This is a genomic window from Brevibacillus sp. 7WMA2, from assembly GCF_010748895.1.
GTDB lineage: Bacteria > Bacillota > Bacilli > Brevibacillales > Brevibacillaceae > Brevibacillus_B > Brevibacillus_B halotolerans.
In genome coordinates, this window is sequence record NZ_CP048799.1 from 1,639,804 (window position 1) to 1,870,489 (window position 230,686).

The 230,686-nt window shown below is 41.1% G+C and carries 211 protein-coding genes, 5 tRNA genes, 1 pseudogene and 5 riboswitches (2 of these 222 running past the window's edge); of the genes and pseudogenes, 41 read left to right on the forward strand and 176 right to left on the reverse strand.

Annotated features, from left to right (window positions below):
• The 24 genes from GOP56_RS05865 to GOP56_RS05980 form a co-directional block, all read right to left on the reverse strand.
• A protein-coding gene (locus tag GOP56_RS05865) for a 2-oxoglutarate dehydrogenase E1 component (RefSeq protein WP_163244949.1) crosses the window boundary here: on the reverse strand, positions 1 to 1,195 show its beginning. 1,652 nt of this gene lie to the left of the window's left edge; the window shows 1,195 of its 2,847 coding nt (coding positions 1–1,195); its start codon is at positions 1,193 to 1,195; its stop codon lies off the left edge, out of view.
• Between the two features lie 165 nt (positions 1,196 to 1,360).
• Positions 1,361 to 2,821, reverse strand: a complete 1,461-nt coding sequence (locus GOP56_RS05870) for a DASS family sodium-coupled anion symporter (RefSeq protein WP_003336189.1) — start codon at positions 2,819 to 2,821, stop codon at positions 1,361 to 1,363.
• Positions 2,822 to 3,077: 256 nt separating this feature from the next.
• Entirely contained in the window at positions 3,078 to 3,551 is a 474-nt protein-coding gene (locus GOP56_RS05875; protein WP_064017588.1) for a cupin domain-containing protein, read from the reverse strand.
• Position 3,552: 1 nt separating this feature from the next.
• Complete coding sequence (gene eutH, locus GOP56_RS05880) at positions 3,553 to 4,668, reverse strand: ethanolamine utilization protein EutH (RefSeq protein ID WP_003336186.1); 1,116 nt, start codon at positions 4,666 to 4,668, stop codon at positions 3,553 to 3,555.
• An 18-nt stretch (positions 4,669 to 4,686) separates the two neighbouring features.
• Positions 4,687 to 5,232 (reverse strand): BMC domain-containing protein, encoded by a 546-nt coding sequence (locus tag GOP56_RS05885; RefSeq protein WP_003336185.1) that lies wholly within the window; start codon positions 5,230 to 5,232, stop codon positions 4,687 to 4,689.
• Positions 5,225 to 5,497, reverse strand: a complete 273-nt coding sequence (locus tag GOP56_RS05890; protein ID WP_003336184.1) for a EutN/CcmL family microcompartment protein — start codon at positions 5,495 to 5,497, stop codon at positions 5,225 to 5,227. Before GOP56_RS05890 ends, GOP56_RS05885 begins: the two co-directional genes overlap by 8 nt.
• A gap of 12 nt (positions 5,498 to 5,509) precedes the next feature.
• The gene (locus tag GOP56_RS05895; RefSeq protein WP_096887187.1) at positions 5,510 to 6,190 is read right to left on the reverse strand and encodes an ethanolamine utilization protein; all 681 of its coding nucleotides are present in this window, start codon (positions 6,188 to 6,190) and stop codon (positions 5,510 to 5,512) included.
• Positions 6,191 to 6,202: 12 nt separating this feature from the next.
• On the reverse strand, positions 6,203 to 6,838 hold the full coding sequence (gene eutD, locus GOP56_RS05900) for an ethanolamine utilization phosphate acetyltransferase EutD (RefSeq protein WP_163244954.1): 636 nt from the start codon (positions 6,836 to 6,838) through the stop codon (positions 6,203 to 6,205).
• Positions 6,839 to 6,848: 10 nt separating this feature from the next.
• Positions 6,849 to 7,616 (reverse strand): cobalamin adenosyltransferase, encoded by a 768-nt coding sequence (locus GOP56_RS05905; protein WP_163244956.1) that lies wholly within the window; start codon positions 7,614 to 7,616, stop codon positions 6,849 to 6,851.
• A gap of 117 nt (positions 7,617 to 7,733) precedes the next feature.
• Positions 7,734 to 8,018, reverse strand: a complete 285-nt coding sequence (gene pduA / locus GOP56_RS05910) for a propanediol utilization microcompartment protein PduA (RefSeq protein ID WP_003336180.1) — start codon at positions 8,016 to 8,018, stop codon at positions 7,734 to 7,736.
• A gap of 114 nt (positions 8,019 to 8,132) precedes the next feature.
• The gene (locus GOP56_RS05915; protein ID WP_068792404.1) at positions 8,133 to 9,599 is read right to left on the reverse strand and encodes an acetaldehyde dehydrogenase (acetylating); all 1,467 of its coding nucleotides are present in this window, start codon (positions 9,597 to 9,599) and stop codon (positions 8,133 to 8,135) included.
• Positions 9,600 to 9,602: 3 nt separating this feature from the next.
• On the reverse strand, positions 9,603 to 10,286 hold the full coding sequence (locus GOP56_RS24250) for a BMC domain-containing protein (RefSeq protein ID WP_163244959.1): 684 nt from the start codon (positions 10,284 to 10,286) through the stop codon (positions 9,603 to 9,605).
• A gap of 10 nt (positions 10,287 to 10,296) precedes the next feature.
• Complete coding sequence (gene eutL, locus GOP56_RS05925; protein WP_003336176.1) at positions 10,297 to 10,950, reverse strand: ethanolamine utilization microcompartment protein EutL; 654 nt, start codon at positions 10,948 to 10,950, stop codon at positions 10,297 to 10,299.
• 17 nt (positions 10,951 to 10,967) lie between these two features.
• Positions 10,968 to 11,741: an ethanolamine ammonia-lyase subunit EutC gene (eutC, locus tag GOP56_RS05930; protein ID WP_371807989.1), complete on the reverse strand. Its 774-nt coding sequence runs from the start codon at positions 11,739 to 11,741 to the stop codon at positions 10,968 to 10,970.
• Between the two features lie 171 nt (positions 11,742 to 11,912).
• Complete coding sequence (locus tag GOP56_RS05935) at positions 11,913 to 13,277, reverse strand: ethanolamine ammonia-lyase subunit EutB (RefSeq protein ID WP_104032073.1); 1,365 nt, start codon at positions 13,275 to 13,277, stop codon at positions 11,913 to 11,915.
• A 29-nt stretch (positions 13,278 to 13,306) separates the two neighbouring features.
• The gene (gene eutA / locus GOP56_RS05940) at positions 13,307 to 14,737 is read right to left on the reverse strand and encodes an ethanolamine ammonia-lyase reactivating factor EutA (protein ID WP_022586883.1); all 1,431 of its coding nucleotides are present in this window, start codon (positions 14,735 to 14,737) and stop codon (positions 13,307 to 13,309) included.
• Between the two features lie 127 nt (positions 14,738 to 14,864).
• Positions 14,865 to 16,286: a sensor histidine kinase gene (locus GOP56_RS05945; RefSeq protein ID WP_031309892.1), complete on the reverse strand. Its 1,422-nt coding sequence runs from the start codon at positions 16,284 to 16,286 to the stop codon at positions 14,865 to 14,867.
• Positions 16,282 to 16,854 carry an ANTAR domain-containing response regulator gene (locus GOP56_RS05950; RefSeq protein ID WP_003336170.1) on the reverse strand — a complete coding sequence of 191 codons (573 nt, stop codon included), beginning with the start codon at positions 16,852 to 16,854 and terminating at the stop codon, positions 16,282 to 16,284. The genes GOP56_RS05945 and GOP56_RS05950 overlap by 5 nt, the downstream gene beginning before the upstream one ends.
• Before the next feature lie 46 nt (positions 16,855 to 16,900).
• The gene (locus GOP56_RS05955) at positions 16,901 to 17,338 is read right to left on the reverse strand and encodes a EutP/PduV family microcompartment system protein (protein WP_003336169.1); all 438 of its coding nucleotides are present in this window, start codon (positions 17,336 to 17,338) and stop codon (positions 16,901 to 16,903) included.
• A gap of 2 nt (positions 17,339 to 17,340) precedes the next feature.
• Positions 17,341 to 17,694 (reverse strand): BMC domain-containing protein, encoded by a 354-nt coding sequence (locus tag GOP56_RS05960; RefSeq protein WP_003336168.1) that lies wholly within the window; start codon positions 17,692 to 17,694, stop codon positions 17,341 to 17,343.
• 191 nt (positions 17,695 to 17,885) lie between these two features.
• The gene (locus GOP56_RS05965; protein ID WP_003340295.1) at positions 17,886 to 19,025 is read right to left on the reverse strand and encodes a 1-propanol dehydrogenase PduQ; all 1,140 of its coding nucleotides are present in this window, start codon (positions 19,023 to 19,025) and stop codon (positions 17,886 to 17,888) included.
• A 267-nt stretch (positions 19,026 to 19,292) separates the two neighbouring features.
• On the reverse strand, positions 19,293 to 19,787 hold the full coding sequence (locus tag GOP56_RS05970) for an ECF transporter S component (protein WP_371807984.1): 495 nt from the start codon (positions 19,785 to 19,787) through the stop codon (positions 19,293 to 19,295).
• A gap of 46 nt (positions 19,788 to 19,833) precedes the next feature.
• Positions 19,834 to 20,229 (reverse strand): DUF4430 domain-containing protein, encoded by a 396-nt coding sequence (locus GOP56_RS05975; protein WP_163244966.1) that lies wholly within the window; start codon positions 20,227 to 20,229, stop codon positions 19,834 to 19,836.
• A gap of 51 nt (positions 20,230 to 20,280) precedes the next feature.
• A riboswitch (adenosylcobalamin (AdoCbl) riboswitch) is annotated at positions 20,281 to 20,433 on the reverse strand.
• 96 nt (positions 20,434 to 20,529) lie between these two features.
• Positions 20,530 to 21,960, reverse strand: coding sequence for an NAD(P)/FAD-dependent oxidoreductase (locus GOP56_RS05980; RefSeq protein WP_022586879.1), 1,431 nt, complete (start codon positions 21,958 to 21,960; stop codon positions 20,530 to 20,532).
• 255 nt (positions 21,961 to 22,215) lie between these two features.
• Here GOP56_RS05980 and GOP56_RS05985 point away from each other — a divergent pair, with 255 nt between their 5' ends.
• The 3 genes from GOP56_RS05985 to GOP56_RS05995 all read left to right on the forward strand — a co-directional run bounded on the left by GOP56_RS05985 (position 22,216) and on the right by GOP56_RS05995 (position 25,233).
• A complete protein-coding gene (locus GOP56_RS05985; RefSeq protein WP_163244969.1) occupies positions 22,216 to 22,983 on the forward strand; it encodes an ABC transporter ATP-binding protein in 768 nt (255 codons plus the stop codon).
• A 626-nt stretch (positions 22,984 to 23,609) separates the two neighbouring features.
• Positions 23,610 to 24,296 (forward strand): queuosine precursor transporter, encoded by a 687-nt coding sequence (locus GOP56_RS05990; RefSeq protein WP_003340305.1) that lies wholly within the window; start codon positions 23,610 to 23,612, stop codon positions 24,294 to 24,296.
• Positions 24,297 to 24,423: 127 nt separating this feature from the next.
• On the forward strand, positions 24,424 to 25,233 hold the full coding sequence (locus GOP56_RS05995) for a class I SAM-dependent methyltransferase (protein ID WP_003340306.1): 810 nt from the start codon (positions 24,424 to 24,426) through the stop codon (positions 25,231 to 25,233).
• A 58-nt stretch (positions 25,234 to 25,291) separates the two neighbouring features.
• Here GOP56_RS05995 and GOP56_RS06000 read toward each other — a convergent pair whose 3' ends face one another.
• From GOP56_RS06000 to GOP56_RS06055, 12 genes are all read right to left on the reverse strand, one after another.
• The gene (locus GOP56_RS06000; protein ID WP_163244972.1) at positions 25,292 to 25,435 is read right to left on the reverse strand and encodes a hypothetical protein; all 144 of its coding nucleotides are present in this window, start codon (positions 25,433 to 25,435) and stop codon (positions 25,292 to 25,294) included.
• An 88-nt stretch (positions 25,436 to 25,523) separates the two neighbouring features.
• On the reverse strand, positions 25,524 to 26,645 hold the full coding sequence (locus GOP56_RS06005) for a sensor histidine kinase (protein WP_035318304.1): 1,122 nt from the start codon (positions 26,643 to 26,645) through the stop codon (positions 25,524 to 25,526).
• The gene (locus GOP56_RS06010) at positions 26,638 to 27,333 is read right to left on the reverse strand and encodes a response regulator transcription factor (RefSeq protein WP_003340309.1); all 696 of its coding nucleotides are present in this window, start codon (positions 27,331 to 27,333) and stop codon (positions 26,638 to 26,640) included. The genes GOP56_RS06005 and GOP56_RS06010 overlap by 8 nt, the downstream gene beginning before the upstream one ends.
• Before the next feature lie 199 nt (positions 27,334 to 27,532).
• Positions 27,533 to 28,255 (reverse strand): KDGP aldolase, encoded by a 723-nt coding sequence (locus tag GOP56_RS06015; protein WP_163246816.1) that lies wholly within the window; start codon positions 28,253 to 28,255, stop codon positions 27,533 to 27,535.
• Positions 28,255 to 29,370: a DgaE family pyridoxal phosphate-dependent ammonia lyase gene (locus tag GOP56_RS06020; RefSeq protein ID WP_163244974.1), complete on the reverse strand. Its 1,116-nt coding sequence runs from the start codon at positions 29,368 to 29,370 to the stop codon at positions 28,255 to 28,257. Before GOP56_RS06020 ends, GOP56_RS06015 begins: the two co-directional genes overlap by 1 nt.
• A gap of 89 nt (positions 29,371 to 29,459) precedes the next feature.
• Positions 29,460 to 30,110 carry a DUF4310 family protein gene (locus GOP56_RS06025; RefSeq protein WP_003336154.1) on the reverse strand — a complete coding sequence of 217 codons (651 nt, stop codon included), beginning with the start codon at positions 30,108 to 30,110 and terminating at the stop codon, positions 29,460 to 29,462.
• A 1-nt stretch (position 30,111) separates the two neighbouring features.
• Positions 30,112 to 30,900, reverse strand: coding sequence for a DUF4311 domain-containing protein (locus GOP56_RS06030; RefSeq protein WP_163244977.1), 789 nt, complete (start codon positions 30,898 to 30,900; stop codon positions 30,112 to 30,114).
• Positions 30,901 to 30,923: 23 nt separating this feature from the next.
• A complete protein-coding gene (locus tag GOP56_RS06035; protein WP_096887199.1) occupies positions 30,924 to 31,271 on the reverse strand; it encodes a DUF4312 family protein in 348 nt (115 codons plus the stop codon).
• Between the two features lie 13 nt (positions 31,272 to 31,284).
• Positions 31,285 to 31,644, reverse strand: a complete 360-nt coding sequence (locus tag GOP56_RS06040; protein WP_003336150.1) for an SFCGS family glycine-rich protein — start codon at positions 31,642 to 31,644, stop codon at positions 31,285 to 31,287.
• Between the two features lie 12 nt (positions 31,645 to 31,656).
• Positions 31,657 to 32,034, reverse strand: a complete 378-nt coding sequence (locus GOP56_RS06045; RefSeq protein WP_068792415.1) for a PRD domain-containing protein — start codon at positions 32,032 to 32,034, stop codon at positions 31,657 to 31,659.
• On the reverse strand, positions 32,025 to 33,158 hold the full coding sequence (locus tag GOP56_RS06050) for an amidohydrolase/deacetylase family metallohydrolase (RefSeq protein ID WP_163244980.1): 1,134 nt from the start codon (positions 33,156 to 33,158) through the stop codon (positions 32,025 to 32,027). Before GOP56_RS06050 ends, GOP56_RS06045 begins: the two co-directional genes overlap by 10 nt.
• Positions 33,159 to 33,165: 7 nt before the next feature.
• The gene (locus GOP56_RS06055) at positions 33,166 to 35,184 is read right to left on the reverse strand and encodes a BglG family transcription antiterminator (RefSeq protein ID WP_163244983.1); all 2,019 of its coding nucleotides are present in this window, start codon (positions 35,182 to 35,184) and stop codon (positions 33,166 to 33,168) included.
• A 330-nt stretch (positions 35,185 to 35,514) separates the two neighbouring features.
• On the opposite strand from GOP56_RS06055, the gene GOP56_RS06060 reads away from it, so the two are divergent.
• On the forward strand, positions 35,515 to 37,464 hold the full coding sequence (locus GOP56_RS06060) for a glycosyl hydrolase family 18 protein (RefSeq protein WP_163244986.1): 1,950 nt from the start codon (positions 35,515 to 35,517) through the stop codon (positions 37,462 to 37,464).
• A 400-nt stretch (positions 37,465 to 37,864) separates the two neighbouring features.
• Positions 37,865 to 40,213: an RNA polymerase recycling motor HelD gene (gene helD, locus GOP56_RS06065; protein ID WP_163244988.1), complete on the forward strand. Its 2,349-nt coding sequence runs from the start codon at positions 37,865 to 37,867 to the stop codon at positions 40,211 to 40,213.
• 110 nt (positions 40,214 to 40,323) lie between these two features.
• On the opposite strand, the gene GOP56_RS06070 is transcribed toward helD, so the two are convergent.
• From GOP56_RS06070 to GOP56_RS06090, 5 genes are all read right to left on the reverse strand, one after another.
• Positions 40,324 to 40,725, reverse strand: coding sequence for a hypothetical protein (locus GOP56_RS06070; protein ID WP_163244991.1), 402 nt, complete (start codon positions 40,723 to 40,725; stop codon positions 40,324 to 40,326).
• A gap of 205 nt (positions 40,726 to 40,930) precedes the next feature.
• Complete coding sequence (locus tag GOP56_RS06075) at positions 40,931 to 41,461, reverse strand: QcrA and Rieske domain-containing protein (protein ID WP_003340333.1); 531 nt, start codon at positions 41,459 to 41,461, stop codon at positions 40,931 to 40,933.
• A gap of 18 nt (positions 41,462 to 41,479) precedes the next feature.
• Positions 41,480 to 42,046: a 4Fe-4S dicluster domain-containing protein gene (locus GOP56_RS06080; protein ID WP_003336142.1), complete on the reverse strand. Its 567-nt coding sequence runs from the start codon at positions 42,044 to 42,046 to the stop codon at positions 41,480 to 41,482.
• 1 nt (position 42,047) lies between these two features.
• A complete protein-coding gene (locus GOP56_RS06085) occupies positions 42,048 to 44,213 on the reverse strand; it encodes a molybdopterin oxidoreductase family protein (protein WP_068792420.1) in 2,166 nt (721 codons plus the stop codon).
• Positions 44,200 to 45,240, reverse strand: coding sequence for a hypothetical protein (locus tag GOP56_RS06090; protein ID WP_163244994.1), 1,041 nt, complete (start codon positions 45,238 to 45,240; stop codon positions 44,200 to 44,202). The genes GOP56_RS06085 and GOP56_RS06090 overlap by 14 nt, the downstream gene beginning before the upstream one ends.
• Before the next feature lie 221 nt (positions 45,241 to 45,461).
• Here GOP56_RS06090 and GOP56_RS06095 point away from each other — a divergent pair, with 221 nt between their 5' ends.
• On the forward strand, positions 45,462 to 46,169 hold the full coding sequence (locus GOP56_RS06095) for a Crp/Fnr family transcriptional regulator (protein ID WP_254068629.1): 708 nt from the start codon (positions 45,462 to 45,464) through the stop codon (positions 46,167 to 46,169).
• 60 nt (positions 46,170 to 46,229) lie between these two features.
• Here the strand turns inward: GOP56_RS06095 and GOP56_RS06100 are convergent, their stop codons facing one another.
• The 3 genes from GOP56_RS06100 to GOP56_RS06110 form a co-directional block, all read right to left on the reverse strand.
• On the reverse strand, positions 46,230 to 47,522 hold the full coding sequence (locus GOP56_RS06100; protein WP_022586856.1) for a NarK family nitrate/nitrite MFS transporter: 1,293 nt from the start codon (positions 47,520 to 47,522) through the stop codon (positions 46,230 to 46,232).
• A 260-nt stretch (positions 47,523 to 47,782) separates the two neighbouring features.
• Entirely contained in the window at positions 47,783 to 48,889 is a 1,107-nt protein-coding gene (locus GOP56_RS06105; protein WP_163245000.1) for a TIGR04053 family radical SAM/SPASM domain-containing protein, read from the reverse strand.
• A gap of 28 nt (positions 48,890 to 48,917) precedes the next feature.
• Positions 48,918 to 49,436: a hemerythrin domain-containing protein gene (locus GOP56_RS06110; RefSeq protein WP_163245003.1), complete on the reverse strand. Its 519-nt coding sequence runs from the start codon at positions 49,434 to 49,436 to the stop codon at positions 48,918 to 48,920.
• A 135-nt stretch (positions 49,437 to 49,571) separates the two neighbouring features.
• Here GOP56_RS06110 and GOP56_RS06115 point away from each other — a divergent pair, with 135 nt between their 5' ends.
• A complete protein-coding gene (locus GOP56_RS06115) occupies positions 49,572 to 50,747 on the forward strand; it encodes a radical SAM protein (protein ID WP_163245006.1) in 1,176 nt (391 codons plus the stop codon).
• A gap of 44 nt (positions 50,748 to 50,791) precedes the next feature.
• Here the strand turns inward: GOP56_RS06115 and GOP56_RS06120 are convergent, their stop codons facing one another.
• Entirely contained in the window at positions 50,792 to 52,423 is a 1,632-nt protein-coding gene (locus tag GOP56_RS06120) for an MDR family MFS transporter (protein WP_163246817.1), read from the reverse strand.
• 154 nt (positions 52,424 to 52,577) lie between these two features.
• On the opposite strand from GOP56_RS06120, the gene GOP56_RS06125 reads away from it, so the two are divergent.
• Together GOP56_RS06125 and GOP56_RS06130 are read left to right on the forward strand one after the other, a co-directional pair.
• Positions 52,578 to 53,855 carry a glycoside hydrolase family 18 protein gene (locus tag GOP56_RS06125; RefSeq protein WP_163245009.1) on the forward strand — a complete coding sequence of 426 codons (1,278 nt, stop codon included), beginning with the start codon at positions 52,578 to 52,580 and terminating at the stop codon, positions 53,853 to 53,855.
• Positions 53,856 to 54,105: 250 nt separating this feature from the next.
• Positions 54,106 to 54,306 carry a hypothetical protein gene (locus tag GOP56_RS06130; protein ID WP_163245012.1) on the forward strand — a complete coding sequence of 67 codons (201 nt, stop codon included), beginning with the start codon at positions 54,106 to 54,108 and terminating at the stop codon, positions 54,304 to 54,306.
• Between the two features lie 139 nt (positions 54,307 to 54,445).
• Here GOP56_RS06130 and GOP56_RS06135 read toward each other — a convergent pair whose 3' ends face one another.
• Positions 54,446 to 54,907 carry a C40 family peptidase gene (locus GOP56_RS06135; protein WP_003340354.1) on the reverse strand — a complete coding sequence of 154 codons (462 nt, stop codon included), beginning with the start codon at positions 54,905 to 54,907 and terminating at the stop codon, positions 54,446 to 54,448.
• Between the two features lie 186 nt (positions 54,908 to 55,093).
• Here GOP56_RS06135 and GOP56_RS06140 point away from each other — a divergent pair, with 186 nt between their 5' ends.
• Both GOP56_RS06140 and GOP56_RS06145 read left to right on the forward strand, forming a co-directional pair.
• Entirely contained in the window at positions 55,094 to 55,786 is a 693-nt protein-coding gene (locus tag GOP56_RS06140) for a response regulator transcription factor (protein WP_163245015.1), read from the forward strand.
• Positions 55,787 to 57,151 (forward strand): sensor histidine kinase, encoded by a 1,365-nt coding sequence (locus GOP56_RS06145; protein ID WP_163245019.1) that lies wholly within the window; start codon positions 55,787 to 55,789, stop codon positions 57,149 to 57,151.
• Between the two features lie 170 nt (positions 57,152 to 57,321).
• On the opposite strand, the gene GOP56_RS06150 is transcribed toward GOP56_RS06145, so the two are convergent.
• The 6 genes from GOP56_RS06150 to GOP56_RS06175 all read right to left on the reverse strand — a co-directional run bounded on the left by GOP56_RS06150 (position 57,322) and on the right by GOP56_RS06175 (position 64,865).
• Positions 57,322 to 57,753, reverse strand: a complete 432-nt coding sequence (locus tag GOP56_RS06150) for a CHRD domain-containing protein (protein WP_163245023.1) — start codon at positions 57,751 to 57,753, stop codon at positions 57,322 to 57,324.
• A 449-nt stretch (positions 57,754 to 58,202) separates the two neighbouring features.
• Positions 58,203 to 58,982: a membrane protein insertase YidC gene (gene yidC / locus GOP56_RS06155; protein ID WP_003336124.1), complete on the reverse strand. Its 780-nt coding sequence runs from the start codon at positions 58,980 to 58,982 to the stop codon at positions 58,203 to 58,205.
• Positions 58,983 to 59,011: 29 nt separating this feature from the next.
• Positions 59,012 to 59,299: a hypothetical protein gene (locus tag GOP56_RS06160; RefSeq protein WP_003336123.1), complete on the reverse strand. Its 288-nt coding sequence runs from the start codon at positions 59,297 to 59,299 to the stop codon at positions 59,012 to 59,014.
• Between the two features lie 170 nt (positions 59,300 to 59,469).
• Positions 59,470 to 60,333, reverse strand: a complete 864-nt coding sequence (locus GOP56_RS06165; protein ID WP_163245026.1) for a divergent polysaccharide deacetylase family protein — start codon at positions 60,331 to 60,333, stop codon at positions 59,470 to 59,472.
• Between the two features lie 30 nt (positions 60,334 to 60,363).
• Positions 60,364 to 62,442 carry a glycoside hydrolase family 3 protein gene (locus GOP56_RS06170; protein ID WP_254068632.1) on the reverse strand — a complete coding sequence of 693 codons (2,079 nt, stop codon included), beginning with the start codon at positions 62,440 to 62,442 and terminating at the stop codon, positions 60,364 to 60,366.
• A 26-nt stretch (positions 62,443 to 62,468) separates the two neighbouring features.
• Complete coding sequence (locus GOP56_RS06175) at positions 62,469 to 64,865, reverse strand: exo-beta-N-acetylmuramidase NamZ domain-containing protein (protein ID WP_163246818.1); 2,397 nt, start codon at positions 64,863 to 64,865, stop codon at positions 62,469 to 62,471.
• A gap of 348 nt (positions 64,866 to 65,213) precedes the next feature.
• Between GOP56_RS06175 and GOP56_RS06180 the strand changes: the two genes are divergently transcribed.
• Positions 65,214 to 66,599: an MFS transporter gene (locus GOP56_RS06180; protein WP_371807990.1), complete on the forward strand. Its 1,386-nt coding sequence runs from the start codon at positions 65,214 to 65,216 to the stop codon at positions 66,597 to 66,599.
• A gap of 90 nt (positions 66,600 to 66,689) precedes the next feature.
• Here GOP56_RS06180 and GOP56_RS06185 read toward each other — a convergent pair whose 3' ends face one another.
• The 11 genes from GOP56_RS06185 to GOP56_RS06235 form a co-directional block, all read right to left on the reverse strand.
• Positions 66,690 to 67,655 carry a YpdA family putative bacillithiol disulfide reductase gene (locus GOP56_RS06185; protein ID WP_163245036.1) on the reverse strand — a complete coding sequence of 322 codons (966 nt, stop codon included), beginning with the start codon at positions 67,653 to 67,655 and terminating at the stop codon, positions 66,690 to 66,692.
• Positions 67,656 to 67,824: 169 nt separating this feature from the next.
• Positions 67,825 to 68,598 (reverse strand): LolA family protein, encoded by a 774-nt coding sequence (locus GOP56_RS06190; protein WP_163245038.1) that lies wholly within the window; start codon positions 68,596 to 68,598, stop codon positions 67,825 to 67,827.
• A gap of 350 nt (positions 68,599 to 68,948) precedes the next feature.
• Complete coding sequence (locus GOP56_RS06195) at positions 68,949 to 70,118, reverse strand: FAD-dependent monooxygenase (RefSeq protein ID WP_163245040.1); 1,170 nt, start codon at positions 70,116 to 70,118, stop codon at positions 68,949 to 68,951.
• Positions 70,119 to 70,435: 317 nt separating this feature from the next.
• Positions 70,436 to 70,825, reverse strand: coding sequence for a VOC family protein (locus GOP56_RS06200; protein ID WP_163245043.1), 390 nt, complete (start codon positions 70,823 to 70,825; stop codon positions 70,436 to 70,438).
• 468 nt (positions 70,826 to 71,293) lie between these two features.
• Positions 71,294 to 71,488, reverse strand: coding sequence for a hypothetical protein (locus GOP56_RS06205; RefSeq protein ID WP_163245046.1), 195 nt, complete (start codon positions 71,486 to 71,488; stop codon positions 71,294 to 71,296).
• Positions 71,489 to 71,532: 44 nt separating this feature from the next.
• Positions 71,533 to 71,766, reverse strand: a complete 234-nt coding sequence (locus GOP56_RS06210; RefSeq protein ID WP_163245048.1) for a hypothetical protein — start codon at positions 71,764 to 71,766, stop codon at positions 71,533 to 71,535.
• A 409-nt stretch (positions 71,767 to 72,175) separates the two neighbouring features.
• Positions 72,176 to 72,355 carry a hypothetical protein gene (locus GOP56_RS06215; protein ID WP_099421465.1) on the reverse strand — a complete coding sequence of 60 codons (180 nt, stop codon included), beginning with the start codon at positions 72,353 to 72,355 and terminating at the stop codon, positions 72,176 to 72,178.
• A gap of 128 nt (positions 72,356 to 72,483) precedes the next feature.
• Positions 72,484 to 73,194, reverse strand: coding sequence for a purine-nucleoside phosphorylase (deoD, locus tag GOP56_RS06220; RefSeq protein ID WP_003340388.1), 711 nt, complete (start codon positions 73,192 to 73,194; stop codon positions 72,484 to 72,486).
• A 109-nt stretch (positions 73,195 to 73,303) separates the two neighbouring features.
• Positions 73,304 to 74,239 carry a S66 peptidase family protein gene (locus GOP56_RS06225; protein WP_163245050.1) on the reverse strand — a complete coding sequence of 312 codons (936 nt, stop codon included), beginning with the start codon at positions 74,237 to 74,239 and terminating at the stop codon, positions 73,304 to 73,306.
• 126 nt (positions 74,240 to 74,365) lie between these two features.
• Positions 74,366 to 75,433, reverse strand: a complete 1,068-nt coding sequence (locus tag GOP56_RS06230) for an ATP-binding protein (RefSeq protein ID WP_163245052.1) — start codon at positions 75,431 to 75,433, stop codon at positions 74,366 to 74,368.
• A gap of 257 nt (positions 75,434 to 75,690) precedes the next feature.
• Positions 75,691 to 76,095, reverse strand: a complete 405-nt coding sequence (locus GOP56_RS06235; protein WP_003336105.1) for a DUF2203 domain-containing protein — start codon at positions 76,093 to 76,095, stop codon at positions 75,691 to 75,693.
• Between the two features lie 191 nt (positions 76,096 to 76,286).
• Between GOP56_RS06235 and GOP56_RS06240 the strand changes: the two genes are divergently transcribed.
• Both GOP56_RS06240 and GOP56_RS06245 read left to right on the forward strand, forming a co-directional pair.
• Positions 76,287 to 76,991 (forward strand): SprT-like domain-containing protein, encoded by a 705-nt coding sequence (locus GOP56_RS06240; RefSeq protein ID WP_003340394.1) that lies wholly within the window; start codon positions 76,287 to 76,289, stop codon positions 76,989 to 76,991.
• 17 nt (positions 76,992 to 77,008) lie between these two features.
• The gene (locus tag GOP56_RS06245; protein ID WP_003336102.1) at positions 77,009 to 77,317 is read left to right on the forward strand and encodes a hypothetical protein; all 309 of its coding nucleotides are present in this window, start codon (positions 77,009 to 77,011) and stop codon (positions 77,315 to 77,317) included.
• A gap of 135 nt (positions 77,318 to 77,452) precedes the next feature.
• On the opposite strand, the gene GOP56_RS06250 is transcribed toward GOP56_RS06245, so the two are convergent.
• A complete protein-coding gene (locus GOP56_RS06250; RefSeq protein ID WP_163245056.1) occupies positions 77,453 to 79,150 on the reverse strand; it encodes a M3 family oligoendopeptidase in 1,698 nt (565 codons plus the stop codon).
• 328 nt (positions 79,151 to 79,478) lie between these two features.
• On the opposite strand from GOP56_RS06250, the gene GOP56_RS06255 reads away from it, so the two are divergent.
• Together GOP56_RS06255 and GOP56_RS06260 are read left to right on the forward strand one after the other, a co-directional pair.
• Positions 79,479 to 80,477 (forward strand): BMP family ABC transporter substrate-binding protein, encoded by a 999-nt coding sequence (locus tag GOP56_RS06255; RefSeq protein ID WP_163245059.1) that lies wholly within the window; start codon positions 79,479 to 79,481, stop codon positions 80,475 to 80,477.
• A 22-nt stretch (positions 80,478 to 80,499) separates the two neighbouring features.
• Positions 80,500 to 82,356 (forward strand): ATP-binding protein, encoded by a 1,857-nt coding sequence (locus tag GOP56_RS06260; RefSeq protein ID WP_003340398.1) that lies wholly within the window; start codon positions 80,500 to 80,502, stop codon positions 82,354 to 82,356.
• A gap of 86 nt (positions 82,357 to 82,442) precedes the next feature.
• Here the strand turns inward: GOP56_RS06260 and GOP56_RS06265 are convergent, their stop codons facing one another.
• Together GOP56_RS06265 and GOP56_RS06270 are read right to left on the reverse strand one after the other, a co-directional pair.
• On the reverse strand, positions 82,443 to 83,885 hold the full coding sequence (locus GOP56_RS06265; RefSeq protein WP_022586832.1) for a nicotinate phosphoribosyltransferase: 1,443 nt from the start codon (positions 83,883 to 83,885) through the stop codon (positions 82,443 to 82,445).
• A gap of 14 nt (positions 83,886 to 83,899) precedes the next feature.
• Complete coding sequence (locus GOP56_RS06270) at positions 83,900 to 84,448, reverse strand: cysteine hydrolase family protein (protein ID WP_003340400.1); 549 nt, start codon at positions 84,446 to 84,448, stop codon at positions 83,900 to 83,902.
• Positions 84,449 to 84,712: 264 nt separating this feature from the next.
• Here GOP56_RS06270 and GOP56_RS06275 point away from each other — a divergent pair, with 264 nt between their 5' ends.
• Positions 84,713 to 85,702, forward strand: coding sequence for a phosphotransferase (locus GOP56_RS06275; RefSeq protein WP_163245062.1), 990 nt, complete (start codon positions 84,713 to 84,715; stop codon positions 85,700 to 85,702).
• Positions 85,703 to 85,782: 80 nt separating this feature from the next.
• Here the strand turns inward: GOP56_RS06275 and dacB are convergent, their stop codons facing one another.
• The 9 genes from dacB to GOP56_RS06320 all read right to left on the reverse strand — a co-directional run bounded on the left by dacB (position 85,783) and on the right by GOP56_RS06320 (position 97,835).
• Entirely contained in the window at positions 85,783 to 88,668 is a 2,886-nt protein-coding gene (gene dacB / locus GOP56_RS06280) for a D-alanyl-D-alanine carboxypeptidase/D-alanyl-D-alanine endopeptidase (RefSeq protein WP_163245065.1), read from the reverse strand.
• A 303-nt stretch (positions 88,669 to 88,971) separates the two neighbouring features.
• Positions 88,972 to 89,604 (reverse strand): NUDIX hydrolase, encoded by a 633-nt coding sequence (locus GOP56_RS06285; RefSeq protein WP_163245068.1) that lies wholly within the window; start codon positions 89,602 to 89,604, stop codon positions 88,972 to 88,974.
• A complete protein-coding gene (locus GOP56_RS06290) occupies positions 89,604 to 90,293 on the reverse strand; it encodes a metal-dependent hydrolase (RefSeq protein ID WP_163245070.1) in 690 nt (229 codons plus the stop codon). The genes GOP56_RS06285 and GOP56_RS06290 overlap by 1 nt, the downstream gene beginning before the upstream one ends.
• Positions 90,294 to 90,423: 130 nt before the next feature.
• A complete protein-coding gene (locus tag GOP56_RS06295) occupies positions 90,424 to 92,268 on the reverse strand; it encodes an LTA synthase family protein (RefSeq protein WP_163245073.1) in 1,845 nt (614 codons plus the stop codon).
• 251 nt (positions 92,269 to 92,519) lie between these two features.
• Complete coding sequence (locus GOP56_RS06300) at positions 92,520 to 94,337, reverse strand: SpoIID/LytB domain-containing protein (RefSeq protein ID WP_163245075.1); 1,818 nt, start codon at positions 94,335 to 94,337, stop codon at positions 92,520 to 92,522.
• A 386-nt stretch (positions 94,338 to 94,723) separates the two neighbouring features.
• On the reverse strand, positions 94,724 to 94,927 hold the full coding sequence (locus tag GOP56_RS06305; protein ID WP_163245078.1) for a hypothetical protein: 204 nt from the start codon (positions 94,925 to 94,927) through the stop codon (positions 94,724 to 94,726).
• A 182-nt stretch (positions 94,928 to 95,109) separates the two neighbouring features.
• Complete coding sequence (locus GOP56_RS06310; RefSeq protein ID WP_003336088.1) at positions 95,110 to 96,084, reverse strand: PfkB family carbohydrate kinase; 975 nt, start codon at positions 96,082 to 96,084, stop codon at positions 95,110 to 95,112.
• A 277-nt stretch (positions 96,085 to 96,361) separates the two neighbouring features.
• Complete coding sequence (locus GOP56_RS06315) at positions 96,362 to 96,544, reverse strand: hypothetical protein (RefSeq protein WP_163245081.1); 183 nt, start codon at positions 96,542 to 96,544, stop codon at positions 96,362 to 96,364.
• 67 nt (positions 96,545 to 96,611) lie between these two features.
• Positions 96,612 to 97,835, reverse strand: a complete 1,224-nt coding sequence (locus GOP56_RS06320; protein ID WP_163245084.1) for an alanyl-tRNA editing protein — start codon at positions 97,833 to 97,835, stop codon at positions 96,612 to 96,614.
• A gap of 499 nt (positions 97,836 to 98,334) precedes the next feature.
• Here GOP56_RS06320 and GOP56_RS06325 point away from each other — a divergent pair, with 499 nt between their 5' ends.
• Complete coding sequence (locus GOP56_RS06325) at positions 98,335 to 99,840, forward strand: class I adenylate-forming enzyme family protein (protein WP_163245085.1); 1,506 nt, start codon at positions 98,335 to 98,337, stop codon at positions 99,838 to 99,840.
• Positions 99,841 to 100,596: 756 nt separating this feature from the next.
• Here GOP56_RS06325 and GOP56_RS06335 read toward each other — a convergent pair.
• The 11 genes from GOP56_RS06335 to GOP56_RS06390 all read right to left on the reverse strand — a co-directional run bounded on the left by GOP56_RS06335 (position 100,597) and on the right by GOP56_RS06390 (position 111,984).
• Positions 100,597 to 101,589 (reverse strand): C40 family peptidase, encoded by a 993-nt coding sequence (locus GOP56_RS06335; RefSeq protein ID WP_163245091.1) that lies wholly within the window; start codon positions 101,587 to 101,589, stop codon positions 100,597 to 100,599.
• A complete protein-coding gene (locus GOP56_RS06340; protein ID WP_163245093.1) occupies positions 101,586 to 102,677 on the reverse strand; it encodes a mandelate racemase/muconate lactonizing enzyme family protein in 1,092 nt (363 codons plus the stop codon). Before GOP56_RS06340 ends, GOP56_RS06335 begins: the two co-directional genes overlap by 4 nt.
• Positions 102,678 to 102,779: 102 nt before the next feature.
• The gene (locus GOP56_RS06345; RefSeq protein WP_163245095.1) at positions 102,780 to 103,781 is read right to left on the reverse strand and encodes an ABC transporter permease; all 1,002 of its coding nucleotides are present in this window, start codon (positions 103,779 to 103,781) and stop codon (positions 102,780 to 102,782) included.
• Position 103,782: 1 nt separating this feature from the next.
• Positions 103,783 to 105,276: a sugar ABC transporter ATP-binding protein gene (locus GOP56_RS06350; RefSeq protein WP_163245096.1), complete on the reverse strand. Its 1,494-nt coding sequence runs from the start codon at positions 105,274 to 105,276 to the stop codon at positions 103,783 to 103,785.
• Between the two features lie 80 nt (positions 105,277 to 105,356).
• Positions 105,357 to 106,427, reverse strand: a complete 1,071-nt coding sequence (locus GOP56_RS06355) for a sugar ABC transporter substrate-binding protein (protein ID WP_035318326.1) — start codon at positions 106,425 to 106,427, stop codon at positions 105,357 to 105,359.
• Between the two features lie 143 nt (positions 106,428 to 106,570).
• A riboswitch (SAM riboswitch) is annotated at positions 106,571 to 106,681 on the reverse strand.
• A gap of 71 nt (positions 106,682 to 106,752) precedes the next feature.
• Positions 106,753 to 107,973 (reverse strand): branched-chain amino acid ABC transporter substrate-binding protein, encoded by a 1,221-nt coding sequence (locus tag GOP56_RS06360; protein WP_163245098.1) that lies wholly within the window; start codon positions 107,971 to 107,973, stop codon positions 106,753 to 106,755.
• A gap of 66 nt (positions 107,974 to 108,039) precedes the next feature.
• Positions 108,040 to 108,837: an ABC transporter ATP-binding protein gene (locus GOP56_RS06365; protein ID WP_163245100.1), complete on the reverse strand. Its 798-nt coding sequence runs from the start codon at positions 108,835 to 108,837 to the stop codon at positions 108,040 to 108,042.
• Between the two features lie 5 nt (positions 108,838 to 108,842).
• Positions 108,843 to 109,754 (reverse strand): ABC transporter permease, encoded by a 912-nt coding sequence (locus GOP56_RS06370; protein ID WP_163245102.1) that lies wholly within the window; start codon positions 109,752 to 109,754, stop codon positions 108,843 to 108,845.
• 34 nt (positions 109,755 to 109,788) lie between these two features.
• Entirely contained in the window at positions 109,789 to 110,787 is a 999-nt protein-coding gene (locus GOP56_RS06375) for an ABC transporter substrate-binding protein (RefSeq protein ID WP_174250705.1), read from the reverse strand.
• Between the two features lie 168 nt (positions 110,788 to 110,955).
• Positions 110,956 to 111,276, reverse strand: coding sequence for a thioredoxin family protein (locus GOP56_RS06380; protein ID WP_174250661.1), 321 nt, complete (start codon positions 111,274 to 111,276; stop codon positions 110,956 to 110,958).
• Between the two features lie 474 nt (positions 111,277 to 111,750).
• The gene (locus tag GOP56_RS06390) at positions 111,751 to 111,984 is read right to left on the reverse strand and encodes a group-specific protein (protein WP_163245111.1); all 234 of its coding nucleotides are present in this window, start codon (positions 111,982 to 111,984) and stop codon (positions 111,751 to 111,753) included.
• 154 nt (positions 111,985 to 112,138) lie between these two features.
• On the opposite strand from GOP56_RS06390, the gene GOP56_RS06395 reads away from it, so the two are divergent.
• Positions 112,139 to 112,255: a YjcZ family sporulation protein gene (locus tag GOP56_RS06395; RefSeq protein WP_099421450.1), complete on the forward strand. Its 117-nt coding sequence runs from the start codon at positions 112,139 to 112,141 to the stop codon at positions 112,253 to 112,255.
• Between the two features lie 207 nt (positions 112,256 to 112,462).
• On the opposite strand, the gene GOP56_RS06400 is transcribed toward GOP56_RS06395, so the two are convergent.
• Positions 112,463 to 114,064, reverse strand: a complete 1,602-nt coding sequence (locus GOP56_RS06400) for an acetate--CoA ligase (RefSeq protein ID WP_163245114.1) — start codon at positions 114,062 to 114,064, stop codon at positions 112,463 to 112,465.
• Positions 114,065 to 114,229: 165 nt separating this feature from the next.
• On the opposite strand from GOP56_RS06400, the gene GOP56_RS06405 reads away from it, so the two are divergent.
• Positions 114,230 to 115,627, forward strand: coding sequence for an amino acid permease (locus GOP56_RS06405; RefSeq protein WP_163245117.1), 1,398 nt, complete (start codon positions 114,230 to 114,232; stop codon positions 115,625 to 115,627).
• A 126-nt stretch (positions 115,628 to 115,753) separates the two neighbouring features.
• On the opposite strand, the gene GOP56_RS06410 is transcribed toward GOP56_RS06405, so the two are convergent.
• The 7 genes from GOP56_RS06410 to GOP56_RS06440 form a co-directional block, all read right to left on the reverse strand.
• Positions 115,754 to 116,089, reverse strand: a complete 336-nt coding sequence (locus tag GOP56_RS06410; protein WP_003340443.1) for a hypothetical protein — start codon at positions 116,087 to 116,089, stop codon at positions 115,754 to 115,756.
• Positions 116,090 to 116,106: 17 nt separating this feature from the next.
• A complete protein-coding gene (gene mnmA / locus GOP56_RS06415; protein ID WP_163245119.1) occupies positions 116,107 to 117,237 on the reverse strand; it encodes a tRNA 2-thiouridine(34) synthase MnmA in 1,131 nt (376 codons plus the stop codon).
• A 202-nt stretch (positions 117,238 to 117,439) separates the two neighbouring features.
• Positions 117,440 to 117,652 (reverse strand): small acid-soluble spore protein Tlp, encoded by a 213-nt coding sequence (tlp, locus tag GOP56_RS06420; RefSeq protein WP_068792460.1) that lies wholly within the window; start codon positions 117,650 to 117,652, stop codon positions 117,440 to 117,442.
• A gap of 305 nt (positions 117,653 to 117,957) precedes the next feature.
• Positions 117,958 to 119,145: a hypothetical protein gene (locus tag GOP56_RS06425; protein ID WP_254068634.1), complete on the reverse strand. Its 1,188-nt coding sequence runs from the start codon at positions 119,143 to 119,145 to the stop codon at positions 117,958 to 117,960.
• Positions 119,146 to 119,490: 345 nt separating this feature from the next.
• Positions 119,491 to 120,060 carry a DNA-3-methyladenine glycosylase I gene (locus GOP56_RS06430; RefSeq protein WP_121474450.1) on the reverse strand — a complete coding sequence of 190 codons (570 nt, stop codon included), beginning with the start codon at positions 120,058 to 120,060 and terminating at the stop codon, positions 119,491 to 119,493.
• A gap of 159 nt (positions 120,061 to 120,219) precedes the next feature.
• Positions 120,220 to 120,600 (reverse strand): RidA family protein, encoded by a 381-nt coding sequence (locus GOP56_RS06435; RefSeq protein ID WP_022586805.1) that lies wholly within the window; start codon positions 120,598 to 120,600, stop codon positions 120,220 to 120,222.
• Between the two features lie 33 nt (positions 120,601 to 120,633).
• Positions 120,634 to 121,968 (reverse strand): CoA-disulfide reductase, encoded by a 1,335-nt coding sequence (locus GOP56_RS06440; protein WP_163245121.1) that lies wholly within the window; start codon positions 121,966 to 121,968, stop codon positions 120,634 to 120,636.
• A 198-nt stretch (positions 121,969 to 122,166) separates the two neighbouring features.
• On the opposite strand from GOP56_RS06440, the gene GOP56_RS06445 reads away from it, so the two are divergent.
• A complete protein-coding gene (locus GOP56_RS06445; protein WP_163245123.1) occupies positions 122,167 to 122,871 on the forward strand; it encodes a YjjG family noncanonical pyrimidine nucleotidase in 705 nt (234 codons plus the stop codon).
• Between the two features lie 96 nt (positions 122,872 to 122,967).
• On the opposite strand, the gene GOP56_RS06450 is transcribed toward GOP56_RS06445, so the two are convergent.
• Positions 122,968 to 124,263: an L-cysteine desulfidase family protein gene (locus GOP56_RS06450; RefSeq protein WP_163245125.1), complete on the reverse strand. Its 1,296-nt coding sequence runs from the start codon at positions 124,261 to 124,263 to the stop codon at positions 122,968 to 122,970.
• A 17-nt stretch (positions 124,264 to 124,280) separates the two neighbouring features.
• Positions 124,281 to 124,970 carry a helix-turn-helix transcriptional regulator gene (locus GOP56_RS06455; RefSeq protein ID WP_163245128.1) on the reverse strand — a complete coding sequence of 230 codons (690 nt, stop codon included), beginning with the start codon at positions 124,968 to 124,970 and terminating at the stop codon, positions 124,281 to 124,283.
• Positions 124,971 to 125,244: 274 nt separating this feature from the next.
• Here GOP56_RS06455 and GOP56_RS06460 point away from each other — a divergent pair, with 274 nt between their 5' ends.
• On the forward strand, positions 125,245 to 126,270 hold the full coding sequence (locus GOP56_RS06460; protein WP_163245129.1) for an ABC transporter substrate-binding protein: 1,026 nt from the start codon (positions 125,245 to 125,247) through the stop codon (positions 126,268 to 126,270).
• 131 nt (positions 126,271 to 126,401) lie between these two features.
• Positions 126,402 to 128,054 carry an AraC family transcriptional regulator gene (locus tag GOP56_RS06465; protein ID WP_163245131.1) on the forward strand — a complete coding sequence of 551 codons (1,653 nt, stop codon included), beginning with the start codon at positions 126,402 to 126,404 and terminating at the stop codon, positions 128,052 to 128,054.
• Between the two features lie 188 nt (positions 128,055 to 128,242).
• On the opposite strand, the gene GOP56_RS06470 is transcribed toward GOP56_RS06465, so the two are convergent.
• The 23 genes from GOP56_RS06470 to GOP56_RS06580 form a co-directional block, all read right to left on the reverse strand.
• Positions 128,243 to 129,292 (reverse strand): NAD(P)/FAD-dependent oxidoreductase, encoded by a 1,050-nt coding sequence (locus GOP56_RS06470; RefSeq protein ID WP_163245134.1) that lies wholly within the window; start codon positions 129,290 to 129,292, stop codon positions 128,243 to 128,245.
• An 82-nt stretch (positions 129,293 to 129,374) separates the two neighbouring features.
• Positions 129,375 to 131,090 carry an ABC transporter ATP-binding protein gene (locus tag GOP56_RS06475; RefSeq protein WP_003340471.1) on the reverse strand — a complete coding sequence of 572 codons (1,716 nt, stop codon included), beginning with the start codon at positions 131,088 to 131,090 and terminating at the stop codon, positions 129,375 to 129,377.
• A 57-nt stretch (positions 131,091 to 131,147) separates the two neighbouring features.
• A complete protein-coding gene (locus GOP56_RS06480) occupies positions 131,148 to 132,182 on the reverse strand; it encodes a FecCD family ABC transporter permease (protein ID WP_003336049.1) in 1,035 nt (344 codons plus the stop codon).
• A gap of 3 nt (positions 132,183 to 132,185) precedes the next feature.
• Positions 132,186 to 133,241 carry a FecCD family ABC transporter permease gene (locus tag GOP56_RS06485; protein WP_163246820.1) on the reverse strand — a complete coding sequence of 352 codons (1,056 nt, stop codon included), beginning with the start codon at positions 133,239 to 133,241 and terminating at the stop codon, positions 132,186 to 132,188.
• A gap of 323 nt (positions 133,242 to 133,564) precedes the next feature.
• Positions 133,565 to 133,906: a DUF779 domain-containing protein gene (locus tag GOP56_RS06490; RefSeq protein WP_163245137.1), complete on the reverse strand. Its 342-nt coding sequence runs from the start codon at positions 133,904 to 133,906 to the stop codon at positions 133,565 to 133,567.
• A gap of 48 nt (positions 133,907 to 133,954) precedes the next feature.
• Entirely contained in the window at positions 133,955 to 135,475 is a 1,521-nt protein-coding gene (adh, locus tag GOP56_RS06495) for an aldehyde dehydrogenase (protein ID WP_003340479.1), read from the reverse strand.
• A gap of 180 nt (positions 135,476 to 135,655) precedes the next feature.
• Positions 135,656 to 136,348 carry a 4'-phosphopantetheinyl transferase family protein gene (locus tag GOP56_RS06500; RefSeq protein WP_163245140.1) on the reverse strand — a complete coding sequence of 231 codons (693 nt, stop codon included), beginning with the start codon at positions 136,346 to 136,348 and terminating at the stop codon, positions 135,656 to 135,658.
• On the reverse strand, positions 136,345 to 137,220 hold the full coding sequence (locus GOP56_RS06505; protein ID WP_163245143.1) for an SWIM zinc finger family protein: 876 nt from the start codon (positions 137,218 to 137,220) through the stop codon (positions 136,345 to 136,347). Before GOP56_RS06505 ends, GOP56_RS06500 begins: the two co-directional genes overlap by 4 nt.
• Complete coding sequence (locus GOP56_RS06510; RefSeq protein ID WP_163245146.1) at positions 137,217 to 140,306, reverse strand: DEAD/DEAH box helicase; 3,090 nt, start codon at positions 140,304 to 140,306, stop codon at positions 137,217 to 137,219. The genes GOP56_RS06505 and GOP56_RS06510 overlap by 4 nt, the downstream gene beginning before the upstream one ends.
• Positions 140,307 to 140,369: 63 nt before the next feature.
• Positions 140,370 to 141,989, reverse strand: coding sequence for an ABC-F family ATP-binding cassette domain-containing protein (locus tag GOP56_RS06515; protein ID WP_121474463.1), 1,620 nt, complete (start codon positions 141,987 to 141,989; stop codon positions 140,370 to 140,372).
• A 263-nt stretch (positions 141,990 to 142,252) separates the two neighbouring features.
• Positions 142,253 to 143,932 carry a b(o/a)3-type cytochrome-c oxidase subunit 1 gene (locus GOP56_RS06520; RefSeq protein WP_003340488.1) on the reverse strand — a complete coding sequence of 560 codons (1,680 nt, stop codon included), beginning with the start codon at positions 143,930 to 143,932 and terminating at the stop codon, positions 142,253 to 142,255.
• A 25-nt stretch (positions 143,933 to 143,957) separates the two neighbouring features.
• The gene (locus GOP56_RS06525; protein WP_003336039.1) at positions 143,958 to 144,425 is read right to left on the reverse strand and encodes a cytochrome c oxidase subunit II; all 468 of its coding nucleotides are present in this window, start codon (positions 144,423 to 144,425) and stop codon (positions 143,958 to 143,960) included.
• A 35-nt stretch (positions 144,426 to 144,460) separates the two neighbouring features.
• Positions 144,461 to 144,622 (reverse strand): cytochrome c oxidase subunit 2A, encoded by a 162-nt coding sequence (locus GOP56_RS06530; protein WP_003340491.1) that lies wholly within the window; start codon positions 144,620 to 144,622, stop codon positions 144,461 to 144,463.
• 369 nt (positions 144,623 to 144,991) lie between these two features.
• Positions 144,992 to 145,071, reverse strand: a tRNA-Leu gene (locus GOP56_RS06535).
• Between the two features lie 11 nt (positions 145,072 to 145,082).
• A tRNA-Gln gene (locus GOP56_RS06540) sits at positions 145,083 to 145,157 on the reverse strand.
• Positions 145,158 to 145,160: 3 nt separating this feature from the next.
• A tRNA-Tyr gene (locus GOP56_RS06545) sits at positions 145,161 to 145,245 on the reverse strand.
• Positions 145,246 to 145,254: 9 nt separating this feature from the next.
• Positions 145,255 to 145,330: transfer RNA gene (locus GOP56_RS06550), tRNA-Thr, on the reverse strand.
• A gap of 41 nt (positions 145,331 to 145,371) precedes the next feature.
• Positions 145,372 to 145,454 (reverse strand) — tRNA-Leu (locus GOP56_RS06555).
• Positions 145,455 to 145,659: 205 nt separating this feature from the next.
• The gene (locus tag GOP56_RS06560) at positions 145,660 to 145,974 is read right to left on the reverse strand and encodes an SCP2 sterol-binding domain-containing protein (RefSeq protein WP_163245148.1); all 315 of its coding nucleotides are present in this window, start codon (positions 145,972 to 145,974) and stop codon (positions 145,660 to 145,662) included.
• Between the two features lie 170 nt (positions 145,975 to 146,144).
• Positions 146,145 to 146,318 (reverse strand): YycC family protein, encoded by a 174-nt coding sequence (locus GOP56_RS06565; RefSeq protein WP_003336033.1) that lies wholly within the window; start codon positions 146,316 to 146,318, stop codon positions 146,145 to 146,147.
• A gap of 57 nt (positions 146,319 to 146,375) precedes the next feature.
• Positions 146,376 to 146,945 carry a thioredoxin family protein gene (locus GOP56_RS06570; RefSeq protein WP_121474465.1) on the reverse strand — a complete coding sequence of 190 codons (570 nt, stop codon included), beginning with the start codon at positions 146,943 to 146,945 and terminating at the stop codon, positions 146,376 to 146,378.
• 152 nt (positions 146,946 to 147,097) lie between these two features.
• Positions 147,098 to 148,051, reverse strand: a complete 954-nt coding sequence (locus GOP56_RS06575) for a Gfo/Idh/MocA family protein (RefSeq protein WP_163245151.1) — start codon at positions 148,049 to 148,051, stop codon at positions 147,098 to 147,100.
• Positions 148,052 to 148,149: 98 nt separating this feature from the next.
• On the reverse strand, positions 148,150 to 149,244 hold the full coding sequence (locus GOP56_RS06580; protein ID WP_003336029.1) for a tetratricopeptide repeat-containing glycosyltransferase family 2 protein: 1,095 nt from the start codon (positions 149,242 to 149,244) through the stop codon (positions 148,150 to 148,152).
• 148 nt (positions 149,245 to 149,392) lie between these two features.
• Between GOP56_RS06580 and GOP56_RS06585 the strand changes: the two genes are divergently transcribed.
• Positions 149,393 to 150,487: a CotH kinase family protein gene (locus GOP56_RS06585; RefSeq protein ID WP_163245154.1), complete on the forward strand. Its 1,095-nt coding sequence runs from the start codon at positions 149,393 to 149,395 to the stop codon at positions 150,485 to 150,487.
• Positions 150,488 to 150,546: 59 nt separating this feature from the next.
• On the opposite strand, the gene GOP56_RS06590 is transcribed toward GOP56_RS06585, so the two are convergent.
• From GOP56_RS06590 to GOP56_RS06645, 12 genes are all read right to left on the reverse strand, one after another.
• Positions 150,547 to 151,194: a TlpA family protein disulfide reductase gene (locus GOP56_RS06590; protein ID WP_163245157.1), complete on the reverse strand. Its 648-nt coding sequence runs from the start codon at positions 151,192 to 151,194 to the stop codon at positions 150,547 to 150,549.
• Between the two features lie 16 nt (positions 151,195 to 151,210).
• Positions 151,211 to 151,918, reverse strand: coding sequence for a cytochrome c biogenesis CcdA family protein (locus GOP56_RS06595; protein WP_163245160.1), 708 nt, complete (start codon positions 151,916 to 151,918; stop codon positions 151,211 to 151,213).
• A gap of 307 nt (positions 151,919 to 152,225) precedes the next feature.
• A complete protein-coding gene (locus tag GOP56_RS06600; protein WP_163245163.1) occupies positions 152,226 to 153,992 on the reverse strand; it encodes an aromatic amino acid hydroxylase in 1,767 nt (588 codons plus the stop codon).
• Positions 153,993 to 154,248: 256 nt separating this feature from the next.
• Positions 154,249 to 155,157 carry a hypothetical protein gene (locus tag GOP56_RS06605; RefSeq protein ID WP_003340515.1) on the reverse strand — a complete coding sequence of 303 codons (909 nt, stop codon included), beginning with the start codon at positions 155,155 to 155,157 and terminating at the stop codon, positions 154,249 to 154,251.
• A 109-nt stretch (positions 155,158 to 155,266) separates the two neighbouring features.
• On the reverse strand, positions 155,267 to 155,641 hold the full coding sequence (locus GOP56_RS06610) for an ABC transporter substrate-binding protein (RefSeq protein WP_163245166.1): 375 nt from the start codon (positions 155,639 to 155,641) through the stop codon (positions 155,267 to 155,269).
• Positions 155,629 to 155,967, reverse strand: coding sequence for an ABC transporter permease (locus GOP56_RS06615; RefSeq protein ID WP_163245168.1), 339 nt, complete (start codon positions 155,965 to 155,967; stop codon positions 155,629 to 155,631). Before GOP56_RS06615 ends, GOP56_RS06610 begins: the two co-directional genes overlap by 13 nt.
• A complete protein-coding gene (gene tenA / locus GOP56_RS06620) occupies positions 155,967 to 156,656 on the reverse strand; it encodes a thiaminase II (protein ID WP_163245170.1) in 690 nt (229 codons plus the stop codon). Before tenA ends, GOP56_RS06615 begins: the two co-directional genes overlap by 1 nt.
• A gap of 27 nt (positions 156,657 to 156,683) precedes the next feature.
• Complete coding sequence (gene thiE / locus GOP56_RS06625) at positions 156,684 to 157,367, reverse strand: thiamine phosphate synthase (protein ID WP_163245172.1); 684 nt, start codon at positions 157,365 to 157,367, stop codon at positions 156,684 to 156,686.
• Positions 157,364 to 158,140 carry a thiazole synthase gene (locus GOP56_RS06630; RefSeq protein WP_163245173.1) on the reverse strand — a complete coding sequence of 259 codons (777 nt, stop codon included), beginning with the start codon at positions 158,138 to 158,140 and terminating at the stop codon, positions 157,364 to 157,366. The genes thiE and GOP56_RS06630 overlap by 4 nt, the downstream gene beginning before the upstream one ends.
• 3 nt (positions 158,141 to 158,143) lie before the next feature.
• Positions 158,144 to 158,359 (reverse strand): sulfur carrier protein ThiS, encoded by a 216-nt coding sequence (gene thiS, locus GOP56_RS06635; protein WP_022586779.1) that lies wholly within the window; start codon positions 158,357 to 158,359, stop codon positions 158,144 to 158,146.
• Positions 158,360 to 158,447: 88 nt separating this feature from the next.
• Complete coding sequence (locus GOP56_RS06640) at positions 158,448 to 159,137, reverse strand: thiamine phosphate synthase (protein WP_163245174.1); 690 nt, start codon at positions 159,135 to 159,137, stop codon at positions 158,448 to 158,450.
• A gap of 313 nt (positions 159,138 to 159,450) precedes the next feature.
• Positions 159,451 to 159,560, reverse strand: a riboswitch (TPP riboswitch).
• Between the two features lie 116 nt (positions 159,561 to 159,676).
• Complete coding sequence (locus GOP56_RS06645; RefSeq protein WP_003336012.1) at positions 159,677 to 160,033, reverse strand: hypothetical protein; 357 nt, start codon at positions 160,031 to 160,033, stop codon at positions 159,677 to 159,679.
• A gap of 539 nt (positions 160,034 to 160,572) precedes the next feature.
• Here GOP56_RS06645 and GOP56_RS06650 point away from each other — a divergent pair.
• From GOP56_RS06650 to nadE, 3 genes are all read left to right on the forward strand, one after another.
• Positions 160,573 to 161,166: a GNAT family N-acetyltransferase gene (locus tag GOP56_RS06650; RefSeq protein WP_003336010.1), complete on the forward strand. Its 594-nt coding sequence runs from the start codon at positions 160,573 to 160,575 to the stop codon at positions 161,164 to 161,166.
• A 140-nt stretch (positions 161,167 to 161,306) separates the two neighbouring features.
• A complete protein-coding gene (locus tag GOP56_RS06655; protein WP_163245175.1) occupies positions 161,307 to 163,070 on the forward strand; it encodes a UbiD family decarboxylase in 1,764 nt (587 codons plus the stop codon).
• A gap of 160 nt (positions 163,071 to 163,230) precedes the next feature.
• On the forward strand, positions 163,231 to 164,058 hold the full coding sequence (nadE, locus tag GOP56_RS06660; protein WP_031309866.1) for an NAD(+) synthase: 828 nt from the start codon (positions 163,231 to 163,233) through the stop codon (positions 164,056 to 164,058).
• Between the two features lie 194 nt (positions 164,059 to 164,252).
• Here the strand turns inward: nadE and GOP56_RS06665 are convergent, their stop codons facing one another.
• The 11 genes from GOP56_RS06665 to GOP56_RS06715 all read right to left on the reverse strand — a co-directional run bounded on the left by GOP56_RS06665 (position 164,253) and on the right by GOP56_RS06715 (position 178,694).
• Positions 164,253 to 165,254, reverse strand: coding sequence for a lipoate--protein ligase (locus GOP56_RS06665; protein ID WP_163245176.1), 1,002 nt, complete (start codon positions 165,252 to 165,254; stop codon positions 164,253 to 164,255).
• Positions 165,255 to 165,307: 53 nt separating this feature from the next.
• Entirely contained in the window at positions 165,308 to 166,213 is a 906-nt protein-coding gene (locus tag GOP56_RS06670; protein ID WP_003336006.1) for a LysR family transcriptional regulator, read from the reverse strand.
• Positions 166,214 to 166,376: 163 nt separating this feature from the next.
• Positions 166,377 to 168,500, reverse strand: coding sequence for a WG repeat-containing protein (locus GOP56_RS06675; RefSeq protein WP_163245177.1), 2,124 nt, complete (start codon positions 168,498 to 168,500; stop codon positions 166,377 to 166,379).
• Between the two features lie 181 nt (positions 168,501 to 168,681).
• Positions 168,682 to 168,951 carry a WXG100 family type VII secretion target gene (locus tag GOP56_RS06680; protein WP_003336004.1) on the reverse strand — a complete coding sequence of 90 codons (270 nt, stop codon included), beginning with the start codon at positions 168,949 to 168,951 and terminating at the stop codon, positions 168,682 to 168,684.
• A gap of 151 nt (positions 168,952 to 169,102) precedes the next feature.
• Positions 169,103 to 173,317, reverse strand: coding sequence for a type VII secretion protein EssC (gene essC / locus GOP56_RS06685; RefSeq protein WP_163245178.1), 4,215 nt, complete (start codon positions 173,315 to 173,317; stop codon positions 169,103 to 169,105).
• 26 nt (positions 173,318 to 173,343) lie between these two features.
• Positions 173,344 to 173,757: a hypothetical protein gene (locus GOP56_RS06690; RefSeq protein ID WP_163245179.1), complete on the reverse strand. Its 414-nt coding sequence runs from the start codon at positions 173,755 to 173,757 to the stop codon at positions 173,344 to 173,346.
• Positions 173,758 to 173,771: 14 nt separating this feature from the next.
• On the reverse strand, positions 173,772 to 174,587 hold the full coding sequence (locus tag GOP56_RS06695) for a hypothetical protein (protein WP_163245181.1): 816 nt from the start codon (positions 174,585 to 174,587) through the stop codon (positions 173,772 to 173,774).
• Between the two features lie 27 nt (positions 174,588 to 174,614).
• Complete coding sequence (locus GOP56_RS06700) at positions 174,615 to 175,499, reverse strand: hypothetical protein (RefSeq protein WP_163245183.1); 885 nt, start codon at positions 175,497 to 175,499, stop codon at positions 174,615 to 174,617.
• A gap of 16 nt (positions 175,500 to 175,515) precedes the next feature.
• Positions 175,516 to 176,268, reverse strand: coding sequence for a vWA domain-containing protein (locus GOP56_RS06705; RefSeq protein ID WP_163245185.1), 753 nt, complete (start codon positions 176,266 to 176,268; stop codon positions 175,516 to 175,518).
• Between the two features lie 284 nt (positions 176,269 to 176,552).
• Positions 176,553 to 177,116 carry a type VII secretion target gene (locus GOP56_RS06710; RefSeq protein WP_003335997.1) on the reverse strand — a complete coding sequence of 188 codons (564 nt, stop codon included), beginning with the start codon at positions 177,114 to 177,116 and terminating at the stop codon, positions 176,553 to 176,555.
• A 270-nt stretch (positions 177,117 to 177,386) separates the two neighbouring features.
• Entirely contained in the window at positions 177,387 to 178,694 is a 1,308-nt protein-coding gene (locus GOP56_RS06715) for a Na+/H+ antiporter family protein (protein ID WP_163245187.1), read from the reverse strand.
• Between the two features lie 241 nt (positions 178,695 to 178,935).
• A riboswitch (TPP riboswitch) is annotated at positions 178,936 to 179,046 on the forward strand.
• A 72-nt stretch (positions 179,047 to 179,118) separates the two neighbouring features.
• Here GOP56_RS06715 and GOP56_RS06720 point away from each other — a divergent pair.
• The 4 genes from GOP56_RS06720 to GOP56_RS06735 are packed head-to-tail and all read left to right on the forward strand — an operon-like array spanning position 179,119 to position 182,137.
• Positions 179,119 to 180,147, forward strand: a complete 1,029-nt coding sequence (locus GOP56_RS06720; protein ID WP_163245188.1) for an ABC transporter substrate-binding protein — start codon at positions 179,119 to 179,121, stop codon at positions 180,145 to 180,147.
• A gap of 32 nt (positions 180,148 to 180,179) precedes the next feature.
• Positions 180,180 to 180,476, forward strand: a complete 297-nt coding sequence (locus GOP56_RS06725; RefSeq protein ID WP_003340557.1) for an MTH1187 family thiamine-binding protein — start codon at positions 180,180 to 180,182, stop codon at positions 180,474 to 180,476.
• Complete coding sequence (locus GOP56_RS06730) at positions 180,473 to 181,243, forward strand: ABC transporter permease (RefSeq protein ID WP_163245190.1); 771 nt, start codon at positions 180,473 to 180,475, stop codon at positions 181,241 to 181,243. Before GOP56_RS06725 ends, GOP56_RS06730 begins: the two co-directional genes overlap by 4 nt.
• Before the next feature lie 45 nt (positions 181,244 to 181,288).
• On the forward strand, positions 181,289 to 182,137 hold the full coding sequence (locus GOP56_RS06735; RefSeq protein ID WP_254068636.1) for an ABC transporter ATP-binding protein: 849 nt from the start codon (positions 181,289 to 181,291) through the stop codon (positions 182,135 to 182,137).
• Positions 182,138 to 182,223: 86 nt separating this feature from the next.
• Here GOP56_RS06735 and GOP56_RS06740 read toward each other — a convergent pair whose 3' ends face one another.
• A complete protein-coding gene (locus tag GOP56_RS06740) occupies positions 182,224 to 182,796 on the reverse strand; it encodes an isoprenylcysteine carboxyl methyltransferase family protein (protein WP_163245192.1) in 573 nt (190 codons plus the stop codon).
• Entirely contained in the window at positions 182,790 to 183,845 is a 1,056-nt protein-coding gene (locus GOP56_RS06745) for a type III polyketide synthase (RefSeq protein WP_003335989.1), read from the reverse strand. The genes GOP56_RS06740 and GOP56_RS06745 overlap by 7 nt, the downstream gene beginning before the upstream one ends.
• 263 nt (positions 183,846 to 184,108) lie before the next feature.
• Between GOP56_RS06745 and brnQ the strand changes: the two genes are divergently transcribed.
• The gene (gene brnQ / locus GOP56_RS06750) at positions 184,109 to 185,458 is read left to right on the forward strand and encodes a branched-chain amino acid transport system II carrier protein (protein WP_163245194.1); all 1,350 of its coding nucleotides are present in this window, start codon (positions 184,109 to 184,111) and stop codon (positions 185,456 to 185,458) included.
• A gap of 118 nt (positions 185,459 to 185,576) precedes the next feature.
• On the opposite strand, the gene GOP56_RS06755 is transcribed toward brnQ, so the two are convergent.
• From GOP56_RS06755 to GOP56_RS06780, 6 genes are all read right to left on the reverse strand, one after another.
• Positions 185,577 to 188,027 (reverse strand): AAA family ATPase, encoded by a 2,451-nt coding sequence (locus tag GOP56_RS06755; RefSeq protein WP_163245196.1) that lies wholly within the window; start codon positions 188,025 to 188,027, stop codon positions 185,577 to 185,579.
• Positions 188,028 to 188,296: 269 nt separating this feature from the next.
• Positions 188,297 to 188,500, reverse strand: coding sequence for a hypothetical protein (locus GOP56_RS06760; RefSeq protein ID WP_041752217.1), 204 nt, complete (start codon positions 188,498 to 188,500; stop codon positions 188,297 to 188,299).
• Positions 188,501 to 188,700: 200 nt separating this feature from the next.
• On the reverse strand, positions 188,701 to 189,030 hold the full coding sequence (locus GOP56_RS06765; RefSeq protein WP_163245198.1) for a hypothetical protein: 330 nt from the start codon (positions 189,028 to 189,030) through the stop codon (positions 188,701 to 188,703).
• A gap of 99 nt (positions 189,031 to 189,129) precedes the next feature.
• Entirely contained in the window at positions 189,130 to 191,601 is a 2,472-nt protein-coding gene (gene parC / locus GOP56_RS06770) for a DNA topoisomerase IV subunit A (protein ID WP_163245199.1), read from the reverse strand.
• Position 191,602: 1 nt separating this feature from the next.
• Complete coding sequence (locus tag GOP56_RS06775) at positions 191,603 to 193,570, reverse strand: DNA gyrase/topoisomerase IV subunit B (protein WP_163245200.1); 1,968 nt, start codon at positions 193,568 to 193,570, stop codon at positions 191,603 to 191,605.
• Between the two features lie 411 nt (positions 193,571 to 193,981).
• Positions 193,982 to 194,728: a YebC/PmpR family DNA-binding transcriptional regulator gene (locus GOP56_RS06780; protein WP_003340575.1), complete on the reverse strand. Its 747-nt coding sequence runs from the start codon at positions 194,726 to 194,728 to the stop codon at positions 193,982 to 193,984.
• A gap of 180 nt (positions 194,729 to 194,908) precedes the next feature.
• On the opposite strand from GOP56_RS06780, the gene GOP56_RS06785 reads away from it, so the two are divergent.
• Entirely contained in the window at positions 194,909 to 195,298 is a 390-nt protein-coding gene (locus GOP56_RS06785; protein ID WP_003340577.1) for a YflT domain-containing protein, read from the forward strand.
• A 72-nt stretch (positions 195,299 to 195,370) separates the two neighbouring features.
• Here GOP56_RS06785 and GOP56_RS06790 read toward each other — a convergent pair whose 3' ends face one another.
• From GOP56_RS06790 to GOP56_RS06900, 23 genes and pseudogenes are all read right to left on the reverse strand, one after another.
• A complete protein-coding gene (locus GOP56_RS06790; protein ID WP_003335979.1) occupies positions 195,371 to 195,670 on the reverse strand; it encodes a DUF1292 domain-containing protein in 300 nt (99 codons plus the stop codon).
• Between the two features lie 261 nt (positions 195,671 to 195,931).
• Positions 195,932 to 196,123 (reverse strand): hypothetical protein, encoded by a 192-nt coding sequence (locus GOP56_RS06795; RefSeq protein WP_003335978.1) that lies wholly within the window; start codon positions 196,121 to 196,123, stop codon positions 195,932 to 195,934.
• A gap of 66 nt (positions 196,124 to 196,189) precedes the next feature.
• A complete protein-coding gene (locus GOP56_RS06800) occupies positions 196,190 to 197,059 on the reverse strand; it encodes an ABC transporter permease (protein WP_121474487.1) in 870 nt (289 codons plus the stop codon).
• Entirely contained in the window at positions 197,059 to 197,985 is a 927-nt protein-coding gene (locus tag GOP56_RS06805; protein WP_163245201.1) for an ABC transporter ATP-binding protein, read from the reverse strand. The genes GOP56_RS06800 and GOP56_RS06805 overlap by 1 nt, the downstream gene beginning before the upstream one ends.
• Complete coding sequence (locus GOP56_RS06810; RefSeq protein WP_163245202.1) at positions 197,985 to 200,288, reverse strand: hypothetical protein; 2,304 nt, start codon at positions 200,286 to 200,288, stop codon at positions 197,985 to 197,987. The genes GOP56_RS06805 and GOP56_RS06810 overlap by 1 nt, the downstream gene beginning before the upstream one ends.
• Before the next feature lie 14 nt (positions 200,289 to 200,302).
• Positions 200,303 to 201,403 (reverse strand): TolB family protein, encoded by a 1,101-nt coding sequence (locus tag GOP56_RS06815; protein ID WP_163245203.1) that lies wholly within the window; start codon positions 201,401 to 201,403, stop codon positions 200,303 to 200,305.
• Entirely contained in the window at positions 201,393 to 201,968 is a 576-nt protein-coding gene (locus GOP56_RS06820; RefSeq protein WP_003335972.1) for an RNA polymerase sigma factor, read from the reverse strand. The genes GOP56_RS06815 and GOP56_RS06820 overlap by 11 nt, the downstream gene beginning before the upstream one ends.
• Positions 201,969 to 202,180: 212 nt before the next feature.
• Positions 202,181 to 202,657: a dihydrofolate reductase gene (locus GOP56_RS06825; protein ID WP_254068705.1), complete on the reverse strand. Its 477-nt coding sequence runs from the start codon at positions 202,655 to 202,657 to the stop codon at positions 202,181 to 202,183.
• Between the two features lie 20 nt (positions 202,658 to 202,677).
• Positions 202,678 to 203,463, reverse strand: a complete 786-nt coding sequence (locus GOP56_RS06830) for a thymidylate synthase (protein ID WP_003335970.1) — start codon at positions 203,461 to 203,463, stop codon at positions 202,678 to 202,680.
• 412 nt (positions 203,464 to 203,875) lie between these two features.
• A complete protein-coding gene (gene nikE / locus GOP56_RS06835) occupies positions 203,876 to 204,682 on the reverse strand; it encodes a nickel import ATP-binding protein NikE (RefSeq protein WP_163245205.1) in 807 nt (268 codons plus the stop codon).
• A gap of 17 nt (positions 204,683 to 204,699) precedes the next feature.
• Positions 204,700 to 205,668 (reverse strand): ABC transporter ATP-binding protein, encoded by a 969-nt coding sequence (locus GOP56_RS06840; protein WP_163245206.1) that lies wholly within the window; start codon positions 205,666 to 205,668, stop codon positions 204,700 to 204,702.
• 16 nt (positions 205,669 to 205,684) lie between these two features.
• A complete protein-coding gene (nikC, locus tag GOP56_RS06845; protein ID WP_163245207.1) occupies positions 205,685 to 206,530 on the reverse strand; it encodes a nickel ABC transporter permease subunit NikC in 846 nt (281 codons plus the stop codon).
• Positions 206,531 to 206,532: 2 nt separating this feature from the next.
• Complete coding sequence (gene nikB, locus GOP56_RS06850) at positions 206,533 to 207,471, reverse strand: nickel ABC transporter permease (protein WP_096886757.1); 939 nt, start codon at positions 207,469 to 207,471, stop codon at positions 206,533 to 206,535.
• A 35-nt stretch (positions 207,472 to 207,506) separates the two neighbouring features.
• Positions 207,507 to 209,138, reverse strand: a complete 1,632-nt coding sequence (gene nikA / locus GOP56_RS06855) for a nickel ABC transporter substrate-binding protein (protein WP_163245208.1) — start codon at positions 209,136 to 209,138, stop codon at positions 207,507 to 207,509.
• Between the two features lie 157 nt (positions 209,139 to 209,295).
• Positions 209,296 to 209,484: riboswitch (cobalamin riboswitch) on the reverse strand.
• 276 nt (positions 209,485 to 209,760) lie between these two features.
• Positions 209,761 to 210,384 (reverse strand): nitroreductase family protein, encoded by a 624-nt coding sequence (locus GOP56_RS06860; RefSeq protein WP_163245209.1) that lies wholly within the window; start codon positions 210,382 to 210,384, stop codon positions 209,761 to 209,763.
• A gap of 249 nt (positions 210,385 to 210,633) precedes the next feature.
• Positions 210,634 to 211,020, reverse strand: a complete 387-nt coding sequence (locus GOP56_RS06865) for a DoxX family protein (RefSeq protein WP_163245210.1) — start codon at positions 211,018 to 211,020, stop codon at positions 210,634 to 210,636.
• Between the two features lie 106 nt (positions 211,021 to 211,126).
• Entirely contained in the window at positions 211,127 to 211,618 is a 492-nt protein-coding gene (locus GOP56_RS06870; protein ID WP_003340606.1) for a MarR family winged helix-turn-helix transcriptional regulator, read from the reverse strand.
• 721 nt (positions 211,619 to 212,339) lie between these two features.
• Positions 212,340 to 213,506, reverse strand: a complete 1,167-nt coding sequence (locus GOP56_RS06875) for a flagellin N-terminal helical domain-containing protein (protein WP_163245211.1) — start codon at positions 213,504 to 213,506, stop codon at positions 212,340 to 212,342.
• Between the two features lie 341 nt (positions 213,507 to 213,847).
• Positions 213,848 to 215,011 carry a flagellin N-terminal helical domain-containing protein gene (locus tag GOP56_RS06880; RefSeq protein WP_163245212.1) on the reverse strand — a complete coding sequence of 388 codons (1,164 nt, stop codon included), beginning with the start codon at positions 215,009 to 215,011 and terminating at the stop codon, positions 213,848 to 213,850.
• Between the two features lie 613 nt (positions 215,012 to 215,624).
• A complete protein-coding gene (locus tag GOP56_RS06885) occupies positions 215,625 to 216,788 on the reverse strand; it encodes a flagellin N-terminal helical domain-containing protein (RefSeq protein ID WP_096886763.1) in 1,164 nt (387 codons plus the stop codon).
• Positions 216,789 to 217,186: 398 nt separating this feature from the next.
• Entirely contained in the window at positions 217,187 to 218,320 is a 1,134-nt protein-coding gene (locus GOP56_RS06890; RefSeq protein WP_064019291.1) for a flagellin N-terminal helical domain-containing protein, read from the reverse strand.
• A gap of 1,016 nt (positions 218,321 to 219,336) precedes the next feature.
• Positions 219,337 to 220,407 (reverse strand): hypothetical protein, encoded by a 1,071-nt coding sequence (locus GOP56_RS06895; protein ID WP_163245213.1) that lies wholly within the window; start codon positions 220,405 to 220,407, stop codon positions 219,337 to 219,339.
• Between the two features lie 153 nt (positions 220,408 to 220,560).
• Positions 220,561 to 220,732: pseudogene (locus GOP56_RS06900) on the reverse strand (Spo0E family sporulation regulatory protein-aspartic acid phosphatase).
• A 1,153-nt stretch (positions 220,733 to 221,885) separates the two neighbouring features.
• Here GOP56_RS06900 and GOP56_RS06905 point away from each other — a divergent pair.
• Complete coding sequence (locus GOP56_RS06905) at positions 221,886 to 222,287, forward strand: hypothetical protein (RefSeq protein ID WP_254068638.1); 402 nt, start codon at positions 221,886 to 221,888, stop codon at positions 222,285 to 222,287.
• Positions 222,288 to 222,375: 88 nt separating this feature from the next.
• Here GOP56_RS06905 and GOP56_RS06910 read toward each other — a convergent pair whose 3' ends face one another.
• Positions 222,376 to 223,509 (reverse strand): flagellin N-terminal helical domain-containing protein, encoded by a 1,134-nt coding sequence (locus tag GOP56_RS06910; RefSeq protein ID WP_163245214.1) that lies wholly within the window; start codon positions 223,507 to 223,509, stop codon positions 222,376 to 222,378.
• 874 nt (positions 223,510 to 224,383) lie between these two features.
• Here GOP56_RS06910 and GOP56_RS06915 point away from each other — a divergent pair.
• Positions 224,384 to 225,586: a hypothetical protein gene (locus GOP56_RS06915; protein WP_163245215.1), complete on the forward strand. Its 1,203-nt coding sequence runs from the start codon at positions 224,384 to 224,386 to the stop codon at positions 225,584 to 225,586.
• 25 nt (positions 225,587 to 225,611) lie between these two features.
• Positions 225,612 to 225,959 carry a hypothetical protein gene (locus GOP56_RS06920; RefSeq protein ID WP_254068640.1) on the forward strand — a complete coding sequence of 116 codons (348 nt, stop codon included), beginning with the start codon at positions 225,612 to 225,614 and terminating at the stop codon, positions 225,957 to 225,959.
• A 202-nt stretch (positions 225,960 to 226,161) separates the two neighbouring features.
• Here the strand turns inward: GOP56_RS06920 and GOP56_RS06925 are convergent, their stop codons facing one another.
• Positions 226,162 to 227,346, reverse strand: a complete 1,185-nt coding sequence (locus GOP56_RS06925; RefSeq protein WP_163245216.1) for a flagellin N-terminal helical domain-containing protein — start codon at positions 227,344 to 227,346, stop codon at positions 226,162 to 226,164.
• A gap of 299 nt (positions 227,347 to 227,645) precedes the next feature.
• Between GOP56_RS06925 and GOP56_RS23785 the strand changes: the two genes are divergently transcribed.
• Genes GOP56_RS23785 through GOP56_RS23795 form a run of 5 tightly spaced genes read left to right on the forward strand, consistent with a single transcriptional unit; the run spans position 227,646 to position 229,832 of the window.
• A complete protein-coding gene (locus GOP56_RS23785) occupies positions 227,646 to 227,915 on the forward strand; it encodes a hypothetical protein (RefSeq protein ID WP_254068642.1) in 270 nt (89 codons plus the stop codon).
• 9 nt (positions 227,916 to 227,924) lie between these two features.
• A complete protein-coding gene (locus GOP56_RS23790) occupies positions 227,925 to 228,245 on the forward strand; it encodes a hypothetical protein (protein WP_254068644.1) in 321 nt (106 codons plus the stop codon).
• Positions 228,246 to 228,659 carry a hypothetical protein gene (locus GOP56_RS06935; protein WP_163245217.1) on the forward strand — a complete coding sequence of 138 codons (414 nt, stop codon included), beginning with the start codon at positions 228,246 to 228,248 and terminating at the stop codon, positions 228,657 to 228,659.
• A complete protein-coding gene (locus GOP56_RS24360; RefSeq protein ID WP_163245218.1) occupies positions 228,643 to 229,014 on the forward strand; it encodes a DNRLRE domain-containing protein in 372 nt (123 codons plus the stop codon). The genes GOP56_RS06935 and GOP56_RS24360 overlap by 17 nt, the downstream gene beginning before the upstream one ends.
• Positions 228,957 to 229,832 (forward strand): hypothetical protein, encoded by an 876-nt coding sequence (locus tag GOP56_RS23795; RefSeq protein WP_254068646.1) that lies wholly within the window; start codon positions 228,957 to 228,959, stop codon positions 229,830 to 229,832. Before GOP56_RS24360 ends, GOP56_RS23795 begins: the two co-directional genes overlap by 58 nt.
• A gap of 452 nt (positions 229,833 to 230,284) precedes the next feature.
• On the opposite strand, the gene GOP56_RS06950 is transcribed toward GOP56_RS23795, so the two are convergent.
• Positions 230,285 to 230,686, reverse strand: the 3' portion of a protein-coding gene (locus GOP56_RS06950) for a hypothetical protein (protein ID WP_163245219.1). It continues 360 nt past the right edge of the window; 402 of the gene's 762 nt are visible here — the last part of the coding sequence; its start codon lies off the right edge, out of view — the gene reads right to left on this strand; it ends in the stop codon at positions 230,285 to 230,287.

Here is a 230,686-nt window from a genome sequence, read left to right on the forward strand (position 1 = left end):
GGTTGTTAGCGATGATGTGTACGGTTCCTCCTGTTTTATAGCCTTTGATACCGGAGTAGTTCAGCGTCTCTGCAACTACACCTTGACCTGGGAAGGCAGCGTCACCGTGAACAAGAATAGACATCGCTTTGTATTCATCCTGTTTTGGATAGCCCGCTTGAGAGCGATCATCCTGAGCTGCTCTTGTGTAGCCCTGTACGATAGAACCTGACACTTCCAAGTGACTTGGATTGTGCGCCATCGTGATGCGTGTGGTTTTATCGCCATTCTTAATCTCTTTAACTGCTCCAAAGTGATACTTAACATCACCTGTCCAGCCGACATGAGCTTCTTGGGCCTTGTCCAGCTTTTCTTTTGGTGAATGCTGGAATTGACTAAAAATATCTTCGTAAGGTTTACCCAGCACGTGAGTTAGTACGTTTAAACGACCACGATGTGCCATTGAGATGGTTACTTCGCTTGTTCCCGCTTGAACGGAGTGTTCCACGAGCTCATCAATGACAGGTACTAGGACATCCAAACCTTCTACGGAGAAGCGTTTGGCCCCTACAAACTGCTTGTGTAGAAACTTTTCAAAACCTTCTACCTCATTCAATCTTTTTAAAAGATCAGTCTTTTTCCGCAAAGAGAGTTCCTTAGTTACTTCGCCAGACTCAATCATACTTTGAATCCAAGCTTTTTCTTCTGCCTCATCCACATGTTGAATTTCAAAGGCAATATTGCTAGTGTACGTTCCTTTCAAATACTGGATCGCTTCCCAGCCATTAGCGAAACGTTCCGGCTGATGCTTGCAAATGAATTCAGCTGGAATATCTCGAAGATCAGCCTCGGTCAAACCATATTGATCCAGATTTAACAAATCCGCTTGTGGAGCTTGAGCTTCCAAAGGATACAGATTAGCACCTAAGTGTCCAAACCCACGGATGGTATCTGCCAACTGAAGAGCAGCAACGAATTTCTTCATTTTTGCAAATGGTAGCGTTCTTGGTGCGGAGCTTTCAGGTGTCATTTCCTGACCATGAAGATCATTTTCTGGAAGGACCGGCGATCCCCAATTATCAAACAATTTTCGTAAGTCTGCAGGTACTTCTTCCGGATTTTCCATATAGATCTCATACTGCTCAAACACATAACCAAGATTCGGTCCATAAAATTCTGCCCAAGGGCTAGCTGGCAGTTTGTTATTCATACTCATTTGTAACCCTCCTACAGTCTTGTTGTGATCATGACCTGCACGAAATTGAGGTTTGTTGATCTCCTTTTATTTCAATTAAACTCCCAATTGGATGAAAATACCTAATCGAAGCGGTTTCAAATAGAAGGAGATCAATCCCATTAAACAATTTAAACCTTTTGCGTCCTAAAGTAAACCCATCCACTGCCAATAAGTCATACTAAATGCAATTATGAGAATAAAGCCCGCTATTGTAAGAGGTACACCCGACTTCACAAAGTCGCTGGTCGTAAAGGAACCTGTACCGTAAGCAAGCATATTTTGCGGTGCACTTACTGGTAAAAGGAAGCCAAAACTAATGACAAATTGCTGGATTAAGACCATACCAGGCTTGTTAAACGTAGGCTCCATTGCGGTTACCAATGCAATAACAATTGGAATAAACGCAGATGCCAAGCTTGTTGCACTAGCAAACCCGAGGTGAATCAAAATGTTAAATAATGTTAATATGATAATAACAGTAATTACTGGCATAGCAGTTAAACCCATTGATTCAAACAATCCTTTGGAAATCCACTGAGCTCCCTCTGTTTTTAATAAGAGGTTCCCTAGAGACATTCCGACCGCAAATACAATTAGCGTTCCCCATCCTACTTTTTGCTCTACCTGCTTCCAAGTATACACCCCAATGACAGGGCATAAAAGGATGGCAACAGCCGCAAGTGTAATTGTAGTGGAATCCAATGCATGCAAGACTCCCTCAGTAGACCAAAGGAACAATAGAAGCAAGGAAACTATCATTAAACGCCACTCTTTTGGGGTTAGCTTCCCTAGCTCAGCCAATTGTTTTTTGATTAACTCTCGGCCGTTTGGTATTTCACTAAGCTCTGGTTTGATTAATTTTGTCATCACAAAATATAGAATGACAGACATGATAACAGCCCATGGAGCTGCATAAATGAACCATTCTCCCCAGGAAATATGGTAATTGAAAGCGGTTTCCATGAATCCCAAGGCAACCATATTCTGCGCTGCAGCCGTTTTAATCCCAATGTTCCATATGGAAATGGATTGGACGGTTGTAATCATCAGCAAGGCAGAAAGACGGCTATTCTTTTCTAGACCAAAAGCAGCTACCATTCCCATTAGGATTGGAATAATAGCACCTGCTCTAGCTGTTGCACTAGGCACAAACAAAGCAAGTACAATGCTTACAAGAATGGTTCCGAGTACGATATTGTTTGATTTGGACCCTACTTTTGATAGTACCAATAGAGCAATGCGCTTATGCAATCCGGTAATTTCCATCGCTACAGCAAGGAACAATGCACCGGCCACTAACGCAACTGCTGAATTACTAAAACCTCCCAGCGCCATAGTAAGCGCTTTCTTTGTTGTGTACACGACATTTGGGTCTTCAACTGTTGGCGAAAATCCGATTAAAACAGCAATAAGCCCAACGATTAAAGCCGCACTAACTGGATATGTAACCGCTTCCGTAACCCATAAAATAACGGCGAATGCAAGGATTGCTAGTGTTCTTTGACCAGCAAGTGGTAAGCTTTCTGGTGTTGGGAGTAACAGAATAATAACCAGTACAGCTAGTGCGATGCTTAACGAGATGATATTCTTTCGACTAAAGCTCACTATAATACCCCCCCTTGTCTAGTTATAGTGTAACCAAGTTGTTACACTATAAATTATAACGAATAAAAGAATAGACAGGATGGTTTTATAATTTACTTTATTGTTTTATTATTTACTAAATTTAATTATATATGAATTATACGGTATTTCCATACCTGTAAATAAATAAAAGGCCGTCGAATTTACTCGACAACCTAATTATCAACTCAAATTTATTTTTGTAATGTTATTAATGTGTATTTCACACATTTTCGATTTATTTTTGAGTTGCCCAATCTGCTGGATAAGTTACATACATAAAGCGAGCAAACTCAGGCACAGAGAATTGGATTTTGGTTCCTTTTGGAATTAAAATGATTTCTCCAGCTTTTGCACTAACTTTGCGGCCATCAATGATGATTTCCAAGTACCCTTCTATTACATAATCAATTTCATCATAATTAAGGGTCCAATCAAAGGTTGTCTCTTTCATTTCCATAATTCCACAACCTAAGCGTGGGCTTTCTTCTAATGAAAATAGATCTTTGCAATATACGATATCTTCTTTGTTGCCAGTATCCAAACGATCTTTTTCTGCTACACGTACAACTTGTAAAGGTATAGAGGTAACACCACTACTATCCCGATGTTTTGGGAATTCTTCAGGAGCTGATGCTGTGCTAGCTCCTACTTTTTCAGTAATGATTTTACGGACAATTTCTTCAATGGCTTTAATATCTAAGTTTTCCATTTTACGCAACCTCCGTTTTCTTATCTTTATCTTTTTTTCCTTCAATCATCTTTTTAGAAATGAAGATCGCTACAAAGATTGCTGTAATACCACCGACTAGTTTACCTACAATCATCGGGAAGATCATATCTTTTGCAACACCTGCTGTGAATCCTAAATGGTCACCAAGAACAAATCCTGCTGATACAGCGAAGGCAACGTTAATAATTTTACCTCTATCATCCATATCTTTCATCATTCCAAACATCGGAATGTTATTAGCAAGAGTGGCAACCATACCTGCTGCTGCAACTTCGTTCATTCCAAGTACTTTACCCAATTTAAGCAATGGCTTCTTAAACACCTTTGTAATAACAAATACCATACAGAACGCGCCTGCTAAGACAATGGAAATGTCTCCAACAATCTTAATACCTTCTGAGATAGGAGCTAGTCCTGGAATAATAGTCAGACCCACTAGTTGTTCAATGATTCCAGCTGCTAATGCAAGCGTTGCCACAATAACGATGAATTGGCCAAAGATCGTAAAGCCTTTGATCATTCCATTCGGGAATTTCACTAATCCTAGTACAATAAGAGCCGCAAAAATGAGAATTGGCACTAGATTGGTTAAAATCATGCCAATTGAATAACCAGCAACTAGTCCACCAGCAATACAACCAATCGGAATTGTAATAATTCCTGATAGAACACCTGTTGCTAAGAACTTGTGATCTTCTTTACGAATAATACCTAGAGCTACTGGAATCGTAAAAACGATCGTTGGCCCTAACATAGCACCTAAAATAACCCCTGCAAACATTCCTGCTTCTGGATCTTTCGCTAGTTCTTGCGCTAATGCAAAGCCACCCATATCATTTGCTAAAATCGTAGTAGCAAACATTGCTGGGTCTGCTCCTAGTGCATTAAATACAGGTACAACAATAGGACTAAGCACTTTGGCTAATACAGGAGACAAAGAGATAATACCTACCATGGCTAGCGTTAAGGAACCCATTGCCATAATACCCTCTTCGAATTGTTGACTTAAGCCAAATTTATTCCCAATACACTTATCAATCGCACCCAGAACCATAAAAATGACCATTAAGTAAATAATGATTTCATTAATTCCCATACATGACTTCCTCCGCTCTTACCGAAACTGTTTTTTGATCTCTTCACTTGGTGATGGCATAACGGTATAATGAACGATTCGCTTCTGATCGATGGATGAAACAGCTATATCCATCGCTTGTTCAACATCGCTTACACTTCCAGTAATGACAGCAAGTAGCTTGCCTCCGATACCCATACCTAGGTTGATTCTTTTCAAGAAGGTATGGGCACCTTTTAAGGCAAGGTTTATCGCGTAAATACCAGATGAGACGTTGGATGTTTCGAAAATTCCAATGGCATTTATAGGCTCAGTTGAGTAGCTTTTTTTCAAACCATTAACGATGTCGTTATGAACACCATTTAGAATAAATTCACTCACAAGAAAATCCTTTGAGACCTTTTTGGCAATCTCCATGGACTCTTGTACATTTGCAGTATCACCACTAACAATGATCAGAAATTTACCCGGGCAAATGGAACGCATATGATGGATATCCACAGTGGATTTTTTTAGCATGAAGTCAGCCGTCTCATATCCCTTACTTATACTTCTTAATTCTAGGATGCCAATAGAACTACTCATCGTTCATCTCCAGAGAATCTACAATACCCACGATAACTGCATCAATAGGTACGTTTTGATCTTTCATGGAGCTTCTTGCTGCGCTGCCTTTCGTTACGAGAACGGTGTCGCCTATGCCCGCACCGGCATGATCCGCCGCAACAAAGCATTCCTTTGAAGTATTTTCATCATATGAATGCGGTTTAACTACTAGAAACGTTAAACCATTTAGCTTTTCATCTTTTCGCGTAGCCCAAAGACTGCCGACAACTTCTCCAACAATCATACGTTCACCCCATTATTTTCTCCGTACTTGTATCTGCTGCATTTTGATATAATCTTTTGCAAGTGGTGTAATAATGCTGTTTTTGTTCACGATGATTTGATTCACGCGACGCAGATGAAATTTCTTCAAATCAGACTCTGTAATGAGCTTCTTAGAAAGAACTTCCTGAATTACTTCTTCTCGTTCAATCTCGATCTCTTGCTTAGCACTTACAACCTCTGGGTTATGTTCCTTGTCATCCATTTTGAGTAAGTCAGATACTTGAACCATTTGAATGCCAAAACTTTTGATTTTCTCTTCAAACGCCTCGTATTGCTTAAACAACACCGGGTTTGCCGTCTGTTTATATTTTTTATAAACCATGGAATTTTCTAAAGCGACTACTTTTTTACCTTTTAAAAGCATGGTTAAAATAAAACGTTCACGACTTCCCGCACTGATGCCATTTGCCAAATTTCCCAGTAGCTGTATGCAAATAGTCGGGATGATCACGAGATCGCAATCCCTCGTCTGCTCATCGTAATATTGAAAATCGTAGCGTGATTCGATTTGTGCTTCAATTTCAGGGTGTGCTTGGTTGTCCATAATGATTGCTTTTTGCCGCTTGATTGGCTGTTCCTGCAAAAGCTTCATACCTTGGAGCTTTTTATATACCTCGTTTGTAACCGCTTCGACTAAAGCTTCTATGTTCATTTTTTCACACTCCTAGGTACTTTTCTTCAAAATTTTCCCCATAGTACCTTTCGTAAATCCACACGCATTCGCTTCATCATAGTCAATATGCATGAATGTTGCATAAGAAGGACTTACACGAATCATTACATCATCGAAAATCAATGGTCGATTGCTGAATACCTTAACTTGAACCGTTTCGCCATTGACAACATTATGTTTTTTCGCATCTTCAGGAGTCATATGAATATGGCGTTTTGCTACGATTAACCCTCTTTGCAATTGAACCATATTTGTCGCTGAGGCGATTACAATTCCTGGTGTTCCTTCTAGCTGTCCGCTCTCTTTGATAATTCCTTTTACACCTAGTGCAACAGAATCTGTTAAAGCAATCTCTACTTGCGTCTCTTTACGTTCAGGTCCAAGTACAACTACATTATGCAATGCACCTTTAGGACCAATTAGCGTAACCCGTTCCTTGCAAGCATATTGTCCAGGCTGAGACAAATCTTTCATCTTTGTCAGCTCATAGCCTTGGCCAAACAAAGTGTCAATGTCAGCTCTGCTCAAGTGAACATGTTTCCCAGATGCTTCAATAGGAACGCACATTTCTTCATTAACACGTTTTACTACTTCATCTACAATGCTTTCAATCAGATCGTTTTTCATAGTTCTCTCCTCAAGCTTTGTATTTATCTAGACGAACGCGGAACATCAATATCCAAAATAAGGAGGAAAGGCGATTCAACGCTTGAATGATGTCTTCACGTTCTACACTTCCATGCTCTTGTTTAAATGCTTGATAAGCCAACAATTCCGTTTCTCTAGTGAAAGTACGCAATGAATTTAAGGCAATGACCATCTCACCCATTTCATAGCTCGGTTTAAAATGATCTAATCCGAAGTATTTCTTGGGATGATGCGATTGCTCTCTTATTTCATCAGATGTCATATCTAGCAATTGGATATTCGTTAGCCTCTCACCAAGAACTTCACAGCGCACAATATTTCGTACAAATAGAAGCACTTCTTCCAAGTCAACTGCCAGCTTTGGCAAACCTGCTCTTACTCCAGTGATTTGAGCTTTGAGAATGTTAGCTTCTAATGAATCTAGTTTTCCACGAAAAATGATGCGAGGATGGTCTTTATAGACAAGGAGATTTCCATATAAATGAGTCATATGCTCTGGCTTACTTTCAAGATATCCACCATAGATCGTTTCATAACGCATAGATGGCTTACTTGAAATTTCTGTTGGTGGCACAGGAGCATTCTGTTGTTGGGTTGCATTCTCATCATAGTAGCGAAGCTCTATCTGATGATCTGTTAAAAAACTTTTAGCAGAAGGCGTGAGAATGACGCCTTTTTTCACTTCAAAAACCTTGCTATCTTTAGCTTCTTGATTTTTAAAGTGTTTTCGCAAATCGCTTTCTGTGATAAGAGCCATATGTTCACATCCCTCGTCGGAAAAACTTCTCACAATGACTAGCCAAGAAGCTTACCTGACCCCAATATGGTAGATAGGGAGATGGATGCAAAAAGTTCTGCATCCATCCGACTATAATTATTCAGCTGTTTTAGGCAAGATTGCATCTACTTCAGTATGTGGTCTTGGAATTACATGTACAGATAGTAATTCTCCAACGCGTTCTGCTGCTGCTGCTCCAGCGTCTGTAGCCGCTTTAACTGCACCTACGTCTCCACGTACCATAACTGTTACTAGACCTGCACCGATTTGTTCTTTACCAATCAATGTAACGTTTGCTGCTTTTACCATTGCATCTGCTGCTTCAATAGCTCCAACTAGTCCTTTAGTTTCTACCATTCCCAATGCGTTTGCGTTTGCCATAATAAAATTCCTCCTAGAATCTTGTTAGATTTATGATTTTTAGAAAAGTACATATGATGTGCAACATGTTTATAAGTAAACTTGAACTAGCCAAGTTTATAGCGTAACGGGGTCTTACATTTCAGCTAAGATGCGTTTCACAATTAAGCTGATCAATTCTTCTTTATTAGTAGCTTCAAGAGTTGGTTCTTTTACTTCAGTTGCTCTTGTTCCTACAATATCTTCTAATTCCTTCAAGCCATAACCTACGCGACGAATGTTAAGTAGGTTTAATGGACCAACGTTATCGGAAGTTGAGCTTCCTCCAACCGCTCCACAACCCAATGTTAATGCTGGGAATAGAGCTGTGCTTGCACCGATACCGCCTAGAGTACCTGGTGTATTAACAAGGATACGGGATACAGGCTGTTTCAAAGCGAATTCACGAACGATAGCTTCATTGTTTGTATGAACCATCATTGTGTGTCCAGCACCTTCGTTATTTAAGATCTCAACGCAACGATCTAATGCTGTTCTCCAGTTGTCTTCTGTGTAGAAAGCAAGGATTGGAGCCAATTTTTCACGAGAGTATGGAACTTTGCTTCCAACTTCTGTTTCTTCAGCGATTAGAACTCTAGTTGATTCTGGAACTTGTAGGTTAGCTAATTTCGCGATGTGCTGAACGCTTTTTCCTACGATTTGAGGATTCATTGTGCCATTTGCACGCATGATGAATTTTCCAAGTTTTTGGCTCTCTTCTTTGGACAAGAAGTAAGCTCCTTGTTTTTTGAACTCTGCTACAATTGTCTCTTTGTTATCTCTTTCGACAACTACAGATTGTTCAGAAGCGCAAATCGTTCCGTTATCAAACGTTTTAGAATCCATGATACGTTTTACTGCTAAAGAAATGTTAGCACTTCTTTCAATGAATGCTGGTCCATTACCAGGTCCAACACCGATTGCTGGTGTACCAGAAGAGTAAGCTGCTTTTACCATAGCTGTACCGCCAGTGGCAAGGATCATAGCTGTATCATTGTGTTTCATCAATTGATCTGTTCCTTGGATAGTTGGTACAGTCATGCAGCTAATCGCGCCATCTGGGCAGCCTGCTTTTTTAGCAGCTTCACTGATGATTTTTACGGTTTCCAAGATACAACGTAGTGCATTTGGATGTGGGGAAAATACAATACTATTTCCCGCTTTAAGAGCGATCATTGCTTTATAGATAACGGTAGAAGTAGGATTTGTTGATGGAATAAGACCAGCTACAACACCTACAGGTACACCGATCTCCATTGTTTTCTTCTCTTTATCTTCATTCAAGATACCTACAGTTTTTAGGTCTTTAATCTCTTCATAAACATGCTTGGAAGCAAATGCATTTTTAACAACTTTATCTTGCCAACGACCAAAGCCTGTTTCTTCGTTTGCCATTTTAGCTAGCTTCTCACGATTCTCATAAGCAGCATCCGCAATTGCTTTTACAATGGAATCGATTTGTGCCTGTGTCATGGAAGCTAGTTTGGCTTGAGCTTCTTTTGCTTTTTTGATTAAAGTACGTACCTCTTGAATGGACATTAAGTCTTTATCTAGAACTTCCATTTTCTACTCCTTCTCTCCCTCATGTTGTTGGATCGCTTCGATAAGCTGATCCTTTTTGGCATACTTTACTTGCCCTTTTGTAATGTTTGCTAATTTTAACTTGTAAGCTATTTTTCTTAACTCCGCTAGTTTCATATCTTCTAGTCGTTTATCTTTCTTTTTGCTAGAAGAAACAAGGGAGGTAGCTTCTTCTAGTAGTTGCTCTTGGATTACCGCATGATTTAGATCTTGTTCTTCCTCTTGGGCATGATCCTTTGGCTTAACAGAGACTTCTTCAAGGTGATCAACAACAGGTGCTGTCTCTGACACTTTTCCTCCAGTTATCACTTCAAGTGGAGTACTTTTGATGTCTTTTTCAGGTAATTCCTTAGGCGTAACCTTAGGTGCTTGTTTTGATGTTTGTTTTGGCAAATCAACATCTACGATTTTAGCTGTTTCTTCATGTGGTCTTGCGATGACAAGACTATTAAAGAGACAGTTTAGTTGTCTGGCAGCAGCACTTCCCGCATCAACAGCAGCCTGTACCGCTCCGACATCGCCTTTGACTTTAACTGTAATCAAACCATCTTTTTTTAATCTTTCAAGACCAATCAATGTTACGTTTGCGGCTTTGAGAGCAGCGTCAGCAGCTTCCATTGCTCCCAAGAGTCCTTTTGTCTCTACAAGTCCTAATGCTTGATTTTTCATGGATTATCCCTTAGTAACTGGTAGGGTTGTCAGCCACAAATTGAACGGCTGCTGCAAATGCATCACATGCTGCTCTGCATGCAGATTGACTACCCGTTAGTAAGGCACCACCAAAGTTGGTTTCAGATGGAGGTCCAAAGAAAGCTCCAATGCTCACATCGGCTGCTTTGAGCGCTGCATCAAGTGCGTACATTGCTTCGAGAGGAGGGGCAATCAAATAGGCAATCGCTTCGCCCTCATTTATATTAGCTACTTGAGACAAATAGCTACCTGTACGGGAAACACAATGTGCGAAATACGTAATGGAGTTATCGTCATTAGCACCTACGAAATGTGCTGAGTCTTCGATATAGGTGATAGCAGCGCTAAGTCCACTTTTCACTTCCGCTGGGCTTGGACCTGCAATAATTCCAATTACCTCACCAGCTAGTTTGGTAGATGCATTAGCTGATCCTGCATACATACTTTTTGCATAAACAACATCTACATCGGCTGCTTTGGTTGCTTCGTCCAATGCTGTATATGTCACATCATCAATATCAACTGTGATGATTCCCAAGCTTTTGTGATGCGGTTTTAATTCTAGCTTCTCAGCCATATCAGGACTCACGTTGGAGATCAACTTGGTTCCTAATACTTTTGCGTAGATAGGCTCGTTTCTCATCAGACTTCCTCCCTCTCCTACAATTTCAAATCGATACCTGAAGCTTTTTTCTCAATCATGGTTTTGATTAGCTCTGCAATATGAGCCCCAGCTTCTACTGCTGGTGTACCACCTTGGTGAATATTAGAGATAACTGTTCTTCTTGCTTCTGGCATACCAACTGTTGGCTTATAAGCAACATAAGCACTCATTGATTCTGCTGTAACTAGACCAGGTCTCTCCCCTACTAGCAGACATACAACATCTGCTCCGGTAATATCACCGATGACATCCATGGACGGTACACGGCAATGTTTTACGAATAAAATATTGCCCAATTCGATTCCATACATTTTTAAACCTTGAGTAATGGATGGTAAAATGTCTCGAAGATTAGCTTCAATTGCAGCAGAGCTTAATCCATCCCCTACAACCAATTGAACTTTCGCAAATTGTGTTGTGTTCTGTTTTACATATTGGATGGTTTCTGAAGATAGCTGACGGCCTAAATCTGGTCGAGTGATATATTCGTCTTTGTCTTTACAAAGCGTTGCAATCGATACCAAATTCATTTCTTTTACAAATTCTTCAGGTACATAGGAGAAAACTGCATCCTGTGCCGCTGCATGGTCCGCACGAAAACGTAAGGAGGTAGATGTTTTGTAACGCGGGCCTGCTCTCCAAATCCCTAAACGAGCAGGGGTTCTTTCTTTCATTTTCAGATACCCTTCTCTATCCTCAGGGTCTGGAATTAAAAGCTGCCCTTTAATGTCAATCTCTGTGATGTCGTCTAGGTATTCATCACTGATCATAGATTCCTCTTGATGTTGTTGAGCACTTGCTGCAATTGCTTGAGTAACTATTTCCTGTGATACTACTTCCTGTGTAGCTGCTGCCTCTTTTGGGCTGTCCATCATTTGAGATAGAATACTTTCAATCATGGATTTTAGTTCTTTTTCGTTCACTGTTGTTTCCTCCTTTCTCTACTTTAAGAACACAGAAGCGTCTCCGGCTTTTTTCGTAAGTTTTCCATTTTCAATGAAGCCCATTTTTTCCATCCATTGTTCGAATTCTTTAATTGGAGTTAAGCCTAACAGCTCACGCAATGTTGCTGTATCATGGTATCCAGTCGTTTGATAGTTCAACATTACGTCGTCACCATGAGGGATACCCATGAAGAAGTTACATCCAGCAGCCGACAATAATACTGCTAGGTTTTCAATATCATTTTGGTCCGCTTTCATATGGTTGGTGTAACAAGCATCGCATCCCATTGGAATACCTGTTAATTTACCCATGAAGTGATCCTCAAGACCTGCGCGAATAACCTGTTTTGAGTTGTAGAGATATTCAGGTCCGATGAAACCAACAACTGTATTTACAAGGAATGGACTAAACTTCTTAGCAAAACCATAGCAACGTGCTTCCATTGTTACTTGGTCCACTCCATGATGAGCTTCAGAAGACAATTCGGAACCTTGTCCAGTTTCAAAATACATTACGTTTGGACCAGTAGCTGTACCTTCATGCAAAGCTAGTTGTTGTGCTTCTGCAATTGTTGCCGCATTAAAACCAAATGCTTCGTTTCCTTTTTCAGAACCAGCGATTGATTGGAAAATCAAATCTGTAGGAGCACCCTGACGAATAGCATCCATTTGTGTCGTTACGTGAGCTAATACGCAAGTTTGGGTAGGAATTTCCCATTTTTGCTTGAACTCTTCAAATCTTTTTAAGACACGAGCAACGCTTTCAGTGGAGTCATCTACCGGGTTCAAACCAAGTACCGCATCACCAATACCGTAGGTTAAGCCTTCCATCAAGGATGCTGTAATACCGTCTGGATCATCAGTTGGATGGTTAGGCTGTAGACGAGCAGATAGCGTTCCTGCGCGACCAATTGTTGTATTCGCATGAGCAGTAATGCGGATTTTTTTTGCTCCGTAAATCAAGTCAAGGTTGGACATGATTTTTGCTACTGCTGCGATCATCTCAGAAGTCAAACCTCTGGAAATGCGTTTGATGTCAGATTCTTTTGTGTTCTCATTTAGAATCCACTCGCGCAATTCTTCAACTGTCCAGTTTTTAATTTCAGCGTAAATTTTTTCGTTCACTTGATCCTGAATGATACGTGTTACTTCATCCTTTTCATAAGGAACAACTGGATTGTTACGCAAATCGGCTAATGTTAGTTGGGCTAGAACAACCTTAGCAGCAACGCGTTCTTCAGCAGAAGTAGCAGCAACACCGGCTAATGTATCCCCAGATTTTACTTCATTCGCTTTTGCTAGAACTTCGATGATGGATGAAAATTGATACATCCGACCAAATAATTTCGTCTTTAAGATCACAAAAGCTCCTCCTCTCATTTGTACATCTCTTAGTTGAATACGAGTGTTTTGATCACTACAGGTAATACTTTTCCATCGGCAATTGGTTTCCCAATGTCAATGTAATCGCCATTGTCTACCTGAATACTATCGATGCACACAACATCTTTTTTGTAGTCGAGTAGTGCATACAGGGTTTGTCCTAGTACCTTCGCCATGTCATGGTGAACAATCACTATGAATGGATACTCTCTTTCAAGTAGCTCAGCCATCCCCTTTTGTATTCCTTTAGCGTATATCTGAATTTCGGGGAAGCTAGGATTCTTTTTCCCTTCAATGGCAATCGCTACTTTTTGTAGATCATTATCTACTTTGAACCACTCTAATTTTTCACGAATGGCCTGTGCTAGCTTCTCTTCGTCTCCCGATTCGTCTGCGTTCGAAACCTTTAGAATCGGTACGTTTTTAATCGGAAACGATTCATCTGTATAAGTGATCGTACTACCACTTATTTCAGTAGTATGAGAACCAGCACCAACAACTGTTGCGCGAATTGTCTCTACAGAATGAAAGACTTTCATTTGTGTCATCAGTGGAGAAGCAGCAATCGCTCTTCCTAGCAAAATGCCGATATCTCCGTAATGGAACACATCCTTCTCTTCATGCTGATAGATATAATCGGCTACGCCACCTGAAAAGGAAATGCATGAAATCGGTTTGTCTAGTTTTAAACCTCTATGAGTGAGAATCGTTTCATAGAAATCACTTTTTTCTTTTAGACCCACACTTTCTTCTAGTAGCCAAACCATTTCTTGGATGATTGGTTGCAACTTCTCTGGTGTAGCGGTTTGTCCTAGCTGTATGTCGTATCCTCTTTTTTGAATCAACATGTTGATTTTAGGTGCGATATAGATGATTTCATGAGTCACGGGATTTACCTTGATCAATCGTCCACCAATATCTAAACAACCCGTATCCTGTGATTCTCCGTGGCTAAATACCGCTAAATTACTAGTACCGCCACCAATGTCAATGTTAACAATTGAAGTAGAATGCTCCTTCGAATACGTATGTGCCCCTGCTCCTTTAGCAGCAATTAGGCTTTCAAGATCAGGACCAGCTGTTGCAACTACGAAATCACCAGCAAAGCCGCTTAAGGTAAGTAATACCTCGTTTGCATTCTCTTTTCGTGCCGTCTCACCGGTTATAATCACGGCGCCAGTTTGAATCTCTTCTTTTTTAATGCCAGCTTTTTCATACTGCTCCTGTACAAACAGCTTAATTTGTTGAACATCAATTCTGTTTGCAGAGAGCAATGGTGTGAAGCAAATATCACTTCGGTATACCACTTCTTTATCGGTGATGACGATACGTGGAACAGAAAACGTTGAGGCCAAGTTTTGAATATATAGCTTTGAAAACACTATTTGGGTTGTTGATGTTCCCATATCGATACCTACGCTTAGCAATTCCTCTTTCATTTTGTCACCCCCTATAGCTAGTAGAAAAAAGAAAAGAGGCTTAAAGTTACATACATCCCCATCTACCAGGAATATATAACCTTAAGCCTCTTTGCTTATTTCATACTACGTCTTTGTAGTATCATTATTAAATTTTGAAAGAAAAAGTAACAGATGTTCCATTTTCGCTAGAAGCAATTTTCATGCTCCCTTTTAGTTTATCCTTAACATAGCTTGTTACAATAGATAAACCTAGGCTTTCTTGTGAACATTTATCAACCCTGAAACCTTTTCCATTATCAACCACTTCAAGGGTAGCATACTTCCCTTCGACACAAAGGGAAACCCTTACAATTCCCTCCTCACAATCGGAGAAAGCATGCTCGTAGCAATTCTGTAGCAACTCATTGATTATAAGAGCTATAGCAACTGTGCGATTACTATCTATACAAATTTTTTGATTGGCTTCAATGCGTATATCAATCTTCTTACAATTAACAAAGCAACGTTGAATATTAGCTGCGATTAGCTCAATAACCTCAAGCAAATCTACGTTAGCTTCTATTTGTGTAGAGAGCAGTTCATGCGTGGCAGCGATAGCTAATACTCTGCTAACGCTCTCATTCAGACATTTCTTTGCTTCTTCACTCTCACATTGTCTAGATTGAATACGCAGTAAGGAAGCTACCGTTTGCAAATTATTTTTAACACGATGGTGAATCTCACGAATAGCCACGGATTTTGAGATAATTTCAGCTTCCTTATCTTTAATTTCCGTTACGTCATGCAAAATAACGACTAAACGTAAATCACGCTCATCAATCAACAATCTTTTTACCTGAAAGAAATACTTAGCAACATGTACATCTTTCTGGAATTGAGTCAGTTGGGTTTCATCAAATTCTCTCATTACCTCGACAAACAAGGTTTGATCTAGCGAGAGATTATCGTAATGTAAACCCTGTATATCTTCTAAATACCCCAGATTTTTATATTGTCTATCCGCTTTGCTATTCTTGAGTTTTAAAAAACCATCTTTATCAAAGATTAAAATAGCGTCATCTAGCTGATTGATAACGGATTCATTAAACCGGATCATAGCTGTTACGGTAGATGCTATATCTTCGTACTGGGAATCATTTTTCGTTACTTTAAAGTTCGCATTGACGTCTTCGCTTACATCTTTTTCATAGATAAGCACAGCGATGACTTTTCCATCTAAATGAATGGGATATACCGTCTGTCGAACCAATTGATTCTCTTGGGTTTTTGCAACAAGACCCACTGACATAACCCCAGTCTCTAGCGTCCGGAGTACACCAGGCTCGTTCTCTCTTAAAGCAACCTCGCCAACCACTGGACATTGATAGAGAGATTGTGCAATCCCATGAGTTTGGTGGTAGACAACAATCGCTTCGTTCGTCACTTTTGAAAGGACATCGATAAAAAGGTCCCTTCCCTCCTGCAAATCAAATAATTCGTTTGAATGAGCTACTTCAATGATTTTCTGAATTTCAGCATCAGATAAATGAGTATGTTTTTTACACAATTGTGTAATTGTCTCTTTAATCATAGGAAATCACGATTGTGGTAGCGATTTCAATCATAGGACATCGTTTATCCATACTCAATTTACGAATCGTCTGATATGCTTCTTCTTCAGAAAAACCATTTTCTTTCATCAAAATACCTTTTGCCTTCTCAATTGCAATTCGTTCTTCTAGCTTTTGAGAGACTTTTGTATAGTTTTTTTCTAGCTTGCGAAATTCTTTTCCCTTGGCGATGGTTACTTCCACCATCGGAATGAAAGACTTTTCATCAAGTGGTTTTACTAGATAACCCAAAGCACCAATACTGGAAGCCTTTTCGATACTTTCTTTATCACTAAAGGCTGTCAGCAAAACGACGCCACCAGCTAATTGCTCTGAAAGGATTCTTTTTCCCGCTTTTAATCCATCTAGGATAGGCATCTGAATGTCCATAATCACTAGATCAGGCAAATGCTTTTTACATAACTCAATGGCTTCAAAACCGTCTGAAGCTTCCCCTACCACATTGTAGTTCGCTTCTTTTAAAATCTCACGAATATCCATTCTTGTAATAGGCTCATCATCGACTACTACAATTTTTCCATTCATGGGTACCACACCTCATTGTCTAAGCAAAATAAATACTTCCCAAAACTTATTCATCATCACTTAAATAGCTTTGCAGCTCTTCTAAACCAATGTTTTCAGTAGAAGAAATCTCAAAAATGGTTGAAGCTCCAGCCGCTAGCAAATATTCTCGGGCTTTTTTCACATCCTCCGTATTTTTGGCAATGTCTACTTTTGTAATGATACCAATAACTGGCTTTGCAAATACAGAACCAAAAGAAGGTGGAAAATAACAATCTTCATTTGTGCAATCTTGCACAAGGCCTATGACATCCGCATCGACACTTGTTACAAGCAACATTCTATATAAACCTCTATTTTCTATACATTCCCCAGGTGTGTCAATGGCTTGATCGAAGGTTTCTATGGCTTGTGTTTTCTTATAGGCGATCACATGTCCGTGAAGTCGCTGGCATAAAGTGGTCTTCCCACATCCTGTATTACCGGTTAGAATAATTTTTTTCATAACTACGTTCTCGTTATCTTCGTAGCTGAAAATCCTAAAATATTCTGTAAGCCAAGCAATACTTCATTTAGCGCGGATTCCACAGAGGATACATCACCTGTAATCACCACTGATCCACTAAAACGATCCACAAAGCCGATTAGCACTCCAGCAGCTTTTGTTGCTATGTCAGCAGCGATAATCGAAGCTTCACTTGGGGTAATGGTCAAAATACCAATTGCATCCTTCGTATCGCTACCTAATCCTAGCTTTTTATAAATATCTGCATTCGGATTAGCTATGATATGAGCTAGTGTGACTTGTTTACCTGGTACATACTCCTGAATGACACGTTGTTTCTCGTTGTTTTGGCTCATAAATCTCATCCCATCTGCTTGAAAAAACATTAAAAACACATAAAGGCCCCTTAAAAAATACACTCGGCAATTTTTAAGGAGCCTCTTCGCTCTCAACTGAAATTCTTAACACGTCATTGTGTTAATTTCACTATATTTGAACTTGTAAACGATGTCAATACTTCATTAGACTAATTTCGACAAAATATTCGCTACTGAAACATTTTGTTCAAAATTCCAATAACATCTTCTTCCGTTGGCACACGTGGATTTGTTTTTGTACATCCATCCTTAAGCGCGCCTTCTGCAATCGCATTTCTCATTTCTTCCAGTTGCTTATACTCTATGCCACAATCCCGCAAATTCGTTGGCATTTTCAATTGTTTTTGCAATTGCTTGATTGCATTAATTAAGCTGCGCACTCCACTTCTCGTATTGCTTGCTGGAAGACCTAAGGTTTTAGCAATAGCTACGTATCTCTTAGCGGTCGCCTGATTTTCACTCTGACCATATCCTGTTCCACAATTCGCATTGAATTCGATGACATGTGGAAGCAGTAAGGAATTCATGCGACCATGAGGAATGTGGAACTTAGCTCCAGCTACATGGGCAATTCCGTGATTGAGGCCTAGTGATGTAACATTAAAGGCCATTCCTGCAAGGCATGAAGCATTGTGCATTTTTTCACGTGCCTCTAAATCATTACCATCCTTGTATGCTCTTACTAAATATTCAAAGACAAGCTTCATCGCCTTTTCCGCAAGAGCATCAGAAATATCATTTGCTTTTGTAGACACAAACGCCTCGATAGCATGCGTCAAAACATCCATTCCCGTATCGGCTGTAATAAAATCAGGGACGCTTTTTACTAGCTCTGGGTCTAAAATAGCTTCTTCTGGCGTCATATCATTCGACACTAGAGGGTACTTAATATTTTTTTGCTGATCACTAATAACAGAAAATGCGGTTACCTCTGATCCTGTTCCACTTGTTGTCGGAATGGCAATGAAAGGAAGGTCTTTTTGATTCGACACTTGTTTCGCAAAATATTTCATTGCTTTCGCTGCATCGATAGCTGAGCCTCCTCCTAGTGCAACAATCGTATCCGTTTCAAACTCACTAAGGGCTTTCATTCCACTTACAACAACCTCGATTGGCGGGTCTGGAACGATATCACTAAAAACCAAGTGCTTATTACTCGCGTCAATCTGGTCAATGACATGCTGAATCATTCCCGATTGAACCATAAAAGGGTCTGTGACAATAAAAATTCGTTTTTCTTTCAGATCCTGCAGGCGATGTAGTGCGCCTTGTCCCATGTAAATATCTGTTTTAAAACTAACCTTATCCATGCTGACACCTCCATTTGGAATAAAAAAAGAGGCTTTTTAGAAGGGAGCATACCCTTTAAAAGCCTCTTTGCTATCTACATAAGTAACACGTCTTTGTGTAACCTGTATTCTGTTTTCTACCAATACTGTACTACTATATTTACCATATAGTCAACTATGTATTGATTGTTATTTTTAAAAACACTATACACGTCTTTGTGTATAAAAACCTTTTGCATCAAAGGTTTGATATGATTCGGCAAGCACTGCATTGTGCCTGTTCAGTTGTCAAGACTTAGCAAAATGTTGATTTATCAATTTGTGCAACAAAGGAAGTAAAAGAGGTGTGAGTACGAAATAAAAAACGAAATTCCCAATTGCATGCATCGTATCATAGGGGACTCCTGCTAGATAATAAGCAAGAAAATAAGTTGAATCATAAAGCGGTACCTGACAAAGAGAGTTAACAAACCCGTAAAGCATTCCTGTAAATCCGGCGTATATGGCCATCACGAACAAGGAAAGCTTTGGAAACACAGGACGTATAAATATACCGGTTACTACGACAATTATACAGTATGCAATGATCTGCGGGATAATCCAAATCCCGATCCCTAGGACCATATTTGACAAAATCATCACAATTATCGCAAGCAACAAACCATATCGAAGTCCCATCAGAATTGTCATAAGAATGACAAATGTTGTCACGGGCTGTACGTTAGGTATGGACGACAGTGCAATCCGACCAGCAACAGACAAGGCAGCTAAGATAGCTAGCAACGTTATGCCTCTTACACTAGATAGGGATGCTTTGTGTATTTGATGGTTAGGAGGCATGTAAATCCCACTTAATGACATCGCCATCTTTGACTTTAAGATCCTTGGCTCCTGTAACCGCTGGTGCTCCGTTCACTTCGTATAACCAATACTTTTTCTCTGCTGGATTTTGCTTCACATCCTCAATTGACGTGATAAATCCATTATCGTCTTCCACTTTAAAATTGGTTTTCATCAACTCATACAAGGTTTGATCCCCTTTGAATTGAATTGTTTTTTCAGCAATTTTGGTTTTGCCCTGATCGCTTGAAACTTCCACAACGATCTTGTTTTCAACCTTTTCTTCTGCTGATGTGTTTTGCGCTACTTCATTATTTGAACAACCCACTACACTTACCAGCGCAAGTGCAATAAGTAAGGCGATTTGACAAACTCTTCTTACCATTTCCGCTCCTTTCTCCATAAAAAAATCTAGTGAGGCGGGAACATCACTAGACTTGGACTAACCACTTTCGCCTCGAAATGGTTAGCCTTTCAGTAGTTTTTAGGTAAAAGACCTGACTTAAGACCGGAAAACAGTCTATCACAGTGGCGGGACCGCGTTGGATTTGCACCAAACTTCCATTACCTAAAACTATTATTATTTACATGAATGAGATGTGACCCATTTGAAAATATTATAGCACAAGAAATGGACTTGACAATCATGCTGTTGTGACAAAATATAGTTGTATTCTTCCATATTTTAAGACAGGTGACGTAAAATTCCCCGAGCAATATGAACGCCGCATGCTCCTGCTTGCGCAAGTCCTCGCGTTAAACCTGCTCCATCGCCGCCTGCATATAAACCACTAATTTCTGTTTCAAAGTGCGGATTCAAATATGGACGTGCTGAATAGAATTTCGCTTCTACTCCATAAAACAGCGTGTGTTCACTTGCAATACCCGGCGTAACATGATCGAGTGCCTCTACCATTTCAATTAAGCTTTTCATTGTATTATATGGTAATACTAGGCCGAGATCACCTGGTACGGCTTCTTTTAACGTTGGCTCAATAAATCCCTCTTTCAGTCGTTTTTCTGTCGAACGCCGCCCACGTTTTATATCGCCAAAGCGCTGTACAATCACGGAGCCGTTAGAAAGATCATTCGCTCGCCTTGACACCTCTTTCGCGTATTCGTTTGGCTTATCAAATGGTTCTGTAAAGACATGAGACACAAGCAGAGCAAAGTTCGTGTTAGGGGACCCCAGCTTCTCATCCTTGTATGCATGCCCGTTAGCCGCCATCACACCGCTGTGATTTTCTACAACAACATGACCGCTTGGGTTAGAACAAAAGCTTCGTACAATTTGATCCGTAGAAGATTTGAACAAGAACTTCCCTTCATATAGATGCTTATTGATTTCTTCCATGACTACATTGGTTGTTTCTACACGAACCCCCACATCTACTTGATTGTTACTTAATCGTAGGCCCTGTTTTTTCAAAATCTCACCGAACCATTGCGAGCCGTCTCGGCCAGGAGCAATAACGATTTTGTTCGCTCGGTACTCCTGACCCTTTTTACAGGTAATTCCGCGAATTTCTTTACCACTTTCCGTTTGCTCAACAATGATATCTTCCACTTCCTGCTTAAAAAGCATTGTAATTTTTGATTCTAGCTCTTCGCAGATACTCTTCAAAATCTCCAAGTTTTGTTCCGTACCTAAATGACGGACATTTGCACGCAGTAGTTTCAGTCCAACTGCTTGCCCCTTACGTTCTATATCACGGACAGCCTCCGTGGTTGGATCGGTTATATTGGGAGTTGCTCCGTGTTTTAAATTAATATCATCAACATATTTAATCAGCTCAAGCACTTCAGAAGGTGCTAAATAATCGGTCATCCAGCCACCGAATTCTGTCGTGATGTTAAATTTTCCATCTGAATAAGCTCCTGCTCCACCAAATCCGTTGGTAATTGAGCAGGCTGGCAAGCAACCACTAAAATCCTTTCGACCTGCTGGAGGCGGACATTTACTAATTTTTTTCTCAAGGATGGGACAGCGACGCGAGTAAATATTATGTCCTTTTTCAATCAACAGGATCTGTAAATCAGGTTTTTTATGGATCAATTCATATGCCGTAAAAATTCCTGCTGGACCAGCTCCGACAATGATAACATCATAATTCATAGATGTTGCCCCCTTGAAAATGTTAGGAAATTACAAGCCTTATTGATTATAACATTCCTTTTTAAATAATCAAGAAACAATCCGAACATTTTTATCTAATATTTATTTTTTGTTCGTATTATTCATTTGTAATTGTTCTTGGGAAAAAGTTTAATGAAACGATATTTCCTTCTTAATCCCTTCATTTCTAGATTGATATATAAGACAGAAAATTAGTACAATGATTAAAAAGACGAAAAAGGAGAGAACCTACTCGTGCATACTGAACCAATTCTTACTTTAAACAAGGTAAGCTGGAACATTCATTCTCAAGAGCATTGGTGTCTACTCGGTCTAAATGGATCAGGTAAATCAACCATCCTCCAGCTTCTAAACGGCTATATATGGCCTACTTCTGGAGAAATTGAGGTTCTTGGGAAAAAGTTCGGTACCTATGACTTGCGACAGTTACGCAAAGAAATCGGCCTTGTCAGTAGTTCTCTGCAACAACAGCTTCGAGGCGGCGATACCGCGCTAGAGATTGTATTATCTGGTAAACACGCTTCTTTAAGCCTTTACGAGCCAAAGCTTCAAGAAGAGATAGAGCAGGCAAAAGCTCTATTAGAACAATTTGGTTGTACTCATTTAGAGCATCGTCCCTATCAGGTTTTGTCACAAGGCGAACGTCAGCGTATTTTATTAGCCCGTACCCTAATGGCATCCCCACGATTGTTGATTTTAGATGAGCCTACAACGGGTCTTGATTTTATAGCACGTGAACAATTATTACTGTACATTGAAACAATAGCGAAACAGCCTAATTCTCCCACCATTATCTACGTCACCCATCATATAGAAGAAATTTTGCCTTGTTTTACTCATACGCTCTTACTCAAGAATGGGAGCATTTTTGATTCTGGTCAGACACAAGACATGCTTGGTCCAGAGCTTTTATCCCGTTTCTTTGAGATCGAGATTCAGCTTGAACACGCTATGGGCCGGCATTGGTTGTTTTGTAAAGAGCCTGTCGGCAAGCGTCCCTGATGAGCTTTATCTATCAAAAAGAAAATTTTATAGGTAAAAACAAAAAGATATCCATATAAGTAAGCAGAACTATATATAGAAGGACAAAAACAAAGGATTGATTTTATGATGTGCGGGATTAAAAACAAAGCATAAACAAAGAGACTTACTGCTTACCATGCACCGGCAAACTATTATGGACAGAATAGAACAGGATTTGTTGAAGGATTCGAATATTTTGTCCGTGTTTTATAGAGGGTCAATTGGCAACCAAAATACCGATCTGTACTCTGACATTGATCTTGGTATCGAGCGGAAGATATGCAGCCCTCCATCTGGTTACAAGCTGAGAATTTGGAGTGGGTCGATGAGATTTTAAATCTGATTCTTTAAACATATTCCATATAGGGCAGCTATTTGCTGCTCTTCTTTGCATTGGGAGAAAGAGAATTCTTTTTACTTGGTTTGTTTTTTCTAAAAAATTTTTTGATTGCTGGTTAAATGATACTCCTCCATCAAAGAATAACTACTGATGTGGAAAAAAGCATTGAACCACTGGGTGAAGCTTGTTACAATGAGTCCTTGTAACAACTTCATACACTCTTCGCGGTTCGAGATCTCCCGCGTTATCAAAACTAGGAGGATACATGTTTAATTTATGGTTTGGGATTGGCTTTGTGCTAGTCAATTTTGTCTTATTCTTATTATGCTATCGTTTTTTTGGCAAAGTAGGCTTATATGCTTGGATTGGATTTGCTACCGTGCTGGCCAACATTCAAGTAGTGAAAATCGTTGAGCTGTTTGGTTTTGCCATGACGCTTGGAAATACGATGTATGCAACTATCTATCTATGCAGTGACCTGCTCAATGAAAAATATGGGCAAGAGCAAGCGAAAAAAGCTGTCTGGTTTGGCTTCTTCACGCTAATTGCCACAACCATTATCATGCAGATGGCCCTTAGATTTGTACCTCATCCAGATGGGCTGGCGAAGCAGGATGCCTTAGCCATGATTTTTGGCATTATGCCTAGACTGGTAATTGCTAGTTTAACGTCATATTTTATTAGTCAGTTTTTAGATGTCCGTATCTATACTTTCTTAAAGAAGATATGTCCGAAACCAAATCAATTATGGATTCGAAATAACGGAAGCACTTTAATTAGCCAATTAGTTGATACCGTACTCTTCTGCACCATTGCTTTTTTAGGGGAACTACCTATGGATACTTGGTTTGACATTTTACTCACAACCTATCTGATTAAATTCGTAGTTTCGGCTGCTTCTACACCGATTTTATATATAGCGCGTAATTTTACGTTTACCAAAGAAAGCTAAGTATTCATTACTAGCTATCCTCTGAAAATCAAAAGTCCGTTTGTACATGAAAATCCATGTTGCAGGCGGACTTTTGATTTAGTTCATATAATGTTATAATTTTCTGATAAAATGAGGAGGTATTAGTATGCTTGGCTTTTATAACCGTTTATCTTCAGAAGTATATGATTTGGATAAACCAATTGGTCATTCCTTTGGTGATGTAGAATTTTATAAACAAAGATTACTCCTACATAAAGGAAAAATCCTTGAACCTGCTGTAGGTACAGGTCGTATACTTATTCCACTCTTGGAAAGTGGTTTACAGGTAGAAGGATATGATAGCTCCCCAGAAATGCTTCGAATCTGTCAGAATAACTGCCAAAAAAAGGGACTATCTCCAACCCTGTTTGAAGCAACGATGGAAACTTATGCATCACCTACCCTGTATCAGGCCATTATTATACCCGCTGGAACATTTTTATTGATTCATGAGAGAGAAGCATCCATCAAAGCCTTACAAAACTTTTATCACAGTCTGGAAAACGGCGGAAAATTAATCATTGATCTTTTTTTACAAACAGAGTTCAGCTTTGGAACGATCTCAACAAGAACATGGACATGTGATAACGCTGATGTGATCACATATCAAGATACTTTGGTTGAGGTAGATTATATTAATCAATATAGTATTTCTTACGGTCGATATGAAAAGTGGCGTAATGGAACTCTAGTAGAAACTGAGCTAGAACGTTTTCCCCTACGTTGGTACGGCGTAGAGGAATTTAGAATGATTCTTGAAAAAATTGGATTTCAGCAGATTATCATTTCAGCTGATTATCAGTTCCAGGCATATCCAACCAACACAACGAAAATCATTACCTTTGAAGCGATTGCTAACAAGGCGGGAAAAGCTGACAAGAATGTTAAAACTGATGCTATCAGCTATGACATGTAACACTTCGTTATTAGGAAAGCGACCGTTCGAATGTTCCCAATCGGACGGTTCTTTGCCTTTACCGTTTCGGCAAGAAGATATGAATCGACCTCATATTTTTCACAATTGATACTATCCTTTTTGTATAATCCGTATCCTGAAAGATCGTTTTATATCCTAGCAACAAAACGATGATAATAACGAAAAAACCCCACTTTTTCATACACAGCTTCCCCTTTCATCCTATAGGATAGGGACAACTGTTTAAAAAATAAGCAGGGTAAATCTAAAATAATTCTTAATTTATTCGGTTAGTCTTTAAAATCTTGGGTCTTTTGATGAAAATTCTGCGGTAAACGCACTTTAAAACATGTTTGGATCACATTACTCTCCACAGAAATAACACCATGATGCTGCTCTACAAGATTCTTCGCAATGAATAACCCCAGACCTGTACTTCCTCCCTGATGGGTTCGTGCCTGGTCACCTGTGTAGAACATTTCAAAGATGTGCGGCAGCTCTTCTGAAGGAATGCAATTTCCATAATTGACTATCTCTACTACCACATCCTCGACATCCAGATAACAACTAATATCTACAAACTGACCATCATTTCCATAACGAATGGCATTGGTCAAGAGATTTTCAAACACCCGCGCAAGCAGTTCCCCATCTCCCCAAATATTTAGCTGCGGCGTTACGTTCAGTCTAGCTTCCAGCTGGTTTTTCTCAAAGGCTGGGTATAGTTCTTCTTTTAATTGCACGAGAAGTTCACTTAAATCGATTGGCTTCTTCTCAATGGGAAGCATTCCATAATTCATTCTCGCGATTTCAAATAATTCATCGATCAGCTTTTCTAAACGTTGAGACTTGGTAAAAGCAACGGCCATATAATGTCTGACTTGTTCTGGGGTCAAATGATCGTCTTGTAGAATGAAATCTAAATACCCTATAACAGAAGTCAGCGGAGTGCGCAAATCATGGGCTAAATTCAATACTAACTGGTCCTTGCTATTTTCTGCGAAATCTCCTCTTTCGACCGCTTTTTGCAACTTCTCACTCGCCAAATTAATATCTTTTGCAATATCTCCAAACTCATCATTCGAAGGAATATGAACCCTATTTGTGAAATTACCATTGGCAAGATGATGAATGCCATTGGATATCTGTTGAAAGTAAGTGGCATAAGGCTTGGTCAAAAGAAAGAAAAACAGAATAGCAAGAGGGATAAAAATAAGCAGAAAAAAATTGATATCCCCTATATCTCTGATGAAATAGCGAATCGTAGTTAGTGGGTTTTCGAACTTGACCTGAAAACGATAATAAAGCTGAAGAGCTTTATAGAGTATGTAGGTAATCGTACCAGACAAGAGCATACTAAGACCCAATAACAGAATCATTTTAGAACGAAAGCTTCGTATCATTTTATCCATTGAACGAATACCCTACTCCCCAGACGGTTTTTATTAGTTTGTTTCGATTTTTATCTTCTCCAAGTTTTTTCCGTAAGGTACGAATATGGACCATGACGGTATTCCCTCCCTCAAAGTATGCCTCGCCCCATACCTGTTGAAAAAGGTTTTCGGCACTATACACCTTCTTGGGATGACGAGCTAGCAAATACAAAATATCAAATTCCTTTGGCGTCAGTTCAATGGTTTTGCCGTAAAGGCTTACGGTTCGTTCCTCCGGATAAATGATTAAGCCCCCCGCCTCCACAACAGGTTTGTTCGTCGCAGCCAGTTGATTTAACTGCATGGAGCGCCTAAGCTGAGCATTTATTCGAGCAACCAGTTCCATAGGGTTAAATGGTTTGGTCATATAATCATCTGCACCCATTACTAATCCTGAGATTTTATCTAAGTCGGAGTTTTTTGCACTTAAGAAAATAATCGGCATTGGATACTGTTCCCGAATAAGTCTGGTTACTTCATACCCATTCAGCTTTGGCATCATAATATCCAAAATCGCCAGATCAATCGAATGGTTCTGAACCGCATGAATTGCTTCTTGCCCATCAGACACTTTCATGCAATGGTATCCCTCTTTTTTTACATGTAACGCAATCAGCTCTGCAATCTCTGCTTCATCATCAGCTATCAAAATAGTGATACGCTTCATTGTATTCACCCTCTAAATAAAGTTAAAAACACTGTCATTATAGCAGGTTTCCGCTTATCAATGCTGCCTCGCTTATAGGAGCAAAAAGAGACTGAATGGGATATACCCAATCAGTCTATCATTCATTATTTTATACGACTAACGAAGCCGAATCAAAGGGATCATTCGGAAAAAATTGCGCGCCGAAATCAACTATAACCTATAACCACTTAACTAATGCAGCTTTTATAGCTTGCACATCTTCTATTCTTGTCAAACCAGTCGCTTTATCCACGATAGACGTATAGATATGGGGAATCACTTCTCTAGCACCATTTTCGATACAAACGCGCACCGTTTCTGCCATATTTTCAATCGTAATTCCTCCTGTAGGCTCAAAAATGGTAATACCTGCTTCCACAGCAGCCTTTACCATGGCAGTTAACTCATCTAATCGGTTATTCAATGGATAAAATTTGACAGAAGGGATACCCATGTCCGCGATTAATGCCGCCGCCGCTTCACATGAGATGGCTTCCTCATACCTCTGACTCACAGGCCCTGTGGTTACATACACCTTTCCTACGGTTCCACTTGGGGTAATCACCGCATTGACAATGGTATTTGCCCCACCTTCAGCCTCCAATAGTCCAATCGTGTAGCCAGCTGCTGGAAATACTTGATTCACATGCGGTGGGATCGTTTGCTTGGCTACCTCAGCTACTTTTTTCCACTGAGTGGGGTCAGCCGCTCCTAAGCCTACTGACACTGGAATCCCTGCTTTTTGATACTCCCTTACCTTTTCAACTGCCAATTCCACACTTGAAAATGACTTGACCATAAGACCAATTAATACCTGCCCATTCAATATTTCCATGATATCCTTTGCATTCTCAGGGTCTCTGGCTAATAAATTGACGCGTACTTTTACATGGCTACTCATCATTTTCCTCCTTCTATGCTTGCTAATATCTCACGTAAACGCTGAGCTATCAGATTTTCTTGTTGGGGAAGCAAGGGTCTTGGGTCGATATAGATGATTCCTACATTGGCATAATGATCCCTTGTATAAATAGAGGGATTTCCTTCTTTCAATTTTTGCGCTAGCTCTATAGCCGTCATACCAGCTATGGCTGGATCGATCGTTAGTTGTGCCCGGTAAATTTCGCGGCCAGCCTCATCCTGAACAATGCGTCCTGTAATTCCTGGCACATCCTTTATTTGCTCCAAAAATGATTGCATGCGCCCCTTTTGCTCCTCGCCCGTATCACGCTTATTGGCGTAGCGCTCCAGTGCCACTGTTAAACCAATCAACGCTTCCTTCCCGACCTTCATTGCACGACCTATTCCTTTATATTGAGCATGGCACGCGTCAATAAAGTGCTGTTTGCCGCAAATAAAACCCGAGGTTGGTCCCTCGATGGCTTTACCACCACTATAAATGACCAAGTCCACGCCCATCTGAACATACTTGCGCAAATCTTCTTCAGCAGCTGCATCCACAACCATAGGGAGCTGATGACGATGTCCGATCTCTAGCATGGTCTGAAGAGATTGCATCCCCTTCTGTACGGCATGGTGGGACTTGATATAAAAGAGCGCAGCCGTTTTCTCGCTAATCGCACCCTCTATATGCTCGGCCTCCACAAAATTGGCATGACCTACCTCAATTACGTGCGCTCCTCCTAAAGCCATCATCTGTGGGACAGCTCCACCAAAATGTACAGAATGCCCCTTCTGTATAATTACTTCATTCGGAACACCTTGTAAAAATGGAATTTTCTCTAGTTTCGAAAGATTGCTTCCTGCAATAATGGCCGCAGTAGCAATTGCTATTCCTGCCGAAGCTCCGAGTGTTGGACAGCCTCCTTCTGCACCGGTTGTTTTTGCGATACGTTTCCCAACCCAAGTTAACAGCTCCTGCATATTCACATAATCCATCGAAGCTTCTGAAATAGCACGAGCCACTTCGGTATGAACAGCACTTGCACCTAGCGCCGTCATCTTTCCACTCGCATTAATGACGGCTTGAAGACCTAGCTGTTGATAGATTGACATGTTTTTCTCAGCCTTTCTGTTTCTAGCGTATGTGTAAAAAGATACAGGAATCTAAGTACACGCAAGACAACTTTCCATAAGCACCTCTTTTATGCTGGAATCGGAAAAATTCCACCCATAATCATTGCCCCAATGATTGCCCCACCTGCAATGGGCTTTTTAAACGCATAGAACAGGGCCGCACCAATTGTCGCGCCAATGCCCACTGGTATTGAGGCCATAATCGCTGTGATAACAATTAACGGTCCCAAATACCGACCAGCAGCATTTCCCGCCCCCATCATGACATCTGCCCCAAAGGTTGAGGTAGAACCAGCTACAGTATAGCGCCGAATGAAAATAATAATGATCCCAATCAAGAAACCTAGACCAGCACCTACTAGCAACGCGAGCGGAAACGATTCTATGGGAGCCACGATTCCGGCTCCTAGCAACAGGGCAGGTACTCCAATTCCGATGCCCGTTTGTAGAGCACCGCCGATATCCAAAATCCCTACTAGGGGGCCTTCTAAGACACGAGCAAACAAGAAGCTAGCGCCAAATGCCGCTGCAGCACCATAGCTTCCGCCTTTGATCCCTGCCTCTAACATCGCTACAATAGCAATATCATTAAATGCTCCTACATGATGCACATAATACATATGTGTACCAGCAAAAATCCCCGAGCATAAGCAGGCAACAAAGATAGGAAAAGCCCATTCAGACATCCAAAAGCCTTGTTTTTCTAACGATTGGTCCATATCATTTCACCTCTGATCCAAATAATTTGTGTACATCAATGAGCCATTGGGGAATATCCACCTGAATACTATGCAGAAACGCTACATCGAAACCACGGAAGAAACCACTTAATGTGTATAAAAGCACTACCGCAAGCACCAAGGTTTTCGTAATACGGTTCCAGCCGCTATCGTCCACACCTTTACCGATGAGAATACCAAGAACAATACCAGGGACAGCATTCCCCATAATTAAATGAGCCAATCCACCTAGTACCGTCCCCCATAAACCAGTACGCTTACCAGCATCCATCGCAGCCATCCAGAAAACGATTGGCATGATTGGGTTAATCAGCCAGTTTGCAGCCGGGACCAATACCTTGGTTGCTACTAACTGCATGGAAGATGGTATGGACGAGGCGGTAGAATTTAATAAAGTCACCACGACAATTCCTACAAGCGCTCCTACAAATGCCATTTTTTTCGGATTATGTAACGTTTCAGAAACATTCCGATTTTTCCATAACAGACCAGCCGCTGCCCAGTTTGGGATAATGCGATGATCAACGTCCTGAGTCAACGCACCTGCACCTACAACAGACGCCCATGCATTAAATAAAAATCCCAAACCGAATGAAAAGTGAGATATTGGATCTCCTTCACATGCATTTAATTCACCAAAGGTACGAAAAGCACCCATCCCTTGCACATTGGGAGCGTGAAACATACGAGCCGCACCTGCTCCAACTCCAAACCCAACGAGTGCACCAATAATGATTGATTTCACAATAATGACCAAGGTGATACCCATCCGCTACTCCCTCTTTTCTGTGCTTACGTGTTAGGATTCTTCGCTAGTTTGATCTGCCTGCTAGAAGTTGATTGCATTTCTTCCGTAAACGGTATTTTGGACAGCTCAATTACACGTAAACGGACCAAAATACGCACTTCAATCGTGTATTTCGTTCTAGTACGCGGAAACAAAATCCCTAGAAAGCGTTCTTTATAGGAAAATTGCGTTGCCTTCAAAACCTCAACATCCATCGGTTCAATTCGTAAAATGAGATCAGGAATTTCGCGAGCCATCTTGCTTTTAATTTGACTAAACACAAATTGAAAGGCAGCTTCTTTAGAATCACCGCTCCCGCTTAACGTCAACGTGTAATCAAGCTCTTTATACATTCCCTGCTTCCTCCTATCCTTTCATTTTTTTAAACTCTTCTGTCATCCGTCTCCCCAATTCCTCCGTATCCATAAACCCAAAGCCAATCACTTTTTTCCCTTCACGCAAGGCCGTAATGCCCGCATCTATGGAGCGTAAGCCAAATTCAATCTCATAGCCATATTTCGTTTTAGCTGTAACAGCGCCAGCTCCACCGCTTCCACAAAAAGATAGTCCAAAATCGGCATGCTCCTTATGCATGTAATCTCCGACCTTCATATCTGCTCCGACTCCCGGAATAAGGATAGGTAGACCTCCAGCCGCTTTAATCCCTTTCGCAATATTCTGGCCTTTTCCTAGACGATCTCCAATAACCACCTTAATTTCACCCATTACAATTCCCTCCTATTTCGTCTCTTCTAATAAAGCCTTTGCTGTTTCTAAATGAACTTGCAGAAGAAAGATTTCAATTGGTTCGATCAAAAAACCATATTGCACCCCATAAGCATCCAAAACCTTTTGCGAGATTTGCTGTAACCTTACATCTCCTTCTTCCATCAAAGATAAATCCATTGCAGCTAGTCTCTCCTTATGTTGCACGCGTCTCATAAAGGCCAGCAGATGAACTCCCATCGCAATCCAACGTTCCTCGTTAATCGTCAGCAGAATCTGGTTCGTCAACTGCTGTATGTCCTCAAGCAGCTTGGTTAGCTCGGACACTTCTGTATCTTGTATGGGAGATAATTTAGCTACTTCCTCCACGATGCTTATCATCATACGCATTTCAATACCTTTCCTGATTTAATAGTGAGCTCTGGCTGCAAATAACTTGATGTGGTAAGGGTAACTTGCTCAGAATCAGTTAGTTCCAAGGGCCCTTTTTTCATTCTCAACAGACTAATATCTGCTCGTGTCCCTTCTGTTAAGGTGCCGATTTCATGCTCTTTTCGTAAAATCCTAGCTGGATTACATGTGCTCATCTCTACCACTTCATCGAGAGAAACACCTAACGCTAGTAATTTGTTCATTGTCATTGCTAAGCTGTGTACAGGCCCATCTATGTTCTGCCGATAAATGTCTGTACTAATGGTGTATGGCTTAATCCCAAATTCCAGCGCACGTCTCATCGTGGCAAAGCTAAAGCTAGAGGTACCATGACCGACATCAAAGATTACACCACGCTTCAATGCCCGTTCTGCTTCTGGAAGCAAGCTACCCTCCTCTGTAAAAATACCGCCTTTTTTCCCATGAAACGCATGTGTAACTACATCCCCAGCTTCTAGTAATTCCAATACGTCATGTAAAGCTGGAGGTGCATTTCCTATGTGAACCATCACTGGTACCTCTAGTTCTCTTGCCAGCTGTTTAGCTACATACAGGGGCTTACTTCCGTTCTCTTGTACCACAGAAGCGCTCATTCTTGCTTTAATACCACAGATACGCGAATCATTTTTCATCAAATGAGCTGTTTCTACTGGTGCCAATTGAGATAAATCAGCTAACTCTGAAAGTCCTCCACAGAGCCCTAATCGTGAAATATTGATCCAAGCAAGCACTTCCGTCTCACTGCTCGTAACGGCTTTTTCCAGAAAAATAGGATAGGTTTCCACGCCGGCACTCCCAGCATCCACCACTGTTGTCACACCCTGCTGTACACCAATCCGATCGGTTTGAATGCCCAGCGGTGTGTAATCTGTGAATATATGCACATGCAAGTCTATTAATCCAGGCGTCACTATCAATTCCTTCGCATCAATCACCATTTTAGAGGTTGGAAGAGGCATATGATCATCTGCTTCCCAAATCCTTTGAATGTTGTCCCCTCGGATCCCAATATGAAAACGACCGTTTCGGCTGTTAGCTGGATCTACCACAAGACCATTACAAAGAAGTACATCGTAGTCCATTTTTATGTTAGCCCCTCTCTTCTGTGAAATATCGCATGATGGCAGTAAGCTCGCTGGTTGGCACTGTAAGATGCTCCTGCTCAAAAAATTGGATTAGCTCCTGCCGATAGGCCTTCATGTGACGAGATTCTTGTAATCCGCTTGTCTCATAGTTTAGATAAGAGCTGCCATGCGACAGGCGATTCACCATTAGTAGAACGTGTAGAAGCAAGCCTTGCTGCCTCTTTTCAGGTAACAGATGAGCAAATCGACTCGTTACTTTCATTCCAATCTCAAAACCTTGCAGGATAATGTCCTGTGTCATATGTTCCATTTCCTGAGCCATGGCAGATGAAGTATTTTTCACAAGTAGACTAGAATTTGTTCGCTCTCTGCTTGAGAACGGATCAGTACTGGAATCTACTGCACTTGAGAGCCGCTTAGCTGTATGTGACTTCACTTTTATTGCCTTCCATTCTCCTGCTTGGGAGGCTTCCTCCAGTTGCTTTGCTTTTACCACGTTTAAAACAGATTGTAGCTTTTCTCGATCCTGTTTCGTGGGCAGAGCATTTATTTGCACAACAGGTACTTTCGCCTGTAGGGGGATTACACTAACGATAAGGTCAACAGAGCGCCTTTGTAGGAAGCTATCAACCTCCAAGCTAGAGCAAAGGCCTACCACTTGTAATGTTTTGATTTCTTTTTCTAAATGGGTCTGGAGAAATCTCGCTACTCCTCGTCCCGTTCCACAAACAAGTAAGGTCCGCACTTGCCTATGACCTGCCAATCTTTCTTGAGCAGCTTGAAAATGAAGGACAATGTAGGCGATATCAGAATTAGAAAGTAAAATTTGATACTTTGCAAATTTTTCTAAGCAAATTTGCTTCAATACTGTAAATAAGGAAGGATATGTCCGGATGATATCATCAGTCAGTGGATTCGGGTCCAAAACGCCATTTCTGTATTTCACAATTCGATCTGACAGATGCGCAAATAAATGCTCCATTAGGCCTGGATCTTCTCGAAATCGAATCTCGCATTTGTTCGTTACCGCTTGAATAAGTTCCTCAGTCAGTGCATAAATCTCTGCTTGCTCGGAGGAATCAACTGTATCCTCATACGCATGTGGGTCCACGATCATCCCGATGGTCGGCATACAAATAAAGGCTATTTCCTTCTCAGTGATCGGAAGCGACAGTTGTTCAGACAAGACTTGCAGTTCATTTTGGAAATAGGCAAAAATAGAAAACTGATGAATAGCTGAAATCTCTAGCGTATCTAGCTGGTTGCTGTATCCGCTACGCAAGCGTTGCACGACGATCCCCATCCGTATCAATAGGCTTATAAGAACTCGGTCTGACAGATGAATCCGTAGTTCTTTCCCTATACGAAGAACGACACGGTTTAATGCTTCTTTTAATCGGTATGCTTCCTCTTCTCTTATTTTCAATCTCTGAAAAATTGGCATGATGAGAGTCATGCTATCCTGTTCTTGTGAAATGCTCTGTACTAGCTGAAACATTTGAGCGCCGTCTAGTAAATCCAGCATTAATTGCTCTAGTGCTAGCCTACGCTGAAGTTCAGTACCAACCATTCGTAAGCCAACACGTAGCTTTCGCTCAAGATGTAATTGCCAATAGCTACAGAAGCGCTCTACCTTTTCAAGGTCTGAAATGATCGTATTGCGACTTACCAATAAGCTCTCCGTAAAATCCTTGATCCGCAAATATCGGACTTCACATAATAGCTCCAGAGCGATATAGCGGGCTCTTTCGTTTTGATGTAAAAAAATTTCATTTGCCCGGTGATTTTGTAACCAGTTGATTATTTGATTTTTGATCTGTCCTTCACATTCCAGCCAGATTCCCTTATTGGGTTGAGAAAGCAAAGGAATATTTCGTTCTTTCAGCCAAGCACGGATATGCTCCAAATCATATTTGACGGTTCGTTCACTAACTTGAAAGACCTGTGCTACTTCTTTTATTCGGAGTGGTTCTGGTGCTAGCACCAACGTTTTAATAATTTCACGCGATCGCGAAGACAGCATGCCTTCCTCTCCTTCCCGTCTCATCCATGTTGTAAGCGCATCCATCACTTGTTGATTTCATTATATGTCTGTCTCCTCTTTTCTTAAAGTTCGATTCCTTTCCCTATCAGATGGTGCAAAATTCGATACTTCATATACGAAACGATAAACGATTTGAACTTGCTGTTTTTATAAGATTATCAATAAATAGCAAACTTCGTTACAAAAAACTATTATTCATTAACAAAATATTTTTTTACAATTTCAAATTAAAAAAAGTATTGAAAAAAATCCACAAACAGGAAATAATAGGAATATAGTTGATATAAATATTAAAAAGGAGGCTGAAAAATGAAAAAATTTTTCTCATGGCTATCTACGCTTCTCGTTTTGGTAGCAATGCTTGTACCAAACACATCCTTCGCCGAGAACAGGAGCAACTCCTCGCCCTCAGATTCAAAGACAGCTGCTTCACCGTATAACAAACGGATTGTAGCGTATTATCCAGAATGGGGGATTTATGCAGGACACAACAATTATACGCCTGCCAAAATTCCTTGGAGTAAAATTACCCATCTCAACTATGCCTTCGCAGACATTAACATGACAACGGGAACCATCGATTATTTTGACAAATATGCAGCGACAGAGGCCTTAATGGATGGAGCAACATGGGGTTCTCCTGATGCAGGTACGCTAGGTTCTATTCGCAAGCATAAGAAGCAATATCCACATGTTAAAACGATGATTTCCATCGGTGGCTGGTCTAGGTCTGCCGGATTCCATGACGTTGCCAAAACGCCAGAGGCAAGAGCCAAATTTTCCAAAAGTGTGGTCGATTTTATTCGTCAATGGCAATTCGATGGGGTAGATATCGACTGGGAATACCCCGGCTTTAAACGCGACCCTGATAAAGTAGACAATCCTAATGATCTTGGTACACCAAAAGCAGATGATACCGAAAAAGAAACCTTCACTCTTCTTTTAAAAGATCTTAGGGAAGCGCTTACAAAAGCTGGACAAGAAGATGGAAAATACTACGAGCTGACAGCAGCAGTAGGTTGCGGTTTAGACAAAATCGCCAAGACCGAGCCTGATAAATATGCCCAATACCTCGATTTCATCAATGTCATGACCTACGACATCCACGGCGCGTGGGAAAATAAAACTGGCCATCACTCCCCTCTTTTCCCAAATCCGAAAGAACCCTATGAAGAATTCGTCAAAGTGAATTACAATACGGCTCAAGCAATGAAAAACTTCGAAAAATTTGGTATCTCAAAGGACAAGCTAATTGTCGGCTCTCCTTTCTACTCGCGTGGATGGGGACAAGTGAAAAATGATGGTCCGATTCCTGAACTGCCTGGTTTGTTTGCTTCCACTGTTCCTGAAAGTGTAAAGGGAATTTGGGATGGTGGTCGAAACGCAGGCAACAATCCTTACTACCATATCAAAGAGGTGCTAGAAAAAGATCCTGCCTTTAAAAAGTATTACGACCCTGTTGCCAAAGCTCCTTATCTTTACAGCGAAAGTAAACAACAAATGTATACTTATGAGGATCCAACTTCCCTACAAGAAAAAGTAAATTTTGTTAACCAAAATGGATATGGCGGCATCATTGTCTGGGAAGTGACAGGGGATCCAAAAGAAGAATTAATTCATGTAATCGCAAATGGCTTCAAATCTGGCACCACCCCCACAGAATATGGAGCTATTTCCTTAGAGGTTGCCAAGCAGTCCTACTCCTTCACACCTGAAATTACCTTTAATGGCGCTACCTATAACGTTGCTTTTGGGCAGAAAAAGCTAGTGGAGCAAGTGCCAACAGGTGCTTACGCGATCACGGCAAAACCATTTGAGGATACCACCTACAAATACTCTCCAATCGTTAAACCAGCTACCGTTCATGTTGCCAAAGGGCAAGCACATCCCGTCACAATCGAATACAAACAGGAGCCTAAAGGCCCTACCGATCCTGATCCAAGCAAAGTTCAAGCTAAGGTGGATTTTCAGATAACCTCACAGTGGGATAATGGGTACAATTTTAACCTGGTTATAACCAACACAGGGAACACACCTATTACAAATTGGACCCTACAATTTGACTATACAGGTCAACTCACTTCTGTTTGGGATGCCACTCTCACACCAGGTCAAAACAACTACACAGTTAAGCCTCCAAGCTGGGCAACGGAAATTGCACCCGGGAAATCCTATACAATCGGCGGTGCTGGTTCTGGGAAAGCCTCCGTTCCTACCAACTACAAAATAAATGGTTCACCCATTACAGGAACCTCATAGTATCTCCTTAAAAACGTATGAATGAACCTCAGTAGTAAACAGCATGATTGAAAAACAATTTACATTCGGTTTACTACTGACACTCATTACTATTTGTACACAATAAAAAGAAGAGCCTGCACTGTTCGTTTGCAGGCTCTTCTTTTTGCCGATCAAAAAACCTCCCATCCACTTTAAAGGCAGCTGGGAGGTATCGTTGACGATAACTGATCTAGAAATTATATGTAAGACCTCAAAAATGACATTGAAAAAATCCATTCATGATGATAGAATGGAAGGTGCTTCTGTAATTCACTTTTTAATAATCACAATCATATACTTAGATTTTATCATGTGAAGATTTACTTGTCAATCCCCTTCTGCACTTTTAATTCAAGTAAAAGGAGTGACTTATTTCGTTATGACAGATCAAAATTGGAAACAAGAGCAACTACGTGTTAATCAAGTCATTCATGAAATTGATCGCCGGTTAAAGCAATACGAGGCTGATGTACATGTGCTTCAATCTGATGTGGTTGAAATGCGCAAAACCTTTTGGGACGATGTGAGCGTGAATTTAGATGATCCTCATGAGGCCGTCGAAACCTATGCTAGCGTCAAGCAGCAAGCAGAAATATTATCCGAGCGGGAACGTACACATGTGCATACCCAAAACCAATTGCGTACCTTAACACGCTTACGCGAATCTCCATACTTTGGTCGAATTGACTTTGTTGATTATGCTTTGCAGAAAAAAGAGGCAGAGCGCATCTATATTGGTCTCGCATCTCTTCTTACCCAAACAGACGATGAGCTATTAGTCTATGACTGGCGTGCCCCTATTGCCAGCCTTTACTACGATTATCCACCTGGAGAAGCCCAATATGATACACCAGACGGCATTGTGGTTGGATCACTTGAAGTAAAGCGACAATTTATCATTAAAAATGGTACGATCGAGGGGTTATTTGATACAGGTGTCACTATTGGAGATGAGCTGTTACAAGAGGTACTTGGCAAACAAGGAACCAATCAGATGAAGACCATCGTTTCCACCATTCAGCGTGAACAAAATCAGATCATACGTAATGAAAAAAGTCAGCTTTTAGTCGTACAAGGAGCGGCTGGGAGCGGAAAAACCTCCGCTGCTCTCCAACGTATCGCATACTTACTCTACCGCTATCGAGATCGTCTATGTGCAGATCAAATCGTTTTATTTTCACCAAATCAGATGTTTAATAGCTACATTTCTACCGTGCTGCCAGAGCTTGGCGAAGAGAATATGCAGCAAACAACCTTCCAGGATTTTTTGAGCAAGCATATTGGAAAAGCTTTTACAATAGAAGACCCCTTTTCTCAATTAGAATATGTTCAGACAGCTTCCAAGGAGTCAGATTATCAAGCAAGAGTAGAGGCCATTCGCTTCAAGGCTACCTCTGATTTTATACAGCTCATTGAATGCTACGTCCACCAATTAAGCAAGCAGGGTCTTGTGTTTCATGACATATCATTTCAAGGCAACGTGTTAATCACCCAAAAGCAAATGGCAGATAAATTCTATTCCTTTGATCCTTCTATATCCATCCCTTTGCGAATCAAACAGCTAGCTGACTGGTTACTTGCGCAAATAAAACTAGCAGCGCGCAAAGAGCAAACGAAATCTTGGGTAGAAGATGAGGTTGAGCTATTAGATAAGGATGATTTTCAAAAGGCCTATGACATGTTAGTAAAACAAAATCGCTTACGAGGAAATTCATTTGACGATCATGAGCAAGAGAAAAAAATACTAGGGCGCATGATTGTAAACAAACACTTTAAGCCATTGCGGGCTCGAATCAAACGACTTGGGTTCCTTGATCTTCCTTCCATCTACCAACAGTTGTTTACAACTGCTCTCAATACAGAAAGTGATACGATTACTCTGCCCAATCAATGGGAAAAAATTTGTTCCTTGACTCTAGAAAAGCTTAGTCATCGTGAGCTTTATTACGAAGACGCTACTCCTTATCTCTATCTGCAAGGCTTACTCAAAGGCTTCGGTATAAATACACGGGTTTTACATGTTTTCCTAGATGAAGCACAAGATTACTCACCCTTTCAGCTAGCCTTCTTTAGAAAAATGTTTCCTTTTAGTAAAATGACCTTACTTGGAGACTACAATCAAATGATCTTAGCTCATACAGCTCCCACTCAAGAATGGACAGCATTTACGTCCACATTTTCTACTGCCACTAGCGAAATCATTCAACTGACTCGTAGCTACCGTTCCACTCGAGAAATCGTTTTGTTTACACGTGAACTTGTTGAAGGTGGCCGAGATATTATTCCTTTCAATCGGGACGGCAGAAAACCTACCCTGACAATAGCAGGAAACATTACCAAGCTTACCCTTGATATCTCAAAACGCCTTCAAGAATTACAGCAAGCGGGGCATCGTACCATTGCCGTCATTTGTAAAACGATGAAAGAAAGCAAGGAAGCATATGAGCTTCTACGAGCAGAGCTATCCGTACGGCTAGTGGAGCAAGACACAGCTAGCTTTGAGCCGGGCGTGCTTGTCGTTCCTGCCTCTCTTTCAAAAGGCGTTGAGTTTGATGCCGTCCTTATCTACAACGCCTCGGCAGATCAATATGGAAAAGAAAACGATCGAAAGCTACTGTATACAGCATGTACCCGGGCTATGCACGAATTGCATCTCTACTGCCTTCAGAACATAAGTCCATTTATTTCGTCAGTTTCTTCTGAGACGTATGAACTGCATCAGGAGTAGTATTCCTTTTTTTAGTCTACACAAAAATCCCGTTCCTCTAACTATGAGCTTCCATCATTTTTAGAGGAACGGGATAAATTTTTACCTTTTATCTAAAAGCTATAAGTATCTTACATAGTTGGTCTGTGAAACATAATTTGATAGATTAATTGACGCTCACTATCATCTATCTGAAGCATGGTATGATGTTCATCTTTCCTCTGATCATTCTCCCAATCCCTACAGCTTTCCGGTTTTTCTTGGTTATGCTGTTGCACCTGTGCCGCCATCTGCTTTAAGCTGATCCCAACTCCAACCGCAGGAATTGCGATAAACTGACAGGAATTAAAATACAGGCGAACCATGGTATCATTTTCAATCAATTCCCATTTAGCCAAATGACGATGAATCGGAGGTGCCACCTCTTTTTCTGCATCCTCGGCAACATCAATGATCTGAATCTCCATAGCGCAATCCACAAAATCAGGCAGTATTTTTTGAAAAAACGAACCAGCCTGCTTTTCTGCGTTCATCGTCACTTCTCCTTTCCAATCGTCCCTCAACTATCGGCGTTTATCAAGTGAATAGAGTAAGAAGGCCACCGGTACACATATGATAGCCAGGCCGCTATATAGCAACACCTCCATATAACGCTGGGCATAAAACATATCGACGCACAGTTGCACAAACGTAATACTCGCCAACAAAAGCAAGCTCATGCAAACAACTCTCCATTGGCTAGATTTCATACGGCTTCACTCCTGTCGCATAAATGGCTCCACCTTCAATTTTGAGCTTAATTTCGGGTAAAGCACGTTTAGGTGGGCCAGCGATCGGATCTCCTGTTATAACGCTAAATTTACCATGATGGCACGGACATAATAATTCCTGTTGCTCCTTATTCCAAAACACAGGGCATTTCAAATGAGGACAGGAGTTCTGATAAGCTCTATATTCGTCCTTCCCTATACGTACTAGCAATGCTGGATCATGCTTGCTTGGATAAGCAAAATTGACTGCTTCGCCGATCCCGATCTGAGCTATATCCGCTATCTTTAGCAGGTTATCTTCCTGCTTAGGTGCAAGCCCAAGCAGCTCGCGGGCAGCCAGTGTTCCCCAGGGTAATGAGGCTACGGCAAATACTCCTACAGCTCCTGCCATCGTTTTCATGAATCCGCGGCGATCCAACTTACGTTCATTATCTCGATGAATATTATGTGTATAGTTATCATCCTGCTTTGGGACTATCATTTTTTGTTTATTTTCCATATCGTATGACACCCTCCTCTAGAATAGCTTCTGTTTTCCTTGTAAGATGCCAGGCAGACTGATCTTGACATTCGTTTCCCCTTCTAAAGCTCCAAGCATGCTGGCGGTCCATTTACCGTTGGCCAGCTTTACCTGAGAATCCTTCTGGGCTAGCTCTTCTTCTGTTAGCCATTGCAATGTATTGGTAGGACAAACAGAAGCACACATTGGAGGAATCCCGTCCTTTGATCGATCGTAGCAAAGATCGCATTTGTACATCAGGTTCTGTTCTTCATCAAATTTTGGGATACCATACGGACAAGCAATCGTACAGTTTTGACAGCCTATGCATTTTTCTACTAAAGCTGATAAAACCGCTCCATTATCAGCTATCTGAATCGCTTGAGCAGGACAACTTCTAGCACAAGCCGGATTAACACAGTGCAAGCACATTAGTGGAATCGTCTGACGACTGACAAACGGGTCGGTCTCCAACACATAGTTGCGATTGCGCATATCATGGCCACCACACTGCGTACAGGCTGCTAGACAGCTCCGGCATCCGATGCAATTTTCCATTTCAATATATAAAGTGTGCTTAGCCATGTTATTTCCCTCCCTTGTCTAGCTTGACGATCTCCGCTGCACATGCCTTAAATTCTGGCATCCGACTATAAGGATCAAGCGCTGGATTTGTCAGCAGGTTAATGCATTCGTCCTTTCCCCAATGGTAGGGTACAAAAACAGTATCAGGTCGAATCGCTTCAATAATTTTCACCTTGTACTTCGCTTGACCGCGGCGGGTTTTTAATACAACAACCTCATCATGCTTGATGCCATATGCCTCTGCTGTTTCAGGATGAACCTCTAGCAATGGATCGGGATACATTTCTTTCAAAAAAGGAATCCGGCGTGTCTGATTACCAGAAAGATAATGAAAGACTACACGCCCCGTCGTTAAGCGCAACGGATATTCCTCGCATGGCTCTTCTGCTGGCGGGCGATAAGGCAGAGCACAAATCTTCGCCTTGCCATCAGGATGATAAAATTGTTTATCTAAAAACAAATGCGGCTGTCCTTGATCCTCATCTGATGTACAGGGCCAAAAAACGCCATTATTTTGTTCAATTTTTTCATACGTAATGCCCGAATAATCTGCAACAGCGCCCCGAGACAGCTCCGTTAGCTCAGTAAATATATCGCGTGGAGATTGTAAATGCCCAAAATATTCTCCCCGTCCCATTCGTTTGGCAATTTCAATTTGAATCCACCAATCAGGCTTAGATTCCGCATACCAGTTTTGAGCTTGGTTGTGACGAATTACACGTCCTTCAAGATTTGTGGTCGTGCCTTCATCCTCTGCCCATGTTGTAGTTGGTAAAATCACATCTGCATATTCAGCCGATTCCGATAAATAAAAATCCACACAAACCATAAAATCAAGTTGCTTAAGTGCTGACCGTACATGATTCTGGTTAGGCGCACTTACCGCGGGATTCGAACATAACAAATAGAGAGAACGGATGGTTTTATCTAGCATCAGTTGGAACATTTCGTAGGCAGATACCCCTTTTTTCGGCATCTCACAAACAGGTACCCCCCAACGTTCTGCTACTAGCTTTACATCCTCGGGATTATCCATTTTACGATAGCCCGGTAATTGGTCCGCTTTCTGTCCGTGTTCACGTCCACCTTGTCCGTTACCTTGGCCTGTTAATGTTGCTACCCCTGATTTGGGACGTCCAATTTTTCCTGTTACTAACGCCATATTTGTATAAGCTGATACATTATCTGTTCCTTTCGATTGCTGTTCCACACCCCGACAGAACATAACGATCGCATTTGGAGCCTTCCCATATATCTCGGCAGCACGAATGATTTTCTGGATGTCACATCCTGTAATCTCACTCACATATTCTGGTGTAAAGTCCTTTACCAATTCCTTTGTTTCCTCAAAACCATTTGTGTGGTTTTTCACAAATTCTTCATCGACATACCCTTTTTCAATCAATAGATGAACAATTCCATTTGCTAAGGCTAAATCGGTCCCCGGACGAATATCTAAATGAATATCGGCTCGTCGTGCCAACGGTGTTTCACGTGGATCGACGACAATTAGGTACCCCCCTCGATTCTGAACCTCCCAAATACGAAACATGCTCGTGGGATGGCACTCCGCAGCATTTGATCCCGTGATAAACAAACAATCCGTCTGATGAATATCTGTCCATGGAACCGTGGAGCCTCGATCAATTCCCAGGCTACGATTTAAGCCTGCTGCCGCTGATGACATGCAAAAGCGACCATTGTAGTCAATATAGCGTGTTTGTAAAGCAATCCGAGCAAATTTCCCGGTTAAATAACATTTTTCATTGGTCATCGAAACCCCAGAATAAACAGACAAGGTATCCTTACCATACTTCTCTTGCAGTTCCTGATACTTTCGGACAATAAGGTCTAAGGCTTCGTCCCAGCTAGCTTCTCGAAAGCCTTCTGATGTTCCTTTTAACGCTGCATTATCACGAATTAACGGACGTTTGATCCGATCAGGATGATTCACCTGCTGATAAGCTGTTGTTCCTTTAGGACACAGCTTGCCTAGATTAACGGGAAAATCATAGCGAGGTTCTACCCCGATGATCTTGTTAGAGGCAATGTCCACTCGCAATTTCATGCCACATTGCATACCGCAGTAGCTACAGTGAGTATCAACAAGCCTTTCACCTGGATGAATTTTGTTGGGAATCTGTTTTTGAAATTTATCCGTTGGCATGCTGGTTGCCCTCCTCCTTCAAAGTTTGATGTGTTGGTTTACCTGTAAAACGGAACATCCGATATTTGCGGCGACATGGCAGGCAAAGCTCTGCTAAGTGAAAGCCCTCCTGCATTTCAAATGCCATTTGATTTTTTTGTAGCACCTCGATAACATCGTTCGATTGCTCTACGGAGACGAATTCTGCACCGCATAGCTTACAGGTTTTCATCGATTGTTCACTGTAATGAAGTCGATAATTGCGTGCAAACACACTCATTGGACGGAATGGCACATGTGCAAGCTTACCAAACGGCAGATAAATTAATGTAATAATAACAAAGAACTGATGAATCATTTTTAATACGGGATGACCAAAGCCTGCCAAAAAGACATTAGATGCGGTTAAGAATAGACCTGTGATACTGATAGCCATTAATAAATATAGTGGTAAAAAATCATAAACAAAGCTTTGTTCTGCACGTGCTTGCATATCCTTATACCGTCGATACAAGGCCATTGAAACACCAGCAATCACCATAAAGGCGCTAATGTTTAACGCATTATAAAAACAATAGGCTAAGATTCCATCTGCCTGAATCGTCATTAAATCAATTCCCATAAATACAACCGTGTACATTCCGTTTATCGGCATCGTAAAATACATCCAGCCAAAAACAAGCGGGAAGGTTACGAAAGCGGCAAGCATACAGCCCCATCCTATCAGGATATGCTGAGTCCAACGATACCAATGGCGATTCCAGATGAAGCGATACGTTACCAGTTGTTCGGTTGCTGTTTTAGGGCTATTTTTACGAAAAAGTAATTTTATCCCCTTTTTAATGATAAGCTTAGTAGGTGGACGTTCTGCCCACGCGCCAAATCGATATAAAAATCCGCCAATAAACACGATTGTGCCAATCATATACCCGTATAAGGCTAAATCCATATGTGTAAATGATCTTGAGCCTACATATGATAAGAAAACCAGCACCAAGATTATGCAAAAGGCTCTCTTGGCAAATTTGGATGCAAAAGCACGATCCATGATCTACTACCCCCCTGTAATTTTTCGTTTTTTTTGCCCTATTTTTTCTTTTTTAGGTGATGATCGATTGTCATTGTACTTAATTCAATTCTTGCTCATTGTGATGAGCATCACTTATTCCTGCACAAATTTTTAACATTGTGAAATAGTGCCTTTCATTTCTAGTTATTCATCGCTATAATAAAACGCAAGAAAACGTCAATTTGCATGGAGGTCTCGTTGTGGGCAATCAAGGATTTACATTCATTCAACAAGTCTCCCCTGACTTTACCCAGCGTCTAAAAGAGATTTCTATTTCTAAAAAATTTGCTGCTGGCTCCGTGCTTTTTATGGATGGAGACAAGGCTGATCATTTATACCTGATTGAATCCGGACAATTGAAACTGACAAAGACGACGACGGACGGAAAAGAATTAACTCTGCAAGTCTTCAGCGATGGCGAACTAGTAGGGGTACCCGGATTGTTCGAAGAGAGCTTAAGCTACAACACTACCGCCAGCATGTTGCAAGCGGGTGAAGTCAACATTATCCCCCGTCAATCCTTAGAACGCCTTCTCTTGAAAAATGGGATATTCTGTGCTGAGTTTTTGCGGTGGATGGGTATCATGAATCGCCGTATCCAATCCAAATTCCGTGATTTGTTGTTAAATGGCAAAATCGGAGCACTATACTCCACGCTTATCCGGCTGAGTAACAGCTACGGAGAACCACATGAAAAAGGGATTTACATTACGCTTGCTCTAACTAATCGAGATTTGGCTCAATTTATTGGGCTAACCAGAGAAAGCGTAAACCGCATGCTGTCTGATTTAAAGAAACAAGATGTCATCGAGCAAAATTCCCAAGGAAATATTTTAATTAAGGACCTTACCTTTTTAAAAGATGCCATCTGCTGTGATGATTGTCCCAATGAAATATGTCAGATTTAAAAGAGAGTCTTGGTCACTGGCAACCAAGACTCTTTTGTTTGAATCAAGCCGGGTTATACTCTAGCACTTTACCTCGGCATTTTTACGTGCATAGAAGTACCACAGCAAGATCAAAGCTACTGCATAAAACACCAAGAACCCATATAAAGCGATATCTGGAGCACCCGTAGCCTTAATCGACATACTAAATGATTTGGGAATAAAGAATTGTCCGTAAGCCGCAATAGCCGATGTAAAGCCGATGACTGGCGCCGCTTCCTTTGGCGGAAAGATCGTAGGCATCATTCGTGTAACCGAGCCATTGCAGATCCCCGTCGTAAAGAAAATCACGATGAAACAGGCGAAAAATGCCCAGAATTCTTTAGCATTCATGAAGTAGATAACACCAGCAGTAGCAGCGATCAGCAGAATCACATTGTAGAGAGTTACCTTTGCCCCACCAAGCTTATCTGCCAGCATACCACCAATCGGCCGAACTAATGCTCCTAATAGAGGACCAATAAAGGCATATTGCAACGGATTCACATCAGGAAACTGGTGTTGCGTTAGCAATGGAAATGCTGTTGCAAAGCCGATAAAGGACCCGAAGCTCATCGTGTAGAGAAACGAACAAATCCACATATGCTTGCGTTTAAAAATAACCAATTGATCTGTAATCGATTGCTTCATCGGAAGATTATTCATTCCAAACATAGCTGCAATTGTTGTCAGTAAAATCGGGATTACCCAAATAAATCCAGCATTTTGTAGCCATAATTGCGTTGTATCGCTTGTTTGTGGTCCACCAGCGATATTTCCAAATACGCTAATTCCAATTACGATTGGTACTAGAAATTGTGCTACACTTACACCAAGATTCCCAAGTCCCGCGTTTAACCCCAAGGCAGAACCCTTCTTCGCTTGTGGAAAAAAGAAACTAATATTTGCCATGGAAGAAGCGAAATTACCACCACCAAAGCCGCACAAAATGGCGAGCAATGCCATTGTCTCATAGGAGGTAGACGGATCTTGTACAGCAAATCCAATCCAAATGGCTGGGATTAACAAAGTCGCTGTACTGAATACGGTCCAATTACGCCCCCCAAAGATCGGAACAACAAAGGCATATAAAATACGCAGTGTAGCACCTGAGAGACCTGGAAGAGCAGCTAAGCTAAATAGTTCATCTGCTGTAAATTGAAACCCGACTTTATTCAGATTCACAGCAACAACCGACCAAATGGACCAAATACTAAAAGCAAGTAAAAGGGCTGGAATAGATATCCAAAGGTTACGGTTGGCCACTTTTTTGCCTGTAGATTCCCAAAATTCTGGATTCTCAGGCTCCCATTTCATTACTCCTTTTGTTGACATAGGTTACCTCCTCTAATAAGTTCAAACGCTCAACCTATTTTTTAAACGAAATTGAACTTTTTTATATATACAACCTTTTTTACATCACAAATCATACCCAACTCTTATATAGTGCTTTGTGATTTTAATCACATGGTTTTGTTTTTTCACATTTTGTACAAAAATATATTAATATATATAAATTTAAAAATGACATACAAAAAAAGCAAGCCATGTCAACCTAACATTTCTTGCTTCTTTTCCAATGTTCTATATTATGGTCATTTTGTTGTGTTAAAAGTGGCCCAATGATCTTGTCCATAGCCTTCTTCCCATTTTGGCGGGTTATACATGCATGAAGGATCGCTTGCCAAATAATCCTTTGTCATGGCATAAGCACGGGCGCGTGATCCGCCACATACCTGATTGAAGTTACAGACGCCACATTTACCCGAATAGCCATCCGGGTAGCGTAACGATTGAAAGACTGCATGATTACGATATAAATCAGCCAAAGGTGTTTGGCGTACATTTCCGCAATTAATTGGTAAAAATCCGCTTGGCTGAACATCCCCTACATGAGAAATAAACACAAAGCCTTTGCCGTCCGTAACGCCTCCAGCTGAACGTCCTAAATGATCCATTCTTTTCACTTTCTCAGGTTGGGTATTCATGCCCTTTTGTGTTGCAAAGTATAGTGCTCGCCGATAGGCAGGGGCCGCTGTTGTTTTGATGCTGTAGCTAGCAGTCTGACTCTTCTCGATCAGCCAGCGATAAATGCGCTCCTGCTCCATTGGGGATACCGCATCACTTGCCTGCCCTCTTCCTGTAGGAATTAAAAAGAAAACACTCCATAGAACTGCGCCCCATTCTTCCACCATTTGGGACATTTCTTCTAGTAAATGCGCATTATAAACAGAAATCGTTGTATTTAGTTGAACAGGTAACCCATGTTTTTTCAATATAGCCAACGATTTTACGGTAATATCATACGAGCCTGGTGTTCCGCGGAAATAATCATGCACCTCTGCGGTAGGACCATCTAGGCTAAAAGCCCAGCGTGATAGCCCAGCCTCTTTTGCTTTTACGATCGCTTTTTCTGTTACACGCGGCGTAGCGCTAGGTGACATAGAGACACGTAATCCAATTTTTACTGCGTAATCGATTAATTCATATAAATCTTCCCGCATTAATGGATCGCCGCCAGTAAAAACAAGAAGAGGATTACCCATTTCTTTGATCTGATCTAACAATTCCTTCCCTTCATCTGTACTCAGCTCGTCGGGATGACGATTGGGCTGCGCTACGGCGCGACAATGCAAACAACGCAATGCACACGCACGCGTCACTTCCCAAATCACGATAAAAGGATTCTGGTCGTAATTCATCTAGTTCACTCCATTGGCATGATGGTATCTATTTATAATGTTTGGAGATTGTCTGATACAGACTATCCTTTTCAGCTAATGTCAGCAGTTTATTGGCCATCGGGTACAATACCCGATCCTCCTTGATCGTATGCTCTTCAAATAGCTCATCAAATTGCTTCAGTAAACAAACCATCGTCGAGGTTTTTTGTTCCAGCTGCACACACTGATTCAATTCGATCCCAATTCGATCTGAGATCTCTAATAATCGGTCATGTTCTGATTTAATGAGCAGTAATGGCTCCTCTAATGTTGCCAGTCGACTCGTCAACGTAAAAAATAAAATATCGTCCTCCACCATAATGTGCCGACGGAAATCTGTTTGAAGGAATTGAAGGAAACGATGTAAATCTTCATGCAATGCTTCGTTCCATTTTGTGCCATAACGAATCAGAGACAGAATGTGCTTTAGTTTTCCATCCAGCTCGCTGTGGTCATTGTATAAATAGGAAAGCAAAATGTGTTCATGTTTCTTTTTCATAGCGAAATCGCTCTCGTATTCCAGCATACCAATCCCTCCTTGCTATTTTTGATTGTAACCAAGTTGGCTATTCCAAGAAGTGATATTCCTCACAAAATCTTTTCCAGCTATTTGCTAGAATTAGGCCGTGAAAGTTTGTACAAAGGCTTAGGGGAGGATATAATGATAGGACTTTCCAGTTTACTAGAAACAACTACGACCTTCGGAGATAAATTGCGATATTCAGAGGCTTCTCGAAATCAAAAAACAGGAACCCATCATGGGTATGGACCCGTTGTTGCTTGGAATATTACAAAAACTTGCAATCTTCATTGCTTACATTGCTACTCCAGCTCCGAAAATAAGAAATATGAAGGAGAGCTAAGCACAGAGGAAGCCCACGATGTAATTAATCAGCTAGCGGATATGAAGGTACCCGTTATCCTGTTTTCGGGCGGTGAACCTCTCATTCGACCAGATATTTTTGAGCTAGCCGAGCATGCTATTTCTCGGGGTATTCGCATTACATTCTCAACCAATGGCACGCTTATTGATGAGAAAAAGGCCAAGCGCTTAAAGGACTTAGGGATTAGCTATGTTGGCATAAGCTTGGATGGGATGCAAAAGACGCATGATTTTTTCCGTCAAAAAGAAGGTGCCTTTGATTTAGCCATTCGTGGAATTCGAAACTGTATGGCAGTGGGTCAAAAGGTTGGCCTTCGTTTTACGATGAACAAACACAACATTGAAGCGTTGCCAGATATTTTTGACCTGATTGAAAGAGAGAATATTCCGCGTGTCTGTTTCTATCATCTCGTCTATGCAGGCCGTGGAGGAGTCGAGGATGATATTACTCATCAGCAAACACGTGAGGCTTTAGACTTTATCATTGAAAAAATTCATTATTTCCAAAAATCAGGACAACCTCGCGAAATTTTAACAGTTGACAACCATGCAGATGCAATCTATCTCTACCTAAAAGTAATGGAAACCGATCCTGAGCTAGCAGGACGCATATGGGAAAAGCTGCAACGCAATGGTGGTAATCGTTCTGGTATCGCTTTCTGCAATATTGATCATCGTGGAATTGTGCATCCTGATCAATTTAGTCAAAACATCGCACTTGGAAATCTGCGGGAACAGTCCTTCGCAGAGATATGGCAGGGCGATCATCCTATTCTTCTTGGGTTGCGTGATCGGAAAAGCAAGATTCATGGGCGCTGTGCGACCTGTCAATACTTCTCCGTCTGTAACGGAAACTTCCGGCCTCGCGCACAGGGATTCTATGGAGATTTCTGGGCATCCGATCCACAATGTTATTTAACAGAGGATGAAATTCACTTAGCCACATCAGTATAAGGAAAGAAAAAGAGCTTTGCCGTATGCAAAGCTCTTTTCTTATGCTACTCCTGCTCATTCAAGTTTTTACTCCCCCATGAAGCTTTTTTGGTAGCTACCTGCCGGGTATCACCTTCACTACGCAACGGTATTTCTCGTAGAAAAAACGTAAGAAGTAAAGCAAATACAAGCAACCAGGTGGAAGTAAGAAAAACTCCTGCTAATGCATACTGCAAGGCATCTCGTAAATTGGCAATTACATGATTAAACAGCTCGTGCAGCACGGGTGGAAGGCTTTTTTCTATTTGATCCAGCCGCTGTAGGTCCAGTAAAATTTGTGGGTTATGCAATGCGCTGATTTTCTGGACAAGTTCTGGCGGAATGTTAGGCAGATGACTAATACCTAATTGTGCCGTCGACTCACTCATTTTTGAGCCAATGCGTACGGAAAGAATGGTTCCCATAATAGCTACGCCAATTGTCCCGCCTAAGGAACGAAATAACTGTGATGAAGCTGTAGCAACTCCTAAATCCTTACTCTTCACTGCATTTTGGACAGTGATCGTAAATACTGGCATAGCTACTCCCAGCCCTAATCCAAATACAATGAGATTGAACACAATTGAGCTACCCGTAGTTCCTTGATCCATTCGGGCTAGTAAATACATCCCTACAAGCATGAGCACTAAGCCACCCAAGGCAAATTTCTTATAAGTACCTGTCTTCGTCATCAATTGACCGCATACTGCACTCCCTACAACCAAGCTAAGCGTCATTGGCATTGTTAGATAGCTAGAATGAGTAGCCGAATATCCAAGTACCCCCTGAATAAAAAATGGCATGTACATAATTGATGCATACATCCCAGCTCCAACAATAAAGCCAATTACATTTGAGATCGTGAAAATATCATTACGAAATAAATGTAATGGAATCACAGGATTTCTCGCTTGCTTTTCAACATAAATAAATAAAAGGAATGAAACCAGAGTAAAGGCAAACAAACCGAGAATCGTCAGGGACGTCCATTCATATTTTGTGCCCGCCCATGAAAATGCTAGCAGAAAAGGCACCATCGTTGTCGTAATAAGTAGCGAACCCCAGTAATCAACGGTTTGCTTCTGTCGATGAACTGCACGTGGAAACAGCCAATAAATCATTCCAATTGCAATGATTCCAAACGGTAAGAACACCCAAAACACCCAGTGCCAATCTGCATTATCAACAATATATCCACCTAGCACAGGTCCAAAAACACTAGCTAATCCAAACACCGATGACATTAAGCCCTGCCATCTCCCTCGCTCCCTTGGAGCAAATAGGTCAGCTATGGAGGTAAAAGCCGTGGACATGATTACCCCTGCGCCAGCACCCTGAATACCTCGATACAAAATCAGTTCAAAAATAGTGCGAGATGTTCCACACAAAAAGGCACCTACAACAAATACTCCTAATCCGATCAAAATGAAAGGCTTGCGGCCATACATGTCAGAGAGCTTTCCTACTAATATGGTTGCGATGCTTGAGGTGAGCATATAGATCGTAAACACCCAACTGTAATAATCCATGCCACCCAATTTAGCAATAATTTTAGGGAGCGCTGTCCCCACAATTGTTTGATTAATGGAAGCAAACAATAACGCCGCCATAATAGCAAGCATAACTGTCACTTTTCGCCTGTAGTCCAATTCCTGCATACATTTCATTCCTTTCTCATTCGCCTCCTTATTATGCCCGTGTTAAAAAACATGCATCACATAATTCCCTCCAGATACATCCAAGAAAAATAGCACCTAAATTGGCTTCCTCTTGAATATGAGTAAAAGAGATAAACAACAAGGAGGTGGCCTCATGATCATTTATGTTGTCCGACCCGGTGACAGTTTATATAAAATCGCCAATCGTTATAAAACCTCTGTAGAACAAATCGCCAACGATAATGATCTTACGCCCCAACAAACCCTGGTAGTAGGTCAATCGCTAGTAATCGTTACTCCTAAGCAGTACACGGTCCAGCCAAGGGATTCACTTTATGAGATTGCATTGAGATTCAATGTCTCTGTTCAACAATTAGCAGCAGCAAACAATCTTTCTGCTTCAAGGCCCATTTATCCTGGCATGGTTTTAACCATTCCCCAAGCACCTAAGCCCACGATTGAAGTGAATGCCTACATAGAGCCACGCAGAAACATCGCCATGACTGAACAAATTGCTCAAGAATCAGTACCCTATCTAACCTACCTTGCCCCATTTAGCTATCAAATCAAGAGAGATGGGAGTCTTACCTCACTGGAGCTGGGCGATCTGCCTAGGATCGCTTCATCAAATGGAGCAACCTTGATGATGGTGATTACAAACATAGAAAATAATCAATTCAGTGCGGAATTAGGTCAGGAAATTCTAAACGATGAGCAAAAACAAAATCGCATGCTTGATGAAATCATACAAAGAGCCAAAAGATATGGATTTAGTGACATTCATTTTGATATTGAGCACCTATATCCCAAAGATCGCGAAGCCTATAATCAATTTTTACGAAAAGCAAGGGATCGTCTGCATGCAAATGGATTAATGATCTCAACAGCTCTTGCCCCGAAAACCAGCGCTACCCAACAAGGTCAATGGTACGAGGCTCATGACTACCGTGCCCATGGAGAGATCGTTGATTTTGTAATTATTATGACCTATGAATGGGGATATAGCGGAGGGCCTCCAATGGCTGTCTCGCCAATCGGGCCAGTGCGGCGTGTACTTGAATATGCATTAACGGAGATTCCCGCTAAAAAAATTATGATGGGACAAAATTTATATGGCTATGACTGGACACTCCCCTATCGTCCCGGAGGTAAATTTGCGAAAGTAGTGAGTCCTAAAGAGGCGGTTAACCTAGCACGACGTTACCAGCAATCCATTCAATTTGACCCGGTAGCACAAGCACCGCATTTTCGGTATTTCGATGAACAAGGTCGTGAGCATGAAGTCTGGTTTGAGGATGCACGTTCGATGCGGGCTAAGTTTTCATTATTAAAAGAGTTACATTTACGAGGAATTAGCTATTGGAGACTAGGCATTCCCTTTAAACAAAACTGGGTGCTGTTGGATCAAACCTTTAAAATTAAAAAATCTTGATGGATCTCCCCCAAAAAAATCTGGTGAAACTGTCGTGTATTTCGACGGTCTCACCCCGTCTAAAACTATGCATAATTTATGCCAGTTTTACTCACCTCAAGCTGTGGAAGCCTACCTATGAACAGCCTTCTATACAAGCAAAGCTGCAAAAGCTCGCGAAGCAGCCTAATTCCTTTGACAAGCTTGTCCAACATGATCCTTTGATGCAAAAGCTCCAAAAGGAAATAGCACAAGAAGGCTATAAGCTCACTTGGAAGAGAAAAACATTCTGCCTGCTGTTCCCTATGAGGAATTAGCCGCCTATTATAGCTATCTGTCTAAGCATGAAGATTGGAGCTTATCATCAGAACAAGAAGATGGTAGATGCTCCAGCCATTCAGCATTTTTACAATGGTCTGGAAACAAGCATCGCTCCTTTATCACAGGGACGTATAACTGGGGGATTTTCTAAAACGTAGCAGATCCGCTTTCCTGAGAATGCTTCTTTTTCCATGGGTAACGATCTGATTTTTGCTTTACTGATCTTTTTCATCGTGTCAAAAAGCTCTCCCGTTGGTCATTATTTCACCTTACGAGAGAGCTTCTTCTGTTTATTCTCTGTATAAGTAACGCGCTGCTCTTTCATAGTGGTTATTCCACCAACCCTTAGACATATTGCTGTACTTAACACCTTCCTTTCCATATATATGTAGAACCTGATTGTTTCCAGCGTAAATTCCTACGTGACCAATACGGTTAATGGATTTTTTGGGATATTTCATGGTTTTCTTTGTCGAAAAAAATACGAGATCACCGACTCGCAATTTACTTCGAGGAATGGGAGTTCCTTGTTTATATTGGGAGCGTGCCCCGCCTGCGCCTAAGTTAATCCCTGCTCCTTCTTTATAAGCCCACATTGTAAAACCAGAGCAATCCATCGTTGTCTTTTCTTTACGGCTAGAACAATATTTGTATGGTATCCCTAAATATTGTTCTGCTGTTGCAATAATATTTCGACCAATTATACAACCGGTAGGCTGATTATTCCTTTTCGATGTTATTTTTTTATTCATCTGTCATCCTCCCGTGAAATGAAATATTTCCTTGCAATACATTTCTTACAAATCATCTCTAGAACTAAAAGAGAATTTAAGATTTTCGTGAGAATTGGTAAAAGGGGGATCAATTGGTTACACTACAACAGATATACCTGTTTTGAAGCAACAGCTTTACATACAAAGCGGGGGGATGACAGCAGCATGAGTCCGACAGATAGCAAAGGGAGCTTTCTCTTAGTTGAAGATGAAAAAAATCTTGCACGTTATTTACAATTGGAATTAATGAATGAAGGATATAATGTAGAGATTTGCTATGATGGGGCGATCGGGCTTGAAAAAGCATTACATAATGAATACGACCTCATTCTGTTGGATGTCATGATTCCCCAAATTTCCGGCATTGAAGTGTGTCGGCGTATCCGAGATACAGGAAGTGAGGTACCGATCATCATGCTTACGGCACGTAATGAGGTTCAGGATATTGTAGCTGGACTAGACAGTGGTGCTAATGATTACTTAACTAAGCCCTTTGCTATCGAGGAGTTATTTGCTCGTATCCGTGCTAATCTTCGCCCGGTTGTTTCCAAGAATCAGGAAATACTAAACATCGGTTCACTGGAAATTCAAGTACAGAACCGGCGTGTATTCCGTGAAACGAAGGAAATTTTATTAACCCCACGAGAATTTGATTTATTGCTGTACTTAGCTAATCATCAAGGTCAAGCTTTAACACGCGAACAATTATTGACGGCAGTTTGGGGATTCGACTTTATGGGCAATACAAATGTAGTCGATGTGTATATCCGCTATCTACGCAATAAGATTGAACGAAAACGATCCAAAAAATTAATCCATACCATTCGTGGAGTTGGCTACAGTTTACGGGTGGAATAAATGCGAAAACAAGTTACTAGACGCCTGCCAACTTCTTTAACTTGGCGATTAACCGTTATTTTAACCACTGCAATGACTCTGTTTTTGTTATTTATGAATTTGTTTGTCTACATATCTACTAGTAATTTGGTTTATCAATATGAACAAAAGCAATTGCAAAAGAAGGTTGTTACCATTTTAAATGAGTTGCAAAAAGCTACTTTGGGTCATAAAACCACTAACCTTCAAGTTGTAAAGGATGTACTGCTGAAATATGCTGATGTTCATCAAGCGATTCTATTAGAAACCTCCACTAACAAAACCCTAGCATCTGTGATTGGTACTGGCTGGACAGAAGAAGACTTACGTAATCAAGAAAATGTAATTAGCTCAATGCAAACGGTTCAATTGCCTGGTTTTCCAGATGTCCTTTTGCTAACCATCATTCAGGATAATGAACAACTCCGTCCCATTTTTCGCATCCTGATCCAAATTCTCTGCTGGTCTGCTGTTGCTACCTTTATCATTTCAGCCATCGGTGTCTATCAATTGACCCAAATTGGATTACAGCCGTTAACCCAACTAATTGAGCAAATTCGTAAAAAAGAAGCTGAGGATTTACGCTCACGCCTTCCCGTCATCACAAATGATGCTGAAATCAAAGATTTAGTCCTAGCTTTCAACTCTCTGTTGGATCGTGTTGAGGATGCCTTCAGTAAACAACAACAATTTATTGCAGATGCATCTCATGAATTTAAAACGCCACTTGCTATCATCGAAGGCTATGCACGCCTTTTGCAACGCTGGGGAAAGCATAATCCTGAGGTAAGGGATGAGGCGCTTTCTGCCATGCTTCAAGAGTGCTCGCGTCTTTTTGAGCTGATTGAAAATCTACTATCGCTTGCTAAATTACAAGATAACCCCTCTAAGGAAGCCTTATTTGCCACACAGGATATGGTTCCCTTGTTAGAAGAAATCCGTACAACATGGACAACGCTATTTCCTAAACACCTTTCGCTTCACTTTTCCTGGAATGCACCACTACCATTACCTATGAATCCAGGTAAAATCCGTCAACTTTTTGATATTTTATTAGATAATGCCAAGAAATACACAGAGGAGGGCTTTGTTGAAGTCCATGTTTTTTCCACTGACGCCTGGGTCGAGATACATATAAAAGACACTGGTGTAGGAATTCCTGATGCAGAACTTGCAAACGTATTTCAACGGTTTTATCGAGTAGATAAATCTCGGACTCGTGAAAAAGGTGGTAGCGGATTAGGCTTATCAATCGCCAAATCAATTGTTGATTTACATCATGGACGAATTGAGATGCGTAGAACGCCTACAGGCGGAACGGAGGTTGTGGTTTGGCTCCCCTGTTAACTAAAGAAATTGGTCTATGAAATAGTCGCTTCTTTAATAAAATAGGAAACGACTTTTTCATGCAGGCTAGCAACACCTTTACGCCATTTTTGCTACAAAACAGCCGTTTAAAAAGGGCTGTAGAGAATATATTCTGAATTTCATCCTGTACATGAGGATGAGTACTTATCCTAGCATTTACAAATACAAACTTTTTCAACTCTGCGAACCTGACCACGTATTTCCCCACCAGGGTGTTGAGTGGTATGGGCATTTACATAGGTTTCTCCTCTTAGCATCAGCTGGATTAATTCCGTAAGTGTTCTTCCTTGGAGCGGACCAACCAAATCTGCACTAGTAATGGATCCAGTCACAACGGCATCACATACACTAATTCCACGTTGTACCGGTCCAAAAAGAAATACCACTATCGGCCCATTAACACCTCTAACCCCAATATGAATATGGGCTTGGGTCAGGTCACTTAAATCATGTAACGATAAACGGAAATCAAGTCTGCTATTATCTGCACTAAGCTGGAACGTAGCGGTCCCAGAAGCATTTGTGAGAACAGGTGGGACTTCCTCAGAGCCTCGTAGCTTAGCCTGGAATTGTATTGTCATCTCTACACCTCCTTATAATACTTTATTAAGAAGATCAAAAATGGCTTGTATGTTCAACTACTCAAAGGATATAGAAAAATATTTTGTTTTCTTGTACCTCTTTTTTGAAGGAAAACATAAAATCGTAAGCCCTAGGCAAAATTCGAACAGCCCCCTAACGGCTCTATCCCGTCAGAGGGCTGTCATCTATGCTTCTAATAAAATAGGAGGTAAGGCTTTACAAGCATAATTATCATACATAATATAGCACTCTTTGCTTAACTCTACTTTTTACCAGAACTCTTGTGCCATTTCATTTTTAGATCAACAAACACATAAATCGGAGAAGCGCCTTGAACCTGAATCCAGTCATTTTCATATGCTGGTTTTGCTTTGCAGCATTTTTAGTAAAAAAGAGGACAGTTATCCCCTTTAAGTGGACAACTATCCTCTTTCATGATCATTTATATTTATTTTGCACTTGTAGAAGAAGTTAGCGGTACATGATAAACCTTATTTAAAAAATAGGTTTGCACGAGCGAAAATACTCCACCCACGACCCAATATAATGGAAGGGCTGCTGGCAAATTCATTCCAGCCATAAAGATCATGATCGGCATCATGTAATAGAACATTTTCATATTATTAGCTCCCATGGTAGGAGTCATTTTCATTGACAGCATCGTTTGAAAAAAGGTTGTCGCTGCTGCTAGTAAAGGCAAGATATAAAATGGATCGGCATGTCCTAAGTTAAACCACATAAATGAATGGTCAGCAATCTCTGGTGTACGACGAATCGCGAAGTAAAATGCCATTAGGATCGGCATTTGAACCAGAGCAGGGAGACAGCCCGCCATTGGATTAACTCCGCTTGCTTTGTACAATTCCATCATTTCCATTTGCATTTTTTGGGCTTGTTTAGGGTCCTGATTGGAATTACTATACTTTTTTTTCAGTTTATCAATCTGCGGTTGCAGCTTTTTCATGGCAGCTCCACTTTTCATTTGCTTCATCATGAGAGGCAATAAAAGTGTTCGAATCAACAGCGTCATAATGACAATCGCTAGCCCATAATTCCCATCTGTTAAGCTAGCAACGTTTTGGATTAACCATGAAAATGGATAAACAAAAAAGTGATCCCAGATACCAGGACTATCTGATGTTATCGGAGCTGTATTGCTACATCCGCTCAGCAATAACACCACAGCACCAAATAAAAATACAGGTAATGATTTACGTACAGCTTTCATGAACAAATCCTCCTCATTGTTTGCAAACTCTATAAACAAACAAGGAGAAGATTTGGGAGTGTATCATCAGATGACGTGGTTGCTCGCTTCTCTTTTCGCATAGGTACTCGTCGATATAATTTAATAAAAGACGAACGTATTGGCATTGTCACAAGCTGTTGACGCCATTCAAAACGTTCTTCGTATTGCATTGACTGACGTTTACCAACGATGTGAGTAAATAATAATTGACAGCATGGAACTACAATTACAGATACCCAGAAGAGCAACCAAACATAAGGTAATGACAAACCAATTAATTCATCCACCACGTGCATCTCACCTCCCTATCTGTACATAAATAGCAAGTACAGTTCCTATTGTAACATACTGTCCATTCCTTGTGGGAGATGTTATGAATTGTTACTTTTTAGAGGAAGGTAAAGACAGTTTTTGATCAAAAAAGCAGTGAATCGCTCACAAATGGGTAACAGTTATAGCTTTTACTTTATTTTTTCGTTTTCTTGTCTGTCTTTGTTGGTGTCGCTTGTTTTTCTTTTACCATTCTGGATACCTGCATAATTGTGGCTTCCTTTTGTAATTGAGGTAAATAGTTGCGGATTGCTTGAGCAACCTTTTTGCCTCCAGGCCCCACATGGCCGATAGCAACACATACTTCATTTTGTTTTACTTTTTCACTAATGAGTCTCAGTTGCTTCGTAATATGTGAGGACGTATGCACATCATCTAAAAAGACCATGTTTTCAATATAAGGAACCTGTAAATCGTGAGCGACCTGTCCCACAATGCTTCTATAAGAGGTTTTACTGTCAATGTAAAAAAGTCCTCGCTCTTTACATACCTGTAATACAATCCGCATAATACGTGGATTTTGGGTAATTTTAGACCCCATATGATTATTCATACCGATTGCGTGCGGAACATCGTCAATCGCTTTGTTCACTCGATTGCGGATTTCCTCATCACTTAAGTTACTCATAAGGGCTCCGGGCCCTAGCCAGCTTTTAGCCCCTCTCATTGGTTCCATTGGCATGTGAACAATTACGTCATGTTTCTTTTGATGGGCCAACTCAGCATCTTTTTTTGTACTTGGTAAAAATGGCATGACTGCAATAGTTAATGGAATCGGTAAATTAAGAATTTCCTCTGTTCCCCTCATATTATTGCCAAAATCGTCTATAATGAGGGCCACTTTGCGTGTTTTCATGGGATCGGGAATCTTTTGTTCAGAAGCGGTGACTGAGGAACAGACAAGCGCTCCGCAAATCATCAAGACTATTCCTAGTTTAGAAGCAATCCACATACTTAAACCTACCTTTACAACTTTTTTTGTTAGTATGTGCAACGGCATCCGCTTTCACTCCATTTGAAAACACACAGTTTACAGTCCATGACCGTAGGGATACAAAATGTTGCCTTTCGTATCATAGATTGTAACGGGTAGCTTCCCTTTGGATTTCCCTTCACCAAACAGAATCGCTGCTGTGGCTTGAAAGCTTGCATCTGCATTTCCATATTGCGCCACATACGTAGGGACCTTTTGAAAATCAGTAAGCTGATATGGGTTTCGTGTAGAAATCATAATTACCGGCTTTTGCTTCTGGTCAATCAGCTTTTTAATGAGTTGATTTACCGGCTGTAAGCCTCCTGCGAATGAGTCTGGTAAAACCATCAATATGTCGGCACGATCTATTTGTTGTTGTTGCTCAGCTTTGAGCACATGGTTGAGCTTAATAGCTACTGTATTTTGATGATATTTCTGGATTGCCCTAGTCATTTCACTCGTATATCGTGACCCAATCACCGCTATTCTTTGTCCAGGAGAAGGATGGAGCGGCAGTATCCGATCATTTTTAACCACTGTGATTGATTGCTCAGCAATAGCTCGCTCCACTTGTTTGTGAGCTGGTGAAGTAATTGATTTCTCTGCGATTTGTTGAAGACTAGGAACATGTGGCATCTGTTCCTGCGGAAAAATTCCTCTTCTCATCTTTACTGTTAGGATCCGTCTAACTGCTTCATTCAAACGTTCCTTCTTAATTGTTCCCGACTTGACTGCCTTCTGCATTCCTAAACTAACCTTTTCAACATCTGGGGGCATTAAAATAATGTCTGCACCAGCATTCATTGCACGAATACTGGCATCTACAGTCTCGAAATGCTGTGTAATCCCTCCCATATCCATAGCATCCGTAATAACTAAGCCATCATAACCAAACTCTTTTCGTAATAACCCTTGGACGAGCTTAGGTGAGAGCGTAGCTGGTAGATAAATGGATTTGTCCTTTTGATGAGATTCTACCTTTGTAGGCTCTAGCTGTGGAAAAGCTATATGAGCGACTAAAACAGAATCTACTCCTTGCTTGATTGCTTGTCGAAATGGAATAAACTCTACTTGCTCCAACTGCTTTTTCCCATACGAAATAACGGGTAAACCAACATGGGAATCTACCGATGTATTGCCATGTCCGGGAAAGTGCTTTGCGCTTGCCACAACTCCCGCATCCTGCATACCTGCAATAAAGGAAGTACCCATTTCGGCTACTAATTGTGGGTTTTCACCATAAGAACGTACCCCAATCACTGGGTTCTTAGAATTATTATTGACGTCTATGGTTGGTGCAAAATCTAAATTAATCCCGAGTGAAAGGAGTTCATCTGCCATTACTTGTCCAGCCTGATAGGCAAGCTTAGGATTTCGTGTTGCACCTAATGCCATATTTCCTGGCATATTCGTCCCTTGCTTCAGTCGTGAAACAATTCCACCTTCCTGATCTGTACCGATAAGTAAGCCGAATTTATGCTGGCTTTGCTGTAGAGCAGTTGTCAATTGAACAATTTGTTTGGTCTCATTTAAGCTGTCCTTAAATAAAATGATTCCTCCTAGCTGGAGTCTCTTTATCATATTTGCAATCTCTGGCGTCAACTCCTGAAAAGGCTTGCCGCCATACATACTAAAACTTGGCATTAATGTCTGTCCTACTTTTTCAGCCACGCTCATGGTAGCGAGCAGCCGAGAAATAACATCGTATTTGGCCCGTGGCTCAGTAATGACTTTCACAGTCTTCTTGTCCGTTTTTTCAAGCACCAATCGGTCATGGTAGGTCCCATCTGACACTAAAACGACTGTTTGACCTAATTTATCCTGTATGGTTAAAAGTCCTTCTCTCGTAACGGTTGCTACCTGTGGATTGCTAGAGCTCCAGCTTATATTAGCTTGCACCTTTGATAGGTGACCATCGACATACGTATGCAACGCTTGTAATTGAATCTGCGTGGCGGGATATGTCTTGGGCGTTTCAGGCAGATTTTGCGCCAACAATAAATCTGTAGGGTGGGTCGTGGACACAGTTGTTGTCCGCATCGTATCCGCCCTGTCCTTTGATAAGAAGGGAATGAAAAAACAAGCAAGAAGAATCAAGCTAACTGACGTATAAGCAAAAATATGCTTCCGTTTCATGAACATAAGCCTCCGTCACATGTTGATTACTCCCCTTCTATTGCAGCCAAGGTAGCAATTTTTTGGCGCAACGCATTAAGGGAAGGTTTTTCTCTGGTCGGATGCACTCGATTCGTTAATAACATCACGATTGACTGTTGTTGTTGATTGATTAACAATGAAGTGCCCGTAAATCCAGTATGTCCCACGCTAGGCGTGACAAAACCATGCCCCATGTACCAGGCTTGATTCCGCTCAAATCCAAGCCCCATTTGTTTCGGGCAAGTGTCTGATAATTGATTCACGAGCATTTCCTGTACACTCTCAGCCTTAAGTATCCGTTTTCCCCTTGTTTTTCCATTGTGAAGAATCATCGTAGCAAATCGTACTAGATCATCTGCATTGCTAAACAATCCAGCATGTCCAGCCACGCCATCTAAGGCCCAAGCCTTTTCATCATGAACGCTGCCCCAAATGATGTCGCGCTTTGTCCAAGGTTGCTGTTCAGTGGCTACGATTTTCTGCCTATGTACTTTTGGACAAAATCCTGTGTGCTTCATTCCCAATGGTTGAAATAAATTCTCTTGCATATATTGATCCAGCCGTTTCCCTGTTAGCTGTTCAATCAGATACCCCAGTACAATATAATTGAGATCACTATACACCATTTTTTCGCCGGGATGATTTTTAAGACCAAGCATGAGTACAGCCTTCATCCTTTGCTCACGGTCACCCGGTATTCTGTACAACCGCATAGTAGGAGCAAATCCAGAGGTATGAGTCAAAAGCTGCCGAATCGTAATATCCTGCTTTCCCTTACACGCAAAAGTGGGAAGATAGGCAGCTACTGGCTTATCTAGCTGCAACATTTGTTTTTCTGCTAATTGCATAATGGCCACAGCTGTGAATAGTTTTGTCAGAGAAGCGATGTCAAATAAATGTGTTTCCGTCATTTTGATCGGCATTTCTGCTAATTTGCCAGCTTTGTTTTGATATAGATAGGCATGTCCATAGGCTTGCTCTATTTTTCTTTTTCCTCTTGTAACAATGGCTACGACGGCACCCGGGATAATCTTGTCTTCAATGGCCTGTTCGATCGCCTGATTCACTTCATCACGCATTCCCTCACCACGTTTCCCTGATCCACGTTCACGATACAGCAGATATTTTTGACGCACCTTTACAAATGGTTGTAGAGTTGCCCTCCATTTTTGAATCATCTGCTGGGGATTATGGGCTTGTAAGGTTTGGCTTTGCTGATCAACTGCTTCCTGCAAGGAGCGAGTACCTGCCATATAATGAATCCAGCCGTCGTCTCTCCATTTAAAATGCTGGGGATAACGCTTTTTAATAAGCTGCAGCAAGGTGAGCCCCGTCAAGGTGCTATGATAAGCTGTTCGATCTGTTACATACAATTGCACACCATGAATGGCTTGTCCCTTATATTTACCGTACATTGGTTCCATATGTGCTTCACGAATTGCTATCCCAGGAAGATGTGCCCCAACAAGATCTGTACGCAAGCGATGAGCATGAATAAAAGGTGCACCAACCCATTCGAATGGATGAGTAGTCCCTCTTCCCTCTGAAAGATTGGTTCCTTCTAGCAATCCTGTAGCAGCATATAACCAAGCAGACTCTACTGTGGGTAGATTAGGAGAAGGAGCTACCCATAACAATCCAGTTTGATCCCAAGTCATTTCTCGTTTCCAGCCTTGCATTCGAATTACTCGTAGGTCTGCCTTTCCTCCACGCTTGTTAGGCATAACTTCTTCATTATAAAAGAGTGCAAGTTCCCCCATCGTCATTGCATGGCGCAAAGGAATAGGCATCATTCCGATAAATGAGCTCCACTCCTTCTCCAGTAGAGGTCCCTCTATCCTAACCCCGCCTAAGGGATTGGGACGATCTAGCACCATGACCGGCTTATCAGCTAATTTAGCAGCCTCCAATACATAAGCCAATGTAGAAGCATAAGTATAATAGCGTACACCCACATCCTGTAGATCAAACAAAAGAATATCCGTGCCAACAAATAGCGTCGCAATCTGTTCCGGTTTCTTTTGATATAGCTCAAATACTGGAATGGAATGTTGTTTTACCTGTGGCGATACAGAAGGAAAAACAGTTGGCTCTCCATCCTGCTTTACCCCCCATATTCCATGCTCTGGACCATAAAGGGCAACTACGTTTAGACCTTTTTGCTGTAAGGCGTCCAAATCAGTAACCAAATCCTTAGTGACTCCAGTCTGATTCGTGATAAGTCCAATCTTCTTACCATGTAACAGCTCAGGATGTGATAAAAGAACATCAATCCCAGCAAGGACATGCTTTTCCTTTGTTTCATCAGCTAAGATAGAGGAGCTCCCTTGAAAGAAGCTGACCCACAAAAGCAAGCAAGCGAGCACACCGATACTTCTGCCCTGAAGACGTAAAGCTCGCATGTTTTGGCTACCCACTTCCATCACCTCGCCTTGTAGTCTGCCCTCACGGCTAAAATAAATGACAAAAATTAGATGAAAAGCGCATCTAAATGAAGGAACGATAGCGAATAAGACCTTGGTACTCTTTAGATAAATGTAATAAAGTAAGACAATTCAAAAATTAGCTGTGATATAATCTTGCATATATCTTTTAGGAGGCGTTTGTATGAAGTACACAGGAATAATTCGGGCGCAAAACATTCAAGGGGAAAACGCATTAATTGCCCTGTAACCTGCGCGATTCCCCTTTACTTAGGGAAGGGGCATCTATTAGTGAAAAAAGATGGAAGAGAAATAAGAAGCAACGCAATGGCTGACTTAGAAGCTGATCGACCAAGCCACTCTTTTCAGAACGTAAAAACAATACTCCTGTGGCTTAGCTTTCTTGCTTTTTTTAGCGTTTTTAATGAGACCGTGTTTAATGTATCGCTCCCTGATATTGCCCAGCAATATGGTTTACAGCCCGCTTATGTAAACTGGATCAATACAAGCTTCATGATCGCTTTTGCTATCGGATCTGCCGTATATGGCAAAATATCTGATACCTATGGGGTTAAGAAATTACTTGTGATTGGCCTTTTGATTTACAGTGGGGGTTCACTCTTTGGTATCCTTGCACAAGCTTATTTTCCTGCTGTTCTTGTTGCTCGTGCTATTCAAGGGGCTGGAGCATCTGCGGTACCAGCTATCTTCATGGTAATTGTGGCAAAGTATATCAATGCAGAAAGCCGGGGCAAGGCTTTTGGTATGATCGGATCAATGGTTGCCTTTGGTGAGGGAATTGGGCCTGCTATCGGTGGAATCATTTCACATCATTTCCACTGGTCCCTCCTATTTGTTCTACCCATTATCACACTGATCTCTCTCCCGTTCTTTATACGAGTGCTACCAAACGAGCCCGCTCGCAAGGGAAAAGTCGACATATTTGGAGCAGCATTGCTTTCCATTGGGATTGTATTGTTTACCTTATATGCAACGGGAGATAACTGGTTCTATTTACTATTCAGCCTTGTCGTGCTGCTGATATTTTCTCTGTATATCCGTCGTGCAAAACAACCATTTATTGAGCCTGCTCTGTTTCAAAATCGAATGTTTGTAATGGGTGTTTTGGCAGGAAGCATCTTATTAGGAACGGTTGCTGGCTTCATTTCAATGGTTCCTTATATGATGAGGGATGTCTATCATTTGTCAACAGGAATGATCGGTGGCGGCATCCTGTTTCCCGGTACACTCAGCGTTATTTTCTTCGGTATTATGGGCGGAAGTCTTGTGGACAAAAGAGGAAATACGTTTGTCATGTACCTTGGAGCCTTTTTGATTGTGCTAAGCTTCCTCGTTATTTCATTGTTCGTAGAGAAGTCACCGTGGATAACATCCATTATGCTGATCATGACTTTTGGAGGCCTCTCATTTGTTAAAACCGTGATCTCCTCCAGCGTTGCAGACACACTCGCATCTGAGGAAGCTGGTGCGGGAATGGGAATGCTTAACCTTTCGTGCTTTTTATCAGAAGGAATTGGGGTAGCGATTGTGGGCGGTCTGTTATCGAAGCACGTACTTGATTTTCCTATACTTCCTACTCTGTCTGTTCCTACTGCTTTTTTATATAGCAATGTATCGCTCGTTTTAATCGTTGCTATTATGCTTGGAGTCGCAATATACACATGGACTTACAAACGAAAGGAACGATTTTAGCATGACTAATGAGCCGATATCCTACCAAAGGATATCGGCTCATTTGCTATTACAACAGCTAGAGGAATATTAATAACGATCCTTCATCCATTATGTAGTCAAGCTCTTAGCAAGCACTTCGCCATGGAACCTGCCGTTTTCAATAAAAATTTCATTGGCGTGCGCAGAAGAGACAATCACTCCTGCAACAAATACACCGGGAACATTCGTCTCCATCGTAGTTGGATTAAATATCGGCGCTCCGGTTTCTTGATCCAGCTCTACTTCTAGGCTTTGTAGTAGCTGACGGTCAGGTCGATAACCAATTAGGCTAAAGACAAAATCATTCGGAATCTCCGTAATCCCCTCAGGATTTTTTATAATCACCATTCTATCCGTAATCTCTTGGATTTCGGAAGAATAGTACACCTTGATACGACCTTTTTCACACAAGCCCTCAAAAATAGGACGAGTCCATGCTTTCACACGAGAAGAAAGCTTCTCGCCACGACAGATCACCGTGACGTGAGCTCCCGCCCGCTCTAAATCCATCGCTGCATCCACCGCAGAGTTATTACCACCTACAATAGCCACTTGCATTCCTGCATAAGGATGTGCCTCCGTATAAAACGAGTTTACTTTTGGCAGTTCTTCCCCTGGAATACCTAGACGGTTAGGATTATCAAAATAACCCGTAGCAATCACAACACGCTTTGTTTCATATTGCTTAGCGGTACCAAAACGATCCGTGCTAGATACAACGAAATGCTTGTCAACTTGTTCGATCCTTCCCACCACTTCAAAGGTCTGCACGCGAATATCATACCTCTTAGCAACCATCCGATAGTAATGAAGGGCCTCTAAGCGGGTTGGTTTCTCATTCGGAGTCGTGAAGGGAACCTGCCCAATTTCCAATAACTCTGGCGTACTATGAAATATCATATAGGTAGGATACCGATAGATAGAATGTACCAAGCTTCCTTTATCCAGCACGAGCGGATCGATTCCGCGTTTTTTTAATGCTACAGCCGCTGACAAGCCGCATGGGCCAGCTCCAATAATGATGATTTCCTCCATAGATGAACTCTCCTTCCAGTTAAATCCATGCCTCTCTTTTTTCTTGTTTCTTTTATTATAAGTCATGTAAACGAAAGAATGTGCTTTGCAAGTGTATTTCTGGAAAAGAAAAACCCCCAAGCACCGCCTTACACTAGGAGACACTCAAGGGTTTCTTGAAATCTATGGGTTATTTTTGCGGGGCAAATTGTATATCCTTATACACCTTTACGTCAGATGGTAAAGTAAGGGTAAATAATTCCTTTGTAAACGCAGGATAAAAATCTAATTTGGTTACTTCAGTGATCCCTTGTAAGCCAAAAACAGTTGTGATTGACTTCATAGCAACACCTGTATCTATGTCCATCCACAACTCTACTTGAAGATCATCCTTCTGAGTAGGGATTGCCATGATATGATAGGTTGCACGATTGTTAATGGTTTCTTCGCCTAGAAATTGCAGTTTGTGGTTATTTTTTAATTCACGAAGATAAAAAACATCGTTATTTACCACTTTTTGATCAGGTGCAGCCGTAATTTCACTAGCAGATTTCGTCCCTTCGCGATAGCTAAGTGAGGATGTACCATTGAATACACTATAAGTGACAACCCCTGTATGATCTTTCTCCTCAATCCGATATCCTCTGTCTAGCGGACTATACCATTCCTTCGCTGTGGAAGTAACGACCTTTCCTTGTTGCTCACGTTTCACAGTTATTTCTTTATATAGCGGAACCATTTCCATTTTTTTTAATAACTCTTCATATACCTGATCCATTGTGAGTTTACTATTTTTCACCTCTGGTAGGGATTCACTACCTGCTCTCGTCTGCCCAATCACTTTACCCGTTGCATCGTAAACATTGGTCTTCACATATTTATCATATACAGCTTCTTGTGCATACGCTCCTGTTGCTACAAGTGTTGCTCCTACTAAAACCACTGCGATCATTTTCTTTTTCATTTGAAAAATCCTCCCCTATTATAAAAACAAAAATCATTTTGTTATTTTTGTTAATTCATAGTCAAAACAATACTAGATTGCTACTCTATTAGCCCTTCAGCTTGTATGTAGCCATTTATTTTTGCTTGTTTCATAAGCTTTGACGGAGAGATTTGAGAAATGTTACATGACTCGAAAACTTTTTTATTCCCTTTTTGCCAGTAGAAAAATCCTACAGAAATGATACCTTCTGTAGGTCTGCTCCTCTAATTTCTTATTCAGCCTGTCCCGAGCGGCTGATAAAAATGCTTCCATTCTTCAGAATTTGTAGGTTGTAGGGATCGGCACATCGGCTCTATATCAACCCAATTTTACAACGTATTTTTGGTATTCTGCGGCTTTACGATGAAGAGATTTTTTAACACAGCATTCATAAGAAAAGTGGGGAAATATTTAAGAAGTGCTTTCTTAAAGTAGACCATTATCTGATTGTCCGATGAGGAGAAATGAGCTGCTTTGATTGACTTTTTCTGTGTTTTCTGAACGGCTTGTTTTAAATAGGATTCATAATTTTGAAATGCTTCATGATGTGTAGAGCAATTCATTAATTCTTCAACTAAATGATAGGCGCCTAGCATTGATTTTCCACCGCCGGTTCCCGACATAAATGTCATAGCATGGGCGGCATCTCCAACTAACACGATTCGTCCCTCGCTCCATTTTGATAGCTTGATGAGAGTCATTGTATCCTGAAAGATGGTAGAGGGATGATCAATTTGTTCAATAATGTCCCGAACGCCCCACGTAATGTCTTTGCATAACGCTAGTAAAAATTCCTTGTTGTTTACATCTTTCAGTTGTTCGCGATATTTTTGCTTGTAGATAAACATTCCCCAAATATAGTCCGCATCCATACCGCATTGGACATAATAACCTGGCATTAATGACTCTAGTGTTTGGTTTGTATCCAAGTTTTTGATGAAGATCTCAGGCTTAGGGATCGTAAATACGGAAAATCCGACATCCAACTGTTCTTCAAATTGATTGCCCATCAGTACATTCCTCGTTTGTGAATGGATGCCATCCGCCCCAAATACGTAATCAAAGGATTCTTCCTTTCCATCCTGAAAACAAACCCGAACGCTTTCTTCGTTTTGTGTGAGAGACTGGATTGTTGTATTAAATCTAACATCAATTTGGTTTTTAATAGCTTCATAGAGGATGTTATGCAGAGAAAAACGATGTATCCCAATTGAGCCACCTTGTTGTATATGAAACTTTCTGAAGTCGATATTGCGCAGTTCACTTCCATCTGCCTGAACAAAACGCCGTGTCTCTATTACAACCCCACATTTTTTCACCTGCTCTAGTAAGCCTAGTTTACTTAAAACAAAAAGGGCATCACCGCGTAAACTAATGACCGAGCCTATCGATCGGAACGAACTAGCTTTCTCAATCACAACAGGTTGATGGCCATAAGATAAAAGACAATTAGCCAATGTTAACCCAGCAATCCCACTTCCTGAAATTAAAATTTTCAAGGGTCATTCACCTCCTCTATACATTATTGAAAATCATTATCATTTATTCTTGTCACATAAAAGATTGATGGCGAGAGTTCCTTTGTATGTAGCTAGAAAATTCAGCATCAGAGCATGTTTTTATAAAAAAAGCCTGTTGAAACATATGTTTCTAACAGGCTTGCCTAATTCTACAAAGCATAGGCAGTATGCAGGCACCCGCGGAATGCCAAGTATGAAAAAGTTGAACATCTTGTTGTTCATCGCTGTTAGTGGTTGAATGCTTCGTTGTTACTGTTGGGGGAAGTTGAAATCAAGGTGTCTTTATCTAAAATCTCTTACTCCGCCGCATTCATGAATACAATTCTCCATCCATCAGGATCTTCTATAGTAGTTCCTTTTTCTTTCCAATAAGGATTCTCTGGCTCAACTGGGTCATAGCCCATTGAGTGCAATCTAGTGGTAATTTTCTGAATTTCATTTATATCAGGCATGTAAAATACCAGCAGATTGTCTTTGGTTGGAGCTGGGCAAGGACTTCCATTCACATGTCTGGTAAATTCTAAATGATATTCTGCATCAGGTAAGCCAAACATGATCCCATCATAACCTTCATGGTTTTCAAAGCTCCCAATCCGTTTTAGCCCTAGACCTGTTTCATAAAAGCTGATAACCTCTTCATATTTATCCGTTGGTCTTGCTATTCTTACTTGGACCCAGTTCTTCATACTAATTCCCTCCCTCATGTATTTACCCTTTCATTTGTTACTAAAAAGAGCAGATTATACGCGATCCTCCTTTTCATTTGGTAAATTTATAATTTTTTGAAAAAAATCCCAACAGATGACTTACAGACATTGTAAATAAAAATATTTATAAAATCAATACATATTATACTTTTCAGATATTTTTGTTTAAAAACATCCAAAACAATACCTTTCCTGCATGTTGTGGCTTTTGGTTGCGAAGCTCACTTTTGTGTTTTGAAATGATGGACAAGGTTATTTGAAATCACGCCTCGATAAATTGGTTCGGCAAGATTTTTCCGATCTAAAAAAACACCCGCCAACTGCGCGAGTGTTTCCAGCTTTATATTGCCCTGCATCTTTTATACTGCCAAGATAAAAACAGCTTCTATACGATGGCACCAATCGCTCTGATACGAAAGGCATGTGATGTTGAATGTGTTTCAAGAGCTAGGGAATGGTTACGTAAGAAATATTTAACATAGGTACTTCTACATCCTCGTACTCACTATAATCAGGACCATTTAGTATCCTGACCGTTACCGTAGCATTCGTCACCTCTCGCAGGATGCCATAAATAATCCGCTGTAGCACATGAATCTGTACCTCAAAGCCTATATATTCTTCTAGTTCTTTTCTAAACATGGCTGTACCCCTCTCTTACAAGAGAATATTTTTCATTGTTTTCGTTAGTCAGCTACTCGAACCGCTAACACTGCTGAATAGGGTACCAGCACAATATGATTGTTTGCATCAATCCCTCTCATAAAATCGCTTCCTACTTCTACTACAAAAACAACAATTTCACCTGCTGTTGTTGTAATATTCGTATCTACATTGTGGAACCTGTTGCATGCATTTCTCAAAGGAGGAATATAAGGATTGCCACCAAAAAATCTCCAAAAAAATCGACAAAGTCCCATTTTATAACTCCTCTCTATAACAAAATAATACTGACAATAAAAAATTTACAAATGTTTTCCATATACTAGTAATATATTTAAAGGTCATTTCTTTGGAACCGTACAAGCATACAAGCCGTGAGCCTTTTTCCTGCACAAAAAAAGACCCAACTTCTAGGTCCCTATAAAATCCAAAGCCATCTAAAGCAGCTTAAACGGATCATGGCTATTTTATTTCTAGTATTTTTACCAAAGGCTGATCCACTCTCGATTCTAGCCCAAAGCCAACACATTAATCATGTGTATTTCTCCTGCTGAACATGTGCAATCCTTCAAGGCTCATCCCATACTTGCTTCGGATTCGCTCCATAAAAGTAGAAAGCCCTATCTCTTTGGAAGATAAGGCTTCATTTTGTGGAATTTGAATAAGTTAACTACAGCCTTTTTGAATGTTAGTTAAACGCCGGTCGATGGTTACTAGTTGACTCCGAATCTTCGACAAACGGTTTTCAGTACTATCCAGTCGTTGATGAATGCCTAAAAGCCTGTGACGAATACGTTCCAATTGTTTCTCTGCACGCTCGGTTTGCTCTAATAATTGAGCTATCAACAATGACCATCTCCCTATTGAATTAAACTCCACAACCTGTTTGTAACCGTTTTAATGAAGTTTGAAACCTTTTTCCATAAAAAAATTGTCCCGCCTAATTCATAGGCAGGACAAGTAGAAGCAGTTACTTACGCTTCTGCAATAATAGCTTCCAATGCAACTTCAATCATTTGGTTAAAGGTGGTTTGACGCTCCATAGCTGTTGTTTCTTCACCTGTCAAAATATGATCACTCACCGTAAGGACAGACAATGCGCGAGCACCAAATTTAGCTGCGATTGTGTACAGAGCAGTTGTTTCCATTTCAACCGCTAGGACGCCGTATTCAGCCAATTTTGGCAAGCGAGTTGTATCATCATTGTAGAACGAATCACTTGTAAATACGTTACCAACCCTAGTCGGCATGTTACGTTCAGTAGCTACGTCATATGCTTTTTTCAACAAGTCAAAGTTAGCTGTTGGTGCATAATCGATATTGTTAAAACGCACTTTGTTTACGGCAGAGTCAGAAGAGGAAGACATCGCAATGATAATATCTCTAACCTTTACGTCTTTTTGGATCGCACCGCATGTGCCTACGCGAACCAAATTTTTCACGCCATAAGAGTTAATTAATTCATGAACATAGATAGAAATAGATGGTACACCCATTCCAGTTCCCATAACAGACACGCGTTTTCCTTTATAAGTACCTGTAAATCCTAGCATACCGCGAACATTATTAAAGCACTCTGGGTTTTCCAAGAATGTTTCAGCAATGTATTTGGCACGCAACGGGTCACCTGGTAATAAGATAGATTCTGCAATTTGGCCTTCTTTAGCTTCGATATGTACACTCATGTTCGTGTCCCTCCAGTTATGTAAGAGATAGTTGGACGGGCATCAAAAGAGACGCCTTTCGTATTATACCCTATCCTTCTTATATATCATAGCTAAATTATCACAATCCTCATTCTATCGTTAAACTTTCCTCCACACAAAGTATTCCTTCATGAGCGATAACCGTACCTCTCACGCCTAAGGGTAACGGGAGGTTAGTTGGATCGTGACCGATTTGCATATTAGCTAGCGTAGGTTTCTGAAAAGGAACAATGATTCTTTCAAAAACCTCCTCGACCGTAAAGCTTTCTTTCCCCTCTTTTGTGGCACAGGCCTCCCAGGAGCCTAAGATAATTGCGCTCGCATCGGAAAATTTACCTGCTAAAGCTAACTGAGTTAACATGCGATCCACTTGATATGGCTCTTCATCTATATCTTCTAAAAATAATATTTTATCCGTCGTATCAAGCTCGTATGCTGTTCCTAGCGTCGTACAAATTAAGCTAAGATTCCCGCCAACTATAGTGCCAGAAGCCGTACCTGGCACAAGGCAACGAGCAGCTATACCAGGTGGATTAACGATTTCACCCAACGGCTCTGCGCAAAAGAATATCCGTTCTAAGTACTCTTTGGAAAGGGGGTCAAAGCCATTAACCGGTTCTACTGCTGCCATGGGACCATGCAGAGTAGCTAAGCAAGCCTCCTGCATAAATGCCGTATGCAACGCTGTAATATCACTATAGCCAATAAATAGCTTCGGATTCTCTGCTATAATCGAGTAATCCAATAAGTCTAAAAGCTGTGGTGTACCATAGCCTCCTCGAAGACACCAAATCGCTCTCACCTCAGGATCACGAAACATCGCTTCCAACTCACAAGCCCTATTTTCTGGTGTATCACTTAAATAACCACCAAAGGAACGATAGCTACTAGGCCCTACCTTAACACGCAATCCCATAGCTTCTACCTCGCATATCGCCTTCTCTACCCGATACCCCTCAACTGGACTTGCCGGCGCTATTAATCCAACGCAATCTCCAACTCGTAATGTACATCCTTTATTCATGTACGACTCCCCCTAGATGTCTGATGAAATTATTATTGTTCAAACTCATTTTCTATACGTATGAGCCGTATCGGGCCTTTTATCCCCGTTTCCTACCGAAAAATAACTGTGTCTCCAAAAAGATTTTTAGAAAGGATGAATGGGGAGGGCAACAGTGACAATCGTCCCTTCATTTTCCTGACTATGAATCATGATTCTTCCCTGATGCTGTTTCACTACTTGATAACACATAGTAAGTCCCAGTCCTGTTCCTTTTTCCTTCGTCGAATAAAAGGGTTCTCCTAATCGATGCAAGCGTTCTTCTTCAATCCCGATACCTTCATCCACGATTGCTATGCATACCTCTAGCTCGTTTACATACACTGTCAGAAAAATATCTCCCCCACCAGGCATTGACTCGGCTGCATTCATGAACAAGTGCAGTAAAACTCGCTTCATTAAATCTCGATCGCAGCTAATCAAGGGTATTTCTCCATAGAAATGAAACTCAATGTGGATATCTAGGAACAGAGATTGATTTTCTTCATAAAAAAGCTCTATTGCTTCCTCTACAAGACTTGGAAGATATAGATAGTCACGTTGTATTGGTTCAGGCAAAGACAACTGCATAAATCCATCAACAATCTGCTCGATTCGTTCGAATTCTCCTCCCATGATTTGCAGATACTTTTGTATCCTCTCATCTCTGTTTTCCATTTGCTTCTCCATTAATTTAAGAAAACCCTTTAAAGAAGTTAAGGGATTACGTAATTCATGAGCAATGGCAGCTGAGAGCTGACCAACTACCCATAGCTTCTCAGATTTACTCTGCTTCTCTTCCACAAGCTTACGTTCTGTAATATTGCGTACTATCCCAACTACAAATTGAGTTGAGTTTGCATGCTGAATGGGATGTAGGGCAATTTCGTAAGTAGAGGTACCAAGCGGAGCGTTCAGACTTTCTTCATATTCGACCGTAGATTGCTGTTGTACGGCTTCAAAACATTTATCCACAGAAAAAAGCATTGCTTCTTCTTTGAAAGAGGCTTGTATGGGTTTTCCAACAACTTCATCATATTCATATCCAGTAGCTTCTAAAAATGCTTCATTTACCTGTAACACAACGAATTGCTGATCTGCCGTTACCTTTATCAAGAAGATAATGTCTTTTACTTGATTCATCAGAAATGAAAACGTGGCCAACTCAGTTTGCATTGTTTTCCCTCTCCAGCTTTACAATCCTTTATTGTCTACTAAAAAACATCCTCCTCTTACATTCGCCCCTGTATATCCATTTTCTTGCAATCAGCTTTCTCTAAACTGCAAAAACATTGCTAGTCTTGTGTCTATGAAAAGAACCGTAATCGAAAGCTATAAAAGAAAGGGACAAGCATTTTACCTCCGCTCATCCCTCGTTCGTTCGTATTATAAAAATGCTTCTGGCCATAGGCGAAAAAGAAGATGTGTAGAAGCTACGAGATTTTTCTTCTACCGAGAAAGCCTTCTTCCATCCCATGATAGTGGCTAACACTCCCCTCTCCTAGCTTCCAACAGAGGTATACCTCTACTCCATCTAGAATGGCCGGAAAATCCACTAACCCAAGCTCTATCTCTTTAACCTTCATGCCATGTCTTTCGATCGCTTCAGCATGCATGGAATATTCCATATGCAAAAACTCTATCTGACATTCTAATTCAAAAACCTCATGATCGGCAAAGTCATTAATCCCAATATGGTCAACATGACTTTTGACAATTTGCAAGCGGTGATATTTCTCAGAAATTTCGCGCTTTTGATCTCGTAAAAAGAGGAGTTCTTTTTCTAGAAACGGGATATATTGATTCGCTTCATCTAGACTAAAGTATTTCTTGCTCATACAGACTTTCTCCCTTCTACGTAATAATTTTACTTATAAATAACAACAGACTTATCACATTATTCATTTTTCTTCTAAACATTTTACATGAAAACGTCTTCTAATGTAATCCAAAGAACTGTAAATACCTGGTCTTTATATCTAGCGATTTTTTCTTGCCATCTTTGTTTTTCTCTCGCTACAATAGAGATATGAATAGTAAACAAAAACCAACTGCCCTCATGTTAAAATATTTATACGCCCACCTTTTTGTTGTGGACCCAAAACGTGAATTGGAGCTGGAGAAGCTCTCCTATCAGGACGTGTATGAATTTATTCAGCAAATAAAACGTTTCACAAAAGAAAAACAACAAACGTTATCACTCTCTGATAGCTTTCAAGAGCGAGCTATTTGGAGAATTGATACTTCTTCCTCCACGGAATTGTATCAAATTGGCAATCAATTAAGCCTTCATTATTTTGGCCGCCCTTGTAAGATTCCTATCGAATGGGATAAATCAGTAAAGGATGCTGCAGGAAGCTTTATATTTGAGCGAACCTATCAAAAGCCTATTAAAATTGTACAAAGCCTGTGGCAATACAATCAATTTGGCGCCCAGCATGTCATCGCCACGCTCAAGCATGAGCTGGCTCATTACCATCTGTGCTTGCAAAACAAGCCCTTTGCGGATGGAACACCAGAGTTCGTAGCCGAATGTAAACGTATAGGAGCTCCCTTATTTGCGGTTAAAATGCTGGAAGGATTTCAGACATACTGCTCTGAGTGCGGCAGAAAGGCAGACATTTTAAAAAAGGCGCGTAAAAAAGATAAAAGCCCTTGCTGTAAAGCGGCACTCGTATGCAAAGAGTATGTCATTCGTTTGCCTGATGGACGTCTTGTCCAAGTAGAAGTGTAATGTAAAGGAGAAGGAAAATGAGCCGTAAAGAAATTGAGGAACAGATTATCCGACAATATCAGCATGATGAACATATGATGATTCTAGTTTTTGCACAATGGTGCATCAATCATGGACTTGATCCACATGAGCTATATCAGAGAGCGTATCCCAAGCAAGGTCAAAATCCATTGCTTGACCAAATCATGGAGTTGACCGTTCCCAAGGAAGAAGCCGGCACGATTGAAAATGATACACTGCTTGCTATGCTATCCATGTATGAAAATGATGATCTTGCTTTCGTGGTGAGTGAGGAGATAGAAAGACTAGCAGCACCTAAAAGCTAAGATCTGATTGATTACTTACAAGCAAAGCTTATTACTATGAGGTTAAAATCCTGAATGTGTGAAATGCGGATGATCGGGCGTACGTATTAGCTTGTCGCGTACACCCGATCTTTCTATTTATTCCCCGCTACATTCTTACATTTTTTCATAATCAGCTTGTTCTAACCAATCTACAATGTCCTTAACCACTGAATCTAGACAGCCTGCTGTAAATGGGGAGCGCAGCTCTGCCAGCTCGACGATCTCCGTAAAGCTTTTGCTGCCTCCTACTTCGCAAATACGCAAGTAGTTTTTCCATGCTTGGTCTCGATCTTTATTTGCTAATTGCCAAAACTGGAAGGCACAAATTTGAGCAAGACCATAATCAATATAATAAAAGGGATACTTGAAGATATGGCGCTGCTGATGCCAGTAATTTCCACGCTCTAAATAATCATTTTCTTCAAAGTTGTAGTAAGGACGGTACTCCCGTTCTAGCTGCCTCCATGCTTGTTTACGATCCTCGGGGCTTGCTGTGTGGTTTTCGTAAACATAATGCTGGTATTCATCCACCATGCAAATATATAGAATGGAGGAAAGACTATCATGTACATGCTCATATTTAAATTTCTCGGCATCCTCTTTAAAAAAGAGAGACATCCATGGCCAGGTTAAAAATTCCATACTCATGGAATGAATCTCGGCTGATTCACTAGTTGGAAAGATGCATTCTGGCATGGGAATGTGCCTGCTAGAATAAGCTTGGAAGGCATGACCTACCTCATGTGTTAGTACAACAACATCATGGGAAGTTCCATTAAAGTTGGCAAAAATAAACGGGACTTTTTGCTCCTGAAAATAGTCACAGTAGCCACCTGTTGCCTTGCCTTTTCTGCTATACACATCAAGCAATCCTCTATCTACCATCATTTTGAAAAATTCGTTCGTCTCAGGAGATAGCTCCTTATACATTCTTTTTCCGTTTTCTAAGATCCATTCCGGCCCCCCTTTTGGGACTGGATTTCCAGAAGGAAACAACAAAGGATCATCATAATAAGTTAACGTCGAGACTCCAATGTGTTGTCGCTGACGTTCTTTAAGGCGGTTCACGGCTGGTACAATCTGCTTTTTCACTTGTTCACGGAATACGCTAACCATCTCTTGGTTATAGTCAATTCGTTGCATACGAGCATAGCCTAGCTCCACGAAGGATGGGAAGCCCAGTTTATGTGCGATAGTTGTTCTGATTTTAACAAGCTTGTCAAATATGTGGTCTAGTTCTGCTTCATGATCTTTCATATATTGATATTTTGCATCAATGGATTTTTTACGAATATCCCGATCGGTTGATTGCTGATATGGGCCTAGTTCGGGTAAGGATAGTTCCTTGCCATCAAATTCAACCTTAGCACTGGCTAGCAATTTTACATATTCGCTACAATATTTATTCTCCTCCTGCAAATCATAAAGAACATCTGGAGAGAAGGTGCTCATTTGCTTTTCTGCCAAGGTAAAATAAACCTTCCCCCACTTTTGCTCATGCTTCTCTCTGTGGCGGGAATGTAAAATTGCACGATAGTATTCGTTCTTCCACTCATCAAAGTAAGGAACCTGCTCATCATAAAATTCTTGTTCTTTCTTATAAAAATCATCTTCCGTGTTTATGCAAAAACGATTGCTAGCGATGCTCCATGCGGTTAGGAATTTTCGCTGTAAGGCAAGTATAGTAGCTATGGTTGCTTCTTCTTGTTCATACGTACTTATTTCTGTAAAATTATTCAATTGTTCAGTAAATTCTTCTTTCAATTGGGACATATCAATTCGTTCATACGGAAAATCCTTAGATTGTAACATGCTGTGTTATCTCCCCCTTATTTAATTTGGATTCGGTTTTTAAAGAAAAACTCCTGCTTTTTTCTCAGATCATTTAAAATTCACTGTCATTACAAAATTTCATTTCAATATGTCTATTTTCCTGCTATATTTGTATCATTTAGCCTATCACTCGTTTTTATTACAATTTATACTTTCAGAGGATAAAATTTACTTATTTCAAAAAAACATATTTTATGTTATTAATATGTATGATTAAACCAAGCAGGAAATTGTTATTATTTGTCGAATCTTGCAAATGGGAACTAATGTTCAAATATGGTATATGTCACCTATGGGAGGAAATGAAGTGACCGAACAATCCAAGGGTTTCGTCTACATTATTGGAGCTTTGGTAATCTGGTTACTTTTGCTCCTAACCTTTCAGTTTCTATTAAATATGAAACAAATCCAAGGGTTCACACGAAAAAATGTAGCCGAACATCAAATTGCTTTACTTTTAGAGGGTCCTACTTTCGATCAAGCTTGGAATAGTGCAGCCCTGCAGACTATGTATAAGCTACAGGACAAGTATCATTTTGATCTAGAGATCGTTCAGGAAGTGGATAGACATAAAATTAAGGCAGTCGCATCCAATCTGGCAGAGTCAGGATATGATTTAATCATGGGTCACGGAATCGTTTTCTCTGAACCCTTTACAGAGGTAGCCGCCATGTATCCACATACAAGGTTTGTCACTCTTAACGGAACAGCCAGTCATCCAAATCAAACAGTCATTCAATTTGATATGGAACCAGCCGGTTATCTTATTGGCAAGCTGGCTACCCTGATGTCCAAAACGAAGACTGTAGGCTTTATCGTTGCAGATATGCCTAATGATAGGCCTCTTGCGAAGGGATTAGTGCGTGGAGTGAAAGAAACAGACCCTTCTGCAAAAGCTTTAATCAGGTTTATTCCAGATTACAATGATACAAAGGCCGCCGTCAAAGCCGCTCGGAATTTGATGACTGAGCATAAAGCTGATGTGATTTACTCTGCAGGTGATAGTATTAATTTACAAGTAATCAATGAGGTGCAAAAACAAAATGTCCTTGCTATTGGATATATTAGTGATCAGCGTTTCTTAGCGCCGAACCATGTAATTTCTAGCCTCGTGCAAGACGTAGAGCAAGTGTATACGACCTTAATTGAACAATATCTTCAAAAAAGACTTGAAAGTGGCACTGTATTGTATGGGCTCAATGAGAATGTAAATTGCTTGGGTCCTTATGGAAAGATGGTTCCTCTTTCCGTCCAACTAGAAATGAATCGTACCATAGAAAATCTAAAACGAGCCAATGCCCATTGATCATGGCTTAGGAGGGATATTAATGTCCCCTTTTCGCAACATGGGATTTCAGATGAAAATGATGTTAAGTTACTTTGTGATGATGCTTCTCATTGGCTCCGTTGCAATTCTGAATAGTTATCAGATCACCAAGGTAACCTCTGAGGAATCTCATTTAACGCAAAAGGTTGTTCCACAAACCAATGCTTTATTAGAACTAAAAAATCAATTGTATACGAAAATGTTTGCCTTACAAATGTACGTATCAACACGTGAACCGAACTATCTGGAAAAATATTATACCGTTTTTGAGATGCGAGATACGTTCACAATGTTGAAACGAAATGAGGAAAACAAGGAATTTTTCCAAATCATCGACCTTATTCATGAATTAGATCTTATTTTCCTAAATAAAGTTGATCCATTACTGAAAGCCAACAACGTAGACGCTGTTACCTTCGTCTTAACAACAGAGGTTGACCCTAAAATCGCTTACCTAGAGAAGTTCGTCAGTCTATCCTTACGAACGATTGAATCGAAAACATCAGAAGAAGTGCTAAACAGCAGCAAACGTCTAAAATTTTCACTCATTATTACATATACCATTTCGGTAGCCTCTATTTTGTTCGGCTTATTTTGTACCCTCTACTTCCGAAGAGAACTAATGCGCCCGATTCGCTCGCTCCTAAGACAGATGCGTGAGGTTTCGAATGGAACTTTCGGTCAGCAAATTACGTACAGTGTACGCGATGAATTTTATGAACTAGCACAAGAATGTAACAAGATGTCACGCAATATTTCTCTCCTTTTTCAACAAGGAGAACGCCAAAATCAAATTTTGGCCCAAGAGAAGCATGTTCGAGAGCAAATTCTTGATTCCTTGCCTGTAGGGATCATTACCCGCCATTTTGTTACTGGTGAAGTTTATATTAACCGCAAGGCCTTAGAATTAGTACAGCTAGATGAAGAATCATATCCGCGTACAGTGACTCCGCAAGTCTGGGTATCAAAAGATGATCCAAGCATGGATTGTAATTCCGTTTGGTTTGAGAATCAAAAAATGGAGCTATTACATAAAAATAACTCTCCTTTCCTTGGTCTCGTTTCCTACGTTCCTTTACGTGATAATGATCAAGGAAATATGGGGTGGATGGTTGTTTTATCCGACATTACCGAACAAGAACAGGTACAACAATATATTAACCAATCCGAAAAACTAGCCTTGGTCGGACAATTAGCTGCTGGTGCCGCTCATGAAATTCGTAACCCTCTAACAGTAATCTATGGATTTATTCAATTGCTACAACAAAAGCTAACAAAAGAAGAACGTAAAAAATATCACCTATCACTTGTCCTGCAAGAGATAGAGCGTGTGAACAAAATCGTTACGGAAATGTTACTTTTGTCAAAACCCTCAACACCTATAAATCGTGAAATTCCTGCCTTAGAGCTATTGAACTCTATTTTTACCTTAACGAAGGGGGAAGCTCTTCTGCATGGAATTGAAATGAAATTTATTTGTCCTCCAACCATTTCGCTTTATGTTGATCAGGAGCAAATGAAGCAAGTCCTGTTAAATTTAATGAAAAATAGCATGGAGGCAATGCCACAGGGAGGACAACTAAAAGTTGTCTGCACGGAAACAACATCAGGCGTACGCATTCGCATTATTGATACCGGAAATGGTATCCCTGAAGAATATCTATCTCGTGTGATGGACCCTTTCTTCTCTGTAAAAGAAGGCGGGACTGGTTTAGGCCTGCCTATTACAATGCGCCTTGTGAGCAATCATGGTGGTGAAATGCAAATAGAAAGTAAATTAGGTAAAGGGACTACGATTACCATTGATCTTCCCCACCAACCTAAAAAGGCTGACCAATCAGACCATAATGAGCAGTAAGAAAATCATCACCAGCAGTTACCACCATGCACTTCAACAAATGAAGAGGGCGCTCGGTTAATCGAACGCCCTCTTATCTATTTCCATTATTTTTGTTTATGCTGCGAAATGAGATTCATTTTGGTGTCCCATACTAATTGACTTAAATCAACTGGGTACCTCTCCGGATTTAATTTACGCAGATATTCATCCCAGAACAGTTGATACTGTTGTTTATGATATTCTTTAGTCTCCTCAAGAGTAGGAGACTGATACACTAAGACTCCATCTTCATAGATCGTTTGCAACAATTCGATTGCCTCGTAGTTCTCCACGAATTTATGAAGGTAAACGTGAACTGGATCAAATAGCATAATACGCGGCAGGCCATGGACCTGTTCTTCTGCCATTGCGATATAATCTCCTTCAGCCTTACCCGTATCCTTGTTAATTACTCGATATACACGTTTGTTCCCTGGAGTCGTAATTTTTTCTGGATTTCCTGAGATTTTAATCGTCGGGATGTAGTGATCTTCTTCTTTCTTAGCTACCACCTTATATACTCCACCTAATGCAGGATTATCCTCCGCTGTGATGAGCTTGGTTCCCACACCCCAGGTATCAATCTGAGCTCCTTGCATTTTTAGATTGAATATCACATTCTCATCTAAATCGTTGGATGCTATAATCGCAACCTCCGGAAAACCTGCATCGTCTAGCATCTTGCGGGCTTTTCTCGACAAATAAGCAATATCCCCACTATCTAGCCGAATGCCTTTTAATTGCTTTCCTTCTTTGCGCAGCTTTTCTCCCACCTTTATGGCGTTCGGTACTCCGCTTTTTAACGTATCATATGTATCAACAAGCAAAACCACATTTTCCGGAAGAGCCTTTGCAAATTTCTCAAACGCTTCCTCCTCTGTAGCATGGTCCTGTACCCACGAATGCGCGTGCGTACCCTTTGTAGGAATTTTAAACAACATACCAGCCCGCATGTTTGATGTGGCATCAAAACCCGCCAAATAGGCCGCGCGTGCCCCCCATACGGCGGCGTCTGCTTCTTGTGCTCGTCTTGTTCCAAACTCCAGCAAAGTTTCATTTGGAGCGATTAAACGAATACGTGCCGCTTTTGTCGCGATTAAAATCTGGTAGTTGATAAAGTTTAGAATGGCGGTTTCAATTAATTGTGCTTCAAAGACACGAGCTTCTACCTGTATCAATGGCTCATTTGGGAAAATGATAGTGCCCTCAGCCATACAACGAAGCTGACCTGTAAAACGCAATTTTGCTAGCTCCTCTAAGAAAGCAGGCTCATAATTTTCTTCCTGCTCAGCCAAATACTCCAGCTCTTGTTTCGTAAAGTGCAGATTGTCAATATATTCAATAACCCGTTGTAATCCGGCAAACACAGCAAAGCCATTTCCAAAAGGAAGTTTTCGGAAATAAGCCTCAAAAACACGAATTTGATTGTGTGTACCATTTTTCCAATGAGCATACATCATGTTGATCTGATATTTGTCCGTATGTAACGTCAAATTCTCATAGTTCACAGCTGGCAGCTCCTTTATTTTGACACGACGGTAGCACCCATCGCATTCTTGAAGTGTTGCAAGGCCCATTGGTGCCCTGCAGCCGAAAAGCTTTGCACGGCATCCTCATGAATAACCACTTGATATCCACGGTTATAGGCATCAACTGCCGTATGAAGTACACAAATATCCGTGCATACACCAGTCAAATGCACTTCCGTAATGCCTTTTGCCCGCAGGCGAATATCCAAGTCGGTTCCTGCAAAAGAACTGTATCTTGTTTTATCCATCCAGAAAATATGTTCTTTATTTTGTTCGTAAATCGTTTGAATCTCTCCATAAAGATCGCGGCCATGTGTTCCACGAATATTATGAGGAGGATATAATTTTGTCTCCGGATGGTCAGGATCATTCTCCTCATGAAGATCAACAGCCATGATAATCTCATCCCCGTTTTGCAGAAATTCTTCTATTAACGAACGTATGCGATTCTCAATAGCTTGTCCAGGTGCTCCGCATGTTAATGCTCCCTCGTCCGCCACAAAGTCAACCGTATAATCAATAACAACTAGTGCACGATTCATCAGCCACATCTCCTTCCCGAAGTCGGCTCTTCATGTAAATGTGGGCCGCTTTGCATTTATATGCATCATTGTATGATGAGGACATACCGTTGTCAAACCAAGAAAATAGCCTGTTTTCCTTCAGACAATCACACCCTATCTCCCAGTATCTGACACTCTAATTTTTGAGGCTTGGTTATGCAGATTCATGTAGGTACAGGTACACAACTTTTCATATGTGTCATAGACTGAAAAGATAATGACATAGAGGATGTGAGCATTCTCATGAACAAGCTACTTGCCAATCAGGTTAAAAAGCATTTTGGCTTGACAATACGTTCAAGTAAAAATTTAAGTAGAATTTCAACTGTGCATGTAAGTAAAATCATAACCGACCAAGGCATCTATCTTCTGAAAGGAAAGGAAGAGCAAGAGAGCCGTATGCGTTACATCCGTGCAGCTCAACAGCATCTGCATGAAAAAAAAATTTTGATCCCCCGTGAATATCTAACAGTAAACGGACGGCCATATTTCACATTCGAAAACAAACGATACATTTTACAGGAGTGGATTAAAGGAAAAAGTCCCACTGTTTCCTCCTTGGAAAACATTTTAAAGCTGGGTAAACTTATCGGTCGGTTTCATCACCGTTCCTTAGGATTTTCTCCCCCGGCTGACTGTAGAGCCATGGGGGCCTTAGACTGGGAAAATGAGTATCAAGCGGATAAAAGACATATCGATCAGTGGTATAAGAAGCATCTACGTTCTGATTCTCCTAAAATCAAGTGGATTATACGTTATTGTAAACGGTTTAGCTCACGTGCCGAATGGGCCTATCAAAAGCTACTTGCTAACTCTTTTTATCACGAATGGAAATCGTACCCAGATGAACAGCATTATCTATGTCATGGCGATTATCATCCTCGAAACACCATGTTTCAGAAAAGCACTCCTTATCTCATCGACTGGGAAGATATCCGACACGATTTTGTTTCCAAGGATATTTCCCGTATGCACTTTATGATCATGCGCAAGCATAAAACCTTTTGTCCCTCACGCTTTGAGTCCTTTTTACAGGCGTATCAACAGCAAAATCCACTACAGTCTCATGAATTAGGGCTTCTTTATATTGACCTTTCGTTTCCCCACATGTTTGAACGTTTTCTGCGAAAAAGCCTGTATAAGAAAATGAATACAAAAGAAGTGGCTTCATTTGTGAAGAATGAATGGAAAAAAACACTTTACATGTGCCGAAAAGCCAAGCTCTATTGCTGAGCTTGGCTACTCTTCGTTGCCCTTTTCAGCTTCTAAAAAAATTCCACCTCGATAGTAGAATTTCTTTAGAAGCCCTTTCGTTATTCTTGATAAGAAGCTAGTAATTCAAAGACTTTATCCTCCCATTTGCTCATTTTTTCTGAAGAACGGATATGTCCATTGAGAATAATCGTTACAGCTAGACGTTCATTCTTTTTCGTAGTAATATAACCGCTTATACTAGACACACCCTGTGATTGGCTGCTCAATGCCCGCAGATTGCCTTGAGCATCTGTGCGTTTTAACCTGTTTTTCAGTGTCCCATCCACACCAGCGATGGGTAGGGAGTTATAATATAATGGATATTCCTTTTGTCCAGCTAATGTAAGTAATGCATCGTTTAGTTGCCGAGCTGACAATAAATTATAGCGAGTCACTCCTGAAGCATCAAGAATGTCGTAGCTAGTATTTACCCCCCAGGCTTTTAGAATCTCCTGTGTAGCTGCTACCCCTGCCTCAGTCGTTCCCTTGCCCGCTTTGCTTGCTCCTATCGTTTTATTGACCATTTCTGCAATCAGGTGATCATCATTTTTATTCTGCAGGGTCAGGATATCTTGCAGTACCATGGATCGCACTTCACCTAGCTTAATTGCCTCTCGTGTCACTTGTCCCAAAAGCACTTCACTAGTAGGCGATATCTTGATACCAGCATCCTTCATTTTCTGTAGAAATAATACTCCTGAATAAAGAGCCGGTTCCTCTACCGAAACAAGCTCCTTCCGCTCTTTAGTACTCATTGGCAATTCTCCAAGAAAATGAAAAATATTTTTAGATCGTTCTTTTTTCAACTGAAAGGTTTGCTGTGCTCCTTTACCGACAGTGGACGCCTTTTGATAGATGACAACGTAATTGGTTTTTGGCCACATATCAAAGATTACTGGATCGCCAATTTTTAATCCAGGCTTATAGGTAAGCTTTACCTTTCCAGCTTCACTTGTAAGAGCGCTGATTTTTGCAAGTTGCTTCTCTGTATCCCACGGCCAGCCCATACCTACTAACTGATGGTCAAAATAGCTCTGATCAACCAGAATATTGCCATTGACCTGTGTAATTCCTTTATCTAGTAAAAAACCAACTAATTGTTCTAATGTAGGCCCTTGTTCCTCATCATTTTGATGATCTGCACGTAAGGTTGGATCACCGTATCCTTTGACAATGATATCTCCTTCTACCACACCATTTGCATTCGCAGGTTTTGACAGGAATACTTCTGTTTTAAAAGAATAATTCTCTCCCAAGGTCAAAAGAGCCCCAATACTTGTAAGCTCCTTACTAATTGTTCCTGGTGTTAACAAACGATCCGCCTGATGCTCATACAATGTGGCTTTTGACCCTGTTCGGTCTAAGGAAGTAACGATCATACTGCCATGCACATTGGCTAGGGCCGGATCTTCCCACAACGGGTCAAGCAAGGCGCTTAACTCATATGTCGAATTCGTTGAAACTTCAGCAGGGAGTTCCGGTAGTATAGGATATTCGGCTAGCACAGTCCCAATCGAATCTTGCAGCTGAGTTGCAACCTTTGATTTATAAATTCCATTAATCATGATGGAGAAAGCTAGCTTATCGCCATTCGCAGCTGTAACATACCCCGATAAGCTGTTTACTCCGCCCATTGAGCCTGTTTTGGCTATTAGGGTATGAGCTGCTTTGGTCTCTCTCATACGGCTTTTTAATGTACCATCGATGCCGGCAATAGGTAAACTCGCTTCAAATGCTTCTCGATACTCCTTCTTTTGCACATAGCGAAGGAGAGCAATCATTTGATTGGGTGTGATCAAATTAAGACGCGACAATCCTGAACCATCCACCTGCACATATGCTCCAGGAAATTTAGCTCCCCGTAGCACCTCAGCAATCGCCTCTGTACCGGTAATCCAGCTACCTTTCCCTTTTTTTATAGCTCCCAATGTCTTGGTTAGCATCTCTGCATAAAAATTATCACTATCTTTATTCAATTCCAGTATGATTTCTGATAGAGGCCGAGAGTAATGAGTCACTAGTGGTGTTCCTTTGACTAAGCTCTTTTTTTGAACCGATTTCTTGTCAACCAATAAGATCCCTTCTGACTGTAGGATAGACTGAAAAATTTCACCGACATACAGTGCAGGGTCTTCCATGGTAACGTTTTCTTTATAAGGAATGGCATCTCTACCAATACTGCCCTTCATGATTAGTTGATTATGTCCAATCGTCCGTTCAACAGTGATCTGGGTCTCCCTGCTATCGGTCGTTGTGACAGACGAAATAACCTTTACGTACTCATTTATGGGTGTTATGCTAACAGTAGCTGGTTTACCGACCTCTTTTGCAGGCGTAATCACTAGTTCCATGCTATTTTTATGTAAGGATAATCCACTGATTTGTGCGCTATACGCATACACCTCGTCATCCCACATCCAAGCTGGCCCCAGACGTATATCATCGAAATAGCTTTCATCCACATACACCTGACCATGAATACCTGTGATCCCCTTTTGTTTCAATTCAGATGCTATTTGGTGAAAATCTGTTGTTTGTAAGGTTGGATCACCGTAGCCTTTTATGATTACATCTCCTTGAAGTACACCGTTTTGTTCCACTTTTCCGTCAGTATATATTTCGGTTTTAAACTGATAATCAGCACCTAATTCCTCCAAAGCAGCAGCCGCAATAAACAGTTTCATATTAGATGCTGGAATAAAATTCTTATCTGCCTCATGCTGATATAGGAAGGCTTCCTTATTCAAATTGTATACAGAGATTCCTGCATACATCCCTTTGCTTACATCCTCATGCGAAAGCTTTTCAAGCAACGAATCTATCTGACGGCCAACCATGCTTGCTTCCATTTTGCTTGCCAATGCGGTGACAGGTGTGAATACCAACTGCATGAGAAGCACCACTGTAAGCACACAGCGTAGCGTAAGACTGTTTTTTCCCTTCATTGCTTTCCTCCTTCTTCTTTATAGAGTAAACAAAGCCAAGCGCTGCCATGCATGTGCAGAAAAAAACGACGACCATCCAAAAGAGAGGTACCCTTACCCTTAAATAAGCAAAAAAAGGGAAAACTAGAACCATAAATTGATAACATACAAGCCATTTCTTACGCTACTGATTCATCTTATAATTATTTTTCTTGCTTTTCTGACATAACAAACCAAAGTAGACATGGTATTATAGGACACTGTCCCCTTATACCATGTCTTCCTTGGTTTTCCGCTATGTTTCATTTGTCCTTATTGCGCAGATTACCTGCGAAAAAATTGTAAAAAATGCAGTAGAATTCGTGCAGTTAATCCCCAGATAATCCGGCCATCTGCATCATAAAAATATTCGGGGAGCTTTCCATGTCTCCACTTATAATCTCGCCCATTGGCAATGAGATGATACGGGAAATCCTCCCCTGGCTCAAAGCGTAGATCAATGTCAAAGCGATCAGGTATCGTGTCCAAAAGCGTTCGTAACGAAACCGTAAAAACTTCTTCCACTTCATCTGGGTTAGGAGCTAGTTCAGAGATTTTCCTATGTATAAACCCAACATAAGGATAAATTAGTAAGCTTGAGGACAAGACTAAAATATCTAAATCTCCTGCATACATGATCTTATCAGGATCAAGCCCCAATTCTTCTGACGTTTCTCGTCTAGCTGCTTCCCATTCATTGTGATCGCTTTGCTCTATATGTCCACCTGGAAAACAAATTTCACCTGCCTGACTTCTTAACGTGGAAGCACGCTTCTCAAATAAAACAGACCACTCTCCATGTTCATCACGGATCAATGGAACAAGTACGGCTGTTCTACGTGATTCCTCCTGGCCTAAAATGCCACGCTGACGGGTGGATAGTTGGTTAACAACACTTTCTATCTGTTGGTCATTCATTATATCTCCCAGCTTTCTCCCGGCTGCATTACTTTGCCCTGTATGCCTTTTTTGGCTAACTCCTTCACAAAAGCATGTCCATCCTGTTTAATTGGCGGGAACGTATCAAAGTGAATTGGCACGACTGTTTTCGCTCTAGTCCATTCCGCGGCCAGTAAAGCATCTTCTGGTCCCATTGTAAAATGGTCACCTATTGGCAAGAAGGAAATATCTGGTTGATGTAGCTCACCAATTAGTTTCATATCGCCAAAAAGCCCTGTATCTCCTGCATGGTAAAGGGTTTTACCTCCCATTTGGATGATCAGTCCAGCAGGCATTCCTGTATAAACAATCTGTTGTTCATCATTAAAAACAATGCCTGTACTGTGAAATGCTTGCGTCATTTTTACATAGCCGAATGGTAGCTGAACTTTTCCTCCAATGTTAAAACCCACCGTTTTGGCACCTTTCCAGTTCAGGTATTGGGCCAGTTCTACCATACAATAAATCGTAGCATCATTTTGTTTCGCAATCTGTACCGCATCTCCAATATGATCACCATGTCCATGCGTTAACAAAATGTAGTCTACTTTTATATCTTCTGGCTTACTTGTTGTAATAGGGTTTCCTGTCAAGAATGGATCAATAATGATGGAATGCTGACCATGAGTTAATTGTACACAAGAGTGTCCATGAAATTGAATGCGCATTATAACCCTCTTTTCATCTGTGTAATATCCATTATTATACACGAAAAAAAGCAAGCCTGTCCTTATTTGTTCCGCATATATAGCAAAAAGAGCCGTTTTAAAAACGGCCCTTCAGAGTGCTAATCCTTGATTAATCTCTCATTGGTAATTGATTCACATAAGCATCAGATATAGACAGAAGCTCTAGAGTCTCTTCATACATTTTTCTGTACGGTACCAGATCCACAACTGCTTCATGTGTCTTGATATTCGTAGCAGAACCGTCTTCCAGACTCTGACCAGGAATAAACAAGATGTCATCATTAATAAAGGAACCACTTGGCATATAGAAGCGTTCGCCCAGTACATTATGGGTTGTATTGAGCAAGTCTTGACCAAAGTATGTCGTGTTTGAAAGATCAAGCCCAACTAAATTGGCGATAGTTGGCATAATATCGACTTGACCACCCATATTTTCCATCGTCTTGCCAGTTTCATTGCCTGGAACCTTAACAATCAGTGGAACCGTGAACGCATCCACTTTATCGTAAACATGTCCTGTCAGGCTCTCAATAATCGGTTTCCCATCTTTACCCTGATCATCTTGTGTAATGCCATAGTGATCACCATACAGAACAATAACTGTATTATCCCAGAGTCCATTTTGCTTCATTTTCGCAAATAAATCTCCTAGCTGCTTATCTACGTAATGCTGGGCCTGCATGTAATTACCTACATTTGTCCCTTCCCAAGCTGGTGGTAGTGCTAGTGTATTCTTCTCTTGCGGAATAACAAAAGGGTGATGTCCCGACAAGGTAATGATCTGAGAATAGAACGGTCGGTTCTGCTTTTGATACTCCTCCAATACCCCTAGGGTTTTATTGAATAAAATTTCGTCAGATGGTCCTAGTCCAACAATATCGTCATATCCAAAGAAATCGGTATCATAATATTTATCAAAGCCCAGTCCTGGATACATTACATCTCGATTCCAAAAATCTACCTTATTTACGTGAAAGGTCATACTCGCATAGCCTTGTTCCTTTAACATACGAGGCAAGCTTGGAATCTCTCTTTCTCCAAAAGAAACAGACATCGGTGAAGTTCCTACTGGATAAATTGAGGTGTTGCTAATAAATTCAGCATCCGAGGTGTTTCCTTGCCCCACCTGTTGGAAAAAGTGTGGGAAATAATAGCTTTCCTTAATCAAGGCATTAAGATTTGGCGTGATTTCAACACCGTTTATTTTTTTATGAAGCAAAAAGTTTTGGAAGGCCTCCATCTGAATAACCATCACGTTTTTGCCTTTTGCCGCTCCAAATAATTGCTTAGGCTGCTGTTTTTCACGTTCAGCCTTTAGTTCCTTAATACGTGCTATATATTCCTCATTCCACACTGGAACCTTCTGATCTTTCAAGAAGCTATTCACTTGAAAGGTAATTAAGCCTTGTTGCTGGGCTTTTTTTGTTTCGTTTTGAATGCCGGCTGTTCGCTCTGCTTTTACACCCTCAAAAGAGAACAGAACCACCACAGAACAAGCTGTCAAAATTAAACGCTTGACCAAAGTCATGTCCACCTGTGCTTGAACCGCATCTTGTTTTTTCTTTTTCACGGAGCGATACCAGAGTAAGAAAATAACTATATCCAGATAAAGGACAAAATACTGTGGTTTAATTAATGTAAAAACACTAGAAGAAACGTCCTTTACCTGTCCGATTTGCATGAATGCTTGGTAGGTCATGATTTTTCCATAGTAGGAATAATACACAACGATCGCAAGCATAAAGCTAGACAGTAAAAAGTTAGCAATCGTATACATCAGTGTTTTTCGCTTATAAAAAAGCAAGGTAAAGATTACGACGATTAGCAAAACAGAGCTTGTTTCAGCCCAAAGCAAGTGAAAAGGGTTACGGTCATCGTAGATAAAAATTCTAAACCAAAAAAATTTAGATAGGAGTAACAGAGACGTTATCAGAGAATATTGTTTCCAATTCATTTTTTGTAAGCCTCTCTTTTAATCTATTATCGGCCGGTCTACCTAGTATGAGGCATTTCCGACCAAAATATCTTACCATAAACCTGCTAAAGTAGCACCTATCCTATAAAGAAATATGTTTGTCTGTGCCGGAAGTTACTAAAGAGAATCTAATATTTCAAGCAATCAAGACTATAACAAAAGATGACCAAACGGCCATCTTTGTATGGGTAGGAATCATTTTACATAAGAGTTCAACAAAGTTTAACATTCTAAGATTGATATAAATTTACCAATTGGTGGTTAGGGTAGAAGGTTTGGAGAATTTGCTCCACAGGCAGCCCCAGCTTATCAAGTGTCGAGGCACCATATTGACTCATCCCCACGCCATGACCATTTCCGCCGCCATAAATGATGACATTTTGAAGATTGCCTTGCTCATTATGACTTACTTCAAAGGCAACAAAGCCGGATGGTAACAGGCTGTAGTTCTTCATTGCTAGTTTAGCGTCATATTGAGAGGAATCACCCGCGGTTCGATGAAGAATGACATCTCCACCACCGGTATAGGTCTTAGAAGGACGGAGTAAATAACGTACATTGTAATCCTTCACTACCTTAAAGGTACCATTGCTTCCTTCCAAAATAAGCTCCTGAATGTTTCCATTCTCACCACGTTTGCTCACATAAAGATTATATAGGTCACCTACACCGCTAGAAGGAACGGCTCCCTTCACGAAATTCCCATCGCCATGACTGATAAATACTCCATTTGGATCAGCGGCAGCACGAGCAGCTAGATTTTTATTAATCGTATTTTGTAGCTCCCCTTTCGATAACTCAACCTTCCAGCGGAAAAATGGAGATTGGGAATCTACGCTCACGATTGATAAATCTTTGACAAACGAAAGCATATCTTCCTCACTTGAAATGGCTACTGGCAAAAATCCTTGTTTCTTTTGAGATTCCATAACAAAGCTCTGTGGAATCAAATATGGTACACCGCTTCCTGGAAATTGTTGTGTAATCGGATCAGGCCAAATTTCATGACGACCTGCCACCACTCCAGCAGATGATGAAAAGTAGCGTGCATCAACTAGCTCATCCCGATACTTCATGATGAGACCTGCTGTTGCCTCTACTGCTCTCGTCACTTTCGCATTTTCTAGGGTATTGTTGTAAACCTGGCTCATCGTACTATCATCTACATGAAAGCCTTTTGCCGCATAACGATTACTGTAGTAGTCGCTTAGTGCATATGTACGGGCTGCGATTGCCTGTGCTTTTAATGCTTCATCCCCGAAGGATGCTGGCATCTCGCTCGGTACGACTTGAAGCAAATATTGCTCAAGCGACAATTCATTGATGATAGATAGCTTACCGAAGGACACAGATGGTTTAACTTCCAGCACACCTCGATATTTAGGTGTTCCCTGTGCTCGCTTGAGACTTAGCACCTCAGTCAATCCATCTTTATTATCAGCAGGTACTACATAAAGACGTTCCGACATAGAAACGAGCGTTTGATTATTAACGCTAACAGTTAAACTGTTTCCTTGATTCGTAATGTTTACAACTTGATTAGGTGCAACCTCAAACTGCTGATTCGTTCTTTTATCAATAAGGTACAAGCCCTCCGCTGACTTTGCTTGGAACGTAGTGTGATCAAGTGAACCAAAGCCTGTATTGTACAATCCTATGCGCATCCGATCGGCACGTGTTTCTCCCTCTAGGACCAACATATTGACTTGATTTTGTCCATTTACATAAACTCTGACATTTTCCGCACCGACACGCACATCTGCCAAAGATTTTGGAACAAGCGAATCGCCAGATAATTGATAAACTTGTGCCTCGTTTGCTAACGTAAGCAACCCCGACCGTTCCAATTCAATTGTTTTCTTTGCCGTATCCTTCACCATAATTTTCTCGGTGAGATACGTTCCTTGATTCATTTGATCCATGGATCGGTATGCATCTTTGTTACTAGCCACAAGCACAGGGGCTTTTAGCTGGCTTGCCAAAGCACTCGGTGTGATGGCCGTTGACATGAGCACCACCAATGACAGGATCGAACTTGTTTTTTTCATGTTGTAGCTCCTTTCAGTTCCTATACAAGGCCTGTCCCCTTAAAAGGTCTTTATCAGGCAAGCATTTGCTACCCTTTGTGTTTTTTTGGATAACTTTCCCTTCTATGTTTAGACTCAAGACATGCCAAATAGTTTCACTTAATTTGAAAAAAAATATTTTAAAAATGCTCAAATCCAATATGTAATACGTATATATAATCAAAAATAAGTTCATATTTTTTAGTATTACTAAACTTTTAAAAGATAAATTTCATTCATTTTTTGGGATTTTTTCTACATTAAATTTTTTCGCTGCTTTTTTACGATTATGTTACTCCTATATAAAAAGGGTTGGGGAACCAGCAACACTATGCTGAAACCCAACCCTGCTAACATTAAATATAAAGCTAGCCACGCTTATTTTGGGAAGAAAGCGTACTAGCATATAGCGAAAATATTTCACGAATAAACACATCTTTTCCAAAAGGTAACTGAGGAAATAAAAAAATGAGCTGATCTACCTGGTTTTTTACACGATAAGGAATGGAGAAATCATCAAGTATCTTTTTAATTTGACCCCCATCCTCCCAGCTTACTTGATAACCAATCATTGCTTTTACCTGCCTCCTAACGCTGTCCACGGCATCGCCTTTTTGCTAATCAGTATGCCTAATGGTTAGGAAGGAAATACGACAAATGGATTATATCGTAAATAATGCTCTTAACTGGTGACGAGCTATGAAAAAATGATGCTATAAAAAAAGAACTAACCACAAGGGTTAGTTCCTTATTCCTACGCCTGACCTACTAATTTATGCCGAAAAAGCAAGTCGTGCATCTCTTGATTTTGTTCAATTTTCTCCATTAAGTCAGGGCAGATGCTTTCTGTTGACTCAATTGTCCATCCTGCTACTCTGGTACCGCATATAACCGCCTCTTGAAGGGTTAAACCAGTGGATAGCCCCATGACAATACCAGAGAAGTAAGCATCCCCAGCACCGCTGCAATCAACTAGATTCACAGGGAATACAGGCTGATGCCCTTTAGCTCCCGTCTTCTTGTCATAGAATACAGAGCCTTTCTCACCCAATGTAATAACCATTTGCTGTAATCCAGAATGCTTCATGTAGTCAGTAAGTACTGCTAATTGACCCGCAATTTCCATATTGGTAAAATCAATACCAAAAATTTTGTCCGCTTCATAATTATTACAAACAAAACAATCAAACTCATGTAGTAGCTCTGGATGCTCAAGCACGATTTCCATATTAGCTGGCAAACCATAGATTGGTTTGTTATGCTTTTTGGCTAAGCTCGTGATATGAGAAATGATCTCGTGATTTAAGTCCAACTCCGTAATAATATGTGAGGAGGCTTGAACAATCTCTTCTCCTCTATCCTTGATCAATTGTTCCATCTGTTTTAAATCTGGCATTTGAGAGATAGAGCCTTGTAATTCTCCAGTCTCATCCAAAATAACCATCCACATTCCCATTCCACCGTGCTTGGTATAATGAGAATAATCCGTACTTACATTTGCTGCTTTCAAACGATTCTCAACGTCTGGCCCCATACCGGTCGTCTCTAGTACCGATACAAAAGCGGTTGGACAGCCCGCTCTCCCAAGATTTTCAGCAATGTTACGTCCTACTCCGCCATGAACAAATTGGACATTCCCTAGATTCCGGTTTTTGGCCTCATATGCTTGAAACGGAAATCCTTTCACATCCATAAAAACTGTTCCTAGAACAGAGAGAAAAAGACTCATAATCACTAGACCCCTGTCTTTATATTGTTTTATGTCATTGATAACTAATCCATATGCCATTTACATTATTGTAATATTACCTTATTAGACAACATTCAACAATAGTTAAATGGCAAAACGGTTCGGCAATACCTGCTTATCGAAGAAAAACATGGTGCTACTGTATACAAATGAAATCCACGATTGCCATACGCTTTACCTTCAAAAGTAAAAGAGCGAACAAGAAACATTCCGCGTTTCTCCATTCGCTCATGCCAAGCTTTAATTGTTAGAATTCCTATGAGCCGCCTGTTCTTCTACGTTGATTGTTAGGCTTCTTGTTGTTTTGCGTCTTTAGTACTTTAGTTGATTGATTTCCTTTTTGAAAATCCTTGTCACTTGCCTGTTGTTTTTTCTGAGCTAGTCGTTGTTTCATCGCTTCAGCTAGACTAATTTTTTTTGGAGCTTGTTCTTCTGACATAAATTTACACCTTCTTCATCGAAAACTACTTTCTATTGTATAGCTTTTTATGAAAGCGTTCAATAACCTATTTTTCTAGCAAAACCTGTAATTCTTCTCGTGCATAGGTATGAATTTGGTCTGAGTTATAAGTAGAAGCTGCACCACCTTGGGCAATCAATGCATTCCCCCCACCCTTTCCTTCGATTCGTGGTAGAATACGCTTTACCCACGTGTTCATCTCAACACCTGCCTCTTTTCCACATGCACAGACAAATTGCTGCTTCGTACCACCTGTGATCAAAAGAACAATTGCATTCGCTTCCTGCCCAGTTATAAGCTGTGCTATTTTTTGTAGCTCAGATAAGGGCCGCTCTTCATACCGTTGCGTAATCAACATTCTGTCAGCTAGTTGTTCTGCTTGACGAATCAGCATGTCCTTCTCATGGGAGAACAACGCTTCTTTTACTTGCAACAGCTCGTCAGCTAGTTCCTTTTGCTCCGTATGTAATCGTAAGAGGGCCTCCTGCAACCCAGCCTCATTTGTTTGTAGAAGACGGCTAACCTGTCTTAACAGGGCATGCTTATCATGCAATCGCTCTACTGTTCGTTTTCCTACCGTAAACTCTAAGCGAATATGCCCCTTATGCTTTTCCCACTGCAAAATAAGGATTGGACCTACTTCACCAGTGCGATTAGGATGCGTCCCTCCACAAGGATTGTAGTCAAAGTCAGGAATAATCACTAAACGAATATCTTCTTCAACAGTAGGTTTTTTACGTAACGGATATTTCTCCAGCTCTTCCTCATGTACAAAACGCGCGACGATATCACGATTCTCAAACACGATCTGATTTGCATAGGCTTCCACTTTTTTTGCCATCTCTTCGGTTAATTCTTTTATATCCAAATCGATGGTACAGGTTTCTTGTCCTAAATGAAAGCCGATGGTAGAGGCGCGATACTCCTCAGCAAAGGCTGCGGATAAAATATGTTGTCCTGCATGCTGCTGCATATGATCGAAGCGTCGATCCCAATCAATGCTCATCTGAATCTGTTTTTGGTCTGAATTGAGTGGGCTTTCTATTTGATGCCAGACCACGCCCTCTCTATCTTCTACATCTAGTACCTTATGCTGCCCTATGTATCCTGTATCGTGTGGCTGACCCCCACCTGTTGGATAAAAGATGGTTTGATCAAACGCAACCCAGTTTTTCTGAAATTCATCGGTGACTTGGTGTAAGACGGTGGCTGTACATTCCCGCCAATAAGGATTTTGATAGTAGAGTTTGGTTGTCGCTGAAATTAACATGCTACTCACACCTCCGCCTCTATTATAGAGGGAACCATGTAAAAAGAGCAAAAGAAGCACAATATTCGGGATAGCAAATCTATGAAAATAGTTCACAGCGATCCAAACGCTGATAATCTTTCATTACAAACATCTTAGTTATGTAAACCTTTGTTGAGGCCTTTATCATACGTAGTTACTTTATAACTAAAGCATAAGGTCCAATAAATGCAAATCTCAGCATGACTCACCAGTGAAATGGAAATTTACACAATGAAAACAAAAGCAATCGGGATTTGTTGAACACGAAATACGAAAACAAGCTCAAAAATCATTTATTTATAAAGTATTTTTAGCCCAAAAAGCAGCGACATAATCTGTACAAGTCCGTTCGTATAAGGTAAAATTATACATAATAGACAAACATTTTAAATACAATTTGATACGTAAACAAAAGTAATCTATTTCAAAACTGTTCTTACATTACGGCAAAAAAATAACTTGGAAATGAGGTTATCTGATGAATACCTTACACACAATGTTAAAAATTCGTGCTGAAAAAACACCTGATTTGGAAGCTTTTGTTGGTGGGTCCACTCGCTATTCATTTCAAATGTATAACGAAAGAGTCAATCAATTGGCACATTATTTATTGGAAAACGGTATACAAAAAGGTGATCGGGTAGCCATCATGTGTAAAAACAATCACCCTTTTCCGACCATCATGATGGCAGCATTATGCATAGGAGCAATCGTTGTCCCCTTAAATCTTACCTACTCCTCTTATGAATTAGACGGCATCCTCAATACATCTAAGCCGAAAATACTTTTCTATGACCAAGAATTTGCAAACGCACTTCCCAAAAAGGATCTACTCCCCACTTCGATATTAGTAGGCATAGGAATGGATACCTCAACAGCTTTTGAAGAAATCTTTAGTGGCAACTATCCTTCTTCGCCCCCTGCTGTAACCGTAAATGAAAACGATACAGCATTTTACTGCTTTACTTCAGGAACCACTGGCAATCCAAAAGCTTGCGAGCTCATCCATCGCACTTTCTCTGAATCATTTAATGAAATGCTTTCTTATCCCCATGCTCATCAAAATGAACGTTTTCTTGCCGTCCATCATCTCTACCATCTAAGTTCGATTAATAACATGCTATATAGTATCGTTGCTGGAAATACGCTCGTCTTTTTGCATGATTACGATCCCGTAAAAATTTGGGAGATGATTGATCAAGAAAACATTACGATGATGATTGCTTTCCCTTATATTTTTACCTATATGCTACAAGAATTTAAAAAAAGCCAAAGAAAAACAACATCACTAAAAACTGTCAGCACAGGAGGCACAAAGGTTCCTTCTACCTTAATTAAGAACTATCACGAATTAGGAATTACAATGTCAGTCACTTATGGATGCACGGAAGCTATCGGAGTTAGCTTCTATACTCCTGAAATGGGGCTGGAAAAAACCGAATCTGCCGGAAAGCTCCTGCCAAAAGTTGTATGTAAAATTATCCATCCCCAAACAGGCGAGGAGTTGCCTATTGGAGAAGTTGGGGAGATTGTAGTGAAAAGCCCTTATGTATTTAAAGGCTATTGGAATAATCCTGAAGCCACTAATCAGGTGCTGAGAGAAGGCTGGCTACATACTGGTGATAGCGGTAAATTTGATGAGGATGGTTTTTTATATATTATGGGTAGATATAAAGATGTTATTGTATCTGGTGGAAGAAATGTCTATCCCGATCAGGTAGAAGATGTCATCATGCAAATACCACAGGTTCTAGAAGCAGCAGTAGTCGCTGCTCCTGATGAAATGTTAGGTGAAATTCCACGCGCCTATATCGTAAAGGAAGTCGGAAGTAGCCTTTCGGAGGAAAACGTTATCGAATATTGTAAACAAAGACTCGCTCTTTATAAGATCCCTCAAATTAGATTCACTGATGCTCTACCGAAGAATAGCTTAGGAAAGGTGCTAAAACAAAGCTTACGAGAACGAGCACTTGTCATGGAATAACAGATTTGTCGTTTACAAGCCAGTAGTCGTCTGCTTTGTTAAGAAGCTATTCCAGCGAAGAATAAACTGACTTTTATAACAATTCATCCGCTTATAAGCGATATAAATACCTTTGTGTATATGAAAAACTTGGAAACATGGAGAGTCTTCTCTTCTTGTTCCAAGTTTTTGTTTCTTTATGAGAGGAATGAGCTTCTTTAGTCGGCAAACGCTTTTCTAAGTATCCATTTTACAAATGTAGATTTTCTTAAAGAAGAGATTTTCATCTTTTAGGGCAAACTAATGAACACATTGTTACAAAAATGTGTTAAAATTGTGTTATTCTTAAGAAAGTCACAAAAATTTCACTTGTTTTCTTTCGAGATTTTTACTTTTAAAGGGAGGTTCCAACATGTTCACACTCCTAATTTGTATTATTATTGTAGCCATTGGAGGCGGTTTCTTTTTGTTGGGTCAAAAAAGAAGCTCGTAAAGCACACACCATCTACGCTTCTCGATCTTCTTTTTGGGGAGTAGGATTTCTTTTTGAAGCGATTATGGATACTCATCAGGAATGTACAATTGAATCATTTTTTCATCCCACGAGACATTCCCCTAAACTACTGCTTTCTGAAGAGCAGTTTTTTGCTCTGCTCTTTTTTAATAAGCAATCAAATCGCCCGATATATTGGGAAAGCTTCTAGATTATAGCCACACAGCAAAAAGACAGCCACGTAAATACCACTATCTGGCGGCATAACGGACTGTCTATTCTTTTTATTTATCGTCATGAATAAAAACAGGGCTTGTTAAATGCCAGTAGCGCCGAGCAATACATAGTTCCGGCTCGTATTCAGGATGTCCAGTAATTTCTAGCTCTTCTACACAACGTCCTGTCTTAGGAGCGTGAAGCATCCGTGTACCTCCCAGCGAGATGGCCACGTGATGAACAGCACCCTTCCCTTGTTCATAGGCAAAAAACAATAAGTCTCCTGGTTGTACCTTATCCAACGGTATCTCTTGACCAAATGCAGCTTGATTGGATGCATCACGAGGAATTATTTTGCCAAATGCTTTATGCATGGAATAGGCAAACCCTGAACAATCATAGCCAAACGAAGAAGTCCCAGCCCACAGATAGGGCAGTCCAAGAAACTGCCTACCTGCGTGCACAATCAGCTCTCCTGAAACATCGCTCTTCTCGCCACGTGTACGGATAGACACATCTGCCTTTAGTAGCCACCGCTCCCCGATGGGGGTCTGTACCCGAACCCACATCTCTTCTTGTTCAACGACAGGCAATTCAGTTAGGTAGCTCAATTCAAGCTCAATTGCTTTAGAAGGAAGCTTAGCTTCCCCGGTAACGGGCCCTTTCTTTTCAACATACAAGCACGCCTTATTGACTTGTACGACGGCAATGAGCTCTTCCGGTGTGGAAACGGGCCAATTCACCAGAGTCAATTGGGCACGAGGCATCCAGCCTGGATAACCCTTCTTATTTTTTAGAGTAGGCTGGTCACTGACAAGGACTTTTACCCAATCCCCAGCCTCTTCCTCTACATGAACAATCGTTCCAAACAAAACCTGCGTCTGTGTCTTGTTTGCCTCACAAAGCTCCAGCCGTTCGTGATAGCCAAGAACACGCAACCACTCAGAGAGCTGTGCCGGATTTTGTAAGGCAGGCAGATCTAACTCGCGTGGTGATTCTGGAGATGTCCAAAGGGTTGCTACATTTACACTAACAACATACTGCTGTTCATAAGTAATCATGTGTGTTCTACCTCCAGCACATCAGTTATACCTAGTCCGGGAGCATCTGTTAGCTTCAGGCAACGCCCCTCATACACGACCCCACCTTTCACCGTATCATGCTGTAGCATTAATGGAGCATCGAAGTCAAAGCGAGTAATATTTTTCTTACTTGCGGCAAAATGAGCGGCTGCCGTGATACCCAAACGAGTCTCAATCATGCTCCCCACCATACATTCAACGCCACATAACTCTGCCAATTGATTAATTTGTTGAGCTTTATAGATTCCGCCTGCTTTCATTAATTTAATATTGATAAGATCAGCAGCGCGTGTGGTTAATACAGCATACGCGTCCTTGGGACTAAATACACTTTCATCAGCCATGATCGGTGTATCCACATGATCTGTTACCAGCTTTAGACCTTCAATATCATGTGCTTTAACTGGCTGTTCCACCAATTCTATAGCCAATCCCATCTCTTCCATCTTGCGTATCGAGCGAATCGCTTCCTTGACCCCCCAGCCCTGATTAGCATCCAGTCTAATTTTGACCTGAATGCCTACACGGTTGCGAATTTCCTGAATACGAAGGATATCCTGTTCAATGTCATCTTTGCCTACCTTAATTTTTAGCGTATGAAATCCAGCCTGCAAATAGGAAACGGCGTCCTCTCCCATCTCTTGAGGGGAGTTCACACTAACCGTATAATCCGTCTCCATACTGTTTCGGAATCCTCCTAAAAACTGATACAACGGCATTTTGGCTTTTTGTGCTACTAAATCATATATAGCCATATCAACTGCTGCTTTTGCACTATAATTGCCTACCATACAGCTATGGAGCGTTTGAAAAATATCTTCATAGTTAGACAAAGATTTTCCGACTAATTGTGGCCGGATGACATGCAGGATAGCCCCCTCAATGCTATCAAGACTATCACCAGTGATCACCACAGTTGCTGGGGCTTCTCCAAATCCATGACATCCAGTATCGGTCGACACCTTTACAATAATCGATTCTGAAGTAATTACCGTTCTCAAGGCTGTTTTAAAAGGTTTAATCAGCGGCACAAATTGACGTCTGATTTCTATGTCAGTAATATTCATGAGGAACCTCCAGTTATTGGAATTATGGAATACTTCAGTAAATTACACGTTAAAATAATAAACGTAGTATACCAAAATTATCTGGGTTCGCCCATTCAAACCTTACCTAAAACGACGTCTCATCTGATAGTACGTTGCTGCTAATGCAAAAATAAGTACAGTGCCCTTTACAATATCATGTGCATAGTAAGGCAAATTCAGCATGGTCAAAGCGTTCAGGAGTACACCGATCAGTACAGCACCTACAAAGGTCCCCCCGACATTTGGTTTACCAGCTCCTAACACAGAATAGCCAACAAATGCTGCCGCAACCGCATCCATTAACAAAGGGGCACCCCCATCTACCTGCCCAGTCCCGATACGTGCCGTCATTAGAACACCTGCCAAGCCACAAAAGAGTCCTGATAACAAATAAGCTAACACCCGATAGCGATCAACTGGAATTCCTGATAGACGAGCCGCTTCCTGATTGCCACCAACTGCATAGAGTAAACGGCCAAAACGCGTATAATGCAGAAAAATATACACCAAGACCACAGCTACTAGCATGATTATCACTGAGATGGGAATGTTAGCTATCGTCCCCTGGCCAATTTTCAAAAAGGTTGGAGATATCACTCCTGGAGCTGTTGTCTGATCTGGCATAACCATGTTAGAAGTAATGGAATACCCCTTTGTATATACCAAATGAATTCCTTTCACAATGTAGAGAGCCGCTAAGGTAGCCAGCAAATCAGGAATCCTCACTTTTACTACCAGAAAAGCATTACATAATCCAATCAAACCTCCTATAACTATCGGTACCAAAACAGCTAACCACACGCTTTGTTCAAACCAGACCATGATAGAGGCTGACACGACAGAAGCTAGTGAGACAATAGAGCCTACTGACATGTCAAAGCCATTGGCAATAAGAGTAAACGTAACTCCAATAGCAACAAGCGTAACGATAGAAATGGACTGTAAAATACCAGTAATATTGTTAAACGTGAAAAAATACTCATTTACAATGCTAAACAACACGATGATAAACGCAATAAAACCTAATGTTCCATATCGAAATAGAAGATGTAAAAGCTTATCTTTAGCTGTTCCTTGTGCCATACTACTGTCCTCCGCTCGCGTAATACATGATGGTTTCCACTGTTGCTTGTGATCGGCTTAGTTCTTTAACGAAGGACCCGTCGTACATGACCAAAATGCGATCCGCAATCCCTACAAGCTCCTCGAACTCACAAGAAAGATACACAATCCCTTTTCCATTTTTAGCTAAATTTCCGATGATTCTATAGATTTCTGATTTCGCTCCTACGTCAACACCCTTCGTCGGCTCATCGAAAATAAAGATATCGGCTTCCGTCGCCAGCCATTTCCCAATCACTACTTTTTGTTGATTTCCTCCACTTAATGAGCCAATAGGCAACTGCGGGTTAGCTACTTTGATCTGTAATGCTTGAATCAGCCCTTTTACAGCTTCACTTACTAACAGCGAGCGCAAGAAACCGAATCGACTATAGTTACGAAGGGTAGTCATTGTTAAATTAACAGCTACGGATTCTTCTGCCATGATGCCTTCTCGCCTACGCTCCTCGGGAATCAAGGCAATCCCCTCATCAACAGCTACTTTTGGCGATGTACATTTCAGCTTTTTCCCTCTTTTGTACACTTCTCCTGAGGTCAGTGGGTCAGCTCCAAATAGAACCCGAGCTAATTCCGACTTTCCTGCCCCCACAAGACCCGCAATCCCTACAATTTCACCTTCATGAACCGTAAAGGAAAGGTTGCGTACTTGTGATCCAGCCACTACATTTTTACACGTAAGCAACCGCTCTCCTATTTTGACCTGCTCTTTGGGATATTCCTGAGACAATGCCTTTCCTAGCATACTGGTAATAACCTCATGCGGATTGGTCTCTTTTGCCTGCTTGCACAAGACTAGCTCGCCGTCTCGTAAAACCGTAATTCGATCACTAATCTCAAAGACCTCTGGCATTCTATGAGAGATAAATACGATTCCAATCCCCTGTTCACGCAATTGTTTGATGATCTGGAACAACTGCACCGTTTCTGCTTGACTTAAAGGAGCAGTTGGTTCATCTAAAATAATAATCTTAGCCTTTTGAGCAATCGCCTTAGCTAAAAGCACCAACTGCTTCTCGGATAAAGTTAGTTCCTCGACCTTTTTTTGCACAGGTATATCGAGTCCTAGCCGCTTGAGTGCTTTGGCTGCTGTTTCCTCCAAGCTTCGCCAGTTAATAAAAGGAGAGCGTCCCCTCTCTACAAAGCCCTCCAGCAGAATATTTTCCGCTACGCTTCCATATCCAATAAGTGCTGTATCCACTTCCTGATATACACATTGGATACCATGTGCCTTGGCGTCCTGCGGCTCGGTCAGATTAACTTCTTTTCCATCTATGAAAATTTGGCCAGCATCTAATGCATAAGCACCTGTCATGATTTTCATCAATGTACTCTTGCCCGCCCCATTTGCCCCAAGCAAAGCATGAACTTCTCCAGGTCTCACAGTAAAATCCACGCCGCGTAAAGCTGGGACAGAGCGAAATGCTTTTTTGATCCCCTTCATCTCTAATGCTGTCAACGTGCCTCTCCCCTTCTATGGGCGGATTTTACAAGGGGTCTGGCAACCTCTATGCCAAACCCCATTCACCGCTACCTTTCCTATTGACCCTGTGTGCTGGTGCCCCATTCCTTCACGTACTTGTTCAAATCTGCCATTTTCACAGGCTCCTTAGGCAATTGTTCACGTGTGATTAGCACAGGATTTAAGCTTACCTTATCTGGTACCTGCTCTCCCTTCAGCTTCTTAAATAAGTATCGTGCCTGTACCCGTCCAATATCAGAAGGGTCTACGGCTGCCGTGGCAATCCATGGTGAATTTTGGTCTTGGAGCATTTGCAAATCCTCATCGCTCATATCTATGCCGTATACCTTAATTTCATTGCGTCCAGCCTGCTGTATCGCGCGTGTCGCACCTTTAGCAAATTCATCCCAAGCAGTCCAAACTGCTGTGATATCTCCTTTGTTTGGATACTGCTTCAGAATCGCTTCCATTTGCGCCTGCGTATCAAGAGCCGTGTTAGCAGAAGCTGATCCGAATGCAGCAATTTCGTTAAAGCCTGAATTTTTGTCCATAAATGCCTTATAAGCGATTTGACGACGTTCCATTGGAGTAAAACCAGCTACCCATATCTTCACAATATTTCCTTTGCCACCTGTGTCTTGTGCCATTTTGTTTAGTGTTTGTTCAGCCAATTTGATATCATCTTGCTCTACTACTGTTACTCCCGGAATATCTAATCCTGTATCAAAAGCTACAATTGGAGTCTTTTGAGCCAAGGCCTTTTGAACACCTGGTGCTAAGCTATCTGCACGTCCATGATCCAGCAAAATGCCATCAAATTGTTGGGTAACAGCCGCGTCCACATGTGAAGCCATTTTAGCAAGGTCATTATCCCCGCTTAAAACTGTCAGTTCTCCCCCCAGCTTCTCTACCTCTTCCTTCACGCCTGCAATATATTGAGATGAAAACGAACCAATATTAAATTGCACCACCAGCGCAATTCGTTTTTTCTTATCTGTCGTAGGTTGATCCCCAGCAGTTTCACTACTTGATGCTGACACGTTATCGGCTTTTGATGTAGAGGTTACACCACAACCGCTTAGCACACTTCCTATTAGAAAGAATATTGCGAATAAATAGACGGAACCTTTGTTAATTAGACCTTTCATCTTGTTTCTCCCCTTTTTCATTTATCTCTTTTTGTGAAAAAATGTACAATACTCATTGGTTCAGTCATAGCTGAGTACTACTCGATATAAAAAAGCCCCTTTTCCTAAGAAAAGAGGCTTGTGTATATGGAAACCCACTACGCCTCTTATCTCTCAGGTTTCCCTGCAGGAGGTAGCACCTTGATGTCTTGTCAAACAGACATTAGGTTGCCGGGCGTCATCGGGCCAGTCCCTCAGCCAACTCTTGATAAGAGAGTATTTTAAATTTTGTAACGTTTTTTCTTACAACAGATATTACACCTGGGTCCTTATCCATGTCAATAGATTATTTTGCTTCACCTTCAAATTTCTTTGAACCGCCTGCATAAGTATAAATAAACACCTGCGCATTCTTATTGTCACCTTTATCATCGAAAGAAACATGTACAAACTGTCCTTTAAAATCTTGTGTTTTGTGAATGGCTTCGAATACTTGAGCACGAGTTGGTTTTTTGTTTCCATTCGCTTTAGCCGCCTCCTCAATGCCATTGATAGCTACAGCCATGGCATCGTAGCCAAACGAGGTAAATATCCCCAGCTTTTTGCCTGTTGAGCCTTCAAATTCCTGTATCCATTTCTTCCCTTCTTCTGTTGCTTTTACGTCACCAACAGTGGAGGTAAACACGACACCCTCTGCTGCAGGTCCCGCAATTGTAAACATCTCAGCAGAATCAAGACCATCAGCACCCATAAACACACCGGTAAATCCTTTTTCCCGCAACTGCTTAATTAAAATTCCTGCCTCTGCATAATAACCGCCAAAATAGACCATTTCCGGCTTCTTCGCTAACACTTGGTTCACCACTGCACTATAGTCCTTCTCACCAGCAGTCAAGCCTTCAAAACCTAGAACGCTAACACCATCCTTCTCAAATTGCTTCTTTACTTCATTGGCTAAGCCTTGACCGTACGCTTGTTTATCATGAATAACCATTGCATTTTTTACATTCAAGGTATTTTTTGCATAAATAGCCGCTTTTCTTCCTTGTTCGTCGTCGCGTGCACAAATACGATGTGCTACTTTTTTACCTCCCTCAGTAAATTCCGGCCCTGTTGTAGAAGGCGATACCATGACCAAACCAGCTTTTTCATAAGCTGTTACAGCAGACAAGGATGAACCCGTAGTCACGTGACCTACAACCGCTACTACGTCGTTGTCGTTAATCGCCATTTGGGCGTTAACAACACCTTGTTTAGGTTCTGCTTGGTCATCTAAAGGTTTTAATTCAACGTTAAGGCCTAAGTCTTGTAGTTCCTTCTGCTTTAATTTTAGTGCATATTCGGCTCCTGCTTTGGCGGAGTCACCATAATCTGAAGCTGAACCTGAGAGCGGACCAACTAACGCAATCACAATCTTGTCTCCACTTGCTGCGCCACTTCCTCCCTCACTCCCCTTCTGCTGTGAAGTGCCTGATGTCGCATTATTCCCGCCAGCACACCCTGACAAAGCTGCTCCAGCCAATAAAATTGAAGATACGATTGCAAGTGATTTTTGATTTACTTTCATGTCTTGTCCCTCTTTCGCTTTTTAATTAGTTGAATATTATGAATATTCAAAAATATAAAAGGCGGCTTATGCTAAAATGTATCGATCTTCTGAGAAAGCTTCTCCGCCTCTTGCCTCCTCAAACGCCTGTAGTAAGTCCTTTGTTGTCATTTGTGCTTTCGTCTCTTGGGGAAGGTCCAAAATAATCCTCCCTTCATGCATCATGAATAATCGATTTCCCATATGCAGGGCCTGTTCCATGTTATGAGTAACCATAAGCGTAGTCAATTTGTTTTCTTCCACTATTTTTTTGGTCAAATCAACAATTAACTGAGCCCGTTTTGGGTCCAAAGCAGCTGTGTGTTCGTCCAGCAGTAATAATTTAGGATTGATAAACGTAGCCATCAGCAAGCTCAACGCCTGACGTTGTCCACCAGATAGAAAGCCAACCTTGGTTTTCAAACGATTTTCTAATCCTTGGTCTAATATTTTCAGCTTCTCTTGAAAAAACGTTCTTTTTTTATTGGTTACACCCAGTGTAAGCGTACGGTGACGGCCACGAGAATAAGCGATAGCCAAGTTCTCCTCAATTGTCATCTGTGGAGCTGTACCTGCCATTGGGTCTTGAAATACTCGTCCAATCAAAGCGGCTCGCTTATGCTCCCCCTGTTTCGTTACATTCTGCTGATCAATAAAAATACTTCCTGTATCAGGTAGAATGCCACCAGATATCGTATTCATCAAAGTAGACTTTCCTGCACCATTGCTACCAATCACTGTCACAAAATCCCCATGTTCAAGTTTTAGATGTATGTTGCTAAGGGCAATCTTTTCATTTACGGTATTTTGATTAAACACCTTGGTTACATTGGTTATTTCTAACACGATCATTACCCACCTTTCACCGTTCTGCCTATTTTCCAAACACCCTTCATGATGTTCGGTAAAATTAGGGCAATGATTACAATAATTGCCGTGATCAGCTTCATATCGGACGCAAGGAAACCCTGCCGCAGAGCAAACGCAATCACCAGTCGATACACAATGGAACCAAGAATGACTGCGAGCGTAAGTCGCATTATACTTTTTGTCCCAAACAGCACCTCCCCGATAATGACGGAAGCAAGTCCGATGACGATCATTCCAATTCCCATCCCTACATCAGCAAAGCCCTGATATTGCGCTACTAAAGCTCCAGAAGCAGCTACCAGCGCATTTGATAACGCCAGACCTATAATCGTAGTCGTATCTGTATTAGCCCCGAAGCTGCGGATCATCCGATCATTATCGCCTGTCGCTCGAATATCTAGTCCCAGGTCTGTATGCAAAAACCAGTCCAACATTAGCTTTACAATCAACACCATGATGAGAAATACAATAGAACTCGCTACTGAGACACCATAGATTTGAAAGTCAAATATGGAGACTGCCTGGGCTTTCGTATAGAGTGTTTCCTCTCGCAACAGTGGTATATTTGATTTTTTCCCCATGATCCGTAGATTGATTGAATATAATGCAATCATGGTTAAAATACCTGCCAGAAGTCCATTTATTTTTCCCTTTGTCGTCAGAACCCCAGTAAATACACCAGCAATCGCGCCACCTGCCATGGCAAGTGAGGTTGCTAAAAATGGATTCATTCCGTCTACAATAAGGGTAGCTGCAATAGCTCCTCCCATGGCAAAACTACCATCCACCGTTAAATCAGGAAAATTCAGAATTCGAAAGGTTAAAAAAACGCCCAGTACCATGACTGCGAAGAGTAGTCCTTGTTCAATTGCTCCAACGATTGCAATGTTCATTGTTTCCCCCTCTTTAACTCCCTCTGTCAATTGCTTATTGATCAAAGGTTTGTACAGCTTTGTCTATGAGATCCTGCGGTAATGATATGCCCATTTTTTCGGCTGCCTTTTTATTAATGACCAGCTTCATTTCCTTTTGGGATTCCACTGGCATATCACCCACCTTCCTTTCTCCCTTAAGAATTTTAGTAGCCATATCTCCTGTTTGCGCACCGAGCAGGCTATAATCAATACCAAAAGTAGTAATGGCCCCACTCTTTACGGAATTCTCTTCTCCAGCGACCACAGGAATTTTTTGTGCTTCCGCAACACTCACAACTGCTGAGATAGAGGCTACTACCATATTATCTGTTGGCACATAAAAGGAATCCACCTTACCTACCATAGACTCTGCAGCTTGCTTTACCTCAGTTGGATTTGTGATAGCAGCTTCTATGATCGTTAGCCCTAACTTTTGAGCTGCCTCTTTCGCTTTATCTACCTGCACTTTTGAATTGACTTCCCCAGCGTTATAGATTACACCTACATTTTTTGCATCGGCTTTCACCTTTTTAATCAATGATAATTGCTCTTCTACGGGATTCATGTCTGTGGTGCCAGATACATTGCCACCTGGTTTAACCATTGATTGAACTAATCCAGCACTTACTGGATCGGTCACTGCGGTAAACAGAATAGGGATATCTGTGGTAGTTTGTGCTACTGCTTGTACAGCAGGGGTGCCAATAGCAAGAATGAGATCAACCTTGTCGCCAGTGAATTTTTTGGCTATTTGAATCGCCGTATCCATATTCCCCTGTGCGGATTGAAGATCATATGCCACCGTTTTATTTTCTTCAAAACCATTTGCCTTCATTTTGGCTATAAATCCATCCCTCGCAGCGTCTAAAGCTGGATGTTCGATTATTTGCATAATTCCGACTTTAATGACTTTAGATTCATTTGTAGCAGATTGAGCTCCAGAATTTGCTCCGTTTTGGTTGCTAGCTGGAGCTGTGCCAGTCTGACTACAGGCAGTTGCAATCAAAAGCATTAGGATTGAAAATGCGGCCAAAACGAACCTTACCTTACTTAATTTACCTTTCACACAGAATCCCCCTTTACCTTCTACAAGTAACGATATACGTAACTATGTTACCATTAATCATTTATATTTTGAAGAGTCAGAAAATTATTTTATCGGGCTTTTACCCGATTCCTATTAAAATATAGAAAGTGATTGTAGCCAGGAATATAGATCTGGTACGGATTCAAAGGCATACTTTCGTGCCACTTCTCTATCACGCTGGTAAATAATGAGACATGGGACACTGGTAATTTTCCAGTCTTGTGCCAGCTTTTTATGAATATTAATATTAACTCGGTAAAACACCACTGTAGGAAAGAGCTGTTCTAGCATCGTCACCATCTGACTAGCAATTTGACAGGTTCCACACAGCGGCGTATACAGATAGAATATCGAGTATTCTGTGTGTAATAAATCTACTTGAATTAGCTTTTGGGCATCGATGATCTCTTTCACGTTACCTCTCTTCCCCTCCTTGGCAGAATAAATTCCTGCTACTTGCATTTCTAAGTATACGCTAATCCAGCCATAACGCTTTGCAAAGATACTGGGTTGTATGTAGGATTTGCTCTTCTATTTATAGGGTTGTTTATTAATACTGGATCATTTCAGCAGTAATAACAATAGTAGGATTTCTGACAATAATATTTTATGATTAGAAAAAATGATATTACCCGTTCTCGTTTGGATTAAACGGAGCAAGAATATTGTTAGCCCAAAAATCAATGTGGTCACAACGTGGTTATCTGCCTTACATTGTTGTCACAAATCTGCTCTACTGCCACTTCGTTTTGGTCTTTTCAAATAATAAAAGTACACCACTCCATAAATAAGTGGTGTACTTTTATTATTTCACAACATGATAGACAAGTTTTTACATGAAATAGCCACATGTCCTAAATGTTATAGAATAAGAGTGGTTTTTCTCGTTTACGGCAAAGAAATCAAGTCCAATAGCTTCTTGTTACGAGCTTCACGTTCGCTTTCTTCTGCCAAGTCGTATTTTTTAAGCGCATGAAACAGTTCGTTCAAAGTCGATTGAGGCAGCTCCTTTTGTAAAAATACATGTATCTGCTCTGCCAATGCTTTAGGTAAATAAGTCTGTTGATCCGCGCATTTTTGTAGGACATCCGCCTGACTGTGATCTAGCTTGCATTCCCCCATATTTATTGCCTCCTTCTTATTTTCCTATCCTTACCTTAACCTGTTTTCGCCCAAGCTTCCATCTTTTTGGGCGCAAAAATTTTATTTCCTCAATAACCATCCACCCATTTTTGACATATTGATATAGGGCAGAGACAAAGGAGGGTGATATAACATGTCAAGTATCTTTGGTGGTAATGGTTGTGGCGATTTCTCTTGTATCCTAGTGTTGTTTATTCTTTTGGTGATTATCAGTTGCTGCTGCTTCGATAATTGCAATTCTCGCTGCTAAGCACTGAGACACCCTAACTGGAAATGGTCTACCTCGTATAGGAGCTAATATATCACGGCAGACTTATATCCATCACGAATCCTAGGTAGCTATGAACCTAGCCATTTCCTAGGTGAGTTAGATCACCATCTCAATATGTGATTTACAGCGAAGTAAAAAGACGCCACATTAATGGCGTCTTTTTACATATTTCCTGTATTAATTTGTTCACTCTGACGACCTTTCATTTTGACGTAGCTCTAGCCTTCTGATTTTACCGGAAGTAGTTTTGGGCAACTCGCTGACAAACTGAATTTTACGTGGATATTTATATGGGGCGGTCAAGCTTTTTACATGCTCCTGTAATTGTGTAATCAATTCATCAGACGCTTCCACCCCTTGTTTTAATACAATAAAGGCTTTTACAACCTGTCCGCGATCAGGATCTGGACTAGCTACGGCTGCGCATTCTGCAACTGCTTCATGCTTTACTAACGCATCCTCTACCTCAAACGGTCCAATCGTATAGCCAGACGAAATAATAATGTCATCAGAACGCCCCTCAAACCAAATATAGCCATCCTCGTCCTGACGACCTTGATCCCCCGTTACATACCAGTCACCCCGAAACGCTCGCTGTGTCCGTATGGAATCATTCAAATACCCTTTACATAAAGCAATCATTTTGCGATCGACTGCAATATCTCCCACTTTTCCTGCTTCCAATTCATTGCCTTCCTCGTCAATAATCGCGATTCGCACCGCTGGAGAAGGCCGTCCCATCGAGCCTGGACGCGGTTCCATTCCAATAAATGTACCTACCAGCAAAGTATTTTCCGTTTGCCCGTATCCGTCTCGTACAGTCAGGTTGAAGGTCCTGCGAAACGTATCAATGACTTCACGATTTAAAGGCTCACCGGCTGAACAAGCAGAGCGCAAAGCGTTCATTTTATAATTTGCCAAATCAGGCATTTTCGCTATCAGCCTGTATTCCGTTGGAGTGGCACACATAACGGAAATGGGATATTTTTGTAACAGGGATAAATAGGTATCAGGTCTAAATTTCCCTTTATAGACAAAAGCGGTTGCACCCTTGCCTAATGTAGATACAAAAGGACTCCATATCCATTTTGCCCATCCTGGGCTTGCTGTGGCCCATACCAGATCATTTTCTTGAACGTCAAGCCAATAGGTAGCTGCGACAGCTAAATGAGCGAACGGCCAACCGTGAACATGCATAACACCTTTAGGCCCACCAGTCGTACCTGATGTGTAAGATAGGAAGGCAAGCTCATCCGATCCTGTCGCTACGCTCTCAGCTTCTTCTGCTACACCGACTAGGATATCAGTTAGCTCCTGCCATCCCTTCCTATGCTCCCCAACTGAAATAAAACAAGTTAGTGATTCACAATCATCTCGAATATCATCAATTTCAGATAGCAGTTCCTTTGTAGCAATAATGGCTTTCGCCTTTGCATGGTTAGCACGATACGCAATATCCTTCCCCCTTAGCATTTCAGAGCCGGGTATCACGACAGCACCCATTTTTATCAGTGCTAAATAAATCCCATATGCTTCTATCCCCCGCGGCACTAACACAAGCACTTTATCATAGCAAGCAATTCCACAGCTTAGGAAAGCATTCACAAGCTTATTCATATAAATGCGTAATTGCTCGTAGGTAAGGATTTCTTCCTTTTCGTCTTCTGAGACAATCACAAGTGCAGCTTTCTCTGGATGAAGAAGAGCATATCTCTCTACTTCAGATGCAAAGTTATACAGTGGCGGAATCTCAACCATTCCATGTTCTTGCAGCTTATCTGTTGACATGATAAATCCCTCCCTTAGATGTAACTGTTATTTAATAAGGAATTCTATTTATTTTCTGAAAATTCCTTTTTCTGAGACAAATATGTAAATATCCTGTTTGATTGCATAAATATTAATCATCTGCTATGATTTGTTCGTGTTTTTTGCAACATGGAGGGAACATCAATGACAACAAAAAAATGGGGAGCTTGGATGCTAACCGCCATTGTGGTAGGTAACATGGTAGGCTCAGGAATCTTTATGCTACCAGGTGCCTTAGCAAGAATAGCTAGCCCCTTGGCAGTCACCTTAGCATGGTTGCTTACCGGGTTTGGAGTCTTATTAATTGGGCTCGTCTTTGGTAATTTAGCAATTCGCCGACCTGATCTGACTGCAGGTCCACAGAGTTATGCCTCTGCCTTATTTCGAAATCAAAGACGGGGGAAAGTATTCGGTTTTACAATTGCTTGGGGTTATTGGGTGGCGAATTGGTCAGGAAATGTAGCGATTATCACAACATTTGCCGGATATCTTTCTACCTTTTTTCCTATCATGAAACAAACTAGTGTTTTATTTCAAATTGGCTCTTTTCCGGTTGAGACTGGGAAACTCATCACCTTTTTAGTCTGTACGATTTACCTATGGGGGACGCATTTCATTTTATGCCGTAACACTTTGGTAGCCGGTAGACTTAACTTCATGGCAACAGCCACAAAAGTGGTCGGATTTGTCTTTTTCATGGTTGCTGCTCTTTCTATTTTTCAATGGTCCATGATGGGGTCGTTTTATTATCCAATGCCAGAAGCCGGTTCTACAGTAGAGCATGGATTGCTTGAACAAGTCAATCTAGCGGCTATTTCAACGCTATGGGCATTTGTAGGAATCGAGTCTGCCTCCATTTTATCATCACGAGCTCGCTCCCAGCGAGATGTAAAAATAGCTACGATTCTTGGATTAGTAATTGTTGTCTGTATCTATGTTTTAATTACATTACTGACCATGGGTGTGCTCCCTGTCGAAGCACTGCGTCATTCAGATAAACCGCTAGCAGATGCACTCGTTGCTATTATGGGACCTACCGGGGGCATTGTCTTAGCACTTCTAGCGATTTTTTCCCTAGTTGGGACAACGATTGGCTGGATTTTAGTTGGTTCGGAGGTATCCTATCAAGCGGCACAAGCAGGGATGTTTCCTAAAATCTTTGAAAAAACGAATCAGCATGGAAGCCCGGCTCAAGCCTTATTGATTACTAATTTGTGCACACAGCTCTTTGTTTTTTCCACCATTTCCAATACGATCGCAGGAGCCTTTACCTTTGTCATCACAGTAGCAACTCTTGCTTATCTGATCCCGTATATCGTATCTGCCCTCTTTCAATTGAAGCTGGTTTATACGGGAGAAACCTATCGTACTGGTGAAGCACGAGCTAGGTTATTGGATGGTTGCATTGGAATTCTAGCAACGCTCTATTCAATGTGGGTGATAAAAACAGGTATTGCGGATTTAGAAACCCTTTTACTGGGAATAGGACTTTTCTTTAGTGCAATTTTGATCTACCCTTTTGCTTTTAAGAAAGCAGTTTGATATAGTCCAGAACAACAGCTCAAGACTTCATCGTTATATAGAAAAAAGCAGGAAGGAGTTTGTGCTCCTTACCTGCTTTTTCTGATTATCCTCTTATGTTTAGCCACCTTCGAATAGAAGTTGCCCCTATTCCTTCTCCTCTGGATAAATCCACTCTTCTGGTTCACGAATAATAGACAGCTCATTAAAGGCTCGATAATAGGCAACATAGCTTTTATTGGCTTTTTGATATTCTACCTGATAAATCGTGTTACCCTTATTACTTTTGTCAAACGGGCTTTTTTCCAGCGGTATGACAGTGGCAGAAGTAAGCTGCCCGCCACGCTGGGCTATCGTCTGCTGGATTGTATCTATATTCGCGTCTTTTGCTTGTCTAAATCCGAGGAATGCCGCAATAACTGCTAGTACGCTTACAACCAAAAATCCGATGATCAGCAGTTTTGATTTCTTTGTACTGTCCATCCGGTTCCTCCTTGCGACTAAGCTTGTGCGTTTGCTTTTGCCGCTTCCTTCGCATCTATAGATACCTTATCAATGGTACCGCCGCCCAAACATTCTTCTCCTTGATAAAAGACAACTGCCTGCCCAGGAGTCACTGCTTTTTGCGGTTCAGCAAATTCGACCTTGTAGGTATCTTTTTCTATCCGCCGAACCGTAACCTGCTGATCCGGTTGACGATAACGGAATTTAGCCATGCAGGTAAATACTTCTTCTTTTGGTTCATCACTTACCCACTTCACTTGTTCAGCGATCAGGTGTGATGAGTAAAGCCAAGGATGGTTTGAGCCTTGTCCAACAATGAGAACATTTCTCTCTAAATCCTTGTCAACAACAAACCAAGGTAGTCCTTCTCCTGCTCCTCCTCCAATGCCAAGGCCTTGTCGTTGTCCTAATGTGTAATACATTAAGCCATCATGGTTACCGATAACCTCGCCATCTGTAGTTTCAATTTTACCTGGTCTTGCAGGCAGATAATTTTGGAGGAACTCACGGAAATTACGTTCACCAATAAAGCAGATGCCTGTGCTGTCTTTTTTCTTAGCTGTAGCAAGTCCTGCTCGATCAGCAATTTCACGCACTTGTTTTTTGGGTAAATGACCAATCGGAAACAAGGTTTTAGCTAATTGCTTCTGACCTAATTGATTCAAAAAGTAGGTTTGATCTTTATTTTCGTCAACGCCTCTTAGCAATTTATATTCACCATCACGTAGTTCTACACGCGCATAGTGACCCGTTGCTACATAGTCAGCGCCCAAGTCCATGACCTTGTTCAAGAATTCACCGAACTTAATTTCTCGGTTACACATTACATCTGGATTAGGTGTTCGTCCACTTTTATATTCATCTAAAAAATAAGAGAATACCTTCTCCATATATTCCTTCTCAAAATTAACTGTATAGTAAGGTATACCGATTTGGTCACATACACGGCGCACATCATGATAATCCTCTTCTGCTGTGCAATGACCAAATTCGTCCGTATCGTCCCAGTTCTTCATGAAGATGCCGATAACGTCGTAGCCTTGTTCTTTGAGAAGCAAAGCGGTCACGGAAGAGTCAACCCCACCGGACATCCCGACAACGACACGTGTATCTTCAGGTTTTTTCATGTTAAATCTCCTCTCTGCACCAACAAACTTCCTATTTCCATCATAACTGATATTCACAATAAGAACGATTGAAAATAAGTTTATTATACTAAAAATAAAAAGGAAAGGGAAATGATATACAACTAAACGGAATTCTATATAAAAAGACCGTAGTACGCTTGGCACTAACGGTCACTCGATTACACAAAAGGGATATGTCTTCTTATTGCAGTTCGTCTTCAATCTCGGAACTGAAAGAATCGATACTGTTTTCACGACGAGCATTTTTATTTTGTAGATCGGAACGCTCTTTATTGGAGATTTCGTCTTCATGTGCTTTCAGGTAATCCTTTGTCTGACTAATATTTTGCTGTGTGTTTTCAATCATTTGTTTTAGCTTTGCAACATTGTCGGAACGATCGTCTGGTTTCGCCATAGATATTCTCTCCTCCTAAATAAATTGCTAGAATATCATATATTTTTTTCCAAAAAGGAGATTTTATGCATATCAATTACGAAATAACTTGCTTTCTGCACACCTGTTTTTAGGTTTAAAACGCCCGAATATTCGAATCTTAGACGTCCTACTTTGTTCTGTAATCACCCTCGTAGCCATATTGCCATTGGTTTTTACATCTTTTGACTTCTTGTGATTCAATCTATCACAAGCTTCTCCATTTCATCATAAGGAGTCTGAAACCTCCGAAATGGCATATATCCAGATAATCTTAGCTTAGTTAACTAAACAGATTCGTTGGCTGCCTGCACCCAAGCCAAGCGCCTTTCATTTACTAGGCTATAATTATAATAATATAAACAATTTGCTCCCTCTTCTACCGCAGCTTTTACTTTCTCTATCAAAGCTCCCTTTGTTTTCGTTCGTTGATGGTGCAGAGAAAGCGCAACACCAATCTCCTGTTTGGGATCATGTAATTGTAGATTTTGAACTCCGTATCGCAGGGAGTCAGTCTGGTCACCATACATTAAAGGAACAAAGCGATCGACATGGGGGGCAAGATTACGTAACGACACTCCTTCTAAAAATGACTGGTTTACAGAGAACGGTGTCGAGGATGGAATGTAATCTATTTTTACCTGATAACGTCCTGCGATTTCATGCAAGCTAGCAATCAGGTCTGTAGTGATTTGTTCTCGGGATTGTTGATAGGCATACAATTCAGGATATGAGAGCATCAAATAAGCAATTTGGCTACCTTCTTCTGGGAGCGGTCCGTAATCTTTGGATAACATCGGTTGTAGCAAGCGTTTGGACAATTCTTGTACAGCATCTCCATCAATACCTCTCTCCGTCGCAATTCGTTTACATGCCGGACAGAAGCAAAGCGAAAGTAACCATTGAGCCGCTTCACCTACATGCAACAAATTTATCTCATGATGGCCGCCATGCTTCATCATCATAAAAGAGGCTGCTTCTACCGTAATCCGATCTGGTTGAACCTGAATTAACGTATCCTCAAATAAAGCCTCTATATATTCCTTTACGTCTGGCTGAGCTGGACATAAGCTGTATGTAAATCTATCCCTCCATACATTTTGTACACATAATTCAGGAAATTGGGTACCTATTGCAGAATTATGCACCCCTACCCACCAGGTATGAAAGTGCATATTTTGCTTCCGACAGGCTTCCCTCATCCGTGGAAACAACTCCTCCTTCGCTAACGAGCGATGTACGACTGGCTGGACTCGACCATAGCGTGTCGGATCGGGCCTAAAAAATACTCCTGCGTGCGGCACTTGTAGAAACTGCTCTGTTTGGGATTGAAAAAACCGTCCCTGATGGTAGCTACTATTTAGTACCACCGTATCGCATCCTATTCTTTGCATATCAGATAAGATACGCTCTGTGCCGATTTCATAAACCGTCCATGCATACATAAACATCCCTTTTTGGATTGAAGTAGCCAACCTGCCTCCCCCATTTCGCTGATGTTCTTACTCTTGATCTTGAAAGTCTTTATACAGATTCATGTTGTCTGTAGTAGATTAAATGCCTTTTAGGAGCATATTTCAACCGGATCAAATGAGTGGCTAGTTTTTCCGCACTCTCATTCACTAGAAACAATGCCGTACCCCATTACACCTACTCCCGCCAGCTCTTCTCTATTCAACATATGCAAGTCCCCCTCTCTTCTTTCATTATAAAAGAGAATCTCTTATCAGAGCACAATTTGATCGAATTTTCACTAAATAGTTGCATCTGTTACTAGATGGATATATGATTATCCATCCTAACAGGAAGTACGGCTTTCATTATTCTCTGGCCACTTGCTTACGATAGCAATGACAGTCTACAACGTGATCATTTACCATTCCAACAGCCTGCATAAAGGCATAACAGATGGTAGAACCTACAAACTTAAACCCTCGCTTCTTCAGATCCTTACTTAGTTTGTCACTAATTTCTGTAGTTACCGGAACGTCTTGTAGACTAGAAGGATGGTTTTGGATAGGATTTCCGTCTACAAATGACCATATGTATGTGCTAAACGATCCAAATTCATTTACAACATCAAAATAAGCCTTGGCATTGGTAATGACAGCCTGTATTTTAAGCTTATTTCTTACAATCCCTTCATTATTCATTAGTTCTGCTATTTTCTTGTCATCGTAGGCAATAATTTTTGATGGCTCGAATTGGTCAAAGGCTAGACGATAATTCTCTCTCTTTTTTAAAATGGTGTACCAGCTAAGTCCTGCCTGAGCCCCTTCCAAATTTAAATATTCAAAGAGTAACCGATCATCATAGACTGGGACGCCCCATTCTTTGTCATGATAATCAATATACAAGGGGTCTTGATTTACCCAACCGCATCTATTCATCTGCTTTTCCTCCTTAATTATTACTCACCGAACAAACGTTCCTTTTCTGTAAACCTATCATATCGAATGTTAAACCTGTAAGCAAGATGTAATGCTAAAAAAGCACCCTTGCTCAAGATCTGCAAAGATGCTTTTCCTTATTAATCTACTACACTATCCTTACTCAACGACTGCAATCGCTTCAATCTCAACTAGTGCGCCTTTAGGCAAGGCAGCAACTTGTACGCAGCTACGTGCAGGAGCGTCTTGTTGGAAATATGTATGATAAGCCTCATTCACTTTAGCAAAGTCGTTCAAATCCTGAACAAATACAGTCGTTTTTACTACCTTCTCTAAGCTTGTCCCCGCTTCTTCTAAGATAGCCTGCAAATTTTTCATCGCTTGATGGGTCTGCTCTTCCACTGTTTCAAATAGGTCTGCCGTACCTGGCTTAAACCCTAATTGACCTGAAGTATACACCATGCCATTTACTTTAATTGCTTGTGAGTATGGTCCAATCGCTTGAGGTGCTTTTTCGGTATGAATAACTTGTCTGTTCATAATTGATCCTCCCCTAGATTTTCTTCTCTTTGCTTATTCTGCTACGTTCCCCGCTATATTAAGTACATCCCATGTTCGTGAAAACGGTGGAGAGTAACATAGATCAAGCATTCCTAACTCTTCTGTTGTCAGCTTGTTGTAAATAGCGGCTGCAAGCACATCAACTCGCAGGACAGCTCCTTGTTTCCCAACGATTTGTCCACCAAGAATGACCTTTGTCTCTGCATCATAAATCAGTTTAACATGAATGTCTACCTGACCAGGATAATAATTGGTCTGATTTTTGTCACGAATTAGGATTGTGTTATAGGAGAGCCCTAGCTCCTTTGCTTCCTTTTCTGAAAGTCCTGTACGCCCCGCTTCCAAATCTAGTACCTTTATGCAGGCAGAGCCTAATGTTCCGGGAAAATGACTATTGAGACCCACTAGATTTTCGCCTACAATTCGCCCTAGCTTATTAGCTGTGGTAGCTAACGGAATGTAGACTTCTTGTTTTTTGACCAAATGATAGACCGTTGCACAATCCCCAGCGGCATAAACATCTGGAAGAGAAGTCTCTCCATGCCCATTAATGACAAGCGCGCCATTTTCCAGCATCGTAATCCCTGTATCTGTAAGAAACCCCGTGTTCGGACGCACACCAGTGGCTATCACGACAAGATCAGCCGGATATTGACCTTGATCCGTTATAACCCCCTCTACTTCTATTTCTCCGACAAACCCCTGCACACGTTCCTTTGTATGTAAAAGTACACCTTTACGAAGAATTTCATCAGTCATGATATCGGTGATTTCTTCATCAAATGTTTCAGGAAGAACTCGGCTATCTGCTTGAAATAACCTCACCTCTTTCCCTACATGCAGCATAGCTTCCACGACTTCCATTCCAATATAGCCCCCGCCGATGACCACTACTTGCTTGTATTCAGGCTTCATGACCTTTTCTTTTAGAGCTACACCATCCTGCATACTTTTTAGCGTGAAAATGTTCACAAGGTCTTTGTTATCAAACGGTGGTATAACCGCAGACGCTCCTGTAGCAATCATAATCTTGTCATATTGATCACCAAACTCCAGGCCCGTTTTTAATGACCTTACTCGGATGGTTTTGGACTGTGGATGTAGTGCCATCACCTGATGCTTCGTATGCACGATAATTCCCGAATCGGCAAATTGCTCCTTCGTACGGGCAATCATTTGATTGGGATTCTCAAAAAAATTTCCTACAAAATAGGGTAAACCACATGCGCCAAACGATACCTCTTCGGTCATTTCATAGACTACAATCTCTGCATCTGCATGGATTCGCTTTGCTTTCGCTGCTGCACTCATACCCGCTGCAACTCCACCAATAATGATAATTTTCATCCGCGGCTCTCCTTTTGTTTGTAATAGGTTCTTTATCTAGGCTCAAAGGGATTCTAACAGCTAGCATTGCCACCTAAGGTTGAGTGCATCCATGTATTTCTTTGTTCTACCCCTATATCTGGTAAGATGATTTTTTAAATATTGAAATAAAAAGTGCTATACTAAAAAATAATGAATAAGAAAACGAGGGGAAATTTTTTGAAAAATTATCAAACCCTGTTATTTGATGTAGATGATACACTCCTAGACTTTGGTGCAGCAGAACGCTCAGCCCTACAATTACTTTTTAAGGATCAAAGCCTTCTTTTAACGCCTGAGATCGAAGCGCATTATCAGCACATAAATCAGGGTCTATGGAGAGCCTTTGAGGAAGGGAAAATAGGTCGAGATGAGGTCATAAACACACGCTTTTCCATTCTATTCAAGGAATATGATCAAGAGGTGGATGGAGTCTTATTGGAGCAGAGCTATCGCAGCTATTTAGAAGAGGGGCACCAGCTTATGAATGGGGCCTTGGAATTGATAACAAAGCTTCACAAGCATTATGACTTATATATTGTGACAAATGGTGTTTCCAAGACTCAGTATAGACGCTTACGTGATAGCGGATTATATCCACTATTTAAGGGTATTTATGTTTCGGAGGACACTGGGTTTCAGAAGCCTATGAAAGAATATTTTGATTATGTTTTTGCCCAAATCCCTAATTTCTCTGTTGAAAAAGGCTTACTGATCGGGGATTCTTTAAACGCGGATATAAAAGGCGGTCAGCTAGCCGGGCTTGACACATGCTGGTTCAATCCTGGCATGAAGCCAAATCATACGGAATTTGTGCCAACTTATCAAATCCAAAAGCTTGAAGAACTATATCAAATCGTTAGAATCAACTCGGCCATCCTCTAAATTTGATTCAAAACGAAATCTCTATACAATAAAAAACCTATCATGTAATCCATATCTTGTCACATTAACCACCTTAGATTACATGATAGGGCCTATTTATTTCTTTTGCTTCTTAACCATCATCTCTAGCATCAGCTCATCCATTTTACCTGAGCCTTCATTGCCTAGACGGCAGAAGTTGTCGATCGTTTTTTCTAAGCCATCATCAATAATTCCATTTGTTCCAGGTACCCCGATCCCCTGTGACGCTAACAAGGCAGATTGTACGGCTGCACCTGTACAAGTAGACACTTTCATTGCACAGCCTGCTTTTGCCCCATCACAAAGCATACCTGTTACATTCCCAATCGTATTTTGAATGGCAAAAGAAATTTGATTAAGATTACCACCGAGTAGATACGTAATCGCCGCAGCCGCGCTAGCTCCCGCAACCGTTACTCCGCATAATGCAGATAATCTGCCAAATTTTGATTTAATCCAAATAGCTAATAAATGGCTAAAGGTAACGGCTCGAATCATCTGTTCATCGGATGATCCCAATTTATCTGCAACCGCAACCACTGGCATCGTTACGGAAATTCCCTGATTCCCACTGCCTGAATTGGACATTACAGGTAACATAATCCCAGCCATCCTTGCATCTGAACCTGCGGCTGTTACTGACATGGCATGCGTAATTAAGTCATCGGACAATAATCCCTTGGCAACATTATCCTTGAGGATTTTACCAACCTGTAATCCGTAGTTGTTTTTTAGTCCCTCCATGCAGATTGCTCGATTTAGCTCAATGCTTTGCTTGACCAGAGTCAACTCATCAAGAGACACTTCCATAACAAATTGATGGATACTATCTAGCGTGAGGGTATCACATATGTCTTTTTCTTGCCCGCCCTGCTCATGATAGTAGTCGCATTCCTTTTCAAATATAGTAGCTCCATTTACTTCAATCCGTCTGATTTCTGTATGCATATCTTCGATGATTACTTTGGCATAATCAGAGGACGAGTGGACAGTGACTTCAATATATAACTTTTTGGGCGTGTCTGCTAACTGAATCGTGACATTGCCAACTTCAACGAATTCAAGTGCCTGTTGTTCAAATTCGGGTCCTACATTCTTCAACACTTCTAGCTTTCGTTCATGATCGCCTGCCAAAGCACCCAATGCAGCCACAAAATCAATCCCGGTTTGTTTCATGCCAGGTATTCCAACTGCCATAGCATTTTTCATCACATTCGCACTAATTGTTACATCAATAGAGGTAATGGCGGCTTCCAGATAACTTTTAGCAACAGAGGCTGCCCAAGCAATAGCTACAGGCTCCGTACACCCAAGAGCAACAACCAATTCTTTTTCTAATAGCTGTACAATCTTTTTGCTCATATCTCTCATAGCCGTCTTCCTTTTCGTTAAAGTAAATCCTTCTCTTCTTCCTTGATTTTTTGCAAGTACCGGTAAATAGTTGGTTCTGAGGATTTTAATTGCTTGGAAATCGCATGTACCCCGCCTTTTAACTGAAAAGCACCTTGATGGTACAATTTTTTCACAATCTCCATTTTCTCCTGTACCGTCATCCGCTCCGGTGGTGTTGGTAGATCCATCATCGTATGGTGGATCATACTAGCAAGTACATCCTCTGCCTGACCATGCAGATGCTCCGGCAGGTGTTCTGCATCTCTGCGTCCTGTATGCTCTACCTCTTGCGGCTGCTCCTCGATGTGTAAAAAGCTATCGATCCACTCTTTTGCTTTTTCAAAATGTTCCACATCCGAATTAACACACAGCACACCGATTAGCTCATTGGCTTGATTCTTAATAAAATAGCTCCATGAGCGAAAAACCTTCCCATTTTTACCGTATGCCTTATAGTTTGCAATAAATTCCTTTTTTAAATAGGTCTTATCCTGTAGTACCTGTAGCACCAGATTCGTCGGTGCGTCTCCTACTTTTCTTCCACTAATATGCCCATTCTCAATTGCGATAATAGAGGTTTCCTGCTGAGACAAGTCATGTAAAACTACCTCTGAATGCTTGCCAAGAATGGAGGCGATAAAGGAGACAAGTGGAACATACATCTGTAGAACTGCTGTATTCTGCATGCTGTATTTCTCCGTTTTCCATCATTGTTAGCGTTAAAAAAGATAATAAGATTTTATCATCACAATAATATTTTTTCTACATATTTTGATCCTCAAAACTGTTTGAAGATGCTGTAAATACACTTCCCCTTCTCACTTTTGCACAAAATAAAATACGCATCTTAGGTTTGTCCATTGAGTTACTATAAATCATCCTTTATGATTCTTTTAGTATATGATAATGATAATCATTACTTTCGAAATAATATGTACATATGCTGGAGGAACGTATATCATGATCCAAGTCCGAAAAAATGTCGTAAATTTGTGTATGATTGCGATGATTGGAGCTGTTGCAGCGGGGTGTGGCGGCCCTTCGGAAGTGCAAAAAAGCAGTACAGAGCAACATTCGACGCAAATCAATCAAACAAATACACCACCTACCTCTTCTGATGTTACGAAGCAGGATACGAGAGGCACAACTGTTTCTACTCGAAAATTTACAGATTATAAGGGGCATTCTGTGGATATTCCTGTTGAACCACAACGCATTATTTATCATGGAGAAACATTGAGTGATTTATTGGCCCTACAGATAAATGCTGTTGGTACATCCTCCAAATTCTTTTCAAACACCGTTTATGAAGATAAAGTCAAACAACATACTGTAGATGTTGGATTTCCGATCAATCTTGAAAAAGCGTTGGGTCTTGAACCAGACTTAATTATTCTTGCAAGTACAGACGAGAAGGAATATGCACAGCTCTCTAAAATCGCGCCTACAGTTATGTTCGATACCTTCGCACCGTTAGACGAGCGTATCACTTTATTAGGCAGTATCGTTGGGAAAGAGCAGCAAGCAAAAGAATGGCTGGCTGATTACCATGCCAAAGCTGATAAAATGTGGGATGAGCTGCACAAAAATGGGTTAGGAAATGACGAGACTGCTTCTGTGTTCACCTATTATCCCGGCAATCGGTTATTTGTTATGGCAAGTACAGGGCTTTCACAAGTGCTATACCAGCCAAATGGCTTTAAACCAACCGCACCAATTCAAGAAATTTTAAACAATAATACTGGATTTAAAGAAATTTCTATGGAGCTTCTGCCGAAATATGCCGGTAATCGGATTTTTATCCTCACTCCTATCGCTGATGAAGCAAAAAGATCTACAGAGGATTTACTACAATCAGCAATGTGGAAGGAGCTACCTGCCGTAAAACAGGGGCATGTCTATTCCCTTGACATCGTGAAATCAGGTAGTGACGCTTTAACAAGAGAATGGCTGGTAGAAAAATTACCTAAGCTACTAAAAAAATAAAGTGGTCTTCCTTAAAAGTATGTGAATAAAATACATGAAGAAGCTTTTCAAAGATGATTGAAAAGCTTCTTTTCTTTTTATACAATGAAACACAACTGATAATAATTATCACCAAAGAGGAGGAGAACAGAATGACTCAGCTTACATCTACTTGTGTTCCACTCCGTTCCTTGCTTTTTCATCTGTCAGCTATTGAGATGATTAGTAAGCCAGTAGGATGGAAGTCCGAAATGGAAACCTCTCATTATCATACCCTTTTCATTTTTAGTAAGGGAAAGGGCACCATACATATCGGCACGGACGTCTTTCAATTATTGCCTGAAAAATGCTATTCCCTTCCCCCAGGGAGTAAGGTTCAGATTGAAAATGGATACGATAGTGAAATTCAATTCTATCAGATTACGTTTACCGTAATTCAAATAGGTGAATCCCAGCATACCTCTTATTCTGGCAACATTCTACCTGACAAACAGGAAATAGCGGTATACCCATTCTCACGTTTACATCGTCTCGCCGAAGCGTTATATGCGGGAAACGGCCATTCTTCCGAGCTTGAATGGTTTAAACAGCATCTTTATTTTCAGGATTTGCTAGGCTTTCTGTTTGAACATACGCTTCATTATAATCAGTCGTTTCATTCCACTCTCTCGGTAGAAAACACGATTCATTATATGAAACAAAACTATATGGACAACATTACAGTTAAACAGCTTGCCCAGCTAGCTCATGTAGCTCCTTGGAAATACACAACGATCTTTCAGGAATTAACAGGGAAGAAACCATTAGACTTTTTAACCGAGCTACGCATTAACCATTCGAAGGAATTATTAACTCATACCAACAGTCCCCTGCGCGATATTGCTTCCCAAGTCGGGTTTTCAGATGAGTATTATTTCAACCGCCGCTTTCGCCAAATGACGGGGATTGCTCCGAAGCAGTATGCTCTGATGATGCGGCGTGGGAAGGCTATTAAGGACTGGACAGGTCATGAGGTTAATATTCCCACACATCCAAAACGCATCATTTATCATGGCGAAACATATGGGGATTTGCTAGCTTTAGGCGTGAAGGCTGTCGGTGGAGGTTATGTTTTAGTGGATCACCCCATCTATAAAGATCGGGGAATTGAAGTACAAGATATCGGCTTGCCTATTAATCCTGAAAAAACGATGGCTCTCAAGCCGGATTTGATTATTTTCGCTAATGCTGACGAAAATGAATATAAAAAAATTTCCCGAATTGCCCCTACGGTTACTTTTAATTCATTTGCGCCACTTGCTGAACGTATTCAAACTCTCGGCAAAATATTAGATAAGAAGAAAGAGGCACAAAAATGGTTAGACTGGTATGATACAAAAGCTACTAGCATGTGGCAGCAGCTACGTTCAAAAATAACCCCCGGAGAAACCGCCTCCGTCTTTCTCTATGAACATGGCAAGCATTTGTATGTCATGGGGACTACAGGTCTTTCATCAGCACTTTATCATCCGCTGGGCTTTCAACCAGTACCCAAAATACAAGAAATCCTGGATTCAGGTTCAGGTTTTATGGAAATCTCGGAGGAAGACTTGCCACAATATGCTGGTGATCGGATTTTCATGCTTTTATCCACTAATTCAGAGTCTAGACAAGCTACCGCTGCATTAATGGACACCTCTTTATGGAAAAGCCTCCCGGCGGTTCGCAATGGATACGTATATCTGGCAGAAGCAGAGAGATGGAATTATGCAGATGCGATGACAAGAGAGTGGTTGCTGGAAACTCTCCCCCAGCTCATTGTGTAGTTAGCTCTAGTTTTTTAGCCGTATCATTAATCATACGAATTGACCTGATTGCTTAGCAGTACTTTTTTGTCGATACATCAAAAAGCAGACAGACACTCCCTATTGGTGTCTATCTGCTTTCTGTTTACAAGATGATTCAAATGTTTTCCCGTGTAACTATCCTCCAAGCATAGCTGAAAATTCAATTATCATACGTTGCGATAATTATCATCATCCAGTCCCAGTTGCTTGTTCTTTTCTTTAAAGCGAATATTGTGCGAAGAAACGTATGCCACTTTTGGTGCCTCTGGGTCTATATACAGCTTTGCACTGTTCAAAGCAAGTGCTCCGTCCGTAAATGCCCCAGCAATTAGCCGAACTTTACTATCATAATTGATGAAATCACCAGCCGCAAAAATACCAGGTATATTGGTTTCCAGCTTTCCATTCACAACCGCCAGCTCATCCTTCATTTCTAGTCCCCATTCGACTAGCGGTCCATAATCACATTTGAGTCCATGATTAACGATCACAGCATCCACCTCGATACGCTCGGTCTCTTCTGTTTCCATATGAGTAATCGTTACCTGCTCTATGCTCTCTCCATTACTATGAAGCTGTGTAACTGCATAAGGTGTCCGGATATCGACAGAAGATTCTCTCATAATGGAAACGTTTTTTTCATGTCCTCCAAATTGATCACGTCTGTGGACAATCGTTACTTTTTCAGCAATTGGTTCTAATTCGTTAGCCCAGTCTACGGCAGAGTTACCGCCACCCGAAATAAGCACTCGCTTGCCTCGGAACACCTCTAATTCTTGAACGGTATAATGTAGGTTTGTGACCTCGTAACGGTCGGCTCCCTCAATCTCTAGCTTTTGCATGGTCAATATACCGTACCCAATTGCTAGAATAATGGTGCGCGTATGGTGCTTCTCACCAGTTGCAGCCGTAAGAGTAAACGTTCCGTCTTCTTGGCGAGAAAGCCCCGTAATTTGTTGGCCTAGTACGATTGTTGGGTCGAATGTTCTAGCCTGCTGTTCCAATTGTCCGATTAATTTTTCACACAGAATCGGTGTCATACCACCAACATCCCAGATCATTTTCTCTGGATAAATGAGCATCCGCCCCCCAAGCTCCGGCTTTGCCTCGATCAATTTTGTTTTTAGATCACGCATACCACTGTAAAAAGCGGTATACATCCCAGCCGGGCCTCCTCCAATAATCGTTACATCATATAGCTCTAACTGTTCAGTCATATCCCTATCTCCAACCTTCTAGTCATTTTCGTCCCACACATAAATCGGGTAGCAAACAGATATTGAAGAAATAATAGAATCTTTACGTACCAAACTGTGCTTCATGCAGTCTACTGTATATGCCTCCCACCGATAGTAACTGTTGGTGACTTCCCTGTTCGATAATTCCCTGATCCGCTACTACTACGATTCGATCAGCATTTTTAATCGTTGCTAAACGATGAGCAATCACTAGCGTAGTTCTTCCTTCTGACAGCTCGGTCAACGCCTGCTGAATAGCAACCTCCGTCTCCGTATCCAATGCAGAGGTGGCTTCGTCAAGAATTAGAATTGGTGGATTTTTTATAAAAATGCGGGCTATGGAGAGCCTTTGCTTCTGTCCTCCTGAAAGCTTAACACCCCTCTCTCCAATGGCCGTATCCAATCCATCTGGTTGAGCCAGAATAAATTCATCAAGCCTTGCTCTTTTAACTGCCTCCCATATCTCATCCTCTGTGGCATGTAGCTTTCCGTATAGGATATTTTCACGAATGGTCCCCGAAAATAGGAATACGTCCTGCTGTACAATCCCAATTTGTCTGCGTAAGGATTCTTGCTTAAGATTGCGAATGTCCACGTTGTCAATCACAATTCTTCCAGCTTGTACTTCATAAAAGCGCGGGAGTAAGCTGCACAGGGTTGTTTTCCCCGCCCCAGATGGCCCCACAAAGGCCACTGTCTCTCCCTTGTTAATGGTTAACTGAACGTTATTTAGTACCTTTGTTTGATTCTCATACCCAAACGAAACATTTTCAAATCGGATTGCCTCTCTAAATGCTCCCATTTCAACTGCATGCGGTGCATCCATGATGTCGGGTTCCGTATCTAGCAATTCAACGTACCGTTTGAATCCGGCAAATCCTTGCGGGTAGCTCTCAATGATCGAGTTAATTTTCTCAATTGGTCGGAAAAAGACATTGGTTAAGAGCAAAAAGCCGATAAATTCACCGTACGTAAGTTCATTATTAATGACGTACCATGTGCCGCAAACCATCACAAAAACTGTTATAAATCGCATCATCATATAACTAATCGATCCATTTTTGGCAATAAGCTTATAGGAGACTAGCTTCGTTACACGAAATCTACTATTATTTACGGCAAACTTCTTTTTCTCATGCTCCTCATTTGAAAAAGCTTTCACAACACGAATGCCACCAACATTGTCCTCTACTCGCGCATTAAAATCTCCAATATCAGTAAACAATTGATGAATGGCTTCGGTCATTTTTTTGTTAAAGTAAACAACAAACCAAATAATGATCGGAATGACCACAAAGGTAAACACAGCCAGTTTCCAATGGATCAGTAACATTAACGTAAAGGAACCTATCAAGGTCATCAGCGCTATGAACAAATCTTCTGGTCCATGATGGGCCATCTCGCCAATTTGATTCATGTCATTGGTTAATCTCGACATCAGATGGCCTGTTTTGTTGTTATCAAAAAAACGAAACGACAGCTTCTGTATATGATCGAATAGTTTCTTACGCATATCAGTCTCAATGTTGATACCCAGCGTATGACCCCAATAGTTGACAATATAGAGTAAAAAAGTATTCAAGGCATAAATGCCTAGCAAACCAAGCGATGCCCATAAAATAATATCCCATTTCCCGCCTGGCAACAGATCGTCAACAAAATAATTAACTGCAAGTGGGAAACAAAGCTCTAATAAACCAGCAAAGACCGCGCAGCCAAAGTCCAGCATAAACAATTTCTTATAAGGAACATAATAGGCAAAGAAACGTTTTATCATATTTTTCAATAAAGCCCCCTTCTTTGTCTTCATCACCAAAGTATGTAGATCGTCATGCTATGCTTTCGATCGCGCCAACAGATAGAGAAAATAAGGTGCTCCAATAACAGCTACCACAATTCCAGTCGGTATTTCTGATGGCTGTAGCATCCATCTTCCAATCGTATCTGCCGTGATGACAAGCAATGCTCCAGCTAGAGCTGCCGTGGGAATCAATATCTGATGTCGTGGACCAACCAATCTCCGTGCCAGATGCGGACCAATTAGCCCTACAAAGCCAATTCCCCCACTTACTGCGACACAAGAACCAGCAAGTCCGACTGCCGCAGCTATCAACGCTAGCTGTTCCCTTGAAACAGATACGCCAAGTCCGACAGCAGCTTGCTCACCAAGGGTTAGCACGTTCATGACTCGTGCCTTATAGTACACGTATGGTAGTAATAGTAAAATCCACGGGAGTAAAGACAACACAAACTTCCAGTCAGTTCCCCATATACTCCCTGCTAACCATGTTGCTACAAACTGATATTTCTCCGGGCTGATTTTTAGTGTCAAAACGATCATGGCAGCACTTATCCCTGCAGCAACCGCAATCCCACTAAGTAACAGTCTCGTGGTTGAAAGTCCCTCATATCGCTTGTAGGCAAGTGAGTAGATAAGCGCCGCAGTCAAGCCTGCACCAATCAAAGCTAGAACAGGTAATAAAAAGATCGGTGCAGCTGCTGTTGTTGGGTAAAAAGAAATAAATAGCATTACCATCAAGCCAGCACCCGCATTTATACCGAGAATACCAGGATCAGCCAATGCATTACGCGAGATTCCCTGCATCACACAGCCTGACACGGCTAAGCCTGCACCAATCAAGAGCGAAATCACGATACGTGGAAGGCGAAATTCAAACAGGATTAGGTTTTGCTTATCTGTACCTGCTCCAAACAGCGTCTGTAAAAGCTCCAGTGGAGACAATCGGATAAATCCCGTATTCATACTGAAAATAAAGGCAATGACAATCAAAATGCTTAAGATAGCGATCGCCGTGAACCCATGTTTTGATTTAAGCCGCTCTGTTTTCGTAGCTGTTACACTTTGCATAGCTTACAGCTCCCTCCTTTCCTTACGTGCCAGATAGAGAAAGAACGGAACACCTATCAGGGCGATTAAGGCACCAAGCGGGGTCTCAAAGGGAGGGTTAATCATTCTAGCAGCTAAATCAGCGAATACCACTAGTAAACTTCCAAGTATAGCTGAGCAGGGTATGATGTAGCGATAATCGACACCCACTATATAACGGGTTACATGAGGGATAATAAGCCCAACAAAACCTACCGCGCCGACGATCGACACCGCAGCACCTGCTAGAATCAACACAAGAAGAGTCCCCATCAGCTTTACCAAAAGGGTTTTCTGACCAAGTCCTCTTGCAACATCCTCACCTAGACTAAGCATGGTAATGGAACGCGATAAAGCAATCGCACCTATAATAGAAACAGCAATCCAAGGAAACATAATCTGAAGCTGTACCCACTTCGTCCCTGCCACGCCCCCAGCATACCAAAATGCTAAGTCCTGACCGATGCGAAAATATAGGGCAATCCCTTCGCTAAGTGCCGATAATAAGGCACTTAATGCTGCACCTGCTAACACAAGACGAACTGGTGTTAATCCCCCTTTAGCCAGCGAGCCAATCCCGTATACCATTCCGGCTCCTAAGCCTGCACCAAGAAACGACCACATGATCAAATACATAAATGGCAGACCTGGAAAGAAGGCAAAACAAAGTGCCAGAGCAAAACCAGCTCCAGCATTAATCCCCAACAAGCCAGAATCTGCTAATGGATTACGGGTCATTCCTTGCATAATTGCTCCGGCAACAGCAAAACAAGCCCCCACCATAGCTCCTCCAAGTACCCGTGGCAAGCGAAGCTCCTGGATGATCTGATGCTGGGTCATTTCTGGATTAAAGGCAAAAATAGATTCCCAGACAACGAAAAAATGAATATCGGCTGCCCCAAAGGAAACGGATAAAATAATTGCTAATACAAGCAAGCTCAAACCACCGATTATGATCAATGTAACTGCCCAAGGACGAGATCTCACATTGATGTGAGCGAGCTCTGTAACTGCTTTACTTACATTGGCCTTTTGACTCATTCGTGCCACCTTTTCATCAATGTAATATGTAATGGGTACTGATATGTACAAATGCATGACCAAATGGCTTCTTCCACTGACCATGGGAAGAAACTCCTCCTGATCTTACAATTTAATGAAAGTGATTCTCATTTTCACTTTTATGATTATAGTCCACTAACTTCCATAATGACAATGGACAAACTGAAGGATTTTTTTGTACAAAAAGAATCATCTGATATCTCATTCCAACAAAAAAAGACTCGATCGTTCATACGATCAAGCCTTTCACTGTCTTTATCCTACTTACTGATCATTAGCCATTTCTCTTTGCATAACAAATCCTATTCTTCTGTAAACAATCTAGAGCGTGTTAAAAATCTAACACCCTCTGGTCCCTCCAACGAAAACATTCCTCCGCGTCCAGGAACCACATCAATAATCAGTTGGGTGTGCTTCCAATATTCATACTGGGCTTCACTCATATAAAAAGGCGTATTTCCAATCTCTCCAAGCAGTACATCATGATCGCCGATTAATAGTTCCCCCACAGGATAACACATCGGAGAACTACCATCGCAACAGCCCCCAGATTGATGAAACAAGAGGGGACCATATTTGGCTGTCAGCTTTTCGATTAAAGCAAGCGCAGCTTCTGTTGCCAACACCTTTGGCTGCATTTCCATGATATCCCCTCATCTCATGTTGTTTGGCTATTCTTTTACCATGCTTGTTTAAAAGAACCCGAGTGCTTGGTCACTGTAGCTTACTAGGATATTTTTAGTTTGCTGATAATGTGCCAGCATCATTTTATGATTTTCGCGTCCGATTCCAGATACTTTATACCCGCCAAAGGCCGCATGTGCTGGATAGGCATGATAGCAATTCGTCCACACACGTCCCGCTTCAATAGAACGTCCAAAACGGTATGCTTGGTTGATATCCCGTGTCCATACACCTGCCCCTAGTCCATATAAAGTGTCATTTGCAATTGACAATGCTTCCTCAGGATCGGAGAATGTCGTCACGCTCACTACCGGGCCAAAAATCTCTTCTTGGAAGATTCTCATTCGATTGTGTCCTTTAAACACAGTCGGCTTAACATAATATCCTTCTTTCAACTCTCCTCCCAGCATATTTCGTTCTCCACCGATTAGACACTCTGCCCCTTCAGCTTTTCCTATTTCTAAATAGGACAGAATTTTTTCTACTTGCTCAAAGGAGGCCTGAGCACCAATCATCGTTTCTGTATCCAATGGATTTCCTTGTTTGATAGAAGCTACCCGTGCAAGTGCTTTCTCCATAAATTGATCATAGATAGATTCCTGAATAAGCGCACGGGATGGGCATGTGCAAACCTCTCCTTGATTGAGCGCAAACAAGACAAATCCTTCAATTGCCTTGTTTAAAAACGCATCATCCTTTGCGCATACGTCTGCAAAGAATATATTTGGCGATTTACCACCTAACTCCAATGTCACAGGAATGATATTTTGTGAAGCATATTGCATGATCAGTCTTCCTGTAGTCGTTTCACCTGTAAACGCAACCTTAGCAATACGATTACTAGAGGCGAGCGGTTTACCTGCTTCCAACCCAAAACCATTGACCACATTAACTACCCCTGGAGGTAATAAATCACCGATTAATTCCATGAGCACTAGGATTGAGGCCGGTGTTTGCTCGGCTGGCTTGAGCACCACGCAATTACCTGCTGCGAGTGCCGGTGCTAGCTTCCATATAGCCATTAACAACGGAAAGTTCCAAGGTATAATTTGCCCAACTACACCAAGTGGCTCATGAAAATGATAGGCAACAGTGTCATGGTCAATTTGACTGATTGAGCTTTCCTGCGAGCGTAAACAACCTGCAAAATAACGGAAATGATCAACTCCAAGTGGAATATCTGCTGCTAGCGTTTCTCTCACAGGTTTTCCATTTTCCCATGTTTCAGCTACCGCAAGCATCTCTAGGTTAGCCTCTATTCGATCAGCTATCTTATTTAAAATGTTTGCGCGTTCTGCTGGAGAAGTACGGCCCCACGCTTCCTTCGCCGCATGAGCTGCATCAAGTGCAAGCTCAATATCTTCAGCACTCGATCTGGCTATTTCACAAAAGACTTTACCTGTAATGGGAGTAACATTTTCAAAATATTCTCCATGAGTAGGCGCTACCCATTTACCACCTATATAATTATCATATCTACTTTTAAACGCTACCTTGGCTCCTGATTGATTCGGATTTGCATAAATCATGGGAAAACCTCCTTCATATCCTACAAATAGGGGTGATAGTTTTACCTTATGCTCAATATCTATAAATATTATCGTAATTTTCGAAACTTTGTAAACAAAAATAGAGAGTTTGAGACTTTATTCGACAAAAAAAGGGTTATCCCATAAGCATGTGATAACCCTTTCCTCTTGTTGTTCCATTTATGCTTGTAAGAGCTTGCTGGTCAACTCTTCTATTTCTACAATTGTAATTTCCTCACAAAATTGATCCTGCTTTGTACATACGGCAACTTTATACATCTCATCTACGTGATAGGCTCTACAATGATAACCAGTCGGTATGTTATCAGCGTATACCGTCGCTCTGTCCAAGGACTCCTGCTGAATCGTAAAAGAATCAAGCGGCAGTGAAAGTCCCTTCCCCACGGCTTTTATATAGCTTTCTTTATACGCCCAATAACTAAAAAAACCTTTTATTTGGTTCGCCTCAGGGAGCTGGAACAAATTCTGACGCTCTTGTTCAGAAAAAAATCGGTCAGCAATTTGTAGATTAATGGGTTTGATTTGTTGAACATCAATACCAATTGGACTGGCACTAAAAGCAGCAACTACCCAGCTAGCTGAATGCGACACATTAAATTCGCATGCACCTTCTCCCGTAACAAAGGGCTTTCCATATGGATTGGTCTCATAGCGAATCTCTTTTGGAAAAATCCCCATTCGTTGAGCCAATTGCATCCGTACCAGCACCTCCCCAAGCAAGGAACGCCATTTATCCTCCGTTTTAAGGTAACGATTTACTTTTTCCTGACGGTCCAACGGGAGCAATGAGAGCAACTCCCGATACACCTCCTCTGAAAACGTATCGGGTATTTTTATCGCAAACACTTTCATGACAAAGTAGCTATCTCCTCTCCAGCCTTCTTACTCACAACCCGATACACTTCTTGTAGGGCTCCAATCATCATGGCTTCTTTGCGGACGGCAAATGCAGGCGGTCCCCAGATTAGAAGCAATTGCTCAGGTAGTATATTTTCTTGCGTAAAAGAATTTGTCATCGCAGAAAAATGAGGGGCGGTCTGAAAAAAGGTGCCATGGTCAACCGCTCTGCGTAAAAACACAGCACCCACTTCCTCGTCTATACCTGTATGTAGCAATTCAGACGGATTGGTCGGCTCTGGTAGACTCGTAATTTCCTGTTGGCCCATTCCCTCTCCCGAATAGGCTTTACTGTGTGGCAACCACTGCTCCCGAAATCCACCTATAATATCAGCACGCTGTAGCCCAAGAAATGCTAAAAATACAAATGGGTCCTCTTCCGCTTCAGCGAGCAGTTGATAATACAGAGCATATACATGTTTGCAATAACCAACCACATCTGGACAACTACAGTGAGCATTCCATTCCTCTAATGAGTCTGGAAGAACCTCTAATTTTTGATCGGCGAAATGGGCAGCCAGTTCCCCAGAAAATGTCCCGCCTAATAGCTGAGCTGTAAAAAGAGGCGACTGTCTGATTAAGTCCAATGCTTTTTCACGCCCTACATGCACCGGTTTTTTGGGGCTAAGTGAGACCGTGTAGTGCACCTGATTTGCCCCTGTCACTTTTGCTTTTATACCAGCCTCAACGGCTCTCCACTCTAATACTCCGCCTTCTTTGGCTTTCGTACGTCCACGCTGATTTCGCTGTGCCCCACCTGCTTTTCGAATCAATTCCTTCAAGCGAGCGATCCACTCAATCTGTACGTTCGATTTTTGCGGCTTCACAACAAATCATCCTCCTCTTGGCAGATCAAATCCTCACGTAGCTCAAATAAGGAGTGTAGCTCATTTGCTGATAACTCGGTAATCCATTGTTCACCAGAGTGGATCACCTGCTCTGCCAATTCCCGCTTTGATTCCATTAACTGATCAATGCGCTCCTCTAGCGTTCCCTGACAAATTAATCGGTGGACATGTACATTTTTCTTTTGCCCAATGCGATATGCCCGATCGGTTGCCTGGTTTTCGACAGCAGGATTCCACCACCGATCAAAATGAATCACATGATTTGCTCTGGTTAGGTTAAGACCGACACCGCCAGCTTTTAATGACAAAATAAAGATTCGCGGTCCCATACCAGACTGAAAGCGATCTATCATATCATCACGGTCTTGTTTACTAATCCCTCCATGTAAGAAGAGTACCTCCTCTTGTAAAACCTCACGAAAATGCTTTGCAAGCATGCTCCCCATGTCTACATATTGCGTAAACAGCAACACGGCCTCCTGCTGTTCCATTATATCGTGAACAAGTTCGGTTACCCGCCGTACCTTACCAGAACGACGCTCTAAATGATCGGCAGACTGGTGTAAATAGAGGGCTGGATGGTCACAGATTTGTTTAAGATGAGTTAACGTAGCAAGAACATATCCACGACGTTGCATTCCTTCTACCGAATTGATTTTTTGCATCATATGATTAACGGCTGCTTGATACAAGCTAGCCTGTTCCTCTGACAGTGTGCAATACGTTTTGCTTTCAATTTTTTCTGGTAAATCCACAATAATGGTAGGGTCTGTTTTCAACCGCCGCAAAATAAAGGGTTTTACTAATTTTCGCAGAGATTCCATCCGCTCCTGCTCGCGATACCTTTCAATAGGCAACGTAAATTGTGTACGAAATTGCGTTAAAGTGCCTAAATAACCCGGATTTAAAAACTGGAAGATCGACCAAAGCTCACTTAGCCGATTTTCAATTGGTGTACCCGTCATCGCAATTCGATGCTGAGCATGTATTTTCATGGCGCTTCTCGCCTGTTTACTTTTACTGTTTTTGATATTCTGAGCCTCATCTAACACCAAGTAGGACCATTTGATTTCCATTAAATCAGCTAAATCACGGTTGACTAAGGAATAAGATGTAATCACAACATCATGTTCAGCTACTTTTGCTTGCAGTTCATTTTGATGCAAGCGTTCTGGTCCATGGTGCGTATACACCCGTAGTGTTGGGGCAAATCTCTCTATCTCTTTACTCCAATTATTCATCAATGAGGTCGGGCACACGATTATAGCCGGTGCAGATAGCTTCTCCGCCATCAAAACTGTAATCATCTGAATGGTTTTTCCTAGACCCATATCATCTGCCAAACAGACGCCAAAGCCTAATTTGGACATAAGCTGAAGCCAAGCATACCCACGTTTTTGGTAAGGACGCAATACTCCTTGCAGTCCCATTGGAGTGTCAATATGATCTAAATTCTGTTCAAGTCGTCCATGTAATAAGTCATCAAGAGCTGTAGGAAGTTCGAAATCAACTACAGGGAGATCTTCCCATTCATCACTTGCTTCCAGCTCAGCCATTAAGTAAAGCATATCATGCAGCGTGATTTCATCTTGCTCAGCCTGTTTTAAATATTGCAGCATCCGTTTAACCGATTCCTGATTTACCTCAGTCCACTCCCCGCGTAATTGGATAAAAGGGAGCTTTGAATCAGCAATTTTTTCCAGTTCGGCCAAACTGATTTCCTGGTCACCTAAAGCTGCTTTCGCATCAAAACGAATGATTTCATGTAAGCCTAAACGATGAATAACAGCAGAGGAATCCGCTGCATAGAGTGAGTGATCCTGCATAACTCTAAGCTTTAAGCCTAGCCGTTTGCGTCCACGCTTTACCCACCAAGAAGGTAATTGAACACCAACTCCTTCTGCCTGCAACCGTGGAGCTATCTCTTGTAAAAAATGAAAGGCCTCTTGCACAGGAAGCTGTATTTGCTCCACTAATGCTTGGCGTAGCGTTTCTTCTAACGCTGGCATTAGTATCGACGCGCATCCCAATTGCTCCAACAAGAATTCTTGAGCCCTACCCAGATCCTTTCCGAAAAAGGCTGTAGCCTCACCAGACCCTAACCAGATATCCTTAGCTGAAATAAGCCGAGATGGTTCTGTGACAGGTTGTAGATACACATGCAATGTAAAAATGGACTCTTCTGCTTCTACTTCGATCTGCTGAGGTGGTTCCAGACGTAAGTATAGGCGCATTGCATACTGTCCCACACAATCCCGCTTGTTACGTCCTTCTCCTTTTGTCCATAAATCTACTTGCTGTTTAAAGCTTTGCAGTTCCTTCGTTGTACCCTCAATAGGCTCCGTTATCCGAGTTAGTAATCCCCGTAGCCATTGCAAGGAGAAATCTCCCTTCCCCTTGCTGAGCTGCTGTCGTAGCTCTTCGCTTTCCATATCCAGCCAGTCATGTATCGTAGTTTGTATTGCATTTTGTAAAAAATCCGCCTGAATGTTGTGCGGATCTGTCATAATGTCGCTTCCACCTGTCTTCTGTGGGTCATACGCTCGACAGATAGCCGGCATTGCAAGCGCCAAGGTGTGCGAAAATGTGCGCACTTCTTCCTTGGTCAAATCTACATCCCAAATAGCGTCTGCTTCTGCATAGCCGTACCGTTTTCCTTTACGTACCTTAACACCCGGCTGGATATTTGCATGCCATAGCATTTGCAGAGCAAATTGAGCTACCTTTTGGTAGTAATGCAAGCTATCACCTAGCAAAAAACCGCTATGCTGTAGCATTGCTTCGTCTGTTTGCCACAGGAATGGTAAAGCTTCCTTCATAGCTATACTTAGTCCATTAATCTGTTGTACCATCAATTTTGGCTTATTGGACGGGTAATACTCCCCTTGATCAAACCAATATGGAACTTGAAAGGTACGGATGCCCACTTTTCCAGACTTCATCAATTTCATCTGTTGTTCGGTCGACAATTGTTCCATCCAATTACTGACGGGTACAATCTCGCCGCCGCGCAAACAGAAAAGAAAAAAAGCATCTGGTAACCAGATACCGTGCAACGTCGTCATTGATGCCCTCCAGCTTTTAGTAAAAGGGTTAACCTTGATTGGTTAACCCTCTTTTCTTTTTCATTACTCGCTGTACAATTTTTCGCGAAGCTGTTTGATTTCTTCGCTTTCCAGATATTCATCGTATGTCATCATTTTATCAATGATACCATTTGGAGTAATCTCAATGATCCGGTTAGCAATGGTTTGAACAAACTGATGGTCATGAGAAACAAACAGCATCGTACCATCATATTCAATTAAACCATTATTTAATGCTGTAATAGATTCCAAATCCAAGTGGTTAGTAGGCTCATCTAATAGGAGAACATTTCCGCCCACCATCATCATTTTGGACAGCATGCAACGTACTTTCTCTCCACCGGACAAAACATTGGCTTTTTTCAGTGCTTCTTCGCCAGAGAACAGCATTCTGCCTAAGAAGCCGCGCAAGAATGTCTCGTCTTGATTTTTGGAGTATTGACGCAACCAATCAACCAAGGATAAATCGCATCCATCAAAGTACTCAGAGTTATCTTTCGGGAAATATGCCTGAGAGGTTGTAACACCCCAAGAGAATGTTCCACTGTCTGCTTCCATTTCACCCATTAAAATTTGGAACAAGGCTGTTTTTACGTGACCATTTGGGCCCACTAGCGCTATCTTATCACCCTTGTTGATAATAAGGTGAGTATTTTCGAAAAGCTTTTCACCTTCAAGAGTCTTGGATAAGCCTTCTATTTCCAAAATATTTTTACCTGCTTCTCGCTCCGGCTTGAAGTTAATAAATGGATAACGGCGGCTGGAAGGCTTGATATCATCCAACGAAATTTTATCCAACATCTTCTTACGAGAGGTTGCTTGTTTTGATTTAGAAGCATTGGCGCTAAAGCGCGCAATAAAGCTTTCCAATTCTTTAATTTTCTCTTCTTTTTTCTTATTTTGCTCTCTCATTAACTTAAGAGCTAGCTGGCTAGATTCATACCAGAAATCGTAGTTCCCCACATACATTTGAATCTTACCAAAGTCAATATCAGCAATATGCGTACATACTTGGTTTAAGAAGTGACGGTCATGGGATACAACAATAACAGTATTTTCATAATTAGCTAAGAAGTTTTCTAGCCAACGAATGGATTCGATGTCCAAGTGGTTGGTAGGCTCATCGAGTAGAAGGATGTCTGGGTTACCAAACAATGCTTGTGCCAGCAAGACACGAACTTTCAGATTTCCGTCAAGCTCTAGCATTTTCTTTTCATGGAATTCAGCAGGAATTCCCAGACCAATTAATAGAGCAGCGGCATCAGATTCTGCTTGCCAACCATTCAAGTCTTCGAATTCTCCTTCCAATTCAGACGCACGAATCCCGTCTGCTTCAGAGAAATCTTCTTTCATGTACAGAGCATTTTTCTCTTCCATGATATCAAACAATCTTCTATGACCCATCATTACCGTTTTCAAGACTTCGCATTCATCGAACTCATAATGATTTTGCTTTAAAACGGCAAGACGTTCTCCAGGAGTTAAAATAACCTCTCCGTTGTTTGGTTCAATTTCGCCGGATAAAATCTTCAGAAATGTAGACTTACCAGCTCCATTTGCCCCAATTAATCCATAGCAGTTACCAGGTGTGAACTTGATATTTACATCTTCAAACAAAGCGCGTTTCCCATATCGCAGGGTAACACCATTTGTACTTATCATTCAATCTCATCCTTTAATATGCATTTTCTTCTTCAAACGTATATTTTACTACATTTACAAGTAAAAATTAACCCCTTGTATTTATTAACACCTGCCCTAACAAATTATAGCTGATGTATCCTTGCTTTTTACAGCCCAAAACCCTCCATGCTCTGGTCCAAATTGATATTATCCACAGCCTTTTTTATTTTCTCATAATAAAAAACCATCTACACGCATACTCCTTTTTAGAAAAGGAAGCATACCGCAGATGGTTTTTATTTTTACCACGTGATAAACGGTTTTGATCCAGGTGGTGCATGATCAATCAATTGATAGATCGGATATGCATAAGCCACGATAATCAAAAATACGGCGATACCGAGCCATAAAGACCAGCGCTCTAAAATTTTTGGAGTACGTTCCACTGATTCTTGGGATTCAGCAATTGGATAATCCTCCTCGCCTTTTGGTGCTTTAAAGATGAGATAAAATAAAATTCCTACCATCAGTATCCCTGCAAAGAATAGGATAGCACCGCCAAAGCCCATTAACTGTTGGGGAGGTATCCAGCTTAGAGCCTCCGCATTGTCAAAGTAAGTAGTGTAATCCGTACGGCGCGGCACACCCTGCAGCCCAAGATAGTGCATCGCACCTGACATGAGTAACATCCCAACCGACCACATGACTGCTTGCAAAATTCCTACACGATGTAAGGCAGGGGTCATTTTGCGCCCTGTTAAATTTGGCAATAACCAATACGTAATACCAAAGAAAGTGAGCGCAATGCTAGTTCCGACCGTTAAATGGAAGTGACCTGTAACCCAGATTGTATTATGCACCACTGCGTTCATCTGGTTACTCGCATTAATAATTCCACCTGCACCCGCTGGAATGAAAGCAAGCATCCCCAGCATAGGGGCAAAGAAACGCGCATCCTTCCAAGGCAATTTCGAAAACCAGCCAAACAAGCCCTTTGCACCCTTTTTACGTCCCGATGTTTCAAATACGGCAAATAGCGAAAATGCCGTCATAAGCGAAGGGAATACTACGGTTAAAGTCAAGATTACATGTAGCATTTTCCATTTATCTGAAATACCTGGCTCCATTAACTGGTGATGAAAGCCTACAGGAATGGAGAATAGAATAAGCAGAATAAAAGATAAACGTGCGAGCGAATCACTAAATACTTTACCACCGATTATTTTTGGAATATTAACATACCAGCAGACATAAGCAGGCATTAACCAGAAATAGACAAGTGGGTGACCAAAATACCAAAAGAGCGTACGGCTTAGCAGGACATTCACTTCTGGTACCCAGCCAAGAGACCATGGAATGAGCTGTAGCAAGACCTCTGCTGCCACCCCTAATGTTGCAATCTGCCACAAAATCATGGTAGAAACAGCCATGAATTGAAATAGAGGAGATGTTTTTCCCTTATTTGTTTTTCTCCAATGAATGTAATTCGCAAAAATCGAATATCCGCCCATCCAGCTACCTACGACTAGTAAGGCTGACCCAATATAGAACAGTGGAGACGCTTTCATTGGTGCATAGAATGTATACAGAACCGAGGCTTCATTGGATAAAATCGCTACTGTTGCCATCGCTGTACCCACCGTCATGAGAAGCCAACCAATCCAACCCAGCTTCAAAGCTAAAGGTGTCAGCTTTCCCTCTGATGTGCGAGCACAACCTGAGATGAAAAATCCTATAATAAAGAATGTTGTAAAAACTAGACCCAATAATACCCCGTGTGCTGTTAAAACCTGATAATAGCCTAACCAAGATGGCAAGGTTATAACCCCGCCCCGTACCAGACCTTGAAGCAAGCCGCACAAAATGGCGATAGCAAAACCAATATACGCCACATAAATATGCGCCAACGAAAGTTTTGCAGCTGCGGCATCTACTTTTACCACCGGTTGTGTTTTATGATATTCCTTTAATTGCGCTACCATACTTTATCGTCACTACCTTTCTGCATCACTTCACAACAATTGTAGCTGCCATTAGCTGGTGACCAGCGCCACAATATTCATTACAGAGAATTAAGTACGTTCCTGGCTTGTCAAATGTGTGAGTGACTTCGCTGATGTGACCAGGTAACACCATGATGTTGACATTTGTTTTTGGTATCTCGAAGCCATGTACCACGTCTTTGCTCGTTACAACAAATTTAACCTTGGCACCGACTGGAACTTCAATTTGATTAGGTTGGAAAGTAAAAATAAATGATGTCATGACAAGATCGTACTCATTGTCACCAGTTTTATGAAGTCCTAGATTATCAAATGGGGCAGTTTCATCTACCTTTTTTGGGTCTATCATTTTCATATGGCTTGGCGGCATCATCCCCATTGCATAGGCATTGACAGACAAGACGATCAAAAACAGTACAAGCGTCGCGCCCCCAACCATCAGCCAAATTTTTTCAAAGCGGTGTAAATGCATAAAATACCCTCCCGTTCATTCCCTCTCTATACCAGCTACGCCCTGCTTAGAAAAATCCCAAATACAGCAAACCAAGTCACTGCGATAAACAGACCTACTAGAAAGACCGAAGCTAGCGTTCCTTTTAAATTTAGTTCGCCTTCCTGATGCTTCTCGTTCTCTGCCTTTTGATTCGGTTGAGTTTGGGAGCTGTTCATCCGATGACCTCCTCTCTTTTTCTACCTTGTCATCCAGTTTTTCCTCAAAAAGGAATTTGCATTGTTTACGATTTGATTAAACCATTCCCACATTTGTAAAGGGTGTGAGATTCATCACTTTTAGCCCTTTAGAGCTATCTAGTTTTCGCCATTGTCAAGGTTTTGACAAAATTCTATTTATTTAAAAATCATCTTAGGAAAAAGAGACTTTTTGTGAGAAAAATGATTACTTTTTATTTTCATAATTTTACATCTCATTTCTCGTTTATTACCTTTTATATATTCTCTTGTAGTCCAAAGAAAATGATAATAGACAACGAAAAAAGCGGAATCTACGCATCTAACGTAAATTCCGCTTTTTTATTGTAGTGCCGGTAGAGGGACTTGAACCCCCACGGTTTCCCTCACGATTTTGAGTCGCGCGCGTCTGCCAATTCCGCCATACCGGCAAATATAAAGTTGGCTGGGGTACCAGGATTTGAACCTGGGAATGACGGAGTCAAAGTCCGTTGCCTTACCGCTTGGCTATACCCCAAAATGGTGGGGAGAGACGGATTCGAACCGCCGAACCCTGAGGGAGCAGATTTACAGTCTGCCGTGTTTAGCCACTTCACTATCTCCCCATAAAAAAATGGTGCCGGCGATAGGACTTGAACCCACAACCCCCTGATTACAAGTCAGGTGCTCTACCAATTGAGCTACACCGGCATTTTCATATTGAAAGCTTGTCTTTTCGTTATGTATGTAAATGGTGCGGGTGGAGGGACTTGAACCCCCACGGTCGCCCGCCAGAACCTAAATCTGGTGCGTCTGCCAATTCCGCCACACCCGCATGTGAGCTAAACGGTCAACAACGCGCTTTCTAGCTTGTTGTTTTTCTCAGTACCGTTTCGGCTTTTTTAATATAGCATACACTTAAATTAAAAAGCAAGACTTTTTTATAAAAAATTTGATAGCCACAATTAATCTTTAAAAATTAACTGTAGCTATCCGTTTTTTATACCTATAAAAGCTGTGTATTTCATAACATTCTCTCATTAAGCAAATAAGCGCTGTAATTGTAAAGCTAGTGTTATATCTCCCTTAATCTTTATTTTACCTAGCATAACAGCAGCAGTAGGATTCAATTGTTTTCGTAGGAGCTTTGCAAAATTGGTGTCAGATAGCTGGAGCGTACATTGTGCCTGATTAGAGTTTCCTTCCATTACTTGAACCTGATTGTCACAAAATCGAACCTGATAGGTGCCTCCCCGTTCTCCACTTACATCAAATTGATAAACAGCCAACCATCCCTCAATGGTAGAAGGGTCTTGATTTATGCGATCAGCAAGTGTCTCCAATTCTTGCAACACGTGTGAACTCCCCTTTCCCAGCCTGAGCCTATATTTTTCCTCATACTATTCTATTCAGTAAATATCCATTATATGCCATTTTCACTTTTTCTGAAATAGAAAAAAGATGCCTTGATAGGCATCTCTTGTAAGTGTAATCGCTTCTCGTCCAGACGAGCGTTTTTGACTACTTATTTCTCCTTGCTATCCGATTCTGTCTTTTGCTCTGAGACTTCCTGCTTTGAAATCTCCATTAGCTTTTGCATCAATATATGCTGAGGCATGTGCATTAATCTTTCCAAAGGTACTCCAAGCTGTTCAGCCAACTTTACGGCTGTTTCTGCTGATATCTGTAAAGGTCTCATCTTTTCACCTCTTGCTGTCTTTATCGATCTATCCCATTATACCACGCTCGACGCTAATCATTGTATCTGACGGAATAAATCAAATAATTCTTGCACAATGACCTGCTGGTAGCCAGTCCCCTCTCCATATTGGGCAAGCATTTCCTGACGAGCCACCATGATTTTGTCTTGATAATCGTGTGCCTCACGATCAGGGTTTTCTTGTTTAAAGTCAGTCATAATTTTCTGAACACTCGCTGGACGTGGTCCCCATGTAGCAAGCACCTCTGAGTCCTTGTTGCAAATAATCAACACCGGAATAGCTCGTCCTCCCATAGTTAGAAATTGATCCATCACATCCAGATGATCCTCCATGACTAATACTTCTACAGGTAAAGAAACGGCTTCTGCTACACGGAACAATACGGGTACATTCCGCACAACGTCTCCACACCATTCTGCACACAATAAGAAGGCTCGCAATCCCGCTTGCTGAACCGTGGCTGCTATTTGGGAACGCTCCTTTTCTGTTTCCCACGAAAATCGCTCATACCAGTCATAGAATTCCTCTTTATTTTTCTCCATTGTTTCCATGAATTGCTGCATGGTCATTCCTGTCCCTGTTTTCGAGTGCAAGTTAATCGCCATGATTGCTCCTCCTTTAGCATTGATTCTCTTCTGTTTCAATTCGCTAGGATGTGAGCATCTCCTCTTTGCGATCCTTTCTGTAAGTGTTAGAGATGATGCTTAACAGCAGCAAAAAAACCTGTGCACATTTGCTACAGGTTTTTTACAACAATTTATCCGGATAGATTTTGTTGGATTCGTTGGGAAATTTCTGTTGCCAGTTGCAATGCCTGCATACCTGACTCCGCTGAGACCAAAGTGGGCGTTTTCTTCGTGATGCTTTGTAAGAAATCTATTAGCTCTGCCCGTAGTGGCTCAATCCCAGGTACAATCACTTTTTCTAAAATGTTTTGCTGGCTATAGCCATCACTTTGTTTCTCTAAGAAATTTGTAGAACGGGAAATGACCACTTTTTTATCGAGTAGATCAGCTTGAACAAACGCCTGTCTAGTTACTACTCGTAAGGTACGCACTTTTTCTTCCGTTAAATGACTAGCTGTGATTTGTGCGATAACTCCTGATTCGAATTGAAACAGTGCTACAGCATGTTTGATTGCTCCTTGATAAGATTGACCCACCGCATGCATCCTGGCTAATGCACCCGGCTGTAAATGCTGCAAAATATATATGTCATGAAGCATAGCATCCAATACCACATCAATTCCTTGAATACGTGGTTCCATCGGACTCATGCGGTGCATATCGATGGCGACAACCTCTTCACCCTCCAAAATAGAGCGTAACACCCCAATAGCAGGATTAAACAGCTCGATATGCCCCACCTGCAAATGTAACTGAGCTTCTTTGGCTCGATCAATCAACTCACTGGCTTCTGCTAAAGTCGCAGTGAGAGGTTTTTCCATCAGCATATGCACCCGATGACGAATACAAGCCATTCCTACCTCAAAATGAGCAGGTATTGGAACGGCTATACTGACTGCATCTACTTGGGCCAACAGTTCATCTAGGGTAAGAAACGAAAGTATATCATATTCCCGTGCGACCTCTTGCGCCCGTTTTTGGTCTGCATCGTAAACGCCTATTAATTGGCAATGATCGTTGAGCGAGGAGTAGACACGTACATGATGCTTGCCCATTACACCGGTTCCAATTACTCCTACCTTCACTCCACATCCCTTCTTTCCATCCAAAAACTTACAAATTCACTCAACTCTCACATTGTATGAAGTAGATGGAAAGAAGGTCACTTTTCCTGTGAAAGAAGTTAGCTACCTGACTCCTCCTTATTCAACAATCCCTCTATTAGCTTTTTATTGAATAAATATTTTGGATCATTTGGTCGATACTTCCCTACTTGTTCGTTATGCTCATAGGCTTTTTCATTTTGTCCAATGCGATTGTAGCAAACACATAATTGAATATGCGGAAGCCACGTCCAGCATGCTTCTGTAAAAAATCCCCAGCTATCCGGTCTTTTGACCTTAGTAGCTAGGTCATACCAAAAAATTGCTTTTAGATATTCCTTTTTGCCAAAAAAGATATGACCCAATCGGCAGCAAGCCTCAGCCCGTGGAGTATCATAAGAAAAGGCTTTGATTATATATTCTAATTCCTTCTCTTTATCCCCTAAGGCAACATAACAATCTGCGATCTTGTAGCACGCATTGATTTCATCCTCAATCCAGCCTTGTTTAGAATCGAGCATTTTGATATAATATTCAATCGCTTTTTCATGAAAAGAATGATCTCGCAGTTCATTTGCATAATAATACAAGTCCCTTATGGTAAATTCTTCCCCGCGCTCCAGCTTTTTTTCATAAATTCGCAAATTACGCGTCGAATACCCTTCGTGCTGATGAATCTTTTTATGAGTCACAGCAATATCACTGTCGATAATTTTTCCCCAAACAGCTAAATATTCGTGCACAGCACCAATCCATTGGAAATTATTGCTTCGTTTCACCAGACGGTTTCGGCGGAAAGACATAATAGGATTATCGAACTCATCAAAGGCAGTGTGATATTTCATGGTGACTGAGTCAACAGCCGGATCTAATGTTTCCTTCAAGGTTCGTAACCGTTCACGGTCGATCTCCAAGAGGAAATCATCTGCATCCAGATGCAAAATATATTCTTGTGTTGCTTTCGTAAAGGCAAAATTACGAGCGGCCGAGAAATCGTCAATCCATTCAAAGAAAAAAACGCGATCCGTATACTGTTTTGCAAGCTCTACAGTCCCATCAGTCGAGCCTGTATCAATAATATTGATTTCGTCTACCAGGTCCTTCACAGAATCCAAGCATCTCGCCAAACTATCTTCCTCATTTTTCACGATCATGCATAAACTAATTGTGATCATGCTGTCACCTCATGTCGCTAATTTTGCTCACTTTTGTATGTATATTTCCTGCAAATAAAAAGGTGAACTATTTCTTTATCTATTCTCAATAAAACATAGCGCCAAGAGCCCGTATTCCTCATAAGATAAAGCAGAAAGGAAGGGTTCTATGGAAATTCTGTCGCACGCCTTGCCACAGGTTTATTATGTAACTGTCTCAGATGAGGGTATTGCTTACCTGGATCAGCATATCAGAGCGGATGTTCGCATAGATGCTTTCCTCTCCATCCAGCAGAAAGCGTACCCCATTCAGCTTTCCTATCGCGGTGCCCATACACGAGAATTGGCGAAAAAATCTTATACTCTCTATTTTTCTGATGACAACCGTTTTCAGGGACAACGCGAGGTTCATCTTAATGCTGAAATGCTGGACCCCTCGTTCATGCGAAATGCCTTGTCATTTGCCTTTTTTGAGTTCCTCGGTGTCTTATCGCCTGCTACTTCGTTTGTGGTGTTATGCAAAAATGGAGTTAGTGAAGGTCTTTATCTTCAATTAGAATCTGTCGATGAATTATTTTTACAAAGGCGCCAGCTACCACTAGGTCCAATTTTCTACGCTGTTAGTGGAAACGCTAATTTTTCCTTGTTAAGCCCCAAAACAGAGGAGGTAAAACCACGCCTAGACGCAGGGTATCGACGCAAATATGGCCAAGAGGAGGATATCCAGCTCCTCCGAGAATTGATTTATATCATAAATACAACGCCAAGAGCTGATTTTGAAGAAACCATTGCTCGATACCTTAATATCAACCAATATCTAAGTTGGCTAGCAGGGGCTGTATGCACCCAAAATTTTGACGGTTTTATTCATAATTACGCTTTATATCGAAATTCGAGGACAGGTTTATTTGAGATTATTCCATGGGATTATGACGCCACCTGGGGGCGAGATTGTAATGGAAAAGAAATGGCCTATGATTTTGTTGATATAGACGGATACAATACCTTGAGCGCTCGTCTACTAGATACTTCTACATACAGACAGCTCTACAAAGATAGAATGGCAGAAATACTAAATTCCTGGTTTACTCCCGAATATATAGGCCCTCGAATCGAGTCTCTCCATCGCCTGCTACGTCCCTACCTCCAGATTGATCCGCACAAAAAAGAAAAGCTCAACGTCTTTGACGCCGAGCCTGACTATATTTGTCGTTTTATTAACGATCGAAATCATTTTTTAAAAGGACAGCTTGATACTTTGTAAACATATATCGCTCTTCATTTCTTGTTAGGAAATCCTGCAATAGCAGTCTTTTAGCATCGTTATTTTTTTGCTTTGACTACTTTATCTAGCTCTGCCTGAAACACGCCCGGTTGAATCGATCCCATTACCTTATACGTAACAACCCCATTAGGATCAATAATAAAAGTCGTTGGGATAGCGAGGATTTGGTACTGCTTTGCTACTGTTTCATCTTGATCGAAGAGAATCGGCATCGTCAGCTTATAGGTATCTACAAATCCCTTGACGGAATCTAAATCATCCGTTTTGGTCAGATTAATTGCATAAAAATCTACGTTGCCTTTATTTTTTTCATATAACTTTTGTAAATCAGTAGCTTCCATTCTACAAGGACCACACCAGCTTGCCCAGAAGTTTAGAACCAGTGGCTTCTGTCTTTGTCCCGAAAACTTGTATCTAGTTCCATCCATACTTGGAAGTTCAAAGGCAGGAGCTTTAGCCCCTTGCGCAATGGTTGGGTTGGCTTTTGGCTCTATCTGACTAGAGACCTCTTGTTGTACTTGAGTTTTAGTTGTCTCTTTCGCCTGATGCTGTTGCTGTGGTTCAGATTTTATAGACTGTCCCAATATTGGTTGCGGAGTAGGCAGCGATTTACTTTTGACCTCGCTTTGGTAAATCGCTCCTCCTCCCAGAACGAGCAAACTGAGAATGATAAAAACCTGCCGCATGCTTTATCCAGCTCCTTTATAAACTAGGCTGTCCAAAAATTTTAATTAAGTAGATAGAGATATCTGTTAGCTTATCAAAGTACAGCAAAATCCCGAAAAGAACCATGATTCCCCCGCCAATTTTCATTAATTTGTCCGAGTATTTCATGATCCAGCTTATCTTACTAATGAAGAAGGTCATCACGAAGAATGGCAGGGCAAACCCTATCGTATAGGCAAGCGTATAAGTAAGGGCACTCTCTGGGTTCACCATTCCAAGCGTAATGATCCCTGACAAGATCGGCCCTACACAGGGAGTCCAGCCAGCAGCATAGGTAATTCCCACCAAGATAGAACCAGTATACCCAAGCGGACGATTGTTTATGTCCTTCTTCCATGTTTTCATCATAAAATCAAACTTTAATACCCCTGTAATTACTAATCCCATAAAAATTAATAAAATAGCACCAAGTTGCCTAATCAAATCCTTTTTTGATGCAAATAAGCTACCAACCCATGAGGTTGACAATCCGAGTGCGATAAAGACAAGAGAGAAGCCTAGAATAAAAAACAAGGTGTGTAACAATGCTTGTCGCTGAAATACAGATTTTCCTTGTTTCATCTCTGAAACCGAAACCCCAGTAATATAAGATAAAAAGGATGGGTATAACGGCAAGCAACAAGGTGATATAAACGAGAGAAGTCCTGCTGCAAATGCTAGCCATACTGTAATTTGTGTATCCATAATTGGCCCCCATTTCCCAAAAGTCTCTTTCTGTTATGTATTCTAGTCCACAGTTATTCATTCATGCTCCGTTCTGCATAACAGGTGAACGAAGTGTGACAAAACTCACAGCAGTACGTGAGTCATTCTTCTTCTATTTTATTTAGATAACTGACAAAATATCAATGACGTGAGAAGTCTTTATGAAAAGGTCATACAAGCGATGACTTCAGCAAAGAACGAGACTGAATTCACAGTACCAAGAGGAACATTTGCATTCCAAAACTGAGACCGCCTGATAGGAAATCCCACCGGCGGCCTGGTTTTCTTATTTATTTTCCAACAAAGACAGGCCATTCGCAATCAAAACAGCTAATTCATGATCAGCATCACCAATTGCTTTTATTTGGGCGTGAAGTCGCTGGCAGTCCGCTTCCGGGAAATGATGATTCATCATGATTTCTAAAATTTCCAATCGCAATAGCCAATCGTTTGGATAAGAGGCATCTAGTTCTTGCCTAATAGCTTGCAAGCTCTCTGGCAGTTCCTCTTCAGCCCCTTCTTCTATCCGTAGGTTACGAACAATTTGATACAACTGCTGCTGTCTTTTTTGCACGTCTGTGTATATGGGACGACGGGTTTGGGTCTCTGAGGGTTGATGTGTACCCGATTGAAATTTTTCCCGGTCAGCAGCTCCTGCATAGACAGAGACAATCTCGGCTCCGACTGCCATATCGTAGGTCCCCCATTCTGCTTGGAACAGCATACGCTCTTGATAGCGTACACTACATTCATCGAATCCAATTAGCACCACTTTATCCTGCATACGATCAATATAGGAAACACGACCTACGACTTCAACTCCTGAAGCAAAGCATACCACCGTTTTTTTACCTACAACTAAGTCATAGGCTTCAAGTTCGGCATCGGTCCAATCCTCTAATGGCTTCTCGTTTCCTTTTATTTTGCCAATGGGGGAAGAAAATCCATGGCTATGATAGGATTTATCATGACCCACCAGCTCAATATCTTCAAACGCGAGGGCAGTAGGTCCTTCTGTCGCTATATAAATCGCTTCTCCCTGATCATCCAAGATAAGATGATGTAGCGTGCCGCTTACCTGTAGACCAGAGCTGTACACACTAGTAGTGATTTGGCCACTATTGATTGCCTTATGCAAGCTTTCAGTGCCACCAAGATGCACGGCCATTCTCTCTTTCATTTCAAGCACCGCTTCAATTAATTGATCAAAATCTCGACAAACAAACAATTGGGGCTGAGGCTTGGTGATATCAAAATCAGTTTCTATACAAGCATCGAGTGAAAACGGGATTTTTTTAACCCCATCTGTTAAGCAGCTCATGCTTTCCCCAACAGAGGACAATAGCCCTGCTCCATAGATTTGGGGCTGATCAACATCTCCAATTAAGCCGTATTCGACTGTCCACCAATAGAGACGGGATAATTGAGTAGCTTCTGAAACCTCCGTAACCGCCGCTGTTTTCCGAGCTAGGTCTTCTTCTGCTGCAAGCACTTGTTCTTCCGTCGCATTGATATCCTCTTTTACGATAGATAAATAGCGAATCGACTCATATAACTCATAATCTGCCCGTGATGAAATGGCTTTAGAACCAATTTCTCCAAAAATTTTCAGATAGTCACGATATTTCTCGTCTTTAATGATTGGGGCATGCCCGGCAGCTTCATGAATGATATCAGGTGCAGGTGTATAAGCCACATGATCGTAAGTACGAATGTCACAAGCGATTGGAAGGATTTGATGAGCCTGAAAGTCAAAAAAGGCGACGGCTGGTATAAAACCATCGATACTTACTGCTCTCCAACCAATTTCCGATAAACACCGATTCATTTCACGAATATTCGGTATTTTTTCGATACTGATACCAGATGCTTGCAAGCCATCTAAGTAAGCGGTATGGGCTCTTTTCCCTAGGAAATTATAATTCTGACGCATAACGTATCGCCAAACAGCTTGATCTATCGGTGTATACTTGTCATAGTCTTGGTCAACAACGAATTGCTTTAAATGAACAGGAATGTTGACCAATGAAAAATCAGATTCAATGTGACTCATAACTTTATACCTCCCTTAGCAAAATAACGATATTCCGGCAATAGAAAGCGCTATCATTATAAGATTTACTATAACATCTTTTGGTGGAAAATGGAGTAAAAAAGTTTGCCTATCAAACACCCAATTCCTATGATACTGTAACGCAACAAGGCATCTATGCTCGCATGTAAAATCAAGAACCCCAATCGATACATTCAGATTGGGGTTCTATTTGTTTTGTCGCAATCCATATGTTCCCTTTGCATGAATGCTTTCGTTATTCCTTAGAGGAACGTCGATTTTGTTGTTGCTCTAGCATTACATCCATCAATAAATGATCCTGCAATTGATCCATCGGGTCGATGGTTAGCAAGGCTGAGACAGCAGCAAGCGCCGCACGTACGGTCTGATAAGAAAAAAAGGCATCTCGCTCTTCTTCACTGTAGCTAGAAATATCGGCACTTTTAACCGGGTTAGGAAAATCCGCCTCCACTCCGGCCCTATCCATGACGACCAATGCCTGCTTAATCGCTAAAATCGCTGCGCTCACGCTTAACGAGTATTCCTTACGCAGATCTTCCCAAACCTCAAAAGCAGTGCGCTCTGTATGCTCTCCATTTAAGCGAGTTATCATGCCACGTTTCCTTCCCTCCTGCAATAGCCAATCGACTAAAATGTCTGGATGGGGTGGAAACGAGTAGTACTGCAATCGCATTTCTAGCTCTGTAGGAAAATGGCGGGCAAATCGAGCATCCTCCAGCTTGATCTCATATCGCCTTGACGGATGGTTGGGTACCATAACGTATACAATTCCATCGCGAATTGCCGTGATTTGTAGCTTTGTCCGGGCTGGTATGCGGGCTTGTGGTGCCTTTTCCCGTCGATAATTACCTGGAATTAATTGCTCACCAAATAAATGATATTCTAAAGGTGCATCAATCCAAGGTATTGGTTCTCTTGTTTGGATTTGATACGTACCACTAAAAGTTATCCATTCGCTTGGTCGGTGCTGATAGCGAACCAATATCTGATGTTGCTCACACTCTGGCGCCACTTCTTCTTTATCTGCATCAACAGGATGGAGGCGATCATGTTGCAACATGAATCCATCTTCTATGTCTAAACGCTCCAGTAATTCGCGTCTGGATACTCGCTCATAGCCGATGTGATAGATGTTTTTTTTCAAAATGATGTACCCCCCATAATTACTCTTGTTCCTTGGAAAATCCATAGTGAACAGACTAGAAAAAGCGCCATGAACAGGCGCTTTCTCATTCATTTCTTCTTATTATACATTATTTTACTACTGGAAGAATCTCCTGAGCTGAGAAAGTATTAGAAATGAGCTTCTTAGTAGCCATCCAGTCAATGACCTCCTGCCATTGGGCTGTATCCTGGCTGCCAAAAGGTTGACCCTTAGCATCCATCAAAGGAAGTAAGACCTTCAGGCTTTTGTGTTCAATCTCTCTATCTAAAGGAAATTCTGTGGCTTCATGCTGTAAAAGTGCTTCCAGTGCTTCTTTCGGATGAGAAGCAACATAAGCCTGCCCTTTTTGTATCGCTTGCTGGAAGCGTTCGAGCGCCTCCCGCTTTTTTGCTGCCGTCTGATCACTTGTGACCAACACCAATTCATAATAGCTGGGTACACCATAATCAGTCAATCTAAACAAACGAACAGGTACATGATCTTTTTCATTTTCTCATTAAGATGCATGCATATGGCAATTCCTGTCCCTACGATTATAGAGATCACTAGTCCTAGCAGCGCTTCCTGTAATGTAATCCACAGATGTGTCGTAAATAACTGATAGCGTAGCTCCCAGAGCGCAACGGCAATAAGAGAAGGCGCTGGCAAAATGAATGCAGGTAGCTCAAGCAAGCGACAACTTGCTTCCCATAACAGGAGGAAAGTACCTACGGAAGCGAGAACCCATCCGATATGCCGATTCTTTTTCCAGACCTCCTGTATGACTTTTTGCCACCCTTTCCTTTGCATTACGGCCATGTCTGCTCTAGATAAGCCATATCCCAAAATAAATACTCCATTTTGCAAGCAGCGATAAAATGCTGTTTCATCCGAGCAAGCTCCTGTTTGTTACTGTCACGGGCAATTTCATTAAGTACACCTTTCAGCCAGTCCGTCGAGTTGGCAAATTCATCAGAACTATACATCCGCACCCACTCGCCAAACTGCGGATGATCGATTACCCCCGTTTTTTGTGCTAATCTTTTCCCAATTTCCTGATAGCTCCACATGCATGGAAGCAAAGCACTCAGTCCTTCTCCTAAGCTACCTTGGTGAGCGATCTGTAGCATATAGCTTGTATAGGCAAGCATGACGAATGATGGTTCGGCCGTTTCTAATTCACTTTGGGAAATGCCTAGTCGTTGAGCGTATCCCCGATGCAAGGACATCTCCTCTTGTAGTGTTGATGTCATGATTTGGGCAAATCGACCGCTCCAGTCTAAACGCGCTGTCTTAACGCTCGCAATCGCAAATAGTTTTGCATATTCCTGTAAAAAGAGATAATCCTGCTTCATGTAATGGATAAATGCAGAGATCGGTAAATTCCCATTAGCAATGCCAGTAATGAAAGGATGAAGATGCGTCTTTTCCCAAATCGGCTTTGCTTCTGCGTATAAAAGCTCTGTAAAAGAAGCGATTTCTATTTCTCGCGTATTCATCGGCGTACAGCCTCCTTTTATGCGAACTCATGTATAACTATGATTTTTATGAACATGGTAAATAAAATCCTGAACGGCTTTTTTGGTATCAGGTGCTTGTGTAATAGCTGAAATGACTGCGATAGCATCGGCTCCATTTTTTCGCAAGCAACTTACATGTTCTGGCTTAATTCCACCTATAGCCACAATGGGGTACCCTCCTACAAATTTGCGAATAGCGGAAAGTCCATTGGGACCGATTGGCTCCCCAGCATCCGTTTTACTTTTCGATGTATACATAGGCCCTACCCCTAAATAATCAGCTCCATATGTAAGAGCGATCCGAGCTTCCTCTATATTGCCGGCTGATATTCCAATGATCATCTCAGGAGGAACTAATTGTTTAACCTGGGCAAACGGCATATCCTCATGTCCTACATGCACCCCGTCAGCCTGAACCTTGCAAGCCAAGCTCACATCATCATTAATCAGAAAAATGGCATCGTATGTATGACATAGCTTTTTCATACGAATCGCAATTTGCTCTCTTTGAATCGCATCGCTGATGGAACCAGCTCCTTTTTCCCGCCACTGAACGCATCCGACTCCCGCTTGAAGTGCCTCTGTCAAGATACGAAACATGTTTTCAACGGAGTTCCTGCAATCTTGACTACCTATTACTAAATAGATACTCCACTTTTGAGATAAAAGAGCGAGACGAGCCAGCTTCATGTCAGCATTCCTTCTATCGGACTACTAGCGGAAGCATAGCGTTTTCGAGGAATGCGTCCTGCTAAAAAGCCTTTTCGTCCAGCCTGAATCGCTAGCTTCATTGCTTCTGCCATTCGTATAGGGTCGTGTGCTAACGCAACTGCTGTATTTAATAATACGCCGTCTGCACCTAGCTCCATCGCTTGCGTTGCATCTGAGGGTGAACCAATTCCAGCATCTACAATGATGGGAACTGTCGCCTCTTCGATCATAATGCTAAGGTGCAGAGGATTAAGAATACCTTGACCAGAGCCAATTGGGGAGGCACCGGGCATTACAGCATGAACGCCTACTTCTTGTAGCTTTCGCGCAAGAATAGGATCATCATTGGTATAGGTTAAAACAGTGAAGCCTTCTTCCACCAATAACGCAGATGCTCGCAGGGTTTCTATTGGATCGGGCAATAACGTTTTTTGGTCTGCAATTACTTCTACTTTAATCATGTCGCATAATCCGCTCGCTTTTGCTAAACGTGCAATACGTACAGCCTCCTCTGCGGTGGTTGCTCCTGCTGTATTGGGGAGCAGTGTATACGCTGAGAGGTCAAGCGATTCTAAAAAGGTAGGCTCGTTTCCTTTTTCCAAATTTAAACGACGTACCGCAAATGTGATAATTTGCGCTTCAGAGATCGTTACTGCTGCTCGCTGAATTTCCAAATAAGGAAATTTCCCGGTACCAATTAAAAAACGTGAGCTAAATTCATACTCTCCAATTCGTAAAGTCGTATCCGTCATCGATTATCCTCCTCCAACAAAATGAACTATTTCTATGCGATCCCCATCCATTATGGCTGTATGGGCATAGCTGGAACGATCAAGGATGATTTGATTGTGCTCAACAACCACTATTCTTTGCTCCAATCCATAATGAACAAGCAATTGCTCTACAGTCGTATCTTTTTCTACACTTGTTGCTTTCCCATTAACCTGAATCTGTACTGTGCTAGCGTGCAAAAACGGTCACCTCGTTTCTTGCGTGATTGTTTTTACGCCTATCTTTTCCAGCGTTTGGCGTAGCCTAAGCAAAAATCGAATAGAGTAGCTACTGGATAGCATTTTCTGCTGTTTTATCAAGCTGATCACGGTACTCTTTCATCCTTTCTTGCGGTTGTGCTGACTGCATGATCCCCGACATTACAGCAATACCATCCGCTCCAGCCGCTATCACGTCCTTAACACGATGCGGAGTTATGCCGCCTATCGCAAGTAGTGAGATACTAGGAGCTAACAGTTTCCGCATTCGCGTTACAAAGGGAAGACCACGCGGTTCTACGCCGGGCTTACATTCCGTCACAAAGACATGCCCCGCTATCACAAAGGTTGGAGGACGGCTTGGTACGATATCATGTTCTGTCAATGAATCGTACTGGTCAGAGGGTTGTAACGATTGTACCGACAAGCATTCCTGATCGTTATGAACCGAACAACCCAGCAATTGGTGGGGGGCCAGCATACGACCTGCCAAGCTGGCATGCAAACTTTGCTGTCCAAGCTGTACACCGCCGCAATGATAAGCCATTGCTACATCCACACGGTCATTTACGATGATTCGATCCCTTGGAAAAACATCCGACAAGAGCCTGATCCATTCAGCTAATTCCCTTGCTGTCCGCTGCTTTTCCCGAATGTGTAGATAATCTACTCCTGCTTGGTCTGCCTTCTCTATAATGGGCAACACTTCTCTGAGAGTTTGACGCCCTGTGGTAATGAGATGAAGCGAGCGTGCTCGCAAAAATTCAACTCCTTTCGCAAAAACATTCGCATATGCCTTTTCTTGTTGTTTGAAACGAACCTCTATAGCTGACCGATCTAGTTGGACCATTCATGGCCTGACATCAAAAAAGCCTCCGCTGTCTTTTCGGATAGTACCGAAATGGATAGCGGAGGCTAAGCTGAACTAGCTGTTCGTAAGCTGATAATCATTAGTAGCTTACTGCTTTTTTGATCCATACTGTAAACGGCTACAGGTTGTTTTTTATAAAAAGAAAAACCACCCGTAGCGGATGGTTTCGTATGCATCTGAAAGAACAAAGTTATCTTCACTCTGTTCTCGGTTGCCCTCTTCCTCCGCCGGTATTAACCAGATCAGGTTCAACGGTCAGTAACGCATCGTGTTACAATCTCAGCCGACAGCTCGGCCCCCGCTCGGTACAAAGTTATAAAGTTTTGAATTCGCTTTTACAGTACCACGTCACTACTTATTTGTAAACAGATAGATTTTCTTTAGAAAAATTCTCGTTCATTGTTCACACCAGATCATTCTACCTCGTATCAGTGTGTAATCATTCCCTTATTCATTGCCTGCATACACTCTTCTAACCATCCCAGAGCCTTGGCCTGCTCCGGTACTTCTCTTACTTCCCGATATGCTTGTTCTACCAGCTTTTTTACTAAAAATAAACTGGAGAAATCTAACGCCATCACCACTTGTTTAGGCGGCTGCGTCTGTTCTTTTAAAGCCTCAACGCCATCTAATAAAATCGCCGCTGTCTTCTCAGCCACCTCATTTAGTTGCTCATGCTGTCTTAATTCATCGTAAAAACTATCATACAAACGGCACAAGATTAAAAATGCTTGTGTGCTAAGAACTACTTCGTTTGCATGTAGGTGCATCATTGAGTCTTCCACAAGTATGCCTCCGTCTCTTCCCATCTATCTGCCGTAGATTTATTTTTATTATAGCATGAATGTTTCCTCTAGGTGGCATTTTGCCCAGTTCTAGCCTTACCATACTGTACATTGAATACAAATCAAAATAATCGTTCTATTACAAAAATAACATTTTCATGTATACAATCAAAGTCCCCTTCTCTTTCTCTAGAAAGGGGACCTTGATGTTTTACACACATTTATGCTTTATGCGTATTTCCATTATCGCGAATGTTACTGTTTTGGTCATTGGTATCTAGCGTTTTCCCTCTGTTTTTCGCCTTATTTTTAGATTTGTTGTTCTTGCTGGACATGGTTTGACTCACCTCCCGATTGTTCGGCTTAGTTTCCCCGATGTGAGTGAAAGTTACACATGGAGGTGGATTTCGCTCCCCTAAATCATCCAGCTATCAATGTACAGCACTCCTAAAAAATGAGTTGCTTCTCTGCTGAATACCTTTTAATCTGTTGATAGCAAAAAGGATTCAGAACTTTCACATAGATAAGGGGCCAATTACATGCTTGTTATTACTCCCATTCCACTACAAGGAACTTTCGTGGTACTCGAACCGCTACAGCCAGAACACGAAGCAGAGCTTCAGCAGGTCGGAAGCTTTCCCGAAATTTGGACCTTTTTACCGAAGGCAATGGTTACAAATGAGGACTGGAAAGCCTATTTTAAAAAAGCATACGATGCAAAGGATGCAGGAGTAGAATTTCCTTTTATCATTAGGGAACGTTCCTCCCAACGCATTATTGGTACTACGCGTTTTATGAATATTTCAAGTAAGGATGATCACTTAGAAATTGGTTCAACCTGGCTTACTCCACGCGTATGGAAATCAGGCGTGAATACGGAATGTAAATATTTGTTGCTAAGCCATTGCTTTGAACATCTCGGATGCGTTCGCGTTCAAATTAAAACCGATTCTCGCAACGAAAACTCACAACGAGCTATTCGGCGAATCGGGGCTACCTATGAGGGCACGCTCCGCAAGCATATGCGTCTGGCCAATGGTTATGTCCGTGATACTGCTATGTTTTCGATCATTGATTCAGAATGGCCTCAGGTAAAAGAGAAGCTGGCCCTTATGATGCAACGTTACTCATAGAAAAGTACACCCTTCTTTGAAAAAAACCTCCCCATTTCGCTCATTTTATACAATCTTAGGCTAGATCAATGCAACCAGTTCGTGTACAGTTAAGAATAGAGATCAACAAGCGATGATAGATTATGAGGTGACCTCTTTTCATGCATACAAATTTACGAACTTTTATCCAACAGCTTCGCGATGAAGGACAATTATTGCAGATTGATACTCCTGTCGATCCCTATTTGGAATTGGCAGAAATTCATCGTCGAGTCATTGATGAACAAGGGCCAGCTCTTCTTTTTACAAATGTTAAAGGGAAAAGCTTCCCTATTGTAACCAATCTATTTGGAACCCGTGAACGGGTCGATATGGCATTCGGACCAAAGCCAGAAAAGATCATTCAGCAATTAGTAAGTAACATGGACAAGCTGATGCCCCCGAAGCTCTCTGCCCTTTGGGGATTACGTGATCCTTTATTAAGTGTCATGAAAACAGGTACGAAAAACGTATCGTTAAAAAATGCTCCTGTCGCTCAGGTACATACAACTGATGTCAATTTACATGAACTACCGGCTATTACTAGCTGGCATGAAGACGGGGGACCGTTTGTTACATTGCCACTTGTCTACACAGAGCATCCCGTCAGTAAAGAACACAATCTGGGGATGTATCGTATTCAGCTATATGATGAAAATACTACGGGTATTCATTGGCAGATACATAAAGGTGGTGGGTTCCACTATTATGAGGCAGAAAAACGTAACCGTGCTTTGCCGATAACCCTGACAGTTGGCGGACCACCTGCTTTGATTGTCTCTGCTATTGCTCCATTACCGGAGATGGTTCCGGAACTTATTTTCTCCTCTCTCTTAATGGGAGAAAAGCTAGGAATGACCGATGTAGATAATCATCCACATAAAATTATTTCGGAAGCAGAATTCGTGTTTGGCGGTATTGTCCCTCCGCATGTTCGCCGACCAGAAGGACCGTTTGGCGACCATTTTGGCTATTATTCCTTAGCTCACGACTTCCCTGTCTTCCATGTGCAGCAAATGTGGCGCAGGGAAGATGCCATCTATCCAGCTACGGTGGTTGGTAAGCCGCGCCAGGAGGATTTCTTTATTGGTGAATACCTGCAAAGTCTGCTGTCACCGCTTTTCCCTGTGGTCATGCCTGGAGTGAAGGCTCTTTGGACGTATGGGGAAACCGGCTTCCATGCATTAGCAGGAGCAATCGTACGCGAAAGCTACTATAAAGAAGCAATGGCCCATGCCTTTAGAATTCTAGGGGAAGGTCAGCTTACATTAACTAAGTTTTTGATGGTAACGGATGTGCATTGTGACCTATCGCAGTTCAGTAAGTTTTTAGAGATCGTGTTAGCTCGTTTCCAACCGGAACGTGATCTACTGATTGTCAACGATACCTCCAACGATACACTTGATTATACAGGACGCAAATTTAATCATGGTAGCAAAGGGGTAATGCTCGGCATTGGCGATCCTGTTCGTGACCTGCTACACACTTATAACGGGCCGGACATCCCGCGTTTTCCTCATGTAGAGGTTTTTTGCCCAGGCTGTCTCGTAATTTCAGGACCAAAATTTGAAGATTCCCCGCAAATAGGGGAAGATTTGATCGCTTATGCCAATGAACATGTAGCGGACTGGCCTATGATTTGTATCGTTGATGACGCTGCAATCTCTCGCAAGGAAAGCAGCTTCCTCTGGACAGTCTTTACGCGCTTTGACCCAGCAAACGATCTTTATGCCAAATCAACTATCGTACGCAATAAAATCCGTTATGAAGGGCCATTAATCGTAGATGCTCGTATGAAGCCGTTCTATCCAGCAGAAGTCGAAACCCGTCCAGACATTGACAAACTGGTCAGCAGACGTTGGAAGGAATACTTTCCTCACCTGTAAGTAATAGTCCTTGTGTGCCGCTTCTAGATCGGCGTACAGGAAATAGACAACCTCCTACCTCAGATGACAGAGGAAGGAGGTTTTTCTATTACCAGATTTACTTTGCAAGGAAAACCCATATAATATAAAAGAAGATAGTCGGAGCAATGGAGGGATAAGCATGCGACAAAAACAAATTCAAGCGGAACTGGATGTGCAACCGACCATCGATCCGCAGCAAGAGATACGATCAAGAGTGGAATTTTTAAAACAATATCTGCTTGCAACGCACACCAAAGGGTATGTACTTGGAATTAGTGGTGGACAAGATTCTTCATTAGCAGGTCGTCTCGCCCAATTAGCCGTGGATGAGATTCGCCAAGAAACTGGTAAGGATTATAGCTTTATCGCTGTTCGATTGCCATATGGAGTTCAACAGGATGAAGATGATGCCCAGCGTGCGCTCGCTTTCATTAAGCCCGATCGCACGGTTACGGTTAATATAAAACCAGCTGTAGATGCTTCCGTACAAGCCTTTGAGGAAGCTACTGGAGAACAATTATCTCACTTTCTTAAAGGAAACATTAAAGCACGCGAACGTATGAAGGTTCAATATGATCTAGGCGCCCACTACCAACTATTAGTGATTGGAACAGACCATGCGGCTGAAGCGGTTACCGGCTTTTTCACTAAATTCGGAGATGGTGGTTGTGATGTAACACCTCTCACAGGCCTTAGCAAGCGTCAGGGTAAACAGGTATTACAAGCTCTTGGTGCAGAGGAATCTCTCTATGCCAAGATACCTACAGCAGATCTTGAGGATGATAAACCACTTTTACCTGATGAAACAGCGCTGGGCATGTCCTATGAGCAATTAGACGATTACTTGGAAGGGAAATCTGTTCCAAGCGAGATTGCTGAAAAAATTGATCAGCGTTACCTTCGTACAGCACACAAACGCCACCTTCCCGTTACGCCATTTGATACATGGTGGAAGGAACAAAAATAAAGCTCGTTACATAGCTGGGAGGGCAAACGATGCTTGCCCTATCCGAATACCTAAAGGCTTATGATGTAAGCAGGTTAGCAGATTGATGCTGCTAGCCTGCTTTTCATTTATAAAAACCAAAAACAAAAAAACAAGGCGAAATCATCACCTAGTTTTTTTATAACATGCATCCTGAATAGGAATGTCGTAATTTGCTATTCGTTGTCATGGTCAAAAAACAGCGTCAATAATTCCTCGACCGTAATAGCCCCAAAATAGGTTGGCAAATGAAGTGACTCCAAAACCTCACGGATCGCTTTCTTCTCCATCGGAATATCGGTAAGCTTTTGCTCAATATCAGATACTTCCCCTACTCCGAAGAAATCGCCATAAATTTTTGCGTGTTTGATTTTTCCCTTCTCCACATCAAGGCGAAGCTCAATCGTTCCTACCGGAAAACGTTTGGTTTGTTGGAAATTGCTCTTCGGTGATTTTCCATAATTCCACTCCCAATTTTGGTAGCGTTCCTTGGATAGTTCATGGATGTTTTTCCAATCCTCTTCAGTCAACACGTATTCACTTACTTCACCCTGAGCAAAGATGGAGTGTAAAATTTGTTGTTTAAACTCTTCGATAGTCATTGGTTTCTGTAAAAATTCTGTGATATTAGCAACTCTACTACGGATTGACTTGATACCCTTCGATTCAATTTTAGCAGCATTCACCTTCAGCGCTGCTACTACATTCTCCATTTCAGAGTCAAATAAGAGAGTACCGTGGCTAAACATGCGTCCCTTCGTGGAGTATTGAGCGTTGCCCGAAATTTTACGTTCACCGACTTGAATATCGTTTCGTCCACTTAATTCAGCCCCTACTCCCATTTCCTTCAAAGCGAACACAACTGGTTCCGTAAACTTTTTAAAGTTATGAAAGGACTTGCCATCGTCATTGGTAATAAAGCTAAAGTTTAGGTTACCTAAATCATGATAAACCGCACCACCACCTGATAAACGGCGGACAATGTGAATTTGATGCTCGTCCACATAATCCGCGTTAATTTCCTCGATCGTGTTTTGGTTTTTACCAATAATAACAGATGGCTCATTTATGTAAAACAACAGATAATCATCATCTGCCGGCAGGTGTTTTAAGGCATATTCCTCAATAGCTAGATTGATTCGTGGGTCTGTAATGCCTTGATTGTCAATGAATTTCATGTTGATGCCCTCCAGTGCCAGTTGTCAGTAAGAATGATTTTCACTCTATTATCTCATCTCTTACTCTGTTGCTCAAGCTCTGGAGATTGCAATATCATGTCTTCGAAAAATTGAGCCGCCCTACTTTTCGGTCTACCTTTTTTTGTAATGAGCGAAAAAAGACGTTTATGCGAATTTGAACTGATCGCAAGCGCTTTACATTCTTTCAAAAAAACCTCGCGTTTCGCAATCAAACCAGAAACAATTGACAGGCCAAGTCCGGCCATTACTGCCTCCTTAACTGCTTGGCTGCTACTAAACTCATAATAACGCTTTACTTGTATCCCTAGCTCTTGGATAATTTGATCACTTTGCTCACGTGTCCCTGACCCAAACTCACGAAAAATCCATACTTGGTTCTCTAAGTCAGCCTGAGTTGCAACCTTTTTGCGTGCCAAAGAGTGGTCGTTTGGAACAAGCAGCACCAATTGATCCTCCATAAAAACCTGCACATCCACATCAGAGCTACTGATTGACCCTTCAATTAATCCTACATCGATTTTCTCATCGATTAACGCCTCAATGATTTCTCTAGTATTATTAATTTTTACCTGCGTCTGTACCTTTGGATACTCCTTGGTATACATAACCAATTGCTTAGGCAAGAAATACTCCCCAATCGTATAGCTTGCACCAAGGGAAAGGAGGCCGCTTACTTCTTGCTTGAGGGCTTGCAGCTCCAATCGGGTTTCATCTACGGCATAGAGAATCTGTTTGGCTTTCTGATAAAAAAGTTCTCCTGCTCTAGTCACCCTCACATGCTTTGGGGAACGAATAATAAAGCTAGTATCAAATTCTTCCTCTAAATTGCGAATATGTAGACTGACCGCGGGTTGCGACAGATTAAGCTCTTCAGCAGCACGGGAGAAGTTTTGCTTTTCTACTACTTTGACAAAAATTCGTAGGGAATCGAAATTCATGGATCAGAACTCCTCCTCTGACTCGTTTATACCTTCCTTATTCTTATCTCAGCACCAAATCCCCTTCTAAACGCGTCCAGAAGGGGATGGATAATCATTTTCTTATCGAGAATCGAGAATCGTGGCAACTAGTTTTAGGGCTATTAAAACCGGAACAGGGTGGCTACTGGGTATGCAATTCTATCCCCTGAGGATTAATGACTACATTCTCTCCGTCCTTTTTCACTGTAGCTTTTCCATTTTGAAAGCTAGAAGCCCAATCATAGGTTAATGCAATGACTACCTGACCTGTAGTATTCACGTAGCCAAATTTACCATTCTTCTTCACTACAGCAAAACCTTCCGAAAAAGGCATTGCATAATCATACTGATACTCGACCACGACATTAGCAGAGCCAGTTGAATCTAACTCAACAAAGCCCCACTTCCCTGCCCTTTCTCTAGGGATAAGAGTGGGATGTTTCGGCTTTGGAGTGCTTTTTTTCTGATTCACCTGTATCTTGTCTTTTTCTTGTGTATGTAACGTTACTTTAGTAGGTGACACCTGAGCTGCTTTTGTTTTGCCCTGCGCTACTTCCTTTACTTGTATATCTTTCTTGGTCTTTTCAGGCTTTATGCTAGTGGTTTTTTTAGGGGCTTGTTGCTCATTCGTCTGTTCTTTCTTTCCTTGAGCTGCTTGTCCTTTGGCATCGCGTTCAGCCTTCTGCTTCGCTAGCTGCTCCTCCTGTACGGCTATCTCCTGTAGGTTTTTAGCAGCCTTTAGTTGTTCCACAGCTTCTTTTTCCAAAGGTTCTCGCGCTTCCTTATCTTGTTTTTCCGCTTCCGGAGGTTTTGTTATCTCAATAGCATTGACTGTCTGCTTCTTATTTTGTTCATTACTCCACATAAGACCACCAACTGCTACGAGAAAAAAGGCAGCTGCCACCCCTGCTCCAAGCGATTTTTTAGCCATGCTGTTTTTACGTTCCGCCTGCTTGGCAGGTGCCGATTGGGATGCTTTCTCCTCTGGGAGAGGCTTTTGAGTTTTTATTTTTGTTTCAAGCTCAGCGATTATCATCCATAAATCCTGGGCTAGAGCATGCTGAGGCTCTAGTTGCTTCTGCACAGCTCGATACGTCTCTATTGCACGTTCCAGCTCTCCTTGTGCTTCCCACTGTTTAGCACGTTCTATTTTTTTGTAGATGGCAGGTAAATTTGCAAAGTCTCCCTGTGCGTTTTCTTCCGTTTTCAAGATTTCCGGAGCAAGCATTCGTTCTGTTTCTTTTCTAGAAAAAGGCATGTTTGCTTGCGGTATGGAGATATGAATCGGTGGTTGATCGGCCATCTTCTGCTTTTCGAATCCTATCTGCCCTTCTTCCTGTACATCCATTAAAGCGAGTAACCATTCTCCAAAAGTTGGGCATTCATTTAGCTCCTTACTTTGCCAAGCACGATCAAGCAAGGAAGCAATCTCTGCCCCCCAATAATTACGAATAGAATCTATCAAAAGTGGATATCTTTTTGAGCTGTGAGGTATCTCTTCTGGATGGAAATAGCTTTCTCCCCAAGCGGCTTCTCTGACCGTTTCATCATACCAGCCTAATATCTCGGCTAGTAAAATAGCTCCAGAGAATCGATCAGCATATTTACTCCATAAGCCTAATGGAGAGGTTTGTGGCAGGGAATAGCCAGGAGATGCTGCAAATAAGACATCAGGCCGCTCCAATCTCGGTCCATATAATTGCTCTACGTCTACCAACTCTACATAAGAAAAGCCGTCTTCTACCTGATCCCTAACCAAACCTGGCAAAATCAAGTTGGGACCGGATAAATCACAATGAGCTAACCCTTGTTGTTCCATAGTTGATAAAACTTTAGCTAATGACCGTGCTGTAGTTAAGCTGTCTGCCCGGCTTAATGCCCGTTTATCTATAATAATATCCATCCAAGTAGGTCCTTCTATCCAGGGCATAACCACTGCATACATCAGATCGCGATGCTGACTTAATAGCTCTCCATGTTTCTGAGGTGTCAATATAACGCGGTCACATACAGATAGCCCTGGTAAACTAGCAAAGTCCCTGATTTGCTCAGAAAGATAAACCTGCTTTGGATCTTTATACTGCTGACGAAACACCTTTAATGCCTTCCACTTGGAATCTGCTTCTTTTCGAGGAATCATTTGATAGACAATTCCTTGACGCCCCTCCTGACCGTAGGGAACATGAGGAGCGACTGGATGCTCGCCGATTGTATATGTAGCATTGTGTAGATGAAGCTCTTCCTCTACTCTCGGCTGAAATACCATGAGAGCCTCCTCTCTTTCTTACCTCGTAGTATTCATATAATAAACATAGATGGTGGAACGCAAAAAAACATACAGGCGCGTTCAATGGATTTTTGACTATTGATTTTTGTCCTATGTAATCTCTCACTGAGAAAAGGACTAGGCTCTCTTTCCCACCTAGTCCTTTTCTGATTTTCTTGCTTTATTGAGAATCCGCCTGACGGAACTTCGTCGCAATTGCATGTAATTCATGTGATATACTTTCAAGCAACAGGACAAATCCAGTCATTTGCCTGTTCGCTTCCTGAAATTCCTGGAAGAATTTTTGCTTCGTCATCCCGTCCCACTGACCTTCCATTTGATGAATTTGTTGGTTCAGACGATCAATCACTTGCTGACTTTGTTCCTTGCTTTGTTGAAACTGGTTTGCTACTTCATCCACTTGATCAGGCGAAATTAAAATGCGTGACATGTTCTTTTTCCCCCCAAGTCGTTCACATTCTCTTTTGTCCTATTGTAGCCTAGAGTATTTTTAGAAACAATTCCCAATTTGTAAGGAAGCCGATTTAGAAAGAAACACCTATGTTCACTTATAGTTAAAAAGGACTTTTGCCCTTCAATTTTTAACAATAACTTTTATTTTGTGAATCTATCGGCCTACAAGCATCCTTCTGTACCCATTTTTGATTGATAGTGTGGATGAGCTCTTGTAGGGATCGCTCCTCGTTGAAAGGCATAGCTACCTTGACTCGATGATAACGCCTTTTAGCAAAGTAGCCCTGACCTGGTGGCAGCATTTTATTATAGGCAGCATGCGGATAATGACTAGCTTCCGTCGATGGGATTTTCAAGAAAGCCAAGTCATTAGCATCAATACTGCCAAATAAAAAGCCTGTTTGCATATTTTTAATCTCGGATAACCAATCGTTGCTACTATATGGAAAATCAGATGGCACCCCAGAGATAATCACATACAGATCGCGGCTTCTGCCTTGTCGAAGCAACTGAGTCAATTGATCCTTGATTTGATAATCTGTGATCTGCTTGAAAAATAAATCTGCATCATCAATTACCAGTAGAAGAGCTGGCTCCTTATGATTTTGGTCCTCTAATTTATCTGTTTTGATGGATTCAGCCTGATTGAACAATTCCTCCTTGCACATCTGAGAAGAAGTCGATTGCTCTCTGTAAGATTGATTTTTTAGCTGATCATCATGGGTGTGGCGCATTTTTATTTTCGTACTTAGAGTAGTAAGCAATTCTGTAAGCTCGCTCTCTCTAGTGGCCGTCCCCTTTACGTGTGTTACGTGTTCTAGAGCTAGTAAGGATACGGAACTAGGTCGGAAGTCGATACAGTAAATTTCCAGATCTTGTGGAGACACCCGATCGCATAGAGATAGCACCCATGTCATTAAAAAGGCGGTTTTTCCCCCTTCCATCGGACTCCCTACCACAAAATACGGGCCTTCTTTTACATCTACTTCAAACAAAGTTAAATCATCTACATATATACCTACAGGAACTCTAAATGAATTAGAAGGTGAGAATATGCCATTATCCGATACAGTAGAGAGAGAGGATTTATTAGGAATAACAGACTTGATAGCTAATAGCTCCTCCAGGAAAATAACCTGTGGTAGTGACAAAATTTCTTTTGGACGGTCCCCATTCCAAGCAATGCTCATCTGCTCCATTACATTGCGCAGTCGAACCGAGCGCTGCATGTCGTCGTTGCCCGCTATGGGTAAAGCAGTCTGAAACTCAAGTGGAGGCACTTGTCCTTTCACTAGCCCTCTTCCTTCTGATAAATGGACGGGTGGTTTTGTAGGACGCCCCACCGCAAAATAATAGTCGCTTGGATCAGATAGTTCAAAGGCAATTCCCAGAGAAAAGTTACCTCGTATTCTCTCCACAATATCTGTAATACGGTTAGCAGTCACAACGAAAGAAAGTCCTACGCTTCCCCCTTCTCTTACTAGCTGCTCTAGCTGATCATTCTCATAGGAGTACTGATTTCGGAAGTTTAGATAGCCATCTATGCATACGACAATTCTAGGGACGGTCTTCCCCGTAGACATTTGGTACGCTCGAAGTGTTTTCACACCACTATTTGCAAGTAGCTCTCGGCGTCTGCCTACCTCCTCAAGCAGATAACGAAATAAACGCTTGATTTTATCTGTTTCATCATCCAAAATGACGGAGCCAACATGAGGCAAATACGAAAAGTCGCGTAGCGTTCGCCCAAAATCCAACAAGAAAAAATGAAGGTGTTCTGGAGAATAACGAGTAGCCAGGGATAATAGTAAGGTTTGTAAAAATGTAGTCTTTCCTGTTCCCGGCATCCCATAAATAGGTAAATGCCCTTCCTCTAGTGATAGTAGCAATGGCTCCTGTCGCTGCTGTGCCACATCGTCTACTAAGCCTACAATGGCAGAAAGACCCGGGGCATTGGCTCTCCATTCCTTACCATTCCAACCGTATGTACACTCTGAAATATCCTCTAAAGCAAGCTGTTTGGGCAAAGGAGGAAGCCACGGACCAGGTAATCGGCTGACCCCTTCTCTCTCTGCTATGCTTGCCAGATATTCCATTACGACCTGAAGCTGCTTCTTTTGCTTTCTCGTTTGATCTGTGTTTAGCTCTTCTTTTATCTCACATTTCGTACGTTTTCCACTTAATGAAACCTCATAAATCTCCGGTTCTTTTTGATTTCGCGTCTGCTCTGCCAGATATGGTGCGCCACTCCAGGCAAACTGGACCAAATCAAATTCCTCATTGCTCCCCACCTGTAAGTAGCCACGCCCCGGCGTTGTTATCCATGCTGCATCCGGTATCTTTAGCATTTCCCGGCTATCTGCATCATCCTGAACTCTAAGACAAATACGAAAACGGGCATTACTCCAAATCTTATCATCTACGACACCGCCAGGCTTTTGCGTAGCTAGGATTACATGCACGCCTAACGTTCTACCAATGGTTGCAATTGATATTAGTTCATTCATAAACTCTGGCTGCTCTTTTTTTAGTTGAGCAAACTCATCAATAATAATAACCAAATGAGGTAGCGGATGAGTCATCCGCCATGTCGTTTCATAATACTCATCAATGTGCTGAAGGTCTCCTGCTTCATTTAAAATTTTTTGCCGACGGATTAACTCAGCGCGTAATGAAACCATCGCTCTTTCTACAAGCTGATCATCCAGATTGGTGATGGAGCCTATCAAATGCGGTAAATCTCTAAACGTGTTAGACATTCCCCCGCCTTTATAGTCAATCAATAGAAAAGTCATCTCATGAGGATGATAATGAACGGCTAATGAGGCAACAACGGATTGAATAGCCTCGCTTTTTCCTGAACCTGTCGTGCCAGCCATTAATCCATGCGGACCATGCCCACGCCGTTCTATTTTGTCATGTATATTCAACAGGACTTTTTTTCCACCTGTTCGCACTCCCACTGGAACTGGCAAGGATTGCGGAAACCGATTCGCCTGCCAAAGTGCAGTTACATCCAAATCTTCTATTTTTTCAATCCCCAAAAGCTCAAATAACGATAGTCGCTGTGGAATTTCTGCTGATGTAGAGCGCTTAACCTTTACACCTGCCATCATTCGCGCAGCATGCTCCGCTTTATCTAATGGGAGATCGTCTATAGTACATGCAATTTCTCCCTCTTCTAGACCAGTCACATCCCCTGTCACCGTTTCTTTACAAACACCGCGATTGTCCTGTATTTCCACAATCAATTGACACTGCATAGGCAACGAATCTTTCCTATCCGCCAGTAAAAACGTACATGCTCCAATTGCTTCAGCCTCTTTTAAAAGTAAGGGCAAAATAGGCTCGTCCTCAATTAGATGGGGCGCTGACAGAATAAACACCCAGCAAGGTACCTCTGCCTCTTTACGAAAATCAGGAGCCCTCGTCATTTTCCGCCGGTTTAGCTGACTGTACAAAACGTCGAGTAGTTGGTGAGCGCTTCCTTTTTCCTGAGCAACGAATCGCATGGTCTGTTCATCATCCCAAGTATGCGGCAGCCAGCGTAGCCATTTCCATTGCTCTTCTTCCCACTCTGGATAAAAGGCAGCGACTTTCACCTCATCTGGTGAGTGATGTGTCGCCATCTGCAATACCATCACTCTAATCGCATTTAGAATAGCCTCCTGCTCACCGACTACGCCTATGACTTTCGATTGATACAGGGGTAGTTGAATAGGAACCGACTCAACTCTTTCAAAGGCTTGAGCCAACGCCTGGGCTTCCTCAATCAAAGGCTCTGTCTCATAGCCTTCCTGTTTGGGCGCTATAATCTGATAGGTAGCTGGCAGCGTTCCTAGTCCCAAACGCAACTGTAAAAAATCCTCATCACGTGTAGAACGCTCCCATAGCGAACTGCTTCTCTCCTCTATCCGCTGTATACACTCCCAAACAGACGGATTCAATTCGTGCATAATGGCTTGCTGTTCCATTTGTAACTCTTTTAATTCTCTTCTGTGTTTCTCTAATTGCTCCTGGTACTGAATGGTCCGTGTTTCTGACTGTCTACGATATTTTCTCTTGTTATGCAGATAGGTAAACACCGGAACTGTGTATGAAATAATCATGGTGCTCATAAAAATCATTTGAAACACAAAAAAATTCTTGTTTCCCGTATTCATTCTCGATCCCATATATAAATAAGCAAAAAGCGAAATCCCCGTGATAATAATGGGGATTAAGATAGAAATGATGGAGAAAGCGGGTGGTTGGGGAACAAGAGGAGGTCGATGGATTTCTACTGTTTGCTTGGGTAATGTACGCTTTAAGCGCGGTGATCGCTGAAAATAATCATAGGCCATTCCTGCTCCCCCTCCCCTGTATTCGTTTATAAGGTTTTCCACACATACCCTTTTAGCTCGCTCTTGTTTTTGTCTTTTTTCTCATTTGCTGGATGTACATGCCCAGATTCAGATAATGGTTGTTGATATAATGAGCGCCAACCTTCAATTGTTTGGCCCTCCCCACCAGTAGAAAAGCTACGCTGTACTCTCAAATATGCCCCGGACTTGACACCTAACTCTGACAATGTGGAGTCTGACGAAAGGATTTTCCATTCATGTTCTCCCACTTTCATTTCTAGCAGATATCTTGCATCAGTCCCTCTATGGGGATCACTGACTTTTACCATGCGAGAGACCTTTTCGGCAATCATTTGACAAGGGAAATGAGTCGGTAATTCAAAGTCCGGCCACTTACTTTTATCAGCATTTGTTACAATTGTCACAATGATTTTATCCATTTCTCCACCATTTTTTAGATCGTCTGAGCGACCAGCTTTTCTAAAATGATTTCCTGCAAAATGTCATCCATTTCCATATGAGAGCTGGGAGAAATGCATACCCAATCCTCTCGTTCCTTCACAAATAAACGAATCAGCCAATTGGCAATACTAGAGGTCAGAAACGTCATGCCATTTAAGCTCCATTCATTTTGATGCCATGACATTGTAATTAGTTGTCCCTCGCACCATTGAGCTTTCAAGGACTGAGCAAAAGCCTCTGCTGCATCCTGATGGCACTGATAATCCTTTAAGGTGGCACAAATCTCATCAATAGAGGCGGTTTCTACCATTCCTCTGATCTGTTGAAAAATGGCATTTGGTAGTTCAATAGAGGGAACTACTACTTTTTCCTCAGCGTTTTTTCTGATTCGATTACACATTGTTTTACTGGCTTCTAAGGGGTTACCTAAGGCTAGTAGCTCATATACGTTTTTACCGCCTACTGCTGCTATTTTTTCCACTACAACTTCTCGGTCAAAATGAAAATACCCCTCATAATCTTCTCTATGTTTATCCGTGTAACGAAAATAACAGCACGTTGTGGCATGTCCACACGGAGCTACAAGGGAATTTACCATCTCATCTATGTACAAGCCTGTCTCATCTTCAAAAATATACCCTTTGTGTAATAGCTCTGTCTTTATTAGGTCCCATTCCTCTTGCAAGTCTTCTGTTAGATACCCAGCATAAGGCTCTGCTATACCTAGTACTTGATCAGCACCAGTTAGGCATGCTAAAAAGTATAGCTGTTTATCCGTGATTGAAATAGTTTCAATCGGATTTTTCATACTAGCCTCCTTACAATGCTATTGATTTTATCGCGTAAGCCAAGCGAACCACTCTCTTTTGTGTCCCGCCTTATCGTATGGGATAAACGAGTCTGTCTGATTCCAGCTAACATCCATTAACGCTATATCATCACTAAGCGGACTGTCACCCGCTTGAAGAATCATGGACTGTAGCTCGTTGTCTGTCGGGAGCGGATAGCATTTATCTAATGTGGCTAAGCCATCTGTATAGGCTATCATTCGTGTAAAGCGATGTTGTCCAGCTAAACTGGATTGAAATAAATGAGGCTTTCCTCCCACAGGTCCATGTAACGTTGACCAGCGCTCTTGTGTAGTAAATGTTCCTTGTAAGCATTCCGTTATTTCAAGCTCTTGGTTAAATAATCGTAACCGTAAATCCCCCTGCCAAGCGAACAGGATTCTTCCATTAGGAAAGGAATGCGAGGGTAGATCAATGCGCCCACAAATGTACATGGCTTCACTTCCATGTGTCCGCTTCGATTCTAATACATCACGTAGCAAGCCTGTAATACTTGAAGGTATCGGATGATTATCTATGATTCTACTCGTTACAGCGGTTAACGATTGTAGATGTATATCCAACTGTTGTAGAAGGAACTCCTCTCGCTCCTCTTTCTCAAAGAGATCGGAAGCAAGCCAATCTAGTAGCCCGTCCCCTAGCATTTTGGCCGCAAGCTCCCCACAGTAAGAGAGCGATACGCCATCACACAATGCAAATAAAAAAGATTGCTCGTTTCTGGCAAACGTAAGATAATCCTGCCCCTTCTCCTGAGCATGTTGCGTTTCCAAAGCCCGGGCGTACGCATATCTCCAGACAAAATGTTCCTCTTCTCTTGTTACAGACTGCTCTGTGTGTTGATGTATGTTTTTATAACGATAGGCTAATTTCACATTGCATCACCTGTCTTTAACGGACGGGGGTTGCTGCCGACATTTGAAACCCTAAAGACACCAATTCTGGACTGGTAGCCGGAAACATAAGCAAGGCACCCTTTTTTAATTGATACATGGACTCTCTCATCATCTCACGATAGCTCTCCGGTAAGACAGAGGACATGGAACGCAGCCTATTGGCATGTTCATCTCTTAAAATTGTATCTGGCATGATTCCGTCCCAGCGCTTCACATCGACAAGCTCTTGATCATGCGGCTCTTCGGAAATAAAAATGTTTTCTACAAGCACATGTCCATCAGGAACAGCCATTTGCATAATTCGTTTGACAATGGGCTCCGGATCTTCACCAGTCGCAGCACCATCTGTCATATGACAGATCAAAGGGGCCGGAGAATCTTGTAGAAACGGGAGCTCTTCTAGCAATAATTTTTCAACTTGTTTAAATGCTTTAGCCATATCTGTCAATCTACGCGGACTTATTTCAGGCAGCTTCCCCAAACGGGCTACCTCATCTATTCCTCGAATTCCATCCAATAAATCATATACTTCATCGCTGTATGCTAAAATTGCGATGCGATAGCGTGGGGACATCCGAGTTCCCTTTGTCGAACGAAAAATCATCTGTCGAATGGCAGCAGATAATGCTTCCATCACTACATCAATCCTACGTTTATCTCCCATAGGCAGACACATGGAACCACTCACATCAATCAGGTAAATGATAAGAGCAGGGGTTCGATGTGTCGCTGGTAACTCATAGCTCATAATCGACTCTCCTTATGCTCCTGTTGCAGAGAACCACGGTAGAAGCGCTTGACTTTAAGCCACCGTGATCTTATTTGGAATATGAAGGGTTTTATCTGTTCCCTTCTTTCAACGCTTCCCAAAGGAGATTCCCCCCCCCTTTTGATCATTACTTATACTACTTTCCAAGCGGCTCTGATTGCTACTACAGGACGATAAGCATTCGCTCAGCTAAAATGCCTGCGTAACCTTACTGGTGTAATAAAGATCAAAAACTCGCCTTCCTCCCGAGCAGAACAATCGCTTTAGGACCTCGGAATTTTTTCACTTACTTTAACCAATCCAGATACAGAAGGCTGAACCTGATCATCTTCATTTGTATCCTCGCTATATCCATCATGTATAGAAGTATCAAGAAATTGTATATTTTCACGGACAAATTGAAAACGTGCCATTGGCAGCTCTTCTGTGCTGCCCAATGTAGCTAAATGACGTTGCATATCCTGCTGTGGAAAAAAGCGTGAAGAGCTTGTTAATCCCAGTACAGCTCCCTGCTCTCTCAATTGATGTCGAACCTGCTCTATTGTCATCGTTAACCGCTCTGCACTTTCTCTATCAACTTGTTGAAAGCGTTCCGCAGATTCGACGAGACGCTTAGCTAAATCGTTGGAGTGTGCTTGCAGTTGCTCCATGAGGGCACGGACAGCACGCCAATTATCCTCTAGCTGTGTGTGTTGCCCAATTTCCCAGCTTAGACTTTCCATTGCATGATGCAAACGTCCTTCTATTTCATTCCACTCCTGTGCAGCTCGTTTGTATTCGTGACCCAATTCTTGCAACAGATGCGGATGTACTAGTATTCGCGACATCTCTTATCCCCTCTGATTTACTCATACTCGTTCTAACAGGTAGTACGAAATTTCATTACTCTTGACCTTGGAAATGAATCATGATGCTCACTTAAACAAGATTTCTGGAACAAATTCAGGGATTTTCCCTATCTTTTTAGATTTACAGAACCAGGAACTTCATACTAGAGTAATTGGTCCTGTTTTTTTCGTTACGTATAGGTATATAGATACAAAAAAAGTCTTTTTCACTGAAAAAGACTCCCTATCATTTTTTGTCTATGATGAGAATTACAGAGTAAAGGCAGCTAGCAGTCCAAATATAAACAAGGGTATATTATAATGAAGAAATGTAGGTACGCATGTATCCCAGATATGATGATGTTGCCCATCTGCATTCAATCCTGAGGTAGGCCCTAGCGTGCTATCGGAAGCTGGAGATCCTGCATCCCCCAAAGCTCCAGCTGTACCAATTAACGCCGCTGTCGCAAGTACAGAGAAGCCCAGTCCAGCACAAAGCGGTACAAAGATAGCAGTAATGATTGGGACCGTACCAAATGAAGAACCTATTCCTATGGTGATCACTAAACCGATCAATAGCATAATCACACTAGCTAAAAAACGATTTTGACCGAAATATTCCACTCCAGAAGCTACTAGCTGCTGAACAGCTCCTGTCTCTTTCAACACAGTAGCATAACCAGAGGCAAGAAGGATTACAAAGGCGATAAATCCCATCATAGCAACACCGCGCTGCACCACCTCGTCCCCCAAATTCCACGGAACCACTCGGAAAATAAATAAACAAACAATTCCTGTAAGCGAACCAATAATGAGTGATTTCGTCAATAATTGCACGGTTAATGCTAAGAGAATGGCTACGAGGGTGAATGCATGTCGTTTGGTAAAACGTAATTCTTTCTTCTCGTTCTCCTGGTCAGTATCCGTAGCGATAATTTGGTATGTTCTGGGTTTACGATAGCTAATGAATAGTGCCACCAATAACCCTACGATCATACCAATCCCTGGAATAAGCATTGCTTTTGGAAAATCGGTTACTGCAATGGACATCCCAGCCTTCGCCATTTCAGATACAACAATCTGATGATAGATCAGCCCAAAGCCCGCTGGAAGCATAATATAGGGTGCTTGCAAGCCAAATGTTAACGCACAAGCTACAGCACGCCGATCAATTTGCATTTTAGTAAACAAGCTCAACAAGGGTGGGATTAGAATAGGTATAAAGGCAATATGCACAGGTACTGCATTTTGCGACAAACAAGCTGCTGTAGCAATGGACATCAGTAAAATACCACGTTTTCCACGCAATACCACCAATAATTTTTTTACTAATAAGGCTGTAATATCAGACTTAGCGATCATCACAGCAAACATCCCAAGTAAAATATAACTGAGCGCTGTTTCTAACTGTCCGCTCATCCCCTGCACCATCATCTGGATGGTGTCAGTTATGGAACCACCGGCAACCAGCCCTGCGGTGATGGAAGCGGCGATCAAGCCAAAAATGACATTTAATCGCAACAGCGACAGTATAACAATTACGATCACCGAAAGTATAACTCCATTAAATAATAGCATAACGTTCACCTACGCTTTAGTATATTAGCTAACTAAAGTTATAACATAGTAAAGTGTTTGTGACAAGCGCTTTTGTAGCTCGAAATACAGCGCATCTCCTTCTCAAAATCATTGCAGGTACCTGAGTAAAACGCCGAATTTTTTCACAATGATCAAAACGAACAGGATCAATCATTGAATTGTATTCTTTATAGACAAACGTTCCAATTGAGTATATGATGACAGTAATGATAACAACTGCAAAACGCTTCGGGGAGCTGGAATTGGCCGGCTGAGAGTGTATTCCTTATAATACTGACCCATAACCTGATCTGGATAATGCCAGCGTAGGGAAGTAAGCTTCTGATATCTTCTTACATGAACGCTTCCAAGACAGGTTGCGTTTTTTTGTTGTCTACCAAACAACATGGAGGTTTCGGGATTTATGAGAACTAGTAAACGCCTACCTGCTACTTTACTTTGTGGATTGCTCGTGTTCGCTCTAACAGCTTGCGGACAATCTGCTACACCGGATACACCAAGCGACAAAAAGACACCTGAAGCAGCACCTGCAAAAACCCAAAGTAAGGTCGTCCTTGACTGGACACCTAATACCAATCACACCGGATTATATGTCGCTCTTGAAAAAGGCTACTACGCCGAGCAAGGGCTGGATATAGAGATCGTTCAGCCTGGCATGAACGGAGCTGATACCATGGTGGCCACCGGTGAAATTCCATTTGGAGTAAGCTATCAGGAGGGTGTCACGCAAGCACGAACTCAAAATGTCCCTATCGTATCGCTTGCCGCTGTCATTCAGCATAATACTTCTGGTTTTGCTTCACCAGTAAGCAAGAAGATTTTGTCTCCCAAAGATTTTGAAGGAAAAACCTACGGAGGCTATGGGGCTCCAAGTGAAAAAGCGGTTTTACAATCTCTGATGAGCTTAGAAAAAGCTGATATCAATAAGCTAAACATGATTAATGTAGGCGAAGCAGATTACTTCACTGCTGTAAAACGCGATATTGACTTCGCTTGGATTTTTTACGCGTGGACGGGCATTGAGGCAGAGTTGCGAAACGAGCCAATTAACATGATATACGTTAATAAATATTCGGATAAACTAGATTATTATACCCCTGTTCTCATTACGAATGAAAAAATGATTCAAGAAAAGCCAGAGATTGTTAAAGCCTTCATGGCAGCATCCTCCAAGGGATATCAATATGCTGGTAAGCATCCGGAAGAAGCGGCTAGCATCCTCCTTAAGCATGTTCCCGATTTGGATGAAAAATTGGTAAAAGCGAGCCAAAAATGGTTAAGTCCACGTTATCAGGATGATGCACCGCGTTGGGGAGAACAAAAACGCGAGGTTTGGCAAGGCTACTCCGACTGGATGGTGGAACATCACTTATTAGAAAAACCACTGGATGTCGACAAAGCATTTACCAACGACTTTTTACCGAAATCATAAACACGGCATATCACATAGAGGAGCGATTACAGATGGCAAATGCCTTAGTTAGCATTCAAATTATCCCTACCACCCCACAAGGTGAGGGAGTCATTCCCTTTGTAGACAAAGCAATTGAAGTCATTTCGCAATCAGGAGTAAAATATTTCGTTAGCCCGTTAGAGACCACGATGGAAGGCGAGTTGGAAGAACTGCTTGCTATCGTAAAAAAGATGAATGATGTCATGGTTGAGGCTGGTTGCCCGTCCGTAATCTCCCAAGTCAAAATTTATCACCGTGCTGATGGGCTAGCTTCGATGGATGCATTGACGGAGAAATATCGTCCATGAATAGCAATCGTCGTCTATATAAAACAGGATGGCCGCCCGTTCTCGCGGTCTTCCTGTTTCTCTTTATATGGCAGCTTGCGACTTTTATCTGGAAACCCGAAGCGTGGTTTTTACCAAGTCCCCTTGCTATTTTCCAAGAAGGCTGGAATCAAGCGCCGCAACTTACACAACACCTATGGGCTACTTTACAAATCACCCTATTAGGCTTTGCAATTGGGAGTACAACGGGTCTTATTCTTGCCTTTTTATTACATGTAACTCCGCCTGTGAAGGCCGCCTTGTATCCATTACTCATCCTAAGCCAAAACATACCGACCATTATTTTAGCTCCTCTCTTGATGATCTGGTTTGGCTTTGGGTTATTGCCAAAAATGATTTTGATTACGCTGGTCTGCTTTTTTCCCGTCACTTTATCTACCATGACGGGACTGGCGCAAACCGATCCTCAAATCAAACGATATATGCTAATGCTTGGAGCAACTCGCCAACAAATTTTCTGGAAGCTAGAGTTACCTCATTCGCTTGCCTCCATGTTTTCTGGACTAAAAATCTCGGCAACCTACAGTGTGATGGGAGCCGTCATTGCTGAATGGTTAGGATCGCAAAAAGGGTTAGGCGTCTACATGCTTATGGCAAAGGCTTCCTTTCGTGCTGATCGGGTTTTTGTCACGATGTTTCTTATTGTAATTGTCAGTTGCTTGCTCTTTGGCTTGATTCGTCTTTTAGAACGCTGGGCGCTCCGATGGCAATCGAATAAGCGTGACTAGCCAGTAGCTACAATATAAGGTCAATAAAAAAGGGAGTGAGCAAGAGTGAGTAATGGAATTCACACATCTCATACTATGAAGTTGACTACAGAAAGTAATCTAGCGTCTACATCAGCAACAACATCTGCGTCTTCTTCCCCCTCTGCACTTGTCGTTGAACAAGTTTCCCACTCCTTTACAGAGTCGGGGGTCACTATTGATGTACTTCAGCAAATATCTTTAGAAGTAAAAAAAGGAGAGTTTGTTTCCTTAATCGGACCATCTGGAAGCGGAAAAAGCACGCTATTTCATATCATTGGCGGTCTTATAACACCAATACACGGGAGCATTACGATTGAAGGCAAACAGGCCACGGGCAAAACAGGTCATATTAGCTATATGCCGCAATCCTCTAGCTTACTTCCCTGGCGCACAATAGAGGAAAATGTGGGATTAGCCTTAGAAATAGAGGGTGTGCCTCGTAAAGAAACGCTAAAGCTGGCTCGGGAATGGCTCCCGCGGGTTGGTTTAGGCGGATATGAAAAAGCGTATCCTCACATGCTTTCAGGGGGGATGCAGCAAAGAGTCGCTTTCTTGCGCGCCTTGTTAAGCAGACAAGAACTCATCTGCTTGGACGAGCCCTTTGGGGCCTTGGATGCACTTAGCCGTACTGACATGCAGAATTGGTTGTTATCTATTTGGGAAAAGCATAAACGCTCCGTTCTTTTAATAACACATAGCATTGATGAAGCTATCTTTTTATCCGATAGAATCTATGTGCTCACTGCAAAACCAGCTCGATTTGCTGCTACAATTTCTGTACCATTCGAACGACCGCGTCAGGAAAAAATGCTGCTATCTTCAGAGTTTCTCCTTGTGAAGGAACAAATCTTGACGTTGCTACGTCACTCATAGGCAAGCATAGATTAGCGTCAAAATAAAACTCGGCTATAGGAACGCACATCTGCGATAAGCCGAGTTTTATTTTTTGACAGGCCCGATTAGCCTTTTTGTTTTCTCAGCGGAATGAATCTTCCTTTTTCCTTCATCCACGCTTCATATTTATATGCCTTTTGCAATGCTTCCTCCTCTGCTGTAATCCGCACGCTTAATACGATGGCCTGAGCAACTGTAAAGATTACTGCTGTTTTCCAAGCACCAAATGTAACGGGAAGCATTCCTCCCTCGATTAATACGACCAGATAGTTTGGATGCCGGATGTAGCGATACGGGCCATGTACCACTGGCTTTTTACCTTCTAATACAAAGATCCTTGTATTCCAATAATAACCCAAGCTTCGCATGCTCCAGATTCTTAATAGTTGAGCGAGACAAAATATGCAAAACGGCCAAAAATAAAACGGGATTGCAACAGTGGATACATGAAGCAGTACCTCGCCAATCAAGCTGACAAAAAAAACAACATGTAAGCTCACGATCCACTTGTAATGTCCTGCAGCTACCTCATAACCCCCCGCTTCCTTTATATAACGCGCATTTCTTCTTGCTATTACCAGCTCAATACAGCGTTGGTAAATCACGATCATAATCACCAGCAAAAAAATAGCTACCATTCCAGCAACACCTGCTCACAAGAAAACCCCGGCCCAAGGGCTAAAAGCAATCCGATTTCCCCTGGCTGATGTTCTTCTCTCAGCTCTCTTTCTAGCACAAAGAGGACGGTACAAGAAGACATATTCCCATGATCTCGTAGTACCTCTTTGGCATGGCGCAATCTATCTGATGGTACTTGCAAAGCCTGCTCGTAGGCTTGCAGAATCTTACTTCCCCCTGGATGAGCGATTATGCGATCAACGCTACAATAATCCCTTCCTTCTCTTTTCAGGAAGCTCTCCATCTCTGGCTTCATTTTATCTTTTATGAGTGTCGGAATGTCTTTAGAGAAGACTACCCGCAAGCCTTCTTCCCTTACATCCCATCCCATAACATCAACCGTATCACGCCAGATCGTTGAATGTGTTGACAAGATAGCAGGTACATGATCAGATACTGCTTGTTTATCTCCATAGAGCAGTACAGCAGCAGCCCCATCAGCAAATAAGCTGGTAGCGATTAGATTACTTTTACTTCGATCCCCATGTACAAAGGTTAAACCGCACAGCTCAACGCAGCAGACAAGTACACGTTCCGATGGGTGTGCCTTCGCAAACGCGAAACCTCTGGCTAATCCGGCTGCTCCTCCTGCACATCCCAGTCCCCATACAGGGGTTCTTTTCAAATTGGAGCGAAACGGTAAGCGATTGAATAGAAGAGCATCTAAGCTCGGAGTAGCGATCCCAGTGGAGCTGACCATAATCACATGATCAATCGCCTCTGCTGTAACACCTGCCCTTTCCAAACACTGCTCAATTGCACGTACGCTTAATTCTAGTGCCTGTTGCACGTATAATTGATTTTTTTCTGCCCAGTCATGGGGCTTTTCAAACCATTCTAGCGGAGTTGAGAAGCTTCTATTTTCAATTTCTGCTGATTCAAATACTTGTAACAGACGTTCGATATCAGAAAAATGCGGTTGAAAGAACCGACGCGAGAATTCCTTGCTTTCTTGCTTCGTAATAGTATAATGTGGATTTGCTGTGCCGATTGAGACAATTCGCGGCATCATTTCTCCTACTTTCCGTTGTTTTTCTTTTATTCTTTCCCAAAGACTTTCCCTTATGTAAATAAAGTGGTAACATCAGGAAAAATGGGTCTAAACAATTCGTAATAGTATAAACCTTCGAACAAAAAAGTGAGAATTATCAATAAAAACAGATTTTATTCACAAAACGGTAACATTATTAAAAAATTTAACACGTATGCTTTTTTCAATGTGTGATAAATTAATTGAATAAGAAAATCTATCGCAAGGAGTCTACCTACCTTATGAAACAAAAGCAATTATCAATGAAAGAAACAGTGACAATTGGATTAATGCTGTTTGCTCTCTTTTTTGGAGCCGGCAATATGATATTTCCTCCTTTATTAGGACAAAACGCTGGGACAAGCGTATGGATAGGTATTTTAGGATTTGTTTTAACCGGAGTAGGTCTTCCCATCCTAGCAGTTGCTGCCACTGCAACAACGTTAGGTGATTTAAAGGTTATTGCAGGTCGAGTACATCCGCTATTCGGCATTATTTTTCCCACACTCATTTATCTAGCTATTGGCCCATTTTTCGGAATTCCACGAACGGCTAGCGTTGCCTATGAGATTGGTCTTAGTCCTTTGTTGTCAGAATCTATTAAAGGAAGCAGTCTACCTTTGCTTGTCTATTCGATTGTCTATATGTCGATTACGTTCTGGTTATGTCTAAATCCTACAAAGTTGGTCGATCGCATCGGAAAAGTCTTAACACCCACATTATTGCTAATTATCGCAATATTGTTTGTTCGGAGCATTTTTAAGCCATTAGGGGACTTTACAGCACCTTCAGAAGCCTATATGAACAATGCATTTTTTAAAGGATTCCTCGAAGGATATCTAACTATGGATACGTTGGGTGCTTTAGTTTTCGGAATTGTCGTGATTTCTTCTATACAAAATCGAGGAGTTACAGATAAAAAGAGCATTACCATGGCTACAGTGAAAGCAGGTTCCATTGCTGGAATTGCTCTAGCCCTTGTATATATGTCTTTAGCCTATCTAGGAGCTGGTAGCTCTTCTATAGTAGGCACCTCAACAAATGGCGGCCAAATTTTAACTGCGGTTGTATCCTATTTGTTTGGTCAAGGAGGCGTTATATTACTCGGTACCGCTATTACCTTAGCATGCTTAACGACTTCAATTGGACTTATTACAGCGTGCGGTCAATTTTTCTCCAACCTTATCCCTGCCCTAAGCTATAAGGTTTCGATCAGCATTTTGTCTGTATTTAGCTTAATTATTGCTAACTTGGGTTTGAATCAAATCATTTCCTTCTCTGTACCTGTATTGGCTGGACTATATCCAATTGCAATCGTACTGATCCTTTTATCTTTGATTCACAAACATCTAAAAGGCTTTAAAGAAGTATATATATATAGTGTCGTGTTCGCTGGAATCATTAGTCTAGTGGATTGTTTGCATGCCTTTGGCTTTGCTTTAGGCAAGATTACCGTATGGCTACAAATTCTTCCGTTATATTCAGTTGGTATCGGCTGGGTTATTCCCGCCATCATTGGTGCGATTATTGGTTTTGTCGTAGGTTCATTGAAATCTCAAGATCGTGTGAATCCCTCTACTCAAACCGATTAATCTACTTTGTTTCTTTCCATTCGTATTGTCGCGATCGTGATGGAACCAATCCGTCTTCGCTTCTCATATACTAAGTAAAAAAGACAGGGATAGGCTCACAGCCCCCTGTCTTTTTCTATTATTTTGCCGGCATGATACGCTCAATAGCTTTACTAAAATCTTCCCATGTAAGTAAGCTTAAATCCTTTTTCGTCCGATCTGATTTCTCTGTTGCTGCTAACCGTAGGGCCTGCTCCTGCATTGCTTCTTGAACCAAATTTTTAGCAAATCGCCCGTTTCCTTTAATTCTTCCCTGTTCACTCCACGTCCCTAGCTGCTCTGCTAAACGCTCTTGTGTATCATCCGTTACCTCATAGCTATTGTCCTGAATAAATTGTGTAATAATGGATAAAAGCTCGGAGGCTGTATAATCCGGGAATCGGAAATATTTTTTAAAACGTGAGGAAAGACCTGGATTGCTATCAATAAACTTTTGCATATCGTAGGGATAACCTGCTAGGACAACTACTAAATTTTCTCCGTGCTTGCTTATCTCTTCGACCAACGTATTGATTGCCTCGTGTCCATAGTCATTTTCACTAGTAGACATCAACGCATAGGCTTCATCAATAAATAAGACACCGCCTAAGGCCTCTTTCATTTTTCGCTTCGTCTTACTTGCTGTCTGCCCTACGTAGTTTGCCACAAGATCAGCGCGACCAACTGTTACGAGATGCCCTCGCTTGAGATAGCCTACTTCTTGTAATATTTGTGCATATAATTGAGCTACCGTCGTTTTTCCTGTTCCCGGGTTACCCGTAAACACTGCATGCAATTCAACAGGAACAGCCGGCAACCCATTTTTTTGACGCGAACGCTGAATAGACACAAACGCAGCGACCTTGGTTAATTCAGCTTTCATTTCTGCAAGCCCTATCATTTGCTCCAAGCGTTGCTTTGCCGAAAGAGTGTTGATTTGTACCTCTTTACCAGATAAATGGGCTTCTACATCTGCTGGTGTAAGGATTGTGAAATCTGGTATCTTCATTGCTTCTGTATCGCCTACATGGCTTCCTTTAGCAAAGATAGCATCTAAAATAATATTTTTGGCTGTTCGAGCATTCCCAAAGGTTTCATCAACCCTCTCTCGCTCTAAACGCTGCTGAATCGAGATTTTTGTATCAGGACGAAGAATGAAATCATTACGCTCCGCCACTTGCTCAGCTACTTGTAATAACTCATCTGTCGTAAAGTCAGGCAGTGTAAAGTGATTGCTTTCCGGGAAACGACTGCGTAAACCAGGGTTTGCCCGCAGGAAATTTCGCATCTCTTCTGGATAGCCTGCTAATATTACTACGAACTTGCCGCTATATTCACCGCTTGTCATTGCAGAAACAAGGGTATCAATCACAACCTGTCCATAATCACTATCGCTGGACTCCGCCCGTTTCAAACTGTAGGCTTCATCAATAAACAAAACTCCGCCCACCGCTTTCTTAATCACTTCCATCGTTCTTTGCTCTGATTGACCTACATACGCTCCCACTAGCTGAGAACGATCGACTTCTATCACTTCTGCTCGTTCTAATAAGCCTAATTCATGATATAGAGTGGCTAACAGGCGAGCTAATGTCGTTTTCCCCGTACCGGGATTCCCCATTAATACAGCGTGCAATTCTATCGGATCGGCCAACTCCCAGCCCTTTTCCGTACGAATACGCTGGTACTGTAAAAATTGTGCAAGTTGCTTTACCCTTTTTTTCATGTCGGCTAAACCAACTAATTGATCAATTTGTTCCATTGCCGGAAGTTCATCCTGTAAGTCTGCTTCTGCTTGTGTAGGAGTTAGTTGTTCGCGAATAGATTGCTCAATCTCCTGCAAATTTTTATTAGCTTGCTGAAGTCGAGCCAACAATTCGGAAGAGTAAAATAATCCTTGTACCGAGTCGGCATACTTCTGTGCCTCTTTATGTAACAGGATTAATGCTTCCTCTAGCTCTAAGGTACCCTCACGCAGAGACTTATATTTTTGCTGAAGGTGGGTATTCGCCGAAAGCTGAGCGGCTTGTGTTCCTGCTTGTAGCATATCCTCCCAATTAACCAAATCGTCAAGACGCTCTTGAATCTGTGAAACGAATTGAGCTGTTACTTTCTTGCGCGTAGCTGCATTGTCAGTTTCACGCATAGCAGGAAATTGAGCTGTTTCTTTTAAGGATTGCAATAAAGAATGCAGATACATGTCTGCTTGCAAAGAAGCGGCTTGCTTACTATCTGGGTCCAATTTTCTCGCTTTTTTTAACCATTCCTCCACCAGCGAAATTTGCTGGGTCTTCCTCCAACGTATCTGTGCAAGGATAGTAAGGACTGTTGCTTCAGCTTGATCAAGCTCAGCCTGTTCTACTCCGACCATCTGTTTTTGCTCTATCTGTTCGTCAGAATCCTGGGTAAGAATATGTAGGAGTTGCTCGCGTTTTTCTTCTATATATTGCAAGGCCACAATAGCCTCTACTTCTGTTACATGCAAATTTCCATTTGATTTTTGCCATTCTTTGATTTTATCTAGTACTGTTTGCTCTTCTCTTCTATTCATTGTTATGTTGTCCTCCGTTATCTGCTCCCTTTCCTTGTTGTATCACTTTTTTAACTAAAAAGAAAGAGGATAACCCGATCAGCTCATTATATCTATAGATTTTGCTTCCATCTATTTCAAAAATGGCTTCCTTCCTAACAGCAAAAAACCCGGCTCATCCTTCATTCCGGGTCTTGTTGCTATACAAGACATAACTTGCTCTGCAAAAAACAAGCAATCGCTATTTAGCTCCTGCTTGTTTGTCCATACGCGAAATGTCGCATTACGTATTATAGTTGCAAATGTCCCATTTCGATATCAGACTCCATATGCGCTAGTGCTGCAGGGAATACATCCTGTTCAGATTCAGCGTATATCTTAAATGAGCTGACAATCTTTTCTCCGCTGCACACCTGTACGTTATATTGAGAATCTCCATCGTAGGTCGTTGCAAATCGATACTCTCTTCCGTTTACATTCAAATTTTTTTCCACGATAATCACCTCATCCTTAGTTTGTCCAGCTTTAAAAAAAGCATTACGATCTATCCTTATCTTTGCTCTGGTTACCTAAAGAAATGAGTCTATTCTCCATTCCCCCGGAAATAAGCCATTTCACTCATGGAAAAGATAAAAGCCGCTGTCCACGTGCTTGGACAACGGCTCTTTCTTGGCTTCCTATCTCTATCCTGTTTTTATACCATGGAAAAATCCATGATATTGGTTCGTTGCGTTAGTTCTTTTCCTGATGGCAAAGTAACGTACATAAGACCTTGACTCTCTTCTTCATTCGTCCAGGTAAAATCAAACGTTACACTTTTTTTCTCAAACGCCTGCTCTTCCTCAAATTCCTCCAGGATTAAGCGCAATGTTTCAGGATGCAAAGGTACAGAAAAGGATTCCCCCGACTGACTCGGAATCGATAGATATTTTAACGCATCTTCAAAATACATGACTGTATCAAGTAACAATGATAACTGTTGCCAGTTCAATTCACTTGTAAACCGCTCAAATGGTTTTAACATTTCCCCGTCATCCCTTCAATGATGTTCCTGTATAAGGATTTCTCTTGGTGCTTACTCTTAGTTGGATGAAAAATTCTCGTTTTTATTGTTGATTCGAAGTTATAAATCGGTTTCTGATTCTTTATCATCATGGGATGGAATCGTAGCTTCTAACAAAACCTGGTTAAAAACCTCATCAATTACTAGTCGTCCAATTCCACCTTGCTCCGTTATTGGCACTTGATCGGCTTCTACCGTTATTAACTCTCCACGCTTTGTCACCACAATCCACTTAGGAGAATGAGGCTCCTCCAGCAAAATCGCTTTGATTTGATGCGGATTCGTTTTTCTTTTACGGATCAGAAGTAAGCCTTTCCCAGCTCGACCCTGTAGAGGAATATGAGCAATGGAAGTACGTTTCACTACTCCTTCTGCAGTTAACGCTCGCAATACTCGATTATCTTCTATATCCGTAGCCAGCAGGTCAATTAATAGGTCTTCTTTTGCCAAATTAATTGCTTTGACACCACTGGAAGCTCGGCCTGTCGGCGATACCTCCGTTTGCAAAAAGCGGATTACCATTCCATCCTGCGTGACACCAACAAATGCTCCCTCGTCATCAATCAAATGAACATGATTCACTTCATCTTCACTGTTCTTTAATTTAATAGCAACGACCGCACCTGATCGATTGGTTTCATACTCTTTTAGCGCTGTCTTTTTAAGTAAGCCGCTCTTGGTTGAATGGCAGACATATAATGGCTTGTCAAAGCTATCGACAATATGTACAGCAACGATTCTTTGGCCCTTTTCAAGAGAAAGCACATTTACAAGTGCTGTTCCGATATCCTTCCATTTCGCGTCCGGAATATCATTTACCAGCATAGCAAAATATTTGCCATCCTGTGTAAAGAATAGTGCTGTATGGGATGTATTGGTTTCACAGAAGGTCCTTACCTTATCCCCTTCCTTTACCCCGCAGGTTTCAATCGAACCACCCATTGATTTAAAGGAACGTGGGCTAACTCGCTTCACATAGCCTTGATGAGTTAACGTCACAATACAGTCCTCTACCTGAATTTGCATGGATAAATCGAGTTTAATTTCCTCAATCTCGCCCTGAATTTCAGTCATACGCGGCTCACTATATTTTTTCTTGATTTCACTTAGCTCAGCAACCAGAACTGAAATTAGCTTTTTCTCACTACCTAGAATAGCCTTAAGCTCCTCTATTTCCTTGGCAAGCACCTGTAGCTCCTTCTCAAGCTTCACAATATCAATTCGTGTTAAAGAAGCAAGCTGAATACTTAAAATAGCGTCTGCTTGCAGCTCAGTAAAACCAAACTTAGCAATAATATTCCCTTTGGCATCCGCACGGTCCTCGGAATCCATAATCGTATCCACGATCTGTCTGAGAATGGACTTAGCATGAATCAAGCCCTCAACAATATGCTTTCGATTTTCTTTACGGTCCAGATCAAATTGAGAGCGACGAGTCACCATCTCTTTTTGATGTGAAATGTAGGCATCCAGTAAGTGCTTGAGTCCCATCTGCTTGATGGTGCCCTCATGGATGGCATTCATATTGTAGTTGTAGAAAATCTGTAAATCCGTATTTTTATATAAATAATGGAGGATCGCTTGGGCGTCAGCTTCTTTTTTCAGATCGATAACAACACGGACTTTTTTGAGCTCGGCTTCCTTACGCCCGGTCTCGTCTCGAACAGCTAATGCACCTTCAATCTTACGCTCCATAACCAGCTCATCGATTTGAGCGACTAGCTTTGATTTCACCACATCATATGGGATTTCACTAATCACAATGCGCTTATGCTTGTTCCCTTTTGCCTCTTCGATATCAGCTCGTCCACGAATAATAAACTGGCCTCTACCTGTTTCGAATGCCTTTTTAATGCCAGATACCCCTTGAACAATCCCTCTGTTAGAGAAATCTGGACCCTTCACAAACTCCATGAGCTCATCAGTCGTAATGGACGGTTTACGCATCATGGCAATTGTAGCGTCAATGACTTCTCCAAGATTATGTGTAGGAATGTCGGTAGCAAAACCTACAGCGATACCAGACGCTCCATTTACCAGCAAATTCGGGAACCGTGCTGGTAAAACAGCAGGCTGAACTGTGGAATTATCATAGTTCGGGATAAAAGGTACAGTATCCTTTTCAATATCTCGCAATAACTCATTAGCCAGTGCAGATAAGCGAGCCTCCGTATATCGCATAGCAGCTGGAGGATCGGCATCAAGGCTACCGAAGTTACCTTGACCCTGAATTAACACATGGCGCATCTTCCACCATTGTGCCATCCGTACCATTGTCTCATAAATGGAGGCATCCCCATGCGGATGGTACGTTCCCATTACGGAACCAACTGTTTTTGCTGATTTCCGATATGGCTTATCAAAGGTGTTATTCTCTTCGTACATCGAATATAAAATCCGGCGTTGTACCGGCTTTAAGCCATCGCGAGCATCCGGAATAGCACGTGAGAGGATAACTAGATTAGCATAATCCCCAAAACGTTTTCCCATGATCTCTGCAAAGCTTTGTTCAATTAAACGATTAGAAAACATGCTACTCATCCTCTCCTACTTCAAAAGTGACATGGGTCTCGATCCATTCACGGCGAGGAGGGACTTTATCGCCCATTAAAACCGTAATTAATTTTTCACAGTGAGCCCTGTCTGCAAGAGACACTTGAATCAGCTTCCGGTTCTCAGGGTCCATTGTCGTCTCCCATAATTGATCAGGGTTCATCTCACCTAAGCCTTTGTAACGCGTAATTTTTGCCCCTTTGCCTAACTTTTTCAGAGCGATTTCCAATTCTTTATCATCCCAGCAGTAATAGGATTCTGCACCCTTCTTACCCTTTCCACCATCTCTAGATACCTGATAAAGCGGCGGCTGAGCAATATAAAGCTTATTAGCAGCAATAAGCGGCTGCATATAACGGAAGAAGAAGGTTAATAGGAGCGCCTGGATATGTGAACCATCCACGTCTGCGTCAGACATGATGATAATCTTATCGAACGCACAATTCGCAATCGAAAATTCTTCGCCGATATCTGTCTCCAGCACTTCTAAGATCGTTCTGAACTCTTCATTTGATAAAACCTCGGAAAGCTTAGCCTTCTCCGTATTCAACGGCTTTCCTTTCAGACCGAAGATCGCTTGATATTCAGAGTTCCGTGCTTGCTTAGCCGATCCTCCTGCTGAATCACCCTCGACTAGGAATAGCTCGTTAATCTTTGGATTTTTATATTGAGGGGGTGCAAATTTTTCCGAAATGGATTTACGTTTCTTCGCACTCTTCCCTTTTTTGTCCCCGCGCAATGCTTCTCGTTGTTTTCGCAGCTCTTCACGAATTTGCATCGATTTTAAAGCTTTATCAATTAATAGCTTAGCAATCTCAGGATTCTCTTCTAAGAAAAAGCCCAATTTTTCCGAGATAATCTGTTCAACAATGGTGCGTGCTTCTTCATTGCCCAATTTGTCCTTTGTTTGCGATTCAAACTGAACATCAGACATTTGCAGAGATAACACGCCTAAAAAGCCTTCACGCAAATCGTTCCCGGTCAAATTAGGATCTTTTTCCTTGATATACCCTTTCTTGCGGGCAAAATCATTAAAAATCCTGGTGGTGGCATTTTTAAAGCCTGTGACATGTGTACCACCATCATTTGTCGGGATTGAATTCACATAAGAAGCTAATGTCTCCGTATACCCATCATTGTATTGGAAGGCCAGCTCTACATACACATTATCCTTCTCTCCATCGAAATAAACTACAGAATGGAGACCATTTTTACCCTCGTTTAAATACTCTACATACGATTTAATGCCATCTTCATAATAGAATTCTTCTTTACGTACCTCTGACGTACGTTTATCAATTAACACCATGCGCAAGCCTTTCAACAGAAAAGCCGTTTCACGGAAGCGATCACGCAAGGTCTCGTAATCAAATTTAGTAGCAGTAAATACCTCAGGGTCTGGTTGGAACGTTACGGTTGTCCCTGTACGTTTGGACTTTCCTACAATCTCAAGGCCCGTGACAGCTTTACCCACAAACTCCTGCCCACTCTTATCTACTACATATTCAAAGCGTTGTTTATAAATGTTTCCTTCTCGGTGAATTTCTACTTCCAGCCAGCGAGACAAGGCAACGACGACACTGGAGCCAACTCCATGCAAGCCACCGCTTTTTTTATACCCGCCTCCGCCAAATTTACCACCTGCGTGAAGTGTGGTAAAAATAACCTCTGGCACTGGTCGTCCAGATTTATGCATACCTGTTGGAATACCGCGACCGTGATCCTCCACGCTAACGCTACCATTTGGATAAAGAGTGACAATAATACGATCGTTCACGCCAGCCAAAGCTTCATCCTTAGCATTATCCACGATCTCCCACACTAGGTGGTGCAAACCGCGTGATCCAGTGGAGCCTATGTACATACCAGGCCTTTTACGTACGGCGATCAAGCCTTCCAGGACCTGAATATCTTCTTCGGTATATGATAGTGCTCGATTATCAGCCATTCTGTTCTCCCCTCTTACACACTTGCAATCAACGTTCCTTCAAGCGAACACCTAATCGCTATTTTATCTCATTTCATAAAAAGAAAAAACTCTTTTACATGAAAGCTCTTACATAGTTGCTACTATACATGTATTTTACTTGTTGTTCCACCGTAACAAACTTACATACAAAGAAAAGTTCACCTTTCCTATTGCTTTTCCCTATTCTTCTAGAAAAATAACCATCTTTATCCCTTTCTAACAAAGGTAACGTTCTTCCTGCTTTTTTATATGTATTTTTTTGCAACCTAGCTCTTATAAAAGGTAAAGCTTTTACGTAACAGGCTACTTCCTAAAAACAACAGGAACATTCGTTCGTTTCTTGTAGATAAATACAGCCACCCTGCCGTTTGGACAAGATGGCTGAAAGACTTAGCCTTGAATACGTTCCAGCTCTTCTTTATCAATGTCGTAATTCGCATACACATTTTGTACGTCGTCATTTTCTTCAAATGCTTCCATCATCTTCAGGATTTTTTCAGCATCTTCACCTGAGATTTTCACAGTGTTTTGTGGAATCCACTGTATCTCAGCATTGGTAAATTTATAACCCTCTGTTTCCAATGCATGTTTTACTTGCTCTAACTCGTGGGGATGCGTAATGACTTCGAATTCTTCCTCTGTCACGATTAAATCCTCTGCACCCGCCTCTAGGGCTTGCATCAGCATTGTATCTTCATCAACCTCGAATTCTTCGCGGTCAATAACAATTACACCTTTACGGTCAAACATGAAGCTTACAGACCCTGTTTCCCCCATGTTTCCACCACGTTTACCAAAAATAGCTCGTACATCAGCGGCTGTACGATTACGATTATCAGACAAGCATTCTACGATCACAGCTACTCCGCCTGGAGCATAGCCTTCATAACGGATTTCTTCGTAATTATCCCCTTGACCACTGTCTGTCGCTTTTTTAATCGCACGCTCAATATTGTCATTGGGCATATTAATAGCTCGTGCATTGGCAATAATTGCTTTTAGTTTCAGGTTTGCAGTGGGGTCAGGTCCGCCGTTTTTAGCTTCTACAAAAATTTGACGAGCTAACTTAACATATTGATTGTTTTTCTTTTGATCGGCTGCACCTTTTTTTCCTGCAAATAACTTAAACTTTGGCATCTGAAACTCTCCTCACCAGAAATGTCTGCTTGGGTATGAAATAATAATTTATTGTAGCAAAAAATAGCGATTCATACAAGGCTGGCTCGTCTGATTGCCACAAAGATGGCAAGGGTAAAGACATAATTACGGGGTAAGATAGATAGTGAACCCATACCTATTTGCGAGGAGGATGAGCCTGTGCTAAGTGCAACGAAACCGTTTATAAAGCTGCATAAGTATGACGAGCATCTGGTTGCTGACATTGAGGCACTTAATTCATCTGGATATGCTAAAGATGACATTTATGTCTTGAAATGGAATCCTGATAAGAATCATTCAAATCAACGCGACAATTTTTACAAATACAGTACACATTTTGAAAAAGCAAAGGGCCATATCGACACCAAAGCTAACTTTTTTGATAACGGTGGGAAGGAATTACGTTCAAAGCTCGAACATATTGGACTAACCAAAGACGAAGCCTCTGCCCTAGTTAGAGAACTGGAAGAGACTGATAAAACCTGCATTTTGGCTGTGCATGATTTAAAAGATAATATTATTGAAATGAATACGCAATATAATCAATAGGGTGCTTTAAACAGCAAGAAACCCGGAGTAAAGGTAGCTCCGGGTTTGATTTACATTTTTTACATGTTTTTTTTACTCGTGCGTACGGTCAATCAGCTCGATGCCTTCCATTGTTTCATGCAATTTCGCATGAGCAGCCTCTTCCTCTTCTTCTAGCAATGGTACTAGTTCTCCATCTTCAATACCAAATACATAAATATCGATTTCGCCTTCTTCATCAATCTCGTCTTCCTCGGTTGCTTCTGTAAGTGCAACAAATTGCTTGTTATTTAATTCAAACATCGCGATTACTTCAAAATCGCCCATTTCTTCGCCATTTTCATCATCTAGTGTGATGATATCACCTAAAACCAAATCTTTTTCATTTTCCATGTGTATATGCCTCCTGCTTTTGTTCGCTTAGGTTATGTATCGTCGTCCATTCAGACAGCAACTCATATGTTTGGTATGGGCTTACATAACAGGGTAGATGCTAGCTCAATTAGCTAGTCCCATCTATATCCAGTGTTCCCCTACACCTTTCTTAGCATACCCTGCTTTTTAGGAAAAGTCTATGAGAAGTTCTAAAACATAAAGACCGTCTCCTTCTAAGAAGACGGTCTCCTTCATGTATCTACTGTTTTTTGAGGTAAACTAATCAGCCTCGTAAGGGATCTCTTCAATGACTCCCTTTTCAATCAAAAAGGCTTCCTCAGCTTCCAAAATGGTAATAATTTCTTGACGACCTACTTTCATGCCGCCTTCAGCCAGTTTTCTTTCTACGAATTGCAGCATCTCTTCATAGTCTAACACTTGTACATCTTGTTGATTATTTTGCTGTCCCATGGTTATAACCCCCTGCATTCTCTCAGCCATTCTTTGGGTAGTATAGCATGAATCCATCAAGCTAGGCTATTCACTAGTGCCCTCACTCATGCCCTCTTGTTTTCGAGACCATGGACGGCGCACTGGCTTTAACAAATAAGCAGACCAGCATAATAAACCTATACTGAGCACTAGATAAAAGCTAGCGAAATATCCCCAATAAAAATCATCGTTGCTTGACATAGAAGAAAACATGGTCATGCCTAAAATACGTGAACCGACTATACATGGATTAATATAGGTGAGCCACTTTAGTAGGAAAAAGTTTTCTATCCCATTCATTTCGGGATACCAGTAACGCATGATCGCTACCAAAAAGTACAAGAGAAACCCCGTACCTACCACAAAGAAAAAGGCAATACCATATGCAATAATCGTACTAACCCCAGTACGTTTAACCCATGTTGAACAAAAGATTCCTAACGAACCAAAAAACAGGATATTGATAGCAAAGAAGAGAATGATACTAAAAATTTGGGATGGTGATACTCCACCGTATAAGAATACAAAACTGTATAACGGCAGAGAAGCCATAATTAAGAGAAACATAAAGGACAATGATGTAACCAGCTTGCTCAATATAATCCGTCGTGGCGATAATTGAGTGGTTAATAGGATATTCAGGGTTTGCCTTTCCCTTTCACCGCTGATTGTCCCTGCTGCTAGTGCCGGCGCAATAAAACAAATCAAGGCATAATGCAGAGCTGACATAGCAAAAAATAGATCATCTCCCTCTCCTAAAAAAAACGTGGACGTTTTCTCCATGATAGTTAAATATCCCAAGAGAACAGCACCAAAGACCATTAGATAACTAAACAGAATCCAGATCGACCTTTTCGAACGAAATCTCTCACGCAATTCTTTCGAAATAAGCGGATTACCAAAAAAGTGACCCATCAGTTACCCACCCCTTCCGTTATCGCTAAGAACACATCTTCTAGGTTTTCCTGTGAGTCTGCGAAGTGTGTTACAGGGATGTTTGCCTGTATTAACTGCTGTAGTAAAATAACCTTCTCTTCCGGTGTACCTGTAAAGTGAAACCGAAAATGACTGTTTTTATTATCTAAGCGTCTCACAAAAGGAGAGGCTTGAAGGATTCGTTCTGCAAGCTCCACGTTCCCCAATGTCTTTACCTGCATAATAGAGATACCGCGTGTCTCCGTGCTTACATCGTTAACCGTTCCATTTGCAATCAGCTGGCCTTTTTCAATGACGCCGATCTCATCGCAAAGCTCTGCTAGCTCAGGCAGGATATGTGAGCTAATCAGGATTGTTTTGCCCATTCCTTGTAATTTCTTTAAGATTTCTCGCATTTCGATACGTGCTCGTGGGTCCAACCCTGAAGCAGGCTCATCCAAAATAAGAATTTCTGGACTATGAACCAAGCAACGGGCTAAGCCGAGACGCTGTTTCATTCCGCGTGACAAATGATCCACATAAGCATCAGCTTTGTTACTGAGATTAACTAAATCCAACAGATCAGCAATCAAATTAGAACGGTTTCGGGCTGGAATATTATATGCCCTTGCATAAAAGTCAAGGTATTCGGTTGCTTTTAAATTATCATAAACACCAAAAAAGTCAGGCATGTAGCCTAGGAGCTGTTTAACCTCCCTAGGCTCCTTCTCTACATCATATCCGCCAACATAAGCTTTTCCACTGGTAGCTGGTAGGAGGGTAGCTAGAATCATCATCGTTGTACTCTTGCCCGCACCATTTGGCCCAATAAACCCATAAACGCTTCCCTTTTGAATGGACAGGTTCACATTCTTTAGGGCTTCAAATTTCCCATATCGTTTGGAGAGATTCTGCGTCTGTATCATTATTGTTTCTCCTTTCCTTCCAACTGGAAGACAGGCTGTGGAATGGAGACAGGTGAATCTCCTTCATAAATAAATCTGATCAAAATAAAACCTTCCGAATTGATATATTCTTTCGGATTGTCTTTTAGCTCTAATGCGCTACTACTGTCAAGGATTTTCCACTCACGAGAAGCGGCATGATACACTGCTTTCTTCACAAAGCGATAAGCCAAATTGTCTAGAGGGGCCGTCACTCTTGTGATGTCCACATTGGCTGGTGCTTGTAATCCGTACGTTACTTTTCCATTAAACATAGTAACCGCATCGTGATCATCTCTATTTACTTTGCCTTCCGTACTAAGAATCTGAACCCCTAGTGTCCCATATGGGTACGTGATGTGACTGGTTTGCGCATCTTTTAACAAAATGGGTTGTTGAACAAAGCTTAGATAGTCTTGCATGATTCCTTGTTCAGATGTAGTAAAGACCTGATAGGGGCTATTGCTTACACCTATCAAAGTCAATCCGTTAGCATTGCTTAGCCCTTGCAGTGAACTTTCGTACAAAATAGCCTTTTCCCGCTCGTTTTGCGTAGGATATGTCGCGTCTTCAACTGAGAAATCCTGTGTATAAAATGGCTTCACTTCTTCATTTATTTGCTTGGTTTCCCCTTTAGCAAGAGAGCCTAGCTCCATTCTTCGATTTCCCATTGTCAGATACAGCTCTTGATAATCAAAAACACTCTTGTTTGTTATGGTTCCTTTGATATGCTCCTGCTCGAACACCAAATCAGCTTGTAATTGGCCAACATCTTTAACTAAACCTCCCCCATTAATCGGCTTTTGCGCCATATACGGGATATGAGTTAAGGTTGTTTGAAATTGACCACGATCGTTTTGTCGAATGGTATAGGTTGATTTGTTTTTATTTCGTTCTGTGTATTGCAAAAGATTTCCTGGAACGATAATCCCATCTTTTGTGTCTAAGGTCACTTCTCCACCAGAACGTTTCAACACAGTTGCATCCGATTTTAAAATCGCTAAATCTGGTCGAATCGAGATAATTTGGTTTACTGTATAAAGCTTATCATTTGGAGCAATTAAATTCTTCCCAAAAGAAAGGGCTCCAACACTAACCACGAGGGCTGATACCGGGATAATTCCCCACGCCCAGTCTCTACGGTCCCTACGTTTTAACAGCACATACAGGATAGGACCAATCAATAGTACATAACCGATCCAAATGAAAAATAGCACGGAAGCAGACGGCAGACGAACATCAGGAATGTGCTGTGACATATTATAATAGTTAGGATTTCGATTCAGATAAGGAAAACGCACTTGGCTATTTAGTGCATATTGGGAGACTAGCTTACTCCAAAGCTGACGGTTGAATTCCCATGAGGCCAGTGGCTGTGCATTGACATCATAGTTCGCAAAAAACAACTTTCCTAAGCCCACCTTTTGGGTCGAAAACAGTGGCAATGACTTGTTATACACCGCTATCTGTTGAATAGGCAAAGCTGATTTTTTACTGATCTCGGTAAAGCTAGACAAATCCTTAGTGATTCCCGGCTGCTTGGTTAAAGCTGGCATCCACTCTTTAAAAGCATCTAGTATTTCTGGAGGAGTGGAAGCAGATAACAAAATGTTCCCTCCAGCATATACCCATTCTTTTATTTTCTTTATCTGTTCTGAAGGTAAGCTGCTTGCTGAAATATCTCCAATGACTAGCATATTGATATTACTTAGTACATGAGCTTCAGTGGGTAGCTCTTCTGGTCTTACATTGCTGACCAGCATACTGCTCCAGGTAGCCTCATTTCTCGGAACAGCTTCTTTATTACTGTCTTCAGCACCCTCTTGTCTTACTTGGTTTAAGAATTGCATACTATTTTCGTGTTGATCGAGGACAACAACCGTTACTTGATCCGATTGTTTTTCTCTAATCTGATAGTTTGGTTTTACCTTTGCAAGCAAGTGTTTGCCTTGATAAAATTCAAGTCGTAATGCCTCGCTATTATTTATGATCTCTTCACTTGGTAGGTCGAAGAAAACATGCTTCGTTTCCCCTTTTTGAACCGTAATCTCTTTTACATAAGGAAGAGCCTCCTTTGAATGAGGCGTTTCACTTGCAAACCGCAGTTCACCCGAGACGGCATCACCGTTATTTGTAATATCTGCATGAACGCGAATTAAATTATCCTGGCTTGTTATATCAGCAAACGGAATCTTCGTTTTCATTTCAATTCTGTCCGCCGCATACGAAACAGGAAGTTGAAATCCCATGAAAGCGAGCGCAATCGCTACCAGCCATTTCCACATATATTTTCCTCCTATTATTGTAAATCAAGCGGCGTAAACATAAACCCTTGTTGATCAGAGTTGACAATTAATAGATGCTTTCCATCACTCGTCCATTCAGCCCTTTTTACTGATTCCTTCTCGATACCTGCTGGAAGCTTTACTTTTTTCCAGTTTTTAATAGATTCATCCATCGTACCCATTAACATGATGCCATCTGGAGAAAGAATTGTAAGCTGCTTAGCTGAAAACCACGAGGGAGAGCTGCCTTTTACTTTTTCCTTGATTTCTCCCGTCTGGCGATCATAAATACAAACCTCTCCATTTTGTTCAAACGAGAGATAACGACCATTGTGAGACCAAGCCGGCTTTGAACCATCCGCTACCTTCTCTTTACCAAACGTACGCAGATTGGTTACCCAAATCTCAGGTTTATCCTGCTTATATGCTGTATAAGCTAAAAATTCATCCTTAGGATCAAATGCGGGGTCAATCACCGGACGATTCTCCTGCTCCAATAATAGTCTCGGAGCATAGCTTTTTTGTTTACTCTTATTAAGCTGTAAAATCCACAATTTCCCTTTCTCCTGGCTGTTTTCCGTTAGCGCCAACTTTGTGCCTGTAGAATTCCATGCAATGGAGTCATATGTTCCAATTTGTTGTGGAAGCTCAATAGGGGTATCTATGTCACTGTCAAATCCGCTTATGATGTGCAGCTTATTATCGGCTTGTAAATAGGCAACTTGTAAATCAGAGGATAGCACTGCCAAATCAGTGGATAGTTTAGGAATATTGATGGATGACTTTGAAATAGCAAGATCAACATCTGCCTGAGCAACATTTACGTATAAAAAGGCAGCCAAAGCAATTGTTCCAATCCCTCCTAGCATATACCAGCCTCTTTTTCGATTGATCCTCTTTTGATCATTGTGCTTTATTTCTTCCTGGCGAATTACCGTCAGTTGCGGTTGTTTTTGCCCTTGCATTTGCTCCATTAATTTACGTTTCAAATCTTCTTTTAATCGATAGTTAACAGGAACCGCCTTACGCATATCACTTAAATGTGACAAGAGTTCAACCACGGTCTGTTCATGATCATTTATCTGATCTGATGCATTGCGTAGATCATCCTTCATGGCGATCACCTTCCTCATAAAAACTCTGCAAGACTTTTATTCCGCGGTGAGAGATCATCTTAACGGACGATTCACTTTTACCTAGCACTTCAGCAACCTGGGAAATCTTTAGATCAGCGAAGAAACGTAGCGTCAAAACATCACGCTGATCCTGCGATAACATATTTAACCTAGTCCGTAATAAAGTCATTTCTTCTTTAGATAAAACACGCAATTCAGGTTGATACTCATCATCTGCCTCAATAAACAATAATTCTTCTGCTTCAGTCGGGTATTCACGTACCTTACGAACAAAATCAATAAACGTATTATGAGCGATACGAAAAATCCAAGATGCAAACGGGCTTCGACGGCTATATTGGTCAAATTTTTCCAGAGCCTTTAAAAATACGCTGGTTGTCAAGTCGTCTGCATCCCACGAACTATGTACTCGACATCGTAAATAGCGATTGACCCGATCAAAATATTCATCATATAACTCTGGGAAATCTCTCGCCTCATAGTAATCAGTCTCTATCGCAACAGACGGATTTTCCTTACCGTCCTGCTTTACGGCCATTACCATCCCTCTTCCTCCACACTGTTTGTTTCTACTCCAATTGACGCATCATATCTGAAAAAGGTCACAGCCATAAATAAAAAAAGTGCAAAATATGCATTTTTTCTTATACATAAGCAAAAAAAAACAAACACACAGAAAAAAACATCTTTGTTCCCGATCAAATACTGGGAGCAAAGATGTTTTGGCAGTTGACATTGCTTGGGATAGTCCCCAAACTATTTACAATTCGTTACACTCCGAACATATATTTGGAACTCATACTGATATGGATTCTCTTCGTTTTGTACACCTGGTGTCACTTCAACTAATGCCCATTCAGATTCATCAAAGGCTGGAAAAAAGGCATCTCCCTCGAATTCCTGCCCAATCTTCGTAATGTACATTTTGCTAGTGAAAGGCAATAATAGCTTATAAATTTCCGCCCCACCAATAATAAAGGCTTCTTCTTTATGATCAATCAGGGCCAGAACTTCTTCGATCGAATGAGCGATTTCACAGCCATCCGCCTTATAGTTTTCCTGTGTCGTCAGCACGATATTGCGCCGATTAGGCAAAGGCTTTCCAATTGATTCGTAGGTTTTACGCCCCATGATGATAGCATGGCCAGTGGTAATGCGTCGAAAATACTTGAGATCCTCTGGCAATCGCCATGGGAGCTGGTTATCTCTCCCAATAACACGGTTCTGCCCCATAGCAAAAATGCTTGATAGCACTAAACAGCCACCTCCATGGCAATTTTCGGCTGATGCTTATAATCGATTAATTTCACATCATCCGGTGTAAAATCATAAAAATCGGTGATCTCCGGGTTAATCCAGAAGGTAGGAGCAGGATAGGCCTCTCTTGTTAATTGGGTACGTAAGCCTTCGAAATGATTTTCGTAGATATGTGCATTGTTAATATAATGCTGGAATTTCCCTGGCTTCAGCCCTGTGACCTGCGCAATCATATGAATAAGCACGGCATACTGGGTAGTATTAAACGGAATGCCTAACCCCATATCACCGCTACGCTGTACAAGAGTACAGTTTAAATAACCGTCCGCAACATCCCACATGGTTTGAAACGCACATGGCTGCAAGGCCATTTCTTCTAAATCATTCATATCCCATAAACTAATAATATGTCGGCGCCCTTGAGGATCGTTTTTTAGGCCATCGATCAGCTTGTCTATCTGTTTGTGTTTAGCAACTTGATAACCGTATGCTTTCCCGATCGTTCCGTCCTCTTTGGCCCATTCATCCCAAACACGTACGCCCATCTCTTGTAAGAGTCTCACATCATTGCTTTGATGCTTATAAATCCATAGCAATTCCTTAACTGCTGTTTTAAATGCAACAAATTTAGTTGTTAAAATCGGAAATTCTTTTTGTAAATCATAGCTTAACAGCTTACCAAATAGCTTTTTTGTAGGGATTCCTGTCCGATTGTTATCATAGTATCCGTTTTCTAAAATATCTTCCACTAATGCAAGGTATTGTATATCTGCTTGACTCATCTTGTTCACGTCCTTCTTACAAACTCTAAGACAGTATATCGAAACATTCCGTTCTTGAAAAGCTTTTCGCCCAATACACTTTTGTGTCACAAAACTAGCAAAAAAACTAGTACATGATTACCAAATGGCGGGATTGCAATGCTTCTAGCTAGAAAGACCTTGCTCCTTAGCCTTGTGCAGTCTGAAATAGATAGTAGTCTAAATATTCAAAAGTCAACTAATTACAGGTGTGCCGTAAGTGAATGAAAGAGAGTTTCCACCTTCTGTTGTAAAAGGAAAGGATACAAATTCTTTCCCCCTTTTCCAAAAAGTGCGTTCGAAAAATAAGGGGATACATTTGACTTTTACCTACTCTGAAACTCTCTTAGATTTCTGGACCGTTCAACAGCTTCTGTCCCATCCCCTCAAACACCTAAGCTTTAAGCTTAGAGAATCCTGGATATGGATATAACACAGAAGACATGATTTTTTGGGAAACAGGATGTTTTAATCGTTCAAGCTGCTCCATATCATCTACCCATTCAACAATCTCACCTTTATACATGACCCCTATACAATCCGCGATATAATTGATCGCCTGTAAGTCATGTGAGATAAACAGATAGGAAAGCTGAAACTCTTCTTTTAATTCTGCTAAAAGCTGTAAGATTTGTACCTGAGTAAGAGCATCTAAAGCGCTTACAGCCTCATCAAGTATAATCAGCTTCGGTCTTAGTGCAATCGCTCTAGCGATATTGATTCTCTGTAATTGCCCTCCGCTGAACTGGTGTGGATATTTATCCATATCTTCCGGATCTAAGCCTACGATCTCCAAAAGCTCCTGTACTTTCTGTCTTTCTTGAGTATCTGTTCGTTGTTCGTAATTTCGTAAGGGTTCAGCGATAATCTCTCTAATCGTTAATCGTGGATTTACAGCGCTATAACAATCCTGAAAGACAACCTGTAAATCCCGCCGTACCTCTCTTAATTCTTTTTCTTTTAGACGATAAAGGTCCTTTCCCTGAAACCAGACCTCTCCCTGATCAGGTTTTTCAAGTCCCAAAATAATTTTGCCAAGAGTGCTCTTTCCTGCTCCGCTTTCTCCCACTAGTCCTAAACATATCCCTTCTTCCAGAGTGAAAGAGACATCTTTAACAGCTTCTACCGTTTTCCCCTTCCTCCAAACAGAATTTCCTAGTGAATATGTTTTCTTTATGTTTGTAAGCGTAAGCAGACTCACTCTTCATTCAGCCACCTTTATCGTAATTTTACACATCGTACCAGATGATCTTGTTCATATTCTTTCCATTCAAGCTTTTTCGTTGCACAGATGTGGTCTGCATTCTCGCATCGGTCTAAGAACGGGCAGATATCCTCTCTATTTAACTGTTTAGGGAGTGACATGCTAACACGGTTAATCCCCTTCCTCCTGCTCGTTACTCCAAGTCTGGCTTGTAACAGGACACGGGTATAGGGGTGCATCGGGCGATTAAATAATGTAGATGCCGGTGCCTTTTCAACAATATAGCCAGCATACATGACAGCTACTTCATCAGCTAGCTGAGCAATGACCCCCAAATCGTGTGAAACTAATAAAATACCTGTATTATATTCTTTTCTTATATGATCCAACTGCCTCAAAATCTGAAGTTGATTCGTCGCATCGAGGGCTGTCGTTGGCTCGTCCGCGATAAGAATCGTGGGCTGTAAAGACATCGTGATTGCAATCATCACACGCTGGAGCATACCGCCGCTTAACTGAAATGGATATTGCTTCAATACATTCTCTGGATTTGGCAAGTCCATTTTTTCCAGATGCTCCAAAGCTATTTTCTGTGCTTGTCGCTTGGTAATAGGCAGATGAGTTCTAAGTGTTTCTATAAAATGTCTGCCAATTGTACGTACAGGATTAAAGGCAGTCATCGGATTTTGCATAATAAAAGCGATCTCGCTACCGCGTATTTTTCTTACCTCTTCTTCTGAACAGGTTAGCAAATCTTTATTGCGAAATGTGATGCTCCCTTCTACCACCTTTGCCTGTTCAGGCAAAAGATGTAATAAAGACAGGCATGTCATCGTTTTACCTGATCCGCTTTCTCCAACCAGTCCAAACACTTTTCCAGCCTCTATTTCAAAGCTTACCTCATTGACAGTCTGAGTCACCCCATGCGGTGTTGATACAACTATATGTAAATTGTTAACAGTTAAAATGGGGTGCTGTGCCATCCTCTGATCCTCCCTTCTATTTTCTTTTTAGGTCTAAGGCATCCCTCAAGGCTTCTCCGAACAGGTTGAAAGCGATCACGACAAGTAAGATCATCATCCCTGGATACAGCATCAAGGAAGGGTTATTTCTAAAAAACGGTTTACTGTCATTGATCATCATTCCCCACTCCGCTCCTGGCGGCTGTATGCCAAGACCCAGAAATGAGAGACCAGAAATAGCTAAAACAACTCCTCCAATGTCCATAAAAGCTAAAACGACCACCTGCGATATAATGGTGGGTAAGATATGCTTTAGAACAATGACCAGCTTTGGTGTTCCGCACACTTTTGCTGCTAAGATAAAGGGTTGCTCCTTCACACTAAGAACCATTCCTCGAATGATTCGCGCATAAAACACCCATTGGACAAGCACCATGGCAAAAATCATATTCCCCAGACCGGGCCCGAGGATTCCAATCAAAGCTAATGACAGAAGCAAGCTTGGAAAAGCCATGAAAATATCACAAATTCGCATGAACAGATAATCAACCCAACCACCTCTATAGCCTGCAAAAATCCCAACTGGAAGACTAATTAGCATGGTAAATCCCATGACAAAAAAAGCTGTCCCCAGTGAGGTTCGTGTTCCAAAGATCAGTCGAGACCATATACATCTGCCTAAATGATCTGTCCCTAACGGAAACTTCGAGGAAGGGCCTTGTAGCTTTTGCGTGATATCAACTAGATTCGGATCATTTGGAGACAAAAAAGGAGCAAACAGTGCTAAGAGTATCATGAGGATGATAATCATGCTGCAAATGATCATGAGCTTTTGTGACAGTAGCTTTTGTGACAGTAGCTTTTGCTTCAATTTTTTCAACACGCTTATTGCTCTCCTTCCCATTTTATCCGGGGATCTAGGAAAGCATATGCAATATCCACAAGGAGATTGCAGACGACAAAGATCACACCCATAAACAATAAACAGCTCTGAATCATCGGATAATCACGGTGTAAAATAGAAGTGACAAACAAGGAGCCCATACCAGGCCATGCAAAGACGGTCTCAACAATAACGGCTCCGCTTAGCATGTTTCCAATGCTCATGCCAAGTCCAGTTAACACAGGTAATAAGGATTTTTTAAACACATGTCTACCAATGATTAGACTTTCTCGCAGCCCTCGCGCTCTCGCATACACGACAAATGGCTCATTCAAGTTTTCTAGCATACTGGTGCGAAGCAAGCGCATGTACGTACCTATATAAGGAAAAGCCAATGTCAGGGCCGGAAGCACTAGATGGGCAAAAGTTCCTCTTCCCAATACGGGAAATAAATCTAACTTTACCGATAAAAAATAGATGAATAGAAATCCGAGCCAAAAAGCAGGCATCGAGACGCTTACAAAGGCAAGCATCCTGCTAACCTGATCAATTAATTTTCCCTTGTAAAGGGCAGAAATCATTCCTAAAGGTAAACTAATAAAAACAATCAGGAGTAATGAAGCACATGCAAGTTGCAGCGTTGGGGAGAAATGGAGAATAATTTCATCCCATATAGATTTCTTCGACACATAAGAAACCCCTAAATCCAATTGAACCACTTTTCCTAACCAATTTACATACTGGATATACAGGGGCTTGTCCAGCCCTAGCTCTGCTCGAAGGGAAGCCACTGCCTCATCTGTTGGAGGAATATGTGACGCCCTCAAGTAAGCTACGGCCGGATCCCCAGGGGTTAAGTGGAGCAGAATAAAAGTGATCAGAGAAATTCCCAATAATATTGGCAGTAAACTTGTGAGACGTTTAACAATAAACCAACCCATTTACTACTCCTTTGCCGTTTTTACATAACCCCACTTCACTTCATATCAATGGTAGTGAAAGGAACTTCGTATTCTTGAGGCAAGAAATGAACCCCGCTCAGATTTTTATGATAGACCGCTATATTAGATTGATAAGATATTGGTAAGTAAGCAGCCTGTTCGTGCAATGTTGTTAAAATATCTGTATAAAGCATCTTTCTGTGTGCTTCGTCTGTACTTACTAATACTTCCTTGATTTTTTTATCTAATTCTTTCTTGCCTGGTAGCCCTGATAGAGCTTTGTAATCCGGACTGCCACCTTCCGAAGGTGTTGTGATAGCAGATAAGTAGGAATGTGGATCAAACGGAACACCCCAGCTTGCCGTAAATAATAAATCAAAGCTGCCTTCATTGGCTGTGGCCCAAAAATCCTCTTCTTCCTTACTTGTCAGCTTCATATCTATCCCTAATTTTCTAAACTCGCCTTGGGTATATTCGGCAATCGCCTTCTGGATGTTGTCTGAGCTAATAAACATTAGCTCCAATTGTAGCGTTTTTCCAGCCTTCTCTCGAAATGGTTTGCCATTTACTTGTTTCCAGCCCGCTTCATCCAACAATTGTTTTGCTTTTTCTTCATCGTGTTCATACGGTTTTACATCAATCTTCGTATATGGAATGGTAGGTGCAAATAACGTATCAGCTTTTCTTTCTGTGCCGTAAAAGATATGATCGATGACAGCCTGCTTATCAAAGGCATGCTGGATAGCTAGACGTAAGTTACGCTCTTTAAGAGCTTCTCTGTTCGTATTAAAGAGTAACGCCCTTGTAGCCGTAGGTTCTGATAATTTGGTTTCATATTTTCCCGATTCCTTCAGAAACCGGAACGAATCCTGGCTTATGACTCCGTTCCCAAAAATCAAATCAATGTCCTTCTTCTCAAAAGCGAGAACTCTCGATTCACCGTCAGGTATGACTTTAACAATCACCTTATCGACTTTCGGTTTCTCGCCCCAATACTTCTCGTTTCTTGTAAAGACAGCCCTTTCATTTTTCTTATATTCGCTTAGTACCCATGGACCTGTCCCAATCTGTGACTTGAGCCCGTCTTTAAATGTGTTTTGGCTATCAGGAAAGGCAGCTTCTCCTACAAATCGTAAAGGTCTGATGTACGTAAGCTCCTGAAGAGTAGGGTAATATGGCTTGTTCAAAATTAATTTAAACGTAAAATCGTCCACTACCTCAGTACTTTTAATTTGATTTATTAATTCCATCCATTCATGTTGGGGAGCATTAGCTAAAACCGTATCGAAATTTTTCTTCACGATTGTAGCATTAAACGGCGATCCATCCGAAAATGTAACATCTTTTCTTAGATGAAACACGTATTCTTTTCCATCCTTCGATACATCCCAGCTTTGGGCCAGCCACGGTTTAAGCTCCCCGCCTTCACCGTAGTAAACGAGAGATTCATATACCATAGCTTGTGAGAACCATTGATTCGGAAAATAGGTATGAGGATTTACGTCTCCGATATCTCCAGACCAGGAAAACGTAAGAACTTTTGAACTATCTTGAGTTGCTCTATTTTCTCCTTCTTTTGTTGTGTTACCACAGCCAGCGATAATGATTGTTAGCAGCGCTACTAGTCCAACAAAAGAAGTAATAAATGCAGACCGTTTCAAATACATTTTTATCACCTTTTATATAATTTAATTATTCTAAAAATGTTAAAACACAAAAAAACATTACCAACCAGATTAAAAAGGTCAGAAATGCCTATCGTTTATGAACACATCACATCGGTCTTTTAGCATTCAAAACACCTCCCTATCTCCCCGTAGGTCTAACAGCATTTCTAGAATAGGCAGGTCTTCTGACTTGGGTTCATCATCTCCATGCGTCTTCCCAGATATGATCCAGTGACATATTTGCATAAGACTCCCCCTTACAGCGGCGGGACCGTGCCGGATTTACACCGGCTTCTCTTTTAAGTATCCGTTATGAAACAAATACACCTATTCCATTACCATATGTAGTTTTTCCTTGGAAATATTCACTTTATATCCTTATTTTGAAAGTAGGACAAAAAGTTTACCTAGAACAAATTATATTCGTTATTCCAAGTTTACGCTATATGAAATTAAAGCCCTTCTTTAATTCTGCTCATAAGATGGAACACTTTTGTCCAGAAAGGCTTAAGAGGATGCATCTAGGATCAGGCTCATATATAAAAAGCGCCAATTCCTCTACAGTAAAAAAACATTGCCACAGCATGTCCCATTAACAGCTTTAGCAATGTTTTCATAGAAATCACATACCATTGTAGCTTACAAACTCTCCGTTCGGCTTACGATAGCCGCGTGGACGTTGGCTTGAGAGCTTTTCTTTTCCGATAGTAATCATCATGACTGTTTCATATCCATCAGGAATTTCTAAAATTTCCTTAATAGCACCTGGATCAAATCCAATCATCGGACACGTATCCCAGCCTTTATCTTTCGCAGATAGCATGAATAGCATCGCAGAAAGGCTTGCATTACGAATGGCATCTTCCTTCATAAAGGATTCACCCTTACCCTCATATATCCCTGTAACAGTCTCAACGGTACGATCTAGCTCTTGTTTGCTCAAAATTCCGAGATGATGCATTCCCTCGTTTATTTTTTCCACCGCTTGATAAGCGTAACGATTGCCCAACACCAAAATGACCGCTGAAGCTGAATGCACCTTATACTGCTTGCAGGATTCATAAATTTTTTCTTTCAAGACTGGATCCGTTACGACAAGATAATGTGTATGCTGAAGATTAAAAGCAGAAGGAGCATATTTAGCCAAAGTAAAGATCTCTTCAAGCTCGGGTCGGGTAATTTCTACCCCTTCCATGAAATTATTTGCGGAACGTCGACTTTTCACTAGGCTTGTAAATTCACTCATGTAAACTCCCTCATTTCATGTATGTATCGAAATTGTTACAGGGGAGGAGAAAGAGCGTTTTCTCTACACTTACTCGCTCCCCTTGTTTTTTGTACCGAATTCATTCTGCTTTTCTTTGTCAGTTCTTTTCTAATCACACTTATTTAGACCTATAAAATAGCGGCATTGTTTTACGTTATCCCTCATTATCATACAATAGAGTACGTGAATCTGGATACCTTTCTTTTCAGGTCCGTCCTTAGGCAAAACTTATGCAAATAAAACATATGCACCTGGACCAATCAACGCAACGCCGATAGCTACCGCTAGCAATACCAGATTGTATTCCATACCGTTCTGAGTAATCCACAATCCATTTTTTCCATGTACAGTAAAGATAGCGATCAGCATAGTAACAGCGATTAATGCTCCACCTACCCAAGTAAACACACCAGATGCAAAGAGCAATCCTCCAACAATTTCACTGGCTCCTGCCATGAAAGCCATTAACAAGCCGGGTTTCATACCGATTGATTCTAACCAACCCGCTGTTCCCTTTAAGCCATGCCCACCAAACCATCCAAATAATTTCTGTGTACCATGACCAATAAATAAAAGTCCCACAACTAATCGAATAAGTAAAAGTCCTGCATTCATTTTCTTTTTCCTCCTCAGGAATATGTTTTGTTTTAAGTATCTTCAATTAAAGATATATGAGAAAGATGGATAATATGCTTCTTTTTATTATCGCATCTGTTTTCAGCTACTTATCTACAAAATTCATTTCGGCTGACTTCCCTAGCTTTTTTAACAAGGTGATGGTAATCTCTTTTTCTTCAGGAGACAGTCCACTCATTGCTTCTGCTAGCTTTTCTCGATGCTTTGGAAAAATCTCTTGGAGAAATTGCTCTCCTGCTTGTGTTAATTCCGCATAGATCACGCGTCGATCATTCGGACAGGGCTTACGAAGCAAATAACCTTTTTTTTCTAGCTTATCAACCACATAAGTAATATTTCCGCTAGAGATTAAAATCTTATCTCCAATTTGCTGTAGAGGCTGCCTGCCTTTGTGAAATAACAATTCTAGCACACCAAATTCAGTCGGATTTAATCCATATTCTCGAATATCCTTCTGAACATGAGCAGACGTCCAGTTAAAGGCGCGAGATAAGACAACGAACAAATGGAGAGATTGCTCTTGAGCTTTATTAACATCCGTAATCATGTCCGTTTGCTTTCCCTGTTTGTCCTGCATTTTCTTCTCTCCTTTCCTTTATTATTTTATCTTACCTTTTACAAAAAATAATTCAACATGTCTCACTTTTTAATATCTTAAATTTGAGATATATGAAGCATACCCTATTTTTTTTATGCTGTCAACTAGTAAACTAAAAAAATATGAAAATCAACAATGTGGCGGCTGAATCTGGTTATATCTGCATTACTACACAATCAAATTTTACTAACTGGAAGCCTTATCAGCTTTGGTTACAAACAGCTTTTGGACAAGAATCTCCTCTTTTTTTAGGCCATACATTAGCCTATATAATGGTTTTAAATCCTTTTCTGAATCGCACAGTGCTAGTATCTCTTCAGCCCATAGCAATGGCTTGCTCTTCATAAGTAAAGAGCAGAAGGTGTGTCCTTACCCTCGGCAATGCCACAAGCGAGGAAAAGCAATGCCAGTCTTCCAGCTCCCCTAGTTCTTTTGTTCTTTTGTTCTTTTGTTCTTTTGTTCTTTTGTTCTTTTGTTCTTTTGTTCTTTTGTTCTTTTTATATAGTCATTCTCTGTTACAACATCGCTAAACTCTTTTAGATGGTAATAAGTACTGCTTACAAGATTATCTTGTTCACGGTAGAAAGTATTTTGATAGTAAATGAATCCCGTATGCTTTGGATCATTTAAGGCACCCATTTACAAAAAGAAAAGACCTAACTGAATCGTTAGGTCTCCTCTTATCATTATCATCGTTAGATTAACGAAGTAATTGAAGTACGCCTTGAGGCTGTTGGTTAGCTTGTGCAAGCATTGCTTGAGCTGCTTGAGTAAGAATGTTGTTTTTCGTGAAGTCCATCATTTCTTTTGCCATATCAACGTCACGGATACGAGATTCAGCAGCTGTCAAGTTCTCAGCAGTTGCTCCCAAGTTGTTAATTGTGTGCTCTAGACGGTTTTGGTTCGCACCTAGTTTAGAGCGCTCTTCGGATACTTTGTTAAGAGCGTTGTTGATTGTTGTGATTGCTTTGTCTGCTGCTCTTTGAGTAGAGATGTTAACACCTTTTGTGTCATCTTTGTCTGTAGCGGCAGCGATAGTTGTACTACTAGCAGCAGTAAGTACGTCTCCAGCTTTCACAGTGTCAACAGAAGCTTCGATACCAATCTTCTTAAGAGCATCTACTACTTCTTGTTTTGTTGCAGTGATAGCACCTGTAGTACCTGCACCCGTTGTAGTACCTTTATCTTGTTTTAATGTTACAATAACATTTCCATCTTTATCAATTTTTGCTGTTGTTTCTTTAACTTCAGCGTTACCTTTTGCTGTTTCTACTTTCAAATCTACTTTAAAGCTATCTGCAGTAGTGTTTCCAACTTGAATATCTGTTGCAACAGCTGTTTCTTTCGATTGATAGCCATTTACACCAAGCTCTGTGTTGCTCATGTCGTTGATGCTCAATTTAATGCTTTGTCCTTGGTTAGCACCGATATGGAATGTTTTGTCTTCAAAAGATCCATCCAATACTTTTTGGTTGTTGAACTCTGTGTCTGTAGAAATACGTTTGATTTCTTTAGACAACTCATCAACCTCTGCTTGTAGCTTTTGACGGTCTACGCCTTCATTAGTGTCAGAAGATGCTTGAACTGCTAGTTCACGCATACGTTGTAGAATGCTGTGTGTTTCAGTCAATGCACCCTCAGCAGTTTGGATCAAGGAGATACCATCCTGCGCATTTTTAGAAGCCATTTCTAGGCCGCGGATTTGACCACGCATTTTTTCGGAGATTGCTAGACCTGCTGCGTCATCACCTGCACGGTTGATGCGAAGACCAGAGGACAATTTCTCTAGGTTTTTACCAGATGCGCCAGTGTTTACACCTAGTTGACGGTGTGTGTTTAGTGCTGATACGTTGTGATTGATTCTCATGATTTGTTACCTCCATGTTTTCATTTCTTGAACCATCCATTTGTTCAAGATGATGTTGTGTTGTTCATTTTAAATAAAGTTGCTTCATTCAAAATGACAACTGATACAGTCACCTCTATAGGCTAGTAGTAGCTCTACTCTTAGCACCTATTGTTGAAGAAAATTTGACTTAGGTGACTATTACTTATATCGGATTTGCTCTATAAAACTTTACAGGATAGCAAAATATTTTTTTATTCAAACTTTTTGTTCGAACGATTTTAGATTATAGTACTCATTTTTACAAAAAGAAAAGACCTAACTGATTCGTTAGGTCTCCTCTTATCATTATCATCGTTAGATTAACGAAGTAATTGAAGTACGCCTTGAGGCTGTTGGTTAGCTTGTGCAAGCATTGCTTGAGCTGCTTGAGTAAGAATGTTGTTTTTCGTGAAGTCCATCATTTCTTTCGCCATATCAACGTCACGGATACGGGATTCTGCAGCTGTTAGGTTCTCTGCAGTTGCTCCCAAGTTGTTGATTGTGTGCTCTAGACGGTTTTGGTTCGCACCTAGTTTAGAGCGCTCTTCGGATACTTTGTTTAGAGCGTTGTTGATTGTTGTGATTGCTTTGTCTGCTGCTTTTTGAGTAGAGATGTTAACACCTTTTTGGTCATCTTTGTCTGTAGCGGCAGCGATAGTTGTAGCAGCCACACCAGCAGTAAGTACATCTGTTCCTTTACCAGCGGTAACAGAAACTTCGATACCAATCTTCTTAAGAGCATCTGCTACTTCTTGTTTTGTTGCTTTGATACCACCTACAGACGTAGAATTTGCAGCTTTATCTTGTTTCAATGTTACAACAACATTTCCATCTTTATCAATTGTTGCTGTTGTTTCTTTTACTGCATCATTATTGTTTGTTGTTATTGCTTTCAATTGTACTGTAAAGGTATCTTCAGAAGTGTTTCCAATTTTAATATCTGTTGCAACAGCTGTTTCTTTCGATTGAAAGCCTGTTACACCAAGCTCTGAGTTGCTCATGTCGTTGATGCTCAATTTGATGCTTTGTCCTTGGTTAGCACCGATATGGAATGTTTTGTCTTCGAAAGATCCATCCAATACTTTTTGGTTGTTGAATTCTGTGTCTGTAGAAATACGATTGATTTCTTTAGACAATTCATCAACCTCTGCTTGAAGCTTTTGACGGTCTACGCCTTCGTTTGTGTCAGAAGATGCTTGAACTGCTAGTTCGCGCATACGTTGTAGGATGCTGTGTGTTTCAGTTAATGCACCTTCAGCAGTTTGGATCAAAGAGATACCATCTTGCGCATTTTTAGAAGCCATTTCTAGACCGCGGATTTGACCACGCATTTTTTCAGAAATTGCTAGACCTGCTGCATCATCACCTGCACGGTTGATACGAAGACCAGAGGATAATTTCTCTAGGTTTTTACCAGATGCGCCAGTGTTTACGCCTAGTTGACGGTGTGTGTTTAGTGCTGATACGTTGTGATTGATTCTCATGATTTGTTACCTCCATGTTTTTCATTTCTTGAACCATCCATTTGTTCAAGATAATATTGTGTTGCTTTATTTTGAAATAGAATTGTTTCAAAATGGCAACTGTTTAGTCCTCTAATCGGCTAATAGTAGCGCTACCCTTAGCATGCATGGTTCAGATAAAAACCAAGATTTAGGTGACTATTATTAGTATCGGATATTCATCATAAAATTTTACAGTTCATTAAAAGTTTTTTTATTCAAATTTTTCCAACGTTACGTTGAGAGGTTTCATTTTAGTAGAAAGTAGGTTAGTTTTTATAATGAAATTTCAGCAATTCATTCAGGTTTACCATCAACTAATACTTGATTCAAAAACGTAACACAAAATTGGAAATATCGATTACAGGACTTTTTATCACTACAATATATTGCATCCAAAGAGTTGGGGAATGCTCTGATATCTCCCGGAGAAAAGGTACATCGAACTAGTTCAGTTCGTATTATCTCTTCTCCAAAGAATACTTTTAGATAATTTAATATCTTATTTTCCTCTTTTATTAAGAACTACCCTTTTGGGCAAAAAGAAAGACCTAACTGAATCGTTAGGTCTTTTCTTATCATTATCATCGTTAGATTAACGAAGTAATTGAAGTACGCCTTGAGGCTGTTGGTTAGCTTGTGCAAGCATTGCTTGAGCAGCTTGAGTAAGAATGTTGTTTTTCGTAAAGTCCATCATTTCTTTCGCCATATCAACGTCACGGATACGAGATTCAGCAGCTGTTAGGTTCTCAGCAGTTGCTCCCAAGTTGTTGATTGTGTGCTCTAGACGGTTTTGGTTCGCACCTAGTTTAGAGCGCTCTTCGGATACTTTGTTAAGAGCGTTGTTGATTGTTGTGATTGCTTTGTCTGCTGCTTTTTGAGTGGAGATGTTAACACCTCTTGTATTATCTACCTCACTCGCCACTGCAATAGTGTCTTTGGTAGGAGCAGTTTTACCAGTTAACGCTTTTGTGCTTAAATCCACACCAGCTTTTGCTGTAGCATCGATCCCTGCTTCCTTAAGTGCGTTCAAAACATCTGCTTTTGTTGCATTGATGTCACCTACTGCACCTGTTCCTGCTTTTTGTGCTAGTGTAACAGTTACATTCCCATCTTTATCTACCTTGGCAGTTGTTTTGTCTACTTCTGGTTTATCTGCACCATTGATAGAATATGTGATTTCAAATTTATCGCCTTTATTATTGACAATAATATCCCCACCAAGAACATTGGATTCTTTTTTCAATCCATTTACACCAAGCTTCTCATTACTCATATCATTAATGCTCAGCTTAATATTTTGTCCTTGGTTAGCACCGATATGGAATGTTTTGTTTTCAAAAGATCCATCCAATACTTTTTGGTTGTTGAATTCTGTGTCTGTAGAAATACGGTTGATTTCTTTAGACAATTCATCAACCTCTGCTTGAAGCTTTTGACGGTCAACACCTTCATTAGTGTCAGAAGATGCTTGAACGGCTAGTTCGCGCATACGTTGTAGGATGCTGTGTGTTTCAGTTAATGCACCCTCTGCTGTTTGGATCAAGGAAATACCATCTTGCGCATTTTTAGAAGCCATTTCTAGACCGCGGATTTGACCACGCATTTTTTCAGAGATCGCTAGACCTGCTGCGTCATCACCTGCACGGTTGATGCGAAGACCAGAAGACAATTTCTCCAGGTTTTTACCAGATGCGCCAGTGTTTACACCTAATTGACGGTGTGTGTTTAGTGCTGATACGTTGTGATTGATTCTCATGATTCTTACCTCCGTGTTTTTTACTTCTTGAACCATCCATGTTGTTCAAGATGTTGTTGTGTTGCTTTATCTTGAAATAGAATTGTTTCAAAATGGCAACTGCTTCCGTCGTCCCAAATACCATAGTAGCGCTACCCTCAACATCCATCCATGCTAAAGAAAAAATCCATGATTTGAGCGACTATTATTAATATCGGATATATGATACAAAATTTTATTGTTTTATATAATATTTTTTAAATCGGAATTTTTCGTAAAAATGATTTACCTTTAAATTGGGATTTTTACTTTTCCATTAATATCCTGCACATTCCCTAATTCAAACCCTCCATTTTGAACGAAAAAAGAAAAGACCTAACTGATTCGCTAGGTCTTTTCGATAAATGATCCTCAATACATTAACGAAGCAATTGAAGCACGCTTTGAGGCTGTTGGTTAGCCTGGGCAAGCATAGCTTGAGCTGCTTGAGTCAGGATGTTGTTTTTCGTGAAATCCATCATTTCTTTCGCCATATCAACGTCACGGATACGGGATTCTGCGGCTGTTAGATTCTCAGCAGTTGTTCCCAGGTTATTGATTGTGTGCTCTAGACGGTTTTGGTTCGCACCTAGTTTAGAGCGCTCTTCAGATACTTTGTTAAGAGCGTTGTTGATGGTTGTGATTGCTTTATCCGCAGCTTTTTGCGTGGAGATGTTAACACCTCTTGTGTCATCAACATCTGTAGCAGCAGCTTTAGCAATAGTTGTTTCTGCTAATTTAGCGGCAGTATCGCTTCCTTTTTTACCAGCACCAAGCTTCGATTCAACTCCTACGGCCTTCAGAGCTCCTAATACATCATCAAATTTTGCTGTTGTATTGGTACCGTCTGCAGATGCTAAGGTTACTGTTACTTTTCCATCCTTATCTACTTTAGCAGATGTACCAGATCCTTTCGCTCCAATTGCAAATTCAACTTTGAAAGCTTCATCACCGCTTCTGTTCGTAAACGTGATGTCACCCGCCGTTGTTTCTTTAGCTAGACCATTTACGCCAAGCTCTTTGTTACTCATGTTGTTAATGCTTAATTTGATGTTTTGTCCTTGGTTAGCACCGATATGGAACGTTTTGTCTTCAAAAGATCCATCCAATACTTTTTGGTTGTTGAATTCTGTGTCTGTTGAAATACGTTTGATTTCTTTAGACAATTCATCAACCTCTGCTTGTAGCTTTTGACGGTCTACGCCTTCGTTGGTGTCAGAAGATGCTTGAACGGCTAATTCGCGCATACGTTGTAAGATGCTGTGTGTTTCAGTCAAGGCACCCTCTGCTGTTTGGATCAAGGAAATACCGTCTTGCGCATTTTTAGAAGCCATTTCTAGACCGCGGATTTGACCACGCATTTTTTCAGAGATTGCTAGACCTGCTGCGTCATCTCCTGCACGGTTGATGCGAAGACCAGAAGACAATTTCTCCAAGTTTTTACCTGATGCCCCAGTGTTTACACCTAGTTGACGGTGCGTGTTTAATGCTGATACGTTGTGATTGATTCTCATGATTCCTACCTCCGTGTTTTTTTACTTCTTGAACCATCCGTTTGCTCAAGATTATGTAATGTTGCACTATTCTGAAATAGGATTGTTTCAAGATGCTAATCAACCAAATCTTGGATAACTATACCTTTCTTAGCATCATTTTGCCAAGAAAATATCCATGATTTAGGTGACTATTATTAATATCGGATATATCACAAAAAATTTTATAGTTTTATCAAATATTTTTTTATTTACTAAATATTAAAGTAATTACTCGTGCGTTATCCCTTTTCTTCACGATCTGTGATCATTCGCAAATGCTTTTCGTCACGCTAAATTATGTGTTAAGAAGAAGAAAAGAGATTGTAATCTTACATGTTCATTGACTATTTGACGCCGAGAAAATTATTAAACTAAATAGTTCAGTTGTTATTTCATAAAGTAAGTTTCTCTCTGGTCAAATGGTTGTTCGATATGTTGGAGATTTTTCTTGTAGTATTCAAGCGAACTCAGGATTTTTGCATGCAGAAATCAAGGTTAGAGGATATCGGGATGTACAAATTCTTGCTACTGTTACAGTAAGAGTACGAAGGATTAGTGACATACATGCGAGGATTACGGTGAGGAATTTAAAATATGATGCAGATGCTGGCTATGTATTTATTTTGTAAGGCTTGAAAAATAACAAAAGAAATAGACCTCCCTTGAGTGTGGAAACTGTGGGGAGTGTCTATTCTTCAGTCAACCTGTGAGTCGCCCCTTTGAGGGAGCAGTCTTTGTACAAACCGTAGGTGCTACCAACACCTGCGGTCTTTTTTAAAACCCATGTCAGTATATTATCTATAGTTCAACACATATTGGCAAAAATGCAATTCAATGCTGATATTATTAGCTAAGTCTTTTGTTAGCTAGAAGTTTAGTTAGCTCTCTTAATACGTCTGTTAATTCAATCAACTGTAAATAAACCAATAAGAACAAAAGCACAGATGCAAACAAAAGAAATATTTTAAATTTCCCCATTTACTCCTCCTTGTTCCTTACTGTTTACGTTCATCGACATAAACACGCATAGAGTGCTTATACATATTTCCTTTATATATAACATTTGCTGTGAGATACTGATTTAGCTCAAACCACTTATCAGATTTAGGAGCAGAGATGGCTATTCCCGGTTGAATACTAACTTTGTCAGGTAAGCTTAACTTATTCCAAGGAGTCTTAACATTCCATTTAACATCGCCATCACTATAATTCCCATCTACAGTTAAGGAGATTTTCCCTCCAGTTTCAAAGCTCCAACTAATCCCCCAAGGTAAGCTTACAGTAAAAGAAGAGGAATCTTTATCAGTATCAGGGGAGAATTTTTTAAGTACATTTTTACCTGTTTGAAATGCTTTGAATTCAAAACTGTCATTCATTGCACTTCCTTTTACGGTATCTAGTTGGATGATGTTATCTACGTAAAAATAATCCGATTTTGAATTTTTACTTTTTATATCTCGGTATGCATCGTAACTCACATACATTTCAGATATTTTGTTACCATCTTTGTCCTTTACATAGCTTGTAAAGGTGTCGTCCCCTATAGCAGCAAAATCATTTAACTCATATGGGGAAAGTTTAACATCTTTATTTCGTTTTTGATACTGTTCTTGAAGAATCTCTTTGAGAAATTTATTGTTTAAAGCCGAGCTTCTATTGTACGTATTTTTATCATCAGATATAATATCAACCTTGGCATAATCAAGTTTAAATCGCTCCCCTTTTTTCTTAATAGCAATCACTTGATATTCATCTATTCCTTTTGCATTTTCCGACAATCCAAGCTCAAAAAAATTATCTAATTTGTGCAAATCAAGTTTATCACCATATACATAAATTGGTTTCTCATCCTCTACCATTGACTGAAATGCTTGTAGTAACTCTTTATCATGTAATAAATCATCCATGGATACTGCTGCGACATCTAAGTTTCCTGTATCAGATTCTACACTTTTGATAATAGGCACTGTGTCATAAGAAATTCTCTCCTTTGCTAAAGCAGGATTTATACATAGCGATGCTATTCCTAAACTCAAGAAAGAAGATAACACTTTTTTTGATAACAAGTCACTCAACTCCCTTTTTTTTAAATGCTTTTAACCACACATCCATACTTTATAACTAGTTGTCTCAATGAATAGCTGAAATACGGCTTTATAATTATTCCCCCCCTACTGGGCTTTGTAAAGTTTCCCGTACAGCTTATTCATATAGACCAGCTAGTGTCTAATCTTCTGAAACATAACGATGTATTCATCTAGTTGTTGGCTCAGTTGTAGTACGGATGGGTTCAAAAAAGATTTTTTTCAAATACAACTGCGCTAATTCTTTTCGGAGGAGTTCAATATGTTTTTGTAGATCATCTTTCGATTTTACATTTTCTGTTTTCATATTCTGCAAGTGAGTGGTAAAATGAACTTGAGAAACATTTTTTGTTGCTCAAGATGAGGGCGTTCCGCTGGTGAGCAAACTAACGGGAACGCTCCTTTTAATTAACATATCATATAGACTAAAGGTAGCACCTCCTTTCTTCCTCCTAAGTATTATTTTCCACTCCGTTCTAATTTTCCCTTTAAAACCCATTAACTTGAAACGCTTTACAAATTACGACAAAAGTTGATTTAAAAAAAGAACACCAATTATTGGTGTTAATAGCCGGGATCATAATGATTCTGCTGTATACTGTAAAGCCCAATTTTTTTTGTGGTAGCGTTACTATCGCTTGTAGGAGATTCTGTAGAAATAAAACAAATTATAGCCAAAGCCAACGTTAAAATTGATATTAATTTTTTCATTTAAGCCTTTCCTTTTTAATTTATCTTATTATCCACAAATCCCATTATATACCTTTTTTAACTATTCGAACAATAACACCGATTGAGAAAGCAAGGAGTGATTTGAAAGTATTTCATTCATGCATTTTACAATTTCTTGGTATGCGTTAACCTCTCCATATGCTTTCAAGCTTTCAGTGTAACTAATTATACCATCCTCAAATAAACCGATGCTTACTTGATAATTGCCCTTGAACAGATAGTACCTACCAAGTGAAATTAGTTATATGGTGTCGAGGTACTAAACAGTAAGTGTATCCTTGCATATTTAATAATTGTATTGTATAGCTACAGACTAATTTCATTGTTTACAGTTTTATTAGCAAGTTTATTTATATGTTCTAATAATGCGTATGTAGCCATCAAAGTAGGATTCGAAAGTTCAATGTATAATGATAAAAAATCATCAAAAACTTCAGCCCGATGTTCTACTTTGATATACCATTCAATGATTTGTTCGTATGGGATATCTAAAACATCTGCGATTGGCTTTAAAGTTCTTAATTCTGGACGCTTTGTTTCATCATTTTCAATCTTCGATAAGGCCCCTTAGGTTGATAAATTTGATCCCCTACAGGAAGGTATTTCAATACAAATTGATGTTGTTTTATAAAATATTTTAATGGAGGTTTACATATATGGCAGAACCATTAATTAGCTGGTATTCACAGGACATTACACTAGATTTAGCTGCTAATGGCGGTTGAAAGATGGGAACTATTAATGCAGGAGATACTTCTCCACAGTTAGGAGTATTACTTTGGAATAACAGAGATGGTACATCGGCTGTTTCAGATATGAATGACTGTACTCTTACTACAGTAGATACTCAGGGTGGTTCTAATAGTCCAGTTGTTACAGGTAAATGGGTTTCTACTAAAGTAGTATCCATGTCAGAAGTTAATTTCACTGCAATTGGCGGTAATCAATCAACTAAAAAAATCAAGGCTAGTGGTCAAGAGGATGGTACTATTACTGGAGCGGTAAACGATGGAACTAAAGAGAATTCAAAAGCGAATTTTGCTGAATTTATTCTTCAAGCCACTCCCCCTTTAAATGCCCCTGCTGATAATTTTAATTTTAATATTCGAGTTTCTTATACGTTCACCTAATAAAAAAGATATTTTATTTGATTGGTAGGGATGCAGAAAAGACCCAACTCTTTAGTCAGGTCTTTTCTCATTATTCTAATGTTATTGATTAACGAAGTAATTGAAGTACGCCTTGAGGCTGTTGGTTAGCTTGTGCAAGCATTGCTTGAGCTGCTTGACTCAAGATGTTGTTTTTCGTGAAATCCATCATTTCTTTTGCCATATCAACGTCACGGATACGGGATTCTGCAGCTGTTAGGTTCTCTGCAGTTGCTCCCAAGTTGTTGATTGTGTGCTCTAGACGGTTTTGGTTCGCACCTAGTTTAGAGCGCTCTTCGGATACTTTGTTTAGAGCGTTGTTGATGGTTGTAATTGCTTTGTCTGCTGCTTTTTGAGTGGAGATGTTAACACCTCTTGTGTCATCAACGTCTGTTAAAGCAGCTTTGGCAATTGTCTTCTCAGCTAATACATTTGCAGCATCAGTTCCATTTTTACCAGTAGCTAGTTTTGCTTCAATTCCTACACCTTTTAAAGCTTCCAATACTTCGTCAAGTTTTGCGGATGAGGCTGTACCATTTGTAGATGCTAATGATACAGTTACTTTTCCATCCTTATCTACTTTAGCAGTTGTAGTAGAGTCTTTCGCTCCAACAACAAATTCAACTTTAAAATCCTCGTCTGAGCTTCTGTTAGTAAATGTGATATCACCTTCAGTTTGTTCTTTAGCAACACCATTTACACCAAGCTCTTTGTTACTCATGTCGTTGATACTCAATTTGATGCTTTGTCCTTGGTTAGCACCGATATGGAATGTTTTGTCTTCAAAAGATCCATCTAGTACTTTTTGGTTGTTAAACTCTGTGTCCGTAGAAATACGTTTGATTTCTTTGGACAATTCGTCAACCTCTGCTTGAAGCTTTTGACGGTCAACGCCTTCATTGGTGTCAGAAGATGCTTGAACAGCTAGTTCACGCATACGTTGTAGAATGCTGTGTGTTTCAGTCAATGCACCCTCAGCTGTTTGGATCAAAGAGATACCGTCTTGTGCATTTTTAGAAGCCATTTCTAAACCGCGGATTTGACCACGCATTTTTTCGGAGATTGCTAGACCTGCTGCGTCATCACCTGCACGGTTGATACGAAGACCAGAAGACAATTTCTCCAGGTTTTTACCAGATGCGCCAGTGTTTACACCTAGTTGACGGTGTGTGTTTAGTGCTGATACGTTGTGATTGATTCTCATGATTTGTTACCTCCGTGTTTTTCATTTTTTAAACCATCCATTTGTTCAAGATCATATTGTGTTGCTTTATTTTGAAATAAAGTTGTTTCAAAATGGCAACTTCTTTAGTCTCCCAATCGGCTAATGGTAGCGCTACCATTAGCATGCATAGCTCAGATAAAACCTAAGATTTAGGTGACTATGATTAGTATCGGATTACATCACAGAAAACTTTATAGCTTTATTAAACAAAGACTAAGAATGTTAATATTTCTTCCTTTAGTTTACACTTATAAAATTATTTGGAGGTCAATACAATGTTATCTCACATTATCCCCTACTCTCCTGTACCCACAAAGAGGAGTTCATATGGTTGGCTGAATACGTAGATGGTACTCATCTATCTTTGAGGGGCTTTTTTATTGGGAGTGATCACTATTCCTCTGTTAGCTATAGATGGTAGCAAAACAAGAGATGTTACAGCTACAGATATAAGGTATCAAATTTGGAATCCGTGTCTTACACAAACTTGTAATGATGATGGTTGTTTTTGTGTCGGGGGTTATGAGAATCGTACAGGAACGTCTACCGTAAAAGGTGTGGTTCAACTTCTAGTAGTAAAGTGTTTGTAAATGGTCAACGGGTTGCTAAACTAAACGATCCAGTTAAAGAAACTGAACAAACTCTTATCACTAATAACGCAGTCAATGTAAGCAATCATGAAGGTGGCTCAGGAAAAATAATTGTAGGCAATAATAATCGAGTTTACGTGGAAGGTGTGCTAGTAGCTATTGTCGGAAGTACTGTTAAAACTCACACTACTCCTACTTCAGTTATTGAAACTGGTTGTAAGAATGTATATGTAGGCTCTAAGTAATGTATAGGAGGTGATGATTTGGCTTTTAATTTTCAGTATAATGATCCTCTCTTAATTGAATGGCGTAAAGGTGATGAATCTGATCCTTATATTGACCGAACTGAAACACATAAGATAATTAATAATCGTATCGTTCTTACTGAGATTCCTGCTGAGTTTCATAGAGTAGAGATATACGGATATTCCGAGATAGACCAACGCAAACCTGATTCCAGACCAATTCCTCTAGAAGATGAATTTATTGTTACCTACTACAATGGTTTCATTACCTTTCATCCATCTCAAGAACACAAAACTGTCTCTGTTTCCTATAAAGGTCGTGGGATGATTCAATATCCTGCATCACGTATCTATGCTCACAATCCCAATAGTGATGTAGTAGAAAATTTACAACATATTATCGATACAGCTCTCATTAAGATAATTGAAGTCGGAGATTCTATTGAAAAAGCTCTTGATGCTGCCCAAAATGCTAACATGGCTGCCGAAGGAGCTTTTTTTGCTACCAGTCATGCTAATCAGGCAACTGAAATGGCATTGTCAGCCTCAGATAAAGCAATTAAAGCTAGTAATAATGCTGATGAAAAAGCGGATTTAGCCTATAAAGCTGCTATGACTACTCGCCTAATCTGGTTAAAGCCAGTTGATAAATATGACGATATTGCTTTAGCCTACCCTAATCCTGAAATCGGTTCTACAACAATGGTTTTGAGTACAGGTAGTCGCTATCGTTTTGAAGGTGATGGAATTTGGAAAGAGATTGATAACTATACCCGTGGCTCTATCCCATTAGCAAGCGAAAAAATAGATGGTCTTATGTCTTCAGACGATTTTAATTTAATGCATAATAAACTTCAATACAGATCAATTCATTTTGTTATTCCTACAATTACAATGGATGGAGTTCAAAAGGTTATTACTTCTGTACCTTTCGATTGCAAGATTAAATCTATTAAAGCAATATGCAATAAGCCTTCCAGTGCCTCCCCTACTCATTTATTTATTGAAAAAATATCAGGTAATAGTTTTGGTACGCATAGCGAATGGGAGAAAATAACCGATTCACCTATTCAATTTAAAGCAGATCACTATTCTGCTTTTATTCCTCCTTTATTGATAAGCGCGATTAAAAAAGACGATGTATTACGTTTATTTGTAGAGGTTGATAAATTTGATCCCCTACAGGAAGGCATATCAATACAGATTGATGTGGTTTTATAAATTATTTAAATGGAGGTTTACATATATGGCAGAACCATTAATTAGCTGGTATTCACAGGACAATACACTAGATTTAGCTGCTAATGGCGGTTGGAAGATAGGAACTATTAATGCAGGAGATACTTCTCCACATTTAGGAGTGCTACTTTGGAATAACAGAGGTGGCACATCGGCTGTTTCAGGTATGAATGACTGTACTCTTACTACAGTAGATACTCAGGGTGGTTCTAATAGTCCAGTTGTTACAGGCAAATGGGTTTCTACTAAAGTAGTATCAATGTCCGAAGTTAATTTCACTGCGATTGGTGGTAATCAATCAACTAAAAAATCAAGGCTAGTGGTCAGGAGGACGGTACTATTGCTGGAGCTGTAAACGATGGAACTAAAGAGAATTCAAAAGCAAATTTTGCTGAATTTATTCTTCAAGCCACTCCCCCATTAAATGCCCCTGCTGGTAATTTTAATTTTAATATTCGAGTTTCTTATATGTTCACCTAATATAAAAGATATTTGGTAGGGATGCAGAAAAGACCCAACTCTTTAGTCAGGTCTTTTCTCATTATTCTAATGTTAAATTAACGAAGTAATTGAAGTACCCCTTGAGGCTGTTGGTTAGCTTGTGCAAGCATAGCTTGAGCTGCTTGAGTAAGAATGTTGTTTTTCGTGAAGTCCATCATTTCTTTTGCCATATCAACGTCACGGATACGGGATTCTGCAGCTGTTAGGTTCTCTGCAGTTGCTCCCAAGTTGTTGATTGTGTGCTCTAGACGGTTTTGGTTCGCACCTAGTTTAGAGCGCTCTTCGGATACTTTGTTAAGAGCGTTGTTGATGGTTGTGATTGCTTTGTCTGCTGCTTTTTGAGTGGAGATGTTAACACCTGTAGTGTCATCAACTGTAGTTGCTTTAGCAATAGCCTTGTCTGCAATAGCTGTTGTAGCATGTCCTGTAAGTGCTGCATCAGTAGCACCAGCTTTTAATTGTGCATCTAAGCCCAATTTTTTAAGGGCATCAGCAACTTCTTGCTTTGTACCAGTGATAGTACCTGCTGTAGGACCTGTTGTAGGTGCACCTTGTTTTAGAGTAACGATGATTTTTGTTGGATCAGTTTTATCAAAAACAGCTGTTGTTTCTTTAATCTCCTTACCCGTAGTACCCGCCGCTTTTGCAACTGTAATAGTGTAGGAAGCATTAGCATCTCTATTTGTTACAACAACGTCTGTTCCAGTGATTTCGGTTGTATCTTTAAAACCATTTACACCAAGTTTTTCATTACTCATGTCGTTGATGCTCAATTTGATGCTTTGTCCTTGGTTAGCACCGATATGGAATGTTTTGTCTTCAAAAGATCCATCCAATACTTTTTGGTTGTTGAATTCTGTGTCTGTAGAAATACGTTTGATTTCTTTGGACAATTCGTCAACCTCTGCTTGTAGCTTTTGACGGTCTACGCCTTCGTTTGTGTCAGAAGATGCTTGAACGGCTAGCTCGCGCATACGTTGTAGGATGCTGTGTGTTTCAGTCAATGCACCCTCAGCAGTTTGGATCAAGGAGATACCGTCTTGCGCATTTTTAGAAGCCATTTCTAGACCGCGGATTTGACCACGCATTTTTTCAGAGATTGCTAGACCTGCTGCGTCATCACCTGCACGGTTGATGCGAAGACCAGAAGACAATTTCTCCAAATTTTTACCAGATGCACCAGTGTTTACACCTAGTTGGCGGTGTGTGTTTAGTGCTGATACGTTATGATTGATTCTCATGATTCTTACCTCCGTGTTTTTTACTTCTTGAACCATCCATGTTGTTCAAGATGTTGTTGTGTTGTTCATTTTAAATAAAATTGCTTTATTCAAAATGACAACTGATACAGCCACCTCTATAGGCTACTAGTAGCACTACCCTTAGCATGCATGGCTCAGATAAAATCCAAGATTTAGGTGGCTATTATTAGTATCGGATTCTACCATAGAAAACTTTATAGCTGTATAAAACAAAGAATGAGAATGTTAACATTTCTTCCCTTAATTTACATTTATATATTTATTTGGAGGTCAATACAATGTTATCTCACATTAATCTCTACTCGCCTGTACCGCAAAGGATGTTCATTTGGTTGGCAGAATACGTAGATGGTACTCATCTATCAGAATTTGATTTTAATACAAAACAAGAAAATGATTTTTACTCGATAGACAAAAAAACTGTTGTTCGTTTTGGACTAATCGGTCATGGACATAAACTTTACTATGAAACATTTGGTGGTCATTTTAAATTGGAAATGGACAAATTGATCTTGTTTATAAGACTAGAGATAAAGAATATTTCTTAACAGGACAAAATGAGTTTTATCAAGAATTTAATTACATTTAAATGTGCTGAAGCAGAAATAAACTTGTTAAATAGCTCTGGAGAACTAAGACCTGTTATCGCAGAGTATGTGTTTGGTTATAAGCATAAATTGAAATTTGAAGATATTACTTTTCATATAAAAGTTTTAATTGGATTATCTGAACAACCCCCTACCCTCATTCTTCGACTAGTTGCAGACAGAAATGTTCAAGGCAGCCTTGAAATTAAGCTTAATGGTGGAATAGTAAGTGAATCGGTCGCAAACCTCACAAAAGAAACTAGTCAAGAATTTAGTTGGGAGATGAATTAAATGGCTAGGGTTTTAATAGGAAGTGAAGAAAAAGAGTTTGATGTCGTTATCTATGTTGATGTAACAGGTGATGATGTTACTGGAGATGGTAGCAAAAATAAGCCATATAGACATATAGACAAAGCTTTTTCTGCTCTACCGAATAGAGGGAAAGCTTGTATATATGCTTTGTCTAAAGGTGATTATGAACTGAGGAATGGGGTTCAAGGTGGGTTACATCCATCTATTGAATTAACATATGCAGCTCACCCTTTACATTTAGGGAGAGTTAATTTTCATCTTTATAAAATATCTCATAATGATCGGATAAAAATGGGCTTCTTAAATGAATTTATTGGTATTGTTTTTCAGGCAATGTCTTCATTGTTGAGTCAGCATTATGAGAGATTTGAAGCTGATGCCACTCTTAATTAGATTCTCAAATTGTGTTTTTGATGATCAGTCTTTCGGAGCGTCATTTCCAATTATCATATTCAATCCTAGTCAAAATACAGTCATTAACTGTTTCGAATTTGTAAATTGCATTTTCAAACAAAAAAGTTCTTGGAGTACAGAGCGTTTTCGTGGATTGGTTGAATTTGATTTATCTAAACTACCCAAAGAGAAAGAATTAAAGCGAGCCAAGTTAAAACTATACTGTGGATACTTAGATTCACCCATTAATCTTTCTTTGTTTGAAATTCTCGATGATTGGCGAGAACATGACGTAACATGGAGCAATCAACTATTCAATTACAAACCAAAGAATCATCAACTCCCCCTATATTAGAAGTAGGGTTTTATAAGCTCATATCTAGTTTAGCTTTAGGCAAGCTACCAGCAACTTTGTCTATTCGTGCTAACGGTGAGGACATCCTAACAGCTTCCATCAATGTAAACAGCAAATACAAAGCAAAAGACTTAGCTGCACAGGTATCCATTTTAAGAAAAGCAGTAGATACCGATTTAAGTTGCTCATTGGATGTAGTAGGTAAACGAAACAATTCAATGTCTGCTTTCATGTCTATTGTGAAGAAGTCCAGAGAAGCTACAATTCCTGCTGAACTTACTGTAAGACGATTAGAAGACACATTTTTACTAAGCTCTATAACAATCGAGAAAAAGTCACGTATGAGTCAGTTAGATGCTTCATTAACTGTACGTATAGTAAAGCATCAAGGGCTATTCTCTAATCTGAGCATTGAGAAAAAAGAACGATATAAGCAGCTACGTGCAATCATTAAAGTTGCTTATGTAAAGAGTTTACCAGCTACCTTGAGTATTGAGAAAAAGGAAAGAAATCGTGATCTTGCATGTTCATTAATTATTCGACAACGAGAAAGTGATACACTCAGTGGCTCAGTTGTTATTCCATTAAGGAAGTTTTTCACTAGCCAAATGTTTGTTCGACATGTTAGAGATTTCCCTTGTAGTATTCAAGTTAACTCAGGATTTTTACATGCAGAAATCAAGGTTAGGGGATATCGGGATATACAAATTCCAGCTACTGTTACAGTAAGGGTAAGAAGGATTAGTGACATACATGCGAGGATTACGGTGAGGAATTTAAAATATGATGCAGATGCTGGCTATGTATTTATTTTGTAAGGCTTAAAAAATGACAAAAAAGTAAGACCGCCTGAGAACAGAAAAGTAAGGACGATCTTACTTAAGGTTTGAGTAATTCCATTGAGGAATCGTTTATTATTAAGATTATAAGTGTTTGGAATTTTGAACATTAGCTAATAAGGTAAAAATATATAGATAATCAATAAAATGAAAATAATCAGAGTTAGAAGAGCAGGAATTTTCTCTTCCTTTTTGTGAAAATTATACATTAAATATAAAGACAGGATTATATATAATGTGTGCATTAAAGAAGTCCGAAAAAGTGAGGTAGAATCAATTAAAGGTTGGTTAGATACAATACCATACGAAAGACCAAAGACAATAAAGATTAATATAATTGTCTTTACTATTTTTGAAATCATGCGCAATACTCCTTCCCACATTGAAGATAAATACCATGCCAAATTGACATGGTATTTCCTCCTAATATTTTACTCATCTTTTGATGCAACATTAAAATATGGTTTTTCAGCATAAAACCAATCTCCTACATCATTAAACTGATGATCGAACGGTTTAAAATTGAAAAGTTTAAAATAAACTGAAGTATCTTGGAAGCGATACTGATAGAGTTCTTTCCCACCCATTCCTGTTTGAACTTTTCCATTAGTTCTATATTGATTAAATTGAATATATCCATCCATTGATTTGCCCACAGCTAAAGTACCCAATCCAACATAAGTAGCCCAATCTGCAACCTTACTTAATATTTTTTCATGCGAGATTTTAATTGCTAATTTACTTAAAACCTTAGCTCCAATAGTAATGCCTCCACCAATGACTGTAGCTATTTCACCTATAGTGGTTACCTGTTCATCCAAGTCAACTTTGAA

Excerpts from the sequence above, each read along its gene's own strand:
- GOP56_RS05875 (WP_064017588.1), bottom strand. The coding sequence starts at position 3,551 with ATGGAAAACTTAGATATTAAAGCCATTGAAGAAATTGTCCGTAAAATC.
- eutH (WP_003336186.1), bottom strand. The coding sequence starts at position 4,668 with ATGGGAATTAATGAAATCATTATTTACTTAATGGTCATTTTTATGGTT.
- GOP56_RS05885 (WP_003336185.1), bottom strand. The coding sequence starts at position 5,232 with ATGAGTAGTTCTATTGGCATCCTAGAATTAAGAAGTATAAGTAAGGGA.
- GOP56_RS05890 (WP_003336184.1), bottom strand. The coding sequence starts at position 5,497 with ATGATTGTTGGAGAAGTTGTCGGCAGTCTTTGGGCTACGCGAAAAGAT.
- GOP56_RS05895 (WP_096887187.1), bottom strand. The coding sequence starts at position 6,190 with ATGAACATAGAAGCTTTAGTCGAAGCGGTTACAAACGAGGTATATAAA.
- eutD (WP_163244954.1), bottom strand. The coding sequence starts at position 6,838 with ATGAAAAACGATCTGATTGAAAGCATTGTAGATGAAGTAGTAAAACGT.
- GOP56_RS05905 (WP_163244956.1), bottom strand. The coding sequence starts at position 7,616 with ATGGCTCTTATCACAGAAAGCGATTTGCGAAAACACTTTAAAAATCAA.
- pduA (WP_003336180.1), bottom strand. The coding sequence starts at position 8,018 with ATGGCAAACGCAAACGCATTGGGAATGGTAGAAACTAAAGGACTAGTT.
- GOP56_RS05915 (WP_068792404.1), bottom strand. The coding sequence starts at position 9,599 with ATGGAAGTTCTAGATAAAGACTTAATGTCCATTCAAGAGGTACGTACT.
- GOP56_RS24250 (WP_163244959.1), bottom strand. The coding sequence starts at position 10,286 with ATGAAAAATCAAGCATTAGGACTTGTAGAGACAAAAGGACTCTTGGGA.
- eutL (WP_003336176.1), bottom strand. The coding sequence starts at position 10,950 with ATGAGAAACGAGCCTATCTACGCAAAAGTATTAGGAACCAAGTTGATC.
- eutC (WP_371807989.1), bottom strand. The coding sequence starts at position 11,741 with ATGATCAGTGATGAATACCTAGACGACATCACAGAGATTGACATTAAA.
- eutA (WP_022586883.1), bottom strand. The coding sequence starts at position 14,737 with ATGAAAGAGGAATTGCTAAGCGTAGGTATCGATATGGGAACATCAACA.
- GOP56_RS05950 (WP_003336170.1), bottom strand. The coding sequence starts at position 16,854 with ATGAATGGAAAAATTGTAGTAGTCGATGATGAGCCTATTACAAGAATG.
- GOP56_RS05955 (WP_003336169.1), bottom strand. The coding sequence starts at position 17,338 with ATGAAAAAAATTATTCTAACCGGTAATACAGGATGTGGGAAGACCACT.
- GOP56_RS05960 (WP_003336168.1), bottom strand. The coding sequence starts at position 17,694 with ATGAGCCAAAACAACGAGAAACAACGTGTCATTCAGGAGTATGTACCA.
- GOP56_RS05965 (WP_003340295.1), bottom strand. The coding sequence starts at position 19,025 with ATGGATAAGGTTAGTTTTAAAACAGATATTTACATGGGACAAGGCGCA.
- GOP56_RS05975 (WP_163244966.1), bottom strand. The coding sequence starts at position 20,229 with ATGGTAAGAAGAGTTTGTCAAATCGCCTTACTTATTGCACTTGCGCTG.
- GOP56_RS05980 (WP_022586879.1), bottom strand. The coding sequence starts at position 21,960 with ATGAATTATGATGTTATCATTGTCGGAGCTGGTCCAGCAGGAATTTTT.
- GOP56_RS05990 (WP_003340305.1), top strand. The coding sequence starts at position 23,610 with ATGTTTAATTTATGGTTTGGGATTGGCTTTGTGCTAGTCAATTTTGTC.
- GOP56_RS05995 (WP_003340306.1), top strand. The coding sequence starts at position 24,424 with ATGCTTGGCTTTTATAACCGTTTATCTTCAGAAGTATATGATTTGGAT.
- GOP56_RS06000 (WP_163244972.1), bottom strand. The coding sequence starts at position 25,435 with ATGAAAAAGTGGGGTTTTTTCGTTATTATCATCGTTTTGTTGCTAGGA.
- GOP56_RS06005 (WP_035318304.1), bottom strand. The coding sequence starts at position 26,645 with ATGGATAAAATGATACGAAGCTTTCGTTCTAAAATGATTCTGTTATTG.
- GOP56_RS06010 (WP_003340309.1), bottom strand. The coding sequence starts at position 27,333 with ATGAAGCGTATCACTATTTTGATAGCTGATGATGAAGCAGAGATTGCA.
- GOP56_RS06015 (WP_163246816.1), bottom strand. The coding sequence starts at position 28,255 with ATGAGTAGCCATGTAAAAGTACGCGTCAATTTATTAGCCAGAGACCCT.
- GOP56_RS06020 (WP_163244974.1), bottom strand. The coding sequence starts at position 29,370 with ATGTCAATCTATCAACAGCTAGGTCTTCAAGCCGTCATTAATGCGAGT.
- GOP56_RS06025 (WP_003336154.1), bottom strand. The coding sequence starts at position 30,110 with ATGGACCAATCGTTAGAAAAACAAGGCTTTTGGATGTCTGAATGGGCT.
- GOP56_RS06030 (WP_163244977.1), bottom strand. The coding sequence starts at position 30,900 with ATGGGTATCACCTTGGTCATTATTGTGAAATCAATCATTATTGGTGCA.
- GOP56_RS06035 (WP_096887199.1), bottom strand. The coding sequence starts at position 31,271 with ATGTATAAAGAGCTTGATTACACGTTGACGTTAAGCGGGAGCGGTGAT.
- GOP56_RS06040 (WP_003336150.1), bottom strand. The coding sequence starts at position 31,644 with ATGGGTGAAATTAAGGTGGTTATTGGAGATCGTCTAGGAAAAGGCCAG.
- GOP56_RS06045 (WP_068792415.1), bottom strand. The coding sequence starts at position 32,034 with ATGCGTATGATGATAAGCATCGTGGAGGAAGTAGCTAAATTATCTCCC.
- GOP56_RS06050 (WP_163244980.1), bottom strand. The coding sequence starts at position 33,158 with ATGGACTACGATGTACTTCTTTGTAATGGTCTTGTGGTAGATCCAGCT.
- GOP56_RS06055 (WP_163244983.1), bottom strand. The coding sequence starts at position 35,184 with ATGCTGTCTTCGCGATCGCGTGAAATTATTAAAACGTTGGTGCTAGCA.
- GOP56_RS06060 (WP_163244986.1), top strand. The coding sequence starts at position 35,515 with ATGAAAAAATTTTTCTCATGGCTATCTACGCTTCTCGTTTTGGTAGCA.
- helD (WP_163244988.1), top strand. The coding sequence starts at position 37,865 with ATGACAGATCAAAATTGGAAACAAGAGCAACTACGTGTTAATCAAGTC.
- GOP56_RS06070 (WP_163244991.1), bottom strand. The coding sequence starts at position 40,725 with ATGAACGCAGAAAAGCAGGCTGGTTCGTTTTTTCAAAAAATACTGCCT.
- GOP56_RS06075 (WP_003340333.1), bottom strand. The coding sequence starts at position 41,461 with ATGGAAAATAAACAAAAAATGATAGTCCCAAAGCAGGATGATAACTAT.
- GOP56_RS06080 (WP_003336142.1), bottom strand. The coding sequence starts at position 42,046 with ATGGCTAAGCACACTTTATATATTGAAATGGAAAATTGCATCGGATGC.
- GOP56_RS06085 (WP_068792420.1), bottom strand. The coding sequence starts at position 44,213 with ATGCCAACGGATAAATTTCAAAAACAGATTCCCAACAAAATTCATCCA.
- GOP56_RS06090 (WP_163244994.1), bottom strand. The coding sequence starts at position 45,240 with ATGGATCGTGCTTTTGCATCCAAATTTGCCAAGAGAGCCTTTTGCATA.
- GOP56_RS06100 (WP_022586856.1), bottom strand. The coding sequence starts at position 47,522 with ATGTCAACAAAAGGAGTAATGAAATGGGAGCCTGAGAATCCAGAATTT.
- GOP56_RS06105 (WP_163245000.1), bottom strand. The coding sequence starts at position 48,889 with ATGAATTACGACCAGAATCCTTTTATCGTGATTTGGGAAGTGACGCGT.
- GOP56_RS06110 (WP_163245003.1), bottom strand. The coding sequence starts at position 49,436 with ATGCTGGAATACGAGAGCGATTTCGCTATGAAAAAGAAACATGAACAC.
- GOP56_RS06115 (WP_163245006.1), top strand. The coding sequence starts at position 49,572 with ATGATAGGACTTTCCAGTTTACTAGAAACAACTACGACCTTCGGAGAT.
- GOP56_RS06120 (WP_163246817.1), bottom strand. The coding sequence starts at position 52,423 with ATGCAGGAATTGGACTACAGGCGAAAAGTGACAGTTATGCTTGCTATT.
- GOP56_RS06125 (WP_163245009.1), top strand. The coding sequence starts at position 52,578 with ATGATCATTTATGTTGTCCGACCCGGTGACAGTTTATATAAAATCGCC.
- GOP56_RS06135 (WP_003340354.1), bottom strand. The coding sequence starts at position 54,907 with ATGAATAAAAAAATAACATCGAAAAGGAATAATCAGCCTACCGGTTGT.
- GOP56_RS06140 (WP_163245015.1), top strand. The coding sequence starts at position 55,094 with ATGAGTCCGACAGATAGCAAAGGGAGCTTTCTCTTAGTTGAAGATGAA.
- GOP56_RS06145 (WP_163245019.1), top strand. The coding sequence starts at position 55,787 with ATGCGAAAACAAGTTACTAGACGCCTGCCAACTTCTTTAACTTGGCGA.
- GOP56_RS06150 (WP_163245023.1), bottom strand. The coding sequence starts at position 57,753 with ATGACAATACAATTCCAGGCTAAGCTACGAGGCTCTGAGGAAGTCCCA.
- yidC (WP_003336124.1), bottom strand. The coding sequence starts at position 58,982 with ATGAAAGCTGTACGTAAATCATTACCTGTATTTTTATTTGGTGCTGTG.
- GOP56_RS06160 (WP_003336123.1), bottom strand. The coding sequence starts at position 59,299 with ATGCACGTGGTGGATGAATTAATTGGTTTGTCATTACCTTATGTTTGG.
- GOP56_RS06165 (WP_163245026.1), bottom strand. The coding sequence starts at position 60,333 with ATGCCGTTGCACATACTAACAAAAAAAGTTGTAAAGGTAGGTTTAAGT.
- GOP56_RS06170 (WP_254068632.1), bottom strand. The coding sequence starts at position 62,442 with ATGAAACGGAAGCATATTTTTGCTTATACGTCAGTTAGCTTGATTCTT.
- GOP56_RS06175 (WP_163246818.1), bottom strand. The coding sequence starts at position 64,865 with ATGCGAGCTTTACGTCTTCAGGGCAGAAGTATCGGTGTGCTCGCTTGC.
- GOP56_RS06180 (WP_371807990.1), top strand. The coding sequence starts at position 65,214 with ATGGCTGACTTAGAAGCTGATCGACCAAGCCACTCTTTTCAGAACGTA.
- GOP56_RS06185 (WP_163245036.1), bottom strand. The coding sequence starts at position 67,655 with ATGGAGGAAATCATCATTATTGGAGCTGGCCCATGCGGCTTGTCAGCG.
- GOP56_RS06190 (WP_163245038.1), bottom strand. The coding sequence starts at position 68,598 with ATGAAAAAGAAAATGATCGCAGTGGTTTTAGTAGGAGCAACACTTGTA.
- GOP56_RS06200 (WP_163245043.1), bottom strand. The coding sequence starts at position 70,825 with ATGAAGAACTGGGTCCAAGTAAGAATAGCAAGACCAACGGATAAATAT.
- GOP56_RS06205 (WP_163245046.1), bottom strand. The coding sequence starts at position 71,488 with ATGTTTAGAAAAGAACTAGAAGAATATATAGGCTTTGAGGTACAGATT.
- GOP56_RS06210 (WP_163245048.1), bottom strand. The coding sequence starts at position 71,766 with ATGGGACTTTGTCGATTTTTTTGGAGATTTTTTGGTGGCAATCCTTAT.
- deoD (WP_003340388.1), bottom strand. The coding sequence starts at position 73,194 with ATGAGTGTACATATCGAAGCTAAAGAAGGCCAAATTGCAGAATCTATC.
- GOP56_RS06225 (WP_163245050.1), bottom strand. The coding sequence starts at position 74,239 with ATGAATAAAGGATGTACATTACGAGTTGGAGATTGCGTTGGATTAATA.
- GOP56_RS06230 (WP_163245052.1), bottom strand. The coding sequence starts at position 75,433 with ATGCAAACTGAGTTGGCCACGTTTTCATTTCTGATGAATCAAGTAAAA.
- GOP56_RS06235 (WP_003336105.1), bottom strand. The coding sequence starts at position 76,095 with ATGAGCAAGAAATACTTTAGTCTAGATGAAGCGAATCAATATATCCCG.
- GOP56_RS06240 (WP_003340394.1), top strand. The coding sequence starts at position 76,287 with ATGAATAGTAAACAAAAACCAACTGCCCTCATGTTAAAATATTTATAC.
- GOP56_RS06245 (WP_003336102.1), top strand. The coding sequence starts at position 77,009 with ATGAGCCGTAAAGAAATTGAGGAACAGATTATCCGACAATATCAGCAT.
- GOP56_RS06250 (WP_163245056.1), bottom strand. The coding sequence starts at position 79,150 with ATGTTACAATCTAAGGATTTTCCGTATGAACGAATTGATATGTCCCAA.
- GOP56_RS06260 (WP_003340398.1), top strand. The coding sequence starts at position 80,500 with ATGTCCCCTTTTCGCAACATGGGATTTCAGATGAAAATGATGTTAAGT.
- GOP56_RS06270 (WP_003340400.1), bottom strand. The coding sequence starts at position 84,448 with ATGAATCGTGCACTAGTTGTTATTGATTATACGGTTGACTTTGTGGCG.
- GOP56_RS06275 (WP_163245062.1), top strand. The coding sequence starts at position 84,713 with ATGAACAAGCTACTTGCCAATCAGGTTAAAAAGCATTTTGGCTTGACA.
- dacB (WP_163245065.1), bottom strand. The coding sequence starts at position 88,668 with ATGAAGGGAAAAAACAGTCTTACGCTACGCTGTGTGCTTACAGTGGTG.
- GOP56_RS06285 (WP_163245068.1), bottom strand. The coding sequence starts at position 89,604 with ATGAATGACCAACAGATAGAAAGTGTTGTTAACCAACTATCCACCCGT.
- GOP56_RS06290 (WP_163245070.1), bottom strand. The coding sequence starts at position 90,293 with ATGCGCATTCAATTTCATGGACACTCTTGTGTACAATTAACTCATGGT.
- GOP56_RS06295 (WP_163245073.1), bottom strand. The coding sequence starts at position 92,268 with ATGAATTGGAAACAATATTCTCTGATAACGTCTCTGTTACTCCTATCT.
- GOP56_RS06300 (WP_163245075.1), bottom strand. The coding sequence starts at position 94,337 with ATGAAAAAAACAAGTTCGATCCTGTCATTGGTGGTGCTCATGTCAACG.
- GOP56_RS06305 (WP_163245078.1), bottom strand. The coding sequence starts at position 94,927 with ATGATTGGTTATCAAGTAAGCTGGGAGGATGGGGGTCAAATTAAAAAG.
- GOP56_RS06310 (WP_003336088.1), bottom strand. The coding sequence starts at position 96,084 with ATGAGTCTTTTTCTCTCTGTTCTAGGAACAGTTTTTATGGATGTGAAA.
- GOP56_RS06315 (WP_163245081.1), bottom strand. The coding sequence starts at position 96,544 with ATGTCAGAAGAACAAGCTCCAAAAAAAATTAGTCTAGCTGAAGCGATG.
- GOP56_RS06320 (WP_163245084.1), bottom strand. The coding sequence starts at position 97,835 with ATGTTAATTTCAGCGACAACCAAACTCTACTATCAAAATCCTTATTGG.
- GOP56_RS06325 (WP_163245085.1), top strand. The coding sequence starts at position 98,335 with ATGAATACCTTACACACAATGTTAAAAATTCGTGCTGAAAAAACACCT.
- GOP56_RS06335 (WP_163245091.1), bottom strand. The coding sequence starts at position 101,589 with ATGATTACTTATGAACAGCAGTATGTTGTTAGTGTAAATGTAGCAACC.
- GOP56_RS06340 (WP_163245093.1), bottom strand. The coding sequence starts at position 102,677 with ATGAATATTACTGACATAGAAATCAGACGTCAATTTGTGCCGCTGATT.
- GOP56_RS06345 (WP_163245095.1), bottom strand. The coding sequence starts at position 103,781 with ATGGCACAAGGAACAGCTAAAGATAAGCTTTTACATCTTCTATTTCGA.
- GOP56_RS06355 (WP_035318326.1), bottom strand. The coding sequence starts at position 106,427 with ATGAAAGGTCTAATTAACAAAGGTTCCGTCTATTTATTCGCAATATTC.
- GOP56_RS06360 (WP_163245098.1), bottom strand. The coding sequence starts at position 107,973 with ATGAAAGTAAATCAAAAATCACTTGCAATCGTATCTTCAATTTTATTG.
- GOP56_RS06370 (WP_163245102.1), bottom strand. The coding sequence starts at position 109,754 with ATGAACATTGCAATCGTTGGAGCAATTGAACAAGGACTACTCTTCGCA.
- GOP56_RS06375 (WP_174250705.1), bottom strand. The coding sequence starts at position 110,787 with ATGCTTTTGATTGCAACTGCCTGTAGTCAGACTGGCACAGCTCCAGCT.
- GOP56_RS06390 (WP_163245111.1), bottom strand. The coding sequence starts at position 111,984 with ATGGGGGAATGCAAGCTAGATCACAGTCAGGCGGATGTCCTACAAAAA.
- GOP56_RS06395 (WP_099421450.1), top strand. The coding sequence starts at position 112,139 with ATGTCAAGTATCTTTGGTGGTAATGGTTGTGGCGATTTCTCTTGTATC.
- GOP56_RS06400 (WP_163245114.1), bottom strand. The coding sequence starts at position 114,064 with ATGTCAACAGATAAGCTGCAAGAACATGGAATGGTTGAGATTCCGCCA.
- GOP56_RS06405 (WP_163245117.1), top strand. The coding sequence starts at position 114,230 with ATGACAACAAAAAAATGGGGAGCTTGGATGCTAACCGCCATTGTGGTA.
- GOP56_RS06410 (WP_003340443.1), bottom strand. The coding sequence starts at position 116,089 with ATGGACAGTACAAAGAAATCAAAACTGCTGATCATCGGATTTTTGGTT.
- mnmA (WP_163245119.1), bottom strand. The coding sequence starts at position 117,237 with ATGAAAAAACCTGAAGATACACGTGTCGTTGTCGGGATGTCCGGTGGG.
- tlp (WP_068792460.1), bottom strand. The coding sequence starts at position 117,652 with ATGGCGAAACCAGACGATCGTTCCGACAATGTTGCAAAGCTAAAACAA.
- GOP56_RS06430 (WP_121474450.1), bottom strand. The coding sequence starts at position 120,060 with ATGAATAGATGCGGTTGGGTAAATCAAGACCCCTTGTATATTGATTAT.
- GOP56_RS06435 (WP_022586805.1), bottom strand. The coding sequence starts at position 120,600 with ATGAACAGACAAGTTATTCATACCGAAAAAGCACCTCAAGCGATTGGA.
- GOP56_RS06440 (WP_163245121.1), bottom strand. The coding sequence starts at position 121,968 with ATGAAAATTATCATTATTGGTGGAGTTGCAGCGGGTATGAGTGCAGCA.
- GOP56_RS06450 (WP_163245125.1), bottom strand. The coding sequence starts at position 124,263 with ATGAGAGATATGAGCAAAAAGATTGTACAGCTATTAGAAAAAGAATTG.
- GOP56_RS06455 (WP_163245128.1), bottom strand. The coding sequence starts at position 124,970 with ATGCAGAATACAGCAGTTCTACAGATGTATGTTCCACTTGTCTCCTTT.
- GOP56_RS06460 (WP_163245129.1), top strand. The coding sequence starts at position 125,245 with ATGATCCAAGTCCGAAAAAATGTCGTAAATTTGTGTATGATTGCGATG.
- GOP56_RS06465 (WP_163245131.1), top strand. The coding sequence starts at position 126,402 with ATGACTCAGCTTACATCTACTTGTGTTCCACTCCGTTCCTTGCTTTTT.
- GOP56_RS06470 (WP_163245134.1), bottom strand. The coding sequence starts at position 129,292 with ATGACTGAACAGTTAGAGCTATATGATGTAACGATTATTGGAGGAGGC.
- GOP56_RS06475 (WP_003340471.1), bottom strand. The coding sequence starts at position 131,090 with ATGATAAAACGTTTCTTTGCCTATTATGTTCCTTATAAGAAATTGTTT.
- GOP56_RS06480 (WP_003336049.1), bottom strand. The coding sequence starts at position 132,182 with ATGCAAAGTGTAACAGCTACGAAAACAGAGCGGCTTAAATCAAAACAT.
- GOP56_RS06485 (WP_163246820.1), bottom strand. The coding sequence starts at position 133,241 with ATGAGTCAAAAGGCCAATGTAAGTAAAGCAGTTACAGAGCTCGCTCAC.
- GOP56_RS06490 (WP_163245137.1), bottom strand. The coding sequence starts at position 133,906 with ATGGAAATGCAGCCAAAGGTGTTGGCAACAGAAGCTGCGCTTGCTTTA.
- adh (WP_003340479.1), bottom strand. The coding sequence starts at position 135,475 with ATGATTTATGCAAATCCGAATCAATCAGGAGCCAAGGTAGCGTTTAAA.
- GOP56_RS06500 (WP_163245140.1), bottom strand. The coding sequence starts at position 136,348 with ATGAAAGTGTTTGCGATAAAAATACCCGATACGTTTTCAGAGGAGGTG.
- GOP56_RS06510 (WP_163245146.1), bottom strand. The coding sequence starts at position 140,306 with ATGACGACGTTGCACGGTATCTGGTTACCAGATGCTTTTTTTCTTTTC.
- GOP56_RS06515 (WP_121474463.1), bottom strand. The coding sequence starts at position 141,989 with ATGATAAGTACAAATGGTGTTACCCTGCGATATGGGAAACGCGCTTTG.
- GOP56_RS06520 (WP_003340488.1), bottom strand. The coding sequence starts at position 143,932 with ATGGTAGCGCAATTAAAGGAATATCATAAAACACAACCGGTGGTAAAA.
- GOP56_RS06525 (WP_003336039.1), bottom strand. The coding sequence starts at position 144,425 with ATGCATTTACACCGCTTTGAAAAAATTTGGCTGATGGTTGGGGGCGCG.
- GOP56_RS06530 (WP_003340491.1), bottom strand. The coding sequence starts at position 144,622 with ATGAACAGCTCCCAAACTCAACCGAATCAAAAGGCAGAGAACGAGAAG.
- GOP56_RS06565 (WP_003336033.1), bottom strand. The coding sequence starts at position 146,318 with ATGAGACCTTTACAGATATCAGCAGAAACAGCCGTAAAGTTGGCTGAA.
- GOP56_RS06570 (WP_121474465.1), bottom strand. The coding sequence starts at position 146,945 with ATGGCGATTAACTTGCACTCGAAAACAGGGACAGGAATGACCATGCAG.
- GOP56_RS06580 (WP_003336029.1), bottom strand. The coding sequence starts at position 149,244 with ATGATCACAATTAGTTTATGCATGATCGTGAAAAATGAGGAAGATAGT.
- GOP56_RS06585 (WP_163245154.1), top strand. The coding sequence starts at position 149,393 with ATGGAAATTCTGTCGCACGCCTTGCCACAGGTTTATTATGTAACTGTC.
- GOP56_RS06590 (WP_163245157.1), bottom strand. The coding sequence starts at position 151,194 with ATGCGGCAGGTTTTTATCATTCTCAGTTTGCTCGTTCTGGGAGGAGGA.
- GOP56_RS06595 (WP_163245160.1), bottom strand. The coding sequence starts at position 151,918 with ATGGATACACAAATTACAGTATGGCTAGCATTTGCAGCAGGACTTCTC.
- GOP56_RS06600 (WP_163245163.1), bottom strand. The coding sequence starts at position 153,992 with ATGAGTCACATTGAATCTGATTTTTCATTGGTCAACATTCCTGTTCAT.
- GOP56_RS06615 (WP_163245168.1), bottom strand. The coding sequence starts at position 155,967 with ATGCAAAGGAAAGGGTGGCAAAAAGTCATACAGGAGGTCTGGAAAAAG.
- tenA (WP_163245170.1), bottom strand. The coding sequence starts at position 156,656 with ATGAATACGCGAGAAATAGAAATCGCTTCTTTTACAGAGCTTTTATAC.
- thiE (WP_163245172.1), bottom strand. The coding sequence starts at position 157,367 with ATGAAGCTGGCTCGTCTCGCTCTTTTATCTCAAAAGTGGAGTATCTAT.
- GOP56_RS06630 (WP_163245173.1), bottom strand. The coding sequence starts at position 158,140 with ATGACGGATACGACTTTACGAATTGGAGAGTATGAATTTAGCTCACGT.
- GOP56_RS06650 (WP_003336010.1), top strand. The coding sequence starts at position 160,573 with ATGCTTGTTATTACTCCCATTCCACTACAAGGAACTTTCGTGGTACTC.
- GOP56_RS06655 (WP_163245175.1), top strand. The coding sequence starts at position 161,307 with ATGCATACAAATTTACGAACTTTTATCCAACAGCTTCGCGATGAAGGA.
- nadE (WP_031309866.1), top strand. The coding sequence starts at position 163,231 with ATGCGACAAAAACAAATTCAAGCGGAACTGGATGTGCAACCGACCATC.
- GOP56_RS06665 (WP_163245176.1), bottom strand. The coding sequence starts at position 165,254 with ATGAAATTCATTGACAATCAAGGCATTACAGACCCACGAATCAATCTA.
- GOP56_RS06670 (WP_003336006.1), bottom strand. The coding sequence starts at position 166,213 with ATGAATTTCGATTCCCTACGAATTTTTGTCAAAGTAGTAGAAAAGCAA.
- GOP56_RS06675 (WP_163245177.1), bottom strand. The coding sequence starts at position 168,500 with ATGGTATTTCAGCCGAGAGTAGAGGAAGAGCTTCATCTACACAATGCT.
- GOP56_RS06680 (WP_003336004.1), bottom strand. The coding sequence starts at position 168,951 with ATGTCACGCATTTTAATTTCGCCTGATCAAGTGGATGAAGTAGCAAAC.
- essC (WP_163245178.1), bottom strand. The coding sequence starts at position 173,317 with ATGGCCTATGATTATTTTCAGCGATCACCGCGCTTAAAGCGTACATTA.
- GOP56_RS06690 (WP_163245179.1), bottom strand. The coding sequence starts at position 173,757 with ATGGATAAAATCATTGTGACAATTGTAACAAATGCTGATAAAAGTAAG.
- GOP56_RS06695 (WP_163245181.1), bottom strand. The coding sequence starts at position 174,587 with ATGAAAAATCCGATTGAAACTATTTCAATCACGGATAAACAGCTATAC.
- GOP56_RS06705 (WP_163245185.1), bottom strand. The coding sequence starts at position 176,268 with ATGAGCTATGAGTTACCAGCGACACATCGAACCCCTGCTCTTATCATT.
- GOP56_RS06710 (WP_003335997.1), bottom strand. The coding sequence starts at position 177,116 with ATGTCGCGAATACTAGTACATCCGCATCTGTTGCAAGAATTGGGTCAC.
- GOP56_RS06715 (WP_163245187.1), bottom strand. The coding sequence starts at position 178,694 with ATGCTATTATTTAATGGAGTTATACTTTCGGTGATCGTAATTGTTATA.
- GOP56_RS06720 (WP_163245188.1), top strand. The coding sequence starts at position 179,119 with ATGAGAACTAGTAAACGCCTACCTGCTACTTTACTTTGTGGATTGCTC.
- GOP56_RS06725 (WP_003340557.1), top strand. The coding sequence starts at position 180,180 with ATGGCAAATGCCTTAGTTAGCATTCAAATTATCCCTACCACCCCACAA.
- GOP56_RS06730 (WP_163245190.1), top strand. The coding sequence starts at position 180,473 with ATGAATAGCAATCGTCGTCTATATAAAACAGGATGGCCGCCCGTTCTC.
- GOP56_RS06740 (WP_163245192.1), bottom strand. The coding sequence starts at position 182,796 with ATGGTAGCTATTTTTTTGCTGGTGATTATGATCGTGATTTACCAACGC.
- GOP56_RS06745 (WP_003335989.1), bottom strand. The coding sequence starts at position 183,845 with ATGCCGCGAATTGTCTCAATCGGCACAGCAAATCCACATTATACTATT.
- brnQ (WP_163245194.1), top strand. The coding sequence starts at position 184,109 with ATGAAACAAAAGCAATTATCAATGAAAGAAACAGTGACAATTGGATTA.
- GOP56_RS06755 (WP_163245196.1), bottom strand. The coding sequence starts at position 188,027 with ATGAATAGAAGAGAAGAGCAAACAGTACTAGATAAAATCAAAGAATGG.
- GOP56_RS06765 (WP_163245198.1), bottom strand. The coding sequence starts at position 189,030 with ATGTTAAAACCATTTGAGCGGTTTACAAGTGAATTGAACTGGCAACAG.
- parC (WP_163245199.1), bottom strand. The coding sequence starts at position 191,601 with ATGTTTTCTAATCGTTTAATTGAACAAAGCTTTGCAGAGATCATGGGA.
- GOP56_RS06775 (WP_163245200.1), bottom strand. The coding sequence starts at position 193,570 with ATGGCTGATAATCGAGCACTATCATATACCGAAGAAGATATTCAGGTC.
- GOP56_RS06780 (WP_003340575.1), bottom strand. The coding sequence starts at position 194,728 with ATGCCAAAGTTTAAGTTATTTGCAGGAAAAAAAGGTGCAGCCGATCAA.
- GOP56_RS06790 (WP_003335979.1), bottom strand. The coding sequence starts at position 195,670 with ATGGAAAATGAAAAAGATTTGGTTTTAGGTGATATCATCACACTAGAT.
- GOP56_RS06795 (WP_003335978.1), bottom strand. The coding sequence starts at position 196,123 with ATGGGACAGCAAAATAATCAACAAGATGTACAAGTGTTAGACTATGAA.
- GOP56_RS06800 (WP_121474487.1), bottom strand. The coding sequence starts at position 197,059 with ATGGGTCACTTTTTTGGTAATCCGCTTATTTCGAAAGAATTGCGTGAG.
- GOP56_RS06805 (WP_163245201.1), bottom strand. The coding sequence starts at position 197,985 with ATGATACAGACGCAGAATCTCTCCAAACGATATGGGAAATTTGAAGCC.
- GOP56_RS06810 (WP_163245202.1), bottom strand. The coding sequence starts at position 200,288 with ATGTGGAAATGGCTGGTAGCGATTGCGCTCGCTTTCATGGGATTTCAA.
- GOP56_RS06815 (WP_163245203.1), bottom strand. The coding sequence starts at position 201,403 with ATGAAGGATGATCTACGCAATGCATCAGATCAGATAAATGATCATGAA.
- GOP56_RS06820 (WP_003335972.1), bottom strand. The coding sequence starts at position 201,968 with ATGGTAATGGCCGTAAAGCAGGACGGTAAGGAAAATCCGTCTGTTGCG.
- GOP56_RS06825 (WP_254068705.1), bottom strand. The coding sequence starts at position 202,657 with ATGGGGCAGAACCGTGTTATTGGGAGAGATAACCAGCTCCCATGGCGA.
- GOP56_RS06830 (WP_003335970.1), bottom strand. The coding sequence starts at position 203,463 with ATGAGTCAAGCAGATATACAATACCTTGCATTAGTGGAAGATATTTTA.
- GOP56_RS06840 (WP_163245206.1), bottom strand. The coding sequence starts at position 205,668 with ATGGCACAGCACCCCATTTTAACTGTTAACAATTTACATATAGTTGTA.
- nikB (WP_096886757.1), bottom strand. The coding sequence starts at position 207,471 with ATGGGTTGGTTTATTGTTAAACGTCTCACAAGTTTACTGCCAATATTA.
- nikA (WP_163245208.1), bottom strand. The coding sequence starts at position 209,138 with ATGTATTTGAAACGGTCTGCATTTATTACTTCTTTTGTTGGACTAGTA.
- GOP56_RS06860 (WP_163245209.1), bottom strand. The coding sequence starts at position 210,384 with ATGAGTGAATTTACAAGCCTAGTGAAAAGTCGACGTTCCGCAAATAAT.
- GOP56_RS06865 (WP_163245210.1), bottom strand. The coding sequence starts at position 211,020 with ATGAATGCAGGACTTTTACTTATTCGATTAGTTGTGGGACTTTTATTT.
- GOP56_RS06870 (WP_003340606.1), bottom strand. The coding sequence starts at position 211,618 with ATGCAGGACAAACAGGGAAAGCAAACGGACATGATTACGGATGTTAAT.
- GOP56_RS06875 (WP_163245211.1), bottom strand. The coding sequence starts at position 213,506 with ATGAGAATCAATCACAACGTATCAGCACTAAACACACACCGTCAACTA.
- GOP56_RS06880 (WP_163245212.1), bottom strand. The coding sequence starts at position 215,011 with ATGAGAATCAATCACAACGTATCAGCACTAAACACACACCGTCAACTA.
- GOP56_RS06885 (WP_096886763.1), bottom strand. The coding sequence starts at position 216,788 with ATGAGAATCAATCACAACGTATCAGCACTAAACACACACCGTCAATTA.
- GOP56_RS06890 (WP_064019291.1), bottom strand. The coding sequence starts at position 218,320 with ATGAGAATCAATCACAACGTATCAGCATTAAACACGCACCGTCAACTA.
- GOP56_RS06905 (WP_254068638.1), top strand. The coding sequence starts at position 221,886 with ATGGGAACTATTAATGCAGGAGATACTTCTCCACAGTTAGGAGTATTA.
- GOP56_RS06910 (WP_163245214.1), bottom strand. The coding sequence starts at position 223,509 with ATGAGAATCAATCACAACGTATCAGCACTAAACACACACCGTCAACTA.
- GOP56_RS06920 (WP_254068640.1), top strand. The coding sequence starts at position 225,612 with ATGGCAGAACCATTAATTAGCTGGTATTCACAGGACAATACACTAGAT.
- GOP56_RS06925 (WP_163245216.1), bottom strand. The coding sequence starts at position 227,346 with ATGAGAATCAATCATAACGTATCAGCACTAAACACACACCGCCAACTA.
- GOP56_RS23785 (WP_254068642.1), top strand. The coding sequence starts at position 227,646 with ATGTTATCTCACATTAATCTCTACTCGCCTGTACCGCAAAGGATGTTC.
- GOP56_RS23790 (WP_254068644.1), top strand. The coding sequence starts at position 227,925 with ATGAGTTTTATCAAGAATTTAATTACATTTAAATGTGCTGAAGCAGAA.
- GOP56_RS06935 (WP_163245217.1), top strand. The coding sequence starts at position 228,246 with ATGGCTAGGGTTTTAATAGGAAGTGAAGAAAAAGAGTTTGATGTCGTT.
- GOP56_RS24360 (WP_163245218.1), top strand. The coding sequence starts at position 228,643 with ATGCCACTCTTAATTAGATTCTCAAATTGTGTTTTTGATGATCAGTCT.
- GOP56_RS23795 (WP_254068646.1), top strand. The coding sequence starts at position 228,957 with ATGGAGCAATCAACTATTCAATTACAAACCAAAGAATCATCAACTCCC.